Source organism: Alteromonas sp. DYW1, assembly GCF_059752595.1.
This window is the reverse complement of record NZ_CM186038.1, coordinates 1,297,844-1,528,529: the sequence shown is the minus strand read 5'-3', so window position 1 is coordinate 1,528,529 and position 230,686 is coordinate 1,297,844. Positions and strand designations below refer to the sequence as shown.

Annotated in this window: 186 protein-coding genes and 2 tRNA genes (2 of these 188 cut by a window edge); 75 read left to right on the top strand and 113 right to left on the bottom strand. The window is 46.0% G+C overall.

Annotated features, from left to right (window positions below; all coding sequences use genetic code 11):
- Positions 1-1,564: the 3' portion of an aconitate hydratase AcnA gene (gene acnA, locus AC121Z_RS06785; RefSeq protein WP_498127616.1), read on the top strand. 1,160 nt of this gene lie to the left of the window's left edge; only the last 1,564 of its 2,724 coding nucleotides appear in the window; its start codon lies beyond the left edge, outside the window; the stop codon is at positions 1,562-1,564.
- 186 nt (positions 1,565-1,750) lie between these two features.
- Positions 1,751-2,215: a pyridoxamine 5'-phosphate oxidase family protein gene (locus tag AC121Z_RS06780; RefSeq protein ID WP_498127615.1), complete on the top strand. Its 465-nt coding sequence runs from the start codon at positions 1,751-1,753 to the stop codon at positions 2,213-2,215.
- Positions 2,216-2,265: 50 nt separating this feature from the next.
- Here AC121Z_RS06780 and AC121Z_RS06775 read toward each other — a convergent pair whose 3' ends face one another.
- A complete protein-coding gene (locus tag AC121Z_RS06775) occupies positions 2,266-4,341 on the bottom strand; it encodes a M13 family metallopeptidase (RefSeq protein WP_498127614.1) in 2,076 nt (691 codons plus the stop codon).
- A gap of 318 nt (positions 4,342-4,659) precedes the next feature.
- Between AC121Z_RS06775 and AC121Z_RS06770 the strand changes: the two genes are divergently transcribed.
- Positions 4,660-6,156 carry a bifunctional GNAT family N-acetyltransferase/carbon-nitrogen hydrolase family protein gene (locus AC121Z_RS06770; RefSeq protein WP_498128168.1) on the top strand — a complete coding sequence of 499 codons (1,497 nt, stop codon included), beginning with the start codon at positions 4,660-4,662 and terminating at the stop codon, positions 6,154-6,156.
- 85 nt (positions 6,157-6,241) lie between these two features.
- Positions 6,242-7,000 carry a hypothetical protein gene (locus AC121Z_RS06765; protein ID WP_498127612.1) on the top strand — a complete coding sequence of 253 codons (759 nt, stop codon included), beginning with the start codon at positions 6,242-6,244 and terminating at the stop codon, positions 6,998-7,000.
- 98 nt (positions 7,001-7,098) lie between these two features.
- Here AC121Z_RS06765 and rpsO read toward each other — a convergent pair whose 3' ends face one another.
- The 16 genes from rpsO to AC121Z_RS06685 form a co-directional block, all read right to left on the bottom strand.
- Positions 7,099-7,365 carry a 30S ribosomal protein S15 gene (gene rpsO / locus AC121Z_RS06760; protein WP_498127610.1) on the bottom strand — a complete coding sequence of 89 codons (267 nt, stop codon included), beginning with the start codon at positions 7,363-7,365 and terminating at the stop codon, positions 7,099-7,101.
- A gap of 115 nt (positions 7,366-7,480) precedes the next feature.
- Entirely contained in the window at positions 7,481-8,482 is a 1,002-nt protein-coding gene (truB, locus tag AC121Z_RS06755) for a tRNA pseudouridine(55) synthase TruB (protein ID WP_498127609.1), read from the bottom strand.
- The gene (rbfA, locus tag AC121Z_RS06750; protein ID WP_498127607.1) at positions 8,482-8,883 is read right to left on the bottom strand and encodes a 30S ribosome-binding factor RbfA; all 402 of its coding nucleotides are present in this window, start codon (positions 8,881-8,883) and stop codon (positions 8,482-8,484) included. The genes truB and rbfA overlap by 1 nt, the downstream gene beginning before the upstream one ends.
- A 79-nt stretch (positions 8,884-8,962) precedes the next feature.
- Positions 8,963-11,569 carry a translation initiation factor IF-2 gene (gene infB, locus AC121Z_RS06745; protein ID WP_498127606.1) on the bottom strand — a complete coding sequence of 869 codons (2,607 nt, stop codon included), beginning with the start codon at positions 11,567-11,569 and terminating at the stop codon, positions 8,963-8,965.
- Positions 11,570-11,593: 24 nt separating this feature from the next.
- Positions 11,594-13,087 (bottom strand): transcription termination factor NusA, encoded by a 1,494-nt coding sequence (gene nusA, locus AC121Z_RS06740; protein ID WP_498127605.1) that lies wholly within the window; start codon positions 13,085-13,087, stop codon positions 11,594-11,596.
- A gap of 36 nt (positions 13,088-13,123) precedes the next feature.
- Positions 13,124-13,582: a ribosome maturation factor RimP gene (gene rimP, locus AC121Z_RS06735; protein ID WP_498127603.1), complete on the bottom strand. Its 459-nt coding sequence runs from the start codon at positions 13,580-13,582 to the stop codon at positions 13,124-13,126.
- A 284-nt stretch (positions 13,583-13,866) separates the two neighbouring features.
- Positions 13,867-14,391 (bottom strand): hypothetical protein, encoded by a 525-nt coding sequence (locus tag AC121Z_RS06730; protein ID WP_498127602.1) that lies wholly within the window; start codon positions 14,389-14,391, stop codon positions 13,867-13,869.
- 133 nt (positions 14,392-14,524) lie between these two features.
- On the bottom strand, positions 14,525-16,582 hold the full coding sequence (locus AC121Z_RS06725) for a glycoside hydrolase family 97 protein (protein ID WP_498127601.1): 2,058 nt from the start codon (positions 16,580-16,582) through the stop codon (positions 14,525-14,527).
- Between the two features lie 91 nt (positions 16,583-16,673).
- Positions 16,674-17,759 (bottom strand): methyl-accepting chemotaxis protein, encoded by a 1,086-nt coding sequence (locus tag AC121Z_RS06720; RefSeq protein ID WP_498127600.1) that lies wholly within the window; start codon positions 17,757-17,759, stop codon positions 16,674-16,676.
- A 320-nt stretch (positions 17,760-18,079) separates the two neighbouring features.
- Entirely contained in the window at positions 18,080-20,869 is a 2,790-nt protein-coding gene (locus AC121Z_RS06715) for a hybrid sensor histidine kinase/response regulator (protein WP_498127598.1), read from the bottom strand.
- Between the two features lie 7 nt (positions 20,870-20,876).
- Positions 20,877-21,089 (bottom strand): hypothetical protein, encoded by a 213-nt coding sequence (locus AC121Z_RS06710; RefSeq protein WP_498127597.1) that lies wholly within the window; start codon positions 21,087-21,089, stop codon positions 20,877-20,879.
- A complete protein-coding gene (locus tag AC121Z_RS06705; RefSeq protein ID WP_498127595.1) occupies positions 21,086-21,943 on the bottom strand; it encodes an SAM-dependent methyltransferase in 858 nt (285 codons plus the stop codon). The genes AC121Z_RS06710 and AC121Z_RS06705 overlap by 4 nt, the downstream gene beginning before the upstream one ends.
- Before the next feature lie 207 nt (positions 21,944-22,150).
- Positions 22,151-22,227, bottom strand: a tRNA-Met gene (locus AC121Z_RS06700).
- A 147-nt stretch (positions 22,228-22,374) separates the two neighbouring features.
- Entirely contained in the window at positions 22,375-22,677 is a 303-nt protein-coding gene (locus AC121Z_RS06695; protein ID WP_498127593.1) for a 4a-hydroxytetrahydrobiopterin dehydratase, read from the bottom strand.
- 124 nt (positions 22,678-22,801) lie between these two features.
- Positions 22,802-25,489, bottom strand: a complete 2,688-nt coding sequence (locus AC121Z_RS06690) for a TonB-dependent receptor domain-containing protein (protein ID WP_498127591.1) — start codon at positions 25,487-25,489, stop codon at positions 22,802-22,804.
- A 203-nt stretch (positions 25,490-25,692) separates the two neighbouring features.
- A complete protein-coding gene (locus AC121Z_RS06685; protein WP_498127590.1) occupies positions 25,693-26,151 on the bottom strand; it encodes a MaoC family dehydratase in 459 nt (152 codons plus the stop codon).
- Positions 26,152-26,289: 138 nt separating this feature from the next.
- On the opposite strand from AC121Z_RS06685, the gene AC121Z_RS06680 reads away from it, so the two are divergent.
- A complete protein-coding gene (locus tag AC121Z_RS06680) occupies positions 26,290-27,192 on the top strand; it encodes a LysR family transcriptional regulator (protein ID WP_498127589.1) in 903 nt (300 codons plus the stop codon).
- A gap of 123 nt (positions 27,193-27,315) precedes the next feature.
- On the opposite strand, the gene AC121Z_RS06675 is transcribed toward AC121Z_RS06680, so the two are convergent.
- Positions 27,316-27,495 carry a DUF3012 domain-containing protein gene (locus AC121Z_RS06675; protein ID WP_498127588.1) on the bottom strand — a complete coding sequence of 60 codons (180 nt, stop codon included), beginning with the start codon at positions 27,493-27,495 and terminating at the stop codon, positions 27,316-27,318.
- 45 nt (positions 27,496-27,540) lie between these two features.
- A complete protein-coding gene (locus tag AC121Z_RS06670) occupies positions 27,541-27,978 on the bottom strand; it encodes an SRPBCC family protein (RefSeq protein ID WP_498127586.1) in 438 nt (145 codons plus the stop codon).
- A 135-nt stretch (positions 27,979-28,113) separates the two neighbouring features.
- On the opposite strand from AC121Z_RS06670, the gene AC121Z_RS06665 reads away from it, so the two are divergent.
- Positions 28,114-28,509 carry a DUF3718 domain-containing protein gene (locus AC121Z_RS06665; protein ID WP_498127584.1) on the top strand — a complete coding sequence of 132 codons (396 nt, stop codon included), beginning with the start codon at positions 28,114-28,116 and terminating at the stop codon, positions 28,507-28,509.
- Positions 28,510-28,616: 107 nt separating this feature from the next.
- Here the strand turns inward: AC121Z_RS06665 and AC121Z_RS06660 are convergent, their stop codons facing one another.
- The 4 genes from AC121Z_RS06660 to AC121Z_RS06645 are packed head-to-tail and all read right to left on the bottom strand — an operon-like array spanning position 28,617 to position 34,693.
- On the bottom strand, positions 28,617-29,561 hold the full coding sequence (locus AC121Z_RS06660) for an alpha/beta fold hydrolase (protein ID WP_498127582.1): 945 nt from the start codon (positions 29,559-29,561) through the stop codon (positions 28,617-28,619).
- Positions 29,562-29,569: 8 nt separating this feature from the next.
- Complete coding sequence (locus tag AC121Z_RS06655) at positions 29,570-31,369, bottom strand: acyl-CoA dehydrogenase C-terminal domain-containing protein (protein WP_498127581.1); 1,800 nt, start codon at positions 31,367-31,369, stop codon at positions 29,570-29,572.
- 11 nt (positions 31,370-31,380) lie between these two features.
- Complete coding sequence (locus tag AC121Z_RS06650) at positions 31,381-32,562, bottom strand: acetyl-CoA C-acyltransferase (protein WP_498127580.1); 1,182 nt, start codon at positions 32,560-32,562, stop codon at positions 31,381-31,383.
- A 28-nt stretch (positions 32,563-32,590) separates the two neighbouring features.
- Positions 32,591-34,693 carry a 3-hydroxyacyl-CoA dehydrogenase NAD-binding domain-containing protein gene (locus tag AC121Z_RS06645; RefSeq protein ID WP_498127579.1) on the bottom strand — a complete coding sequence of 701 codons (2,103 nt, stop codon included), beginning with the start codon at positions 34,691-34,693 and terminating at the stop codon, positions 32,591-32,593.
- 228 nt (positions 34,694-34,921) lie between these two features.
- On the opposite strand from AC121Z_RS06645, the gene AC121Z_RS06640 reads away from it, so the two are divergent.
- The 3 genes from AC121Z_RS06640 (at position 34,922) to AC121Z_RS06630 (ending at position 37,189) form a co-directional block, all read left to right on the top strand.
- On the top strand, positions 34,922-35,830 hold the full coding sequence (locus AC121Z_RS06640) for a haloalkane dehalogenase (protein ID WP_498128167.1): 909 nt from the start codon (positions 34,922-34,924) through the stop codon (positions 35,828-35,830).
- Between the two features lie 23 nt (positions 35,831-35,853).
- Positions 35,854-36,621, top strand: coding sequence for an SDR family NAD(P)-dependent oxidoreductase (locus tag AC121Z_RS06635; RefSeq protein WP_498127577.1), 768 nt, complete (start codon positions 35,854-35,856; stop codon positions 36,619-36,621).
- 172 nt (positions 36,622-36,793) lie between these two features.
- Positions 36,794-37,189, top strand: coding sequence for a DUF3718 domain-containing protein (locus AC121Z_RS06630; RefSeq protein ID WP_498127571.1), 396 nt, complete (start codon positions 36,794-36,796; stop codon positions 37,187-37,189).
- Positions 37,190-37,288: 99 nt separating this feature from the next.
- Here the strand turns inward: AC121Z_RS06630 and AC121Z_RS06625 are convergent, their stop codons facing one another.
- Positions 37,289-40,420 (bottom strand): ligand-binding sensor domain-containing diguanylate cyclase, encoded by a 3,132-nt coding sequence (locus tag AC121Z_RS06625; RefSeq protein WP_498127576.1) that lies wholly within the window; start codon positions 40,418-40,420, stop codon positions 37,289-37,291.
- Positions 40,421-40,669: 249 nt separating this feature from the next.
- On the opposite strand from AC121Z_RS06625, the gene AC121Z_RS06620 reads away from it, so the two are divergent.
- Both AC121Z_RS06620 and AC121Z_RS06615 read left to right on the top strand, forming a co-directional pair.
- Entirely contained in the window at positions 40,670-41,065 is a 396-nt protein-coding gene (locus AC121Z_RS06620) for a DUF3718 domain-containing protein (protein ID WP_498127571.1), read from the top strand.
- A gap of 283 nt (positions 41,066-41,348) precedes the next feature.
- Positions 41,349-41,540, top strand: a complete 192-nt coding sequence (locus tag AC121Z_RS06615) for a DUF3185 family protein (RefSeq protein WP_498127574.1) — start codon at positions 41,349-41,351, stop codon at positions 41,538-41,540.
- 2 nt (positions 41,541-41,542) lie between these two features.
- Here AC121Z_RS06615 and AC121Z_RS06610 read toward each other — a convergent pair whose 3' ends face one another.
- Positions 41,543-41,983, bottom strand: a complete 441-nt coding sequence (locus AC121Z_RS06610) for a DUF2177 family protein (RefSeq protein ID WP_498127573.1) — start codon at positions 41,981-41,983, stop codon at positions 41,543-41,545.
- 258 nt (positions 41,984-42,241) lie between these two features.
- Here AC121Z_RS06610 and AC121Z_RS06605 point away from each other — a divergent pair, with 258 nt between their 5' ends.
- Positions 42,242-42,637, top strand: a complete 396-nt coding sequence (locus tag AC121Z_RS06605; protein WP_498127571.1) for a DUF3718 domain-containing protein — start codon at positions 42,242-42,244, stop codon at positions 42,635-42,637.
- Between the two features lie 239 nt (positions 42,638-42,876).
- Here AC121Z_RS06605 and AC121Z_RS06600 read toward each other — a convergent pair whose 3' ends face one another.
- From AC121Z_RS06600 to AC121Z_RS06585, 4 genes are read right to left on the bottom strand one after another with little or no spacing between them, the layout of a single operon-like run.
- Positions 42,877-43,851, bottom strand: a complete 975-nt coding sequence (locus tag AC121Z_RS06600; protein ID WP_498127570.1) for an NADPH:quinone oxidoreductase family protein — start codon at positions 43,849-43,851, stop codon at positions 42,877-42,879.
- A gap of 11 nt (positions 43,852-43,862) precedes the next feature.
- Positions 43,863-44,891 (bottom strand): phosphotransferase family protein, encoded by a 1,029-nt coding sequence (locus tag AC121Z_RS06595; protein WP_498127568.1) that lies wholly within the window; start codon positions 44,889-44,891, stop codon positions 43,863-43,865.
- Positions 44,892-44,897: 6 nt separating this feature from the next.
- Positions 44,898-46,121, bottom strand: coding sequence for an acyl-CoA dehydrogenase family protein (locus AC121Z_RS06590; protein ID WP_498127566.1), 1,224 nt, complete (start codon positions 46,119-46,121; stop codon positions 44,898-44,900).
- 20 nt (positions 46,122-46,141) lie between these two features.
- The gene (locus tag AC121Z_RS06585) at positions 46,142-46,843 is read right to left on the bottom strand and encodes a histidine phosphatase family protein (protein ID WP_498127564.1); all 702 of its coding nucleotides are present in this window, start codon (positions 46,841-46,843) and stop codon (positions 46,142-46,144) included.
- 243 nt (positions 46,844-47,086) lie between these two features.
- Here AC121Z_RS06585 and hemN point away from each other — a divergent pair, with 243 nt between their 5' ends.
- Together hemN and AC121Z_RS06575 are read left to right on the top strand one after the other, a co-directional pair.
- Positions 47,087-48,457, top strand: a complete 1,371-nt coding sequence (gene hemN / locus AC121Z_RS06580) for an oxygen-independent coproporphyrinogen III oxidase (RefSeq protein WP_498127562.1) — start codon at positions 47,087-47,089, stop codon at positions 48,455-48,457.
- Positions 48,458-48,476: 19 nt separating this feature from the next.
- Positions 48,477-49,415, top strand: a complete 939-nt coding sequence (locus AC121Z_RS06575; RefSeq protein WP_498127561.1) for an alpha/beta hydrolase — start codon at positions 48,477-48,479, stop codon at positions 49,413-49,415.
- A gap of 1 nt (position 49,416) precedes the next feature.
- On the opposite strand, the gene AC121Z_RS06570 is transcribed toward AC121Z_RS06575, so the two are convergent.
- From AC121Z_RS06570 to moaB, 8 genes are read right to left on the bottom strand one after another with little or no spacing between them, the layout of a single operon-like run.
- Positions 49,417-49,791, bottom strand: a complete 375-nt coding sequence (locus tag AC121Z_RS06570) for an MmcQ/YjbR family DNA-binding protein (RefSeq protein WP_498127559.1) — start codon at positions 49,789-49,791, stop codon at positions 49,417-49,419.
- Between the two features lie 9 nt (positions 49,792-49,800).
- The gene (locus AC121Z_RS06565; RefSeq protein ID WP_498127558.1) at positions 49,801-50,868 is read right to left on the bottom strand and encodes an ATP-binding cassette domain-containing protein; all 1,068 of its coding nucleotides are present in this window, start codon (positions 50,866-50,868) and stop codon (positions 49,801-49,803) included.
- Positions 50,859-51,536: a molybdate ABC transporter permease subunit gene (gene modB, locus AC121Z_RS06560; protein WP_498127557.1), complete on the bottom strand. Its 678-nt coding sequence runs from the start codon at positions 51,534-51,536 to the stop codon at positions 50,859-50,861. Before modB ends, AC121Z_RS06565 begins: the two co-directional genes overlap by 10 nt.
- On the bottom strand, positions 51,523-52,278 hold the full coding sequence (modA, locus tag AC121Z_RS06555) for a molybdate ABC transporter substrate-binding protein (protein WP_498127555.1): 756 nt from the start codon (positions 52,276-52,278) through the stop codon (positions 51,523-51,525). Before modA ends, modB begins: the two co-directional genes overlap by 14 nt.
- Complete coding sequence (locus AC121Z_RS06550; RefSeq protein ID WP_498127554.1) at positions 52,272-52,721, bottom strand: molybdenum cofactor biosynthesis protein MoaE; 450 nt, start codon at positions 52,719-52,721, stop codon at positions 52,272-52,274. The genes modA and AC121Z_RS06550 overlap by 7 nt, the downstream gene beginning before the upstream one ends.
- A gap of 2 nt (positions 52,722-52,723) precedes the next feature.
- A complete protein-coding gene (locus AC121Z_RS06545) occupies positions 52,724-52,978 on the bottom strand; it encodes a MoaD/ThiS family protein (RefSeq protein ID WP_498127552.1) in 255 nt (84 codons plus the stop codon).
- Positions 52,971-53,447, bottom strand: coding sequence for a cyclic pyranopterin monophosphate synthase MoaC (gene moaC / locus AC121Z_RS06540; RefSeq protein WP_498127550.1), 477 nt, complete (start codon positions 53,445-53,447; stop codon positions 52,971-52,973). The genes AC121Z_RS06545 and moaC overlap by 8 nt, the downstream gene beginning before the upstream one ends.
- A gap of 1 nt (position 53,448) precedes the next feature.
- Complete coding sequence (moaB, locus tag AC121Z_RS06535; RefSeq protein ID WP_498127548.1) at positions 53,449-53,961, bottom strand: molybdenum cofactor biosynthesis protein B; 513 nt, start codon at positions 53,959-53,961, stop codon at positions 53,449-53,451.
- Between the two features lie 150 nt (positions 53,962-54,111).
- Between moaB and AC121Z_RS06530 the strand changes: the two genes are divergently transcribed.
- Positions 54,112-55,236, top strand: coding sequence for a M14 family metallopeptidase (locus AC121Z_RS06530; RefSeq protein ID WP_498127546.1), 1,125 nt, complete (start codon positions 54,112-54,114; stop codon positions 55,234-55,236).
- On the opposite strand, the gene AC121Z_RS06525 is transcribed toward AC121Z_RS06530, so the two are convergent.
- Positions 55,225-57,543 (bottom strand): zinc-dependent metalloprotease, encoded by a 2,319-nt coding sequence (locus AC121Z_RS06525; RefSeq protein ID WP_498128166.1) that lies wholly within the window; start codon positions 57,541-57,543, stop codon positions 55,225-55,227. The genes AC121Z_RS06530 and AC121Z_RS06525 overlap by 12 nt on opposite strands.
- A 237-nt stretch (positions 57,544-57,780) precedes the next feature.
- Between AC121Z_RS06525 and AC121Z_RS06520 the strand changes: the two genes are divergently transcribed.
- The 8 genes from AC121Z_RS06520 (at position 57,781) to dut (ending at position 72,135) form a co-directional block, all read left to right on the top strand.
- Positions 57,781-59,244 carry a glutamate-cysteine ligase family protein gene (locus AC121Z_RS06520; protein ID WP_498127544.1) on the top strand — a complete coding sequence of 488 codons (1,464 nt, stop codon included), beginning with the start codon at positions 57,781-57,783 and terminating at the stop codon, positions 59,242-59,244.
- Positions 59,241-60,311 carry a M14 family metallopeptidase gene (locus AC121Z_RS06515; protein WP_498127542.1) on the top strand — a complete coding sequence of 357 codons (1,071 nt, stop codon included), beginning with the start codon at positions 59,241-59,243 and terminating at the stop codon, positions 60,309-60,311. Before AC121Z_RS06520 ends, AC121Z_RS06515 begins: the two co-directional genes overlap by 4 nt.
- 353 nt (positions 60,312-60,664) lie before the next feature.
- On the top strand, positions 60,665-61,369 hold the full coding sequence (locus tag AC121Z_RS06510; RefSeq protein WP_498127540.1) for an LEM-3-like GIY-YIG domain-containing protein: 705 nt from the start codon (positions 60,665-60,667) through the stop codon (positions 61,367-61,369).
- 63 nt (positions 61,370-61,432) lie between these two features.
- Entirely contained in the window at positions 61,433-61,696 is a 264-nt protein-coding gene (locus AC121Z_RS06505; protein WP_498127538.1) for a hypothetical protein, read from the top strand.
- A gap of 225 nt (positions 61,697-61,921) precedes the next feature.
- Positions 61,922-65,440: an exodeoxyribonuclease V subunit gamma gene (gene recC, locus AC121Z_RS06500; protein ID WP_498127537.1), complete on the top strand. Its 3,519-nt coding sequence runs from the start codon at positions 61,922-61,924 to the stop codon at positions 65,438-65,440.
- Positions 65,440-69,138 (top strand): exodeoxyribonuclease V subunit beta, encoded by a 3,699-nt coding sequence (gene recB / locus AC121Z_RS06495; RefSeq protein WP_498127535.1) that lies wholly within the window; start codon positions 65,440-65,442, stop codon positions 69,136-69,138. Before recC ends, recB begins: the two co-directional genes overlap by 1 nt.
- Positions 69,131-71,071: an exodeoxyribonuclease V subunit alpha gene (recD, locus tag AC121Z_RS06490; RefSeq protein WP_498127534.1), complete on the top strand. Its 1,941-nt coding sequence runs from the start codon at positions 69,131-69,133 to the stop codon at positions 71,069-71,071. Before recB ends, recD begins: the two co-directional genes overlap by 8 nt.
- Before the next feature lie 608 nt (positions 71,072-71,679).
- Entirely contained in the window at positions 71,680-72,135 is a 456-nt protein-coding gene (gene dut / locus AC121Z_RS06485; protein ID WP_498127533.1) for a dUTP diphosphatase, read from the top strand.
- Positions 72,136-72,140: 5 nt separating this feature from the next.
- On the opposite strand, the gene AC121Z_RS06480 is transcribed toward dut, so the two are convergent.
- The 9 genes from AC121Z_RS06480 to AC121Z_RS06440 form a co-directional block, all read right to left on the bottom strand.
- Entirely contained in the window at positions 72,141-72,536 is a 396-nt protein-coding gene (locus AC121Z_RS06480; RefSeq protein WP_498127531.1) for a hypothetical protein, read from the bottom strand.
- Positions 72,537-72,830: 294 nt separating this feature from the next.
- Complete coding sequence (locus AC121Z_RS06475; RefSeq protein WP_498127529.1) at positions 72,831-73,994, bottom strand: porin; 1,164 nt, start codon at positions 73,992-73,994, stop codon at positions 72,831-72,833.
- 15 nt (positions 73,995-74,009) lie between these two features.
- Positions 74,010-74,429, bottom strand: a complete 420-nt coding sequence (locus AC121Z_RS06470; RefSeq protein ID WP_498127527.1) for a type 2 periplasmic-binding domain-containing protein — start codon at positions 74,427-74,429, stop codon at positions 74,010-74,012.
- A 61-nt stretch (positions 74,430-74,490) separates the two neighbouring features.
- Positions 74,491-75,654, bottom strand: a complete 1,164-nt coding sequence (locus tag AC121Z_RS06465) for a porin (protein WP_498127525.1) — start codon at positions 75,652-75,654, stop codon at positions 74,491-74,493.
- A gap of 14 nt (positions 75,655-75,668) precedes the next feature.
- Positions 75,669-76,094 (bottom strand): phosphate ABC transporter substrate-binding protein, encoded by a 426-nt coding sequence (locus tag AC121Z_RS06460; protein WP_498127523.1) that lies wholly within the window; start codon positions 76,092-76,094, stop codon positions 75,669-75,671.
- A gap of 251 nt (positions 76,095-76,345) precedes the next feature.
- On the bottom strand, positions 76,346-78,022 hold the full coding sequence (locus AC121Z_RS06455; RefSeq protein WP_498127521.1) for an AMP-binding protein: 1,677 nt from the start codon (positions 78,020-78,022) through the stop codon (positions 76,346-76,348).
- A gap of 162 nt (positions 78,023-78,184) precedes the next feature.
- Positions 78,185-79,528: a ribonuclease J gene (locus AC121Z_RS06450; protein ID WP_498127520.1), complete on the bottom strand. Its 1,344-nt coding sequence runs from the start codon at positions 79,526-79,528 to the stop codon at positions 78,185-78,187.
- 92 nt (positions 79,529-79,620) lie between these two features.
- Positions 79,621-82,008, bottom strand: a complete 2,388-nt coding sequence (locus AC121Z_RS06445) for a TonB-dependent receptor (protein WP_498127519.1) — start codon at positions 82,006-82,008, stop codon at positions 79,621-79,623.
- Positions 82,009-82,181: 173 nt separating this feature from the next.
- Entirely contained in the window at positions 82,182-82,559 is a 378-nt protein-coding gene (locus AC121Z_RS06440; protein ID WP_498127518.1) for a DUF2750 domain-containing protein, read from the bottom strand.
- 209 nt (positions 82,560-82,768) lie between these two features.
- Between AC121Z_RS06440 and AC121Z_RS06435 the strand changes: the two genes are divergently transcribed.
- From AC121Z_RS06435 to AC121Z_RS06425, 3 genes are all read left to right on the top strand, one after another.
- Positions 82,769-84,265 carry a bifunctional metallophosphatase/5'-nucleotidase gene (locus AC121Z_RS06435; RefSeq protein WP_498127516.1) on the top strand — a complete coding sequence of 499 codons (1,497 nt, stop codon included), beginning with the start codon at positions 82,769-82,771 and terminating at the stop codon, positions 84,263-84,265.
- A 23-nt stretch (positions 84,266-84,288) separates the two neighbouring features.
- Positions 84,289-85,866, top strand: coding sequence for a GGDEF domain-containing protein (locus AC121Z_RS06430; RefSeq protein WP_498127515.1), 1,578 nt, complete (start codon positions 84,289-84,291; stop codon positions 85,864-85,866).
- Between the two features lie 64 nt (positions 85,867-85,930).
- A complete protein-coding gene (locus AC121Z_RS06425) occupies positions 85,931-86,296 on the top strand; it encodes a hypothetical protein (protein WP_498127513.1) in 366 nt (121 codons plus the stop codon).
- Positions 86,297-86,414: 118 nt separating this feature from the next.
- Here AC121Z_RS06425 and AC121Z_RS06420 read toward each other — a convergent pair whose 3' ends face one another.
- Complete coding sequence (locus AC121Z_RS06420) at positions 86,415-88,310, bottom strand: M1 family metallopeptidase (RefSeq protein WP_498127512.1); 1,896 nt, start codon at positions 88,308-88,310, stop codon at positions 86,415-86,417.
- Between the two features lie 338 nt (positions 88,311-88,648).
- Between AC121Z_RS06420 and iadA the strand changes: the two genes are divergently transcribed.
- Genes iadA through AC121Z_RS06405 form a run of 3 tightly spaced genes read left to right on the top strand, consistent with a single transcriptional unit; the run spans position 88,649 to position 91,692 of the window.
- On the top strand, positions 88,649-89,749 hold the full coding sequence (gene iadA, locus AC121Z_RS06415; RefSeq protein WP_498128165.1) for a beta-aspartyl-peptidase: 1,101 nt from the start codon (positions 88,649-88,651) through the stop codon (positions 89,747-89,749).
- A 27-nt stretch (positions 89,750-89,776) separates the two neighbouring features.
- The gene (locus AC121Z_RS06410) at positions 89,777-90,457 is read left to right on the top strand and encodes an ABC transporter ATP-binding protein (RefSeq protein ID WP_498127510.1); all 681 of its coding nucleotides are present in this window, start codon (positions 89,777-89,779) and stop codon (positions 90,455-90,457) included.
- Positions 90,451-91,692, top strand: a complete 1,242-nt coding sequence (locus tag AC121Z_RS06405; protein ID WP_498127509.1) for an ABC transporter permease — start codon at positions 90,451-90,453, stop codon at positions 91,690-91,692. Before AC121Z_RS06410 ends, AC121Z_RS06405 begins: the two co-directional genes overlap by 7 nt.
- Here the strand turns inward: AC121Z_RS06405 and AC121Z_RS06400 are convergent.
- The 11 genes from AC121Z_RS06400 to AC121Z_RS06350 form a co-directional block, all read right to left on the bottom strand.
- A complete protein-coding gene (locus AC121Z_RS06400; protein ID WP_498127507.1) occupies positions 91,689-92,438 on the bottom strand; it encodes an RES family NAD+ phosphorylase in 750 nt (249 codons plus the stop codon). The genes AC121Z_RS06405 and AC121Z_RS06400 overlap by 4 nt on opposite strands.
- Entirely contained in the window at positions 92,435-92,806 is a 372-nt protein-coding gene (locus AC121Z_RS06395; protein ID WP_498127505.1) for an antitoxin Xre-like helix-turn-helix domain-containing protein, read from the bottom strand. The genes AC121Z_RS06400 and AC121Z_RS06395 overlap by 4 nt, the downstream gene beginning before the upstream one ends.
- Before the next feature lie 77 nt (positions 92,807-92,883).
- Complete coding sequence (locus AC121Z_RS06390; protein WP_498127503.1) at positions 92,884-94,743, bottom strand: hypothetical protein; 1,860 nt, start codon at positions 94,741-94,743, stop codon at positions 92,884-92,886.
- Positions 94,740-97,031: a hypothetical protein gene (locus AC121Z_RS06385; protein ID WP_498127501.1), complete on the bottom strand. Its 2,292-nt coding sequence runs from the start codon at positions 97,029-97,031 to the stop codon at positions 94,740-94,742. The genes AC121Z_RS06390 and AC121Z_RS06385 overlap by 4 nt, the downstream gene beginning before the upstream one ends.
- Positions 97,024-98,244, bottom strand: coding sequence for a BatA domain-containing protein (locus tag AC121Z_RS06380; protein ID WP_498127499.1), 1,221 nt, complete (start codon positions 98,242-98,244; stop codon positions 97,024-97,026). Before AC121Z_RS06380 ends, AC121Z_RS06385 begins: the two co-directional genes overlap by 8 nt.
- Positions 98,244-99,146, bottom strand: coding sequence for a DUF58 domain-containing protein (locus tag AC121Z_RS06375; RefSeq protein ID WP_498127497.1), 903 nt, complete (start codon positions 99,144-99,146; stop codon positions 98,244-98,246). Before AC121Z_RS06375 ends, AC121Z_RS06380 begins: the two co-directional genes overlap by 1 nt.
- A gap of 4 nt (positions 99,147-99,150) precedes the next feature.
- Positions 99,151-100,164 (bottom strand): AAA family ATPase, encoded by a 1,014-nt coding sequence (locus AC121Z_RS06370; protein WP_498127496.1) that lies wholly within the window; start codon positions 100,162-100,164, stop codon positions 99,151-99,153.
- Between the two features lie 12 nt (positions 100,165-100,176).
- The gene (locus AC121Z_RS06365) at positions 100,177-100,875 is read right to left on the bottom strand and encodes a DUF4159 domain-containing protein (protein WP_498127494.1); all 699 of its coding nucleotides are present in this window, start codon (positions 100,873-100,875) and stop codon (positions 100,177-100,179) included.
- Positions 100,876-100,985: 110 nt separating this feature from the next.
- On the bottom strand, positions 100,986-102,329 hold the full coding sequence (locus AC121Z_RS06360; RefSeq protein WP_498127492.1) for a TldD/PmbA family protein: 1,344 nt from the start codon (positions 102,327-102,329) through the stop codon (positions 100,986-100,988).
- 23 nt (positions 102,330-102,352) lie between these two features.
- Positions 102,353-103,984: a TldD/PmbA family protein gene (locus AC121Z_RS06355; protein WP_498127491.1), complete on the bottom strand. Its 1,632-nt coding sequence runs from the start codon at positions 103,982-103,984 to the stop codon at positions 102,353-102,355.
- A 248-nt stretch (positions 103,985-104,232) separates the two neighbouring features.
- Entirely contained in the window at positions 104,233-105,114 is an 882-nt protein-coding gene (locus AC121Z_RS06350) for an ROK family protein (RefSeq protein WP_498127489.1), read from the bottom strand.
- A 183-nt stretch (positions 105,115-105,297) separates the two neighbouring features.
- Between AC121Z_RS06350 and AC121Z_RS06345 the strand changes: the two genes are divergently transcribed.
- Positions 105,298-107,229: an amylosucrase gene (locus tag AC121Z_RS06345; protein ID WP_498127488.1), complete on the top strand. Its 1,932-nt coding sequence runs from the start codon at positions 105,298-105,300 to the stop codon at positions 107,227-107,229.
- 13 nt (positions 107,230-107,242) lie between these two features.
- Here the strand turns inward: AC121Z_RS06345 and AC121Z_RS06340 are convergent, their stop codons facing one another.
- Positions 107,243-108,265 (bottom strand): LacI family DNA-binding transcriptional regulator, encoded by a 1,023-nt coding sequence (locus AC121Z_RS06340; RefSeq protein ID WP_498127487.1) that lies wholly within the window; start codon positions 108,263-108,265, stop codon positions 107,243-107,245.
- Between the two features lie 479 nt (positions 108,266-108,744).
- On the opposite strand from AC121Z_RS06340, the gene AC121Z_RS06335 reads away from it, so the two are divergent.
- A complete protein-coding gene (locus tag AC121Z_RS06335) occupies positions 108,745-110,118 on the top strand; it encodes an MFS transporter (protein WP_498127485.1) in 1,374 nt (457 codons plus the stop codon).
- A gap of 16 nt (positions 110,119-110,134) precedes the next feature.
- The gene (locus AC121Z_RS06330) at positions 110,135-111,823 is read left to right on the top strand and encodes a glycoside hydrolase family 13 protein (protein ID WP_498127484.1); all 1,689 of its coding nucleotides are present in this window, start codon (positions 110,135-110,137) and stop codon (positions 111,821-111,823) included.
- On the opposite strand, the gene AC121Z_RS06325 is transcribed toward AC121Z_RS06330, so the two are convergent.
- Positions 111,820-113,310 (bottom strand): tryptophan halogenase family protein, encoded by a 1,491-nt coding sequence (locus AC121Z_RS06325; RefSeq protein ID WP_498127483.1) that lies wholly within the window; start codon positions 113,308-113,310, stop codon positions 111,820-111,822. The two genes, AC121Z_RS06330 and AC121Z_RS06325, sit on opposite strands and share 4 nt — an antisense overlap.
- A gap of 119 nt (positions 113,311-113,429) precedes the next feature.
- Entirely contained in the window at positions 113,430-116,372 is a 2,943-nt protein-coding gene (locus AC121Z_RS06320) for a TonB-dependent receptor (protein ID WP_498127481.1), read from the bottom strand.
- A gap of 320 nt (positions 116,373-116,692) precedes the next feature.
- Here AC121Z_RS06320 and AC121Z_RS06315 point away from each other — a divergent pair, with 320 nt between their 5' ends.
- Entirely contained in the window at positions 116,693-117,112 is a 420-nt protein-coding gene (locus AC121Z_RS06315) for a hypothetical protein (protein ID WP_498127479.1), read from the top strand.
- Positions 117,113-118,315, top strand: a complete 1,203-nt coding sequence (locus AC121Z_RS06310) for a tetratricopeptide repeat protein (RefSeq protein WP_498127477.1) — start codon at positions 117,113-117,115, stop codon at positions 118,313-118,315.
- Here AC121Z_RS06310 and AC121Z_RS06305 read toward each other — a convergent pair.
- The 4 genes from AC121Z_RS06305 to AC121Z_RS06290 all read right to left on the bottom strand — a co-directional run bounded on the left by AC121Z_RS06305 (position 118,301) and on the right by AC121Z_RS06290 (position 121,788).
- Entirely contained in the window at positions 118,301-119,551 is a 1,251-nt protein-coding gene (locus AC121Z_RS06305; protein ID WP_498127475.1) for a multifunctional CCA addition/repair protein, read from the bottom strand. The two genes, AC121Z_RS06310 and AC121Z_RS06305, sit on opposite strands and share 15 nt — an antisense overlap.
- A gap of 27 nt (positions 119,552-119,578) precedes the next feature.
- Entirely contained in the window at positions 119,579-120,079 is a 501-nt protein-coding gene (locus AC121Z_RS06300; protein WP_498127473.1) for a hypothetical protein, read from the bottom strand.
- A gap of 3 nt (positions 120,080-120,082) precedes the next feature.
- Complete coding sequence (locus AC121Z_RS06295; protein ID WP_498127472.1) at positions 120,083-120,280, bottom strand: hypothetical protein; 198 nt, start codon at positions 120,278-120,280, stop codon at positions 120,083-120,085.
- A 323-nt stretch (positions 120,281-120,603) separates the two neighbouring features.
- The gene (locus tag AC121Z_RS06290) at positions 120,604-121,788 is read right to left on the bottom strand and encodes a trypsin-like serine protease (RefSeq protein WP_498127471.1); all 1,185 of its coding nucleotides are present in this window, start codon (positions 121,786-121,788) and stop codon (positions 120,604-120,606) included.
- Between the two features lie 264 nt (positions 121,789-122,052).
- Here AC121Z_RS06290 and AC121Z_RS06285 point away from each other — a divergent pair, with 264 nt between their 5' ends.
- On the top strand, positions 122,053-122,961 hold the full coding sequence (locus AC121Z_RS06285) for a GAF domain-containing protein (RefSeq protein WP_498127469.1): 909 nt from the start codon (positions 122,053-122,055) through the stop codon (positions 122,959-122,961).
- Between the two features lie 118 nt (positions 122,962-123,079).
- Here AC121Z_RS06285 and AC121Z_RS06280 read toward each other — a convergent pair whose 3' ends face one another.
- Positions 123,080-123,916: an HDOD domain-containing protein gene (locus AC121Z_RS06280; protein WP_498127468.1), complete on the bottom strand. Its 837-nt coding sequence runs from the start codon at positions 123,914-123,916 to the stop codon at positions 123,080-123,082.
- A 354-nt stretch (positions 123,917-124,270) separates the two neighbouring features.
- Here AC121Z_RS06280 and AC121Z_RS06275 point away from each other — a divergent pair, with 354 nt between their 5' ends.
- The 4 genes from AC121Z_RS06275 to AC121Z_RS06260 are packed head-to-tail and all read left to right on the top strand — an operon-like array spanning position 124,271 to position 128,850.
- On the top strand, positions 124,271-125,569 hold the full coding sequence (locus tag AC121Z_RS06275; protein WP_498127466.1) for an efflux RND transporter periplasmic adaptor subunit: 1,299 nt from the start codon (positions 124,271-124,273) through the stop codon (positions 125,567-125,569).
- A gap of 22 nt (positions 125,570-125,591) precedes the next feature.
- Positions 125,592-126,293 (top strand): ABC transporter ATP-binding protein, encoded by a 702-nt coding sequence (locus AC121Z_RS06270; protein ID WP_498127464.1) that lies wholly within the window; start codon positions 125,592-125,594, stop codon positions 126,291-126,293.
- Between the two features lie 10 nt (positions 126,294-126,303).
- Complete coding sequence (locus AC121Z_RS06265; RefSeq protein ID WP_498127462.1) at positions 126,304-127,614, top strand: ABC transporter permease; 1,311 nt, start codon at positions 126,304-126,306, stop codon at positions 127,612-127,614.
- Positions 127,615-127,626: 12 nt separating this feature from the next.
- The gene (locus AC121Z_RS06260) at positions 127,627-128,850 is read left to right on the top strand and encodes an ABC transporter permease (RefSeq protein WP_498127460.1); all 1,224 of its coding nucleotides are present in this window, start codon (positions 127,627-127,629) and stop codon (positions 128,848-128,850) included.
- 122 nt (positions 128,851-128,972) lie between these two features.
- Here AC121Z_RS06260 and AC121Z_RS06255 read toward each other — a convergent pair whose 3' ends face one another.
- The 3 genes from AC121Z_RS06255 to AC121Z_RS06245 are packed head-to-tail and all read right to left on the bottom strand — an operon-like array spanning position 128,973 to position 131,813.
- Complete coding sequence (locus AC121Z_RS06255; protein ID WP_498127458.1) at positions 128,973-130,361, bottom strand: NAD(P)(+) transhydrogenase (Re/Si-specific) subunit beta; 1,389 nt, start codon at positions 130,359-130,361, stop codon at positions 128,973-128,975.
- Between the two features lie 3 nt (positions 130,362-130,364).
- The gene (locus AC121Z_RS06250) at positions 130,365-130,652 is read right to left on the bottom strand and encodes an NAD(P) transhydrogenase subunit alpha part 2 (protein ID WP_498127456.1); all 288 of its coding nucleotides are present in this window, start codon (positions 130,650-130,652) and stop codon (positions 130,365-130,367) included.
- Between the two features lie 6 nt (positions 130,653-130,658).
- On the bottom strand, positions 130,659-131,813 hold the full coding sequence (locus AC121Z_RS06245; protein WP_498127455.1) for an NAD(P) transhydrogenase subunit alpha: 1,155 nt from the start codon (positions 131,811-131,813) through the stop codon (positions 130,659-130,661).
- A gap of 326 nt (positions 131,814-132,139) precedes the next feature.
- Between AC121Z_RS06245 and AC121Z_RS06240 the strand changes: the two genes are divergently transcribed.
- The 5 genes from AC121Z_RS06240 to moeA are packed head-to-tail and all read left to right on the top strand — an operon-like array spanning position 132,140 to position 137,600.
- A complete protein-coding gene (locus AC121Z_RS06240) occupies positions 132,140-133,678 on the top strand; it encodes a S10 family peptidase (RefSeq protein ID WP_498127453.1) in 1,539 nt (512 codons plus the stop codon).
- Between the two features lie 25 nt (positions 133,679-133,703).
- Positions 133,704-134,588 carry a glycoside hydrolase family 17 protein gene (locus AC121Z_RS06235; RefSeq protein WP_498127451.1) on the top strand — a complete coding sequence of 295 codons (885 nt, stop codon included), beginning with the start codon at positions 133,704-133,706 and terminating at the stop codon, positions 134,586-134,588.
- Entirely contained in the window at positions 134,582-135,541 is a 960-nt protein-coding gene (locus tag AC121Z_RS06230) for a glycoside hydrolase family 17 protein (protein ID WP_498127449.1), read from the top strand. The genes AC121Z_RS06235 and AC121Z_RS06230 overlap by 7 nt, the downstream gene beginning before the upstream one ends.
- Before the next feature lie 57 nt (positions 135,542-135,598).
- Positions 135,599-136,342, top strand: coding sequence for an SDR family NAD(P)-dependent oxidoreductase (locus AC121Z_RS06225; RefSeq protein ID WP_498127447.1), 744 nt, complete (start codon positions 135,599-135,601; stop codon positions 136,340-136,342).
- A 25-nt stretch (positions 136,343-136,367) separates the two neighbouring features.
- On the top strand, positions 136,368-137,600 hold the full coding sequence (gene moeA / locus AC121Z_RS06220; protein ID WP_498127445.1) for a molybdopterin molybdotransferase MoeA: 1,233 nt from the start codon (positions 136,368-136,370) through the stop codon (positions 137,598-137,600).
- Positions 137,601-137,636: 36 nt separating this feature from the next.
- Here moeA and moaA read toward each other — a convergent pair whose 3' ends face one another.
- Positions 137,637-138,608 carry a GTP 3',8-cyclase MoaA gene (gene moaA / locus AC121Z_RS06215; RefSeq protein WP_498128164.1) on the bottom strand — a complete coding sequence of 324 codons (972 nt, stop codon included), beginning with the start codon at positions 138,606-138,608 and terminating at the stop codon, positions 137,637-137,639.
- Between the two features lie 216 nt (positions 138,609-138,824).
- Here moaA and AC121Z_RS06210 point away from each other — a divergent pair, with 216 nt between their 5' ends.
- On the top strand, positions 138,825-139,595 hold the full coding sequence (locus AC121Z_RS06210; RefSeq protein ID WP_498127443.1) for a hypothetical protein: 771 nt from the start codon (positions 138,825-138,827) through the stop codon (positions 139,593-139,595).
- On the opposite strand, the gene AC121Z_RS06205 is transcribed toward AC121Z_RS06210, so the two are convergent.
- The 5 genes from AC121Z_RS06205 to AC121Z_RS06185 all read right to left on the bottom strand — a co-directional run bounded on the left by AC121Z_RS06205 (position 139,588) and on the right by AC121Z_RS06185 (position 145,964).
- On the bottom strand, positions 139,588-140,862 hold the full coding sequence (locus tag AC121Z_RS06205; RefSeq protein WP_498127441.1) for a sensor histidine kinase: 1,275 nt from the start codon (positions 140,860-140,862) through the stop codon (positions 139,588-139,590). The two genes, AC121Z_RS06210 and AC121Z_RS06205, sit on opposite strands and share 8 nt — an antisense overlap.
- Before the next feature lie 2 nt (positions 140,863-140,864).
- Entirely contained in the window at positions 140,865-141,557 is a 693-nt protein-coding gene (locus tag AC121Z_RS06200; protein ID WP_498127439.1) for a response regulator transcription factor, read from the bottom strand.
- A 33-nt stretch (positions 141,558-141,590) separates the two neighbouring features.
- Positions 141,591-142,718 (bottom strand): type 1 glutamine amidotransferase domain-containing protein, encoded by a 1,128-nt coding sequence (locus AC121Z_RS06195; RefSeq protein ID WP_498127437.1) that lies wholly within the window; start codon positions 142,716-142,718, stop codon positions 141,591-141,593.
- A gap of 79 nt (positions 142,719-142,797) precedes the next feature.
- On the bottom strand, positions 142,798-145,278 hold the full coding sequence (locus AC121Z_RS06190) for an ABC transporter permease (protein ID WP_498127435.1): 2,481 nt from the start codon (positions 145,276-145,278) through the stop codon (positions 142,798-142,800).
- The gene (locus tag AC121Z_RS06185) at positions 145,272-145,964 is read right to left on the bottom strand and encodes an ABC transporter ATP-binding protein (protein ID WP_498127433.1); all 693 of its coding nucleotides are present in this window, start codon (positions 145,962-145,964) and stop codon (positions 145,272-145,274) included. The genes AC121Z_RS06190 and AC121Z_RS06185 overlap by 7 nt, the downstream gene beginning before the upstream one ends.
- A gap of 165 nt (positions 145,965-146,129) precedes the next feature.
- On the opposite strand from AC121Z_RS06185, the gene AC121Z_RS06180 reads away from it, so the two are divergent.
- A complete protein-coding gene (locus AC121Z_RS06180; RefSeq protein WP_498127431.1) occupies positions 146,130-146,597 on the top strand; it encodes a helix-turn-helix domain-containing protein in 468 nt (155 codons plus the stop codon).
- 75 nt (positions 146,598-146,672) lie between these two features.
- On the opposite strand, the gene AC121Z_RS06175 is transcribed toward AC121Z_RS06180, so the two are convergent.
- The 3 genes from AC121Z_RS06175 to AC121Z_RS06165 all read right to left on the bottom strand — a co-directional run bounded on the left by AC121Z_RS06175 (position 146,673) and on the right by AC121Z_RS06165 (position 149,709).
- Positions 146,673-147,161: a LabA-like NYN domain-containing protein gene (locus AC121Z_RS06175; RefSeq protein ID WP_498127430.1), complete on the bottom strand. Its 489-nt coding sequence runs from the start codon at positions 147,159-147,161 to the stop codon at positions 146,673-146,675.
- A complete protein-coding gene (locus AC121Z_RS06170) occupies positions 147,158-148,483 on the bottom strand; it encodes a DEAD/DEAH box helicase (protein ID WP_498127428.1) in 1,326 nt (441 codons plus the stop codon). The genes AC121Z_RS06175 and AC121Z_RS06170 overlap by 4 nt, the downstream gene beginning before the upstream one ends.
- 161 nt (positions 148,484-148,644) lie before the next feature.
- Positions 148,645-149,709 (bottom strand): DUF4124 domain-containing protein, encoded by a 1,065-nt coding sequence (locus AC121Z_RS06165; protein WP_498127427.1) that lies wholly within the window; start codon positions 149,707-149,709, stop codon positions 148,645-148,647.
- A gap of 293 nt (positions 149,710-150,002) precedes the next feature.
- Here AC121Z_RS06165 and AC121Z_RS06160 point away from each other — a divergent pair, with 293 nt between their 5' ends.
- From AC121Z_RS06160 to AC121Z_RS06140, 5 genes are all read left to right on the top strand, one after another.
- Entirely contained in the window at positions 150,003-150,701 is a 699-nt protein-coding gene (locus AC121Z_RS06160; RefSeq protein WP_498127425.1) for a hypothetical protein, read from the top strand.
- Between the two features lie 152 nt (positions 150,702-150,853).
- A complete protein-coding gene (locus AC121Z_RS06155; protein ID WP_498127423.1) occupies positions 150,854-152,707 on the top strand; it encodes a DUF885 domain-containing protein in 1,854 nt (617 codons plus the stop codon).
- Positions 152,704-153,933, top strand: coding sequence for a M24 family metallopeptidase (locus AC121Z_RS06150; RefSeq protein WP_498127422.1), 1,230 nt, complete (start codon positions 152,704-152,706; stop codon positions 153,931-153,933). Before AC121Z_RS06155 ends, AC121Z_RS06150 begins: the two co-directional genes overlap by 4 nt.
- A 78-nt stretch (positions 153,934-154,011) precedes the next feature.
- Complete coding sequence (gene yfbR, locus AC121Z_RS06145; RefSeq protein WP_498127421.1) at positions 154,012-154,632, top strand: 5'-deoxynucleotidase; 621 nt, start codon at positions 154,012-154,014, stop codon at positions 154,630-154,632.
- 207 nt (positions 154,633-154,839) lie between these two features.
- Entirely contained in the window at positions 154,840-157,203 is a 2,364-nt protein-coding gene (locus tag AC121Z_RS06140) for a bifunctional diguanylate cyclase/phosphodiesterase (RefSeq protein ID WP_498127420.1), read from the top strand.
- 54 nt (positions 157,204-157,257) lie between these two features.
- Here the strand turns inward: AC121Z_RS06140 and AC121Z_RS06135 are convergent, their stop codons facing one another.
- Positions 157,258-158,094, bottom strand: a complete 837-nt coding sequence (locus AC121Z_RS06135) for a hypothetical protein (protein ID WP_498127418.1) — start codon at positions 158,092-158,094, stop codon at positions 157,258-157,260.
- Positions 158,095-158,200: 106 nt separating this feature from the next.
- A complete protein-coding gene (locus AC121Z_RS06130; protein ID WP_498127416.1) occupies positions 158,201-159,529 on the bottom strand; it encodes a metal-dependent hydrolase family protein in 1,329 nt (442 codons plus the stop codon).
- 329 nt (positions 159,530-159,858) lie between these two features.
- On the opposite strand from AC121Z_RS06130, the gene AC121Z_RS06125 reads away from it, so the two are divergent.
- The gene (locus AC121Z_RS06125) at positions 159,859-161,895 is read left to right on the top strand and encodes an SDR family oxidoreductase (protein WP_498127415.1); all 2,037 of its coding nucleotides are present in this window, start codon (positions 159,859-159,861) and stop codon (positions 161,893-161,895) included.
- Between the two features lie 84 nt (positions 161,896-161,979).
- Positions 161,980-163,383: a WS/DGAT/MGAT family O-acyltransferase gene (locus AC121Z_RS06120; protein WP_498127414.1), complete on the top strand. Its 1,404-nt coding sequence runs from the start codon at positions 161,980-161,982 to the stop codon at positions 163,381-163,383.
- Between the two features lie 20 nt (positions 163,384-163,403).
- Here AC121Z_RS06120 and AC121Z_RS06115 read toward each other — a convergent pair whose 3' ends face one another.
- The 4 genes from AC121Z_RS06115 to AC121Z_RS06100 form a co-directional block, all read right to left on the bottom strand.
- Positions 163,404-164,834 (bottom strand): MFS transporter, encoded by a 1,431-nt coding sequence (locus AC121Z_RS06115; RefSeq protein ID WP_498127413.1) that lies wholly within the window; start codon positions 164,832-164,834, stop codon positions 163,404-163,406.
- 226 nt (positions 164,835-165,060) lie between these two features.
- Positions 165,061-165,222: a hypothetical protein gene (locus tag AC121Z_RS06110; RefSeq protein WP_498127412.1), complete on the bottom strand. Its 162-nt coding sequence runs from the start codon at positions 165,220-165,222 to the stop codon at positions 165,061-165,063.
- A gap of 117 nt (positions 165,223-165,339) precedes the next feature.
- The gene (locus AC121Z_RS06105; protein ID WP_498127411.1) at positions 165,340-165,654 is read right to left on the bottom strand and encodes a P-II family nitrogen regulator; all 315 of its coding nucleotides are present in this window, start codon (positions 165,652-165,654) and stop codon (positions 165,340-165,342) included.
- A 23-nt stretch (positions 165,655-165,677) separates the two neighbouring features.
- Positions 165,678-166,703, bottom strand: a complete 1,026-nt coding sequence (locus AC121Z_RS06100; protein WP_498127409.1) for a sodium-dependent bicarbonate transport family permease — start codon at positions 166,701-166,703, stop codon at positions 165,678-165,680.
- Between the two features lie 149 nt (positions 166,704-166,852).
- On the opposite strand from AC121Z_RS06100, the gene AC121Z_RS06095 reads away from it, so the two are divergent.
- Positions 166,853-167,740 carry a LysR family transcriptional regulator gene (locus AC121Z_RS06095; protein WP_498127407.1) on the top strand — a complete coding sequence of 296 codons (888 nt, stop codon included), beginning with the start codon at positions 166,853-166,855 and terminating at the stop codon, positions 167,738-167,740.
- A 197-nt stretch (positions 167,741-167,937) separates the two neighbouring features.
- Here the strand turns inward: AC121Z_RS06095 and AC121Z_RS06090 are convergent, their stop codons facing one another.
- Both AC121Z_RS06090 and AC121Z_RS06085 read right to left on the bottom strand, forming a co-directional pair.
- Positions 167,938-169,839: a S9 family peptidase gene (locus AC121Z_RS06090; protein ID WP_498127406.1), complete on the bottom strand. Its 1,902-nt coding sequence runs from the start codon at positions 169,837-169,839 to the stop codon at positions 167,938-167,940.
- Positions 169,840-170,079: 240 nt separating this feature from the next.
- Positions 170,080-170,156, bottom strand: a tRNA-Pro gene (locus tag AC121Z_RS06085).
- Positions 170,157-170,390: 234 nt separating this feature from the next.
- Here AC121Z_RS06085 and AC121Z_RS06080 point away from each other — a divergent pair.
- Together AC121Z_RS06080 and trhA are read left to right on the top strand one after the other, a co-directional pair.
- Positions 170,391-171,980, top strand: a complete 1,590-nt coding sequence (locus AC121Z_RS06080; RefSeq protein ID WP_498127405.1) for a methyl-accepting chemotaxis protein — start codon at positions 170,391-170,393, stop codon at positions 171,978-171,980.
- A gap of 120 nt (positions 171,981-172,100) precedes the next feature.
- Positions 172,101-172,727, top strand: coding sequence for a PAQR family membrane homeostasis protein TrhA (trhA, locus tag AC121Z_RS06075; protein ID WP_498127403.1), 627 nt, complete (start codon positions 172,101-172,103; stop codon positions 172,725-172,727).
- 28 nt (positions 172,728-172,755) lie between these two features.
- Here the strand turns inward: trhA and dcd are convergent, their stop codons facing one another.
- Positions 172,756-173,346 carry a dCTP deaminase gene (gene dcd / locus AC121Z_RS06070; protein ID WP_100656885.1) on the bottom strand — a complete coding sequence of 197 codons (591 nt, stop codon included), beginning with the start codon at positions 173,344-173,346 and terminating at the stop codon, positions 172,756-172,758.
- An 89-nt stretch (positions 173,347-173,435) separates the two neighbouring features.
- The gene (apbC, locus tag AC121Z_RS06065; protein ID WP_498128163.1) at positions 173,436-174,542 is read right to left on the bottom strand and encodes an iron-sulfur cluster carrier protein ApbC; all 1,107 of its coding nucleotides are present in this window, start codon (positions 174,540-174,542) and stop codon (positions 173,436-173,438) included.
- 138 nt (positions 174,543-174,680) lie between these two features.
- Here apbC and metG point away from each other — a divergent pair, with 138 nt between their 5' ends.
- Positions 174,681-176,726, top strand: coding sequence for a methionine--tRNA ligase (gene metG / locus AC121Z_RS06060; protein WP_498127401.1), 2,046 nt, complete (start codon positions 174,681-174,683; stop codon positions 176,724-176,726).
- 86 nt (positions 176,727-176,812) lie between these two features.
- Here metG and AC121Z_RS06055 read toward each other — a convergent pair whose 3' ends face one another.
- Positions 176,813-177,838: a methyl-accepting chemotaxis protein gene (locus tag AC121Z_RS06055; RefSeq protein ID WP_498127399.1), complete on the bottom strand. Its 1,026-nt coding sequence runs from the start codon at positions 177,836-177,838 to the stop codon at positions 176,813-176,815.
- Between the two features lie 100 nt (positions 177,839-177,938).
- Positions 177,939-178,721, bottom strand: coding sequence for a methyltransferase domain-containing protein (locus tag AC121Z_RS06050; protein WP_498127398.1), 783 nt, complete (start codon positions 178,719-178,721; stop codon positions 177,939-177,941).
- Positions 178,722-178,770: 49 nt separating this feature from the next.
- Between AC121Z_RS06050 and gloB the strand changes: the two genes are divergently transcribed.
- The 3 genes from gloB (at position 178,771) to AC121Z_RS06035 (ending at position 182,296) form a co-directional block, all read left to right on the top strand.
- Positions 178,771-179,559, top strand: coding sequence for a hydroxyacylglutathione hydrolase (gene gloB, locus AC121Z_RS06045; RefSeq protein WP_498127397.1), 789 nt, complete (start codon positions 178,771-178,773; stop codon positions 179,557-179,559).
- 90 nt (positions 179,560-179,649) lie between these two features.
- Positions 179,650-181,254 (top strand): lytic transglycosylase, encoded by a 1,605-nt coding sequence (locus AC121Z_RS06040; RefSeq protein WP_498127395.1) that lies wholly within the window; start codon positions 179,650-179,652, stop codon positions 181,252-181,254.
- Positions 181,255-181,264: 10 nt separating this feature from the next.
- A complete protein-coding gene (locus tag AC121Z_RS06035) occupies positions 181,265-182,296 on the top strand; it encodes an ion transporter (protein WP_498127393.1) in 1,032 nt (343 codons plus the stop codon).
- On the opposite strand, the gene cysS is transcribed toward AC121Z_RS06035, so the two are convergent.
- Entirely contained in the window at positions 182,291-183,667 is a 1,377-nt protein-coding gene (gene cysS, locus AC121Z_RS06030) for a cysteine--tRNA ligase (RefSeq protein ID WP_498127391.1), read from the bottom strand. The genes AC121Z_RS06035 and cysS overlap by 6 nt on opposite strands.
- A gap of 138 nt (positions 183,668-183,805) precedes the next feature.
- On the opposite strand from cysS, the gene AC121Z_RS06025 reads away from it, so the two are divergent.
- The 5 genes from AC121Z_RS06025 (at position 183,806) to AC121Z_RS06005 (ending at position 189,695) form a co-directional block, all read left to right on the top strand.
- Complete coding sequence (locus AC121Z_RS06025) at positions 183,806-184,303, top strand: peptidylprolyl isomerase (protein WP_498127389.1); 498 nt, start codon at positions 183,806-183,808, stop codon at positions 184,301-184,303.
- A gap of 63 nt (positions 184,304-184,366) precedes the next feature.
- Complete coding sequence (locus AC121Z_RS06020) at positions 184,367-185,089, top strand: UDP-2,3-diacylglucosamine diphosphatase (protein WP_498127387.1); 723 nt, start codon at positions 184,367-184,369, stop codon at positions 185,087-185,089.
- A gap of 193 nt (positions 185,090-185,282) precedes the next feature.
- A complete protein-coding gene (locus tag AC121Z_RS06015; RefSeq protein WP_498127386.1) occupies positions 185,283-186,866 on the top strand; it encodes an alkaline phosphatase in 1,584 nt (527 codons plus the stop codon).
- Positions 186,867-186,877: 11 nt separating this feature from the next.
- Positions 186,878-188,860 (top strand): alkaline phosphatase, encoded by a 1,983-nt coding sequence (locus AC121Z_RS06010; protein ID WP_498127384.1) that lies wholly within the window; start codon positions 186,878-186,880, stop codon positions 188,858-188,860.
- Between the two features lie 70 nt (positions 188,861-188,930).
- Positions 188,931-189,695 carry a hypothetical protein gene (locus tag AC121Z_RS06005; RefSeq protein ID WP_498127382.1) on the top strand — a complete coding sequence of 255 codons (765 nt, stop codon included), beginning with the start codon at positions 188,931-188,933 and terminating at the stop codon, positions 189,693-189,695.
- 13 nt (positions 189,696-189,708) lie between these two features.
- On the opposite strand, the gene miaE is transcribed toward AC121Z_RS06005, so the two are convergent.
- From miaE to AC121Z_RS05970, 7 genes are all read right to left on the bottom strand, one after another.
- Positions 189,709-190,491 carry a tRNA isopentenyl-2-thiomethyl-A-37 hydroxylase MiaE gene (gene miaE / locus AC121Z_RS06000; RefSeq protein ID WP_498127381.1) on the bottom strand — a complete coding sequence of 261 codons (783 nt, stop codon included), beginning with the start codon at positions 190,489-190,491 and terminating at the stop codon, positions 189,709-189,711.
- An 86-nt stretch (positions 190,492-190,577) separates the two neighbouring features.
- The gene (locus AC121Z_RS05995; protein ID WP_498127379.1) at positions 190,578-192,371 is read right to left on the bottom strand and encodes a diguanylate cyclase domain-containing protein; all 1,794 of its coding nucleotides are present in this window, start codon (positions 192,369-192,371) and stop codon (positions 190,578-190,580) included.
- Between the two features lie 107 nt (positions 192,372-192,478).
- Entirely contained in the window at positions 192,479-193,306 is an 828-nt protein-coding gene (locus tag AC121Z_RS05990) for a phytanoyl-CoA dioxygenase family protein (protein WP_498127377.1), read from the bottom strand.
- A 50-nt stretch (positions 193,307-193,356) separates the two neighbouring features.
- Positions 193,357-194,034, bottom strand: a complete 678-nt coding sequence (locus AC121Z_RS05985; protein WP_498127375.1) for a hypothetical protein — start codon at positions 194,032-194,034, stop codon at positions 193,357-193,359.
- A 127-nt stretch (positions 194,035-194,161) separates the two neighbouring features.
- The gene (locus tag AC121Z_RS05980; protein ID WP_498127373.1) at positions 194,162-195,727 is read right to left on the bottom strand and encodes a sugar porter family MFS transporter; all 1,566 of its coding nucleotides are present in this window, start codon (positions 195,725-195,727) and stop codon (positions 194,162-194,164) included.
- A gap of 26 nt (positions 195,728-195,753) precedes the next feature.
- A complete protein-coding gene (locus AC121Z_RS05975; protein ID WP_498127372.1) occupies positions 195,754-197,634 on the bottom strand; it encodes a glycoside hydrolase family 3 protein in 1,881 nt (626 codons plus the stop codon).
- A 2-nt stretch (positions 197,635-197,636) separates the two neighbouring features.
- Positions 197,637-199,865: a glycoside hydrolase family 3 N-terminal domain-containing protein gene (locus AC121Z_RS05970; RefSeq protein WP_498127371.1), complete on the bottom strand. Its 2,229-nt coding sequence runs from the start codon at positions 199,863-199,865 to the stop codon at positions 197,637-197,639.
- Between the two features lie 276 nt (positions 199,866-200,141).
- Between AC121Z_RS05970 and AC121Z_RS05965 the strand changes: the two genes are divergently transcribed.
- Positions 200,142-201,596: an MFS transporter gene (locus AC121Z_RS05965; protein ID WP_498127370.1), complete on the top strand. Its 1,455-nt coding sequence runs from the start codon at positions 200,142-200,144 to the stop codon at positions 201,594-201,596.
- On the opposite strand, the gene AC121Z_RS05960 is transcribed toward AC121Z_RS05965, so the two are convergent.
- The gene (locus AC121Z_RS05960) at positions 201,593-201,985 is read right to left on the bottom strand and encodes a hypothetical protein (protein WP_498127369.1); all 393 of its coding nucleotides are present in this window, start codon (positions 201,983-201,985) and stop codon (positions 201,593-201,595) included. The genes AC121Z_RS05965 and AC121Z_RS05960 overlap by 4 nt on opposite strands.
- Positions 201,986-202,105: 120 nt before the next feature.
- Between AC121Z_RS05960 and AC121Z_RS05955 the strand changes: the two genes are divergently transcribed.
- The 7 genes from AC121Z_RS05955 to AC121Z_RS05925 all read left to right on the top strand — a co-directional run bounded on the left by AC121Z_RS05955 (position 202,106) and on the right by AC121Z_RS05925 (position 212,353).
- Complete coding sequence (locus tag AC121Z_RS05955) at positions 202,106-203,098, top strand: alpha/beta fold hydrolase (RefSeq protein ID WP_498127368.1); 993 nt, start codon at positions 202,106-202,108, stop codon at positions 203,096-203,098.
- 317 nt (positions 203,099-203,415) lie between these two features.
- Positions 203,416-204,789, top strand: coding sequence for a malectin domain-containing carbohydrate-binding protein (locus AC121Z_RS05950; protein WP_498127367.1), 1,374 nt, complete (start codon positions 203,416-203,418; stop codon positions 204,787-204,789).
- Between the two features lie 48 nt (positions 204,790-204,837).
- Positions 204,838-208,305 carry a 1,3-beta-D-glucan phosphorylase, GH149 family gene (locus AC121Z_RS05945; protein WP_498127366.1) on the top strand — a complete coding sequence of 1,156 codons (3,468 nt, stop codon included), beginning with the start codon at positions 204,838-204,840 and terminating at the stop codon, positions 208,303-208,305.
- A 104-nt stretch (positions 208,306-208,409) separates the two neighbouring features.
- Positions 208,410-209,588, top strand: coding sequence for a sensor histidine kinase (locus AC121Z_RS05940; RefSeq protein WP_498127365.1), 1,179 nt, complete (start codon positions 208,410-208,412; stop codon positions 209,586-209,588).
- Positions 209,588-210,379 (top strand): LytR/AlgR family response regulator transcription factor, encoded by a 792-nt coding sequence (locus tag AC121Z_RS05935; RefSeq protein ID WP_498128161.1) that lies wholly within the window; start codon positions 209,588-209,590, stop codon positions 210,377-210,379. Before AC121Z_RS05940 ends, AC121Z_RS05935 begins: the two co-directional genes overlap by 1 nt.
- A 109-nt stretch (positions 210,380-210,488) precedes the next feature.
- On the top strand, positions 210,489-211,532 hold the full coding sequence (locus tag AC121Z_RS05930) for a glycosyl hydrolase family 17 protein (protein ID WP_498127364.1): 1,044 nt from the start codon (positions 210,489-210,491) through the stop codon (positions 211,530-211,532).
- A gap of 221 nt (positions 211,533-211,753) precedes the next feature.
- Positions 211,754-212,353, top strand: a complete 600-nt coding sequence (locus tag AC121Z_RS05925; protein ID WP_498127363.1) for a Yip1 family protein — start codon at positions 211,754-211,756, stop codon at positions 212,351-212,353.
- Positions 212,354-212,459: 106 nt separating this feature from the next.
- Here the strand turns inward: AC121Z_RS05925 and purF are convergent, their stop codons facing one another.
- The 11 genes from purF to AC121Z_RS05870 all read right to left on the bottom strand — a co-directional run bounded on the left by purF (position 212,460) and on the right by AC121Z_RS05870 (position 226,057).
- Positions 212,460-213,971: an amidophosphoribosyltransferase gene (gene purF, locus AC121Z_RS05920; protein ID WP_498127362.1), complete on the bottom strand. Its 1,512-nt coding sequence runs from the start codon at positions 213,969-213,971 to the stop codon at positions 212,460-212,462.
- Positions 213,972-213,987: 16 nt separating this feature from the next.
- Positions 213,988-214,473, bottom strand: a complete 486-nt coding sequence (locus tag AC121Z_RS05915) for a CvpA family protein (protein ID WP_498127361.1) — start codon at positions 214,471-214,473, stop codon at positions 213,988-213,990.
- A 129-nt stretch (positions 214,474-214,602) separates the two neighbouring features.
- Positions 214,603-215,205, bottom strand: a complete 603-nt coding sequence (locus tag AC121Z_RS05910) for an SPOR domain-containing protein (RefSeq protein ID WP_498127360.1) — start codon at positions 215,203-215,205, stop codon at positions 214,603-214,605.
- 30 nt (positions 215,206-215,235) lie between these two features.
- Positions 215,236-216,528 carry a bifunctional tetrahydrofolate synthase/dihydrofolate synthase gene (gene folC, locus AC121Z_RS05905; protein WP_498127359.1) on the bottom strand — a complete coding sequence of 431 codons (1,293 nt, stop codon included), beginning with the start codon at positions 216,526-216,528 and terminating at the stop codon, positions 215,236-215,238.
- A gap of 3 nt (positions 216,529-216,531) precedes the next feature.
- Positions 216,532-217,374 carry an acetyl-CoA carboxylase, carboxyltransferase subunit beta gene (gene accD / locus AC121Z_RS05900; protein ID WP_498127358.1) on the bottom strand — a complete coding sequence of 281 codons (843 nt, stop codon included), beginning with the start codon at positions 217,372-217,374 and terminating at the stop codon, positions 216,532-216,534.
- Between the two features lie 160 nt (positions 217,375-217,534).
- A complete protein-coding gene (truA, locus tag AC121Z_RS05895; protein WP_498127357.1) occupies positions 217,535-218,326 on the bottom strand; it encodes a tRNA pseudouridine(38-40) synthase TruA in 792 nt (263 codons plus the stop codon).
- A gap of 71 nt (positions 218,327-218,397) precedes the next feature.
- Positions 218,398-221,832 carry a FimV/HubP family polar landmark protein gene (locus AC121Z_RS05890; RefSeq protein WP_498127356.1) on the bottom strand — a complete coding sequence of 1,145 codons (3,435 nt, stop codon included), beginning with the start codon at positions 221,830-221,832 and terminating at the stop codon, positions 218,398-218,400.
- A gap of 336 nt (positions 221,833-222,168) precedes the next feature.
- The gene (locus AC121Z_RS05885) at positions 222,169-223,185 is read right to left on the bottom strand and encodes an aspartate-semialdehyde dehydrogenase (RefSeq protein WP_498127355.1); all 1,017 of its coding nucleotides are present in this window, start codon (positions 223,183-223,185) and stop codon (positions 222,169-222,171) included.
- A gap of 26 nt (positions 223,186-223,211) precedes the next feature.
- Positions 223,212-224,369, bottom strand: a complete 1,158-nt coding sequence (locus tag AC121Z_RS05880) for a 4-phosphoerythronate dehydrogenase (RefSeq protein WP_498127354.1) — start codon at positions 224,367-224,369, stop codon at positions 223,212-223,214.
- A 24-nt stretch (positions 224,370-224,393) separates the two neighbouring features.
- Complete coding sequence (locus AC121Z_RS05875) at positions 224,394-225,308, bottom strand: alpha/beta fold hydrolase (protein ID WP_498127353.1); 915 nt, start codon at positions 225,306-225,308, stop codon at positions 224,394-224,396.
- Complete coding sequence (locus AC121Z_RS05870; RefSeq protein WP_498127352.1) at positions 225,308-226,057, bottom strand: class II aldolase/adducin family protein; 750 nt, start codon at positions 226,055-226,057, stop codon at positions 225,308-225,310. The genes AC121Z_RS05875 and AC121Z_RS05870 overlap by 1 nt, the downstream gene beginning before the upstream one ends.
- An 83-nt stretch (positions 226,058-226,140) precedes the next feature.
- Between AC121Z_RS05870 and AC121Z_RS05865 the strand changes: the two genes are divergently transcribed.
- The gene (locus tag AC121Z_RS05865; protein ID WP_498127351.1) at positions 226,141-226,836 is read left to right on the top strand and encodes a Crp/Fnr family transcriptional regulator; all 696 of its coding nucleotides are present in this window, start codon (positions 226,141-226,143) and stop codon (positions 226,834-226,836) included.
- Between the two features lies 1 nt (position 226,837).
- Here the strand turns inward: AC121Z_RS05865 and fabB are convergent, their stop codons facing one another.
- Complete coding sequence (gene fabB / locus AC121Z_RS05860) at positions 226,838-228,049, bottom strand: beta-ketoacyl-ACP synthase I (RefSeq protein ID WP_498127350.1); 1,212 nt, start codon at positions 228,047-228,049, stop codon at positions 226,838-226,840.
- Positions 228,050-228,203: 154 nt separating this feature from the next.
- Between fabB and mnmC the strand changes: the two genes are divergently transcribed.
- Positions 228,204-230,258: a bifunctional tRNA (5-methylaminomethyl-2-thiouridine)(34)-methyltransferase MnmC2/FAD-dependent 5-carboxymethylaminomethyl-2-thiouridine(34) oxidoreductase MnmC1 gene (gene mnmC / locus AC121Z_RS05855; protein ID WP_498127349.1), complete on the top strand. Its 2,055-nt coding sequence runs from the start codon at positions 228,204-228,206 to the stop codon at positions 230,256-230,258.
- Between the two features lie 7 nt (positions 230,259-230,265).
- Here mnmC and AC121Z_RS05850 read toward each other — a convergent pair whose 3' ends face one another.
- Positions 230,266-230,686, bottom strand: the 3' portion of a protein-coding gene (locus AC121Z_RS05850; RefSeq protein WP_498127348.1) for a FlgO family outer membrane protein. It continues 350 nt past the right edge of the window; only the last 421 of its 771 coding nucleotides appear in the window; the start codon falls outside the window, past its right edge — the gene reads right to left on this strand; its stop codon occupies positions 230,266-230,268.

The window sequence follows — 230,686 nt, the reverse complement described above, 5'->3', positions numbered from 1 at the left end:
GGCAAAATCTGCATTTGTTGAGCATATGCAGTTGCAAGGCATTGAACTGGATGACAGTACCCTAGCCCGATTCGCTGATGAAGGCGGCGCGACCGCCGTTGGCAAGGAACAGACGCCTGGCGTAGAGACCTTTGAACTCAATGGCGAAACTCACCGTTTGAAGCATGGTGACGTGGTCATTGCAGCGATCACGTCTTGTACCAATACCTCAAATCCTGACGTCATGATTGCTGCAGGTCTGGTGGCTAAAAAAGCTCGCGAATTAGGCTTACAACCAAAGCCTTGGGTCAAAACCTCTTTGGCACCGGGTTCGCAAGTGGTTCCTGCGTACCTTGAAGCTGCGGGAGTGCTCGATGACCTGGAAGCGCTGGGATTTAACGTTGTCGGTTTTGGTTGTACCACCTGTATTGGTAATTCAGGGCCGTTACCAGAGCCCATCAGTGCAGCAGTTCAGCGCGGTAAACTCACTGTCAGTTCAGTGCTTTCCGGTAATCGCAACTTTGAAGGCCGGATCCATCAGGATGTGCGGGCAAATTATCTAGCTAGCCCACCACTGGTTGTCGCATATGCCCTCGCTGGCACCATGACTCTGGATTTAACAAAAGAGCCGATTGGTAGTGATAAAGATGGGCACCCAGTAATGCTCAAAGACATTTGGCCAACACGCGCTGAAATCAACGAAATAGTGGCAAAATCTCTTAATGCCGAGATGTACAAGAGCCGCTATGCTGACGTCTTTGAAGGCACAGAGCAATGGCGTGCACTACCAAGTCCGAGCGGCAAAACCTACACGTGGCCAGATTCCACCTACGTTAAGAATCCACCGTTTTTTGATGGAATATCAGCGCAAACGCCAACATGTAATGAAATCAAGAATGCTCGCTGTATCGTTAAAGTGGGCGATTCTATTACAACTGACCATATCTCACCTGCTGGTGCAATCCAAAGTGATAGTCCCGCCGGTAAATATCTGCAAGCCCAAGGTGTCGAACCCAAGGATTTCAATAGCTTAGGCTCACGGCGTGGCAACCATGAAGTAATGATGCGCGGTACCTTTGCGAATACTCGTTTGCGCAATCAACTAGCGCCAGAGACCGAAGGCGGTTACACCCGATACCTACCTTCGAATGAGGTCATGAGTATTTATGACGCTGCTATGCAATATGCCGATGATAAAACTCAATTAGTGGTTCTTGCAGGCAAAGAATACGGCACAGGTTCGAGTCGCGACTGGGCAGCCAAAGGCACTAAGTTGCTCGGTATCGAAGTGGTTATTGCAGAGAGTTATGAACGCATCCATCGTTCTAACTTGGTAGGCTTTGGGGTTTTACCTTTGCAATTCGCTGACGGTGATTCAGCGGCATCTTTAGAACTTACTGGGGAAGAAACCTTTGCAGTTTCGTCACTGGCGGATAAACCGCAGCGAGTGACCGTGACAGCGACGCGAACCGATGGCAGCTCCTTGGAATTTGAGGCTACCGTACGAATTGATACGGCAAGTGAGTGGCAGTATTACCAACACGGCGGTATTTTACACTATGTTCTGCGCAATTTAGCCGCCTAGTACTTAGCAAAACGACTGTGAGGATCTTACAAGCGCCCGTGAAAGAATTACGGGCGTTTTTCTTTACCGGTTGAAAATATACGGAACAGACTTACCAATTACTCATAAATTCATAATGTTACGAGACTTATCAGCTTGGCGTAATCCCTGCTTTTAGTTATTAAACTACTAATTAAGGAGATAACTATGTCTAATGATATTCGTGAAAAATTTTGGTTGGCCCTTGCGCAAAGTCCCAATGTAATGATCAGCTTAAATAAAAATGCCGACCATGCGATTCCCTTTAGAGCACAACTTGATGAGGAGGCTGAAGGCTGCTTTTGGTTTTTTACTACTCAAGACAATCGCGTCGCGGAAGGAGGCAAAACCAGTGCCCAATATAGCAGCAAAGATCATCAATTATTTGCGTCCATCAGGGGCCGACTTAGCGAAGAAAAGAACACTGAATTGATTGATAAGTATTGGTCAAATCAGGTTGAAGCATGGTTTAAAGAGGGTCGAGATGATCCCAATTTACGCCTTATGCGCTTTGATTTAGACGACGCGGAAGTGTGGACGGTGGACCCGTCCCTCGCCGCAATGATTAAATTTTCCACTGGTGCTACTGTAGAGCCTGAAGAAACAGGCGAACACGAAAAATTAGCGTTTTAATGGTTTAAAAAAACGGCGCACAACGCGCCGTTTTACCATTGAGTTTAAAATTACCAAATCTTAACGCGTTCTTCTGGCGCTAAGTAAAGCGCATCCTCCGGTGTTACATCAAACGCGGCGTACCACTCAGGTACGTTGCGTACTGCACCGTTGGCGCGAAACTTAGACGGTGAATGTGGATCAGTTTCGATCCGCACTCGTAATGCTTCGTCACGATATTGATTGGCCCAGACTTGACCATAGCCAAGAAATACCCGTTGAATGCCAGTAAAGCCATCCATTACTGGAGCTTCTTTACCATCTAAGGACATCTGATATGCCTTAAGACCAATACTGATACCACCAAGATCCCCAATGTTTTCACCAAGGGTAAACTCACCGTTCACAAAAAGTTCCGGTAAAGCTTCAAACTGATTATATTGCGCAATCAGATCACCGGTACGTGCATTAAACTCGTTACGATCTTCTTCTGTCCACCAATTGCGCATGACGCCATCACCATCAAAGGTACTACCCGCATCATCAAATCCGTGGCCAATTTCATGCCCGATAACCGCACCGATACCGCCGTAATTAACCGCATCTTCTGCTTGCAGGTCGAAAAATGGTGGTTGCAAAATTGCTGCAGGGAACACGATTTCATTGGCTGGCGGATTGTAGTAGGCATTGACCGTTTGTGGAGTCATTCCCCACTCGGTCTTGTCCACTGGTTTGCCTTGGCGCGCTAGCATTTCAGCATACTGCCAATCCGCTGCTGCTTGCATGTTACCAACCAAGTTCTTGGCATCGATATTTAAATCAGAATAGTCTTTCCATTGATCAGGATAGCCAATTTTAACCGTGAATTTTGAGAGCTTATCTAACGCTTGTGCCCGTGTTTCATCGGTCATCCAATCAAGTTCTTGAATACTTACTTCATACGCTTTGATCAGATTATCAACCAGCTCCTTCATGCGCTCTTTAGCTTCAGGTGGAAAGTGACGCTTCACATAGACCTTACCGATCACTTCACCCAATGTGCTATCTAGTACGCCAGTTGCCCGACGCCACATTGGACGTGGCTCTTCAACACCGCGCAACGCCTTGGAATAAAACTCAAAGTTGGCCTTATCAAACTCCTCGGTCAGGATGCTTGAAGCACCTTTAAGTACACTCCAACGCAAATATGTTTGCCAATCTTCGATGGCAATCGATTGGATCAGACCGTCAACTTGCTTGAGGTAGTCCTCTTGCATAATGATGAGTTTTTGCGGCGGGTTGAACTCACTCCCGGCAATGTAACGATCCCAATCAAAGGCTGGCATTAAGGCTTTGATTTCATCCATGCTCAAGCCTTGGTAATTTCCTGCCCAATTGCGCGTTTGTTCTTTTTTCATGTGTAACGCAGCAATACGTGATTCAATGTCATACACCGTTGCTGCTTTCTCTGCTGCTGCGTCTTCCCCAGCTAGGGTGAAAATCGTCGCTAAGTGTGCTTTATAGGCTGCTCGAATCGCTTCTGAAGCATCGCCTTCTTTAAAGTAGTACTCTCGATCAGGCATACCCAATCCATCCTGCCATATATACAGGCCGTACTCTTCTGGAGACTTAAAATCAGCGTACTGGAAGAAGCCGACTGGCACTTGCCACTGATAACGATTGGAGTAGCCAAAAAATTCTGCCAAGTCACTATGCGACTGGATACCTGCAATCCGTTCAAAAGCCGCTTTAAGCGGCGTTAAACCCAGAGCATTGCGCGTATCCATATCCATGTAAGACGTATACATGTCGCCAACTTTCTGTTCGTCAGAACCATGCGGAAAACTGCCATTAGCAGACTCGCGAATAATTTCGATCACGTCTTCTTGAGCATCATCGGCTAACTTTGAAAATGCACCATAGGTTGAGCGGTCGGCGGGAATTTCATTATTCTTTAAGAACGTACCGTTAACATAATTGAAGAAGTCGTCACCTGGATCGACGCTGAGGTCCATATTTTCAAGAAAAACACCTGAACGCAATTGTTGCTCCTGCTGCTCTGCACTGGTTGCAGCTGTTGCGGTTTCTTGCGGCACTGACGTGTTGGGGTTACACGCTGACAATGCGAGTGATGTCGCGATCGCCAACAAACTGATCTTGCCTTTCATATCTTTCCTATAGAGTAGTTGTTATTATGCAAAAGACGTATTGATGTTTGCTGTGCTCAGTGGCAAAGCAAAGATCAACACGCCAACGTTATTTTGTCACTTTTTTGCGATTGACGCAGGTAAATTCACAGTTTGTAACATGTTTGTTTGGCCAAACTCGATTATAACCGTCGACGCTGGCGTTAAGAATTACATTCAGCATCATGGTGAATCGCCGTGCAATCGAAGTAAGCGCACTTTGAGGATTAATTTGTGACCGACAATACCCCTTCCATCAATGAAGAATCTGAACACCTATTAGAATTACGCCACTTGAAAATGGACGACTTTGCTGACATCAAAGAGTTGATGGATGTGGTTTATGCTCAAGTTGGCGGGGCGTGGACGTTAAAAGAGTATAAGGCACAGATCTCCACCTTTCCCGAAGGTCAAATTTGTATCGAGGATAAAGGCAAAGTTGTGGCTGCTGCGTTTGCGGTTATTGTGGATTATGAGCAATTCGGTGACAAGCACACCTACGATGAAATAACCGGTGATGCGTACTTAACCACCCACGATCCTAATGGCGATGTATTGTATGGGGTGGATATTTTTGTATCACCTGAGTATCGCGGTATGCGACTGGGGCAGCGCTTATATGAAGCGCGCAAGGAACTGTGCCGAAATCTTAACCTGAAGTCGATCATTGCAGGAGGCCGGATCCCAAATTACTCAAAACATGCGCACTCAATGACGCCGTATGAGTATATTGAGCAAGTGAAATCAAAAGATATTTACGATCCAACTCTTACCTTTCAGATCTCCAACGGCTTTGAGGTTAAACAAGTACTCAAAGCCTACCTCCCAGAGGATAAAGCGTCATTAGGTTATGCCACCTTATTACAGTGGCATAACATCTATTACGATGCAGAAAAACCGAGCCTGATTGGCGGCAATAAATCAACGGCGCGTGTCGGCTGTGTGCAATGGCAGATGCGCTATTTCGAAAATGTTGAAGAACTCCTCCAGCAAGTGGAATATTTTGTCGACGCACTGAGTGACTACAAATGTGACGTTGCATTGTTCCCCGAATTCTTTAATGCCCCGTTGATGGGATTAAGCCCATCCGATAGCTCGATTGATGCGATTTGGCACTTAGCGACTTATACCGAAGAGATTTTGACCGCAATGTCTCACCTAGCGGTGAGTTACAACATCAACATTATCGCCGGTTCAATGCCAGTGATCGAAGATGATGAATTATATAACGTCAGCTATCTTTGCCACCGCGATGGGCAAATCGAAAACCAACATAAACTGCACCCCACGCCGCATGAAAAAGAAGACTGGATCATGAAAGGTGGCAATCAGCTTACTGCCTTTGATACTGATTTTGGCAAGATCGGTGTGCTGATTTGTTACGATGTCGAGTTTCCTGAACTCGCGCGCTTACTCGCTGATCAGGAAATGCAGGTACTGTTTGTGCCGTTCTGGACCGACACCAAAAATGGCTACTTACGTGTGCGTCGTTGTGCACAAGCCAGAGCGATTGAAAACGAGTGCTACGTCGCGATCGCTGGCAGTGTTGGTAACTTGCCCAAGGTCGATAACGTTGATATTCAATACGGGCAAACTGCAGTGTTCTCGCCATCTGACTTTGCATTTCCGCATGATGCTATCGTCTCAGAGACTACCCCCAATACCGAAATGACCCTTATCGTAGATTTGGATTTTGATAAGTTAACCAAACTCCAAAATGAGGGTTCAGTGCGTAACTTCCTTGATCGTAGGCGCGATTTATATCGCGTTGAATGGATTGGCAATAGTGACGACTAAACTAGCCTGAGGCATTGTAAACACGGGCGGCATCGGGCTATCATGCCGCTATAACTAATAACATTTTTCAGAGTGCTGTTAACGAATGAGCAATAGAAATGATGATGATTTACCACGCATCATGTTAGACGAAGAAGACCGTCGTGGATATCAACAAAAAGCGAACCCCTCCGCAGCCGGCGTAAGTCCAGCTCCGTCACCGAGCAGTACCGCTTCTGCTGGTACCTCAAGTGGCAATGGTCTGGCGGTTTTCGCATTGCTCTTAGCGCTTGGCGCAGGCGGTGCTGCTGGCTATTTATACATGCAGCTACAACAACAGCTGAGTGCGGCAAACGCAGCTGAAGCACGGATTGCTGACCTAGAAAACCGTTTGTCGGCAACGGGTGAAGATTTAGGTGAATCCACCGTCGCGTTGCAAGTTAAGGTATCTGAATTATCTAACCGTGCCGAAGAACTTTGGGACCAGATGGATAAACTTTGGGCCTCTGCTTGGCGGCGGAATCAAAAAGAAATCGGTGACCTCAACACCAAAGTCGACGAACAAGTAACCGCTCTCCGCTCAACAGCAAATGCGGCGAATCAAAGTGCGACTGCCAATAAGCAGAGTATTAATGGCATGCAAACGCAAGTTGAAAACGTCGCTAGCGAACTACTCGCAATTAATGTTCAGCTCGAGCGTCTAGCGGCAGCTAATGGGCAAGGTGAGCGCGATCTCAAGTCCACCACAGAAAAGCTTAGGCTGCTGGAGCAACGTAACGCAGCGCTAGTTACGCGGATTGGACAATTAGAGACTGAAATTCGTGACTTAGCCACACGCGTCGCGAGCGGTGCCACTAACCCTTAAGTAAATATGGAACGCCGGCTTATCACCGGCTCCAGCAAGATTACTTTCACTTACAAAAAAAGCGCCTCGCGGCGCTTTTTTATAGATTCGACATCAGATTAACGACGTAGACCTAAGCGTTTGATCAAATCAGTATAACGCTCTGCATTTTTACCTTTAAGGTAATCTAGCATCTTACGACGTTGGCTAACCATACGAAGCAAACCACGACGTGAGTGGTGATCTTTTTTGTTGCTTGCAAAGTGGCCTTGAAGCTTATTGATGTTGTGCGTAAGTAAAGCAACCTGCACCTCTGGTGAACCAGTGTCGCCTTCTTTGGTTGCGTAGTCAGCAATGATTGCTGCAGTTTCTTGTTTAGTGAGCATAGGATTCTCCTAATGAGTTTATCGAACGAGCCGACCGATCACTAATTCAGCCGAGCTCAAAAGAGCGCGTATTATAGCGATGTACAACTACAACGCAAGTATTTGCTGGAGTATTTTATCCGGCTACGACCTGATCGCTGGATTGAAATACCACTAAGCGTTTAGGGGTAACAAACGTATGTTCTGCAAATAAGCGTGGAGACTGGTCACGCGCACATTCAATGTGCTCTCCAACACCAATAAAGCGAGCCGGTTGGCCAGCTTCATTGCGCTGATACACCCGAATATAACTACCTAACGCACAATCCAATTGACAACAAATGCTCTGCCCACGCAGAAAACGTTCACCCTCAGCGTTATCTACTTCCATAATCGCAAGGTCGCTGGCAGCCGCATCCATTGGCAGCAATAAACTATCCAACCCAGAGAAGTCACCGTCATTCGCTTGCTCTGCGAGTGTGGCCAACTCGGCGAGGGTGTACATGGGCTCATCGGCATAGTGCGAAACAGCCACCCGGTGCAACTTAGAAACGAAGGCACCACAGCCGAGGGCCTGCCCCATGTCATCGACTAAAGTTCGAATGTAAGTGCCCTTTGAGCAATGCACTCGCATGGACGCATTTGTCCCATCAAAACCCGTCAGTTCCAGCGCATAAATCATGATATCACGCGCCTCACGCTCAACGCTTAGCCCTTTACGGGCATACCAATACAACGGCTTGCCTTCGTGTTTCAGGGCTGAATACATGGATGGTACTTGCTTCGAAGGCCCAGTGAATCTTGCAATAACGCTATGTAAATCTTGTTCTGAAAACTCAATGGGATGCTCGGCAACAATCTCGCCATCCGCATCTGACGTTGCAGTGCGTACACCGAAAGTAGCCGTAACCTCATAGGTTTTATCCGCATCCAAAAGAAATTGCGAAAACTTGGTTGCCTCGCCCAGACAAATTGGCAACATACCAGACGCTAAAGGATCCAACGCGCCGGTATGACCTGCTTTAGCCGCCTTATACAAACGTTTGACCTTTTGTAGCGCATCATTTGAGGATATTTCCAACCCTTTGTTGAGCATTAACATCCCATTGACCGCTCGCCCTTTATTTCTGCGCCCCACTAATTGTCCTCATCAGAGGATTTCTTACTGGCACGACGCTCATCGTCAGCAATGGTTTGCGAAACTAGGTTAGCAATACGTATTCCCTCGGTTAGGGAAGTATCACGAACAAAATGAACCGCTGGAACTGAGCGCATTCTGACTCGTTTGGCTAATAACGAGCGCACCATTCCTTTGGCGTCTTGCAACAGCTTTAAATTGGCTTCAACAACCGCTTGGTCATTTTCATAAAAGGTTACAAACACCTTGGCATGCGCTAGATCGCGCGATACCTCAACACCGGACACGGTCACCATAATCAACTCGGGAATGCGGTGCTTTACTTCGTTTTGTAGAATACTAGCAACTTCTTTGTGGATCTGCTGTGAAACGCGATCAGTACGTGAAAATTCGCGAGCCATACATTACTCCTATCTGGTTGGTATTAAGCGCAAAACGGAGGCTTACGCCTCCGTTATCTTGCGAAACCAACAGCAAAAATTAAATTTCGCGTTTAACTTCAACCACTTCGAATACTTCGATCTGGTCGCCGACTTTGACGTCATTGTAATTCTTAACGCCGATACCACATTCCATCCCGTTACGGACTTCCTGCACATCGTCTTTAAAGCGGCGCAATGATTCAAGTTCACCCTCGTAGATAACCACGTTATCACGCAAAACACGAATAGGGTTGCTACGTTTAACCGTTCCTTCAGTTACCATACAGCCAGCAATCGCACCCAACTTCGGTGACTTAAACACATCACGAACTTCGGCTAGACCCATGATTTCTTGTCTGAATTCTGGTGCCAACATACCACTCATGGCTTGTTTAACTTCATCGATCAAGTTGTAAATTACGCTGTAATAGCGCAAATCAATTTCTTCTGCTTCGATTACGCGCCTCGCAGTGGCATCCGCACGTACGTTAAAGCCGAGAATAATGGCGCTTGATGCAGCCGCTAAGCTCGCATCGGTCTCGGTGATCCCACCAACACCACTGCCCACAATGTTAACTTTAACTTCGTCAGTAGACAGCTTAATCAACGATTCTGAAATGGCTTCAACTGAGCCTTGAACGTCAGCTTTCAAGACAATATTGAGTTCGCTAACATCACCCGCTTCCATGTTTGCAAACATGTTTTCAAGTTTCGCTTTCTGTTGTTTAGCCAATTTCAATTCGCGTTGTTTAGCGTGACGTTTAGCAGCAACTTCACGGGCTTTGCGTTCGTCTTTGACCACCAACGCGTCTTCACCTGCGATAGGCACACCGGATAACCCGAGCACTTCCACTGGCGTTGACGGCCCAGCAGTTTTCACTTCGTTTCCGTTCTCATCGCGCATGGCGCGCACGCGGCCATATTCTTCACCACACAATAAAATATCGCCCGCTTTCAGTTCGCCCTGTTGGACTAACACCGAAGCTACCGGTCCACGCCCTTTATCCAAACGCGATTCAATCACGATACCACGACCAGGGCCTTTCGCTACTGCTTGCAGATCAAGTAACTCAGCTTGCAAGCTGATTGCATCTAACAGTTCGTCAATCCCCATCCCCGTTTTCGCCGAAACATTGACAAACTGGTGCTCGCCGCCCCACTCTTCTGAAATAACTTCAAGTTGAGAAAGCTCAGTTTTAACACGGTCTGGATCAGCGCTTTCTTTGTCCATTTTATTGACCGCAACGATTAACGGTACGCCCGCTGCACGACTATGCTGCACAGCTTCTTTAGTTTGTGGCATTACACCATCGTCTGCCGCAACAACTAACACTACGATATCGGTCGCGGTTGCACCACGTGCTCGCATGGCTGTAAACGCGGCGTGACCAGGAGTGTCCAAGAAGGCGATACGCCCTTTGTCCGTTTCTACGCTGTAGGCACCGATATGCTGGGTAATACCACCCGCTTCACCATCGGCGACTTTAGCGCGACGAATGTAATCCAACAACGACGTCTTACCATGGTCAACGTGCCCCATGATAGTTACGACTGGTGCTCGTGTGGTTTTCTCACCTTCTTCATTATCAGCCAACAACTCATCTTCAAGCGCGTTGTCGTTAACTAACTCATACTTGTGCCCCATCTCTTCAATCACCAGCACAGCCGTATCTTGATCAAGGACTTGGTTGATAGTCGCCATTTCACCCATTTTCATCATGGTTTTAATGACTTCAGTGGCTTTTACTGCCATGCGGCTAGCCAACTCACCAACGGTAATGGTTTCACCTAATTTAACGACACGCTCTACCGGTGATGCCGGCTTTTGGAAGCTATGCTTAAGGTCTTCACCAGCATTTTTCCGCTTTTTACGGCGACGTGAAGAACGCTCGACTTGCATATCTTCTTCGTCTTCCGCTTCTTGTGCATAACGATTTGAATGTAAATGCACTTCTTCAGCTTCTTCACGCTTACGACGCTCTTCTTCTTCTTTCCAGCGACGTTCGTTTTCTTCTGCCAGCTTACGCGCTTCCTCAGCGGCTCGTTTGGCATCTTCCTCAAGCTTACGTTGCGCTTCTTCTTCTTGTTGTTTCTTAATGCGTTCGGCTTCTTTCTGCGCAGCTTCTTGCTCGGCCTTTTCTTCAGGGCTTAGAGTAGATTCTGCAGCTTTGCGTTCTTCAGCTTCTTTTTTCGCTTTTTCAGCACGTGCAGCACGTTCAGCTTCCTGCGCTTTGCGCGCTTCGTCCGCTTTACGCTTTGCTTCTTCAGCTGCTTGACGCGCTTTGTCAGCAGCTTCCTGCTCAGCCTTACGACGTGCTTCGGCTTCCTCAGCTTTACGCTTGGCTTCTTCTTCCGCTAAACGCTGCTCTTCAACCTCTGTACGCTTAACGTAAGTACGCTTTTTACGCACTTCGACTTTAACCGCTTTGGATTTACCAACGCTAAGTGTACTGGTCGTTTTACGCTGCAACGTCATACGCTTTGGCGCTTCTGAGCCTGAGCCACCGTGTTGCTTACTGAGATAATCTAACAGTTGACGCTTTTCATCTTCTGTGACGCTATCTGCGGCCGTCTTAGTGATGCCCGCATCTTTAAACTGAGTTAACAGTCGGTCAACCGTTGTGCCAATATCATTGGCGAGTTTTTCAATGGATACTTCTGCCATTACGCGTTATTCCTCTTGTTGACCTTACTCTTCGTTAAACCAAACGATATTACGTGCAGCCATAATCAGCTCGCCCGCTTTCGCTTCGTCTAACTCTTCAATATCACTGATGTCATCAGTGCCTTGCTCTGCCAACGCTTCCAGGTCGGTAATTCCGCGGCTGGCGAGTACGAACGCCACATGACGTTCCATGCCTTCCAAATCCAACAACTCTTGAGTTGGCTCATTCGCTTCTAAGGATTCTTCGTTTTTCAATGCTTGAGTTGTTAGCGCCGCACGAGCACGGTTACGCAACTCTTCAACGGTATCTTCGTCGAGGCCTTCAATGGCTAACAACTCACCCACGGGTACGTAGGCAACTTCTTCTAACGTTGTGAAGCCTTCGTCTACCAATACGGTGGCGAAATCTTCATCAATATCAAGCCCTTCAGTGAACACACCCAACACTTTCGCATTTTCTTCAGCATGTTTGTTATTGAGATCTTCAACGGTCATCACGTTAAGCTCCCAGCCGGTCAGCTGACTCGCTAGACGCACGTTTTGACCACTGCGACCAATGGCCTGAGCAAGGTTGTCCGCCTCAACCGCAACATCCATAGTACCGCTGTCTTCGTCGACAACGATTGATGCCACTTCGGCAGGTGCCATAGCGTTGATCACGAATTGAGCCGGATTTTCATCCCATAGAACAATGTCAACTCGCTCACCACCCAATTCGCCCGACACGGCCTGTACCCGCGAACCACGCATACCGACACACGCACCAACCGGATCAAGACGTTTATCGTTGGTCTTAACCGCAATCTTGGCGCGTGAACCCGGGTCACGTGCTGCAGATTTAATTTCGAGTGTTTCTTCTGCTATTTCAGGCACTTCTAAGCGGAACAATTCAACCAACATGTCCGGATGTGTACGGCTGATGAATAACTGCGCACCGCGTGCTTCTGGACGGATCACGTACAGCAAGCCACGGACACGATCACCAGGCCGGAAGGTTTCACGCGGTAACATATCATCGCGGAAAATTACGCCTTCAGCGTTATTGCCCAAATCAATGATAACGTTATCACGATTCACTTTCTTGACTGTACCAGTCACCAAGTCACCAACGCGATCTTCATATTCCGCGATCATTTGCGCCCGCTCCGCCTCGCGAACCTTTTGCACAATGACTTGCTTAGCGGTTTGCGTTGTAATACGGTCAAACGCGATTGATTCGATTTGTTCTTCGACAAAATCACCGACTTGAATGTCAGGCTCGTCGATTTGTGCCGCAGACAAGGTCATCTCAGCGTAGGGATTTTCCTGTGGCTGGTCATCAGGGATTACCAACCAACGACGAAATGTATCAAAATCACCTGTTGTGCGATCAATCTCTACGCGCACTTCAATTTCGCCTTCGTTTTTCTTTTTAGTGGCACTCGCTAGGGCGTATTCCAACGCTTCAAATATTTTTTCACGCGGAACTTGTTTTTCATTTGATACGGCTTCCGCCACCAATAGTATTTCTTTACTCATTTCTGCCTCATTGACAATTACAGCGTAATTGAGCTGTTAATCAAACGTTGGAACCAGGTTCCCTTTTTCAATATTTGCAAACGCCAGATCAAATCTCTGCCCGTCCACTTCAACACTTACAACGCCATTTTCAACGGCTAGCAAGGTTCCTTTAAAATTACGTCGGTTATTCATAGGCATAGCCAAACGGATACTGACCGTTTCACCCACAACCGCTTGATAATGCTGTTCTTTGAATAGCGGTCTATCCATGCCCGGAGAGGACACTTCTAGGTTATATTCCGTACTTATCGGATCTTCAACATCTAACACTGCACTGACCTGATGACTAACATCGGCACAATCATCTACGCTAATGCCATTTTCATGGTCAATGAAAACGCGCAGAATGGAATGCTTTCCAGCCCGCACAAATTCAACGCCCACCAATTCATAGCCCAAGGCTTCAACTGGTGATGTCAACATTTCTGTTAGTCGTTTTTCTAATTGCGACAAACAAACCTCCAAATACGAAAAAAGGGCCTATAGCCCATCAGAAAAGCACGTCAACTCAGTGCCGATACGGAAAATACCAATAAAAAACCCCGGACAATGCGGGGCTCATATACTGGATGGGCGTTCTTCAACCCCATTTAATGAATCGGCAAGTTGCGCTTGAACAACACGTGCCTCGCGTGACACGTTACTATCCGTTCGAGGGAGCCCGCGTCAACAATGAGGCGCATTATATAGTGCTCACGCGTTGGCTGCAACCACCGCGTGCGACTATTCGTGATTACCTATTCCGACGCAAGTTCTGGATTTTTACGCTCCAGATATTCTTCTAAGCGATTGGAGATATTATGCAAATGCGCCAATAACTCAGGTGAGTCCTTTGCCAGTTCCTCAATATGTTGATAAAACGCTTGTTGTTTTTGCTTGGTTAAAAATGCAATGTCACTTTCATGTGCAGGCAGAGAATTAGACGCCCCCAACATAAACATTTGCGTTTGGTACCCCCATTCATCACGATAGAAACGCGGTAAGCATTCCTTTTTTGCTATCTGTGTACCCACTGGCTTCACCACCCTGCAATCAATGGTAAATTCCTTAATGGTATTTATCTCATTAAAGGCTTCATACATGGCGAATTTTGCCCGCTCATATTCACGCCAGTAATAAGCGGATGAACGCAAACCTTGCACCGATATGACTTCCATATCTTGTGGTGCGATGGTTTCAGTTGTTGGTTGTGCAAGCAGTGAGGGCGTAAACAACGCTGTAGCCAGCACAGACAAAGCAATCAGTCGAAAGTTTCTGTTCATTATCCGTGGTCCTAGTGTATTTTAATGAAAACAGCTATGTGACACGCACCTGCCTAAGATTACTTCCTGTTAGACAGTTGAGCGTCACAAATAACTTAAGTTATTTAACCTGAACCGATCATGAACATTGCGCCTACAAGCGTCGTAAACGCACAGCAAAACCACCTGCAGCCGCGATTTTTATTGTTAATGTGTCGGTCGCTGTTACTTCCTGTTTACTTATGTCTAGCGCATATGGATTCGTTTGCCAATCGGTACTATCTGCGTCGCGATATATTTGTGCCTCGAATTTCGCACCCGTGGGTAAAAAGTTCAACGGGATAGTAACTTCGCGTGCCACTTCATCGGTAATTCCGCCTAAATACCAGTCATTGCCGCTGTAATGACGGTGCTTTCGCTCCTGCCTTGCAAATACTACGTATTCGCCGATCTCGCCTTGTAAAGCAATAGACTGCTCCCAATCCGTAGGCACATCTTTAATAAATTGGAATGCAGCTGGGTGCTTAAGGTAATTTTCAGGAATGTCGGCAGCCATTTGGATGGGGCTGTATATCACCACATACTGAGCTAATTGTCGGGCTAGCGTGCTGTGCGCTCGCATCACGTCATGCATGCCATATTCGGGATTGTCTGCGTGCGCGCGCGGGTAATCAAAATCAAAGATGCCTGGGGTGAAATCCATAGGCCCAGACAGCATGCGGGTAAATACTAGCTTGGGGATATGATCCGCTGGATTAGGTGCCGACCAGCCCGAATTATATTCTTGACCACGTGCACTTTCCCTTGATATCCAGTTCGGATACGTGCGCCGTAAACCAGTATCTTTGACCGCCTCATGCGTGTTAATGGCGATCTTATATTTGGCAGCAGTTTTCACATTCTTGATAAAATGATTAACGACATCCTGACTGTCGGTAAACTCGTAGCGCATAATCCCCTTATCATCGCGACGCTTCAGATTTTGCCCATGCGCGACATAGCCTGTCTTTATTTGCTCGACGCCATGCTTTTGATACAAAGCAAAACCGTCTTCCATCTGCGCCTCATAGTTGCTGATCCCACCAGAAGTTTCATGGTGACCAATTAACTTTACGCCAACCGCTTTACCATGCATTGCAACTTTTTCAAGATCAAAGTCGGGATAGCTTTGGGTGAATGAAAACAGCTCGGAATTAGCAATCCAGTCACCATCCCAACTTTCATTCCAGCCTTCAACGAGGACACCATCAAATCCATGTTCAGCGGCAAAATTCATATACTCGATGGTACGTTCAGTAGTAGCGCCATGCCGTTCACCTGATCCCCACGTGAGTTTATTGATATGCATGCCCCACCAGATACCAATGTACTTACCCGGCGTGATCCAACTGACATCGCCTAGTTTATTCGCTTCATTTAAATTCAGCGCCAAAAAGGAATTAACCAGATCAACGGCTTCATCACCAATAGTGATCGTGCGCCATGGCGTATTAAATGCCCCGCTTTTACGGACTAGGGTTCCATCTGCGCGCGGCGCAAGATCAGCGACCAATCGACCGCCTTGTTTTAATGCCAAGCTCATGCCTGCATAGTCAATCAGTGCTGCTTCATGAATAGCCACATGGATACCATCAGCATACTTCATGGTCATTGGTGTATGCGCCATAGATACTCCTTGCAGTGGAGTTTCTCGATAGAGGTATTCATAGCGTTCTCGACCTTGGCCAGGGATCCAATAAGCGGTCGCCAGATGAGAATCAATCATGAAGAATTCGGTCAGTTCGCGGGTAATGGCGACATCTCCCAAGTCAGGCACCTCATAGCGGAAACCAACCCCGTCATTGAATACACGAACACGTACGTTGAAGGTAACGTTTGGCTTATTCAAATGACTAAAAGCAACCAGCAATTCATTATAGTTATTTATGATTTCACGCTGCTCACCCCAGGGCTGCTGCCAAGTTTCATTGACACTGCTACGCGCCAACTCCTTAACCGAGAAATCTCGATACATAGGAAACGCCTCAACAAAGGTAAAACCAAGCTTACTATTCTTAACTAAAAGCTTACCTTTGTATTCAACCCGATATTGGGCAAGTTGAGACTCATCGGTGAAGGTGAATTGAATGTTCCCATCAGGGGATTTGACTGCAAATTCAGTGGCTTGAACGCCGCCGATTAACAATAAAAAACAGCAGATTAAAAAGCGCATGTGATAGCTCCACAAGGTCAAATAATGACCATTATGGAGCAATTAACAGAGAATTAACACAAAAAACTTAAACGTTTTAGCTGGTCAGATCTTAGATCTCAGCAAGCGCATCCAACACCGCCATAACCTTGTCTGAGGCTTGTTCCATACGAGCTAGATTTTGCAAGCATTGAACGGTATCGCCATTACTAAAGGATACCAAAGCCTTAACCCCATTTTGATGTACTTGTGCATGTGGTTTTTCCAATTGCTTATAGGCTGATTCGTTACCGAATAAGGTCTTTCCAGCACCATTGTACCATTTACCCAAGCGGCAACTGAGGTGATCAGCAAAATCATCGGGGGACTTTGTACTTAACCCATATAGAACTGCGTACACATCAGATTTCCATACGATGTGATCCAGTTTAACCGTTTGTATAAACGTTCTGAGAGAAGAATCACTGATAGTGTCTTTCATTGATGCACAGCATTCGATAATTTGCGTGTAATGTTGGTTTAACGTAGATACCCCTGATGATAACTCGGTGTTATTTTCGCGGATTTGATCGACCGAGCTAACGGCAGACTTTGTCGATGCAATAATATTAGATACGAGATCGGAAACCTCACTGGCTGATTTGTTGGTCTCGGTTGCCAGTGTACGTACTTCATCAGCGACAACGCTAAATCCTCGACCAGCATCCCCTGCTCGGGCTGCCTCAATTGCAGCATTAAGGGCAAGTAAATTGGTTTGATCGGAAATACTGGTAATCGTAGAGACAAACTTATTAATACTATCCGCTTTTTCCGACAAGCCAGTAATACTGCTGTTCATACCTTCCATTTTTCCGCCCATCGCATTCATCGCACTGACAATGTCATCCAGGGAAGACGTTGCGGTGTCAAACAATTGATTCACGGTTTGAATAGCGCCTGTCTCTTGGTCAATACGTTGAAAGGATTCAAGCACAGTAGAGCGTATACCCTCTACTTGTTGTAGCGATGAGAGCACGGCTCTCGCCAGTTGGTTCTCAAAAGAACCCGTATCGCTGCTAGTTAATTTTGTCAGCTCCGTCTGCAAAGCTTGGTTTTCTTGTTCTAACTGAGCTCTCTCAGCAGTTAACTGCTCTAACTCGCGCTGCAAGGTCCGATTCTTTTGCTGTGCTTCATCAAGGCGACTGGCTTTTACAAACATAGGCTTTCTCGTTTTATTATTTTATCACTAGAGTAACTAGGCTAATCCACAAAGCAAGTGTCCGCGAGCTATTTTTCACTCGAAGGACAACCTAGTGTTAGGTTATCGGCTTTTAAGTCGCGAACTTGATCGGGTAATTGAACCGATCGATAGGCTACAAACAAAAATACATGTTATCAGCGTTGCATTAAAAAAATTTTGGCTTACAGCTGGATCATTAGTGCGCATTTGCTGTTTAAATTAGATTTTTAACACGACAGATTACTCGAAATAATATATACGCGGCAGAACCATCGCAATCCATTTTGATGGATCGAACTTTATTTATGAATAAGCTGTTTGATAACGTCAATTAAGGCGTTAGGTTCGATTGGCTTAACGATATGAGCGTTCATACCTGCAAGTCTGCTGCGTGTGATGTCCTCATCAATAGCGTGTGCGGTCATAGCAATAACAGGAATATTTAGCTGTAGCTCTTGGCGAATTTTTTGTGTTGCACTAAGCCCATCCATGACTGGCATTTGGATGTCCATTAAAATAACATCAATAGAACTGTCTTGTTGTGCAATTTCTACAGCCCGCTGACCATTCTCAGCAACACTGATGCGCGCGTTGGTATCCTTTAAATAACCGATTGCCACTTTACGATTCAACGCATTGTCTTCTGCCAGTAGAATATGAACGTCACTAAAATCGGGGACGTTTTCCGACTCTGATAGTGAAGTTTTAGGCGCAATAACTGCGCTATCCGACAAGTTAATAATCGCATCAAATATTGCGCTAGCACTGAGTGGTTTGAGCAAATAACAATTAACCCCGAGCTGTTTAACTAATCCCTTCAAGGTTGTTAAGTCTTGCTCTGCCAACATAATAATGTGTGGAGAATGCTCTCGAAACTCTTCACGCACAATAGACGCAACTTCAACGCCATCAACGTGCGGCATTTTCCAATTCAACAAAATAACGTCATAGGCTTGTTTTTGTTGCGCCGCAATCCGCATCAGGGTGATGCCAGCCATCCCATCGTTGGCGATAGTGACGGTGACTTCCATTCGCCTAAATGTTTGCTCACACAATTCACAGGAGGCTGGATCATTGTCGATAACCAATACGCGAAGCTTTTCATCAGTTGCGTTGAGACTACGCAGCTTAGGCTCATCAACCTTTTGAGTTTTTATCGTGAAGTAAAAGATTGAACCTTGACTCGGCACGCTTTCTACATCAATGTGACCGCCCATCAGCTCGACCAATTGTTTGGAAATTGACAGGCCTAATCCGGTGCCGCCGAAGCGACGCGTAATAGACTCATCGGCTTGCGTGAACGCACTGAATAAATTCTCTTTTTGTGCGCTAGACATACCAGTACCGGTATCTTTTACTTCAAATCGCAAGACCAGTGCTTTTTCATCAAATTGGCGGTTGACCACTACTGAAATGCTACCCTCGTCGGTGAATTTGATGGCATTACTCAGCAAGTTATTTAGCACCTGCTGCAGTCGAAGCGCATCCCCCCTGATCCGAACCGGTACGTCTGGGCTGATAAACCGGGACAATTCTACGCCCTTTTCTTGCGCCCTTAACTCAATCATTCGCAAGGAGCTTTCAATGACATCATCTAAACTAAATGGCTTGGACTCCAGTGTCATTTTGCCGGCCTCAATTTTAGAAAAATCGAGAATGTCGTTGACGAGTCCTAATAAGGTTTGTGAAGAATCTTCGATTTGTTTCAGATTCGTCGCTTGTTGTTGGTCTTCACTGCTGCGTAAGGAAAGTTTAGTTAACCCAATAATGGCATTGATCGGTGTGCGGATCTCGTGGCTCATACGTGCAACAAAGGAGGATTTTGCGTCTGTAGCCCTTTGTAATTCAGCGGATGTATTACGCAGCGCTTTTTTCTGACGTTGCAAACGAACCGTAAAAACAACCAGTATAGACATAGTGACGAAGGCTGATGTCAGTAACAATACCTGCAGCTGCATTTGTTGAGTGCTAATTTGTTGTTCAAATTGTAACTGCTCTATCTGACGATTTTTGGTTTCAAGGTCGAGTTTTGCCTGATTTATCGTCAGGAGCTGACGCTCAATAGACAATTGCGCCTCTTCTTCAATCTGCAACTGCTTTCTAACAGTCGCCAAACTTTGCTGATACTTACCATCCTGTTCGTATACATTAGCAAGCTTTTCAAGCGCTGTGGCCTGCTTATCTTTCGCTTGGACTTGTTCAGCTACAAACGCGGCTCGATTCAGCAATTGGGTTGCCAGCTCGCGCTCTCCGCCAGCTAAACGAATGTCACTCTCTACGAACAACATGTCTGGTAACGCGTAAGTAAAGTTAATTGCCGCGATGAAAGCTTTGGCTTTATCAATATACTCCATTGCTTCGACCAACTGCCCTTCGGCTAGGGCTAGACGTGCAAAGCCATAATAATTAGTCAATAAAAAGGGCGATTCTGATAGCTGGTGAGACTCCAGCTCTTGTTCAAAATGATAGCGTGCTTGCGCATAATCTCCGCGACTGAGAAAAACTAAGCCTAAATTATGGTGCGCTGATGCTGCTGCTTGTGTGTTGTTGTGCTTCAACGCCTCCTCAAGCAAAATCCAGCTGTACTCTGCTTGCTTATCAAATTGCTCTAGGGTTTCATAGATATTGATTGGGCCATCAATACTTAAAGTAATCTTGGGGCTATTATTAGCCGTATGTATATCAATACTACGCAAATAGGCTGCAAGCGCTGTTTGGTATTGCCCCAACAGGACGTAAATTGTCCCTTCACGCCTATATGCCTCGCCAAGTTGCTCCTGATTGTCGCTAACTTGTGCTAATCGTTTAGCCTCTTGCAGGTTCTCAAGTGCCCCAACCAACTCGTTATTCATGATCTGGTTATAAGCCAGTAAATTATGATAATAACTTTGTAGGCTAAGCGATGCTTGAATCACCTCATCAATAGCAGCAGTATCGAGTAATGCTTTAGTTCGCGCCCTGTCTACCAGCATATTGCGCTCAATCTCTACCAGAAGATCACGTCCAGATAGATCGTCTCCCGCATACAGCAAAGAGCTAACAAACGTTAGTAACAAAAAGCATGTAAGAACGAGAGCGCGGCGGGTCATAAAGATACTATTTCGAATGTGATATCCAAATGACAGACTTTAATCCCGCCATATCCAAACGCTCTTTGAGAGCGGCTTCATCATCGCCAAAAAGCAGGTCTAAGTCTTTTGCCTCAACACCAAAGGATTCAGCAGTCTCCCGCGGTGCTGCCTTATAACGTGCTTGTAACGTTGGGTTCTGGTCGAGTTCAGTAACAAATTCAACTAAACGGTCAGTCATACTACTTCCTTTTGTTCTGGTTTATTAATCGGATTAGCTGAGATACAAAGATTAGCGCGAATCTTGGCTTCATCAACGCCTAACTTGTGTAATATATCATGGTCAAAATCGGGCAGAGAGTTACCCGGTATGACTAATGTAGATACCGCTGACAGTATCGCATGAGGCAATTCTGACAATGCAATTTCTTCAATGCGCGAAACAAATATTGGCGAGGTCTTCGCTTCATAGATTATGACGCGCTGCTCAGGGGAATAAAACCGTTTCAATTTCTCGACCAAGAGCTTAAGGCCTTCGGTTTTCTGGGCTAACCTTGACGTGAAAGTATGGTCGCCTGCCCCCCAAATCTGCCAAATAATTTGCGTCATATGCGGGTCAATTGAGTACTGGCGAAATAAAAACTGCGTTGCTTCGTAGCTTTGACAACCATACTCAGCAGGATCAATACCCAAGTCAGCAACCAAACAGTCCTCAGCACTGATCCCAGGTTCCATATGCGCTGCCAATCCTCGTTCGCGCAAATACCGGATCACACGATGAGATGGGTTAACAAAAACGCCTGGATGACCATAAAATGCAGCGCACACCTTCTTCCCATGGTTCACTGCACAAACTAATACATCCGCCATTTCTTGATAGGTTTGCACGCGAGATTTCCCGACTGCATAAAAATCAGTCAGCAAGTAAACATTTGGGTTCAAACGCCGCACGTAGTCAATACCCGGTTTATTCGGAATAGCCACGTAAACTTCATCGGCAGCACGGATGTGATTTTGGGTGATTGCTGTCATTTGCCCAGAAACGCTGATCCCGGTGCCAACAACGACTAACGATCCATGTTTTTTTACGTCCATAATGCGTACTTCGGTTATCAATGCAATAAAGTATACGCTAATTTGGATAAAACGTAGACAGCTAATTGATTAGCACTATTTTGACAAAAGTGATGTGAAATCAGGAAAACAATCGTGGCCGCGCGTTTTGGGCACCGCGTGCCCAAAAGTGAAAAATCCGGCAAATTTCAGACACAAAAAAGCCCTGATAAATCAGGGCTTCATGTTTGGTTGCGGGAGCAGGATTTGAACCTACGACCTTCGGGTTATGAGCCCGACGAGCTACCAGACTGCTCCATCCCGCGCTTGTTCTGGTTTGATGCGGTGAGTTACCGTCTCAAGTGGGGCGTATTATACATAGCGTTTGATAACACGCAAGCGCTGTTTTGAAAAAACCGTTCGTTCGCTTAATTATTCGCCACCCCCCTCATCATTGGATAAGGTCAACTCAATTATTTAAAGGCTTCCATTTTCTCTGCGAGTTTAAAGTCCAGATCACTAAGCCCGTCAACGTCGTGCGTAGTAAGTGCAACGTCAACCTTGTTATAAACATTGAACCATTCAGGATGATGCTTAAGTTTCTCGGCCCATATCGCAATTTGTGACATCCAGCCGAACGCGCGAATAAAACTTTTAAATTTAAATGTTTTGATGATTTTGTCACCATCAAGTGTCCACTGCTCATCACTATCTAATGCCGCATTTAATTCGTTAAGTGCTTGTTGGATTTGGTCGCTCGAAAGTCTTTCTGCCATGCCATCTCTCCTGCTCAATTGTATTTTGGACTTATTGTTGTTTCGTATTAAATCAGAATTTAGATCGCGAGATAAAAAAACGCCCGGATTTACCGGGCGTTGGGTGTCAACTTAAGCTAACAAATTAGAACTCAATAGCGATGCGCGCATAGATTTGACGCCCACGCGGATCATGCACTTTTGAGTCAAAACCACTGTTCGTAAACACTTGAGGTGGTTCTTCATCAAATAAGTTGATGCCCCCAAGAGTTAGCAAATAGTCTGTTTCGGTTTCAAAAATTTCGCCGAGGTTTACATTGTACTGAGCGTCAACGGTAACCATGCTATCGATCTCTTTGAATCCGCTTGCACACGAGCCGCCATTCGGCGAACCATCGGCACAGTTTTGGTCGTCATCATAAGAACTGATATAACGCACGAATAGGTTAGCACTGTGAATATCATGCGACCAATTCAAGCCGAGATTCGCTCTTAGCTCCGGCGACGAAGTACCTATGTTGGTAAAGTTACGACGGCCGGCGCCATCAACCACGCCCGCTTGTGGATCCGTCAACTCATAATCAAGTACGTAGGTTGCATTAATACTCGGCGTAAATGTGCCCATGTCAGTTTCGATTTTGTAGCTGGTTACAATATCAATACCTGATGTATCTTGTGAACTCGCATTCACATAAGTGTTCAATACTTGCAATAATGGACCGTTTAACGGATCGCCCGCACGAATAATCACATCCGTGTTTTGTGGCCCGGCATTCAACAAGGCTTGCGCATTTTGCTGAATAATCAAATCTTCGAAACTGAAGTTCCAATAATCCAACTCGATAGAAAGATCATCAACCGGTTCAAACGAGAATCCAACGTTATACGCTGTAGATTCCTCTGGCTTTAGGTTCTCATTACCCGATGTGCGCACCGCCGCAAAGGCAGCAGCACCGCCAAACAGAGGATCGTTCAGCTGTTGTAATGAGGTTGCCCCACCATTGCGCAAGAATACCGTTGGTGCTCGGAATGATGTTGACCATGAACCACGGAGTGAAAAGTCCTCTGTCGCACGCCAAGAAAACGCCACTTTAGGATCAATCGTATCACCGATCGCGCCGCCGTAATCTTCATAGCGTAAGGCTAACTGAATATCGAGATCTTCAGAAACCGGCAACGCCATCTCAGCAAATGCTGCCCAAACATCTAACTTACCTTCGAAATCCGGGTTACCAATAACGAATGTAAAGCTGTCTTGATTAGACAATTCGTCATAATCCTGACTGAGTTTTTCTTCACGATACTGGAGGCCAAATGCGATACCTGCAGTGCCACCCTCCATATCAAACGCATCCAATGATGCAAAGCCTTCAATCACTTGAATGTCCGATTTAGAATCGATCACTTGTTTCGCGGTAAAGGAGTCAATCACGTATTGCGAATTGGGTAATACTGAGTAAGAGGTCGCAAATGGGTTGAAATATTCACAAGCACCTTGTCCTGGTGTACCCGTCAATGGGTTACAATCAGCACCACCAAGACCATTCAACGCTAAATTAAACTCGGTATTTAATACATCTTCCACTTGGAACAAGAAGTCGTTGGTCGCATTGGTATAACTTAATTCCCAGAAACCATTATCCAACTCACCCGTTAATGTAGTATTGAAGCGGAAAGTATCTGACTCGGTATTCGCTGGATCACCCTCAAAACCATTCCCTTCGGCACGACCAAAGAAGGCCACTGGAGCTCCAAATGGATTACTTGGATGAGTCGCAGGAACAACGGGTAAGGTTAGAATTGGGAAGCTCGGTGCGCCACCACGTTCGGCGCGATTGCGCGCGATACTAATCTCATTAGACCAACTAATATCATCCGTCAATTGATAGTTCGAGCTCACATAGGCTGTTACACGAGTCTCATCGGGTACATAGCTATAATAAGGGCCAAAATCGAAGCCACAGAAACCTACATTTAACCCAGGTACAGTGCCTGGGGGCGCCAACAACTGTGGATAGCCGCCATTTTCCTCACATCCGGTAGGGTCGATAAATGGAAAACCACCCAAGAAAAATGCACCAGGGTTACCCAGTGCACTGGTATCGTCTTGCGGACGTGATAAACGACGGTCTGAGATAAACAGCGGTGAACGGTTGGTATAGCTAATCGCAGCCATTATGTTGCCATCGTCACCCGATGTACCCCACAAACCCTGCAAGATATATTCTTTATTATCGCCGTGAGCGCCATCTTGGTAATCAAAGGTAACCTTTGCCCCTTCATAATTCTTTTTGGTGATAAAGTTAACAACCCCAGCAACCGCATCAGAGCCGTATAATGCTGAAGCTCCGTCCTTTATCACTTCCATGCGGTTGATCGCAATCATTGGAACCAATGAACTGGTATCCACGAAGTTAAGACCATCATTAGTTGGCTGGGCATTGACTACTTGGCGTTTGTTATTCAATAACACTAGGGTGGAAGCAACTCCCAAACCACGTAGGTTAATATTAGAGGTACCCGCAGTTGCATTTTGGGTAAAGGCATCTGGGTTATTTTGCGCGCCCGTATTAATTGTTAGGGTTTGCGTGATGTCGGCAATATTTTTTGCTCCAATCGAGTCAATCGATACGCTATCGACAACCGCGAGAGGCGACGGTGACTCGAAGTTCTCGCTGCGTCGAACGAAACTACCAGTTACCATAATTAATTCAAAGTCACGTTGCTCTGCTTGTTGTGCGTCTTCTTCTTGGGCAACGGCGAGTCCCGGTGCAAGCGCAAATTGTGCGGCAACGCAGGCGGCCAAGGCCGTTTTGCGAGTGGATAACTTCATTGTGTGTCCCCTATTATCAATGCCACCGAATTGAGTTGCATTGACCTTAAAGTAGTGGTCTCTAGGTTATTGTTATTGCGTACCTAATTTTGGTACACAACCAAAATAGTAGGCGTAACCCAGCACAATGTAAATTATATGTTGTTTATATGTTAACATTCGTAACGCAGATGGTCTGACCAGATTCACCATCTGCATCAACATTAAACAACAGAGCGGATGACCGCCAGCATCAGGAATTGACCAATTAGCGCAGGCTTTTCTCGCCCTTCAATTTCAACCACACAATCAAATGTGAATAAACGCCCCGTCGGTTTTTGCTCGATAGCAGCGACCTTAAACCCATAGCGGACTTTGTCATTAACCCTCACTGGTTCTAAAAATCGCAGGCTATTTATGCCGTAATTCAATACAGAAGCAATTTCGGGGTGAGCGTCAACAGCCTCATCAAATGCCCTAGGCATCAATGACGCAGATAAGAATCCATGTGCTATCGGTGTTTTAAAAGGGCTCTGGCTTGCGCAACGTTCTTCATCAATGTGGATCCATTGATGGTCGCCGGTTGCATCAGCAAAGGTATTAATCATTTGTTGCGTTATCAACATCCAATTGGTTGCCGGTAACGCATCTTCAACACTTAAATCTAACAAAGTTTTACGCATAGTGATCCCATGTAATTGCGATGATTGGCTATTTTTATACTATTAACTGCCTGAATATTTCAAATCAGATTCTATAATGTTTATTGATGATTAAACATGTTAAATTCTGATTAAAGATAACCGGATACATCGTACTTTATGAACTTAAATCGAATCGACCTCAATTTATTTGCTGTATTTGATGCGATATACACGGCAGGGAGCCTAACCAAAGCTGCAGATGTTCTTTGTATAACACAGCCGGCAGTGAGTAATTCTTTGGCCCGCCTGCGTGAAATGCTAAATGACCCTCTTTTTGTGCGCACTGGTCATAGCATGACGCCAACTCCGGTAGCGCAAAACATTATTGTTCCCGCACGTCAGGCCCTCGGTTTACTGCGTAAAAGCGTGCAACAGAGTCACACCTTTGATCCTGCGGTTTCAGAAAAAGCATTTAACTTTGCCAGCCGAGACTTATTAGAAGTAAGTATCATGCCAAGACTGATGGTTAGGCTGCAAAATGTAGCGCCTAACGTTACCTTGACTAACTATGAGATTGCGCGTAGTCAAGTTGTTTCATCAATGGCTAATGGCAGTTTGGATTTTTTTGCTGATGCTTCCACCTTTACCGATCCGCACCTATGTAAGCAACGTATCGCCTCTGACCGCTTTGTTGCTATTGCCCGCAAAAATCATCCAGCCCTTAAAAATGGGCTCGATTTAGAAACCTTTCTGCGTTTAGGGCATATCAATGTGTCTCATCGTAAAAGCGGTGCTGGGCCAATTGATATCGAACTTGATAAGATTGGTAAAAAGCGCAAAGTGATTATGCGTGGCCAACACTTTCTCACAGTGCCAAGTGCAATTGTAAAAACGGATCTAATTGCTTGCTTGCCTTACCATTTGGCTAAGCACTATGATCTTGCCATCTATGAATTGCCGTTAAACGTGCCTCCAGTAGAATATTTCTTATACTGGCATGTGAGTGCTGACCATGATCATGCACATATGTGGATGCGAGAACAAATTGCCGAGGTTGCGAAGGCATACGAGCCGCATTAGGGAAAACGAAAAGGCCTAGATCTGTGACAACACAAATTTAGGCCTGTTCAGTGATAACTACCACGAGTTCCAGAGATGACTCTCTGGTATTAATAGTCTGTAGCGTTGACGGAAGAATCAATTTTACTCTTCGTCATCGTCTCTGAAAATACAGTGTGATGCGTAATCTTTAGCTTCATTCGCAGTCCAATCACCTTTGGGTTTTTCAGCTAAGTCTTCGCACCATTGTTTGCTACCTACTTCTGGCGCACACCCAGCCACAAATACCAGCGCGCTGAGGGTAATTAAGAATCTTTTCCACATAGTCCTGCTCCTTTAGTCTTAATGATCACAACTTTATAGTGCTAATTACATTTGTTCAATGCTTTTTAAAATACTTGCAAATCCGCTGGTTCCCTGAGTTTGCGCCATGCGATCAAACCAAAGTGGACCTAACAGTGGAAATCGAATATAGCCCTGCGATACCCAAGTAACTTCAGTACCATCGACATGTTCAGTGAGACTAATCTCGCCTTTAATGTGTTCAAAACGTAATGGAGACGAGCGTTCTATCTGATACCCTAATCGATGCGGCGGTTCAAATAACACTATTCGTTCATGCAGGGTCATGCCACCTAACTTGACTTTACGCAATGCACCGACGCCGTTTTTCTCAGCCTGACCATGCTCAACTAGCACTGACTCATTGACAGGTTTGAACTGTGCGTAATTCGCATGATCAGCTAAAATCGCAAACACGGCTTCGATTGGTTTCTTAACCACTCGAGTCACTTTGATATCAAACACTGCGCTGTATCTCCTATTTAAAAGTTATTAAAAAAAATACCCATGTATCACATTGACTGTTTTTTAATCGGCCTGCATGGGCTTTAATTACTCTCGTTGAAAACATTTACTTTAATTTAAATCGAGGAATTAACCATGTTGAAAGTAGTTAAAACTTCTATCGCTATCGCTGCTGCATCACTTATGTTCACTGGTACTGCTCAAGCAGACGTTAACGAAGCCCTAGCTAATATTTGTAACATCGTACAAGCCGATGACAAAGGTCAACTGCGCAAAAAAATGAAAGCGGTTCAGTCTGACTACAACTTACGTTTGTCTGACTACTACTCAGGTATCTCGTGTGGCGGTAACAGCCTAATCCGCTTAGCAATCCTAAACAATGCGGTTGAAGCTGGCGAGTTGTTAGTTAAGAAAATGCCTAAGAGCGCGCTAAGCGAGCCTGAGCAAGACGGAAAAACATTATCTGCTTGGATCACTGAACAAGGTCTTGCAGACAATCCAGTCGCGGCCATATTGGCTGAGCGTATCTAAGCGCAAACCACAGATTCGGTGACTACGGTCACCCCCATGTTTCAACATGGTCGGCAGAGCAATCTGCTTCCTCGGAAGGCTCCCTCGGGAGCCTTTCTTTATTCTGGTCACAGAGCTGAAATAAATGCATGTATCGCGCATTGAATTGCGTCAGGCTCTTCATGGTGTATCCAGTGGCTCGCATTCGGAAAACGTATTTCCGCATAATCTTCAATGTAATCCCTTAATCCAGACAGTACACCTATATCAAACGCAGCGTCCTTTTCGCCCCATAATACCAATGTTGGTACCCTTATCTGTATATCAGGGATACGTATCTCAACAAGTGAACGCACCGTCTGATGTTTGCGCACTGGGTCACCAGACTCTCCCTCACGGGGAAACAGTTGTGGCATGGCCCGATAATAATTGAGCATACGAGTCACAGCTCCAGGTCGCTGCCAAGCTGTGATATATGCAGCACGTTCTTTTTCATCAAGTGGACACTGAATTTGATCGATACTGTGTTGCAATAATTGTTTAAAGCCATCTCGGGAAAGACTTAGGTCGGCGTCTGGTTCGAGAAACGTATGAATATAGTCGCTCATCAAACGTTGCTGACGATTATGGATCATTTCACGCGTAAAGGTGCTGGGATGCGCCGCATTGATAATAACTAAACGTTTAATGAGCTCAGGGAATCGCGCGGTCAAGGGCCATGCTATTGCCCCGCCCCAATCATGCGCAACCAGATATACAGGATGAGCACCGCTCACCCTACGTATAAACTCGGCGACCAATTTGACCAAATTAGGCACATTATAGTCTTCTGCGTTAGTTGGTCCCTCACTGAGGTTATACCCCGGTAAATCAAGCGCAACTGCATTAAAAGATTGACCAAAAAACGCTAATTGGCGTCGCCAAACCCCACTGTGTTCAGGGAAACCGTGCAAAAAAACAATGGTCTGAGCATTGGCTTCATCTAATCGCTGTGTCGGCGCCTGCTGCAAAAAATGCAGGCGCAACCCTAACACATCAATATACCGCGACTCAGCTTCAACGCTCCCAGTCATCGTTTTATCTATCCTTGAAAAAACGCGTCTTCCGTCATTGTCATCAAGTTGTCAGAACCCGAATGAATCGCCGATACCAACGAGCGAGTGCGTGTTAATAAGCGGTCAAAATAGAATTGCGCGGTTTGTAATTTAGCGGTGTAAAAATCAGTCTCAGTTGTACCAGCATCCAGTTTTTCCTGCGCGGTAACCGCCATGCGCAACCAAAAATAAGCCACAGTGACATAACCCGAGTACATCAAATAATCCACCGCAGCCGCTCCTAACTCGTCAGGGTTATTACCGGCGGATTTCATGATGTCATTGGTGAGTTGACCCCATTCATCAATGTGACTCTCAACCGCATTCGCCCACGCATTAAATTGCGCTTTACCGCGCAAGCTCTCGCAATAGCTGCGCATCTCTTGGATAAACACCTGCAGTAACTTACCTTGGCTACCCACAATTTTACGAGCCAACAAATCGATGGCTTGGATACCAGTCGTCCCCTCATACATGGTACAAATACGGGTATCACGAGCTAACTGCTCCATGCCCCATTCTTTGATGTACCCATGACCGCCGTAAACTTGCATCCCGTAACTGGTGCACTCTTGTGCAGTCTCAGTCAAAAAGGCTTTAACGATTGGCGTTAATAAAGCCAGCTTGGCATCTGCAACCTGGCGCTTTTCAGCATCTTGTTCATACAGGGTAACGTCGACTAACTGCATGCAGTAAATGGCCAATGCGCGATTGCCTTCGCGTAGGGCCTTTTGCGTCAACAGCATTCGTCTGACATCGGGATGTACGATGATCGGATCAGCCGGTGCATCGGGATTCTTTTTGCCCGTTAGTGAACGAAATTGCAGGCGATCTTTCGCATACGCCAATGCACCTTGAAATGACGCTTCGATAGCCGATAGCCCCTCCATCCCCGTGCCAATGCGTGCCATGTTCATAAAAGTGAACATACAATTTAACCCGCGATTAGGTTCGCCAATCAGATGGCCAGTGGCACCATCAAAATTGATCACACAAGTAGCACTACCTTTGATCCCCATCTTGTGTTCGATAGAACCACATTTAACTTGATTGCGGTCTGTCTTTTCACCGTTTTCATCAACATTAAATTTTGGCACGATGAACAACGAAATACCTTTGGTTCCGGCTGGAGCGTCGGGTAAACGGGCCAGAACGATATGCACAATGTTGTCTGACATATCATGCTCACCCGCAGAAATAAAAATCTTGGTTCCCGTGATTGCGTAAGTGCCGTCTGCGTTAGGCTCAGCTTTACACTTGAGCATACCAAGGTCAGAGCCACAATGGGATTCAGTTAAACACATGGTGCCGGTCCAGGTGCCATCAATCAGTTTAGGCAAGAACTGATTTTGCTGCGCTTCTGTGCCATGAGCTTTAAGCGTTTCCATACAGCCTTGACTCAAGCCAGGGTACATGGCCCACGCATGGTTTGCACCGGAAAACCATTCTGCCATAGAGGTTGCCAACGAATAAGGTAACGCCTGACCGCCAAAGGCTTCTGGATGCGCCATCGATGGCCAGCCACCCTCTACATATTGCTGATACGCTTCCTTAAAGCCAGTTGGGGTAGTGACCTCTCCGTCATTCCAAGTACACCCTTCGTCGTCACCCACAGCGTTTAATGGAGCAAGCACGTTCTCTGAAAATTTGGCCGCCTCATTAAAGATTGCGGTAACCAAGTCTTCGCTAACATCTGCAAATCCAAGTTGAGCATAGTGTTGATCGAAACCCAGTAGTTCATACAAGGTAAATAAAGTATCGCGTTGAGGAGCTTTGTAATTTTGCATTGTTTGTCGCCTTATAAAACTTCAAATAAGCCGGCTGCGCCCATGCCGCCGCCAATACACATCGTGCATACAACATATTTCGCACCGCGGCGTTTGCCTTCAATCAAGGCATGTCCAACCATGCGCGCACCGCTCATACCGTAGGGATGACCAACCGAAATCGCACCACCGTTGACATTTAGGAGTTCATTCGGGATCCCAAGCTTGTCGCGGCAATACAATACTTGAACTGCGAAAGCCTCATTAAGCTCCCATAAGCCAATATCATCCATACCCAAACCATGCTTTTGTAGCAATTTGGGAATGGCATAAATCGGTCCAATCCCCATTTCATCCGGCTCACAACCTGCCACAGCGATCCCGCGATAGACACCAAGGGGTTCTAGACCACGGCGCTCTGCTTCACTATCACTCATTAATACGCTAGCGCTTGCACCATCTGACAACTGACTTGCATTACCCGCTGTGATACAGCCACCTTCAATTACCGGGTTTAACCCCTGTAATCCGGCTAGCGTAGTCTCGGGACGATTACCTTCATCTTTTGCCAAGGTTGCTGTGTGAGAACTCACTTCACCTGTAGCTTTATCCATCACCGCTTGTTGGGCAGTTATTGGCACTATCTCTTGATCAAACTTGCCAGCTGCTTGCGCTTCTGCCGTGCGCATTTGCGATTGATAACCATATTCATCTTGCGCATCTCTGCTAATATTGTATCGCTTCGCGACGACTTCAGCGGTTTGCAGCATCGGCATATAAATGTCTTTGTGTTTGGCGATCAATGCAGGATCAGTCATGCGGTAGGTATTCATGTGCTTGTTTTGCACTAGCGAAATAGAATCCAAACCGCCAGCAACCATAATGTCAGTTTCGCCGTTCATAATACTGTTCGCTGCCGTTGCAATAGCGTACATACCCGAACTGCACTGACGATCCAAGGTCATACCTGACACGGTTACCGGTAAGCCGCCAGCCAATCCGGCTAAGCGCCCAATATTCATTGAACCGGATCCTTGAGTTAAGGCCGACCCCATGATTACATCATCAATTTCTTGACCTTCGAGCTTGGCCCTAGCCACCGCAGCCGCAATAGCATGCCCCCCCAACGAAGGCGCTTCTAAATTATTCAATACACCTTTGTAAGCACGTCCAATCGGCGAACGTGCGGTCGATACGATTACTGCATTGCGCATAATGTGTCCTCTAAATTCATTGATCTGATTAGTTGAAGGTTTTACCTTGCGCGGCTAATTGCTCAAGCAATGGTGCCGGTTGAAACCAGGCTTTACCGTAATCACCAAGCTTGTCCTGATATTTCTTCATTGCATTCAGTACGGTGTCTAAACCAATTTCATCGGCATATTTCATCGGACCACCGCGATACACCGGGAATCCATAGCCATACACGTAGATTACGTCGATATCACTGGCCTTCGCTGCAATACCTTCTGATAAAATTAGCGCACCTTCATTAATCAATGGGTAAATACAACGCTCAATAATCTCTTGTTCGCTAATTTCACGCTGCTCAATACCCAGTCTTGCTGCTTCTTGCTTAGCTAATTCAATGACCTTTTCATCGGGGATTGGTTGACGACTGCCTTCGTCATATAGATACACGCCTTTACCTACCTTTAAACCAACCCGCCCGTCTTCAACTAACCTATCAGCGACTACACAGTAACTTGGATCGTGCTCAATAAATGCCTTACGGGATTGACGAACAAAGTAACCTATATCGAGTCCCGCCATGTCGCCCATGGTGAAGGGGCCCATTGGCAAACCAAATTTGTAAATCACTTTGTCGACTTGTTCTGGACGCGCTCCTTCAAGCATCAAACGATTGGCCTCTCTACCGTAGGTTTCAATCATACGATTGCCAACAAACCCAAAACACACGCCAACGAGCACTGCGACTTTTTTGATGGTTTTAGCCAGCTGCATACAGGTTTTAATGACATCAGGCGCGGTATGCTCAGTCTTCACTATTTCCAGTAGCTTCATTACATTGGCTGGCGAGAAGAAATGAAGTCCAATCACGTCTTGCGGGCGTGACGTTGCATCAGCAATTAAATTAACATCTAACGTTGATGTATTGGTTGCCAGGATCGCACCAGGCTTACACACCGCATCGAGAGATTTAAATACGGCTTGTTTCACGTCTAGCTTTTCAAACACGGCTTCGATCACTAAGTCCACATCACCGAGGTCAGCGTAATCGGTAGTACCGGTCAGCAATGCCATGCGAGCTTCAACGTCAGCCTGGCTTAACTTGCCTTTTTTCGCACTCCGTTCATAGTTGCCGCGAATAATTTGTAAGCCTTTGTCTAAAGCCTCTTGCTTCATTTCCAGCATCAGCACTGGTATTCCGGCATTCGCAAAGTTCATCGCAATCCCTCCGCCCATGGTGCCTGCACCAATGACTGCAACGCGTTGAACCGGACGTGTGGGTGTTTGTTTATCAAAATCTTTTACGTGACCAGCAGCACGCTCTGCGAAAAAGAAGTGTTGTTGAGCGCGCGCTTGAGGAGTCTTCATACACTCCATGAATAATTCGCCCTCACGCGCCAAGCCGGCTTCGAAAGGAAGCTCTGTCGCCGCTTGCACTGCTTTAATGCAATTAAAGGGTGCGAAGAATCCACGGGCCGCCTTTTCAGTACCCGCGGTAAACTGAGTGAATAGTTCATCGCTGTAGGTTGCAGGATCAACAGTTAGATCGCATGTGCGAGGGATTGATGCCGCCATGTCTAACTGTTGCAGAAACTCAGCTGTCGCTGTCTGCAGTTCGTCTGGGCGCTCGGTTAATACAGCAAATAAGCTAGGCAGGTTTGCCGCAGCTTCAGGCTTCCCAGAAACAATCATATTGAGTGCTTGTTGCACAGGAATTAAGCGCGGTAACCGTTGCGTGCCCCCTGCTCCGGGCAGGATCCCAAGATGGACTTCAGGCAGGCCGACTTTATTGTCCTTGAAGGTGATACGGTAATGACAAGCTAGCGCTAATTCTAGCCCCCCGCCAAACGCGGGGCCTGGCAAGACCGCTACCACAGGTTTTGGAGATTGCTCAATTTTGGCTAAAACCTTGGTTGAAAGATTCGGTTCAAAGTCACCCGTTGCAAACTCACTGATATCTGCACCACCACTAAAGAAACCGATGTCAGACGTAATCACTATCGCATTGATGTCTCCATTCGCCAGCGCTTTATCTATTCCTTCAATAAGGCCAACCCGCACGGCTTTACCTAAAGCATTAACGGGAGGATTGTGCATGATCAAAGTTGCGACAGATCCATTTTCACTATACGAAACGGCAGGTTTTTCACTCATAACTAAATCACACCAAAGTAAAAATTTATCCGCATGGTATGACCTGTCACCTAATCAGTGAAGTTTATTGGTTTTATAATTCTGAATAAATTAAATCAATACTATTTACAATCCGTTTACACTAGTGGCCTACCGAAGAATCCTATTCGTTACTGTGAATTACACTGATTGATCCCGCCCACCCATTTCATGTAAAAGCGTGTCATTGGACGATAAAGGAAAACGATGATGCAGGCACTAAGAACTCCAGACGAACGATTTTTAGACCTACCTGGTTATGATTTTGCACCCAATTATCTTACCGTCGATGATTTCGAAGGTGGCCAATTGCGGATGCATTACATTGACGAAGGCCCAAAAACCGGCGAAGTCATTTGGATGCAGCATGGCGAACCCAGTTGGGCGTATCTTTATCGAAAAATGATCCGACCGCTTGCTGCTGCTGGCTATCGCGTCATCGTGCCTGACTTAATTGGCTTTGGGCGTTCAGACAAGCCGACCCAACGTTCAGACTATAGCTATCAACGTCATATGGACTGGGTACAACAACTACTCGACATATTGGAACTCAACGCTATTACGTTAGTCTGCCAGGACTGGGGAGGGTTACTTGGATTACGCTTGGTCGGTGAACAGCCAAACCGATTTAAACGAGTGGTTGCCTCGAATACCATGTTACCCACCGGTGACCATGCACCACCAGAAGCATTCTTTAAATGGAAAGCCTTTTCCCAAGAAGTACCAGAATTCCCTGCTGCAGGTATCATTAAGGGTGCAACCGTTCAACCCCTAGCAGAGGGGGTTTACGAAGCCTATAACGCGCCTTACCCGGATGAAAGCTACAAAGCTGGCGCAAGACAATTTCCGGCATTAGTTCCGGTTACTCCAAATGATCCTGCGAGTGCAGCCAATCGAGCAGCGTGGGAGGGGTTAAAGCAATTTAATCGCCCGTTTTTAACTTGCTTCAGTGATTCTGATCCGGTGACCGCCGGGGGTGACAAAATTATGCATAAGTTAATACCGGGCTGCACTGGCCAGCCTCACACAACAATTGCCCAGGCCGGTCATTTCGTCCAGGAAGATCAGGGTGAAAAATTCGCCGAAATCATCTTATCGTTTATGCAAGTAACCGCTTAACTTATTTGAATGAGAGTACCCTTATGGATCCATTACTTAATTTTTCTGCAAAAACAATCTTGATCACCGGCGCTGCCAGTGGTTTCGGGCGACTATTAGCGCAAGCATTTGCTGCTCGCGGTGCCAATTTAGTTCTCGGAGACATTGATGAGGCAGGGCTACAAGATACTGTCGCCTCGTTAAATATTGATGACGGTCGAGTCATTGCTATGATTAATGATGTTGCCAAAGAAAGCGATTGTGCCGCATTAGTCGAAGCCGCCATCACCCGCTTTGGTGCGTTACATTACGCCATCAATAATGCAGGAATTGCGCATCCGCCAGCAGCCATACATGAATTAACCGAAGCGGTATTCGATAAGCAAATGGACGTTAATGTAAAAGGCGTTATGTTTGGCATGAAATATCAAATTCCAGCCATGCTTAAAGCGGGTTCCGGGCATATTCTGAATTTAAGTTCAATGGCTGGTATTGGTGGTGCACCTAAAGGTGGTGCCTATGTAGCAGCAAAACATGCGGTAGCAGGGTTAACGCGCACCGCTGCTATCGAATATGGCCGTAAAAATATTCAAGTTAATGCTGTTTGCCCATTTTTTAGTCCAACCAATATTCTTAATGTTGATGGTTTTAATACTGAACAAGATCGAGCGCGGATGGCCATGGGATCACCCATGAAACGCCTAGGTGAGCCCCAGGAAATGGTCAATGTAATGGTACTGATGCTATCCCCAGGTAATACCTACATGAATGGGCAAACCATAGCGATAGACGGCGGTGTATCGGCATGGTAGCTACCCCTGCGGCGAACTAAAGAAACGCAATATTTAGATTGAACTCAACCGATACGTAGGTGTATTAAAAAATATACCTATGTATCACACCGACTGTTTTTTAACCGGCTTGCATGGGCTTTAATTACTCTCGTTGAAAACATTTACTTTAATTTAAATCGAGGAATTAACCATGTTGAAAGTAGTTAAAACTTCTATCGCTATCGCTGCTGCATCACTTATGTTCACTGGTACCGCTCAAGCAGACGTTAACGAAGCCCTAGCTAATATTTGTAACATCGTACAAGCCGATGACAAAGGTCAACTGCGCAAAAAAATGAAAGCGGTTCAGTCTGACTACAACTTACGTTTGTCTGACTACTACTCAGGTATCACGTGTGGCGGAAACAGCCTTATCCGCACCGCTATTCTTAACAATGCGGTTGAAGCTGGTGAGTTGTTAGTTAAGAAAATGCCTAAGAGCGCGCTGAGCGAGCCTGAGCAAGACGGTAAAACGTTGACTGCATGGGTCACTGAGCAAGGCTTAGCTGGCAACCCAGTCGCTGCAGTACTTGCTGAGCGTATCTAAGCACAAACCACAGGTCCGGTGACTGCGGTCACCCCCCATGTTTCAACATGGTCGGCAGAGTAATCTGCTTCCTCGGAAGGCTCCCTCGGGAGCCTTTCTTTATTCCACACTCGTTATTGATCGCGAGATAACATTCCCATACTCAAACACAAATGCAGGATCTTGCTCAATTTTAGCTATCGCTTCATCAACGGGAACAGGTTTGAGTTCGGTTATCCCAATCCAAGTATCACGGCTGTTATTTTTCGCTGCATATAACGCAACATCAGCAATACCGACAGTTGCGTCCCAACTTAAAGCCTGGATCTTTGCATGACTTAAAGGGTATGCGGTAAAGCCTATCGAGCACGTGATGCGTTTAGTCTCTCCGTCTTTGATGCTGTAGTGCTCCCCTCCAATGGCTCTCAAAACCCGTTCGGCTAACACTTCACCTTCCTGACGCGGCGTATTGTGTACAACGACTAAAAACTCTTCTCCGCCCCAGCGAATAAGATAGTCAATTTCACGGAACACCAGCTTGAGTCGTCGACTGGTCTCAAGCAACACCTGATCGCCAATTTGATGTCCGTAGGTGTCGTTAATCGATTTGAAATGATCGATATCAATTAGAAAAAAGAGTATGTCGTTGCCAAAATCCGGGACTATCCCACTTTTCTGACAATCGGCATAATAGCGATTCAATTTTGCCATGTCGCGCTCAATGTTTTGCGCTAAAAAACGGCGATTATGCAATCCGGTCAAGGCATCCGTCATACTGGCCTCGCGCAAAGCTTCAGCTTGCCGATTTAAGGTTTTATTAGCAGCACTCAATTCAGCTGTGCGAGCAGCAACCCTAGCCTCTAAAACGTTTTGTTGTTGGCGTAATTGACTCACGCGTAATTTATGTAAGCAATACAAAGCCAGCCCGAACAACACGACGAACACTGTTTGCGCAAACCAAGTTTGATACCATGCGGGCGGTATTAGGATGCGACGTGTAAAAGAGCCCGACTGCCAATTCTTACCATCATAGGAATATTCAATCTGCAGCGTGTAGTTGCCAGGTTTTGGCTGAGTAAAGGTTGCCGTGCGATGGTCAGAATCGGTATATGACCAGCTATCATCCTGCTCCTTCAAGCGATAACGATAGAGCACATTATTTGAAGCTATATAATCGAGAACGGTAAATTCAAACGAGATTCGTTTACTTAACGCCGGGAAATCGAGCTGAGTTGCCGTTAATGAGGGCGACAAAATACGGTCATCCGATGTGGTAACACTTACATCGGTAAGCAATAACTCGGTGTTATTTGGCTGTGAGTTTAACTGGGCTGGTTCGAGCAAGGTTAATCCGTTCGAACCACCAAAAACCATCACATTATTGGTCAGTTGCGTTGCCGCTCCGCGCCGAAACGGGCGATTTACTGCAATTGACTCACTCACTACTGTAGTCATATCTAACGTCAATATATCAACTGATACAATACTTTTAGAGGTACTGACAAACACTTTTCCATTCGCCTCGCCAGCAATCGCTTCAACTCTACCTCCGGGTTGTGCAGGGCTAATACTTAACTGCTGCCAACCCGCTTGTTCACGATACACAAACAGACCTGCATTACTGGTTGCCGCCCAGATTTGATCCAATGAGTCACGGTAAAGCATCGCGATAAACTGCTCTTGCAAAAGCCCCGTGGCCTTTGGTGCTGGCGTGACTAGTGGAGCTTGTAGTGCTGGGTTTGCGATTACATATAACCCGCGCCAAGTACCAATCCAGAGGTGCTGTGGTGTTGCCAATAAAGAAGCAACCCGACGGTCATGTTGAGCGTCGGCAAGTACGTTTACTGCTGTTTGATTTAGTTTATCGTAGGCCCACAAGCCGTCAGTACCGCCTACCCAGTCAACAGTGCCAGTCTGAGCATAGGCGCTAGAATATTTATCCACCGGTCGACCTGGCAGTTGTAACGGTTGGTTTTGACCCGTATTGGGATCTAACATTACAGACGAAAAGTTACTCGAGGCAAACAGTTGCCCATCGTTACTCATAAACAAAGTTTCAATCGGGTCTGCATCGCCTGACCATAATACCTGGCTTTGCCCGGTGATGGGATTAAGCCTTTCGAGCCCTTGACTGCCGGTCCCCACAACTAACTCACCGGCGACCGCGCGTACTGCATGAACGCTGCGCTGATTAAGGCCTTTATCGGTGTTCAATCCCCCTAATATGCGCTTAACTGCTTGATTGGCGATATCGTAGAATTGTAAATCGGTATTAACTCCCATCCATACCATACCGCGCGAATCGGTCATGAGAGTCCATACATTATCATTTGCCAAACCCGACGGATGTAGACGGTTAGCACGTGAATTTTTAACCTCAAGTAACTCTATATTTAGTTCAAAAAGTCCTCTGCCGAATGTGCCTATCAATAGGGTTCTATTGTTTACCGCCGTCAATGAGTAGATCCAAGGTTCAGGCGCGTTACTGTCTAATGCAATCTCAACGAAATGATCCCCGTCTTGAGCCGCAAACAATCCTTGGTTTGCAGTCCCTACATATAATCTGCCATTCGGAGAGGTGGTCAATGCACTGACACGGGTATTATCAGAGAAGCCTGCCACTGGTGTTAGTTGCGCATTAGCCTGATCAAACCTCATCTGCAGTAAGCCACGCCCTGTTCCCACCCATAACACCTTATCGTGTATTAGTAAGGCATGGATCCGAGCATTATAAGGTAAAGGAACAGATACTACGCTTCCAGACACCGGGCTATACTTAAATAGGGAACGATCGGACGCAAAAAAAACGGTATTTACTGGCGCAGAAGATACACTGATTTCCTGCACGGAGATGACGCTTACTTCTCTATTCGCTACCGCAATTAATTGGCGAGTATCTGTATTAAGCGTATACAACCCTCGACTGGTTCCGACCCAAATAGTACCCGCTTGGTCAGTGAACAGTGTTTGTACATCCGGACTAATACCCTCTGTGGTCGCGTCTGCGAATGTTGCCCGGACCAAGATATGTGAATCCCAACGCCACAAACCATTACCAGAGACAAACCAAACAAAGCCCTGCGGGTCTTCAGTAATTGCAATGATATCGCCGTCCACACCGACCAAATTCTTGATTGGAGAGTAGTAAACTGGGTGGGCAAACAGTTGCTGAGTGGCCAATGCTAGTGGCGAGAATAAGCAAGCGATAGCGCAACCCAAAAGGATCAAAAAGTGCTGCGGGAGCCTCATCATTTTCCCATGATTTGTTATTGTTCTGAGTGGGGGAACAGGATTACTTAGTGATACCCAAGAATATGTGCATACATGTTGATATGCAATGCCTAAACACTAGCATGGGTACTTTGAACATTACACACATTGGCCAATTGGGTATTAAAAAAAATACCCATGTATCACACCGACTGTTTTTTAACCGGCTTGCATGGGCTTTAATTACTCTCGTTGAAAACATTTACTTTAATTTAAATCGAGGAATTAACCATGTTGAAAGTAGTTAAAACTTCTATCGCTATCGCTGCTGCATCACTTATGTTCACTGGTACTGCTCAAGCAGACGTTAACGAAGCCCTAGCTAATATTTGTAACATCGTACAAGCCGATGACAAAGGTCAACTGCGCAAAAAAATGAAAGCGGTTCAGTCTGACTACAACTTACGTTTGTCTGACTACTACTCAGGTATCACGTGTGGCGGAAACAGCCTTATCCGCACCGCTATTCTTAACAATGCGGTTGAAGCTGGTGAGTTGTTAGTTAAGAAAATGCCTAAGAGCGCGCTGAGCGAGCCTGAGCAAGACGGTAAAACGTTGACTGCATGGGTCACTGAGCAAGGCTTAGCTGGCAACCCAGTCGCTGCAGTACTTGCTGAGCGTATCTAAGCCCTAACCACAGATCCGGTGACTGCGGTCACCCCCATGTTTCAACATGGTCGGCAGAGTAATCTGCTTCCTCAAAAGGCTCCCTCGGGAGCCTTTTGCTTTTTGCGCCCTAACCATACGACTTTATGTCGGGTAAGCACGTCTACGATGGTTTGGTCATTACTTGATGATGCCCCTGACCTCATTATGCGTATCTTTAGTTTTGTTTAGATCTTAAAAAGGTTTTATGTTTACCTATCAACACTTAACATTATCTTTGAAGTAAGATTTAAGGGATACGACCATGGATAAAAAGCTAATCGGATTAATCTTTATAATTATTGGTATCGGCCTTACCGTCTGGGGGTATAACGTGTATGACTCTGTAAGCTCAGAAATCAGTCGAACATTTAGTGGCGACACCCCAATTGAAGCGTGGCTCGGCATGGGCGGTGGCGCAATATGCATCATGATTGGGTTAACTCGGCTCAAGTAGCTTCAATGCTCGCTTTGCGGTGAGGCGAAGATATATAAGCCCCACCACCCGGCAATTGCGCTGGACATCGTTAAGAATACCCCCCATCCCCAGTCCAAAAGTGCAATGAAAAGGGAAAAGTTCGCTAGAATGCTGTAATTCGTTAGATTGTATGCGCCATAGCTAGCAGCACCCAGCACGGCACCGTTCAAAGCGGCAAAGATCATCGGTTTGCTTCGATTGGGCAACACAGCAAGAATAAAAACAGCCATCCCATATAAGGCATAAAAAACAGCCCAAGGCCAAGTGATAACCTCAGCACGCATTAAGCCAGTCATTTCTGTTTGGTACCACTCTTGTGCGAACCACCCTAACCAAAATACGTCCAAGATGGCAAAACTCAACAATATTGCGCCTAATGAAATGCCCATTTTCGTTGTACTTAACGGTTTATTTTGTTCCATTAGGAACTCCTTTGGTTTAAATCTTTGTTTCAAATAAAGCATTTACCCAGCTTATTGGAAGAACTATAAACAACTGTTTTATAGAGCATTAATTTCGTTTCCACACAAAACACCACGACCGAACATACGTTCAACGAATGAGCTATCGTATTAAAAAAAATACCTATGTATCACACCGACTGTTTTTTAACCGGCTTGCATGGGCTTTAATTACTCTCGTTGAAAACATTTACTTTAATTTAAATCGAGGAATTAACCATGTTGAAAGTAGTTAAAACTTCTATCGCTATCGCTGCTGCATCACTTATGTTCACTGGTACCGCTCAAGCAGACGTTAACGAAGCCCTAGCTAATATTTGTAACATCGTACAAGCCGATGACAAAGGTCAACTGCGCAAAAAAATGAAAGCGGTTCAGTCTGACTACAACTTACGTTTGTCTGACTACTACTCAGGCATCACGTGTGGCGGAAACAGCCTTATCCGCACCGCTATTCTTAACAATGCGGTTGAAGCTGGTGAGTTGTTAGTTAAGAAAATGCCTAAGAGCGCGCTGAGCGAGCCTGAGCAAGACGGTAAAACGTTGACTGCATGGGTCACTGAGCAAGGCTTAGCTGGCAACCCAGTCGCTGCAGTACTTGCTGAGCGTATCTAAGCTCTAACCACAGATCCGGTGACTGCGGTCACCCCCATGTTTCAACATGGAAAGCGAACGTTGTTCGCGGTAGAAAGCTCCTTAATAGGAGCTTTTTATTTTGCCCTGAATTAATGATAGAGCGCCTGACTCAGTGCATCAAACGTCAAATAAAAGCAGATTTCATGTACTTCGACATGTGAGGTACATAAACAACGTTAAGATTTCACTGCTTTAAGCGTTCGCTTTTTTACCCGTGCTTAAGGTTTTAAAACCATCTTACCGCGCACCGCTCGGCCCATAACTTTTTCCAACGCCACTTTTGCGTCAGGTAACGGTAGACACTCATCCACGATAACCTTAACTTTCCCTTGTACATACCAGGTCAATAATTCACGCATGTTTTGCGCAAAATCGTGTGGTTGATGCTGCGTAAATGAACCCCAAAAAACGCCCACGACTGAATACCCCTTCACGAGTGCCAAATTCACTGGGAATTCCGGAATTTCACCACCGGCAAAACCAATGACTAGCAAACGTCCATTCCATGCCATTGTTCGACTGCATGCGTGGAAGGTGTCCCCACCAACGCATTCATAGACCACATCAGCTCCTTTGCCATCTGTGGCTTGCTTTATTGCGTCTTTAAGATCTTGCTCAGTGTAATTAATCAACACATCTGCACCATTGGCTTTTGCCGTAGCTAATTTCTCAGCGGTCGAACAAACGGCAATGACTTTTGCGCCCATTAACTTACCAATTTGCACAGCAGCCAAGCCGGTGCCTCCGGCAGCCCCGGTGACGACCAATGTTTCACCTGGTTGTAGTTGCGCGCGTTGCTTGAGGGCGTGATGCGCAGTCGCATGCGCGGTTACCAGTGCCGCGGCCTCTTCACTTGGAATTGCATCGGGTAACGGCATAATGTGGGTTTGTGGAACCAGCACCTTTTCGGCATAACCACCAAGCATGCATAACGCGATTACGCGCTGCCCTAATTCAACCCCTTGCACACCCTCACCTATTGCCGAAATAGTGCCCGCCACCTCATTCCCAGGCACGAATGGGCGCTCAGGCTTCATTTGATACAACCCTTGCACCAATAGTCCATCAGGGAAATTGACGCCTGCCGCTTCTACATCAACGACAACATGCCCCTTTTTAGCCGAAACATCATCTATGTCTTGATAAACTAAGTTCTCGACTGGCCCAAATTCATTACAAACTATCGCTTTCATGTTAATTATCCTTATTTGATCAGTGATACTGCATGAGCAGCCAACGGACGCATCATGGCTTCTAGCGAAGCTGCTTGTTTATTCGATGCGTTCCCCAATTTTGCGCGCTTAACCACCCCTTGCACGATCGCCGCCAGACGAAAAAAACTAAACGCTAAATAAAACGACCAATTGTCAATTGAATCAATGCCCCGGCGCTGGCAATAGCTTTCGATATAAGCTTGCTCTTCAGGGATGCCTAATGCCGCTCGATCCAAGCCCCCCAACCCCGGGGCATGCCCGAGATCGGATGGCAAACGCAACTGCATGCACTGATAGGCTAAATCTGCAAACGGATGGCCTAGGGTGGATAGTTCCCAATCCAGCACCGCAATAACTTCAGGAGAGTGCGGGGCAAAAATCATATTATCCATGCGAAAGTCACCATGCACCAACGACACCTGACCATCATCGTCTGGCAGGCTTAGTCCTAACCAATCGATTAATGCCTCAATATCTTCGATATGTTCGGTTTCCGCAGCCCGGTATTGCTTGGTCCAGCGCTCATATTGACGAGCAAAATAGTTACCCGGCTTGCCATAGTCAGACAAGCCAACGGCATCGACATCGACACTATGTAAATCGGCCAACGTTTGATTCATCGCGTCATACATCGCTGCTCGTTCGTTATTTGACTTTATCTCCGGTAACGCACTACGCCAAAAGATCCGCCCTGATTTATATTCCATCAAGTAGAACATCGCGCCCAGCACGTCGGGGTCGGTGCATAGATGGATGGCATCGGGAACTGGCACCGCTGTGTCACGCAACGCTGATAAAACCCTAAATTCACGATCGACAGCATGAGCAGACTTGAGTAATTTGCCCGGGGGTTGTCGCCGCAACACATATTTTTGCTGATTTTCGGTTTCAAGCAAAAAGGTTGGATTAGATTGCCCTCCACTGAACTTTTCAGCGCGCGTCACAGCACCAATAGGCACGTCATTTGCGGTTAAGTATGCATTTAGCTGCGACAATGAAAGTAACGGATCATTTTGCATGATTAACTAACCTGCCTTGGCACTAGTTTCAGCGATTAAATTCCGCCCCAGTTGCATCATATGCACTTGATCTGGCCCATCAGCAAGTCGCACCGTACGCGCATATGCATAAGCAGCAGCGAGGGTAGTATCCTGGCTGGTACCCATAGCTCCGTGCATTTGGATTGCGTTATCGATCACATTACAAGCCATCTTAGGGGCCACAATCTTGATTGCAGCAATAATGTTTTTAGCGACTTTATTGCCGTATTTATCCATACAATCAGCCGCCTTTAAGGTCAATAAGCGTGCCTGCTCAATATCACAATGCATTTGTGCGATGGTTTCACGCACCGATTGTTGTTTACTCAATGGCTGACCAAAAGCGACGCGTTGCTCTACGCGCAAACAAGACTCATCCAGTGCACGCTGAGCCACACCAATCAAACGCATACAATGGTGAATACGTCCTGGTCCAAGACGCCCCTGCGCTATTTCAAACCCCTTTCCTTCGCCTACCAACAAATTGGCAGCAGGCACCCGTACGTTGTCAAATACAACTTCTGCATGACCTACTGGTTCATCATAGAAGCCCATGGCTGACATTGGACGGACAATGGATACACCCGGCGTGTTCATCGGTACCAGAATTTGACTTTGTTGTTGATGGCGCGCTGCACTGGGATCTGTTTTCCCCATCACAATCATGATCTGGCAATTTTCGTTCATAGCACCGCTGGTATACCACTTGCGGCCATTGATAACGTATTCATCACCGTCACGCTTTATCATAGTTTCAATATTAGTAGCGTCAGACGATGCGACCGCTGGTTCGGTCATGGCAAACGCAGAACGAATTTTGCCTTCCAATAAAGGCACCAACCACTCAGCCTTGTGGGCTTCAGAACCATATTTCGCCAATACTTCCATATTGCCAGTATCCGGTGCGCTACAATTAAAAATCTCAGCACTCCAAGGTACCCGACCCATGATCTCGCATAAGGGGGCATATTCAAGATTAGTGAGGCCTGCACCGTAAGGCTTGTATTCTTCAGGCAAAAAAAGATTCCACAATCCAGCGGCTTTTGCCTTTTCCTTGAGCGACTCCATGAGGTCTGGCGTGCGCCAACGGTTATCATTGTTTTCAACAGCATGAATATACTCTTGCTCGATGGGATATACATAGGTTTGCATAAACTCATTTAATTGTGTGATACGAGCATGAGTTGCGTCGGTGTAATCAAAATTCATAGTGGCTCCGATTGTTTCGATTAACTATAGCTAATCGCCGATTTTTTGCTGGGTGTTTCTAGATGCGGGATAGCGTTGAATTGGTGCACATGGGCACCACTTTTATTGGCGAAAATCTTCGACACGCTGGTGTTTCTTATCTGTAAATTTAGATTCACCATGGTGGCTGCATTGACGCCCAAAACCTGACTGATCATCATGGCAATGGCGCCGCCTGAGGTTGCCATTAAAATCCGTTTGTGTGGACTTGCAATGGCTTTTTCCAATACGTCCATAACCCGCGCTTGAAATCCTTGCCAAGATTCTGGCAACCCCTGATTGTCCAATTCGCCTTGTGACCACGCCAACATAGACTTGCGTAATAGCCGATAAAACTCTTCAGGCTTAGCGCCTTGAGCAGGTTTATCTGCGGGGTTCAACTGCAAATAGCCGTCAGCTACTGCTTGGAAATCAAACTCATTTAATCCTGGATGTACATCAATATCAGCAAGATGTGCATAGATGTTTTCACTGGCGACTTGATTAAGCCCTTGTAGAAATCCTTCTGCCGTTTCACGATGGCGCAGCATATCCCCGCGCCAGATAGCGTCGACAGCAAACTGATTCTCGGCGAAATGCTCGCCCAACCAAATAGATTGCTGGATCCCTAAATCACTTAACTTGTCGTAGTCAGCCTTACCAAATGAGGCTTGGCCATGGCGCACTAGAATGATTTCTGCCATGCGTTTATTCATTAATAATTTATTGTCTTTCGATGGTAGGGGAAAACCGCCCTATAATTGTAATTGATTCTATTGATGAATTTTTATTACACAGACGAATAGTAGAGCGTATAGACTCAACGCGAGTCGACTGCAAGATAATATAGGTGCTGAGGAAGAGCGCTAAATCCACTTTTTATTGCATGAGATCAATGTTCGCCCGTTATTGCAGCTATACACTAGCGGCTCAATCTCGAGAGGACTTTGTCTGTGCCAAACTTATTTGATGCCACTCTGTTAAACAAATATAACACTAGCGGTCCCCGCTATACCTCGTACCCAACGGCTTTAGAATTCAGCCCAGAACTCCCGGACAATCCGTTACGTCATGCAATGTTGACCAGCGCAGGTAGTGATTTATCGCTGTACATCCATATCCCGTTTTGTCATCAACTCTGCTACTACTGCGGTTGCAATAAGATCGTGACGCGGCATCAACACAAGGCGGATCGCTACCTTGACTATTTGGCTAAAGAAATAGCGCTTAATCACCATTGGTTCAGTCAGCAACGGATTAAGCAATGCCATCTCGGTGGCGGCACGCCTAGTTTCCTTACTACAGCACAAATGACGCGGCTGATGACATTATTACAACAGCACTATCGCTTCGCCGACGATTGCGAAATCAGCATCGAAATTGATCCTCGTTCGGTAGCGCCCGACTACTTAGGCAGGTTAAAAGAACTGGGCTTCAATCGCATAAGTATTGGTGTGCAGGACATTGATCCGGATGTGCAAACTGCGATCAATCGCCCGCAATCTACAGAGCATATCTCTCGATTAGTTAACACCGCGAAAGATTTGGGATTTGCTTCAGTGAATCTGGATTTGATCTATGGTCTCCCGCGGCAAACCAACGACTCATTTCGACGTACGATTGCAGCTGCTATTGGCATGGACCCAGAACGTATTTCACTGTTTAGTTATGCCCACCTTCCCTCTCGCTTCGCAGCGCAACGGAAAATAAAATCAGACTGGCTACCCTCGCCCGCCGAAAAGTTTGAACTTATGAAATTAGCCATCGAAATGCTTACCTCGCAGGGCTATACCATGATTGGAATGGATCATTTCGCAAAACCGAATGATGAACTGGCACTGGCTCAGCAACAAGGTACCCTGCACAGAAATTTTCAGGGTTATACCACACAAGGCGAACTGGACATGCTCGGGCTTGGGGTGTCGTCAATCAGTTTCATGGGAGACTGGTATCTACAAAACGCCAAGACCCTGAATGATTACTATGCAGCATTGGATGCACAATGCTTGCCCATTGAAAAAGGTGTGGGGATCAAAACCGACGATGCCATTCGCCGCGCGGTAATCATGTCACTCATGTGTAATTTACGCGTCGACTTCGCCACCATGGAACAAACTTATGAAATCGTATTCTCTGAGTATTTCGCGAAAGAGCTTGCGCTTTTAGGCCCTTTTGCAGAAGATAAATTGGTTAACATTAGTGCAGACTCAATTATAGTTGCTGAGCATGCACGATTGCTGATTAGAACCATTTGTATGGTATTTGATGCTTATCTAGGATTAGCCAAAAATTATCAACGGTTCTCACGGGTGATTTAATAATCTAACGAGGCGGGCCATGCAATGTTTGCGGCACTGCGTTATTGCTGTCATTTTATGCCTAACGCTAATCAATAAAGTCATCGCACAGTCAGACAATGTCAGTGCGGGTCACCTCGATACCTATGCAGATTTTCACTCTGAATATGTGCCTTCCCGCCGTGTGCAAGTATGGCTACCTGATGATTATTCGGCAGAGCAAAAATATGCCGTGCTATACATGCATGATGGACAAATGCTATTTGATGCAACGGTAACTTGGAATCAACAAGAATGGCGGGTTGATGAAGTGGCTGCAGATTTACAGTTGAAAAAACAGACCCACCCCTTCATTGTTGTTGGAATAGATAACGGTGGTGAACAGCGGCGCTATATAGAATATTTGCCGCAAGCTCCCTATCAGCGCCTCGCGTTAGCAGATAAACAGCACTTGTTTGTGCCCTACCTCGCTGAAACTCCCAGTAATATCGAAAACATTATTCAGTCTGATAATTACCTCAAGTTCCTCGTAAGCGAACTAAAGCCCTTTATTGATAAGACCTACTCGGTGCACACCGATCGAGCTAACACCTTCATTATGGGCTCAAGTATGGGCGGCTTAATTTCACTGTATGCGCTTGGCGAGTATCCTGAGGTGTTTGGTGGTGCAGCTTGTATCTCAACTCATTGGATTGGCGGCTCTGCAGAACAAACCAATGCCATCACTGAAGAATTGATACGTTACGTCGCTGAAGACCTACCCGCGCCAGGTGTACACAAACTGTATTTTGATTATGGTGACCAAACACTGGATGCGTATTACCCACCACTGCAACGGCGCGTTGATGAGATTATGCAACAGCGAGGATTTACTCCTGTGGACTGGCAAACACGCTTTTTTCCTGGAGCCAATCACAGTGAGCAAGCTTGGCAAGCGCGCTTAGACAAACCGTTATTATTTTTACTAAGCCAGCGCTAGCTCATTCACCCGTTAAAAGTTGAGCTTGGGCTTTCTTAGATAGCGTCGCGACAACCAATGCATAAGAATTGTCAATCAGGCGCTGGACTTCACTGCTAGCTATCTCCAGCTCAGGATAAACCGAAATCCAATGGCGCTTGTTCATATGATATCCCGGCGTAATCGCTGCATAAATATCACACAGTGCTGCGGCTTCCACCGGATCGCATTTTAAATTCAGCATTAAACGCTCACTATGCAAACCCAGCAGCGCAAACATCTTGTTGGCAACTTTGAATACCTGTACATCTGGACCGAAAGGGTATTCAAGCACAACCTGAGGTTTGCCAAGTAAGTATTCTCGCCATTGCGTTGCATTACCCGCTGCGCTGATCATTAGCCCCCCCTAGAAGTAAGCCTGCACACTATCGCCAACCTGTAACGCCAAGGTATGCACGGCTGTGTTCGACTGAATACAGGGCAACACATACCTCTGCCCCGCGAAATTTAGCGCTAGCAGCACCAAGTAATCATCACTCGTTATGGTTTCCATTGCAGAAATCGTTACCTTAATGCAATTTAGCAGACTGACTGCGGGTAACTGCTCACGCGTAAGCACGAGCTTTTCAGCTGCAATAATAATTCGGGTTAATCCTCTGCTCGTCAAATGCTCAGCGCTGCCCAAACGGATCTCGTCGCGACTGAATGGATGCAGATTTACGCTATCATAGGGTGCTTTGATCGCTGGCACATGTACGGTACAAAATAACAAATCAGGATGTTGTAGCAATAATGCCGGAGCGATTTGAGCGGCTAGTGCGTGGCTTAATTCCCAGACTGGCACTTGCAGACTAATGCGGCCAGCATCGACTTGCCATACCTGGTCGCTCACCAAGGTTAATTCACGGATATCATGCGACACCATAACGACTGATATACCAAATTCAGGCAATCGAGCTAACACCTGTAGAACTTGCCGCCGCAAGCGCTTATCCAAGCCGGTTAACGCTTCATCCAGCAAGAGCACATCGGGTTGATTCAATAATGCACGAACGATTGCCACGCGCTGAGTCTCGCCGCCTGATAGGGAAGCAACCGAGTGTTTTAGTAAATGTCGAATCTCAAACCAATCCAATAACTCTGCATAATTTAGCTGCTCTTTAACTGCGTTTGATCCAGCGGGCGCTGCATATTGCTGAGCAAAGCAAAGGTTCTCCGCAACGTTTAAATGTGGGAATAGCTGCATAGACTGAAATACAACACCTACTCGCTTCCCGTATTCACGCAAGGTTTTGGTAACATCGCGCTGATAAGCATGCAAGTTAGACTCTAACCCTGCGAGGCAACGTAAAAAACTGGATTTGCCTGCGCCCGACGCCCCGTATATACCAATAAAGCACGCCTCATCAGGGAACTCGGTTGCGACAGCAATGATTGAAGCATTAGCCGGTTGCCAATGAAAATTTATATCCATGAGCGCAGCTGTCCCCGTTGTAAGCGATATAACCCGGCTAAAAAGAGCAGCGAGAACAACAGCAAAATTAGCGCTAATTGATGAGCTTGGGCATAATTCATCGCTTCAACGTGTTCAAACAAGGCAATAGAGACCACGCGGGTTTCACCGGAGATATTGCCACCAATCATCAATACCACACCAAACTCTCCCACGGTGTGCGCAAAACTAAGTCCAGCAGCAAGAATAAATGCTGGTTTAGTCAACGGCAGGATCACTTTACGCCAACACTGCAGTGACGAGAGCTGCATAGATTTTGCTACATCAAGATATTGTGGATTGAGATGTTCAAAGGCATTCACTAAAGGCTGCACAGCAAAGGGTAACGAATAAAACACAGAGCCGATAAGTATGCCGGTGAAACTAAAAGCTAGCGTACTTCCGCTGACGGAGACCCACCATTCGCCCAGAGAATATTGGGGTGAAAATGCGACCAACAGGTAAAAACCCAATACCGTGGGGGGGAGCACTAAGGGTAAGGCAATTATCGCATGCACAATCGGCTTGACGGGATGCCGCCAGTGAGCCAACCACCACGCGAGTGGCGTCGCGATAATAAGCAATATCACGGTTGTCAGCGTGGCCAAATAAAGTGTCAACGTTATCGCTTGCCAATCAAGGTTGTCCATCACCGCTCCCGTCACGCAAGCCAAGCAACGAATGAGTTGTGCTAGAACGAACAAACGCTGCAAACTCTGCCGCAAGCAGTGGTCGCTGCGTACGCTTTAAGATCACCAATTGCTGCTCTATCGGCGCATAATAATCCGCAGGAAGCGGCAGGCTTTGGCTTTTGTCATTGATCAAATGACGCGCAACCAAGCCTCTTGATGCATTGCCAGAAGCGATAAACTGCATGGCTTGCATGACATTATTTGCAGTGATAAGAGTGACAGATTGATTCAGTTCTTGTACCCCTACACGTTGCAAAACTTGCTGCGCCGCAACCCCGTAAGGTGCGAACTTTGGATTCGCGATAACCAATGGCTCTCCGTTGGTCAGCCAGTTCCGCAAGGTAACAGGGGTCATGTCCGAGGGTAAGTCATTGGTTGACCAAATGGCGAGCTGGCCAACAAAATAGGTTTGCCGACTGCCCGCCAGAGTCATTCCTTGCTGCTCTAACCGCAACGGTCTGATGCTATCAGCCGACAGGAACACGTCGAAAGGAGCGCCATGCACTATTTGGGCATAAAGGGCACCACTGGCACCCACTGCGAGGGCAATAGCCTGGCCCCTCTGCCGATGAAAGGTGCTAGCAAGCTGTTCTGCGTGCGACGCGAAATTTGCCGCAACTGCCACCCGTAATGGCTCTGCGGTACTGACAAAGCAGCACAAAAACGTGCAGAGTAAACTACAGCGCCATGCAGTTACCATCGCTTTGCCGCTTCTTTATCGCTGCATTTCATTGCAACCCATTGCCATTCACCCTGTGCGTTTTGTTCCCTTTTCCACAACGGTACATCAGTTTTTAATCGATCCATGACAAACTGCGCACAATCAAACGCAGCTTTACGGTGTGAACTGGCGACGCCGACAAATACGATTTGCTCGTGTGCTTTAATCACACCGATACGATGGACAAGCATTAGCCGGTCGACCGCAAACCTTTGGGTCGCAGCGACTGCTAACGATTCAAAGGAGGTCTCTGTCATTCCAGGATAATGCTCAAGGGCAATAGCTTGTATTTGCTCTTCACCACTATAATCACGAGCAATACCCGTAAAGGTTACAAGCGCCCCGCAACCTGCAGTTTGGCGCAGTTCCGTATATAACTTAGTGATATCAAAATCGGCGTGTTGCACACGAACGCAATGCATCCCTACCCCCCGGTTACTGGGGGAAGAAACGCAACTTCATCACCGTCTTGTACCGGATGTTCAAGTGCTACCAACTGATGATTAACTGCACAGAGTGTACTTTGCGAGGAGACCAATTCAGCCAAACGCGGGTATTCTTTGCACACGCTAACAAGTACATCCCGTACCACACAATTTTGCATACACTCAACTGCGGTAGAACTGATGCCTAATTGTTCACGATAAAAGGCAAAAAATTTGACTGTAACCTTAATCACTCGCACTCCAATGTCCGGTTTTGCCACCAAGTTTCTCTAATACTCGAATGCCCTCGATACGCATATCTGGTTGCAATGCTTTACACATATCAAACAAGGTTAATGCAGCCACGCTGACGGCTGTTAATGCCTCCATTTCAACGCCTGTTTGACCTGTCAGCCGGCACACACTTTCAATACGGATCCGGTTACTGTCAGTGTCGATAAAAAAGTCGACGCCTACCTTACTCAAGGCTAATGGATGGCATAGCGGAATTAAATCACTGGTGCGCTTGGCTGCCTGAATACCAGCAATACGTGCAACCGCAAGCACATCTCCCTTGGCTAGAGATTGAGTGGTGACTGCGGCTAATGTCTCAGCATGCATATAGATAAACCCCTCTGCGCGCGCCTCGCGCACCGTGTCGGCCTTATCTGACACATCAACCATGTTGGCATTACCTTGGCGATCCAAATGTGAAAATGTCATCTCAATGTCTCCCATCGTCTTGTTCAATACGGAGATGAGTAACAAAGTTGCATGGGCGATGGGTGCTGTCTAATTGAGCTTGAATGATTTGACTCCACCCTGTCTTACAGGCCCCCGTAGAGCCTGGTAAACAAAAAATTACGGTGCTATTGGCAAAGCCAGCCAACGCCCGCGACTGAATAGTTGAAGTGCCAATCTCATGCAATGAAACGGCACGAAAAAGTTCACCAAATCCTTCGACTTCTTTATCAAATAAGACTTTGACCGCTTCTGGTGTCGAATCTCGAGCACCAAAACCCGTGCCGCCGTTAATCAGCACTGCCTGAATGTTTGGCTCAGCAATCCAACGCGATACTGTGGCACGGATGGCATAGATATCGTCTTTTACAATCTGCTTTTCAACACACCTATGCCCCGCTTCTTGTGCAGCTGCTGTTAAGTAGCGCCCCGACGAGTCAGTGTCCTCATCACGCGTGTCTGAGACCGTCAGGACGGCAAAATTGACTGGTGTCATTAGCATGTAAATCCTTTGTTCTTTCTCATGAATTTGTACCTTATTGCGCAAGTAGACTCAACTAACCATTGAAAAAACGTTCCCCCTCATGACGTACGATTGAAAGCCAAGTAATATTGAGATTATCCACTATTGTTAGGACCTGTCAGTTTGCTAAATTCATTCAATAAAGACTATTTAGTTGTTGCACAAAATGCCTCTGGTAGAAATATGCAGGTGCCGGTATACCGCTTTCGTGGCCAACAAACAGGTCCTAAGGTATACATTCAGAGTTCAATCCATGGTGCAGAGGTACAAGGCAACGTCGTCATCTATCACCTGATCCAATGGCTACAACACCATCCGATCCGCGGTGAAATCATCCTAGTGCCGAACTGCAATCCAGTCGGAACCAATATAAAGGCGGGTGAATATACCCTAGGACGTTTTGATCCTGTTAACGGCACCAATTGGAATCGCGGGTATCACTATGACGAAGAGAGCGTGCTGAGATTTGCTGCAACGGTTACCAAAGAAGAATCAGTTGCCTCGATAAAACAACGCTTCCGGGGTTTCCTCACCGAACAACTCAACCACAAACTTAATAATGCTTGGGGCTTGGGATTGGCCAATCAGCTTAATTTGAAGTTGCAACAATTGGCTATTGGCGCTGATATTGTGCTGGATTTGCACAATGGGCCAGTCTCAACGCGACATGTTTATATTCCTGAATACGCGTCCAACGCCGCACACGAATTTAATATTCCGCATGTGATTTTTATGCCTAACCGGTTCGCTGGAGCACTCGATGAAGCAACCTTCTGCCCCTGGTGGACATTGGCTGAAACGTTAAGTCAACAACACCAACGCGAGGTTAACTTTGCAGTTGAAGCCTTCACCGTTGAAATGGGTTCACAAGAAGTGGTCAATTTTGCTGAAGGTGAAGAAGACGCGGAAAGTATTTTAAGCTATCTCAATAGCAAACAAGTGTTAGTCGATAGTCCCATTAGCCCAAAATCAATGACGCGTTACGCGACGCACTTGCAGAATTATAAAACCCTGTATACACAACAAGGCGGCATGGTTGAATATTGCATAACACCGGGTGCGCAAGTAAAGCAAGGTGAGTGTTTAGCTAAAGTCTTGAACGTCGATGAACTCGATAATGAACGCGCAGTGGAGCTGATAACAGCCCCCTGCGATTTGATTGTAATTTTGCATTTTCCGTCAGCATCCGTGCTCAGTGGTACTCAACTGTATAAATGCTTCACCCAATATGTCCAATTAGATCGGTGAACCCGGTGGCATCCGCATTGGCACGAACTTCCCGTGCCACTCACCGGTCTGCCAAAACTGCTGCAAACTTGCCAGTAATCCTTGTGCCAGCGCATCGTCATCGTTGCGTTGTAACCAACGGGTAAACTCGCGCAGCTTTGCTTCCAATACAAAGCGATTTTCTGGGTCTAACGCTGTGTCTTGCATCGTTGTGATCAGGGCATTGATGACCAGTATCCGCACTCGTGCATTCAGCCCTTCAGCTTGCGACTGGGTCACATTATCCGTCGCTCGGATGCGGCGCTTCCATGTTGCTTCGACAATGGCATCAACAACATCCGTTACTGCAGGCAATTGATCATCTGCAGCATGCTGCCATGTGAGTCGATTCAAGCGTTCCGGTGTCAACACGAGCGCCAATGTATTCGCCGCACTCGCTTCTGCCGCAGCCAGCGGGTCAAACATTCGCCCAGTTCGCCCCTGAAAAGATTCACGTGAGTCCTGGCTTCCATAGACTTTAGGAATTAACAGTTTTCGAACGTGCTGAGGGATCGCCAGAAATTCCGGCGTCAAAGTGTCCAAAAGTACGTTCAAAGCTTGATATTGGCGCCCAGCTGCAACCGGACTTTGACCGTGAGCCGTCGCCGCACTTTTCACTTCGTATTCATACTCAATGCCGCCTATCAACTTGACCACTGCATCCACTTGGTAGCGATGGGCAAAATACAACGGTGCAAGATATTCCTCTAAAGCGGACAATGGCGTATTGACTGGGATGGTATCGATACCGAATTTGCTCAAGGCAAAGTCTCTTACCTCGATAATACGCAATAATTCAGCAATCGCATCGGCACCATTATCCCACAAATGGCCATCGGCGCTTGGATGCCGAGCAACGCGAGCATCGGGATCGGATTTATAGCGCATACCGCTAGCTTTTGCACTAGCGATGGTTGCTGCAAGTCCTGCGACTTCTGCCTCGGTAGTTGCATAATCCTGATAGCCATAGGCAATCGTATGCAGATCCCATTTCCCCATGCCGACCGCGTAGGCATTTTGCAACGTGATTTTACCGTCCACCAGCTCTGCTTGTGGATGCGGATAGTCCATGACTGAATCTCGCCCTGTTTCACTCGCGGCAAAATTATGGGCGATACCCAGGGTATGACCTACTTCGTGTGCTGATAGCTGGCGAATACGCGCTAGCGCCATATCGAGTTGTGCCTGTGTATCAGTATTTCCATCGGCAAACGGACTGGTGAGTCCTAATGCAATCAGATAATCCTGACGCACCCTTAACGATCCCAGTGTCACATGCCCTTTGATGATCTCCCCTGTACGGGGGTCAATAACAGATGAACCATACGACCAGCCGCGCGTGGCCCGATGCACCCACTGAATGACGTTATAGCGCACATCCATTGGATCAGCATCGGCTGGTAATACTTTTACCTGAAAAGCATCTTTATAACCAATTGCTGCAAAGGCTTGGTCCCACCACTGAGCGCCCTCCCGTAATGCTGACATTACGGGTTCTGGGATCCCCGGATCAAGGTAATAAATAATCGGCTCTTTAGCCGCACTCTCTGGCGCGCTTGGATCCACTTTTTCCAAGCGATGACGGGGAATGTATTGCTGCTCCATGGAAGCGGTTAATGGCGCTGAATAATCCATAAAACTATGCTCCCAAAAGCCACTAAATGGATGAAACTCGCGCGGTGTGTAGTCGGCATCAGGTAACTCGATAAAACTATGATGTGAGTGCACAGAAATTATTTCAGCATCGGGCGAAACCTGGCGCACAAACTCACCTGGTTGCTTGCCTGAAAAGGTGATTAATGCTTCTAGCTCAGTATTTTTCGGAAACGCTTTGCTGCGTGGTAAATACACACCGCTGCGTTTAGCATCAGGTTTGAATTGACCCTGTTTTGTGCTATCCAAACGATTAGCTATACCGTGAATATCGCTCAGCAAGAAATCGGTATAGTCGACCAACACGTGAGCATCCGACTCAGCCACAATAGTTAGCCCAGCAATAACCGAATCGGCAAACGCTTCGTCGATGCTCGCCTGCTCGGCGAGATTACTGGACGTCGCACGAAACGCAGTATTGAGTTGTTTGAGTAACACTTGTTCACCGTAGCGTTCAAATTCAACCAGGCGTGTATCGCCCAATTGCCCGCGGTCCAGACCGATATCATTGGAGCCAACGCCCTGCGGCAAACTGCTTTGAAACAACATTTGCTGATCAAATTGCGCAATTTGGAGATACAGTTTCCCCTCGCCAGGATCATAGTAGAAAGGCACAAAACCATCTTGAAATTGCATTCCTGTAGTAAATTCAGCAATGGTTTTTGCTGACAATACAGGGCTTATCAGTAGTAAACTCAGGATATATAACCACTTTCTCACACACAACTCCGCTACGCTCAGTTTGGGACAGTACGCTAGTATGACAAGCAACCGCACATTAATACAATGCCATCAGCCGAATTGATCCATGTCAAAGAGAAACCATACAAAATCTATAGGCTACACCATAAATAAAGGTGCAAAAGTTTTCCTATGGGTCAGTCAATTCATCATCAAGCGTTTGCGCAAGAACATTATCAAGCCTTCCATCGGCGCTTGGAGAGTGAGCTCGCCTTGCTCAAACCCTTGTTAGCGGAGCCCCAATTTGATAAAGCTGCGCCGTCACTTGGCGCTGAACTTGAAATGTATCTAGTTGACAATAACTGGTTACCTAAGCCCTGTAATCAGTGGTTGCTCGATCAGCGTAAAAGTGATTTGGTGCAGCCTGAACTCAATCAATATAATCTTGAATTTAACCTAGCCCCCGTCAGTACCTCAGAGCGCTCGCTAACTGCATTGCATGAACAGCTTGAAAATGAGCTCGTTGCCCTGCGCTCAATTGCCTATTCAGCAGACACGCAAATCGTCCCAATCGGCGTTTTACCGACTCTTGATGAGCGCCACTTAAGCCGCGAATATTTGACTAATCGTCCACGCTACCATGCTTTAGCTGAACAGCTAAATCAATTGAAAGGGTCTGCCTTTGATGTCGATATAAATGGCGTCGATAGCTTAAAGATGCGGACCAATGAGGTGACATTGGAAGGCGCTAATACTTCCTTCCAAGTGCACTTGCGCGTGCAATCCAGCCGCTTTACCGCAATGTTTAATGCCGCACAACTTGTCACTCCGTTAGCACTTGCATTAGCAGCCAACTCTCCCATATTAATGGGCAAGCGCTTATGGCATGAGACGCGTATTGCATTGTTTAAACAATCGATTGACAGTCGCAACCATGATTCGACCCGTTGGCGACAACCCGCGAGGGTAAACTTCGGGCATGGATGGTTGCGTCAATCGGTAGTTGAGATATTCGCCGAAAACATTGCTCTGTATCCAGCATTATTGCCGCAACTTCCTGCTGACTCGCCGCCTGATGCATTTAATGCTATTCAAATGCATCAAGGTACGATCTGGTCTTGGAATCGCCCCGTACTCGACGTGGGCAAAGATCCTCATCTACGCATTGAATTTCGCACTCTCCCAGCGGGTCCAAGTAATCTGGACATGGTCGCGAATTTGGCATTGCTCGTAGGGTTAACGGTTGGCCTAAGCCATAATATCGACAATTACATCAATAAATTACCCTTTGAATACGCTGAATTTAACTTTTATCGCGCTGCACAGCAGGGATTAAAAGCCAACATTCTTTGGCCGCAACAGCATCAACACCAGCTAACTGAACGAAAAATCAGTGATGTGGTGGCGGATATGCTACCCACTGCAAGTGCCGGGCTGCAAGAACTGGGGGTCGCGTCTGACGATATTAATTTATACCTCGGTATCATTGAACGACGTTTAGCCGCGCAGCAAACCGGTGCAATTTGGCAACTCTCGGCCTTTGATACATTAGCGAATGGCATGGACCAAGACGCGGCATTGAAGGAATTGATAAAACACTACACGCTAAACAACATTGCTAATCTACCTGTGGCTGATTGGGATCCAGTAAAGTGAAAACGACGAAGGCGATTGCTGTACAAGCAGTTAATACAGTAAGCAGCACAAGTGTTGCGCAGCTGCTCACTGAACTCAAAGGGCCTTGCGCTTTTTATTTCCAAGGGCGTGACTCAGAGCGTCGCTGTCGCGTTATCACTACACTACTGCACGCCAATGAACCCAGTGGCTTCAACGTACTATACCAGTTTATTAAGGAAGGCTTTCAACCTCTGGCAGACACTTACATTGTTGTTGCCAGTGTTGCCGCCGCTCAACTAGAGCCGCTTTTCAGTCATCGCATATTACCGGAGGAGCGTGACCTTAACCGCTGCTTTAGCCCACCCTATCAGGATTTTAATGGCCAGCTTGCCAAGTCAATTATTGATTTTATTGTCAGCCGCCATCCTGAGTTTGTGATTGACTTGCACAACACGTCTGGTAACGGACCGATTTTTAGTGTCGCCACCCGTTATCAACAGGAACATCTGGCCTTAGGATCATTTTTCTCGCGCTGGTTAGTGCATACCGATATTGCTTTGGGAGCACTCATGGAGGTTCCCTTTGCATGCCCAGTCATCACTGTCGAGGCCGGCGGTGCACATGAGCCACAAGCCGATTTCAATGCCTATACAGGGTTAACCAAATTATTGCTTAATCCGGAGCCGTTTGTACAACAACAAGCGATGGATGTGCTTCACCAACCGATTCGTTTTCGGCTCAATGAGAACAGCACTCTGACCTATTCTGACCGGCCTGTATTCGGCGTTAACGTTACCTTAGAGCAGAGTATAGAAAACGCGAATTTCGGAGTTATTGATGAAAACACTTGCCTAGGCTGGACTGATATAGAAGGTCTCGCCCATTTTCAATTACACGGTTGTGACACTTCAATTGAACACTTTTTTAGTGCCGAGAACGGTGAACTGAGGCCGCGCCAACCAATGAAATTATTTATGGCGACCACCCAAGCTGAGATTGCCAAGAGTGATTGTATTTTTTACTTTGTGGATACCCATCGACATGCCCATTACGCCAAAGTCTCGCCGTTAAAGCAAGACCATAACACGCTTAGTGAAAGCTATTAATTTTGGACTACAACGCGGCAATGCATTACGGCTAAACTAACCATTGGGCGCTAGCCTTGGGGAGCGCTAAATGGACTGTAAACCACTCCACCTCTCGCCACTACGTTGAATAACCTCAATGAACTGTTCTTCATCACTAAATAAGTGTAAGGACGTTTTAGCTCGCGTTGTAACCATCCTTTAAATCGATCACATTTTCATTAAGCTATTTTTGATATTTGTATAAGTTTCTTATGTTATTTACGATTATTAGATGTACTCTATATTTATACAATCAAACATAGCGATACAGTAATACGTAAATTCCAAATTTATGTATGCCTTTTAAACAATTCAAATCAGGGAGGATTTAGATGTTTAGTCAAGCCGTCATTGAAAAGTTAGAGTTTTACGTTTACTACTTACAAGACCCCAGAACAGGAGATGTGTTTTACGTCGGCAAGGGAATAGGTAATAGAGTGTTCAATCACCTCGATTGCGCTATTGAGACTGACGGAGTTAGCGACAAATTAAACATTATTAGAGAGATACAGAATGAAGGTTTTGATGTCAAACATTTCATATTACGTCACGGACTTGACGAACATACGGCTTTCGAAGTAGAAGCGTCACTTATAGATTTCTTAGGTAAATCTGCATTATCAAATCTTCAGGTAGGTCATTATTCGAGAGACTTTGGTCTAAAGACTTCAGAAGAAATTACAGCGATGTATGAAGCTGAAGAATTAGCAACTAAAGAACCTGTATTACTTATTAATATAAATCGCCGATATAACCGAGAGTTGACTGCTCATGAACTCTATGAGGCAACTAGGAAGTCTTGGGTTGTTGGAAAGCGAAAGAACAATGCAAAATATGCCATCGCGACTTATCGGGGTCTTACACGAGAAGTTTACAAGATTGATGACTGGTTTGAGGTAGAGTCCTCGGGTTCCAAGCGCTTTGGATTTAATGGAAGACTTGCTGCAACAGAAATAAGGGATGCGCTGAGATACAAATCAATCGTTAGGTACTTCAGTAAAGGCGCAGCAAACCCTATCAAATACATCAACTGTTAAAATCAGGCTTTTGCGTGTCAAAGTGATTTTTTTCTAGGCAGTTTAGTCATTAGGATTGATGTTATGAAAGTAAAAGAATATCTAGATATGTTTTCAAATTCTGGCGATATTAAAGTGCATGTTAAATTTAAAAAATTTAACGGTTCTATCGCAGTTTTGTCTATGGAGCCGAGAGAGATATTGAATCTAGTATCGGACAACGAGTTTATTTCTAAGGTTACTTTTGATGAGCATTCATTTACGGTTATCTCATATGAAATAAGGCCTACAACGAAAACACTAGTTATTACTGCGGAGCCTGACTGCAGAGACGAAAATCTTGATTAAGTCATATTATTTTGTTCCTCGACAACAGTATGCTTAATGAAGAAGTCTGAGAGCTCAAGTTACTAAATTTTATTAAACCAAAATCAAATTAGGTAAGGTGAGCGGCAATTTTTGTCTCATGAGCATCATAAACTCATTGCTGTCACTCACCAGATAATATTTTGAAAAGGAAGCCACATGTCTCAAGAGCTTACACCAGGTCTCGTTGTTGCCCATAGCCATAGGTTGGAAGATTTGACTGAGGTTGCGGTGTCACTCATGAAAATTTACCCGCTTGCTCCGTTAGAAGATGAGACGGTACTGGTGCAAAGCAATGGTATCGCACAGTGGCTAAAGATTTCATTAGCAAAGTCTGTAGGGATCGCCTCGATGATAAATGTGACCCTGCCTGCCCGTTTTGTCTGGAAAGCTTATCGAACGGTGTTAGGTGACGAGATCCCCAAGACTTCGCTGTTCGACAAAGATCGGTTGATTTGGCGCATTATGCGGGTTCTACCAACGTTGCTTGTCGATCAACCTGATCATTTCAATGCTCAGCGAAATTATTTAGGTGAACCTATAGATCAGCGTAGGTTGTTTCAACTCTCCGAACGTATTGCCGATTTATTTGACCAGTACCAAAACTACCGCGCGGATTGGTTGGATTCATGGACTAATGGTCGCTATCTATTAGATCACGAACAGCAACCCGTCAGTCAAGATAATCTCTGGCAGCCTTTACTATGGAAAGCATTAGTCGATGACATTGGTTCAGAGTTGCTTTGGACAAACAGAGCAGAACTTCACCGGCAATTTGTCAGGTCAGCAAAATCTCTAAGCAAAGGTCCTCGAGACTTACCTTCGAGAATTATTATTTTTGGTGTTTCTTCTCTACCACAGCAAACACTTGAGGTGCTTGATGCGCTTAAAGGTGTCACACAGATCGTTTTGTGTGTAAACAACCCTTGTAAGTATTACTGGGCTAACATCGTCGATGGAAAGGAAGCTTTAAAAGAAGCGCTAAAAGATGCTAAGCATAGGCAATCAGACAAGAACGTCGAGATTGAGAATGTAAGCGAAAACGAGTTTCACCTTGATGCTCATCCGTTGTTAGCGTCTTGGGGCAAACAAGGGCGTGATTACATTCATTTGCTCGATTTGTATGACGAAACACAAGAAAAAGAAGCTTCTTTTTCAGGTTTAAAGTTTGAGTTGTTCGACGAAACTAAGCCTCGAAATATATTGCAGCAGCTGCAAAGCGATATTCTAAACTTGCGTACTATATCAGAAACTAAAGCACTCTGGCCTCCCTTAAAGACGCCAGACAGTTCTATAAACTTTCATATTTGCCATAGCATACAACGTGAAGTTGAAGTTCTTCATGACCAGCTATTAGCAGCTTTTGCGGAAGACGGAGGTTTGCGCCCTAGGGACATTATCGTAATGGTGCCAGATGTGGATGCCTACGCGCCCCACGTTGAGGCTGTCTTTGGGCGGTTGCATCAGAATGATAAGCGTAAAATACCTTACACGTTAGCTGATCAGGGACAGCGACATCAACAACCCTTGTTAATCGCTGTTGAAACGCTACTTTCTTTGCAACAGTCTCGGGTCACACAGACCGATGTACTCGCCTTGCTCGGTGTTCCAGCGATTCAGAAGCGTTTAAACTTGAGCCAACAAGAATTAGAAGAATTATGTCGCTGGATAGATGAGTCAGGCGCGCGTTGGGGACTGAACGGTAGGCATCGTAGTCAATTTGGTATGCCAATAGATGAGCACACCAATAGCTGGTGGTTTGCGTTAGAGCGCATGATCATCGGATATGCAGCCGGAGAGCCTGTATCACTTACTCAGCCGAGATGGGCAGACGTTGAGCCTTATCACGAAATTGCGGGTCTATCTGCAGGAGCGGTCGGTAAACTTGGAGCTCTAGTTGAAGCGCTGGATGATTGGTGGTCTGAAACCAGTGGTCAGTATTCATTAACACAATGGACAGAGAAGGCAGGGCTATTACTCGACAAGTTTTTTCAATCGTCAGACGATAATGACTTAATGCTACTCGGTAAGCTTCGGTCTGAGCTTGCCAATTTATTAGAGATCACTAACGAAGCCGATTACGAAGACAAGCTGGAAATTAATATCTTTAGGGAGAGTTGGCTTTCACGTATCGACCAACCAAGCTTGAATCAACGTTTTTTAATGGGATCTGTGAATGTTGCGACTCTAATGCCTATGCGGGCAATACCGTTCAAGCACATCTATATTTTAGGCATGGATGATTCTGCTTACCCGCGCCGACAACCCAGTACGGATTTCGATTTGATGCAGAATCGCTATCGACCGGGTGACCGCTCACGAAGAGACGACGATAGGTACTTATTTTTAGAAGCTTTACTTTCTGCAAGAGAAAAACTTTATATTAGTTGGGTAGGCAGAAGTGCCCAAGATAACAGTGAATGGCCTCCTTCGGTTTTAGTGTCGCAACTAAGAGACCATTTAACTTATGGTTGGTGTCCAGAGGGTGTAGAAAAGGATTCATTTCTTAAACAATTCACAACCGAGCATAGACTTCAGCCTTTTAGTCCTGATTATTTTAACCAAGGGGCACATTTATTTAGTTACGCGAAAGAATGGCATGAGTTCTCTGCAGTGCAGATGACTGAAGAAGAGGAAAAGCCGACTTTTTGGAAACTGGATGATGAGCAACCACTCATTTTACGAGTTAAAGATCTGGTCAGCTTTATGCGCGAAACTTCAGAACCCTTTTTTACTAAGCGCTTAAGAACCTATTTTAGAGACGAAGATGTCGAGACTCATGATAGTGAGACCTTTGAATTCGGTGGACTTGAAAGTTGGACCTATCGCACAGCATTAATCAATGACTTACTTGATAATCTAAAAGATAAATTAGTGCATTCGAACGGCAAACTAGAAGAATTGAACGACCTACAAGCATTTTTTAAGCCCAAGCTTTCTGCGTTATACAGAGAAGGAAAACTGGGCGTGCAGCCATTCTCAATAAGCCTTGAGACCAAGCTTATCGAAAATGTTGAGCAAACAGTTCAGGCTGTGATGGCAGAGTTCTCAGAGTTTAAAGAGCCCGTTAATGACCTTAATATCCAACAAAAACTTGGGGATATCTCCTTAGAAGACTGTATTTCCGGTCTATACCGTACAAAAGATGAACGCATAATCCAGCTACGTATTAGTGCAAGCCGTGAGGAGAATAAGCACTTGTTCGAACCATATATTCGTCACTTGATGGCTGCAGTAGCTGCACACGAAGAGGGTTTGGGACCAGTGACTACGGTCGCGATTTTTCGTGAAGCTAAGGCAGGAAGTCGACCTAAGCGAATTGAATTGTGCCCAGTCTCTAAAGAAATCGCCACGTCGAGATTAAAAGACATAGTTAAAATATATCAGCAAACCTTGTCAGATCCTGTTACGACGGTAGGAGAGTTTGCCATAGTTTGGCTCGACACTTACTACAAGAAAATCTCCTTAAAGAAGGCTCCTCTTTCTGAGACTGAAGCAAAAAATGAGGCTGACCTTGCGGTTTTAAAGATGCTAACTGATCCTGAAAAGTCTGATGATTTACAAGGCAAGTTTCCGTATGCCCACCGCGTACTTCATGATTTTGAATCTTTGCTGGAGACGAAAAGTTTTGAAGACATGAAGTTGAGACTTTATGCGCCGTTGTTCCGCATCATGAATGACCAGACAGCAGAGTGTGAGTTACCTTCAGCAAAAGGAGAAGAGTGATGAGCAATAACCTTAAAGATCCTCGTGACTTCCCTTTGCATGGCAGTCGCTTAATAGAAGCGAGTGCGGGAACCGGTAAAACCTACACGATTGCAGCCTTGTATGTACGCTTAATTCTCCAACACGGCAAAGAGGATTTGCGTTTCGAGACAAAGCTCTCGCCAAGAAATATTCTGGTGATGACCTTTACCAATGCGGCAACGGCAGAGTTATCAGACCGTATTCGGGGGCGTCTTACAGAAACGGCGGAATTTTTTCGACAGGAAAGTGACAGTCATAAGGACCTATTTCTTGCAAACTTAAAAAGCGACTGTATTGCTCAAGGTTTATGTTTGAGGTCACTTGCTAGAGAACTCGAACTTGCTGCAGAGTCAATGGACGAATCTGCCGTATACACGATTAACGGTTGGTCGCAGAAGATGCTTACCGAGCATGCGTTTGCAAGCGGTAGTTTGTTCCAACAAACGGTGCAAACTGAAGATGATGAGCTTAAGTTAGCAGCTTCAGAAGATTACTTTCGTAAGTATGTGTATGCACTAGAGCCAGCATCGGCGCAGAATTTGATTGCTACTTTTAAGTCACCACAGTACTTGAGTGGGAAGGTGCGAGGACTTTCTTCTGACGGGCAAATGAGACCCGAGGAATTAGCAAATCTCGACGATGTAAAGAGCTTTGCAGAGCAGGATGCTAGGAATGCCGCTCTTACTATTAAGAATAAATACAAGCTTGTTGCTGAACAGATTAATGCATGCTTGCAAGCATTACCGGATAGTGGCAATAAAGGACGCAAGGCAGCTGGAAATGCGCTAGAAGCATGGACTACAGGTCCCGATTTGGATATCCAAGAAGCGCAGAATGTTAAAAAGTACATTACAGTTGAAGACCTTCAAAAGAAGCTCAAAGAAAATTTGCCAGATGGCATTGAGGTTTTAACGCAATTGCTTGATGACCTCGAACTCGTGGCGGGCTTTGTCAACCAAATTGATGCTGCACTATTCAAGCATGCTAGTGACTACATTGCGAAACGTTTCAAAGACCTTAAGTCGCAAGCGGCAGTGTTGGGCTTTGACGATATGCTGACAGGTCTTCGCGATGCACTTCGCGGTCCTAATGGTATGTTACTTGCTCAAACCATCCGTGAACAATTCCCCATCGCCTTGGTTGATGAGTTCCAAGATACTGATCCTGTGCAATATGAAATTTTTGACCTTATTTACAACATTGAAAACACATCGAAGAGTAATGGTATTTTTCTCATCGGTGACCCCAAACAAGCAATCTACAGTTTTCGAAATGCGGATATTTTCACTTATCTAAAAGCGCGTAAGGCGACCGAGGGAAGACATTACAACCTAGATACCAACTATCGGTCGAGTCAGAAAATGGTTGACGCCATTAATGAGCTCTTCGCAAAGGGAGATTTTGCTGAACGCGGAGCCTTTTTATACAAATCGGAAATACCTTTCAAACCAGTCAGCGCAAATGGGCAATCACGCATCTTTAGAGGGTTGGATGGTCAGGACGCTGCTGCCCTAGAATGGGCAGTAGATACCAACGCTGGCGGTAATAAGGCAGATTATCAAGGGCCTGCAGCCGACTATCATGCAAATCTTATAGCAAAGCTTTTAACCAGTAAGGTAGCAGGATTTTACGATAATGGAGAAAGAGCGGCAGTTAAAAGTAAGGATATTGCCGTCTTGGTTGCCAATGCGAAGGAAGCTAATCTTATTAGAAAACAGCTTTCTAAGCGTAACATTCGCAGTGTTTATCTCTCAGAAAACGATGCAGTCTATGCCCAACCGGTGGCTCAGGATCTGCTCAGCATATTACGGGCTTGTGCGCATCCAAGAGATCCTAATCGAATTCGAACAGCATTATCTGTACCCTTACTTGCGTTACATTTAGCCGACCTAGTGAAATATCAAGAAGATGAAACTAAGTGGGAAGAGGCTGTTGATGCATTTATCGGGTACCACGAAATATGGGAGCACCGAGGTGTGCTTGCCGCACTACATTGCTTACTGCATGACTTTAAAGTACCTAGTCGGTTGTTGGCTGAACCAAGTGAAGGTGAAAGAACGCTATCAGACGCTTTGCATATCTGTGAGCTTTTACAAAATGAGAGCTTACTGCATGAGGGCATGGCGGGCCTTGAGGATTATTTTGCGCAACAAGTGAATGATTTTAAAAACACCAGCAGTGCCTATGGCGTGAGTACAAAACGCACAGGAGTAGATGCGCTAAAACTGCGTTTAGAAAGCGACCAAGATTTGGTGAAGGTCATTACTTATCATAAATCGAAAGGTCTGCAGTATCCGTTGGTGTTTATGCCTTTCGCTGCCTATACAGCGGAGCGGCGTTATCGCATTGATAACAAATTCCCAATTTCATATCACGACTCCGATAAAATTGGCGAGAGAGTGAAAAAGGTTGCGTGGGATAAATCGAACAAACGCAGCATACAACTTATCGAAGAAGAGCAACTCGCTGAGAGTGTGAGGAAAATGTATGTCGCGCTAACTCGTGCCGAGTTTGCAACTTTCGTCACTTTGCGAATTACTGGCGAAGTAAAGTCTAACCCTCTCTTTTATCTGCTGCTTGGTGACAATGTTAAAAGTGCTAAAGATTGCCCTCTTTTAGAAACTGCGCAGTCTCGTTGGGTGGCAACGAATAATAATCATACCTCAGTTATCCCCTTACCATTTGAGTCTCGGGTTAGTGTTCCACGTGCTGATAAGAGACACACAAATTTGACCGCAAGATCGATGCCCGACTATCACAAATTCGAGCGTTGGTGGGTTGCAAGTTATAGTGCCCTTCAATATGGCAATGAAGTTTTAGCTCCACAGACTCCACCGGAGATGAATACCCTAGAAGAGCGTGAGGAGGACGACTCCCTTGGTGTGCCGGACCAGACTTTAGAAAAACGGATACACCATTTGCCCAAAGGGGCTGGACCAGGAACCTTTTTGCATTCTCTATTAGAGGATGCAGCAGATATGGGCTTTAAAAATGTTGCGCAGAATCATGATGTGTTAACAGAGCTTGTGAAGAAACGATGCCTAAGCTCATTTTGGCAAAAGTATAGTGATGATTTAGCCAAGTGGCTGCAAGCTTATTTACAAACGGCGTTTCATTACAGCGCTGAAATGCGAGTGGTAAGTGATAGCTTTACCCTGCAAGATCTTAAAACTTACAAGGCAGAGCCAGAGTTTTGGTTTGCCGTGAACGATGTGAGAGTAGAGCAAGTAGACACTTTAATGATGAAGTACATTATGCCTGGGCAAGAACGCCCTAAGCTAGAGAGCAACACGCTCAACGGTATGCTTAAAGGCTTTATAGACTTGGTTTACGAGCATGATGGCCGATACTTTGTGGCCGACTATAAATCGAATTGGTTGGGTGAAACGGACCAAGATTATAGCTACGGGAATATGCGTAAGAAAATCTTAAGTAGTCGGTATGACCTGCAGTATGTGATTTATACTTTGGCTTTGCATAAGCTTTTGCAGGCTCGTCTGGGCTCTTTTTATGATTACGATAAACATATTGGCGGCGCCGTTTATTTATTTTTACGAGGCAATGGAGCTGATACCGCAGGGGCTTTCTGTGACAGACCCCCTAGCTCCTTAATAGATCAGTTAGAGAAGTTGTTTGCCGGCCCCAACGAGCAAAACAAGGAAGTGTCATATGGGTAATCATGAAATACTCGACATACTTGAAGTATGGCAGGCAAACGAATGGATCCGCGCACTTGATCGCCAGTTGGCGTTGCAGCTAATGCGAGCGGACGTTCCGGCATCTGTTGCATTCATTGCTGCTATTGTGTCACATCAAGTCGGGCGAGGTCATACGTGCTTGGCTATGGAGAGTCTTGTCGACAATCCTCAGCGCCTTCTCGATATTCCACCATCTGGCTGGCAGCCGCCCTTGGGTGAAATAACTGCCCCTCAAATTGAAGATGTATTGCGGCTAGTATTTGAAGTCGATAGCCTTTGTTTAATAATGGGAGAGTGGAAGCAAGCTGTATCGGATTGTGATGCGATTCGCGTTTTAAATAAAGCTGATGACAATCTACAACCATTAGTATGGGACGCAGAACATAAACTCTTATTTCTTCGACGCTACTGGCAACATGAGGCGCAAATAAGTGATTGGTTAATCTCAAGGATGTTATACGAAAACAAGCTACAAGCTTCTTTGGTGGCTCCTATCGTTGACAAATTTATACCGAGTGGTAAGTCAACTAATTGGCAAAAGATAGCGTGTGCGAATGCGGCAAAACAAAATTTTAGTGTGATTACAGGCGGTCCAGGAACTGGCAAAACGTATACGGTAGTGCGGGTATTGGCAACTTTAGAACAGTTGCAAAGTGACCTTCGCGTTGCGCTTGCTGCTCCAACGGGAAAAGCTGCCGCACGCATGCAAGAGTCTATTGATCAAGCACTGCAAGAAGGCGGGAATAGCGGTATGTTTAATGGTGTGAAGCGTGTGCTAACAAGAAAAGCTTCAACCTTACACCGACTTTTAGGAACGCAGCGAAACAGTCGCTATTTTCGACATAGGAAAGACAATCTCTTACCCTTTGATGTGGTAGTTATCGATGAGGCATCGATGATCGACACGGAAATGTTCAATGCTTTATTGCAAGCAATAGGTCCCGCCACAAAGTTGATTTTATTAGGCGATAAGGACCAACTCGCGCCCGTTGAGGCTGGCTCAGTATTAGCCTCGATTTGTCGCGGTGCGGAAAACCGTCGATTTTCGCGACTCCATCACCAATGGTTAGTACAGGCGAGCAATGAAAACCTTGGAGTTGAATATTCGACACAAAGCGACGAGCTAAACTGGCTTGATCATGTAGTTATGTTAGATGGCTCACAGCGCTTTACAGGGTCGGTTGCAGACCTAGCTGCTGCAGTCAATTCACAGGACATTGAGTTGGCAGAACAAACGCTTCAAAACCCTGATGAGAACCTTTCGGTACTGACGTCAATAAATGGTGTGACTTCAATTGATAGCTTGATGTCTTATGTCATCCCTCAATTTAAGCCCTACACTACAAGTTACTCAAAAGCCGCCATGCTTGATGCAGACAATATAGATAACTGGGCGCTATCGGTTTTATCTGCACATACAAAGTTTCTAATCCTCACCGGACTTAGAAATGGGCCATGGGGGCAGCGAGCCATCAATACCATCATCACCCAGAAATTAGGTGGGAAGTCCGATAAGTGGTATCACGGAAGGCCTGTGATGGTAACTAGCAACGACTACAGTTTGAATCTGAACAATGGTGATATTGGGGTGGCATTGAACCACCCTGACGATGGGCGCCTCAAGGTTGCATTTCCCGGCAAGGAGAAGGGGGCCGTGAAATGGGTAATTCCCAGTCGTTTAACAGAGGTTGAAACGGTATATGCCATGACCGTGCATAAATCTCAGGGCTCGGAATTTGCGCATACGGTTCTTGTGCTACCGGATCGAAGCTCGCCCGTATTGACCAAAGAACTTCTTTACACCGGGATTACACGAGCGAAACCAAAGCTAACGCTTGTGATCCCAAATGAGCAAGTATGGCAGGAAGCTGTTGATACTCGAATTGAAAGAGTTGGCGGACTATTTTTATAAGAATAATTGGGACCAAATGCTTTTGATAAAGGCGATTTGTGCCATTTACGGATCGTCATGGATTCTCTTTTGAACTGCTGTTTTTGTTTAGATTATCTGAACTTGGGGCTGATCACACTGACGTGACGCAGTCATAACCGCCTGCAGTAATGCGGCTAGGTGTTCGAGTTTGTTTGAAGGATATAGACGGAGCAAGATAGTCGTGTAGTTATCAGATCTGAGCACATGGTAAAACATCGCACAGTGAAAACCTAGAGAGAAAAATCCCGTACGAACTTCAGGACACGTAAAATTCGTACGGGCAAGGTTATTGCGTTATTACCTACTCAGGTCGCTCAGCGTTGCCTGGCACTTAACGGCCTTCCATGTAGATAAAAACTCAGTTAACGATTGAGAAATAGCATTATCGATGCCAATGTTTTTTATTCTTTTATTTCAATGACATGAAGTTTTCACTCCAATATCATGGGTGATTAGATCGGCGTTTTTGGTGCACAACTGCATTACAATAGTGCACCACCTTTTGATTAAAAAACGCGTGGATGCCTAATGCATTGTGAACAAAAATCAGTAAACTTAGCTGCCTAATTAATCCAATTATATTTGCTATGCATCCAATAGAACTTAAAATTTTAGATCCGCGTATTGGTGATTCAATTCCCCTCCCCTCATATGCTACCGACGGCTCTGCTGGCGTTGATTTGCGAGCATGTCTCGACGAAAACGTGGTATTACAACCAGGTGAAACGTTTTTAGTACCCACGGGGATTGCTATTCATATCGCAGATAACAGTCTTGCTGCTACTATCCTTCCGCGCTCCGGACTAGGTCACAAACACGGGATTGTTTTGGGTAATTTAGTTGGATTGATTGATTCTGACTATCAAGGCCAGTTGTTCATCTCTTGCTGGAACCGAGGTAATGAAACCTTCACTATCGCAAGTGGCGATAGGATAGCACAACTCGTCTTTGTACCTGTGGTACAAGCCGCATTTACCATTGTTGATGAGTTTGGTTCTAGTCAACGAGGCGAAGGCGGCTTTGGCTCGACTGGCGTAGCCTGATATATTTATTGGGAGTACTGGTCGGCACGCCGCTCGTACTCCGCACATGCTGGCGTGGTAATATCTTCGTTTAATTGATCACAGCTTAACTGTGCCATTGAATTTAAACAGTCCGTTGCGGGCTGATAAAGCTCATGTTGACCGCTGATGTCAGAGTAATTCATCAGGCTATCGCACACACCAGCGATCATACCTTCCAACATTTGCTTCATTTGCGGGGTTATGTCAGGCGAACCGGCCATCTCTTGCATGGCGCAGGATTTGAACTTCTCACATGCCGCTTTCGAGGCTTGCTGAAGTGGGTCTGTTGCGTTAGCTGGAACCGATTGAATGCACAGCGCAGATGCTACTGTACAAATAAGAACAACCTTTTTATAAAGAGAATCGCTTGAGTTGAACACTAATTAACAGCCTTCCATGGGGTATTTGTGTTTAAAAATTAGCCATTATTTACATAAATATCAAGCTAAAAAAAGATACACTCTGCAAGAGAAGTATCCATATATGCTATCTGAGGTGAAAGCTAGTCATATAAATATGGACTTAGTCGACAGCAGATTAAATATAAGAAAGTAAGTTTTTAGCTAATTAACTGGCTTATCTTTCAAAACCGTAAAACATTGGTAAAGAGACTTGATTGATGCCGGTAAAAAAACCGGACAGTGTGTCCGGTTTATCTTCAGTGGGTCGCTCTATCAGAATACGTAATTAACACCAATTCTCACAAGTGTTGCATCCGCGGAATCATCTACATCGTCGGAGTACTTGCTAATGTCTGCTTTGAACGCGATATTGGTGTCAAAGTCGTAACGCAACGTTGCTGTAAGCACGTTGAATTCATCCAACTGCGCCATTTGCGAGCCCATAGCAACGCCCATCAATTGAGCGATAACTTCTGGTGGTAATGGCGCAGCACCAATCGCTGCAATCTTATCGGCATACTTCACGTCACCACTAGACTCGAAGCTTTCATACGTTAACGCGGGTGTCCATTTGCCAAACCGCTTACCGGCAGTGACGTAAAACGCGTCATCATCATTAGCAAAGCTATCGTCAACTTTGATATTGGTATACTCAGCACCCACAAACCAATCAAAGTTATCGTACATCACGCTGAAACCAACAAATTCGCCAGTATCGTCTTCGATCTTCAAGTTACCCGCTAACTCAGTAAAACCGAGGCTTTCTAACGCAGCAAACCCTTGTCCGACTGACAGACCTACGGCATCCGTTGATTGGGTCAAATCAATTGTCGTGCTGGTGCGGCCATAAACGCCGCGCAGAGTCCACTCACCATCACCAAATTGTAATGAAACTAAGCCGGTATTATCGCCGATATTGTCCGTTCCGAAAGTTTCACCTCTGTATTGGCCAAATGCCAAATCCAAAAGATAATCCCAATCACCGGCTAACCCAGTCACTGAAACTTTTACCCCGTCCATATTATTAAATGGCACGTCATAAACCACTGATGGGACTGACAACCAGTGGTAGGAGTAACCCACATCTAAAGAAGAGGAGTAAGTAAACAGGGGTAAGCGGAAGCGCCCTGCAGTTACCGTGACGTTGTCAGTCGCCGCATAGGATAAATACGCCCACTCAAAATCCGGATCGTAGTCATTCTCGCCCCGAGCCAGGATCTGCGCAGTTGCGGTCATCTTTTCATTGATGTCACCACTGACTTGGATCGCAAACAAACTGTCCTGACTAAAAGTGATATCCTCGTCATAGCCATACAGAGTATCGTCGCTACTTGTCATGCCACCGACGAAGTTGGCAAATCCATTGATCCTAACTTCTGCATGCGCTGCAGTGCTGATAGCCATGGCAATGGCTGTTATTGCAAATAACTTTTTCATATTGGTCTCCCTAACCTAGTTCAAGTTAACTGCTTTAACCGCGTCAGTTAGCGATGCCGAGTCAATATAACCAATCGCACTTGGATTTTTTGAAACTAACTCGATCACTTCAGCATCACTGCCCACTTCTTTGGGCGGTACGCCTTTACCGGTGAACACCAACTTTGACCAATACGCTGAAACTTGTGACGAGCTGCGCCCCAAAACATTAGTGTCAAAATCAGCACGCACAGCACTATCGGCGATTTGATTGACCGGAATTGATTCACTGCCATCAGAAAATTTCTTTTCTTTACCTAGGAAAATGCGTTGCACGCTTTTTTCGTCTAATGCGGCATTATTATCCGGGTGCACGATTACCGTGGTTTGCGCGAAGGCACTGAAACTCACCCCTACGGTCAACAACGAAGATAAAATAAATTTGCTTACTTTCATTGAGATTCTCCCAATTGAATTTTGAATACAGCGGAGCGTGATTGCGCTCCGCTGACACCGCTTAAAATACGTAATTAACACCAATTCTCACAAGTGTTGCATCCGCAGAATCATCCACATCGTCTGAATATTTGCTGATGTCTGCTTTGAACGCGATATTGGTGTCAAAGTCGTAACGCAACGTTGCTGTAAGCACGTTGAATTCATCCAACTGCGCCATTTGCGAGCCCATAGCAACGCCCATCAATTGAGCGATAACTTCTGGTGGTAATGGCGCAGCACCAATCGCTGCAATCTTATCGGCATACTTCACGTCACCACTAGACTCGAAGCTTTCATACGTTAACGCGGGTGTCCATTTGCCAAAACGCTTACCGGCAGTGACGTAAAACGCGTCATCATCATTAGCAAAGCTATCGTCAACTTTGATATTGGTATACTCAGCACCCACAAACCAATCAAAGTTATCGTACATCACGCTGAAACCAACAAATTCGCCAGTATCGTCTTCGATCTTCAAGTTACCCGCTAACTCAGTAAAACCGAGGCTTTCTAACGCAGCAAACCCTTGTCCGACTGACAGACCTACGGCATCCGTTGATTGGGTCAAATCAATTGTCGTGCTGGTGCGGCCATAAACGCCGCGCAGAGTCCACTCACCATCACCAAATTGTAATGAAACTAAGCCGGTATTATCGCCGATATTGTCCGTTCCGAAAGTTTCACCTCTGTATTGGCCAAATGCCAAATCCAAAAGATAATCCCAATCACCGGCTAACCCAGTCACTGAAACTTTTACCCCGTCCATATTATTAAATGGCACGTCATAAACCACTGATGGGACTGACAACCAGTGGTAGGAGTAACCCACATCTAAAGAAGAGGAGTAAGTAAACAGGGGTAAGCGGAAGCGCCCTGCAGTTACCGTGACGTTGTCAGTCGCCGCATAGGATAAATACGCCCACTCAAAATCCGGATCGTAGTCATTCTCGCCCCGAGCCAGGACCTGCGCTGTTGCAGTCATCTTTTCGTTAATGTCACCACTGACTTGGATCGCAAACAAACTGTCCTGATTAAAGCTAATATCTTCGTCGTAACCGTACAGTGTGTCATCGCTGCTCGTGATCCCACCAACCAGATTGGCGAATCCATTGATCCTAACTTCTGCATGAGCTGCAGTGCTAATAGCCATGGCAATGGCTGTCATTGCAAAATACTTTTTCATCGGAACCCCCAATCTTAATTAACTGAAATGGCTTTTACATCGCCGGTTACAGAAGCACTATCGACATAGCCAATAGCACTCGGATCAGATGCGACTGCGGCGATTACCGCTGCATCATCGGCGACTTCGGTGGGTGGAACCCCTTTACCGGTGAACACCAGCTTTGACCAATAGGCAGATACCTGCGCTGAACTTCGACCGATGATTGACGTATCGAAATCCGCTCGCACGCCAGATTCTGCTACCTGATTAATGGGAGTCGCTTCAGAGCCTCCGGGAAACTTCTTTTCCTTGCCCAGGAAAATACGCTGTACCGTTTTGGCATCAATGGCATCGGCGTTGCTGGGATGCACCACCATAACCACCTCAGCTGATGCGATATGACTCGCAAGAGACAGTAAGACGGCTATGCCTCCTGTTATAACGTGCTTTTTCAACATGGCATTCCTCATTTTTTTGAGTGTTTTCATTACTTTAGCGGCGCGAACTTTAGTGACACAATGATTAATAAACAACCAATTTTAGGTATCGTTTTTTATACGTCGGTGCTGCAAAACATAACCAACAGCTAACTCGCCATTTGTAAACCTACGCACACAAAAAAGGAGGCCAATGCCTCCTTTCAATCTGCTGCGATACCGGTAACTTGCATTATCCGGCATGGAACAAAACCCTGTTCTTAATCAACAGTTTAGTCGTTCCACACAACCTTGCCAGAATATTTTTTCTGGATCACATCTTGATATCGCTCTTCGAGTACATGACGCTTCACTTTGAGCGTTGGCGTGAGCAAATCATTTTCAATTGACCACTCTTCTTGCATGATCACTACACGATCCAAGCGTTGATGGCTCTCCAATTCACCATTGATCTTTTCTAAAGTTGCAAGCAAGGCCGACTCTACATCATCCTTGGGTTGATTGGCTGCTTCAGCCGATAACACCAATAATGCGATAGGTTGTGGCAAGTTCGTACCGGTAACACAGACTTGTTCAACGATAGGGTTCTCCATGATTTTTGCTTCAATCGGCGCTGGTGTAACGTATTTGCCTTTTGCAGTTTTGAAAATATCTTTCAAACGGCCGGTAATACGCACGTAACCTTCGTTATCGATAGTGCCTTTATCTCCTGTCCTTAACCAGCCATCCTCAGTAAAGGCCTCAGCAGTTTTTTCCGGTTCTAAGTAATACTCTTTCATATTACAAGGTGACTGAACCTGAATTTCGCCCTCATCCGAGATCCGAATATTGACACCGTCATAGGCATGACCGATACAGCCGACCTTGTCCGAGCGATACGGCACGCTACTGGTGCCATACGCGCAGTTTTCGGTCATCCCCCATCCCTCACTGATCTTCACCCCAATGCGCTCAAACCAGCGAATAACCGCCGGCGCTAAAGGCGCTGAACCACTCGCCCAAAGACGTGCTTGGTCGATCCCTAACCCTTGCCGGATCTTGCGTGCAATCACACCTTTGACGATCGGAATGCTCAACAGTAGATTCAGTTTTTTCTGTGGCATTTTGGCTAAAATACCCATTTGGAATTTTGTCCACAAACGTGGCACTGAAATAAACAAAGTTGGCTGGCAGGCAACCACGTCTCGCTGGAAGGTATCTAATGACTCAACGAAACTCACCTGCATGGACGAGTAAAGGCTCGCTAATTCTACTAAAACCCGCTCAGTGATATGCGCTAGTGGCAAATAACTGAGTACACGGTCGTCTTTTGAGACAGTCAGCGCAGAAAGTGAATTTTGCGCTGCCCAACAAATCGTATTAAAGGTATGCACAACGCCTTTCGGTTTGCCGGTGCTGCCAGACGTGTAAATAATGGTGGCCATAGCATCCATTTCAACGTTAGGCTGGCCCTCCAATGGCTCAATATCAATGAATTCTCGCCACTGCATATCTGTTTTAATACCCGGATATGGAAACGCGACAGATTTAACATTCGCCGGAATGGCCTGCAGTTGATTTTCAGTATCGTCCAACTTACCAACGAAAATCAATTGAGTCTCGGAATGGTTTAATACGTATTCGATGGTACTTTGCCCTGCGGTAGCAAAGATTGGCACAGACACATGACCCGCCATCATGATTGCAAGATCTGCAACAAACCATTCCATGCAGTTTTTCGACAAAATACAAATGCGGCTACCCGGTTCAAGATCCATTGAAACGAGGCGATTCGCTACTTTCCGAACCAACGTGCCGACCTCTGACCAAGTGTAGTCTTTGACGACGCCATCAACGGGTTGTTTTAGATAAACCGAATCGGGACACTCTTGCTCCCATTTGTACAGCATGCTCAGGGGTGAAGCTGGATTTTGTGTCATAGTTGTCAATACTTCCGTTTGTAGGGGCATATTCATCTTATGTTAGACCAATTAACATTGCATTTACATAGGCTAATTAAGACTGCTTCGTTTGCCAAATTCAATATTAATAAGTCGACTAATAACTCATGTTTATTCGAGCAATTAAATCAGTAGTAACGTAAAAAGCTGTTTCAGCCAAGGAAAACGTAACTATGCTTCAATAGGGATGCGCCCGACCTTAAACTGGCTGCGCTTCAGCATCGGCTGTGGAGCTAACTGAAACAGATCACCGTTTTTGCCAGCAAATGTTTTCATAACGCCTGCCATTTTTGCAATCCGCGCGTTAGCCTCTATATGTTCGGCCTCACCATGCACCGGGATTGCTAGCTGAGGCTTAACCCAGTGATACATCGCCGTTAACTCATCTTTATAGGGGTGCCCTGAAGCATGGATTGGATGCTCACTAGTTTCAGATAAAACAACGTTAATTTTGCGCTGCTCGAACTGAATGACGAGGCGTTCAACCTCTCTTTCGTTCCCCGGAATTATCATGGCGCTAAAAAGTACGGTATCCCCCGCATCTAAGGTGAGATCGGGGTGCGTATCCAAAGCCAGTCGCGCCAGCGCCGCGCGTGGCTCTCCCTGACTCCCCGTTGCAATAGCCAGTACTTCTTCACGAGGTAAGTAGCCAATATGTTTGGGATCTATGAGTTCCACATCATCGGGCCAATAACCGGTAACACGGGCAATACTTACCATATTTTGTAAGCTTCGCCCGAACACAGCAACGTAACGTTTGGTCTGTTGCGCGACTTTTGCTAGCGCCAGGAGGCGCGCAACATTACTGGCAAAGCACGTGACCACTACTCGACCCGTTTGCTGTTTTATGCTCTCAAGCAGGCCTTGGTAGCACTGATACTCTGATACGGAATGCCCGGCTTTTAAAGCATTAGTCGAGTCACATACCATAGCTAATAAGTTGCGAGCAGCAAGTTTTTGAAAAATTGTCGCATCAAATTTTTTACCTAATCCCGGGCGATGATCGATTTTCCAATCTGCAGTATGAAAAACCTCCCCAACTGGCGTAGCGATAATTAAGGCACTAGGCTCGGGTAATGAATGTGTGATGGGTAACCATTCAAGCGTAAAATCCCCAACATTTAGGGGCTTTTCAAATTCAACTTCGACAATGGGCACCTGCCCGTCCAAGCCTGCTGATGCTAACTTACGGCGCAACACTTCAGCGGTAAATGGGGTCGTGTAAATCGGCGCTTGTAAACGTCGCCACACATGTGCAATACCGCCAATGTGATCTTCATGGGCATGAGTAATGACAATCCCGACCAAATTTTCTTTTTGTTGAGCAATAAATCTTGGATCGGCCGCCACAACACGAAAACGTTGTGCAGAATCGGGGCTTAAGGGTTCATCGAAAGTAATCCCGCAGTCCACCATCAACCATTGCCCGTTATGCCCATACAAATTCAGGTTCATACCGATTTCTCCGGTTCCCCCCAATGGCACAAACCAAAGTTGATCTTGATCTGCTATCATCGATAACAACTCACTCTATTTGCTTACTCCAATCATTACAGAATAACCTCAGCACGACTAATAAAAAAGGGTGCCGAAGCACCCTTGATCACTTAAAAGTAATACCTGAATGTCGCACCGATGGTGCGCGGTTGATTCGTTCGATACGCTAGTCGTGCGCGTCCACCACGTTCGCGGTCAAAGGATAAGTTAGCGTTTTCATCTAAAACATTATTAATGTATAGCAACGCCTCCCATTGATCGAACTCAAATCCCATATTCAGATTTAGCGTCTGATAACTATCCAGCTCTAAGTCAAGATTTGTTTGTTCAGAACCCGTCGCCCCGCCAAATGGCAGATTAGATACAAATTGTCCAGCTCCTGCGACTTGGTCACTCGGTTGCGTAATGCGATCACCTGTGTACTGCAACGACGCTGACATATAAGTATTCACCGAGTTAAACAACGGAGTTGGGAAATTGTATGTCGTCGCTAGCGCAAATTGCAATTCAGGAACAGACGCCAATCTGTTACCTTTCGCCACTCCGCCAATGACATTTCCATTACTATCTAAAACGGTCGAATCGAATTCAGCTTCAATCACAGAACCAGCGAAGCTGATAAACAGGTAATCAGTCGCCTGACGGGTAAATTCGAACTCTAGACCCTGTGTATGGGCTTCTTCAACGTTAAAGGAAATCCGTGACGAACACGAGCCGGCATCCAAAGTTACCTGTAAATCATCGATATCATTGTAGAATGCCGCTACATTGGCAGTCCAACCACGCGCTGCAGCCTTCATTCCAACTTCATAGTTAATCAAGGTTTCATCATCATAATCTTGGAACCCACCGAATACCGCTCGGTCACTGTCGTTACACAAGGTTTCGTTCAGTGGATCATTAACCCCACCTAAGCGAAACCCTTGCGAAACTTGCGCATTCACATTGACCGTTTCGTTCATACGGTAATTGGCAATCAGGCGCGAAGTAAATCCATCGGATTGGGTAGAATCCACTTGATCGTCACCATTTGAAAAGAGTCCACCAGTAGTAAATCGCCGGCTTTCCTCATAATCGTAGAAGCGCGTACCTGCGGTTACGCTTAGATCATCGTTGACATCAAACGTTAATTCACCAAACACCGCCAGCTGCTCAAGATCATAAGGTAAGTCAGCGTTATAGGGAGAATCTGCGCCAAATCCATTCGCCACCGCAGCCGATACCCCATCGCCTAACACTGAATCGGTGAATGCATCATAACCTGGCGTTGGTAAACGCTGTGAATACGTGCGCTGGGTATCCGAAAAGAACACGCCTGCTAACCACTGCAGTGCATCATCGCCATTCGATGCCGCACGGAATTCAAAGGTATCCTGTTCAACTTGCGTGCGGTCACGTAAATTCGACGGTAACAAAACGGCGGCGTCCGGATAACCCAGATCAACACTGACTGAACCTGTGAGTGCGCTGGCATCACGGCTAACTAAAATATCTCGATCGGTGTAACTATACACGGCGGTAAGATCCACTGTATTTAATTGCCACTCTGCCGTTACATCAGCGATCGTAATATCGTCTTCAAATCCTTCGTTCAGTAATAGGTACTGTTCTCGTTCTCCCAACTGAATAGCAGGTCGAGTTGTTGTGTATGGGTTAGCAAACAAGTTGAAGACTTCTTGTCGATTGAAGCCTCCCATGTCGATGGATTGAAAGATCAGGCGTGGGGTTATGCTTAGGTTTTCTGTAGCTTGCCACTTTAAAGCCACTCGGCCTCCGGTGCGCTCACCATCGTTAACATCCTTAAAGCGGGTGTTATTCTCACTCAGTGCATCGATAAAACCGGCATAATCAGTGCGGTAAGCGACTGCACGTAAGGCCAAGGTATCATCGGTCAAGGGCACATTCACCATCCCTTTGATATGGTTACCATTGCTACCATCAGTGACGGTGTTCAAATTTGCTTCTACTGACGCTTCGGTCAACCCTAATTCAGGTTGGTTGGTAATGTAGCGCAATGTGCCACCAATTGAACCGCTGCCGAAAAGGGTTCCTTGTGGCCCACGCAACGCTTCAACGCGGTTTAAGTCATATAAATCCAAATCCGGTGTAAACAACGAAAGTGATATTACACTTTCATCCAGATAGACCCCAACCTGCTCTTTTACCCCAGGTTGGTCGCGCACGATTTGTCCCGCTGAAACCCCTCGCATAGCGACCTGACTTTGACCTGGCCCTAAGTTTTGGATGGATACACCGGCAACGCTACGCGTTAATTCTTCAAGGTTGGTTGCGCCTGCACGCTCAATATCTTTTTGGGTTTGTGCGTTAATTGAAAAGGGAACTTCTTGCAAGCTGGTCGACCGTTTGGTAGCGGTAACCATTATCACTTCAACATCATCCTCACTGGGTTTTTCCTGTGCCAATACAGGTGTCGCAATGAGGCCAGAAATTGCTAATGCCAGCAATGACGGCTTGAACAAACTAGGATTATTTTTCATCGGTGTGTTCCTTCATAACTATTATTGTTATCGTATGTGTTAGCAAATCCCCATCGGCATTAGTCAGCCGCGTGTCACTATGAGGATCGCTCTCATTGGTTTAGCAACAATCCTTACAACATACAAGTAAACCAACAAATACTTACAAATTACTATGCATAACGGCTCTAGCCTTATCGCTTTAATAGCGTTTCCAACTCCTCTGGCAGAAAAACCAAACCATCTTCACCGGGAACAGGAAACACAGCGACCGCTAAGTCATCCTCTTGCATCCCCCGCGTCCAACGAGCAAACCAATCATTTAAGCTTATGGCAACCGCAGCACACTCACTCCACTCTTCATTCCGCCAAAGTTCTGCAGCTTCTTGCGTTGGCCACACAGGGATACAGTCCTCATCGTCAGTAGTCAGCATTACCGCTCCATCATCATCGGATAAGATCCAGATTTGCTGGTACTGATTAACGAGCTGATCGAAATACTGCGTGCGTCTCTCGGCTGGCGCAGCCAACATATCATTTAAGTCTGGCGAGTTTAATTTATCGTTCATCATTTAGTTTATAGAAGACACGTTTGGTAAAGGTAGCTTATATAAACATTCAACAGCTGAACACACAACTAGATTCAGAATGGATACTGCGATTCGAGGTTGCCGATTTAATCTTCTAGTAACGCAGAGATAACATATTGAAAACGCTTAGGTATGGTAATTCATGGCATACACGCTTATGATGATGATATAGCAGTGATAGAGCGCAAACTATGAATCAGCGGCTGTGTTGTTTTCTCTTCATTATTGGACTAGTTTCATTCCCTTGTGCTGCAATTCAGCAACTCCGAATCGTCTACGCTGCAGACTTGCCAATTATAGGTGCGCAAGCACATGGGGATTACGCAGAATTGGCAACGCTGTTGCGCGAACAACGCGCCCAACAAGAAGTTTTATTCGTTTTTGGTGGGGCAAGTTTAGCGCCAAGTCCGCTGGCTTCCTTTGATTCTGGCTCGCACATTATTGATATTCTGAATCTACTCGCACCTGATGTTATGAGTGTGACTAAACGAGAGTTCAGTTATTTTGAGGATGAACTGATCCTCAGAAGTTATGAAGCCTCTTTCCCAATGCTATTATCTAACGCCGTGGATGTATATACCCAGCAGCCCCTTGATGGACTCTATACGCAGATGCTAATTGCCAAGAGTGGGGTAAATGTGGGCTTTATCTCTATTTTGTCGCCACAAATCGGTGAAGAATATTTACTGCAGCGCGCCCGCATTATGCCGCCGCGCGAGAGTGTTGAACGTCATGCAAAAGAGTTGCGGGCTCAGGGTGCCGACTTCATTATATTGTTGCATTCAGACAAATTTGATTTTATCCCACAGCTTCTTGATCAAGCGACCATTCATCTTGCGATTCAAAGCGACCCGAATAACCCGACAAATAGTTCTCTCCAGACTGAACAGCATCCCCAGCAACTCAAGATTGATCAAGTGGGTCACGCAGCGGTGATTAATGTCGTATTTGAGGCTCATTCGTTTAAATCCGAAAAGCCACAGATTACGCTTGACTACTCACTTCGTGACCTTGCAGCAATTGAACCCGATGCTAGTGTTAACGCAGCGATCAATCACTATCAACAACGTCTTGAATCACAACTCGACGTGCCACTTGCAACCATTACTCAACGCTTTAGTACGCAACGAGAAGTCGTGCGTCAAGAGGAAAGCGGATTTGGCAATCTGATTGCTGACGCTATGCGGTTGGAAGCGCAAAGTGATATTGCCATGATTAACAGCGGCGTCATTCGGGGTGAACGCAAGTATCAACCCAATACAATTTTCAGCCAACGCGATTTGTTATTGGAACTTCCTTTTAGAGCCCGCTTGGTGGTGCTAAATATATCTGGTGAACAACTAAAGCTTGCGCTCGAAAACGGAGTCAGTTTGTATCAAGATGCAAAAGGACGCTTTTTGCAAGTATCCGGTATGGCTTATCGTTTTTCTCCATCAAAACCCGTCGGTCAAAGAATTACTGAAATTACCGTTAATGGTGAACCACTGAAAAACACCAAAAGTTATCGCTTGGCAACAACCGATTATTTGTATCGCGGTGGCGATGGCTTTACGGTATTTAAAACGCTAGAACGCAGTTTTAATAATGCTCCAACCAGTCCTCTAATTGCTGATATCGTTGCGCGCAATTTAAAGCGCAACAAACACCTCTCGGTAGAGACTGAACAACGGATCACCCGAGTTGAATAAGGCAGAAACAGAGAATTTATGATATGAGAAGTCTGCATTCCATCCGTACTATCACAAATATCCTACTAGGGCTATTTGTCGCACTTTTTCTCGTTATTATCATTTTTAGCTATCGCCAACTTTCTGAAACCGAAGAATCATATTCTCATATCGCCAATAACGTCGTCCCTACACTGGCTGACAATGGGATTTTACACAGCCAATTAACCGCTTTAGCCTTTTTGGTATCTAGCTTTTCACAATCTAACAGTGCGCCAGAAATGCGTGTCAATGAGCGTCAAGTGAATGAGAAAATTGAAGAGATATATCGCTTGATGGATGCTGATAGTGCTGCAGTGAACGACCTTAAAACTGTACAAGCGGAATTTGACCTTCTAAAAGACGCCATGACGCAGTCATTGTCTCTACAACAAGCCGAATTTCGGCAGCAAGGATTAATTAGCCAGCAAATGGCGCATGGCCCTGATGCTAAAAGTTACAGCATTGACATCAGCCAATCATTGTTTGCTCTTCACACCGCAATTGGTCAACTTTTTCAGGCTGAACGGCTGATGGACTTGCGCAATCAGGAAAGTCGTATTAACGGTCTTTTTACCCAATTGAATAGCAATAGCAACCAACGCAAAACGATCGATCAGTACCTAGCCGTCTTGCAGGAATTAACCTTTGGAGACGAGGGCTATGCCAGTATAAAAGCGAAAATCATGCGTGAGCGCGCTCGCATCGAAGGGCAAAGTAATTTTATCCGCCGATTTGTGCTTGATATTGCCAAAGATGCTGAATTTCGCGCCTATCAATTCGCCGAACAACAGGCGCAGCTAACTTCAACGTTTGCTAAAACAACCTCCCAGAAATTTAGCATACTATTGGCTGTTTACACGCTCACTTTCCTGATCGGCCTGTTACTGATTTTGTTTATCAAAACTCGCGTCGTATCGCGCTTGGTTACGCTTAATCAATCAATCAAAGAGCAGGCCAAACGCGCAGTAAAAATTTCTCGTACTGAAGATAAGGACGAGATTGGCGAGTTAACCAATACTATTGCCAATCAATTCGACACAATTGAACATCAAAAGAATGAACTGACTCAAATGAGTTTCGTTGATAGCTTAACTAAAGTAGCCAATAGGCGCGCTTTCACTGAACACATGAAACAAATTTTACCGTTGGCAATTCGCAATAAAATTCCCCTGTCAGTGCTGCTAATTGATGTGGACTTCTTCAAACAATACAATGATGAATACGGTCATATTAAAGGCGATGAAACGCTGCTTGCAGTAGCCCAAACACTGGAAAATATGGGCCGCAGAGGAACTGACTTTGTCGCTCGCTATGGTGGTGAGGAATTCGTTTGTGTTCTCCTTGGGCCCACGCATGAGGAAGCCTACAATTTTGCAGTGCAAATCTGTGAGCATGTCAGGGCACTGGCTATCCCTCACAGCGCCAGTCTGAACGACCCTCGATTAACCGTTAGTATTGGTATTTGTACCGAGCTTAATCCAGACGACTCGTCAACTGAACGCCTGGTCCAGTGTGCGGATACGGCATTATATCAAGCGAAAACACAAGGTCGTAATCGCGTTGTGGAGTATCGCGCCTAAAAAAACTTGCTTTTATTGAATTATCAGCGATACTGTATATATAAACAGTATCGGAGGGTAAGTAATGTCTTACGGACTTTCTTGTGTCGATCAAGCAGTAGCAAAATATGGTTTAAGTGCTCAGCGCTGTGAGAATCAATTTCAACAGGTTATTTGTTGTTTTGGTGGTGAAGTTCCTTGCATTCAAGGTAAAAGCCTGCCCTTTTGTATTAAGCGCTTTTTATTTCAGGCCCCACTTTATTCACAGTGGTTTTTACACATTTTAACGTTACCTAAGACAGATAGACCCTTAGCATGTTTTATCTGCGATCTTAAAGGCAACATTGTAGAACGGGTTTATTACCAGAATTCACGTAAATATTATGCCGCATGTGACCGCTTGTTGAATTCAATAGTGGCATTAGTGGAAGAGCAGAAAATTGCCGCATGAGTTAAATGTCGCCAACGGTTGCTCAAGGGAGTGGATTCACTCCGTCTAAACCAGCAAATATGAACAAAAAAGGCTAACCTACTTAAAGTAAATTAGCCTTTTCAACTTTCTCACCCACTCAGTTCACAAACGCTTCATTCGCTTTTATTGTCAGTGGATGATAACCCGGCTTCGCTTCAGCAAAGGCTTTTTGCGCAAAAGCCTTGCCGTCTGCAGTTTTTGCTAGCTCTCGATATAAAGGCTTGACGAGTTTGTTCCGTCCAATCGAAACTAAATAATTGTATAACCTATCATAGGCAGGCATGTACTCATTGCGTACCGCGATCATTAACCAACTATGGGCAATTTCATTATTCATGCTTGCGGTCAATTCAAATGCAGCATCAAGCTCAGCTAACTGCTCATCATTTAATGTCTCTGGCATATTGTTAAGAAAGTATAGCCACTCATGCACCGTCCATGCAGCAGTATCTATACTACTTGCTTTGCTTTCGCCGTTAAGCCAAGCCAACCTTACAGTATCAATTTTGCTAAACGCATCAGATTCCGGCTCCGGCGCAGCGTCAGGAATTCCTGGCGCAAATATCCACTCTTCGATGCGCTTGCGATCAAGTTTGTTTGGGTAGTCTGCCAATAAGGTCTGGTCTAAATAACGCAAGAATTCATCTGTGGTGATGCTTTGGAATGCGAACGCATTAAAATACTCCAATAAAAACCGATCGAAGTTATCACGACCAACCTTGTATTCTAACTCGCGTAGAAACAAAGCGCCTTTTTCATAGGGAATGTTAGAGAATACATCGTCTGGATTACGCCCACGTAAATCAATAGCCATAATCTGATCGTTTGCTGGCAGACTTGCTATATCGGCTTGTAAATCCTGGTAGCCCAACACCGCCTCCATTTTGTAGCGATCAGTGCCATAAATCATCTCCATGATGCGATACGTTAAATACGTTGTAAATCCTTCGTTTAACCACAAATCTCGCCATGTTGCATTGGTAACAGTATTGCCAGACCAACTGTGAGCAAGCTCATGAGCAATCAAAGCAACTAAGCTCTTATCACCGGCGATGACTGTTGGAGTAATAAACGATAAACGCGGATTTTCCATCCCACCAAAGGGGAATGAAGGCGGCAGAATAAGCAAATCATAGCGGTCCCAGCTGTAGGGCCCATACTTTTCTTCAGTCGCTAGCAACATACTTTCAGTGTCAGCAAACTCCTCTGCGGCAGCGTCAAGAATCGTTGGCTCTGCATACACCCCTGTGCGCTCCCCCATTGCCTTAAATTGTAAATCACCAATAGCTAGAGCAATTAAATACGATGGTATAGGCTGTGGCATTTTAAATTCATATTCACCATCACGCGGGGTATTCGGATCATTGGCTGCGCTCATGACCGCTACCAACTCTGCAGGTGTTCTGATAGTGGCGTTATACGTCACCCGGACTTGAGGTGAATCTTGCAACGGAATAAAGCTTCGCGCATGCACTGCTTGCGCTTGCGTAAACAAAAACGGATGTTGCTTACCTGCTGTTTGTTGTGGTGTCAGCCATTGCACTCCCGAGGCATGCGGCGATGTCGCATAACTAATTGTGATCTGGTTTGCCTCTGCGGGAACTTGAATATGCAAGGCGGCACCTAGTTCTGGATCAGCAGGCATTAACTCAAATGCTAGCGATTGCCCGTTGGCAGCCACGTCAGAGACCATTAAATCACGTGTATCAAGAATTAATGTTGACGCTGTTGAGTCAGTTTTATCTAACTGTAATGTCACCGTACCGCTCAATGTCTTCGCAGTGAAATCGGCGGTAAGATCTAAATCTAAGTGTGTTACCCGTATAACATCAGGATTGGCATAGGAATGATAATCTACGCCAGCCTGAATATGCGATGCTTGACTTTCATCAGCCACTGGGAGCGTGTTGCCAGATTGGGATGCAGTGGGTGCAGGAGAGCACGCAACCACACTCAACCACAATATCGACAATAGGAGTACGTTTTTGAACATATAGACCCTTCGGGTTAGTTGAGAATGTAAAATCTACAATATTGTACACAACTAACGCACTGATGCGTATTTATCTTAGTTTACCGCATCACTATGCAGAAAGCGTAATAACGAACTCCTAGATACTCTATAATTATTCAAAATAAAATTTAAAAATCATGGACTTATTAGTTTCTTTTGCGTTAGAAATGGTGTTTTTTACTTGCGATCTCCAGACGAATCTCTAGGATCTACCTTTAAGTCAATCAACTGGTAACTTATTTGTGAGCACCCTTACCACGCCATCAATCACGCTGATCCAAAATGCCCAGGTCTATTCTCCTTCGTCATTAGGATTAATGAACGTTGTGTTAGCTGGCGGTAAAATCATTTACTTGGGTGCGGACACACCACATATTGATGACAAGCTGGAACCAGAAGTGATTGATGCTGATGGTAAAGCGCTAATTCCAGGGTTTATTGATAGTCATACCCATATTACCGGTGGTGGCGGTGAAGCTGGCTTTGCCACTCGTGTCCCTCCAGTGCCATTAACTCAGTTTACGCGAGCTGGTGTTACGACAGCTGTTGGATTGCTTGGCACCGATGATGTAACTCGTAATACCGAATCAATGCTCGCTCAGGTTTATGCACTACGCGAAGAGGGCTTATCTACGTATTGCTACACCGGCGGCTACCATCTCCCACCCACAACGCTGACTGGCAGCATTAAATCCGATATTGTGTTTATTGAACCCATTATCGGTGTTGGTGAACTCGCCATCAGTGACCATCGTTCCAGTCAGCCAACCCTCAATGAATTATTAAAAGTCGCAGCGGAAGCCCATGTCGCACGGCTGATGACGGGTAAAGCTGGAATTGTACACTTACATTTAGGCGATGGTGAGCGCGGCTTGAGTCTAGTTCGAGACGCCCTTTCACAAGCTGAAATACCCGCACGAACCTATAACCCAACACACATCAATCGGCGTAAAGCGCTATTTGAAGAAGCATGCGAACTGGCTAAGCTTGGATGCTGGATTGATGTCACGGCATTTGAGACCGGCGATGTTGGCTATGAACCCGCTGAGGCATTAATTCGGTATATGCAGCAAGCATTGCCTCAAGATAAATTAACGATTAGTTCTGACGGAGGTGGATGTTTACCTACCTTTGATTGTCATGGACACATGACTAAAATGGACTTTGCCAGTTCGCAAGCGATGACGGAAGTCTTTTACAGCTTGCTTGATGAAGGTTATGCATTAGCAACCGTGTTACCATTTTTTACGAGTAACGTGGCAGACGTCATGCAATTTACGCAGAAAGGTAGAATTGCAATAGGTAAAGATGCTGATTTGATCCTGCTCGATCATGATAATCGTATTAGTAGTGTCTTTTTACAGGGGCGCCAACATATAAAGAACGGCCAAGTTATTATTAAAGGCACCTTTGAATAACCCCGAGTCGGTGATGTAGTAATAGTCATGAATGGTATTGAGATCAAGGATTTACAGTTTAGCTACCCGAATACCGATACCATAGTAATCGATATCCCCGTATGGTCGGTTAAACAGGGCGAGCAGTTATTCATCGTAGGTCCCTCAGGTTCCGGTAAGAGTACTCTACTGAACCTGTTATGCGGTACATTGACGCCGACTCGTGGCGTCATTGAACTCTTACAGCAGCCCTTTTCTGCGTTATCCTCGCGTCAGCGTGACCGGTTCCGAGCCAAACACATTGGTGTGGTCTTCCAACAATTCAATCTTATTCCCTATTTAACGGTACAGCAGAACATTCAAGTAGCCGCGTACTTTGGTAATAATCCAATACAAGAAAATCACGCAACGCTTGAGGCCTATTTCAGTTTATTGCAGCTCCCTGAGTCATTACTCGATAAGCCTGCTGCCACGCTCAGTGTAGGTCAACAACAGCGGGTTGCCATAGCTCGTGCTTTGATCAACAAACCAGAGCTATTAATTGTTGACGAGCCAACCTCGGCGCTTGACCATCAAGCCCGAGATGGTTTTATGCAATTGTTGTTTGAGTGTACCGAAAGAAGCAATAGTACTTTGCTATTTGTTAGTCATGACGAAACACTTGCGGCGCATTTTAACCGCACAGTTCACATCCAATCGCTGCTGCAAGCAGGAGCAAATACATGTTAATCCGCATCGCTATTGCCAGCCTAAAAAGCCGTCGCGGAGCGGTCATCATGACCTTGTTGTCGATTATCGTAAGCGTTTCACTGCTTTTGAGTGTCGAACTTATCCGCCAGCAAGCCAAAGCCAGTTTTGGGCGCACAGTGTCGGGGGTTGATTTGATTGTTGGAGCGCGCACTGGGCCCACCAATTTATTGCTTTACTCCGTATTTCGTATGGGCAATCCGGCCAACAATATTGCCTGGCAAAGCTATCAAAATATAAAGCAGTCACCAACTGTGGCATGGAGCATCCCGATGTCTTTGGGAGATTCTCATCGTGGCTACCGCGTCTTAGGAACGACTACAGATTACTTTGCTCACTTTAAGTATGGCAACAAACAACCGTTGTCGTTTCAAACAGGGGATACGTTTGATTCCCCCTTTACTATTGTTTTGGGTGCTGATGTTGCAAGTTCACTGGGCTATCAGGTTGGCGATGAGATCGTCCTATCACACGGTGTTGGACACACTAGTTTTCATCATCACGACCATTCCCCCTTTACGGTTAGCGGCATTCTTACACCGACCGGTACTCCAGTTGATCAAACCTTGCATGTCAGTTTAGCCGGAATTGAAGTGATGCACATGCCTGAAAAAGCCGTTTATGCGTTAAAGGAACAATGGTCACAAGGTATAGATGTCAATATTGAGATATCTTCGCTGTCAGCCATCATGTTAGGACTCAACTCTAAAATCCAGGCCTTGCAATTGCAACGTCAGATCAATCAATATCAACCTGAGCCGCTGATGGCAATCCTACCCGGTGTAGCCTTAACAGAGTTGTGGCAATTGGTTGGTAATGTTGAAAATGTATTATTATTAATATCTGCGTTTATTCTGGTTTCATCGCTATTGGGAATGGCAACTATGTTGTTAACCTCCATCCGCGAGCGCCAGCGAGAATTTGCGGTGTTACGCGCGGTCGGTGCAGGCCCACTCACGATTTTCACTTTGATCCAAGTAGAAGCCATTTTAATCACCTTGATAGCCTGTGGTATCGCCACAAGCTTTGTGTGGATTACTATTGTGCTCGGCAGCGATTGGTTGAGTCATGAATTTGGCCTGTTTATCGAAAATACGGTATTCAGTGGTCACACCATGCTCATCATCGGTGTGGCAGTCACCTTAACTATATTGATTGCCTGTATCCCGGCACTCAATGCCTACCGTGAAACATTACATCGGGGCTTAAGCAACTAAGCGGGTATCGGTAAGTGCCCATTCAGACAAAAGTCAACACGTTGAAATCGGGTTACCTCAGACTGATCAATTGCTTTAAAAGCTGCTGTTGTGGCACCGACCTCACTTATCCAACGCCACATTGACAAAGGTTTATTTTGCTTGAACGCTAAGGGAGTGAATAACCCAATACAAGTGGCTGGCGTTGGCGAACGAGCGGATGGATACTCAAAAGCAATGATATCATTTGCGCGCATATCACTACCCAATTGTTGCGCCGCAAGATAATTCGCCTTATCACAAATGCTGTCACGAAACGGCGCAAATACATCGGTCTGAAACTGTAATCCACGCTCAGCATGGTACTCCACGCTAAACAGTGTATGCTCGCTGCGCAACATAGGTTTTGGCGGTGGTGCCTGCATCGACTGCCAGAAAACGAATCGGTAATACGCACACTCTGCCAGTACTGCCGCAATGCTTAGGCCGCCGTAAAACAGGCTAGCCTCATGTTGCCGACCAAAACGTGAGCCCCAAGGCAATGGTGGATACCGAAATGGAGTGCGTAATAAGTAGTGATAGTGGTTGTACTCCTCCGCTTCAGAGGGCTTGACCTGTTCGAGCAAGTCTTCAAGCAACGCTTGTTCTTCTAACGTGTCAACTAGACTAAGCGTGGCTGCATACTCCTGGCCTTCAACTAAGCGATACAAAAGTCCTGAAATAGGCGTGATTTGGTCTTTGGCTTGCGATGCTCGCCAAATATTCACGCTTTACCTCGCAAAGCGTCTACATACCCTAAAACCACCATCAAGCCTTGGATTGATTTTACTTGTTCGCGCGGAACACCGGCGGTAACAGTGTTGTAACTTGACATAAAATGCTTGATCCAGTCTTTATCGCCTCCCGTCAATGCATAAATCGCGCGCGCAACGCGGACCAGCAATAAGGCCAATTCACCATGTTTACTCGCTGGATCAATGCTTAATTGGGTTTTCATCCGACTAATAGCTGTTCTGTGCACACCTAGCACGGCGCCTAAATCGGCCTGCTTGAGACCCAATTGTTCAGCGGCATTAAAAAATGCCTTGGCAAGCACCATATCGGGTTCAGCTCGGGTTTGCGGAATTGCTGACATATGACCTCCTAGATGACAATCAAGATAGCACGAATGTCAGATTTTAACAATTTTGCTAACTTTGTGAATATATCACACTAGAATCGCTTCCGCTCCAGCCACAAAGCACTGACTAACAATAACCACACTGCCCACAGCCACTCTTTTCGAATAGGTTGATACTTCACGTCGGTAGGTAACGTTACCTCAGCAGTTTGCTCAACTACCTGAGCAGTTGCGCTTAGCGCATCATGTTGTCGCCAAGCTAGCCAAGCCGTATCCGGATATACATAGAATGGTAAAGTCAGCCCGCCCTCTTCTGTATTCATTTTTTTCAAGGCTAATTTCTGCCAACCGCCTGTTCCGCCCCAACCCAGCGTACATTGTAATTGGGGATCTAATTGGTCTGGTATTACATCCGGCAGAACCACAGCGGTCTCCTGTGCCAAAACACTGAGCTGCAATTCTGTTTCGGCATTGTGAATACAAGCGCTAAATGGTGCATTAACTGTGTGTACGGGTTCTTCGGTGCCAATAGTAAGCTGTTGCGCTTGTTCTGGACGCGCCAGTAAATTCAATAAGTTGGCCCAATAATCACTGTAGCGCTCTGCCTCTCCAGTCGTTTGCATTACGTAAGTGTTAGGCAATAAACTCAATCCGACCTGACCATTCATCCAAGCTCTCAAAACCACCAATGGTTCTCCAGTGGTCGCACGCACTGCGGTCAATACATTCTGTGTGGGTAATGTGAGCGACACATACGCCATGGGTTCTGACGCACGCAGACTTTGCCACACCGGCAAGACTCCAGAATAATCTTCGCGCATGGACTGCAGTGTTTCAGATCCAAACGCAGGAACATCCTGCCAGTCAGCCGATTGCAGCGCTTCTGAACTTAACCATATATGCAGACCCAGCCCGCCTCTGACTGCTGCGCTCAATATATCTCTTTGGGTTTGCTCTAAATGGGTAAATGCACGCCAATCAAGCAACGCAACATCATAATGTGCGAGATCTTCCGGCAACTGAATGCGTTCACCGGCATTGCTCGGAAGGCGCTGATTGAACTGTTGGATACGCGTTGCCTTTTTACTGATCTGGCTTACAACCTTAACCTGAGCTCCGCGATCGACAAGGTAATTTTGCAAATGACGAGTGGCAAAACTGGGAGCTGATTGCAAAATTAAAACCTGCAAGGGTTCAGCAGGTAACACCGCAACTGCGATCTGCTCGGAAGCAAGACTTGTTTGCCCCAGCCTATCCGCATAGACCCGCACTTCATATAACCAATTCCCTTGGCTCTGCGGTTGCCATTGCATGGTTACCATTGCATTCGGCTGTACTAATTGTTCCTGCATGACAGCACCTGTCGGATCTAGCAATTCAACGCGATATAAGGATTGCTGCTCAGCACCTGCGGCTACTGCAAAAGAGAGTGTAACGCTTGCCCCCAAACGTACCGAGGATTGCCAGTGCGCGTTGTAGAGACCCGTCATTTGCTGACTGGGAATTTGGGAGAAGCGCTTGTTTTGCCAATCGGTGCTTTGTTGCACCAGCCGCCATTGAGCCGCTGTTAGACCGTCCCCCACCAGTATGACATGCGAGGCTTGCTCAATACCGCGCAGCCAATGAGTCGCTGCAGGGGAATTAGTTACTTGCTCAGCGCCAGAAATAGCTGCTTGTAATGCATCAGCGTCAACCCGGTCTGCATGAGTTGTCTGCAGCACTAATGTCTGTTGCATAACTGCTCGCCATTGAATATCACACAACAACAACAGTAATAAAAGCCAAGCCAAACCATTGCCGCATACAACGGCTCGCTGGCGAGCCGCACGAGCTTGCAAACGCTGCCACATCCAGCGGGTGCTAAGTGCAAAACCTAGCACGGCAATAAGCAACAAAACGACGTTCAGAGTCTCCCCATAAGGGAGTTGAATAAGTAAATTACCCAAACTCATTGGCTGACTTCCAAAGCCTGATACCGCTGTACTAGCGGATGTGTAGACTTATCCTGTTGAGAACTGGAACGCGGAGGTGCATTTAACGGTTCTAACCACTGATATAAAGCATGCTCCAGTTGCATCGCACAGTCGCTACATGAGCGGCTTTGCCACTCACCTGCGACTAGCATACGTTGGATGTTTGTCAGAGCCCGCAATACTATCCCTGCCTCCAATTGGTCTTGTTCACTCAGTTCCAGTGACTGTTGTAAATCACCACCAACATCGTGTAATAATTGCTTGTCATCAGGGCTCATCGTGTCTATCGCAAACACCGTCACTTGGTTCAGACGGAACAGTAATTCGCGAACTCTAGACTCACCATTATTGGTCAGTTCAAGCTCCTGCTTCTGACTCAAAGATGGAATGTCGCTAAGGTCTCCTTGATAGCGCCGCTCTTCAGATACCGGAGGCGGTTCAAACCCGAGGCGTTGCACATAAACCCGGTCCGCTTGCTTAGCGCGATTAAGAAAGTCCAAAGCCTTTTCCTCAAACGGCAATGCTCTTTCTGGTTCCGACAATAATAGGAAAAGTTCCGCTTGCCACATGTTAGCGATGGATTGCTTCATTAAGACTTTTGGACTGAACTCACCTTTACGTAAAGAAATAAATCCCACATCAACTTCACCATGGTCGTGACCAAATTGCTCAATAACCTCAGTAAACCCCGAACGGTCCGCGTTTGATGGCGTTCCTGTCACACTGGATTCATGCGTGTGTGAGTGTTGGTCAGATGCTTGTTCTGCGTGATCCTCATCGGCGTGTTCATGTTCGTGATGCTCTTGAGTAGGACCTTGTTCCATGGTTTGCATCACGCCACTCTCAAATTCATCCCCTAAATATTGTCCATAGCGGTGTTTTAAATCACTTTGAGCCATTCCTAAGGCTCGCGATAGCTTATCAAATTCGGACTTTGCCAATTGCTCTCGCTGCTCAATCAGCGCATTGGTCTCAATGATAATTTGCCGTTGGCTTTTGAAATATTCGGGCATAAAGTCAATGACAATACCTTCGCTGGTTATCCCTGCTACGTTTTCATCAAGCCATCGAATGATGCGTGTTTCTGAACGCGCCTCCTGCGCCTGTGGTTGCTTATTATCCCGCGCTATCACGGTAAAATAAAACTCGTCTCCAGGTTCCATTCCGAGATCAATCAAAGACCACTGCTTCATGTAGTTATAAGTAATTCCCGCAGCCTCAGTGGCAACCGGCGTTACAGTATCAAACTCAAAAATTTCGTCACGAAACTTAACGGCTTCACCACTACCTTTGGCAATTGACGCTTCAATGTATACCTTGCTTAATCCAAAATCATCAGATACCAACACATCTGCACTCACCACGGGTAAACTGTCCTGCACAAACTGAGTCACAGAATGTTGTGGCGCTTGAATTTGAACTCGCGGTCGTCGATCGCGTAGCACTTCTAAACTAAACACATCGGATATCGCCTGCTCCTCGTGATTAAAATGATATACCGTTGAGCGCGTTACGTTATGCTGCACAGATAATTCCTGTGCGCTTGCCGCTTGCATTGCCAACCGTTCGCTCCCGATTTGTACAAAATAGTCAAACGCAGTAATGGGTTGTGACCCTACCACCTGCCAAGTAACTGATGAGCCTTCAACAATCGATAAATTTCCTGCGCCAGAGGCGGTCGCAGCTAGACCTGTATAGGCTGGCGGCTGCACTTTTAGGGCAAATGTATACGTGAGAGGCGAAGAGGAAGGTTGAGCTTTATTGACGATTTCAGCGACCGGTAGTGCTTTTACATTAAGCAGTGGTATTTTGTTTATGGCAATGGTGCTCAGTATTATAAGTGCAGCCGTCACCACTGTCGTGCGTAACCTAACGGTGTCCATTGCGGTTTGCGCAAAAACTTCCCAATGATCACTAACAACATTTGTAATACGCTGCTTTTGCAAGCGCTTAAGTAAATCAAGGTTTGCATCCGCACAAGCCAACAAATGCGCGCTTTGCTGCATGCTTGGGAGGGACTGATTAGCGTGCAACAGCAAATTATGCAGAGAATATTGCGCCAGTGGCCGACGTAACCACAGCCAAACAACCCATACCAGCAAGGCTATCAGGAAACTGAACGGTGTAATCGTCACGTGCATTAGCCTGCTGATAACAATTGATAATAACCATGCCAGCAGCAGGCAATTAATGCCTATAACGGCATATTTAAGTAGCGCCTTTTGTTTAACTCGTTGATGCAGAGCCAAGACACGGGTATCAAGCACGAGGCACCTCATCGGACACGTTATGGCGGGTTGGATACTCGCTTAATATTCGCTCCAACAAAAACAGTACAACAATGCTTAAGACAAGCCATGGCGGTATAGTTGAGTGCTCTCGTCGTAGCGACGTAGCCAACGATTGCGGCTCTTGCGTAGTCAACGACACGCCACTACGCTGAATTTGTTGGTTGGTCAGCGCTATGCGGCGCCATAAATCCTGCTCAATATCAAGAGCAAATAATTGCTGTGCTAATTGCAATGCAAAATCGCGATGTTGCCAGGCTAAATCCCGTGCAAAAATTACCTGCCGAGTAGCCGCCCCCACCGCCCACTTAGCCAATGCTTGCTGCATTTCGTTCGCAGTAGCACTGGTAGATAAAACAATAATAGTATCGACTTGCTCAGGAATTTTTAGCGTACTTGATGCCGGCAATTCCGTAATTGTTATGTCAGTGGCCAGTACATCTTGTATGGCTTGCAGTGCCGTCTTGCTCTTTGCGTAGGCTGGATGTTGGTTCCCCACTAATGCAATATGCTTGGCCAACGAAGAAATCTTCAAGCTTGAGTTTGCAACATTGCTGTTGTCCGCCACGATGTACCAGTCAATGGGTTGAGAGAAAGCGACTTTGTCTCCCCTATAGTGGTTGGCAGTGTTGCTGGCATAAACCGCAATCCTGGTATCCTTGGCTATGCCCTGCTCGCGCGTTAGCTGCTCGAGTAAAAGCGCTAATCGCGCCCATACACTAAGCACCTGAGTTACTCCATCAAAATGACTACTCAACGGCGCGGCATCGTCAGTGAATTGTTTCTGGCTCAACGCTTGTGGCGTTGCACTAAGCAACCAGAAGCTTGCTTCTTGCTGCTGCACAAAATCACTAAACATCTGTTTTTTCTCAGTCTCCGAGACTGCACTTAACCATCCAGGCGTAATAACATTGATGCTCTTGGGCGGGGGCTTAGGTTCAGTGCAAGCGACGTTGGCCAATAATAACGTTAGCGCCAACAACAGTAACAGGCGCACCAAAAGCAACAGGCGTTGCGTAAGTTTTAGCTTGTGTTCAATGGGAATGGTCAATTTAGGCAATAAACGGGTAAATGCAAACGGCTGCCGACGTAACTCACTGCGGCTGATCAAGTGAATTATGAGCGGAATGAACAATGCCAATGCCGTCCATAACGCTAAAGGCTCATTCACTTGTAAATTAAGCCATGACATTACTCGCGTTCCTGCCACGTCATCAAAGCAATCATTCGACGCAAGGCTTCCCCCACGGGGGTCGCAATATTTACACTATGCAGTACGCAATGCATGGACTGCAGCTGGAGCATAAGCGCAGCAAAGTAGGCTTGACGGTTGTGCAAGTACTCTTGCTTAATCGCTTCTGCGTTAACTTTTATTCGTTCTGCGGTTTCCCGGTCTTCAAACTCAAACCGTCCGTGGTAGGAAAAATTCGCCTCTTGTTCGGTATACAGTTGAACTGGGTGAATGGCCGTTTGTCGACTCGACAACTGACGAATAACCTCGGTTACCTCATCTTGCTGTTGGAAAAAGTCACTCAATAAAAAAATAATGGCGTTCTTGCGCGCCATGGCCAATTGCGATTGTAATTGAGTAATATCGGGAAATGCGTGACCACTTTGTAGATTCTGCAAACTTACCAAACAACGATTAAAGTGCCGCACGCCCGGCATTGCTGGAACGTATTCTGGGTTTCTACCCGATAATCCAACGATTCCAACCGAGTCGCCCTGATAGCATGCGATATGGCCTAACGTAGCAGCAAACACTCGCGCAAAATCCAACTTACTCAATCCGGTGACAGCACAGGTTTCTTGCATAGAAGCGCTACAATCGACTAACAACCAAATATTAATATCGCTCTCTCTTTCTGCCTCGCGAACAAAATGACGTTGACTACGGGCATACAGTTTCCAGTCAATTTTATTGATCTCATCACCCGGTTCATAAGCGCGATATTGGGCGAATTCAGCGCCAATGCCGCGTTGACGACTGGCATGCTCGCCCATTCGGGCACCTTGCGCGACCGTGCGCGCCAGCAGCCTTAAATCGCGAACTTCAGCCAATAATTGCGAGGTTAAGATTACGGATTGGGACATAAAATTACGGTAACGGCCCCGCCGGCACTGCTATCGCAGAAAGCAGCTGATCAATCACATCATCAACAACAATCCTTTGCGCTTCGGCTTGAAAGTTCAACAACAAACGATGACGCATGACTGCTGGAGCTACCGCTCGGACATCATCCACAGTGACTGCGAAGCGACGGTCCAACAGTGCATGAGCCTTGGCGCACAACACTAAGGCTTGGCCGCAGCGTGGTCCTGCCCCCCACTGCACGAATTGTTGCACTTGTAAGTTGCTACTGACCTGTGGACGAGTTTGTTGTACCAGTTGCACAACCCACTCAGTCATTGCATCACTGATTTCAACCTGTCGCACTAATCCTTGTAATGCCAGCACCTCATCCGCTGTCAGTTGTGCTTGAAGAGATGGCTTAGCGACTCCCGTAGTGCGCTGTAAAATTGCGACTTCATCGCTAAACGTTGGGTAATCCACTTTGACAAACATCAGGAAGCGATCCAATTGTGCTTCAGGCAATGGATAGGTACCGGCCTGCTCAACTGGGTTCTGGGTCGCCAGAACAAAAAACGGCTGTGGTAGTTGACGAACGTCACCGGCATAGCTAATTTGCCGTTCTTGCATAGCTTCGAGCAAGGCAGCTTGGGTTTTCGCCGGCGTGCGGTTGATTTCATCAGCCAAGAGGATTTGAGTAAATACTGGTCCTTGCTGAAATTTAAAGAACTTATCGCCGCTGTCGTGATCAGTTTCCAGTATCTCAGTGCCCAAAATGTCACTGGGCATTAAATCAGGAGTAAATTGAATACGTTTAAAGCTCATTGCCAATGCATCCGCCAGACTGCTTACCATGAGAGTTTTGGCTAAGCCTGGAACCCCTTCGAGTAAACAATGTCCGCCCGCAAGCAAACTAATCAACAATTGCTGTACAACTGAATGCTGACCAACAATGACCTTGCCTATTTCAGCGCTGACCGCATCTAATTTGCTTAACGCCGCTTGTACCTCTGCTTCTGAGGTTATCTCTGTTGTTTGCATAGTTTTATTCCATCAGGCCGTCATCGCATACATCACAATATTGACAGCGAACTTGGTGTTGTCGACACGCAACCAGCGCTTATTACGAAAGTCGTAATCCCATTCACAACCAAAATCTTTATTGCTATAGAGAACGCCAATACGACCGTTAATTTCTATTGCTTTTAAATACTCATGGACCAGATCATCCCCCCACCCGTTCAACTCCATAGAAGTCCGTGGTGGCCCATCAAATTCAAAAAATGACGAATACAGAGGGTGATCATTAGGGATCTTTTGCAGCGCATCAGGCCCAAATATCTCTGCCATCTGCCGCTCAAACGAACGCGCAAACATACCATCGATGTCATGATTGCAATCATCGACAAAAACAAAGCCACCATTGCGCACATAGGTCTCAAAGTTTTGTCTTTCTTGCAGCGAAAATTGAACTAGCCGATGCCCAGCCATATAACAGAAAGGAGCTGTCAGCATAACCGGATCACTTAACGGTACAATCCTCTCGGTTAAATCGACACGCAAACTTGTGTACTCGATTAAGGAATTAAGCACATTAGCAGGCATTCGCTCATCCACATCCCAATTGCCCGATTCATAGCTCAATCGGGTGAAGTAAAAGTCATAAGGTTGAGCATACACTCTGCTTGGTAACGCTGCAGCAAGCGCAAGATATGCACTGGATTTTAGAAAGCGACGACGATTTACATACATGATTGAGTTACTGCTTAGGAACTACAATGGTGAAATTGACTGCCTCAAAAGGCCCATTCAACAGATGGCGCCATCAATGCTTTAAGATTCATAGATGGCGCCGATGCTAGTTAAACAGCGTCAGATAAACTGCTAAAGGTAAAATCTCTGACTTTCATGGTTGGGATCATATTCCCGTCGATCCGCTGAGGTTCGCCCAAAGCTTCGATGTTATTAAGCATCACGATTGGGCTTTCATTAAAGCGGAAGTTCTTGATTGGGAACTTGATTTTGCCATCTTCGATATAGAAAGTGCCATCACGAGTTAACCCGGTGTACAGCAACGTTTGTGGATCGAGCTGACGGATATACCATAAACGCGTAACTAAAATGCCGCGCCGAGTGCTGGCAATCATATCTTCTAGCGATTGATCACCACCTTCCATAATAATGTTGCCACCATTCGGAATATACGGAACGCCAGTTTTCTTTGCCCAATAGGGGGTATTTGGCATGTTCATCACCACCCCATTTTTGATCCAATCCACGCGCTTACGCGGGAAACCATCTCCCCCGAATGGCGCAGCTGGTGCCACCGGATGCTGCGGGTCACTGTATATAGTGACACGCTCATCAAACATTTTCTCGCCCAAGCGATTTTTTGGCGCCTTCTCTGCGTCTTCACCTTCTTTGGGTTTGTAACTTAAGAAACTGCGTCCTTCGTCTGCCGCACGCTGCCCAAAATTAAACGCCATATTATTCAGCAAACCTACGCTGGCCGCCGGTTCAAGTATAACCGTATATTTACCCGGCTCCATGGCTTTAGCGTCAACGCTCCCCTTCGCTTTTTGGATAGCAATACTTGATGCCTTGGCAGTATCAAGCATTTTGTAATCGCTGTAGTTGCGCGTTACCCAGCCAGAACCTTTGCCATCTTCGGTACGAATCGTGACCGAAAAGTCTACGTTAGTGCTGGTGTTATAGGCAAACAAGCCTTTGTTGTTCATGATCGCAGTAAAAGTGACCGCTTCTTCCAAAAAGCCTGACGAAACTAATTTGTTCTTCTTCGATGGGGCAATACTGTTCTCCGCGGCTTGAGCCCGATCTTCGGGTGTCACACTTGCGGTAGACTCAAAGTAAGTATTTGATTTAACGTACTCTTGCTTACCAAATACCGGCATATGTTCTTCATTTTCTGGCGCTAATTTGGCCAATTCCTCAGAACGTCTTACCACCTTCTCTAAAGAGGCATTATCGAATTCATTAATCGTCGCAACGCCCGTGCGCTTGCCAAATGTAGATTGCACCGCCAACGTAAGATCACTCTCTTCACCAGCGGTCGATACGGTGTTTCTAGCATAGCGAATATTGCCACCTACACGACCTTCTAAATTACACTCACACTCATCTGCTTTAGACAACGCTACCACTTTCTTGAGTAGGTCTTGCGCGTCTTTTTCAGTCATTATTGTCATATTCTTTTCCTTCTTTATTCGACTTAGACGTTGCGCGCCGTATTGATCACGTTCACGTTGTTAAAGCGCGTGGTTGGACAGCCATGGGAAACTGCACTCACCTGTGAGGGCTGACCTTTACCATCAAAGAAAGAGCCTCCTAAACGGTAGTCAGATTGTCCTGCCATCTGCACACAATTGTTCCAAAACTCTTGGGTATTGGATTGATAGGCAACGTCTTCAATCTGTTCAGTGATTTTACCGTTCTTGATTTCATAGAACAGTTGTCCACCAAATTGGAAGTTATAGCGTTGCTGGTCGATAGAAAATGAGCCACGGCCTGCAATGTAGATACCGTCTTCGACATCCTTAATAACATCATCAGCAGACAAATCTTCCTTATTTGGACGCAAGGAAACATTCGGCATACGCTGGAATTGCACATCGCGCCAGCTCTGTGAGTAACAGCAGCCATGCGATTCATTTTGGTCGATCATATGGACTTGGTCACGAATTGCTTGATAGTTGACCAAGATGCCATCTTTAACTAAGTCCCATTCCTTCGTTTTTACCCCTTCATCATCATAACCAACGTTACCGAGTGATGTCGGTTGAGTTTTATCTGCAAACAAATTAACGATGTCAGAACCATACTGAAACTTGCCGCTACGCCATTTATCCAGTGTCGCAAAGCTAGTGCCAGCAAAGTTTGCTTCATAACCTAAAACACGGTCGAGTTCTAATGGGTGCCCCACCGATTCGTGGATCGTCAGCATCAAATGTGCAGGGTCAAGAACTAAGTCATATTTACCTGGCTCTACCGATTTAGCTTTTAGCTTTGCTTGTAACTGTTGACCAGCAGCCGCTGCATCTTCAATCATATCGTAACTATTTTTGTAGCCAACATTGGCGCCAGATACCCGTATTTTGTCCTCTTCTTTACCATCCAAATATTCAAACCCCATGCCGACAGGGTTACCTAAACTGGTGCGCTGTTTAAAACCACGTTCACCGATCGCGGTGGCAAAGAATGGTGCCCACAAGCGATGTACATCTTGGTCAATATAGGAGCCATCAGTTGAAGCAAAGTACTTTTGCTCGTTAACCAGAAAGAGTACTGAAGTGATGAAGTTTGCTCCATTTTGCATGGCTGCATCGTTCACAGAGAGTAACAGGTCCACTTTTTCCTTAACTGGAATTTCCATTGCGTTTTTCTTGATTGGCGTTTGCCAACTAACATCACCGACCCCTTTGACAGGTGCCAATTTAACCGGCTCAGTTTGGAATTTAGAATTCGCTTTAGCGACTGCTACCGCTTTCTCTGCAGTGCGCGCGATACTATCAGGTGTCATATTTGAGGTTGAAGCAAAGCCCCAGGTGCCATTAGCAATGACCCGGATGCCAATACCCGCTGACTCGGTATTAACGATATTATCAACGCGATTTTCATTGGTCGTAACAAACTGGTTCAGGTAACGACCAATGCGTGCATCGGCATAGGTTGCCCCTTTGGCTTTTGCTGCGTTCAACGCTATGTTTGCCAACTTCTTCTTGTAGGCTACATCCATTGGCTTATCCAACAATTGATCGGCGCTGACCGCGATCCCGGACACTGGTAGCATAAGCGCTCCCATTCCGGCAGCACCGCCGAGCTTAATAAAATCGCGTCGTTCCATTTCTCTTCCTCTGTCTGACTGGTTTTAATTGTTATCTGTTCTGTGGTAACACAAGCGCATATTGAATGCGACCTTGTCCCGCTGAACCGCTATAAACTCACGGCGAATACCTTAAAATAAGCGACCATGAGTGCGGTTTACAGGTTAAACAGTGTTTTAGTATAGGAGAACAATAAAAAACCGCTCAATGCCAAAGCGGTTTTTTATTGCAAGGAATTCGTAACAAAGCGTTACATGCAGATAAGGCGTTACAAGGTAAGCGCGTAAGCGCCAAGGATTCCGGCTTTATCGCCAAGTTCCGGCGGCTGAATGATGTCAGTAAATTCGACGCCTGCCGGCAACACCAAGTAATCGGCTAACGAACGAGCCGTCTTGCGCGCAATTTCAGCGTACAGCTCCGCGCGGCCCATAACGCCCCCACCGATAACAATTTTAAATGGACTATAGGCTAGCATGAGGTTGTGACACAGCAGTGCCAGCACATCAGTTTCAGCATCCCACGCAGGGTGGTCGACAGGTAGATCTTGCGCCGGCTTTTGCCAAATTTGCCGCATACTTGTGCCTGACGCTAGCCCTTCAACACAGCTGCCATGAAACGAACATTGACCGGTCAGCTCAGCGGGTGCAGGCACCAACCAATGACCCACTTCTGGATGCACTAGCCCCTTTAGGGTTTGCCCATTAATCACCACACCCACCCCCACTCCAGTACCTACGGTGACGTAAACCGCAACCGCTTTCTGTCGGGCTGCCCCCCATAATGACTCCGCTAATGCCGCAGCATTCACATCGGTATCCAAGACAACTTGTACCTTCAGATCACGTTCTAGCCATTGCTTGATAGGCGTATTACTCCATGTAGGTTTGGGCGTGCGTGTAATACAACCAAAACTCGGTGAATTAGGTTGCAAATCAAGTGGGCCAAAACAAGCTAACCCGAGTTGATGAAATTCGTACCCTTTATCACGTAACTGTTGAAAGAAATCCACAACCGCAGTAAGTGTATCGTCCGGCGTTGTTGTTTCCACCCGCTGCTGCGCAACAATATTGCGTTGAGCATCTACTAGGGCACAATTGAACTTCGTCCCTCCGGCTTCTATCGCTGCAACATATGAAGCATGCTGACTCATATTACCCTCACTTAAAATCCGCAAAACCTGATTGCTAGTTGACAATTAACGCAACTTATTCTAAAACGTTTAAGTTAATATAGCGATAATGGCATACAGTGTAAATAGAATGTGACTATCGCAATGCAACTTTCTCCCGTTAATTAGCCGATACTGGGCTTCCAGTGAAGTAGGTGGAGCATTATGGATCTACAACTAGAAAGTCAAAGAACACTTCAGCGGGTGCTCTCCGATCTCGATCTGGAGCAACTACCAAAAGTACAGCAAAAAACTTTCGTTGCACGTCTGCATTTAGAGTTTCCACAACTATTCACCCTGCTTCATCAGATCTACGGGCATCGCTACGATTTTTATTTTCATATTCAGGCATTACTTAAAATTATGCTTGCTGGGTACACGGAACGCCCACGTCGACTTAAAACGCATGATCAAAAACGACTTAATTCTCCACTATGGTATCGCAGTGAAAACATGGTGGGTATGGCACTTTATGTCGATTTATTTGCTGGCGACTTACGTGGTGTCATCCGTCAAATTCCATATTTCCAGACACTTGGGATCACCTATTTACACCTTATGCCGTTATACAAATCTCCGGAAGGTGACAGTGACGGTGGCTATGCAGTTTCCGACTATCGCACTGTAAACCCCCGCTTGGGCAGTGTAAAAGATCTCGAAGTGTTATCCAAAGCATTAGCAGACGTTGGCATTAGTCTAGTCCTTGACTTTGTCTTTAATCACACTTCCGATGAGCATCGCTGGGCCCTCGCAGCCAAAGCCGGTGAACGAGAGTATCAAGAGTTTTACTATATGTTCGATGATCGCACTATTCCTGATCAATACGAGCAACATTTAAGAGAAATTTTCCCCCAAGTGCGACGTGGTAATTTCACTTGGAATGAAGAGTCGGGTAAATGGGTATGGACCACATTTAACAACTTCCAGTGGGATTTAAATTACTCAAATCCCGCGGTGTTTAATGCGATTGTCGGAGAAATGCTATTTCTCGCTAACCTCGGTTGTGAGGCTTTGCGACTTGATGCACTCGCCTTCATATGGAAGGAAATGGGTACAAATTGTGAAAACCAAGCCAACGCCCATCGTCTCATTCAGGCATTTAATAGCTGTTTACGCGTTGTTGCACCTGCGGTTGTGTTTAAATCCGAAGCCATCGTACACCCTGATGAGGTCAATAAGTATATAGCGCCAGAGGAATGCCAACTGTCATATAACCCTTTATTAATGGCGCTTATTTGGAATAGCCTGGCAACTAGAAAAACTCACTTACTGACCGAATCTATGCGCCGTAGTTTTACTATTAATCCGGCATGTACCTGGGTCAATTATGTGCGTTGTCATGATGATATTGGTTGGACCTTTGATGACAAAGTTGCGTGGCAACTGGGTATTAATGCAAATGACCACCGCCATTTTCTCAATCAATTTTATACCGGCCGATTTGAAGGCAGCTTTGCCAACGGCGTCGCTTTTGCCGAAAACCCGTCGAATGGCGACTGCCGTGTATGCGGCTCACTAGCTTCGCTGGCGGGATTAGAACAAGCAATCGAACAAAATGATGCATTGCAAATCGAGCATGCCATCGCACGCATCTTATTGGTACATACTATTATCTTTGGCATTGGTGGGATCCCATTATTGTATTCTGGCGATGAGCTCGGTTTACTGAATGATTACACTTATCAACAAGACGTCTCAAAGCAACATGATGCGCGCTGGGTCCAGCGGATTGCGGTGACTGAATCTGCCGTAGCTCGCGCGCATGCTGAAGGTCGACCAGAGCAGCGTATATTTATGGGCTTGCAAAAACTTATCGCGTTGCGCCAGTCGTTGCCAATATTAGGTGTCGCTGAAACCCAAATTTTGGTGACTAATAACCCGCATGTGTTTGCTTTTTTACGCCACAACGAAAACAACCAGAAATTACTCGCATTACATAATTTCAGTGAGCATACTCAACGAGTTGATAAAAAGGTATTGGAGACCATTGGCCATCGCAATCTACAAGATTTGCTGCAGGAAGTAGAATTCGAATACTTTGACCAAGATGTGGTTTTAGCACCGTATCAGGTTAGTTGGTTGCGCGCTCAGTACTAGACTAAACACCAATTCAACGCGACCGAATTGAGTCGCGTTCCACTACCCGTGTAGCAAAAACCATTTGCTTGCTTTCACCAGAAAGCAACATCGTTGCGGCCAGTTTGCCCTTTTCAATACTTTGCTGACACACCGTGGAAAGGGGTGGCGTTGAGCGTTCAGCTTCGGGGATCCCGTCAAAGCCCGTGATTGAAACATCCTCGGGTACACGTAAACCTAGTCCTTTGGCAACTCGAATCGCAGACAATGCGATTACATCACTCATACACAGCAGTACATTGGGGCGAGGGCTTCTAGTTAGTGCTTCACGCGCAGCAATTTCAGCATTAGCTGGATTATTAATAGGAATATTCCAAATTGCATCAGCTGGAATATGCTGTCCGGCCTCTTTCGCTGCCTTAAAAAAACCCGCTAAGCGATCTCTGGATATTTCCTTATACTCTTGTTCAACATCTTCTTGAGTTAAACGACATACACGATTTGAATCGATAAGCTTCAAACCAAGGATTGCCACCTCATCCTTTGATCCAATGGCGAGACGTGCAATTTGGTAAGCCCCTTGTTGATTATCGATATTAACTGATGCGCTTGTACCACCATCGAAATCAACCACAACTATCGGTTTGCCAGTGCGCAAAATACGTTCGTAGGTCGCCTCATTAATCGTACCGTAAAGAATAAAGCCATCGGGTAAAGACTCTGCGCCCCGTTGCTCCGAATTATCCACATCGCTGGATAACAACAGCATATGCTTATTATTTTCTGCCAGCACATCGGCGATACCCTGCAACAACTGACTCGCCACTGGGTCCGATAGACTGTAACTTAGTGAATCAGACAACATGACACCGATAACATCGGACGCGCCACGGCGTAATGTTCGCGCGGCAAGGTTTGGCCCATGATATCCCAACTTAGCCGACTCTTTTAAAATTCGTTCACGCAACTTCGCCGACAATTGATCCGGCCGATTAAAGGCATTAGATATTGTCGCCGTAGATACGCCAAGCGCATGAGCAACCTGCTTGAGATTCATTTTCGCTTTAATGGCTAAGCCCTCTATTTTGACACGTGATTCAGTGCATTTTACACGCCCTACACCAAATCAACTTAAATCTTTAAGACACGTTTAGAAAAGCAATATAGCGATGATCAGCGCAATAAACAATAATTGCATTGAAAAATGCAAACTTATCTGTTTTGGCATGCAGTGCAAAGCTGCCAAAGCATTTTTATTGCATGTTACGCACAAACGATATTGATCCATATCCCACAAAAAAATAAACATTAAAGCTATATTTTACAATGCTTTACAATAAACTAAGAAAAACTTTTCAACGTCAATCGGCACAAAATTAAGCGTTAATCATCAGTGCTTTTGACGCCTCTTAGCCCTTATTAAAAAAACCAAATAATTACTGGATCATTTTATCTTAAACCTTTAAGATTAATCTTAACAACATATTTACAACCGGTCATTTTGTGATTGACCCATTGCAATAGCGTGGTATTCAAATGTCAGGCAGCGTCACCGATAAACCCTCTATGTCGTTTTGGCAAATCTGGAATATGAGCTTTGGCTTTTTCGGGATCCAATATGGCTTTGGTCTGCAGCAAGCTAATTTAAGCCCTATATTCAGGTACCACGGTGCCGATGAAGCCAGCCTCCCGATCCTGTGGTTAGCGGGCCCCGTCACAGGTTTACTGATCCAACCGTTAATTGGTGCAATGAGTGATGGTACTTGGACACGTTTTGGACGGCGCAAACCCTACTTTTTGATTGGTGCATTAGTTGCCAGCGTCGCAGTTATGTTTATGCCTTATGTGCCTTATTTGTGGATGGCAGTCGGCCTATTCTGGATTCTAGATGCGGGGATGAATACCGCAATGGAACCCTATCGAGCATTGGTCGGTGATAAGTTGAACACGCAGCAGCGAACCGTTGGCTACGCAATGCAAACCTTCATGCTCGCTGCGGGCCAAATGTTGGCTGGGCTAATGCCACTGATCATGCTGGCATTTGGCGTGTCAGCGGCTACCGACGGTAATACAATACCTGACATTGTAAAGTATTCATTCGTTATTGGCGTGGTAGCAATACTGATTTCAGTCACTTGGACCAACTTAACAACCAAAGAAGATCCACCAGAGGACTTGGTCGCATTCAGGCAAGCCCGCGCGGGCAAAAATCTATTATTAAGTGCGATTACTGATATCGGAAAAGCTGTCAAAAATATGCCCGATGAAATTCGTCGATTATGGTGGGTAAAATTCTTTTCATGGTATGGCATGCCGTTAATGTGGCAGTATCTAGCCTTGTCGATCGCGCGACATAGCTTTAATGCTCCAACACCTGACTCGCCCGGGTTTGCAGAAGGTACTGCGAATGTTGGCCTGGCATTTACGGTGATGAACATAACCACAGTCATTCTGTCATTTTTAGTACCCTCGATTACCCGCAGGATAGGTAAGAAAAACACCTATGCTCTGTTTCTACTTATTGGCGGTTGTGGCTTTGTGTCTATGCTATTTTCCGACTCACTGAATTGGGTTCTATTTACTATGGCGTTAGTCGGTATCGGTTGGGCTGGCATTATTACCATGCCATTTATTATTGCTGCGGATGTGGTAGATCGCGCGCAAATGGGTATCTATATGGGCCTGCTTAATGCGTTCATTTGTTTACCACAAATTATTAGCATGACCACCATCGGTTTTTACTATGACTCTCTACTGCAATCAGATCCGCGAAACGCACTCGTTTTATGCGGTGTTTGCCTTATTCTTGCTGCACTTTGTGCAACGCGATTACGCGATAATCTGCATCAGGTAGATACCGGTGAGGTATTAGAATCTGAAACCAACGCTCGAACCATGACCGAACGCTAACTGACAGGTACTCAATGTGACTAATCGAAGTAATTTGCAGCGTGTATGGTGGAAAGAAGCGATCGTCTATCAGATCTATCCACGCAGCTTTCAGGATAGTAATGGTGATGGGATCGGCGACTTACGGGGGATCATAAATCGGTTAGACTACATCGCCAGTTTAGGTATTGACGTAGTCTGGCTCAACCCGATTTATCATTCACCGAATGATGATAATGGTTATGATATCGCCGATTACCAGCGCATTATGGCTGAGTTTGGCGACATGGAAGACTTTAACGAACTACTCCAAGGGATGCATGATCGCAATATCAGGCTAGTGATGGATCTGGTTGTCAATCACTCAAGTGACGAGCATCCTTGGTTTGAAGCCTCACGTAGCAGTCGAGATAATCCTTACCGCGACTATTACCACTGGTGGCCAGCAGAACAAGGCACGCCACCAGCACGCTGGAGCTATTTTGATAAACAAGGCTCGGCTTGGAAATACGATGCGCATACCGATGCCTACTATTTGCATTATTTTTCCGAAAAACAACCCGATCTCAACTGGGAAAATCCCAAACTACGTCAAGAAATCTACGACATGATGCACTTTTGGTTTAAAAAAGGCATTGATGGGTTTCGTATGGACGTGATCACATTCATATCCAAACACCCCGGGTATCCAGAGTTTCCGCCCGAGTATCAAGGGCAGAATATGATCGACATCTATGCTCAAGGACCAAACCTGCATCGCTATCTGCAAGAAATGAACGAACAGGTCCTACGCCATTATGACATTATGACTGTCGCTGAAGGACCTGGCACCAAGCCAGATAATGTACTGGCATTGGTTGATGAGCGCCGCAATGAACTTAACATGAACTACCATTTCGACCATCAAGCGATTGGGGTTGGAGCACGCTATATTTTAAATGATGATTTCCAGAATCTGGTTAAATTTAAACAAGTCCTGACTGAGTGGGATGAGGTTTTTGCAGAACATGGCTGGAATACTATCTATCTAGGCAACCACGATTTCCCCCGCATGGTCTCGCGCTGGGCCAGTGATGAGCCTCGCTGGCGTGCCATTGCGTCGAAAATGTTAACCGCGTTTTTATTATCGATGCGAGGAACCCCCTACTATTATATGGGCGACGAAATTGGTATGACTAATATCAAGTTCGACGATATCGAGAGTTACCAAGACTTAATGACGATCAATTGGTATTACCTCACACAAGCTGAAGGCGGTGACACTCAAGCATTGCTGGAATCGCATAAGATAACCGCGCGCGATAATGCCAGAACCCCGATGCAATGGGACACAACTGATAATGCTGGCTTTACTTCTGGCTCCCCGTGGCTTGCGGTGAACCCTAATTACCTTGAAGTCAACGTGGCGGCACAAGAGCAACAGCCCAATTCCGAACTACACTTTTTCCGCCGTATGGCTGCACTGAGAAGATCAGAACTCGCGTTAATCTATGGAGATTACCATCTGCTGTTGCCTGAGGATCCGGCCATTTATGCATACACTCGAACGTTGGAAAATGACAGGTTATTAGTGCTGCTGAACTTCTCTGAAGTTACGCAAACCTGTTCAATTACGAGCATAACAGAGACGTCAGAGGTTTTAATTAATAACTACCCTACTGTAGAACTAAATGAGGGAAGCCTAGAATTAGCCCCCTACCAAGCACTCATTCTTAGGATTGATTAATCTGTTGTAAAGCGTTGCAGGAACTCATCATGGGCCAGCATTTTTTGCAGTGGCCCTTGTTTCGCTGAGCGAATCTTCCCCAAAATGCCAAATAACTCCTGCTCAGCCAACGCGTCGACCGTTGGATGGTAATCCTGCGGCATAATACCCTGGCCCAGCATGACTTGAACCCACGACGCATCGCGGAAAATATCGTTCTGCTCGTTAAAGATGGCAGCAGACGCTTTAAACGCTTCTATCTTACTGTGCAGTCTAGTTGGGATATTGAGTTCACGCATGTAACGCCAGAAGTCTGAATCCTGCCTTTCATTTACGTAATAATGCAAAATGATAAAGTCACGAATGGTTTCGAATTCCTGTTGCGACTCTTCGTTATACAAGTCTATCATGGCCGATGAAATGCTCTGATTAGGGAACATTTTCATCAGTCGCACAATACCTGACTGGATCAAGTGAATACTGGTGCTTTCTAATGGCTCCAAAAAGCCGCTACTTAAGCCGATAGCAATTACGTTTTTATTCCATTGTTTGCGTGTGCGACCGGTGGTAAATGTAATCTTACGCGGTTCATCGAGGGCTTTACTGTCAAGATTTTGCATTAGCGTTTGTTCAGCCTGCGCGTCTGTCGTGAATTTTGAGCTATATACGATACCGTTGCCGTTGCGATGGGTCAGTGGGATCCGCCATTGCCATCCACAAGCATGCGCAATGCTGCGCGTATAAGGCAGCGTCGATGCAAACCGCTCACTTGGCACTGCTAGTGCGCTATCAGCGGGTAGAAGTTCACTGTAATCGTCGTACTCTACACCCAGCGCCTGCTTGATCAGAAGACCACGAAAACCCGTACAGTCTATGAACAAATCACCGTCTATGCGCGTTTGACCTTGTAAGTGCAACGCCTTGATAAAGCCCGTTTGCGGATCTTGTTCGACACGATCGATGATCCCTTCCGTGCGCTTAACCCCATTTTCCTCTGCCATTTTACGCAAAAACAGACCATATAAGCCGGAATCGAAATGATATGCATAAGGTACGTCATACACCGGATTCTGAGTATTGACTTTATTAAATACGCCCTGCTGCGCGCTCAAATAATTAAGGTCGAAGTCCCACAATGAATCATTCAATCCGAGTTGCTTTGCTTTTAGCCAATAGTGATGGAAGCTGCAAAAACCAATGGTCGCGCCCGGTGCCCCGAAAGTATGGAAGTAACTCTCGCCGGGCACACGCCAGTTCTCAAATTTAATTGCGAGTTTAATTGTCCCGTTGGTGGCTCTAAGAAAATCCTTTTCATCAATGCCTAAGGTTTGGTTAAATATTTGAAGCGGTGGAATCGTCGCCTCTCCTACCCCAACAATTCCGATCGACTCCGATTCAATCAGTTGGATTTCGATATTCTTTGGTAATACTTTACGCAGCAATGCTGCTGTCATCCAACCCGCGGTACCACCACCAGCAATGACTACTTTTCGAACTGAATTGTGCATTAATAAAACCGTTCTGACATTATCACTTGATACTTTAAAGCGCGTGTAAGCAAAAGTAAAAAAGACCTCAAAAGCTAAACCCAAGGGCTTAGCTTAAGAGGTCTTCCACGGGACTCGAGTTAATAGAATGAGTAGTTAAAGTTTAACAAGTAAGCCGGGCCGAATGAACGACGCTGACGGACAATACCAGGGAAGCTATTATCGCTTGTTTCTTCATCTACATCTGTTAGGTTCGTGCCCTGTAATGAAATACGCAGGCCTTGCAGCCATTCAATATCAGTGTTATCTGCAAAGTCGTAACTGATTTGTGCATCAACTAGCGTAACGCCTTCGCGAGTTGCTTCAGCAATCTTGTTCGAACCACCTCTCTCATAAGTGAGGAAGTCTGAGCGATCAGTCGCCGCTACACGAATTTCAAAACCATTCATCTCGTAGTATGCGGTAAATGAGAAGGTTTCGTCAGACTGACCTGGGATCCGTGAGCCATTGTCTAGTTCTGCATCGATAAAGGTCGCTGATGCGGCAAAGCCAAATCCATCTAACGCATCGGAAACTACACGTAAAGGCACGTTTGCCGTTAATTCAAAGCCTTCTACACTGCCTTCGTTGCCATCTTGGAACGAAGACTCAGTGCCGAAGTCTGGCGGCGTTGCTAAATCACCTGCGTCAAAGAACGTGCCACCGCCCGGGCCATAAAAACCCGCAACATCAATGACACGATCATGGAAGCCAGGAATAAAGTAGTTAGCACCTTCGTTATTGGGATCGTTGGTGAAATCGATCAACGTTTGCGCGTCCAATGTCCAGTTCACAAGATCTTTGTAGAAGAACGCGGCAGATAAATATCCTTCTTCAGCGAAATAATACTCATATGAAAGATCAAAGTTATTGGCCTCCAGCGGACGTAGTTCAGGATTCCCACCCGCTTTAGACCATGGTGATCCGAATTGCTGCACCGCTTCTACGGAGTTTGGGATCGTAATGAACTGGATATTTTGGTCGAACTTTACGAATGCAGAGGCTTGCATTTGGTCGATTCGCGCACGACTGATAGATTTATTGGCGGCGAAACGTACGAACTGACTGTCGCCAACTTCCCAACTCACGTTCAAGCTCGGTAGCGTATGGCTGTATGAAGCACCAGCACTGCGCTCACAATCGGTATCAATAACCCCATCGTTGTTATCGTCACACACCGCGAAATTTGGTCCAACGATACCAATGTAACCGGTCGACTGTTGGTCTGTATCAACGTATTGTAAACCTATATTACCCGTTAGCGGCTTACCCATTAGTTCAGTACTAAAGTCTGCTTTTACATATAGCGTAAGCACTTCTTCGTCTACGGTGTAGGTGTCTCCCAGACGGTCAGGCTCTAAGAAACCCGCATCATTGAGCACATAGGTACCATCGTTATAGGGTGCAAATCCATCATACGCAACAACCTGGCCAAACCCTGCCCAAGATAAATCGGCCAAGCCAAAAATGTAATTGTTAGGTATTGCAGCAGAATTGGGTTGGGTATCGTTAAAATAAGACGCGGCGGTAGCAAAGAAACCTTTATTCACCTTATCTTTGTAACGGTCACTATAGTTAACCCCAAAGGTAACGTGAGTGAAGAAATCGCCTTCTAAAAAGGTATCTGCTTCTAAGCGAATAGTGGTTAATTCCTCTTCAAAGTCCGCGAAGTTGTTAAAACCATCCTGCGCATTTAGATACGTATACGGGTCACCATTTGGACGTAACAAATCGGTTGTAAACTGATCGGCCAAGTTGGCCAAGCCACCACCCCACACCTGTGGTCCAGTTAATTGCAGTAAGGCTGGATCTGAAAAAGCATTTAAACCACTGGAACCCGTAAAGAAGATCCCGTCTGGGCTCATTACAAATTGTCGTGTGCCGAGCTGATCAGCTGAAAGCGTGCCTGAACGTGCCAAGCCTGCATAAGATTCTGCCCGTTGATCACGCTTGCTTGATTCACTTCGAGCGGCATCAAGTGTAACCGTCCAATCATCATTCAGTGCATATTCTAAATTGACCCCAAAGACTTGCAGGTCACCTTCTTTTTGCAGTGGATCAGTACGCAACACAGGATTTGCTTCAATTTGCGTGCCCGTTACATTTGCGCCAGTGCCTTGCAAACTGCTTTGGTCGACCACGAAAGGTTCAATAAATCCGCGCAGGACTCCCGAGTCAGAATAATCGATATTGAGATAATCAAAGACGATGTCGACTTTCTCAGTGGGACGCCACTGCAATATTGCAGAAACAGTGTCACGTTTTAGTTCTGTACTGATGGCTTGAGTATCTAAACCAGTAGGCAATATCTGCCCTGCGTCATTTTCTGAATAGCCCCATACCCCGTATTTTTGTTGATTATTGGGTGATTCAGTGGTGGCTAACGAAACCGCTAGCCCAACTGTGTCGTCAGCAAACTTCTCGATAAAAGAAAGGGCAAATCGATGACCTTTGTTATCAAACTCGGGGTTATCAGAATCATTACCGGTTTGTTCATATAATCCGTTGAGAGTTAAGGTTTCTTGAGCTTGCAAAGGACGCACGGTTTGTAAGTCCACTGTACCACCAATGCCCTGTACTAATAGCGTGGCATCCATACTCTTATAGATAGTGGCACCAGTCATGATTTCAGAAGGATACAGGTCGTATTCCACGCCACGGTTATCACCAATACCAATTAACTCTCGCCCATTAAGTGAGGTACCAGTAAAGTCTTCTTTAAATCCACGCACCGAAATACCAGAGGTACGCCCCCCGACTCGTTCGCCGGCGAGGCCAGGCAAACGCGCTAATGATTCAGCAATGGATGAATCCGGCAATTGACCAATATCTTCTGCAGAGATCGCTTCGACAATCGAACTGCTGTCCATCTTGACGGCTTGCGAGCGGATCAAGGAACCGCGGATACCTTTGACTGAAATAACTTCCACATCTTCAGCTGATGGTTCTTGCTGCGCTTGCTGGGATAACGCCTGCCCTGAAAACAATGCAGTAGAAACTGCGACGGACAACAACGCTGGTTTGAATAAGCTTGGTTTTCTCATTGTGTGTGCCTTTGCTCGATTAAAACGTGTTTGTGGGTGTAACAATATTGTTAATACTAGTTAACAATTTTTAACCAATCAAGCTTTTTCTTAATTGTTTAAGATCTTTTTAAACCCTTTATTTTTAGCAATAGTGAGAGTTATTAAAAATTTTGACTTAAATGTTTTAGCTTTAGACTGTATTGCGTAAATCTGATCAACTAATCGCACAGCAACATTCGGACCTGAATAATAAAAAAACACGGTGGTCAAAATTTAATCTATATTTTAGTAGGCAGCATGCGTTAGCACAGTTTTCAAAATTGAAATGGAGGTGACTGATGAGCAACACCCAGCACTGGGATGCGGCAACCATTGCACAACGCTATGAGCAGGTAAAATTAGATATCATTAATATGAATCTTAAAAACCGGCGTTTCTTAGTCGGGCTGATTATTACCTTAATGATCGGCGTTGCCATATCTGCATTTTACCTTTTCCCTAAAGACAAAATTGAACCTTGGTTCTTTGTCGTATTGTTTGGGTTGATGCTAATCGGCGTGATTTTTATATTTTTAGTGGTAAACACATCTGAAAAGTGTGTTTCAAAGCTGACCATTTGTTCAATCGTGATCGATGACAAACAAGTTTTTCTAGAAAGTATATCTGAGGTCTCCTGTGGTGGAGACGCAATTAAAACTTTTCTTCAATTCTGCGACAAAACCACAAATATAGTCAAAGCAGCCAAAGGAGCTGAATAAATGCATAAGGATATAGAAGCAGCAGTCGCTCATTTAGAGGAAAGTCGACGTAGAGCAAAACTCACATTCACCGCTGCGCTACTCATCGTTTTAGCAATTGCAACAGCCTTTTACTACGCAGCTCTCGAGTATTCTACCAATCGCGAAGAGCTTAACGCACTGCGCTTAGAAATGCAGGAACTGAGACAGCAAACAGAGCAATTACAGTCTGAAAGTGAGTCTTTCAAGCTACGTACACAAGCTTCGTTTAATGACATGAGTCAATTTAAACAATCGTTTGAAGCCTTAGCGCTGACCAGCAGTTCGCTAGACAAAGCGTTATATGTCGCTGAGAAATACCTACAAAAAGCGCCCTTAAATAGTGAAGAATTACGTGTAATGCAAACTTCACTTGAGGACCACTCGGATTCCGGTTCATCACATTTGCTACAAGGTATTCATTTTCTCGAAAACAAAGATTTTGCAGCTGCCACACGCGAGTTCGAGAAAGCCCGTCAAACGCAAGCGACCCAAGCTCTCGCAACTTGGGGCTTAGGCCGAGTCATGCTTGATAGCAAGCAATTTGATCAGGCACTAGAGATTTTCAATCAATTAGTGACGAGTTCTGATGACAGTATACGCTATGGTGTGCTGGTCGATAGAGGGCTTACTTGGGTTAGGCTAACCAATGTTGAAAAAAACCTTTATAAAGCCCTAGCCGATTATAAGTCTGCAATTGCAATTGGTGAACGTTACCCAACGGTTTATCGGCGTCGAGGACTAGTGCTATTGCATATGGGCGAAATAGAACATGCCCGTCGCGACTTTGAAAAAGCCGTAAATTTATCAATCAACGATGCTGAATTGGCTTCGGCATTAGAAAACATTGGTCTTATCTATTTACAAGAAAAACAATGGAAAAAAGCTATCGAAAACTCCCGTTTTGTCGCCCAAATTTATCCGCAAAGCACGTGGAATTGGTCTATTCAAGCAATTGCTGCGGCTCAAGACAATCGCCAAGAAATGCGAAAGTGTGCGGTTTTAAAATGGATAAATAGTGGGGGGACACCTAAATCATCCATGCTTCATTATGTAGTGCCTGCACAATGGCAGCTGCTTAGTGAATTTTACGCCTCACATCAATCAATGCTTGCCGAAGGTGCCAATGAGTCTTGCAATATACTTGCAGACCAGGCGTCATCAAACGCCCTAAAAAGCCTTTAAATGTTCAAGTTCTGCATGGCGCACAGATTCACCTATTTGGGCGCCAGATAAACCTGCAGCTATGGCTGATTTAGCCGCAGCAGATGGGTCAAAAGCAGCCATATGCTGAGCCAAGCGGCGCGCAAAGTCAGCTTGTGTATAGGCCTTATTCTTCAACGTTGGCCCGCGCCCCTGCGCATCACACTGACATGCCATCAAGAACTGTTCAAACCGTAATGGTTGTTTCACAGCATCCATTCCTTGGATAAGAAAGTTATACAACGTTTGCGGTTTTAATTGTGTAATCCGATGACAATGGGTGTGCCATTGGCTAGTCAGACACGCCAGATCTCGGTATTTATTCGGGACTCGCCAACGCTGACAAAACCCTTTAATCACCTCTACGCCTGCGGCTTCATGGCCGCTTAAATTTCCATTTCGCGCGAAGCAAACAGACTTACCAAAATCATGCATAACGACAGCAAAGCGGGTTGCTACGTCACACTCAAGCTCGGCTGCGCGCTTCAATGCTAACATTGTGTGTGTTAGCACATCACCTTCAGGATGATACTCCGCCGGTTGTTCAACGCCCTGCATGGCTTCAATCTCAGAAAAAATCCCCAAGCCCATTAAGGCATTGAAATACAATTGTGGGTGTGGTTCAGATAGAGCCTTTTCAGTTTCTGCCCAAACACGCTCTGCAACTAGAAAATCCAGTTCACCACTTGCTTGCATTGTTGCAATAAGGTTTTGCGTTGAAGCATGAATGCGCCAACCTTCACCAAACCTCGCGTAAAATCTGGCAAGCCGTAATACTCGTACCGGGTCTTCTGAAAAGGCCTGTGTCGTGTGCCGTAACAGCTTTTCCTGCAGGTCTCTCTTGCCTCCATAGGGGTCGATTAATACGCCGTCGCCGGTCATTGCCATTGCATTAATGGTAAGGTCGCGGCGCGCGAGGTCCTGCTCTAAAGTAACGCTGGCATTCGCATCAACAATAAATCCTTTGTACCCTCTACCTTGTTTCCGTTCAGTGCGCGCTAAGGCAAATTCCTGTTTGCTTTGCGGATGCAAAAACACGGGAAAATCAGCGCCCACGGAGATAAATCCGAGCGCTTCCATTTGTTCTGGAGTTTTACCCACCACAACATAGTCGTGATCTTTCGGAGTGAGCCCGAGTAATTTATCTCTGACAGCTCCACCGACCAAGTAAACGTGGTCATTGAGTTCTTGAGGGAATAAAGATTTAGTCGCTGACATTAGGTAAACAGCCGCGATCTCGACGGCTTAATCGCTCCTTCCGTCAGCAGCGATCATCCCCAGCGTAAATACGACAATGAGTACGGTAACGCCAATATTAATCGTCGGTACTGAGGTGCGATAGAACCAACCCAACATGTCAGTTTCTAGCAGGATCCGATCAACATAACGAAACAACTGAATAAAGGCCAAGCTAACGAAGCTATAGGCGAGAATTTTGGACGCTACGTCAAACTTCAATTGACACTTTCGTGCCAGCAATACCACTATCGCTACAAATGCAATATCTGTGATCGCAAAACCAAGGTACCAAGCATTACGCACAAACTCCTGATTTTCAGGGTTTAATGCAAGATCAAGTAAATACTGCTCATACACATAGTGAGCTGGAGTCAGTAATAAAATACCAACGCACAGGTAAACGAATGTATCTGCGCGCCGGAAATTAAGAATGTAGGCTAAACATGCCATTACTTGCAGGTAAAGCCCAAACTGTTGGATAAAGTCTCTTACAACGAATATGTCCACACGTTACATAGGTGGTTCGTTTCCACCGCCATTTCCCATGCCATCTGATTCTTCACTGCACCGCTCTGGAAATAGCTTACAAACGTCCACAAACTCCTTTGATTCCTTGACGACAATTGGCTGTGGTTGGGTAACAACAGCGTGAGAAACACCTGCGACAACGGCTAACGCAGCAACGACCATAAGTTTATTGGCTTTCATAAATTCTCCTTTTAGCTCATCACCATTGATGTGCGCTTAAAGAATACAGAACTTATGTGGCCAACTTCGCCTGTCCGAAAGTACAGGTTTTAACTACCCTCGACTATAGCGTATTAGCATTGAAATTCAATGTTTAAAGCACAAGAGCACCGCATGGCATGTAGCCAATATGCGCCTTACAGAACCATAAACAGTAGCCATTATTAACGCCGAGTGGACAGGTTAAGCCAGTAAAAATTTGCCTTTGCTTCGAAAACAAAAAAGCCGATGGCAATCAACCATCGGCTTTACTGAGTACTACTATTCCGAAGAAAACGAATCGTTTATTGAACTTTCGCTTTGCCCTTCATATGTGCAGAAACTACATTCTCAACAAAAAACTGAGCTCGCTCACCTACACGCTCTGCTACGTCAGTGGCTGGCGCATTACCCTTTCCTTGAGTTGCTGCGACTTCAGGAATAGTAGTCGAAGACACAACCCCAGCAACAACCGCATCAACCCAATCTGCGTGATAAGAAACGCGGGTATCACCTGACATCTCACCATACGAACTATCTAGACCACAGGTAAAATCGGTACCTTTAGCAATGTTGTCACAACCATGGGTAAATCCAAACGAGTGCACCCCGGCGATTTTACCGTTAATGAAGCCTGGACCGCCCGAATCACCCGGCGCTACACCAGTTTCAAACTCACCGTAACCTTTGAAATCAGGGTAACTACCATCTTTATGCGAAGAGCATTTACCATCGCGCGCCTGCCCCGGATTGTTTTCATTCTCACGACTACAGCGGAAATCGGAAGAGAACCACCATTCCATCGCGTTATGTTTGCTACCACCGCTATCAAAATCGTGTAGAAGCTGATCGTCAATACCGGTTCCCAAGAAAGGTTCTAGTACTTGCTCATACTGATTTAAACCCGTTCTAGCATAGAAAAAGTCTGCATCTCCGGTTGCCCCTTTGTTGCCCTTGCCTGAACGTCCATGGCCATAATGACGTGTTTCAGAGCCAAATTCGTCGGGTGTACGATAAAGCTCATAAGTTTCAATTTCATCAGGAAGTGGCTGGGCAAGTTCAACCACCGCGATATCACCATGAGCGAATGCGCCAAGGAATGGATTCAAAATATCGTAGAAAGGATGCACGGCAAATGAACTTGCATCAATAATCATTGGCTGCTCAAGTCCAGCGGTCAATACAAAGCGCAGGCGCGTTAGGGTTGACCCCGCATTTCTAACACAGTGAGCCGCCGTCAAAATGTGGGTTTTACTAATCGCACTTGCGGTACAAATAAAGCCACCACCATCGCTAAATTGGATAAATATAGAACCTACGCCATTACGTAAATTCTCTCCCGCATTCGCATATAACGGATCGTCAGGTGCTCCTACCGTGATTAGATTCGGCGCATTTTCAATATCATCAAGAATTTCGGTTGCAGATACGCCAAGGCTTACTGCACTCGCTACTGTCGTCATTAGTAAAGACTTCACTAACTTTTTCATATTTTACTTCCTTAATCTGTATTTCATGCTTGGTGAAATACTCGTGTTTATTTTGTTGTCGTTGGTTGTCATTTAAACAACCAGAAAAATACTATATGGCTTCACCGTAAATCGCAAAAAGGATTTAGCGAGACTATAGTAAGAGGATGAGTCAAATGAATTCGTCATAGAATGAGCCTTAAGACCATCTTTGTCGTACTAATCGGCTGACAGCGGTTAATGGACACAGAAAACAATCGGATTAGCAACTTGCGGACTTTTACAATGCTAAAAGAAAAAGAAAGGTTAAAAACATTGCAAGCGTTAAGCGTACTCGATACGCCACCAGAAGAACGGTTTGACCGGATCACTCAGTTTGCAAGTAATCTTTTGGATATGCCAACAGTGCTAGTTAGCTTGATTGATGAAAACCGACAATGGTTTAAGTCCAAGGTTGGATTAGAGGTTGATGAAACCCCTCGCGATATTTCCTTTTGCACACATGCGATACAACAAGACCAAGCACTTATTGTCCCAGATGCGTTAAATGATCCACGGTTCGTAAACAATCCTTTAGTCATGGGTGAACCTCATATTCGTTTTTACGCTGGACAGCCACTCACACATCCCAATGGGAGTAAGTTAGGTACGCTGTGTTTAATTGATCAACGTGCACGAAATCTAACCCTCGATGAACAGGATGTATTACGCGAATTATCAACGCTCGTAGAACAAGAATTGATTATCTCAGCATCTCCATCAATCGATGCAGAGACAGGAATATCTAATAAAGAAGCCTTTCTCGAGTTGGGCAATATCACTATGCAATATGCCGTACAGCATCAAATTCCTGTCTCGTTAGTTTTCTTTCACGTCGCTGGGCATATTGACGAATTCAATGAGAAAAAGGTGTATCAAAGTCTCATGCACACGGTAGGCTCGACCTTCCGTCAATCGATGCGCGGTTCAGATGTTGTTGGTCGGTATGAAAAATATAGCTTTGTAGCACTCTGTTCTAACGCCGATGAAAGTAGTATTGACCAGATTATTAAGCGGTTGAAATTGCACCTAGAGAATGAATTAACCGAATTAGGGCTGGAACACCGGTTTGAGCTGCTTTTGGGCTCTACCACAGCAGCACCTTCAGAAGACCTCAACAGTTTAATATTATCTGCCTTTTCCTCAGTATCGTAACCTCCAAATTGGCGAGTAAACGCCTTAAATTTAAAGCGTTAACACAGTCCGCAGCATTTCATTTTTTGCATTAATGGAATAAACAAGAGCGCAAATGTAAGAACGCACTGATAGTTGCTTATGTGAATAGTGCTTTTTTCTCTTCAACTAACTGGAGAAAGTCTTCACTCTCAATCTCATCAGCAGAGGCTATTATCTGCTTGTTAAAACTGATTGTGAGTATCGCTTCTTTTCGGCTCTGTAAATACCCGGCGGCGACAGCTCCAATCCTCACAAAATCTAAATAGCTTACTGCTGTGTTTTGTACCTTGAGATTGCGCCAGTGTTCTGCAACCTGCACCACACCCTCGTCGAAATCCCATTCTCGCGTAATCGCACCGCCAATACGCCCAGATAATTTTTGTATGGCTTGATTCAAAAAGGCTGGGCTTATGGCTCCTGTACCTAAGCGCTCTGCCTCCGTCAAAATAGGTAGGACTCCAATATTGTGCAGCAATAATGCAAGCGTCATCACATCGGTGTCTAACGCAATCTTACTCTTTTGCCGTTTAAATAATTCAAACACGGCTAGCGCATGCGCAACCACATTGACCGTGCGCTCCCAAACCTGATCTAAGTACTGCTTAATCAATGGGTTAGTGCTCAGAAAGAGCTGTTCCATTGCAAGTGCCATGGCGTTATTTTTGATCTGCACTAAACCAATACGATTGACAGCTTGCGTTACCGTTTCGGCCTTGACGTTACGGGCGTACAATACACTATTGGCTAATTTGATGATGCGAGCACTGAGTGACGGATCCAACGCGATAACGTCAGCCATTTTATGCAAATTAACATCTGGATCTTGCGCCGTCTCACGCACCCGCATGGCGATCGCTGGCAGAGTTGGCAGCACCAAAGTGTCGTTGTTAATTTTATCAACTAGCGTTTGCAATAAGGCGTTTTCAGATTCCACAGAGATATCATCAATCTTTTACTTCTTGTGCTTCAATCATAGCATCATTGAAATTATGTATACCAAGAAAATCAGTAGACTCAATCGATAAGGTTAAATGATCAGCTCTCGATTTAATGGCGTTTTTACACGACGTTGTAACCTAAACTTAAGCGACAAGTTCAATTAACCATCATGGATGGATCCGCGACAAATAAGCGGCCCGAAGCTTCGCCAGATTTATACTTGCCCCCTCACCGCAGCACAGCATGACTGAAAAAAATCAAACAGCCGCTCACTGAATTTAAGTCGTTTTTAAACTTTTCTTCGATTCTCTTCGACTTAGCCTGTGATTGTTAATTTCAGGTCAGTCAAATGAAAATTGAAGATACTAGTGCGCAAGATGAAGTGCTTGCGCCGAAACGCAAAAAAAGTACGTGGACGATTACACTAGCCTCTGGTTTAGCTGTGATTGGCTTTTTATATTACTTGTCTCCTGCCGTGAGTGCATGGAGCCAGTCTGGCGCATCGGTGCCACTTGATCGCTTGCGCATTGCCACTGTGACCCGCGGTGACCTCCAGCGTGATTTATCAGTCCAAGGCCGCGTTGTGGCTGCGGTTAGTCCAACGCTATACAGTCCAGCCTCTGGCACCATCACCTTGCATGTCGAAGCGGGTGACAACGTGACACTCGGTCAGACATTGGCAACCATTGAAAGCCCCGAATTGACCAATCAACTCAGTCAGGAGCGTGCGGTACTTGAAGAAAATGAAACCGCGCTCTCACGCGAGCGGATCAGTGCCAAAAAAGCCATGTTAGAAAATCAAAAATCCGTTGATATTGCCAAAGTAGCATTAATCGCCGCGGATCGGGAAAAGCGCCGCGCTGATAAAGCGTTTGCTACGCAATCGATCAGCTCCATCGACCACGAAAAAGCGAATGACGACCTCCAGAATGCGCAATTGGTGCATCAACATGCGGTGCAGGATGCAGAATTGGACGCTGAGAGCCTGGCGTTTGAAATTCGTAGTAGAGAACTAATTGTCGATCGACAACGACTATTGGTATCCGACTTGGAGCGTCAAGTGAGTGAACTTAAGGTTTTATCTCCGGTGAATGGCATTGTTGGCAATCTTGCTGTCGAACAAAAAAACCAGGTCGCTGACAATCAAGTGTTACTCAGCGTGGTCGACCTCACCGAATTTGAATTGGAAGTTGATATTCCAGAAAGCTACGCCGATGACCTGGCCATTGGTATGCCTGCCATGGTCTCTATCAATGGTACGTCGCACCCTGCGCAGCTAGTGACTATTTCACCTGAAATTGAAAACAATCAAGTCACTGGACGGGTGCGATTTACCGCCACCGATTTAACCGGCAACAGCATCGATAAACCCACAGGTCTAAGGCAGAATCAGCGCCTCACCACCCGCATCCTCATGGAAAATAAACCCGACGTATTACTCGTAAAGCGCGGCCAATTTTTAGAATCAGGAGCAGGAAAAATCGCCTATAAGATCGAAGACAACATGGCCAAAAAAGTGGCCATCCGTACCGGCGCGCGCAGCCTATCTGATGTGGAAATAGCCACTGGGTTAGAGGCTGGTGACCAAATCATCATTTCTTCTACTGATCAATTTGACGGCGCAGATACTGTGCTGATCACCCAATAACAGCAAGCGACAAGGAACACTTATGTTAACCATGCACAATTTAACCAAAACATTTATAACTGATAGCGTGCAAACTCATGCATTGCGGGATTTTAATCTCACTGTTGACGAAGGAGACTTTGTTGCCGTAACCGGGCCTTCCGGTTCTGGAAAAACCACGTTTCTTAATATTGCTGGATTATTGGAAACTTTCAATGGCGGCAGTTATACCTTGGATGGTCAGGATGTTACGCACCTATCTGACAAGCAGCGTAGCCAAGTACGCAACGAAAAGATTGGCTTCATATTCCAGAATTTTAATCTGATCCCAGAACTTAACTTATTCGATAATGTTGATGTCCCCTTACGTTATCGTCGTTTCTCTAGTGCCGAGCGCAAAAAGCGCATTGAAAATAGCCTGGAAATGGTGGGACTGGCAAAACGCATGAAGCATTTACCGTCTCAATTATCGGGAGGGCAACAGCAACGGGTTGCCATTGCTCGCGCTTTGGCCGGAGAGCCCCGTTTTTTACTCGCAGATGAACCGACCGGAAACCTCGATACCAAAATGGCGCAATCGGTTATGCAATTGCTGAACGACATCAATCAGTCTGGCACCACGATCGTCATGGTGACTCACGATCCACACCTCGCGCAGCAAGCGAAACGCAATATCTTCGTGCGTGATGGTCGAGTTAGCGAAGGCATGGCTGAAGAAGCTATGGCTACCAAAATTGCCGTTTAGGAGTGTGACCATGTTTACTTACTACCTCCGTCTTGGCTTTGCCAGTATGCGCCGTAATCCAATATTGAGCTCACTGATGGTCATTGCGATTGCTCTGGGCATTGGCGCTAGCGTATCTGTGGTCACGGTTAATTATCTCATGTCATCGAATCCAATCCCACACAAAAGTGAGCAACTGTACTACGTGCAACTGGATAGCTGGAGTCCACATCAACCGGCGCGTGAGCCAAATGAGCCACCCGACCAAGTCACCTTTCGAGATGCCATCAATTTAATGCAGGCGAAAGCTGCTTTCCGTCAAACCGCAACCGCAAGTTCGGGGGCTGTCATTGAGCCTGACGATCCCGATGTCCGCCCATTTATGGGCTCATTGCGCTTGAGCTACGCTGACTTCTTTGCGATGTTTGATACCCCGTTTTTATATGGCAATGGCTGGTCAGCCAATGACGATGACAATGGCAGCTACGTTGTGGTGCTCAGTAAGGCCTTAAATGAGCGGGTTTTCGGCGGAGAAAACTCAGTCGGACGCACGATTCGGATCGCTGACAACAATTTTCAAGTAGTCGGAGTGCTCAACGATTGGCAACCCGTTCCGCGCTTTTACGATGTCACTGTTGGAGCATTTAATGATATTGAAGACGTGTTTATGCCGTTTTATTTCAAGCAGGCGTTAGAGCTGGGGACGGGCGGTAACACAAATTGTTGGAAGTCACCGGAAGGTGAAGGATTTCAAGCATTTCTAAATTCAGAATGTGTCAACTACCAGTTTTGGGCAGAGCTACCGACCCAACAAGATAAAGATGCCTACATGACGTTTCTCAATAATTATGTTGCCGAACAAAAACTCTTGGGGCGGTTTGAACGACCACTCAATAATCGCTTATCTAATGTAATGGAATGGTTGGAAAATGAAGAAGTCGTCGCCGATGATGCGCAAATCATGCTGTGGCTGGCGTTTATGTTTTTGTTTGTTTGCTTGGTTAATACCGTCGGCTTGCTGCTGGCGAAGTTTAGCCGTAAGTCGTCGGAAATAGGCTTACGTCGAGCCATTGGCGCCTCACAGCAGGATATTTTTGTACAACACATTATTGAGACCGCATGCATTGGTTTACTTGGCGGTTTTCTTGGCTTGCTGTTTGCCTACGTCGGATTAGAAGGGATCAAATTATTATACGGTGATTTTATGCGTAATTTGGTCAAGCTTGATTTCACCATGGTTGGCTTTGCTTTTCTACTTGCCCTATTGAGCAGCATCCTTGCCGGCATTTATCCCACTTGGCGTGCTTGCCAAGTACAACCCGCTGCACAACTAAAATCTTAACGAGGCCCGTTTATGAATATTTCACATTTAGAATTAGGGCCCATGTGGCGAGCAATGATGCGCAACAAAGTGGGTGCCATATTGATAGCGTTGCAAATCGCAGTGACCATGACCATTGTTATTAATAGTGTTTCAATCGTGCTTGAGCGCGATAAGATGATGCAGCGTGCAAGTGGACTGGATGAGGCCAACACGTTCTATATTACCAACACTGGTTACGGTAGCGATTATGACGCAAAAGCAACAGCCATTGAGGATTTGCTAGCGTTGCGGGCTTTGCCTGGTGTAGTCAATGCAATCCAATTAAATGCAATACCTATCAGTGGTGGCGGCTGGTCTATGTCATTAGCGACTGAGCCTGGTGCTGATATTGAGGGCACGGGTACTGCCGTGTACATGGTCGATGAACATGGGTTAGTAACCATGGATTTGGAACTGGTCGCTGGACGAAATTTTACCGCCAATGAGGTTCGTTGGCGAGGGCCTTCCCAGCCGGACTGGCCTGAGTCAGTTATCATTACCCAAGCATTAGCCGAAAGCCTGTTTGACTCGATTGACGCGGCAATAGGGCAAATCGTATACATTGGCGATGATGAGCCTATGACAGTCATTGGTGTTATTGACCAGTTACAAGCCCCTTGGGTCGGTTGGAACAACTTGGAAAACGCGATGCTGTCACCGGAAAACCTCGGGTTTCAGTCGGTTAGATACCTTATTCGTACTGAAGACGGCTTGCGCGATAAGCTTATGCCGGAAGTAGAGGAGTTACTGGCTAATCGCGCTTCAGGTCGAATTATTCGCAACATGGATACCCTAACGGAAACACGTGAACGGAGCTATCGGCAGCACAATGCCATGATCAAGATCTTGCTCACCGTAATCGTGTGTTTAACCTTGATCACCGCCTTGGGTATTGTGGGTCTGGCCAGCTTTAGTGTGCAAAAACGGATCAAACAAATTGGCACTAAGCGCGCATTAGGTGCAAGCAAAGGTGCCATTAAGCGCTACTTTATGCTGGAAAATGGACTAATCAGTCTGTGTGGCGTCGCCCTCGGGACTGTGCTAACCATCGCTCTCAACTTACTCTTGGTGGATTGGTTTAATCTAACCCCACTGGATTGGTTCTATATTCCTATTGGGATCGTCAGCCTGCTAATTGTTGGCCAATTAGCGGTATTTGGGCCTGCGACGCGAGCAGCGAGTATTGCACCCGCGACGGCAACTCGAACGCTGTAACCTTAAGGTGTTCGCCCGCCAGAAACTCGGCGTAACTCCAAAAAAAGCACGCTAGCAAATTAGCGTGCTTTTGGTTTTAGCATTGACTGTTTATCTATGTTCAAGCGCAGGTGGGCAGTTATTTAATCATCACTGAATGCCTTGACCATAGTGTTGATAGACTCTTTCGCATCACCCAAGATCATACGCGTATTCTCTTTAAAGAATAATGGATTATCGACGCCTGCGAAGCCAGCATTGGCTGAACGTTTGAGCACAAATACGGTTTTTGCACGATACACTTCAATAACTGGCATACCGTAAATTGGGCTACCTTGCATTTCCTTGGCGGCAGGATTCACTACGTCATTTGCGCCTATCACAATCACTACGTCGTAGTTTTGCATACGTGGATTGACATCATCCATTTCCATTAATTGGTCATAGGGTACATCCGCTTCGGCCAGTAGTACGTTCATGTGCCCTGGCATTCGACCCGCAACGGGGTGAATGGCGTATTCTACATTCGCGCCGTTATCTTCCAGCAAGATTTGTAATTCACGCACCGCATGTTGGGCCTGAGCCACCGCCATACCGTAGCCTGGAACGACTAACACCGACTGGGCTGCTTCTAGCACATAATAGGCATCCTGGGCTGATAAGGGGCGGATTTCTCCCTCAATTTGTGCGCTACTCTCAATTGGCGTGGCAAATCCCGACAACAGCACATTCATCAATGAGCGATTCATCGCTTTACACATAATGTTGGTCAAAATAAGTCCTGATGCACCAACCAGTAATCCCGTCACAATCAAAATTGTATTGTTAACAGCAAGCCCAGCGGATGCCGCAGCGATCCCTGAATAACTATTGAGCAAGGCGATCACAACTGGCATATCCGCGCCACCAATCGAGATCGTAGCCCAAAAACCGAAACTCAATGCCACAGCGATAATAAGCCATAACCACATTGGGTTACTTGGCTCAACAACAAACAAATATCCCAGGACCAGCAAACCAAGAATATGCAGAATGCTAAGTTCACGCAAACCAGTAAATACCACCGCCTTAGTGGTAATCTTTTCCCCTAGTTTAGCCCAAGCAATCAAGGATCCAGAGAAGGTGATCGCGCCAATAATTAAGGTAAACAGCAAAGATACCAGTAAAAACAATGCACCCGAGTGATCGCTATTGCCACTATATTCATGGACGACTGCCCAGGCTAAAAGTAATGAGGCAGCACCGCCAAATCCGTTGAATAGTGAAACCATTTGCGGCATTGCTGTCATCTGAACTGTACGCGCAGCCCATGTCCCTATGGCAGCGCCGAGCAACATTCCACCGATAATATAATGGTAACTAATGATGTTCTGGTCGAGTAGAGTCACAACTACGGCTAACAGCATACCCAACGCTGACACAGCATTGCCTTTACGCGCTGAGGCTGGGTGACTGAGGAACTTTAAACCAATAATGAACAGGATGGCAGCAAGAATATAAGCCGCATTTACGAGCAAGATAGAAGTACTCATCGCTTATTCTCCAGACTGCTTTTTCTTAAACATACCAAGCATGCGGTCGGTGACTAAATAACCGCCAACCACATTGATCGTCGCCAGTGTTACCGCCGCTGTGCCTAATATAGTGGTTAACCATTGCTGCTCTGCACCAGCGGAAACCATAGCACCGACTAACGTGATCCCTGATATCGCATTCGCGCCAGACATTAGCGGTGTGTGCAAGGTAGCCGGTACTTTACGGATCAACTCGAATCCCAAAAATGCAGCGAGCACGACAATAAAGAGAAGGTAGATCATCGTCATAGTGAGTTACTCCGTGTAGGCCTTAGTTAACATCTGATTGGTGATGGCACCCTCGTGAGTAATGGCACAACCACGAATAATTTCATCTTCAAAATTGACGTCCAAACGCTTGGTTTCAGCATTGAAAAATTCGTCAATGAGATTAAACAAATTATTTGCATACATATCAGTCGCGGCTTTGGCGACTTGCTGCGCCCAATCGCCATTTCCAATAATTTGCACACCATTTTGAACAACCGTTTCTCCAGCCACGGATCCTTCAACATTCCCGCCTGATTGCGCCGCCATGTCGACGATGACACTGCCAGGGCGCATTTGCTTAACCACATCGGCAGTGATCAAGCGCGGGGGGCGTCGGCCAAATAATTGCGCGGTGGTAATGACAATATCAGCATCGATAATTGCCGCTTTTTGGCCGTCGGCTTGGCGTTGCTTTTGCGCATCAGTTAATTCATTGGCGTAGCCGTCTTTAGTCTGACCGGATCCACCTATATCGATTTTAAGAAACTTTGCGCCAAGCGACTCAACCTGCTCAGCGACCACGTCGCGCGTATCATATGCTAATACGCTAGCGCCCAACCGGCGTGCCGTTGCAATGGCCTGCAGACCGGCAACGCCGGCACCAATAATAAACACCTTCGCGGGTTTAATCGTTCCCGAAGGGGTCATCATCATGGGTAAAATAGAAGCATATTGGTTTGCTGCTTGCAGCATCATGACATAACCTGCCAAGCTCGCTTGTGAACTTAGCGCATCCATTTTTTGCGCCCGCGATGAACGCGGGATCATTTCAACTGATAGAGCAGTTAACCCCCGCGTCGCCATTGCTTTGACCAGCGCCTCTTGGAAAAATGGATCAAGGTGACCGATGACTATGCAGCTCTGTGGTAACAGCGCGATTGCGTTGGTTGTGGGCGAATTAACAGCGAGTAATATATCAGCAGTACTCAACGCTGCGCCCGGTTCACTGAACACATTTGCACCCGCAGCAAGATAGTCTTCGTCAGAATAGCCGGCCTGCTTCCCCGCACCGGTTTGTAAACTCACTTGCATACCGAGTCGGATGAGTGCTTTCACACTCACCGGTGTGATAGCACAGCGCTTATCAACTTTGTCGAACCACTCACACTCAATCGATTCATTTAATACGATAAGATTCATGTGCCTCCGCAGACATTTCACTCAGTTTTAGTCTGCCTTTAGCACAACACAGTGGTCGTACCACTGCACATTCTTTCAACAAATAGTGAAAATACAAACTCCCTATGCAATAGTTAAGTCAATGATACTATTGAATTTATTATATTCTTCATTGCTCTTTTGTGATCAGGAACAAGAGAATTACTGGGCATTTTGCAGTCGCAAGCCATGCACTACGTATCCGAAATGAGATAACTTGGTAACTTCATGCGGTTCAACGGGAATCGCCGCCGCGGTGACATGTGCTAATCTTAGCCAATTCTAGATTCGCTCAGAGCAATAAAATTATGCCACGTGTCAATTTCTCTCTTGCTGCACTGATAAGCTTAATTGGATTAAGTTTTTATACCTTACAATTAGCCGCAGTCGAGCTGCATAACGAAGAGTCTGGGCAGTCGGAAAAGAAAGATATCCCAGCCGCTCAGCGCTTTCAAACCGAGCATAAGGGGAAATTTAACGGCCGTTCGTTGAGCTACATAGCGTCTGCCGGCGAAACTTATGTGCGCGACAAGAACGAACAAGCCATCGCCAGTATTTTTTCCTTCGACTATATCGTGCCAAGCAAATCCTCTCGACCGGTAACCTTTATTTGGAACGGCGGGCCTGGCTCCTCTTCGACTTGGTTGCATATGGGCGGCTATGGGCCTAAGCGCATTGTGGTTCCAAGCGACGCAGATCATCCCGGCGCGGCTCCGTATACCATTCAAGACGCACCTGAAACCATTCTGGATGTTACTGATATGGTATTTGTTGACCCTGTGGGCACGGGGTTTTCGCGCGCCATCGGTGAGGCTAAAGGCGAAGATTTTTGGGGACTCACGCAAGATGCTAATGTTATAGGAGCCTTTATTGCGCAATGGTTAAGCGAGAATAATCGCTGGAACTCGCCAATCTTTTTACTCGGAGAAAGTTTCGGCACGACGCGCGCAGCAGCTGTTGCTAAGGTGTTGCTTGATCAACATGTGCTCAACGTTAATGGGATAATCTTTGTATCGCAAGCCTTGGACTATCAAGGTTCTACACCTTATGTCGACGACAATATCATTTCCTACATTACCTACATCCCTACACTAGCTGCGACTGCGTGGTATCACGGCAAAGTCGAAAAACAAGGTAGTTTTGAAGATTTTATTCAACAAAGCCGTGAGTTTGCTGTACAGCGTTTGTTGCCGGCGCTGTTTCAAGGCAATCGACTGGATGCTGCCCAACGTACCGCTTTGATCAAGGAAATGCATCATTTCAGCGGTCTAAGTGAGCGCTACCTTGAGCAAGTTGACCTGCGGGTCAATGCTCACCGCTACGCCAAGGAATTGCTGCGCGAAAACGGCCTTGCAGTTGGACTTTTAGATAGTCGCTATCGAAAAGATGAGCGTGATGACGTGGCGGCTGGCCCACAAGGTGATGCCAGTGACGCTATATCGCCAGCCTATAAAGCGGCACTAATGCACTACATGCGCAATGATTTGAAGATTGACTGGCAACGCAAGTACCTGAATCCAAGCGATCCGGATTTATCGGCTAAGTGGCGCTGGAGCCCACTGCCTGATGGTGAGTCATGGGAACCCCACTATGTGAATACGGCACATGATCTCGCCGCAGTATTGCGCAGTAACCCTCAGCTCCGGGTTTTGGTTGCCTCTGGATATTATGATTTAGTTACGCCATTTTTTGATGCCGAGTACACACTCAATCGACACGGCATAGCGGCGGATAAAATTGATTATCGCTACTATCACGGCGGCCATATGATGTATGTACACGAACCCGCACGCCAAGCCTTACTTAAGGACTCAAGAGATTTTATTCAACAACAGTTAGCGCAATAGCTGACGTTTTTTGAGGATCGATTAAATGTCTCGACTTAAAAACCTTTACACCCGCCGCTATGCGCAACCAGTAGAATTATCCGCGGCTGATAAACGCAGTGCTATCGATAAAATTATGCAACAGGGACTGCATGGCATTTGCTTTAGTCCCTATATCGAGGGGCAAGGACCGGGTTCAGCCTTAAGCAAAGAACAGATCACAGCGCGCTTGACAGTACTACAACCGCACGCCCAGTGGATCCGGACTTTTTCGTGTACCGAAGGGAATGAGCAAATCCCTGCCATTGCTAAATCTATGGGCTTTAAGACCCTTGTCGGCGTCTGGCTTGATGACGATCTTGAGGCTAATGAACGAGAACTAACCAATGCTATTGAATTGATGCGACAAGGGCATGTTGACCTGCTCGCGGTTGGTAATGAAGTCATGCTACGCGAGGAAATGTCAGAAAGTGAACTGGTTGCGTATATCGAAAAGGCTAAACAAGCCGCGCATGGGATCCCGGTGGGATACGTAGATGCTTATTATTTGTTTGAAGAGAATCCAAAAGTCGCTGATGCGTGTGATGTGATCTTTGCCAACTGTTACCCGTTTTGGGAGGGTTATTCCATTGAACATGCTCTCGTTTACATGAAAGACATGTATTACCGCGCGAAAGCCGTTGCAGGCGATAAGCCGGTGATCATTAGTGAAACTGGCTGGCCGAATAAAGGGAGTTTAGAAGGCGATGCACTGCCCTCAGAAGACAACGCTATGCGTTATTTCATTGATGCCGTGCGCTGGACACAACAGTGTGAAATACCGCTATTTTATTTTTCTTCCTTCGATGAGGCTTGGAAAGTCGATGCAGAAGGTGATGTAGGCGCTTATTGGGGCCTTTGGGATAAAGATGGAGTACCGAAATTTTGGTAAATACAACGACTGCGGCCCAACGCGGAAAACTTGAATCGATAGGCATTGCCTACCACAATGCCATTTGTTATTCGGGCTATCGTGCCGGACAGAACCCCAGTTTAGGGATCTACCCGAGCTACTCACACGTTTTGCAAGATCTTCAAATCCTGCAAGAGCACTGGACCTATTTACGCCTTTATGATGCTGGGCCGCACGCGCATACCGTGCTGGAAGTCATTCGGCGAGAAAAATTACCATTCAAAGTCCTACTTGGTATGGATTTGGCGGCTGAACAAGTCAATCCCAATTGTCCATGGCAACCTACCTACCCTGATCATGAATTACAGCGTAACCGCCAACATAATGATGAGGAATTGCAACGCGTATTGCGCCTAGCGAAGGAATACACTGATATAGCGCTAGGGATCTCAATTGGTAATGAAGCCAGTGTGGATTGGACCGACCATAAAGTTAATACTGCGCGCTTGATCCATTTTGCCCAACAGTTAAAAGCACAAGTGGAGTTACCCATCACGTTTTGCGAGAACTATGTCCCCTGGGCCCGCGGTGAACTCGACAACCTCGCAGAGTGCTTGGATATGATAGCGTTGCATAGCTACCCGCTGTGGGAGTCACAATCGATTGAGCATGCGCTGCATTTTACTGAACAGAATTACTTTGATGTTGCCGACCGTTTCCCGCATAAGCCCGTCATTATTACTGAAGCAGGTTGGACAACAAACGCCAATGGACATGCGTTTCCAGCGCATTTTGCCAATGAAGCATGGCAAGCTGAGTATTGCCAAGCATTGCTTAATTGGAGTCGCGAAAATGGCGTACTTACGTTTCTCTTTGAGGCTTTCGATGAAGACTGGAAGGGCTCAGATGATCCCTCTGAACCAGAAAAACACTGGGGTATTTATCGGATCAACCGACAAGCAAAACCGGTGGTTGACACGCTACACAAATAGTCTGGCAAACGGTAAGCTAAGCGACCTATAGAACGGAATTTAGTCAGGACTGTTGCAATGACAAAGTGTATTACGGTGGTCACCGGTGGTAGCGCAGGTATTGGCCTAGCGATTGTTGAGCAACAAGTCGCGGTGGGTGCAACGGTGATTAATCTCGATATTCAGGATTTTGCCGAGCCCAAAGAAAACGCCACTTGGCTGCCCTGCGATGTATCACAAGTGGCGGCTGTTGACGCTGCAATTACTAACTGTATTGCTCAGCATGGACAAATCGACCGCTTGGTGTGCAACGCTGGGATCCACCTGTCCGCCAATCTCGAAGAAACTTCGGAAGAGTCTCTTGATCGCATTTTTGCGATTAATGTTAAGGGTACATATGCAGCCCTGAAAGCAACCTTGCCGATCATGCGTCAGCAGCAGAAAGGGTCCATCGTACTGATGGGATCTGATCAAGCATTTGTCGGTAAACGCAATTCATTTGCCTATGGATTGACCAAATCTGCTCTGGCCTCGATGGCGAAGACCACTGCACTGGATTACGCTGCGTATGGTATTCGAGTGAATGCCGTTTGCCCTGGCACGATTGAAACACCGTTATTTCATCAAGCAATAGATAACTACCTAGTTCAATCGGGGCGCAACGAAGCTGACGTATTGCAGGAGGAGGCACAATTGCAACCATTAGGAGTGATTGGTCAACCCGAAGATGTAGCTGAGCTCACTGGCTTCTTGCTCAGTGACAAGGCCAAGTTTATTACTGGCAGCTGCCATGCAGTTGATGGCGGTTATACCGCGCAATAAGTTATCGCCAAGACTGAGAATAAGTATGCAAAACTGTGACGTAACGCCCAGCCTCATTCCCTTTGAAACGGCAAAACAGGCATTACTCGACCTAGTCCAAGGGCCAACAAAAAGTGAAATAATCGCATTATGTGACGCTGTGGGGCGAATTACTGCAAGTCCTATTGATTCATCGATCAATGTGCCTTTCTTTGATAACTCCTCGATGGATGGCTTTGCGCTCTGCGACCTAACCCAGAGTCTGACTGAGTTCAGAATGGTCGGAACCGTCATGGCTGGCAGCTGCAGCGCACACAAACTAGAGTCTGGCGAATGCATGCGGATCATGACTGGAGCTCCTGTACCAGAAGGTACTACCGCTGTTGAAATGAAAGAAAATGCGACCGTTGCAGGAAGTCGTGTGCGATTGCACAGCTCTGTTGCAGAAGGAAAAAATATCCGTAAAGCGGGTGAAGATATTCGCCGTGGCGATCGCGTTATGCCTAAAGGCCAAAGACTGACAACTGTCGACATTGGCATGTTAGCTTCTTTGGGCATTAGTCATGTTGAGGTATACAAAAAACCCACCGTCGCGGTTATATCCACCGGCGACGAAGTATTGCAACCGGGTGAAGCGCTCCGCAAGGGGCATCTCTATGACAGCAACCGATATACACTTATTGCTATGTTGCAACGTCTGCCGGTTAATATTCTTGACTTAGGCCATGTGAAAGATGACGTTCAGGAGCTTGACTCAGCTTTTCGCCAGGCTGACACGCAAGCGGATGTGGTTATCTCGTCAGGCGGCGTTTCAGTGGGCGAAGCCGATCTAACCAAGCAAGTGCTACAAGCAATCGGCAAAATCCATTTTACCCAAATAGCCATGAAGCCCGGCAAACCCTTCGCTTTTGGGCAATTACCAAACAGTGACTTCTTTGGCTTACCCGGAAACCCCGTCTCCGCCGCGGTTACCTTTTACAAGCTTGTGGTGCCTGCCCTCCAACACTTATGTGGTCAATTGCCGATGCAACCGCAGGTACTGCCGGCTAAACTCACAAAACCGATCCGAAAGAGAGCTGGGCGTTTAGATTTCCAGCGTGGACGGATGCAAGTGGATGATCTGGGAGAGCTATCGGTTACTCCGCTCCCGAATCAAAGTTCAGGCGTGTTATCCTCGTTGGCACAGGCCAACTGTTTTATTCATGTACCACAAGACAGTGTTGGCTATGATGCTGGCGCAAGAGTCTCAATTGAACTCTTTAGCGAAATAATTAAATAAAATTCCGGCAATAACATTGGCCAATATTCGTAAGACCTAACCGCCAATTTGCGCAAAATTGACGGTCGCTCCGGTTTGATGTTCCGTTAACTGATGAGCAGTGACCTTGTGTTGCATCGCTGCCACAATAATCGCTTTTGTTTGCTCAACATCGGAAGATCTCAGGGCCGCGCGCAAATCTATCCCCGAATCTGCAAACAGACACATTTGTAATTGACCGGTTGCCGACACCCGCAAGCGGTTGCAACTCTGACAAAAATCTTTGCTGTAAGGCATGATCAAACCGATACGACCAGCATAATCTGGATGAAAAAATTCCTGTGCGGGTCCCGCTAACTTACGGGCAATGCTACGTTGCCAACCGTTAGCAAGCAGATAGTCTTTAACCCCTTCACCTGACTGATGATTTGCCTTAAAGAATGAGCGATTATCACCCGTTTCCATGAGTTCGATAAACCGGTAAGTCACCTCACGGGATTTTAGCCAAGCCAAGGTACTTTCGAGTTGGGAATTACACAACTGTTTCAACAAAACAGCATTTAGTTTTACTTGCTTCAGCCCCGCCTCAAGCGCTTGTTCCACGCCTTGCATCACTTGGTCGAAGTTTGAATATCCGGTCATCGCAATAAAACTTTGAGGATCTAAACTGTCAACGCTGATGTTAACCGATTGCAGTCCAGCAGCCACATACTCATGAATATTGCGGGCCAAGCGATACCCATTGGTTGTCATTGCCACATGTTCGACTCCCTGAGTCTCCCGGCATATCTGAATAACTTCAACTAAGTCGCGACGTAATGTCGGCTCACCTCCGGTAATACGCACTTTCTGCATACCGAGTTGTGCAAAGGCGGCGACTAGTGTGGTGATTTCATCTAAAGTCAAAAACTCTACTTTAGTCTCACAGCCATAGCCGTCTGGCAGGCAGTACTGACACTTAAAGTTACACACATCGGTAATTGATAAGCGTAAATACTGAAACTGTCTGCCCAAACGGTCTGCCAACATGTTAATTTTGCTCGTCATAGCGCATAAACTTTGATCCCCTAACGGTATCAGCATCTAGCCAATATTTATACTCAATGACAACAGGTAGTTGCCATTAATCAAACAGACCGATAATTTAAAAGACTTCTTGCAAAGTAAAATGACCTCGCTTTCACGCTCACTTCACATCGATTCATTCAAACTCCCATTATCGTTATTCTTAAATGGAATTCTCAAATGTATCACCCTCACCTTTCTCTTACGTTGAGCTTCAGTCTAATAACACTGGCGAATAATCCAATCCCTGCGCTGCAGAGTGAAGTGGTAGACCCTTCAGGTAACGAGATGGCACAGGCGCACTTGCTGCTAAAGCTAGATGACGCCATTACCCAATTTGAGTCAATCTCACTCAACAAGTGGGCCTATCAAGTGGAACGTGTTGAGAACGAAGAAGGAACCATTACCCAAAGTATCGAGCGATATGATCCAGTCAATGGACCGGGCAACGCATGGTCGCTGGTGCAATTAAACGAGCAAATACCTTCGCAGAAACAACGTGAAGCATTTGCCAAGCGCAAAAATGGGCGCATAGATAGCGCTGAAGAAATCAATGTTTCACTTCGTTTACGTGAACTTATTCAACTCGACACTATCCAGCGCGTTGCGGAAGATCCGACCTATATCTATGCCACGTTTGATGTCTACTTCAGTCAACTAGGTGAAGAAGATTCCAAACAACTGCAAGGCACTCTCAAGTATGCGAAAGTCGACGATTATATCGAACACATAACCATCGTGAATACCGCTCCCCTTGCTCCTGTTTTTACTGCGAAGATTACCGGTCTGCAGTTAAACCTTAGCTTCACCAAAATGCAACAAGCGGTTTTACCGCAGCAAATTGAGCTTAGCATGCAAGGAACTTTTGCTATCTTTACCGAGATTAATGAGGTCTCCCGCGATACCTTTTCGCAGTTTCAATACCGCGGTAAACCATTGCCGATCAAGTAAAAGTGATAGTCACTGTTGTGCCTGACGCGCTGGCTACTGCCAACGTCCATCCTTGAAATTCACACAGTCGCTTCACAATGGATAAACCAAAGCCAAATCCAGTACTTTGCTGACTTTTCGCGCCGACATCCATCACGCAGTTTGTCAACTCCGGTTCAATCCCGGGACCGGAGTCTTTTATGTATAGGGTACCATCTCTGTAAAACAAGCTGACCGTACCCTCCTGGGTGAAGCGAAACGCGTTACTGAGGAGATTATCTAGCACCACTTTAAGCACATTTTCATCACCATTAACCATGACCGAACAGCTGTCGGCGATGTCTACTTCTATCGGCTTATCAGCCAGCAGCAATCGGTTGTCTAACACTGCGCGTTCGATAACTGGCATCAGTGCAGTGGATTTTGCTTGATGACTGCCATGCTCCTCTCGTGCAAGCATGAGTAAAGTCTGCACGGTTTGTTCCATTTGCTCAGTGGCTTGCAAGATCCGTTGCAATGCAGGTTGGTCGTCATCGTGCTGCTGCTGTAACAGCTCAACGGCATTTTTGATCACGGCCAACGGCGTACGTAACTCATGACTAACATCTCGAGTGAAACTTTTTTCGCGAGAAATGGCATTGGCGATCCGCTGTAGACTGTGCTCGAGTGCTTGTGCCAATAGACCCACTTCGTTGGGTGGATAATGAGCGGCAAAATTGGACGGCAACTTATCCGGTGCAACACTGTTCACCAAATATGCTAGCTGATCCAGCGGTCGAGTCGTGCGGCGACCAATTAACCATGCGACTAAACATGCGACCGCGGTGACCAGCAATCCGCTAACAACTAAGAATTGGATCACACCGCCGCGCATGGGGCGCACTAATAGTTGCTGGCTAACCTCAGCGACTAAAAAAACGTCTGAATGCTGTGGGAAACGATAGAGATGATAGTGCCTCCCCTGCTTTCCGTAAAACTCAGTACGCTGTGGCTCTTCTATCGCAATTGAGCGGAAATCATCTGGTAAGTCAGCCGAGCTGAATATCAGTTGCATCGATGGGTTGCGAGTCTCAGGCCACTGTCCATCGCGAGCATATTGTGTACTCAGATATTTAGCCTCCTGCACAACACTCTTTTCAATGAAACGATCCTCAAGGTTGTACATCAACATCAAGGATATAACCCCATAAACCGCAGAGATAATTAGTGTAAACACACAAAATCGCCAAACAATCCGACGACTCAAACTATGAAATTTCTGTGCTCCCTGTGGGACTGATTGCGCCATCCTTAATCCTTAATGTCTAACGTGAAGCCCGCACCAAATACGGTTTTTAAAATAGGGAATGCGAACGGTTTATCGAGCACGGAACGTAATTGATAGACATGCGAACGCAGGGCATCAGATTCCGTCGGTTCATCGCCCCAAAGCTTTTGGCTAAGTTCTGAGCGCGTCACTACTTGCGGATAGGCCTCTGCCAGTATGGTCATGATCTTGTAGCCCATCGCACTAACCGCTACCGGCTCTTCGTCGCGCATTATCTGTCTGCGTTTACGGTCAATAGTCAACGGACCAATGCTGATTACATCACTGGTTTGTAAGCGGTGACGACCAGATAGAGCTAGACAGCGGACTTCCAACTCCTGCAACGAAAAAGGTTTGGTCAGGTAATCATCCGCCCCGGTTTGAAAACCCGCGACCTTATCATCGATACTGTCGCGGGCAGTCAGCATTAGGATAGGAATATGTCGCGGCAATTTTTCACGCAACTCACGACAAACATCTAAACCATCCATGCTGGGCAAGTTTAAGTCCAGAATGAGAACGTCATAGTAGTTCGTCAAGGCTAACTCTAGCCCTTGTTTACCTTGAGTCGCAAAATCGAAGACATGACCCTTTTGCTCCATATAATCAGCAATATTACGCGCAATATTCAGTTCATCTTCAACTAAAAGAATGTGCAAATGAGTTGGTTGGGTCATGTCACTCTCCCCGCATTGCAGAACCACGCTGGGTTATTGCAACATGCTGTTAAGCATTTCTTGAGCCGCAGTAAAATCAGGGTGATTGTGTAAAATTCCCTGCAACGTTTGAGTACTTGCCACAGTATCACCCAAGCGCTGCTGCGTCTTGGCAATTTGAATATCCAAATTGGGATTGTTAATCGCACTTTGCCCAATCTGCATCAGTGTTAACGCCTGTTGTAGCTCTTGCTCATTGTCGGCTAGATTCAAAAAATAGTACCCATACATTCCCACCAGTTCAATGTGCAATTGATCAGCCTGCTGGGTTATTTGTTGGGCTGCTGTTATATCACCTGCCAATAAATCTGCGACCAAGGCTAGCGTGTCATCATCGCGAAATGATTGCATAGGCGCAGGTGTTAAACCCATTTGCTCTACCATAGCTGTAGCGGCAGCTATCGTCGACGTCGGATTTTGTGCAGTAATTAAACGCTCATCGACTGCCACAAACTCAAGCATTATTTCTGCAGCAGCGAAGTTCCCGCCCCGCGCTTTTAACTTGTCTTCCAGAAGAAAATCAAATTCCGGCAGCCACTTTTTACCGAAAAGTTGTTCTTCCTCGTTGGTAAAACCATTGACTGTTTTACCGGCAACGAGGTAGTCACCATTGGAGAGTTTCACATCCACTAACGCCGCTGGCCCATGACACACCGCTGCAACCACTCCCTGTTGTTGATAAATGTCAGCAATCAAACCCTGTAACGCCAAATCTTTAGGCAAATCGAACATAGCCCCTTTTCCACCCACTACGAATACGCCAGCATAGTCGCTTGCATCAACATGTTTAGTTGCCAGTGTATTATTCAGCTTCTGCATGATCATCGAGTCTGCGAGCACCGGAGCGTTAAAGTCAGCCGTTGGATCATACTTATCCGCTTCAACCGCCCCGCCGTTTGGACTGGCGACATCGACCTCGACACCATTCGCTTTAAAAACTAAGTAGGCCTTAGCAAACTCATCAAACTCATATCCGGGTGCTGTTTGCCCGTTATCTTGCCCATTACTGCTAACCACCATTAGCACACGTTTATCTGTTGGTTTTGCCCATGCTGAGGTTAAATTAATGCAGGCCAGCAAGAGTGCAAAAAATGTGATGTACCACTGATTTCTTTTGTTCATTGTTTTATCTCCACGTTAGCTAAGTGCACTTTGACATGTAGCGCGTGAAACGAATGTGAAACGTCTTACTTCGCTATGTCTACTCCGCCATGAGATCTCGAACGTTACTGCGAAGACTTCTGCGACTGGCTAGCAAACCTATACTGAGCACCGCGATTAAAATCACTAACAAGGTACAGATAAGCCAGGTAATGTCCGGACGATAAGGTAAAGAGAATTGCGATTGATAAATCAGCACTCCGGCCAACCAAGTTCCTAAGATGGCACCTCCAGCAGCAATTAACGCGGTAAACAACCACTCAATGCTGTTCATGTACCAACAGGTTTTCTGGCTTAAGCCGAAGCTTAGGATAATGCTGTTTTTATGCCGCTCTTGTTTTTCAAGTGCTTGCACTGAGGCAATAATCACAATACTCGCTAGGGCACAAATCAAAAAAGCAAAACCGCTAATCACATGAGTGACCAACGCCAAAGTTCGATCAAATCGCTGCGTCATCTCCTGCATCGAAACCATTCGTAGCGTGGGATGACGTTGCCAAACCTGACTTAAGTCAGCAAAATCAGTGTCGGAGAGCTCCAGACTCGCCATTGCAAAGTGCTGTGCCGCAAGATGATTTACCGCGGTGGCTGGCATTTGGACCCAAAATGTAATCGAACCTGCTCCCGGCTGGTAAGCATGACTCGCTGCGATGCGAAACGTAATCGGCTGGCTGGCAATATGAAAGGTAAGTGCATCGCCAATCCTTAACCCGAGATCGGTCATTACTTCTTCTTCAACCGAAACCTGTTGCCAATCGTTGGTACCTGAACCCCACCAAATGCCATCAAGGACGCGATTATTGCTCGGTACAGAGTCAGTCCAATGTAACCGGATCTCGCGCTGCAGGGTGGCTAAACTTCCACTTGGCTTATTGGTATAGTCGGCAATTGGCACAGCGTTGATAGCCGATAACTTGGCATACATAAAGGGTTTGTATTGGCGCAACTCTGCATCACGCTCGTTCGCCCACTCCCGAATATCATCAAGCTGTTGAGCGCTAGCTTGAGTCACTAACAAGTTGCCATCATGCGCACGCTGATAACTATGCATCGTCGAGCCTAAATCACGCAGTAGCATAAGAGTGAAAAGCAGCAAGAAGGCACATAAACCCACGCCCATCACCTGTGTGGTTTTGCTTAATAAACGCTGCTTCATCATAAATAATGTAAATGGGACTAGCCCTGAATAGCGCTGCGTCAACCATTCACCCAGTGTCAGTCCACCCCAGCTGATCAACAATATCAGGAATACACAGGACAGCATGGCCCCCAATACCATAAAGGTTAACTGTGCGTTGTCTGAATAGGCGAACCCAATGCCCAAAAGCACGAAGCCCGCACATATCAATGCGAATATGCCACGCCCGTTAGAACGTTGATGCGTGACCAACTGACGCACAGTGGCTTGCTGTAAAGCCAGCCAAACAGGAAGTTGAAAAGTTATGAACAGCACTGCACCAGCGAATAACGGCTTAAGTAAGCCTATAGGATTAAATTGCCAACTAAGCTCCATTAACGTCGATGAAAGCCATTGTACGACTAACCAATGACTCACAGTTGACGCAAGCATCACCCAGGGCATCAGCAAGACCATACTGATCAGCCACTTACTGAACGCTAACGTTAACGCCTGCTGTCTGGAAGCCCCAATACTTAGGCAAACTGCGGCAAAAAACTGCTCTTGACGAGTTTTTACTTGGGTAATTTGCTGGATCGCAATACTCGCCATAAAAAACAAAATGATTGATGCCAGACCGATGAAGTTCTCGGTGCGTTGCCAAAATAGCGCGAGGGGATGAGCGCCCTGCTTGTGATGTACTTGCGCCGCTGGTAATTCGGTCTTTTGCCAGTCGAGTATTGCGGTTAGTTTAGTACCACTCGCGGTCGCCATATAACGGTAGGAAATAGTGCTGGGGTTAAAATTCAAACTTGCTAGCGCATCTCGGTGGATCAAGGCGCGCATGTCAAGATTATACCCTTCCATCAAACGATCAGGTTCGTGCTGCAGCAACTGGGTAATCTTAAACGGCTGTTGTGCGATAACTACTGTATCACCTACATTCAGCGCCAGCCCCGCTAAAAGGCGTTCATCGGGCCAGATCTCATCAATCGCAGGCCCGGACTCAACCACTTTTCCAACAGCACCGGCAAAGTCAGCCACTTTTAGCTGCCCTTGCAATGGATAGTCATCTCCAACCGCTTTAAGCGTTGCGCGCTGCCACTGACCAGAATGGGTCAACGTGGTTCGTACTGACTGCGTAAAAATACTGCCATCTGCTAGGTGCTCAAATTGCTCGATTTGCTGCGCAGTCATTGCTGTTGATTGACTGATCACAACATCAGCTCCCAACAAGTTTTGCAGGTTGTTAGCTAAATACTGTTGAATTGAATCACTCGACAAACTCAAAGTAACAATGAATGTCAGTAAAATTCCCTTAACCCACGCCAAAGTTCGATTGTAAGTAGCACTTTTTTCAAGCTGGTTTAGCCGCCAAGCAAGCTGAAGTTTAGTCCCTAACATATGTCCTCCTTAGCCTGCTGCAGTGCCAATTCACACTGCCCTTGCTTGAAAGTCAACAAGTGATCTGCTCGTGCCGCTAGCGTTTCACTATGAGTAACCAGAATTAAACCCGCCCCGTTGTCCTGACAACACGCAAATAAGCAGGTAATTACGTCTTGCGCGCTACGTGTATCCAGGTTACCGGTGGGTTCATCGGCAAAAATAAATTTCGGCTCAAAAACCAACGCTCTTGCAATCGCAACGCGTTGCTGTTCGCCGCCACTGAGCTGATTAGGTTTATGTAACAAACGGTGACTTAAGCCAACTTTTTGCAACCATTCCCTCGCCTTTTTCTCAGCATTCGAGATGCCACGCAATTTTAGCGGCAAAGCGACATTATTTAGCGCATTGAGCTCCGGCAGTAAATGAAACTGTTGAAAGATAAAACCTATGTCTTTACGTAATTCATGGATGGGAAAACGATGCCCATTTTGCACATAATCAACTCTGCCAGAACTCGGTTGTTCAAGCCCAGAAGCCAGCATTAATAAGCTCGACTTACCTGAGCCCGATGGGCCTACAATCGCGTAGGACTGTGCTTGCGCGAGGGATAAACTCAGCTGCTGGAACAACACTACCTCATGTTGTCCCGTTTTGAATGCCTGACTTACATTGGTTAGTTCAATCTGACTTGTTGTTATTGGCATGTGATGACCTCTTTAATTGCACACCAATAACCTAATGTTAGGAACGTGAAATCAATGTGAAAGAGCGTCTCGCTAACAATTCAGCGCCGATGTCGGGTAAATGTCGTGTTGCTTTCCTACCCGACAACTTTATGCTTACTACAAACTCCTGAATGTGTCTTGGCAATGCGTACACCACAATTGAAACAACTCCGAATTAGTCGCCATATTTCGCAAGAACAGCTCGCCACAATGGCGGGGTTAAATGTTCGCACCATCCAACGAATAGAAAGTGGTCATAATGCCAGTGTTGAATCAGTGAAGTGTATCGCCGCAGCCTTAGACATAGAGCTTGAACTATTAACTCAGGAGACATTTATGCTAGATAAAAATGCAGAGAACTGGAAGTCGTTACCATTGCTATTAAAGATTTGGTTTATGTTTAACTTTCTACAAGCCAGACCGACGCGAGAAGCTGCGGTAAGAATCGAAATTATTGCTCATTCATTCGGGTTTGTGTTCTGTTGTTTGGGCTTGATCAGTGAACCGGCTCTGGCTGGCGGAATAATTTTATTGGCTTCGGCCTACTTATTTAATTTGCTCAAGTGGCAGGGTGATAAATACGGTATTTGGTATTTACCCGATTCAGATTAGTGCTAGACCCATTGTTTAAAACCGCACTGCTGTCCTGAGGATATTCTGAACTTAGGCTAAAATTTTGGCATTAGCCTAAAGCAGGTATTCAGGTGCAATAGGCGTATATTTATCACAACTTTGAATTAACGCATGCGCGGTTAGTGCCTCTACACTGACCACCCGCGTTGTTATGCTGGCACCCTGTTTTATCCGCCACAGTAACTGTGCAAAATCGCCATCACCGCTAAGTAAAACAACATGCTCAACGCTAGGTGCACAATCCATAACATCGATAGTGATACCGACATCCCAATCCCCTTTTGCTGAGCCATCGGCGCGCTGGATGTACGGCTTTAACTTGACCTCAAATCCAATATTACGCAATGCGCTTTGGAAACGGTGCTGCCCATCGTTTTGACTATCAATTGCATAGGCATTGGCCACATATATTTCATAACTCTCAGCCAACTCTGTATAAAACTTGCGGTAGTTGAATTGCCGTTGAAACGTGTGGCGACAGGTGTAGTAGATATTCTGCACATCAACAAATATTGCCGCCCTTGGTTTACTAGCATGGCTCATGATGATGAGCGAGTAACTTGTGAATTAGGTTTTCTAACGCGACGCCGACGACGTGTTGGGTTAGGCTTTGTATCGTTACTGCCCATCGGTTCCTTGCTCTTATGGGAAGCACCTTGCGAGAGTGTCGGCTTTTTGGGCTTTTTCGGCTTTTTCGGTTTACTCGGTAATTTTATTAGCGGTAATTCTTCATTGGGTTCAAAACCACTGACTACGTCGCGCTGAATAGTTAGTTTAATTAACCGTTCAATGCTGGCGAGTTGTTTCGCTTCGTCAACACTAACCAAAGATACGGCTAAGCCGTCTTTACCCGCGCGACCCGTGCGACCGATACGATGAACATAATCCTCAGCGACATGCGGCAAATCAAAGTTAACCACAAAAGGTAACTGCGAAATATCAATACCCCGAGCGGCAATGTCAGTTGCCACTAAAACTTGTAATTTGTCGTCTTTAAAATCAGCCAAGGCTCGCGTGCGCACGTTCTGACTTTTGTTGCCATGAATCGCCGCCGCTTTAATCCCTTGCTTATTTAGAAATGTAGTCAAACGGTTAGCGCCATGCTTGGTACGACAAAATACCAATGTTTGATACCATCCCTGCTGCTTAATCAAATGCACTAAGAGTTTTGATTTTTGTGCTTTATTTACCGGGTGTAAGCGCTGTTCAATGCGCTCAACAGTAGAGTTTGGTGGTGTCACAGAGACTTCGACCGGCTCGTTGACCAGGTTACGTGCTAATTCGCGGATCTCATCAGAAAAAGTGGCTGAAAAGAGTAAGTTTTGGCGCTGTTTTGGCAGTAATGCCAATATTTTCTTGATATCGTGGATAAATCCCATGTCTAGCATGCGGTCAGCTTCATCGAGCACCAAAACTTCCAATTGCTCAAACTTTACGGCATTTTGTTGATAAAGGTCGAGCAAACGGCCAGGCGTAGCAACGAGTACATCAGTACCGCGGCGTAACTGCATCATTTGCGGATTTATTTTCACTCCACCAAAGACCAAGTTGCAGCGCAGAGGCAGATCCGCGCCATAATTTTTTACGCTATCAGCGACCTGAGCCGCGAGTTCCCTCGTTGGTGTCAACACCAATGCCCTGATGCGATTACTGCTGACCTTGCGGCCGCTGTCCATTAACCGTTGTAGTAACGGTAAGGTAAAGGCTGCAGTTTTACCGGTCCCAGTTTGGGCTGCTGCCATCACGTCGCGGCCCTCTAACACCGGGGCTATGGCTTTTTGTTGTATAGGAGATGGGGAGTCGTAACCTTGCTTTGCAAGCGCTGTCAATAAGGGGGAAATTAATCCGAGTGATTCAAATGTCATGCTGTCTCATAATAAAATTGCTGCAAGAGCCGAAATGTTTACTCAGCTCATATCCAGTCCGCTCAGACTACTTAGCCTGAGCGGTCGTGGAGGATACAGTAATCCTGCATGCTTTACTAATACTTGTTGATTTTTTGTGCAGCTTTGCGGGTATTCACAGTTCACAGCAACCATTGGGTAAAATCTCGCGACAGCGCAGCCATCTCCATACCTAATAGTCTCGTTAGCTCCTCTTCAGTTACCGTATTGCAACCATTGCTGGCTTCAATCAGTAACAACGCCGCTAAAGCTGTCGCATGTTTTTCAAGTAAATAGGACGTAAATGCCCAACTCAGCGCGTAAAACGCCTCAGTATTGCTTTCTTGCCAGCGATCTCTTGACGCATTCACCAGTTCACTTAGTGACAACGAGGGCTCCAATAAGGCCGCATGATTTTGCCAAACACTCGCTCCTCCCGCTGACTCTGCGACCTCAGCCATACCTTCATTTAGCCAGGTGGCCATATTCCCAAACCAAGCACGATTTATCGCATGCATGGCTTCGTGTGTCGCGCTATTCAAACCTGCCTCACCCTTGCCTAGATATACCGCAGATTCATTTTTGGCACTGCTATAGAATGCAGGAGCGGCTCCAATCGTCGGTGCAACTTGCTGACGATACGCGTCAAAGTTGGCCTTATTGCTAAATAACCTGATTTTAATTAAGACAGGAGTGATTAAACTTTGGTCCGTAACTTGAGCGAAATAGGCAATAGCTGCATCGATTCTCGCGCGCAACAGTGTGCGAAAGCCATGTTCGGGAATATCACCAATGAGATCAATCGTGATGTTTTCTGGTTTAATTTCAGCCACTAGTTGCGCCTTCCTGAAGGATGGAGGCTTGCGGTTACTCAGGGTGATAACCCCTTGTTCATCTTCCCATTGGTAAATAGTGTTTGATGTGGCCATTTGAGTTTTACAGTTGGACGATGGGACAAGAGCACCGATATGACTGGGGCCGCGATCATGCAACACCTCTATAGCGCGCTTTTCAACAACCGCAGCATTAGGCATTTCAATGACTGGTTGTATGTGGCTTTGACTTGTCTTGGACTTTGGATTAATTGATTCCGGCTCAACAAACCACTGAGAGTAGAATACTGAGTCTCTGAGTAGATAGACCACCAGCAAGGCGTTCAGAATAAAGACCAGTAACGTCCACAGGAGTCTATTTCTGAGTTTTGTCATGCTTATACCAGTGATGAAAGTTTTGCTGCATTAAAAATCCTGCTTTCAAATAAATTGCCCCAATCTAAATTTCCTCGCGAGCGAGGAAAGATAAAATATTCCCGCAAACCCAGCTGCTATAAGCGACGTAAAATATGTGGTATGCCTAAATTGATAAATTACGGTATTCAAGTTTATTTGCATACGTTTAGGGATGATTATTGATCTTGGCAGATGAGCGACTAAACCTTCGGCACATATTGTGCGACAAACTTTATGAAATATTCTCACTTACAGCCATTTGTTTAGACAACATGATAAAAAATTACATTACAAAATTGCTCAAAGGGTTTGCTTATTTTGGCAAAGATCTTGTTTTATTAGTATTGGGTATTTATCTGGCTTTGTGGACTGAGAACAAAGTTGAACAATGGAACGATCATCAGAAACAACTTAGCTACCTTCAGCAGCTTAATCAAGATTTACTTGTTGACCAAAGTCAAATACAAGAGCTAATTCCAGCATTAGAAGAAAAAGTGATTGCCTTGCAGAATGCAATTCAATTTTTTCAAGCATTTGATGGCAACGTCGATTCGAAGGAGGCTCAACAGCAAGCGTTACACGCAGCCAACATTGTAAACAATTATTATTTTTTTAGTCCGCAAGACTTCACTTTCACTTCAATGCGGGAAAGCGGTGACTTTAAACTAATATCGGATACTCAGGTTAAGCGTAATTTACTCAAAATCAACAGACGTTACGCTCTTCAACACACCCTCCAACAGAACTTTATGCAAGGGTTAGACGATGAATTTATCCCCATGTGGGTGAGGCACGCAGATATGATTGAAAATCAGTTGGTTGAACCTAGTATTTTGAAACAACCCATATTTAAAAATATGTTGGGATTTGCTTGGAACGAGACCTCTGTGCGATTAAAGAATCTCCAAAAGGCGCAACAAGAAGTGGCCGAAACGATTACCCTATTAAATCACGCGTACTCAAAAGACTAACATTGTTAATTTTGGTTAAACTACTAAAACATTGCGCAGGTTTAAGCCCTCTGCATGCGCGAAGGGCTGTGACGAGGTAGAATCTAAATCCATTGACAACCAATAGGTATGTATGACAAGAATTCAGCATCTAGCCTTCAAGTTCTGTCATTATGTTCAAACCTGTCATAGCGTTAACTTTCACCTTTTTGACTGCCCTGCCGGCTATCGCCGACTCATCGATGAGTGACTCACAAAGTGCAAGATTAAGCGCATGGTTTGCGCAAAAATACCACGAGTACTTGCAGTTTTCTCCCATTATGCGCACGCGCCTTGGAAGCAAGGATGGCTACGCCGAAATCGATGATATGAGTGAGAGCGCAGAACTCAAACGCGTTAATTGGTTTACGTCGTCTGCCGCAGACCTACAAAAACAGTTTGACTATCTGAGTTTATCACTGGAAGAGCAAACCTCATTTGACGTATTTATGCAGCAGGCCGAGCATGCACAGCTTGCCTATCAATATCGTTATAATCGGTATTTTTTTCATCAAATGGAAGGGATCCACGTTAGACTCCCCAACTTTTTAATCAATAGCCATAAAGTAGCATCGATTGATGATATGCAGGCCTATGTTAGTCGTATTGGCGAACTATCGAGAGCGATTAACCAGCTTCTGGTTCGGGCCCAGCAGAATGCTGAAAAGAATGTGCGCCCTCCCAAGTTCTCCTATGTGGAGGTAATACAGCACTGTAAAAACCTGATCACTGGGCAGCCGTTTGACACTAGCGATACCGATGCACCGTTATTCGCTGATGCTAAACAAGAAATTCAGCATCTACTGGATGCAGGCAAGATAACAACAGAGCAAGCGAGCAAACTCCTGCAAAATGTTAGCCATGAGTTGAAGGCGAGTTTTAAACCCGCGTATCAAAATGTAATTGACTGGATGCAGTCGGATATTGTGAATGTTGCAGATATTGCCAAAGGTGTGAGCGCTTTACCTGATGGACACAACTACTACGCTGCCACATTAAAAATCCAAAACACAACGTCCATGACGGCTGATGAAATTCATGCGCTGGGACTTGAACAAGTAGCCCGGATCCGACGGGATATGCAAAACATCATGGATGAAGTTGGCTTCAAGGGGACCTTACAGGACTTTTTTAAACGGGTGCGGGATAACAAAGCAGACCGTCGTTTCTTTTATCCTGATACAGACGCAGGCCGGGCGGCCTATTTGCAAGACTCTCGAGATTATCTGACCAAGCTAAACCAATCTCTGCCCGATTATTTTGGCATATTACCCAAAGCCGACCTTGTGGTCAGACGCGTTGAGCCTTTTCGTGAACAACCTGGCATGGCACAACACTATTATGCTGGCACGCCGGATGGTTCGCGCCCTGGGACCTATTATGCGCACCTGTCTGACATGACGGCCATGCCGATCATCGAAATGGAAGCCATTGCTTACCACGAAGGTAACCCCGGTCATCATATGCAAATTTCGATCGCTCAAGAGTTAGCAAACGTACCGGCATTTCGCACGCAAGCCTCCTTTACCGGATTTGTTGAGGGATGGGCGGTGTATAGCGAATTGCTGGCTAAGGAAATGGGCGCGTTTCAAGACCCGTATTCAGATTTTGGTCGACTAGTCCTTGAGATCTGGCGGGCGATACGTTTGGTTGCTGACACAGGGATCAATGCGAAAGGTTGGACTGAACAACAAGCATTTGAATTCTTTCAACAGAACTCACCGCGCTCAGCAATCTCCATGCGCACAGAAGTACAGCGTTATTTTGTTTGGCCAGGGCAAGCGACCGCCTATATGATTGGCCGCTTAAAAATTTTAGCATTACGCGATAAAGCCCAACAACAATTGGGAGACAACTTTGATATCAGAACCTTCCACGATCAAGTGCTTGGCGGCGGCTCTTTACCCCTGTCAATCTTAGAAAAACGAATAGATAACTGGATAACCCAGCAACTTGAATCGGCCGCAAAAAGAGAGACTAACGTATGACGAAACATTCAATGCCTGTCGGTGTGGGAGGCAAATCACCCGAGCAAGCACTCGCTGAACTAAACGACATGACGACTGCGTTAAAGCCTATTCAAATTGCCGAATTCCAAGAGCGGATAAGCCAAGCGCAGACCTTCATGCGCGCACACGGTATCGACGCTATTTATGTCAATGCAGGGACCAATCTCGCCTATTTTACTGGTTTACAATGGTATCCGAGCGAGCGTCTCGTCGGCATGGTTTTGCCAGCAACTGGAAATATTCACTATATAGCTCCAAATTTTGAACTTGGCTCAATAAATGACGCAATGCTTATCGAAGCGCCGATCGCCCTTTGGCACGAGCATGAAAATCCATTTGCGCAATTACACCAATTGCTTGGCGAGATGGGAATTAGCGCAGAAGCAACGATAGGAATGGATGAAAACGCTCCGTTTTTTATCTATGACGGCCTCAAAACTGTCCATAGCAGTTACCACATTATCGATGCCAAGGTTGTCACGGCGCACTGCCGCATGCACAAGTCAGACACCGAATTAGCCATAATCCAAACCGCAATGAACATGACACTTAAAGTGCATCAAGCCGCAGCCAGCATTCTGCATGAAGGGATCACTACGACCGAAGTAGCAGCGTTCATCAATTCTGCACATAAAAAATGCGGCGCATCCGGGAGTTCGTTCTGCATCGTATTATTTGGCATTGCCTCATCTTTTCCGCATGGCGTAAAAGAACCGCAAACACTGAAATACGGTGATGTAGTACTCATCGATACTGGCTGCCGCTTGCAGGGGTACCACTCCGATATTACCCGGACCTATGTGTTTGGTGAGGCATCGGCTTACCAGCGCACGGTTTGGCAGCATGAGAAATCAGCACAACTGGCAGCGTTTAATGCGGCTCAATTGGGGGCGACTTGTGGCGATGTTGATCACGCAGCTCGAAGCTATCTCGAATCGGTGGGCCTTGGACCCGGCTATAAGGTGCCGGGTTGCCCTCATCGCACCGGGCATGGACTCGGCATGGATATTCATGAATGGCCCTATCTGGTTAAAGATAATCCGCAAGTTCTAGGGCACGGCATGTGTTTTAGTAATGAGCCGATGATTGTGGTGCCGGATCAATTTGGCATCCGATTAGAGGACCATTTCTACATTACCCAAGATGGACCGCGGTGGTTTACCGAGCCAGCTTACAGTATCGATGATCCCTTTGGCCTTGCTTAACTAAACAATAAGACAAATTCGATCACCCAATTAATACTCTCCATGATAAATTATCCAGTAATCTAGACGGAGCATTTGATGAAAAGTAATTTTTTAGCGTGGATCTATCGGCAACGCTTTATCAAAAGGTGGAACCGGAATGACAACCTAGTCCAAACCGACATCGATTTACATTCGCATTGTTTGAATGTGTCGGTAATTGCTCACCTATTGGCAGAAATCGATAACCGACTTTTTGACGCAGAGCATAATTGCGAAAGGGTCGCTTTATTGGGTCTTTATCACGAATGTGCGGAAGGTGTGAGTGGCGATTTGGCCTCTCCTGTTAAGTATGCCACACCTGAAATCACTAAAGAAATCAAAGCATTTGAGGATGAGATCGAGCGTATGTGTGCAAATTCATTACCCGCGCCTCTGAAAGACGTATTTTCTGGTTTTATTATCCAAAATGACGTCCCCGACGCTGACAAAGCCATCATCAAAGCTGCTGACGATCTTGCTGCATGGTACAAATGTCGAGAAGAAGTTGAGAAGGCCAAGAACAGCGATTTTGTCGATGCTTTAAAGAATTTATCGGCGAAAATAGACAGCCACGCAACAACAATGCCTTGTGTACAGTGGTTTATCGAAAACTTCAATGAAGGATGGACAAAAACAATAGATGCACTGATGGCAGAGGCCAATCATGAGTCAACGTGACTCTTGTAACCGATTCTAAAGATGCAACATCATACCGCTCACTAAGGGGTAGTTTCGAATAAGCATGTCCTGCTGGTGAATCCGTTGCGCAGCATTCTCAGACATAGATCAATGTTTCTGGTATTAATAACTATTCTTCTACAGCCTTTGGTGTTTAAGGTGAGATTGGTACTATTATTAAGTTAATCAGCCGTTCTAGGGTGCAACTTGTCAACTGAATACGATTCAATAGAGATCATAGCAGACTATGCAAACAAGCTGATTTCAATGAACGAACAATCAGAGATTGTTTGGTATCTCGCGCAGCACGTGATCCGTAAGCTTGGGTTTGAAGATGTTGTCATATATTTAACCGACGACAGCGGGAACCTATGTCAAGTGGCAGCGGGTGATAATAAAACAGACTTTTCCCGCACCAACATTGTTAACCCTTTGGTTCTAGCTTTTGGTGAAGGCGTTGTTGGAACGGCAGCCAAATCTCAACAAATTCAGTTAATTGAAGATACTCGAAAAATTGATTCATATATTGTTGATGATGATATTCGGCTTTCTGAATTGGCAGTACCAATGGTTGCCGGTGGTGAGCTTATCGGTATTATTGATTCGGAACACCATGAAGCGCATTTTTTTACTGACTATCACGTAAAACTGCTTACCATATTGGCAGGTCTCACCGCCAACAAGCTTGTTCAGGCTAAAAACCATACCGCCTTGCAAGCAACAATAGAAAAGCTGGAATACAACAGTAAAATTCAAAATATATTGTTCGAAATCGCTGAACTAATATTCCACGTTAATAATTTAACCGAGTTTTTCAAAGAGCTGCACCAAATTCTTGGCCAGCTGCTTTTCACTAAGAACTTTATTGTCGCTTTGAGGTATGAACAACAGCCTTTTTATCTTATTCCGTTTGCATGCGATGAAATGGATGATATACCAGACAACATAAAGGTAGATATCGATAACGACAGTCCTACCCTTACCAGTGTGTTATTCACACTAAACAAACCACTCCTGCTCAACGAGAGTGAGTTCGACAGATTCCTGCAGAATAACAACATAAGAGTCAGAGGGACAATCCCAACATCTTGGCTCGGAGTCCCGTTTGGCGAGGGCGATCTGCAAGGTGCGGTTTTAGTCCAATGTTATGACAAAAGCTATACATTCGAACATCAAGATCAACAATTACTGCAATATGTTGGCCGGCATATTTATAACGCTGTTGAACGAATGGAAGCAAAAAAACAATTAGAATATCTAGCACTACACGACCCTCTCACGGGCTTGGCAAACCGCGCATTTTTTAATTCTCAATTGAGCAAAGCGATCAGTAAATATACACGCAACCCAATTCTCCAGTTTTATGTTTTATATATCGACTTAGATGGATTCAAGTTTGTAAATGATAAGTTTGGGCATCACTTTGGCGACAAGTTATTGGCGAGAATTGCAGCGCGCATGCAAGAAAGCATAAGAGAGGCCGACACTATTTGTCGCCTCGGCGGTGATGAGTTTGCCCTGCTCATAAACGATATTGAAGTCGTCAATGAAATCAGCATTCAGCAGTTGTCTCAACGTCTGCTAACTATCATCAATGAAACAATCACCATTGATGGTATGAAAGCCTCTGTATCAGCAAGTATTGGAGTTGTTAACAGCAGAACCAACCAAGGCGATCTGGACCACTTGCTGGCTTGCGCTGATGAAGCAATGTATATCGCTAAATCGCTCGGTAAGAATCAGGTTTATTTTCATGAGAGTGCGTCTATCGAGCACTTTATGCATTCCTATGCGTTTCCGAAACATTTTAATAACTCGATAAAGAATAAAGAATTTGTTTTGTTCGGGCAGGCGATTGTAAATACGAGCAATCTTGAAGTGGTAGCAATAGAAGTACTTGTCCGTTGGCAACACCCAGATTTAGGGTTGTTATTACCCAATAAATTTATCGAACACATAACTCACAGTGGCTTGGTGGAACAATTGGATTTATATGTCCTAGAAGAACTAATAAGCTATTTAAAAAAGAATGTGGCTCACCTTCCATCAAGGTTTGTTTTTAACATTAACATATCACCCAAAGGGTTTGTTTCATCGTTATTGTTACAAAAACTAACCGAACTCAAAACACAAAATCCGCAGCTAGTTCAGCACATTTGCCTTGAATTGACTGAACATTCATTAGCAAATAACATTGAAGAAACTCAGAAAAGTATCATTAAAATCAAACGTTTAGGTATAAGCGTCGCGCTGGATGATTTCGGCACCGGCTATTCCAGTTTAAATTACCTGCATCAGTTTCATTTTGATACATTGAAAATTGATCGCTCTTTTTTGTGTAATTACAAGAATGGAAGCCCGAGTAAAACTATATTCGAAGCGATCATCAATCTTGCAAAATCTCTCAACATAAGTGTGGTCGCAGAAGGTGTAGAATCTCAGGATCAGCTGCTCATGTTGCAAGAGTTAGGTTGTGATAAAGCTCAAGGTTACTATTTTAATAGGCCCTCCCCCATCAGCGATATCCCTCAAACTCTATTCAAGCTCAGCAGCAAAACTGACAGGACATAAGGAGAACTAACGCGCAATTTAAACGATATCGGGGCAAGGGATGTTTGCTTTTACTTATTGATTTAACACGTTGTATTGAGATGTGTCTATTAGGAAACCAGCTTCTGAATAGGCTTTGACTATCCTTCCTTGTTGTCGCAGTAACGTCAATCCTTCTGACAGAGCTGCAAAGGCAGCCTTACCTTTTGGATGCTTCTTGCTGATCACAAAATGGCGACTGTCATTTAGTAAAAGTGCAGTATTAGGTACATGCTTCAAACGAATCGATTCTAACTCATAGTAAGGATCACCGTTGGAATTAAACGGCATCATTATGAAATCAATCATCATGTTAGAGACCAAGTTCGCCTGACTCACCCACTCATCTTCACGGATCAGCTCTTTGAGTGGCAGGTCTGATAGTGTTTTCCAGTCTGTTTGCCAACGGGGGGTGGATACTGCAGTAAAACGTCTAAGGTCATCGATATGCCTTATCGCGAAAATTGAAGGGTGTTCGGGACTCGCGAAAATACCTGCATAGTATTCTCCTTTACGAATGACTGGCGCAGAGATATAGACTAACTCAATTATCGCCTCCGCGTCAGATAACCAATAGGTATCGAAGCTGAGAAGCAGCCGCCCTTGCTCTAACAAACGCGTATTACGAAAGTTAACTCGACCAGGCAGGTATTGAAAAGGCTCATTAAAACCACCCGCAACTAACGCTTGCTGAGCGATAACCATATCAACGACATCACGCCGAATAAACTCACTACGAAAATTATCTATCGCGAGGACATTACGATCAGCAACAAAATTAATATAATTTTCATAGACGTCGTCGCGAATGTAGATTTGTGTTGCGGCCTCACTTTTAGGCCAAACATGAAAAAATAGAAGGACTATAATCATCCACATGGCCCTAAAATGAATCATGTCGTCCTCTCACATCAGTGACCTACAAATACCGACCAATCGCCATTTCAGAGCAAAAGCGCGGCTTCTCTCGCATAGCAACTCACTCAGTACCAAGATTTTTGAACACTTCCCCGCCCTTCATTACAAAACTCACGTTTTCTAGGACACGAATATCGGTTAAAGGATCACCGTTAACTGCAACGATGTCTCCCCATTTACCTGCTTCAATGCTTCCCAATTCATCGGCTTTACCTAAGTTATCAGCGCCATTGATCGTGCCCGCTTTAATGGCTTCCATTGGGCTCATTCCACCGTGCTCAACTAATAATCTAAATTCCACGCCATTCATTCCATGCGGTCCAACCCCGGCGTCTGTTGAAAGTACAATTTTAACACCTGCGCTATGCGCTTCTCTAACATACTGATTGAAATATTTTACGGCTTGTCCTGCTTTTTCTCGTTGTGCAGGAGTGAGAAAGCTTTGCGGATTGTCAAGTAATGGCATGATAGGCAAAAAAGCAGACATGGTTGGTGATAGGTAAGCGCCAGTTTCCTTGAACAATTGAATACTCTCTGCATTCAAAAAAGTACCATGTTCTATCGTATCAGCGCCGGCCCGCAACACGGCATTAATTCCCTCTGGTCCATGTGCATGAGCCGCTACTCTGCGCCCCAAAAGGTGTGCTGTTTCAACAATGGCTTTTAACTCGTCTGCAAAAAACTGTTGCTCCAATCCAGCATTACTCTCAGACATCACACCAGCAGTAGCCGTCAACTTTACATGGTCAGCTTTTCGTCTAATCTGTTCACGTACCGCTTTTCGACACTGTGCAACGCCATCGCATACGCCAGAGGTTCGCATAGCGTCAGCTATCGATTCTTTGAAGCTATGTGTGATATCGCCATGTCCACCGTTAATCGCTATAGGATGCCCCGCCACAAAAGTGCGTGGCCCCACAATAAATCCCTGATTAATCCCATCTCTGATCGCATAAATCGCATCATTAGTAAAAGCGCCCATGTCACGAACCGAGGTAAAACCGGCCATTAAGGTGTCTTTTGCGTATTTAGCACCTCGGATTGCCATATCTGCGTCAGACATATTGACCCAATTAACTCGCTCATTGGGTTGAAAATAAAGCGTTAGATGGACATGACCATCAATGAAACCAGGCAGAACAAATTTATCCTTTAGGTCGTGCAGCTCTACTTTATCTCCTTGCTCCAAGGGTAACGCCTTAGCATCAACAAACCCATTTTGAACAGCAAATACCTTGCCGTCTTTAAGAATAACACTTTGCGAACTTGTCACGTTTTCGCCAGGCACAGCCAGAAGCCTACCTGCATGCAATATGTCCCAATCAGCAGCCATCACTTTCGTGACTGAGCATATGAAAAATAAACCGAGAATAGTATTGGTTGTGCGCATATGAAGCCGTTCCTTGTTGCTAGTAAATAACCAAGTACTCGCTCAGTTACATTGTTAAAGACGATAAGTCGTTTGAGTATAGTACGAAATAATCTACGCCACACGATAGTGGGCCATTGCATTACCTTTGCGCTACTAATTGAAGAAAGTTTAGAGCAGCGGTGGTTTTCGAGACAACATACTGAGAATGTTAAAAGTTTGTTCTCAATCAATCTTTAAAAAATGGCATTCAGGAATAATCTAACTACACTGAAATTTACAACTATAACAACTGACAAGACATAACCCCCTGTTTAGCCAAAAGAAGTCTTAAAATCAGCGAGGACAATATGAATTATTTTGTTACCGGTATGACCGGGTTTATCGGACAGCAGTTTTTGGATGTCCTGAGTCAACGAGAAGGCAAAATTTATGCTCTGGTTAGAGCTGGTTCAGTAGAAAAACTTGAGCGCCTGCGCTACGAAAAAGGCATTGACGCGGAAAAACTCATCCCTGTTGTGGGGGATTTGGGTAAGCCCAATTGTGGTGTAGATGCCGATGCACTTGAACGCATTGATCACTTTTACCACTTGGGTGCTATCTATGATCTAACCGCTGATCAAGCGCAACAAAAAACCGCTAATGTAGAAGGTACGCGCGAAGCGCTGCACCTTGCAAAGCAACTTAACGTAACCTGCTTCCACCACATCAGTTCAATTGTCGCTGCTGGCTTCTATCCTGGCGTTTTCTCCGAAGAGATGTTTGATGAAGCCGTTGATGTAGATAAAAACCCTTATTTTGAAACTAAACATATTTCTGAAGGCTTAGTTAGAAATCAGTCTGAAGTCCCCTGGCGAATATATCGCCCAGCAGTTGTTGTGGGCAACTCGGAGACGGGGTGGATCAACAAGATTGATGGGCCCTACTACTTTTTTGAATTGATCAACACCATTTCAGAAGTATTGCCACGCTGGGTGCCGCTGCCGGTTTATCGCGGCAATGAGTTTAACATTGTCCCTGTTGACTTTATTGCCAAAGCACTCGATCACATAAGCCATAAGCCTGATCTAGATGGAACGTGCTTTCATCTAACAAACCCCAAGTCATCGCCGTTTGGTTCAGTTATTAACACCTTCTTGCGTGCGGCTAAAGGGCCCACAATGAAGATGGATCTTCCTGCCGATCGGTTACTCGACTTCTTGCCAATTGGCGCTCGGATGTTTCTAGAGAACAAAGTGATTGTCAATCGCGTAAAGACGCAGCTATTGGAAAATTTGGGGATACCCAAAGAAGTACTGTTAACTGAACATTTAAACACCCAGTATGATTGTTCTAATACACTAAAAGCACTTGCGGGTAGCGGTATTAGCGTACCACCGTTAAAGACATATGCCGCGCGGCTTTGGAATTATTGGGAGCAACATCTCAACCCTGCATTCCTCAAACCACAATATCTCAGCGATGTGGTTAAAGGGAAAACCGTAATGATAACTGGTGGCTCAGAGGGCATTGGCTTTGAAGCGGCCAAGATGTGTGCAGAAGCAGGCGCTAAAGTGCTATTGGTTGCAAGAACCCAAGCAAAGCTAGATCATGCCGTGGCGGAAATTGTCGATGCTGGTGGTGAAGCTGTGGGCTACGCCTGTGACCTGGCTGATATGAATGCGTGTGATGCATTGATTGATCAAGTACTCAAAGAGCACGGCTTCGTTGACGTGCTGGTTAACAATGCGGGACGTTCTATACGGCGTTCGTTAAACCTCACCTATGAACGCTTCCACGATTTTGAGCGGGTAATGCAGCTGAACTACTTCTCTGCCGTCAAAATAACCATGCGTTTGTTGCCATCAATGGTAGAGCGCAAACAAGGGCATGTAGTCAATATTTCGACCATCGCCGCTATGGGTAAAGGTAGCCCTCGATTCTCCTCATATACAGCGTCTAAAACAGCGCTGGACTCTTGGGCGAATTCAGCAGCGTTGGAATACGCAGGAGATAACATTGCGTTTACCAATATTCACATGCCGCTGGTCAGAACCAAAATGATCGCAGCGACAAAATCTTATTCAGATATTAATGTGTTGAGTACTAAAGAAGCCGTGCGCTTAATTAATGATGCTATTGTTTACCGCCCAGCAGAAGTCAACACCATGACTGGCACAATTGTGCGCCAATTAGGCATTCTGTCGCCGAAACTGAATAAGCTTATCTTCTCGACCTTATATCAGATCACTGATGACTCTGAGGCTGCGAAGGCCTCTGCACATCCGACTGCAGAGCAAGATAAGAATGTCGTAGCAACTAAGGCTATGGATGCCTTGCAACAGTTGCATCTGGACAAAGAGACGCTGGAATCAATCAACAATATCTTGCGTGGTTACCACACGTAGAAATAACCGCACTGGCCACTGGTTCTAGCGACCAGTGGTTTATGCATAGCAGACAATTGATGGTAAATGCTTTTGAGGTAAATCATGGCGACCAAACTTAATGCTCTGGATCTGGCGTTTTTGTCGTTGGAAAAACAGACAACACCTGTCAATGTAGCAAGCCTAACGATCTTACAAATACCGGAGAACTATCAAGGTAACTATGCCAGAGATCTCATCACTGAGTTAGAACAACAGCCGCCCGGCGAGCCCTTTAATCAAAAGCTTAGCTCAGAGCATGTGACATCCATGCCAAGTTGGATTGAGGACGAACAGTTCGACATCCATTATCACGTAAGACACTCCGCCTTGCCCAAGCCTGGTACCCAAGAGGATTTGCTCGAACTCATATCCCGCATGCACAGTCGCCTGTTGGACAAACAGCGTCCGCTTTGGGAGTTCTACCTGATAGAGGGGCTTGAGGGAAATCGTATTGCTATGTATATGAAAATGCACCATGCATGTATTGATGGCATGGGTGGCGTTGAGTTAATGGAGAACTGCTTCAGTCTAGCAGAGCAAGACCAGGTGATTGCGCCATGGAGCGGTTTAAAAAAGTCAAAGAAACCGGCTATACAAGCGGAAAAATCGAGTCTCACCGGAACGGCAATCAATTTTGGTAAAGGCGTTAGCAAAGCAGGCAGTTTAGTGCAGGATCTGTCCAAACTATTTGCCAATCAAGGCTTAAAAATTGTTGGTCTCAAGTCAGACAAGGCACCAGTCCCCTTCACTGCACCTAAATCTCTGTTTAATGTCCCTATCACAGGTACCCGGCGCTTTGCGGTGAACGCTATGGACCTCAACGAAATCAAAGCGGTAGGTAAACAAGCAGGTGCAACCGTTAATGATATGATCCTAGCCATGTGCTCCGGCGCATTGAGACAATACATGAAGGACAGGCAACAATTGCCCGACAAGCCGCTTATCGCCACGGTCCCCGTATCCGTAAGGCAATTGCACAGAACGGGCAATCAAATTACGTATGTCATGGCCAACTTAGCCACCAATGAGGGGGATTCTCTCAAACGTTTGGCGAAAATAGGTGAATCAACTAAGAGTGCTAAGGAAGAAGTTCAAGAGGTAGCGATTGAAGCAGCCACTGGGTTTGCCGTTATCGCACAGGGCTTTACTGCGGCACTCAATCAACTCAACATAACGGGATTTGTGCCGCCCCCCGCTAATGTGACAATTTCGAATGTTCCTGGCCCCAAACAACCGTTGTATTTCGGGCGAGCCAAGCTCACAGCCATGTATCCGTTATCAGTACTGATTGATGGGCAATCGTTAAATATCACGGTGGTCAGCTATTGCGATACGATCAGTTTCGGCTTTATGGCCTGCCGTGATGTTTTGCCGGATGTGGATGTATTGGCAGAATATGTCGATGAGGCCTTCGAGAGTATTAAACGTCGCCTAGCGCTCAACGAATTAATTGGCAAACCACTGTAACCAGCGCGTGGCGTCTGTCGCTAAATCTCACCACGCCGCTGCTCTAATGTCAGTTTAATTTGATGGGCCTTTTCTTCGGTTAGGTCGTACTTCCACATCACCAGTATCGCCAGTAAGGCTGTTGCGGCAGGTATGACAATATCCGCAATCCGAAGTTTGGTCATGGTTTCTACTGTTTGTACTGCAGCGCCAGCATCAAAGCCGACAAGTTTCAACACCACCCCCGCAAGAAACAGTGCCAAGGCCTGCCCAAGCTTAACCATTAACCAATAGATAGCACCAAATGTTCCCTCTTTGCGCGGCATACCGTTATTTAACTCATCCAAGTCACATACGTCAGCTGTCATACTCATCATAAGCGTAAATAGACCGCCAATACCAAATGACATTAACGGAATAGGCATAAATATTAACCATGGATTCTCGGGATTAAAGCCATACCATTTGAGGCCATATCCGACCACAGAAATTAGCGTAGAAATAATAAAGGCTTTGCGTTTACCCCAGGTGTTAGCCATCCAGCTAACGATTGGAATAACAAAAAAAGCCGTCATTACAGCGCTCAAAGTAGCAAACCAAGCTGGCCATGTGCCAGCCGCGCCATAGTCACCATTAAACATATGGAAAACAATAATAAAATAGCTAAACGATGCCACTAGCTGGAAACCATTAAAGACCAGGAAAGTAGCGCCGCACACTCTTACAAAAGAACTATTCTTGAACGTTTGCAGGATGTTTTTGAAGATTTCTTTAATATTACTCCAAAGGTTCTTCAATGAGATCTCGGCGCGGTCTTCGATTTTATCGCTATCGATACCTTTACAAAATAATCCTGGCAATATACCTAAGACAATGCAGCCTCCCGCAACCAACAGAGACAATGTTTGCACGCCTTCAGCTTGCGTTGGGAAGATGGAGGGATCGGCTATCAGCACCCAAAACCACGGCACAATCATCCAAGCAATCTGGCCCATAAACTGCGAAAACGCCATTAGACGGGTGCGCTCATTATAGTCAGCAGTGATTTCATAGCCCAAACCAACAAATGGCGTAGCGTAGATAGTATTCCCAATCGTGAAGGCCAGAGAAAAACCCAAGAAATACCAAAAGGTAAAATCGTCATTCCAGTCTGGGTTCATTTGCCAAAGCACAGCAAACAGTGTCCCGCTGAGTATTGCACCAATGACAATGTATGGCCGACGACGCCCCCAACGCGATTTGGTGTTATCGGTAATAAACCCCATGATCGGATCGGTAATCGCATCTAAAAAACGTGGGATCGCGCCAAGTATGCCAGCAGTGAGCGGATCAACGCCAAACCCCGTGATCAGAAAAAATGAAAACACACTTAGTGCCGACGGCAAAAAGTTGAGAACAAAAGTACCTGCACCATAGGCGGTCTTTTGCCCCAAGGGGACGCGATCTTTTTCGGCGGTAATATAATGAGACATTTATTTCACATGCAATCCATTGGATTAACGCAATGTAAACGAAGTTGTTGCACAACTGTTAATCTAAAATCATTAAATTAGATGATGTGGCTTTGAATTGCGGTGAGGTGGACTTAGCACGCGAACATTTATAACCGGTAATGGCTAAAGTCCTATAAAAAAACAAAGCTACGCTGCAAATTGCCCCAGCTAAAGACTGCTATTGAATTACTTGCCCATCGTTTTTTTACAAACTGAATACCTGAATTAACCCTACTTCACCACCCGATGACTTAGTGTTCCCTCCGATAACAAAAACCGTCGAAGCAATCCGTGCTGATGCATTATGTCGACTGGGTAGATAACCAATATCAACTTCATGCCATTGTTGCGTTTTCATATCAAACATAAAAGTTTGGTCGAGATCATCATAATTGCCAAACGTGTAGAGCTTGTCGTCGACTACGGCAATCGAGTTAGCGCTAAATCCGCTTCTCAGGGTTTATTGCTTCTCAACGAGTTTCGCCTAGAATTTGGTGACTCTAAATATTTCAACCTCACTCAGAGCAACAATGCCTGGCTGCTCATCAAAGCATTCATGCATCAACCGTTGAGATATTTTATCCGCCACGTTCGGATCAAGAATAATCGTTTCGATCTTTACAATCCTGAATTCATCAACCAATGACAAATGTTGCGACTGATGCAAATGAAATGAACCGTTTCCGCCCCCCTCAAAAATGGAGAATCCTTTTGCCCCTTCCTGCTCGAGTACTTCCAATACATGCTCTTCAAACACTTTTTCTGTCGTAATTGAGATTTGTACAGCTTTATATTTCATTATGTTTTCCATGATTCTGTGTTTTAGAATACCCAAACAGCCATTTGTGTAAATAGTGGGATACCGATCGCAATACAAATAGGCGTGCCAATGCTAGTCGACGAGCCAATAAACGCAGATGGATTTGCTTTAGGCAACCCAGCTCGCAGAGTTGGAGGCCCTGAAATGTCTGAGCTCGACGCTGCAAGAACAGCCATTAAGACAACACCGCCAGGACTGAAACCGGTTAATTCATGGGCAATAATACCAAAGCAAAATGCGATTCCACCGTGGACTAGAGGTGCGACAACGGCATAAACCGCATACCAATGGGCTACTCGACGCAATTCAGATAGTCGCTGCCACGCTTCAATCCCCATGATAATCATTAGAATAGACAAGAATCCACGAAATAGTGGTTCATAAAAACTGTCGTAGACAGACTCTGGTTTGGTGAGTAATCCAAGCAGCAGACCCAAGATCAATGCCGACAACGCCGCCCCTTGTAGGCTATCTTTGATAACTTCGCCTACAGAGACTTGTTTTTTGTGGCTTGTTTGCGCATCAATTTTCGATTGTTCTGATTTTTTCTCACCAGCCATTCTGCCTAACACAATGGCAGCGACTAAAGCCGGTATGTCCATGAAAGGATAAAGTGCCGAAACCCAAGCTTCGTAGCGCATCCCAACATCATCTAAATGTAACATTGCAGCAGCAAACGTCGATGCGGATACTGCACCAAATAAGCCGGCAGTAGCAATTGCATCTACTGGCTTTATACCCGGTAACTTAGCGAGCGTAAATCTCCCCAAAAAGACGATAATGATACCGATACCGACACACATTAGTGCTGGCAGTATTATTTCGGCAAAATTTGCATCTCTTATTTCAATACCTCCACGCAAGCCTATTTTCATCAACAAAACAAAAACAATGAATTTATAAACCTGCTCCGGAATAGTTAAGCGACTGCCTACAGCAGCCATGAACATACCGCCTAACAAAAATCCAAGGGTCGGCGTTTGCAGGCCTTTTATTATGAGTTGCAAAAAATTCAGTAGTAAATCCATTGGTTCAAACGTCTCTGCTGTAAACAATCAATTTGGCAAGAACGAAGCGTGCTTGCCTAGTCAGTGGCGCGAATTATGCCTTGCAAGAGAAATATAAATAAAATACATATATCCTATGTAAAACATACATTATTTAGAACAATAGGGTTATGAGTAGACTCAATTACCACCATCTCTATTATTTTTGGCGCGTGGCGAATGGGCAAAGTTTGACCAAAGTTGCTAAAGAACTTCACATTTCGCAATCTGCGCTATCCACTCAAATACAAGCGTTAGAAGGTCGTTATGGGGTCCAGTTATTTGAACGTTCTGGCAGAGTACTTAGGGTAACTGATGTTGGACAGCAGGTACTAAGGTTTGCAAATGATATATTCAGTAGCGGAGAGCAGCTCGAGCGGTTGCTACACAAAGGCATCGAGGTTAACACCAGTGTTATCAATATTGGGGTGTTGTCGCATCTGTCGCGAAACTTTGTCGATCGCTTTATAGCTCCTCTATTGCAAGAGTCAAATCTTGAAATAAATATATCATTAAGCGGGATGACCGAGCTATTGGTCGGTTTAGCTAACCATGAATTTGATTTTATCTTAACTAATCGAGTTATTCATGAAACCGCGCCTCACCAACAATGGCAACATACCAAAATTGATCAACAACACGTTGCTATCGTTGGACCTCCACACGCGCAACCAAACGCAAAATTCCCTGCAGCGTATGAAAAAGCAAAGTGGGTACTACCTGCAAAGACCACTGAAATCCGATCGGCCTTTGATGCGTTATGTGCTGAACAACAATATACTGCTGACGTAGTCGCAACGTCTGACGATATGGCTATGCTAAGACTGCTTGCAAGGGACAGCGGTGCGCTGTCAGTCCTGCCTCCGCTAGTCGTACGTGATGAGATAGGACAGGGAGTTTTAACCGTTTTTGAAGTATTGGAGAATATAAACGAAAACTTTTTCGCAATCACACTGTTGGGGCGTCGCCAATCCGATAGAGTTACCGAGTTACTAAATAAAACCACGACTATTAGTTGATTCGATGCCCCCTTGCAGAAGCATTTGACCGGCTAGCTTCGGTAATGATTAAACACGATTCAACTCACAACCTGCATCCACAAGACTCTGCTCACTTCACAAGCCCTTACAAAGAAACAATGAGCTTTTGACTATTCGATAGGATCTAGCTTTTTGGCGTCATCAGGCTGCACTTTTTGCAGCCTGATGACGTCACGCTAGAGTGTTTCTTCCAACCATTTAAAGAATTCTCGCTGCCACACAATGCCGTTCTGTGGTGTAAGAACCCAGTGATTTTCTTCTGGGAAGTACAGGAACCGACTCTTTAACCCGCGCAATCTAGCGGCTTGGAAAGCTTGTATCCCCTGCCCTAGAGGTACACGGTAGTCCTTACCATTATGGATAACCAACATTGGACTATCCCATTTATCAATATAATTAATAGGATTAAACTCAGCATAAGCTTTTCTCGCGGCAGCATTATTAGTTTCCCAATACGCACCACCGAAATCATGATTTACGAAAAATAATTCTTCCGTTGTACCGTACATGCTACGCGTATCGAAAACGCCACAATGAGAGATAAATGTCTTAAATCTACCATTGTCATTGCCGGCCAAATAGAACGCAGAATAACCACCAAAACTGGCTCCAACAGCTCCTATACGATCCTTGTCTACATAAGACTCTTTGGCAATATCATCGATGGCATCGAGATAGTCTTGCATTGCTTGCCCACCCCAATCTTTACTTATGTCCTCATTCCATTTAACCCCATGACCGGGCATGCCGCGGCGATTGGGAGCAACCACAATGTATCCTTGTGAAGCCATTACTTGGAAGTTCCATCGAAACGAATAAAACTGCGACAGCGCGCCTTGCGGACCACCCTGGAGGTACAACAAAGTTGGATATTTTTGTGACGCATCGAAATTAGGTGGATAGATAACCCAAACAAACATCTCTTTACCGTCTTGTGTTGTAACCATTCGCTCTTTTACTGTAGGTAAATCAAGCTCTGCATAAAACGCCTTATTCACCGCTGTCAAAGCAACTAAGTTTTGTTTTTTTATATCAAAGCGATATATCTCTGTAGCGCTATTCATACTGCTGCGGGTGACGACAATGTGGTCGTCTAAAGCTGCCACGATGCCATTCACATCAAACATTCCGCTAGTTAGTTGTTTTACTTGCGGTTTTGATTGAGTGCTAACCGCCACTTCAAATAATTGAACCGTTCCGCCCGTCGGTGCCACAAAATAGATCCGCTTTGCATCATGACTCCATTTGAAACTATTAACCGTGCCATCCCAATGAGCAGTAAGATTTATCTCAGTGCCGTTGAGCTTAACAATGATGTCGTTTTTATCAGCTTCATATCCGGGAACATCCATGCGTAACCATGCTAATTGGCCTGTTGATGAAAACGCGGGATATTTGTCATAACCGAGATTATTTTCGGTAATATTGAGCGTTTCCTTGCTCGCCAGGTTATAGCGATAAATGTCGGTATTAGTACTCGTTACATATTCAGACCCTGATAGCTTTTTACTGACATAGTAAATATTTTCTCCCTTAGGGCCCCAAATGTAATCTGCTGCGCCACCAAAAGGTGCCGTGGGTGTAGCGAAAGCTTCTCCCGCCATAATGTCGACTTTCTCTTCGCTGGCTAAGTCTTGGTAAAATACATGGTTAAAGCTTCCATCATTCCATGTATCCCAGTGGCGATAGTTCAAATCATCAAAAACATAAGCATTGGCTTTACTTAACTCCGAATACTTATCGACGGCCAATACGGTTTCCACTTCCACAGATTGATGGAATAACCGCTTGCTACCATCGGGAGAAATTTTATCGTTCTGCAGGATACCTTGATATGCATCTAACAGTAGTGGCGCCCCTCCCTTAATTGGCACCTGATAAACTTTGCTACTAAAGTCATTATTCGCAACATTGGGCGTGGTAACCCGGTAAATGACATGAGTTCCTGCGTTGTTTAAGCCCAGTGGGCTGACTCGCTGAACTTGCCAAAGCTTTTCAGGCGTCATCACCTGTTGAGCTGAAACACTGATGCTTAGTGATAAAGCCAAGCCAACCATAACAAGAAGACGATTAAACACCTATACTCTCCAAAAAATTAAACCGATCCTAGCCTACATAAATCAATTTAAAGTTACTAGACGACTTTCTACCTCAAGCAAATGAAGACTTATTCACTAGACCGATAAGGTGGGCTCTTGACAACAATAGTCACCTACAACACGAAGGAAGGTATTACTAAAAGTGCAAGACGAACGTCGCCTCTTTGCTTATGGGATGGTGTTAATAAATAGATTTTCTAAGGATATCAGGAATAGAATTGGTCGGTGTGAGAGGATTTGAACCTCCGACCCCTGACACCCCATGACAGTGCGCTACCAGGCTGCGCTACACACCGACCGAAGCGCGCATTCTACTGATTTTCCGTTTTAAAGCAAAGGGTAATTAGCCGCAATCCAACGCTATTCACACGATATCAGACTAATTGTTGAATTCTTGTACAACTTTCAACCCAGGTGCCGATAGATAAATTGTAAATATTCCGGATCATCAACTACTTTTAGAACAGATACCCTACAGTGAAGTTGTTTTAAGTTGTTTTTAAATAGGTAAATCAAGGAGTCTATTCAGCATGCGGAACAATCAACCAGTCACGCAACGGGAATATAAAATACCTTCCGATTACCGTCTTATTTCCTCGACTGATTTACGCGGCCATATTAAATACTGCAATAACCAGTTTATTGAGGTCAGTGGTTTTGAGCGTGAGGAACTGATTAACCAAAATCATAACTTAGTCCGCCACCCGGATATGCCAGAGGGTGTTTTCCGAGAAATGTGGGCTACCCTGCAAGCTGGCAAGATTTGGATGGGATTGGTCAAAAACCGACGTAAAAATGGTGATCATTACTGGGTTTCAGCATTTGTCACCCCAGTCTTTGAAAGCGGTGAGGTTGTTGGTTATGAATCGGTTCGTGTACCTGCCCTGCCGGCTGAAATCGAGCGAGCCGAGGCTCGATATGAACGTTTACGTGCCGGTAAATCAAGCACTAGCCTTGGTGAACTAGCTTGGCATTATGCGAAGAAAACATTGCCAACCTGGGGGATTGGGTTACCTATCGTTATTGTTTTAGGCCTTTTAAGCGGCTGGTCAGCCGCGTTGATTGGCTTGATTGGGTTCTGTTGCTCTGCAGTTTGGCAAAGTATAGTCACCACAAAAGACTGGGAAGATTTAATGAATTTGAGCCCAGACTCGTATAGTAATCCGGTAGTCGCACAAACCTATTTTGACGATTACGGTGCTCGCGCCAGAGCTAAATTAGTGCTTGGTTGTGAGCTGGCACGCACTCGAACAGCCTTGACTCGTACGTCAGATGCCGTTGGTGGTCTCGATGGCGTTGCCAATAGTACTCACGAGCTGGCTGAAACAACCAGTGCTATTGTGTTGAAGCAAAACGAAGCCACTCAACAAATTGCCTCGGCAATTACTGAAATGTCCCAGGCAATTCAAGAAGTCGCTGAACGTGTTGAGTTAAATGCGAATAGCGCCAAAGCAGCTGCGAAAAACGTGCAGGATGGAAATCATAAAGCTGAAGAATCCATGAGCGCTATTCTTGAACTGCGGGATGCGGTGTCAATAATTTCACAAACAGTAAAAGAGTTAGCTCAATCTACTTCTGATATTGGCGAGGCTGCGAGTATTATTAGTAGTATTGCTGACCAAACCAACCTGCTTGCATTAAACGCGGCAATTGAGGCTGCTCGGGCTGGAGAACAAGGCCGCGGCTTTGCTGTGGTCGCAGATGAGGTACGATCGCTGGCATCCAAGACCCGCGAATCAACCGATCGCATCCATAACATCATTAAAGAGTTGTCAGAGCGTTCTGAGCGGGCAGTTAAAGTGTCGGATGATGGTATGCATGCAGCAGAACGTGGCACGGCTATTGTCGAGGAGACGCGCGCCACCCTCAACGAAATCAATCAAGCTGTGGTCGGGATCAGTGATATGACCATTGAAATGTCATCCGCAGTTGAAGAGCAAAGCACAGTGGCTGAACATATTAATCAGCAAATAGTTCAAATTGCCGAAGGAGCAGTGGAAACAGAGCACTCAACCAAGCGCTCACTGGAAGCCACACGTAAATTACGTCGCACAATCAGTGACGTCAATTCGGTAATTGCACGCTTCTCAAATAAGAAAAAAATTGGTTATGACAGCTAGCAATACATGAAGATTTTATGAAGTTTAGCGCTTTCGGTGTACAGATGTACGCTGAAAAGCTACACTTGTTATTCATTGTCGAATATTTTTCTTCTTATGCTACCAAAGAAATCAATCGCCATGGATCATGGCCACTATTCGCCCGTTGAGGAGCTACTCAATGCCAGTACACATGCGCTTGGGTTTTGCCTTGCCATCATAGGACTGATTGCTCTTAGCGCAAAAAGCGATAGTCCCGTTGAATATGCAACTGCGCTTGTGTACGCAACAAGCCTTGCTGCAATGTTTATATCTTCAACGATTTATCACTCCGTTAAAGACCTCCACTGGCGCAAGGTCCTACGGAAAATTGATCATACCGCAATTTATTTATTAATTGCTGGCACTTATACACCGTTTATGGTGCTTGCGGTTGGCGGATGGATAGGTACTGCGGCACTAATTACTGTTTGGAGTATTGCCGTCGCAGGCATTGTTTTTAAAACGACTGTTGGTCATAAATATCCAAAAATTAGTGTGACGACCTATGCAGCATTAGGGTGGTTTGCTATTTTGTTGATCTACCCTATCTATCAGTCACTTTCTGCCGGTGGTTTTACCCTTTTGGTTGCTGGCGGGCTCTGTTACAGCGCAGGGATCCCATTTTATATGTTAAAAAGCCGCCACTACACGCATGCTATTTGGCATTTGTTCGTAGTTGCTGGTGCAGCCTGCCATTTCTTTGCTATCTATTACCACGTAGTTTGATGCAAAGAGCTACTTTTCAGTCTGATAATTAACTCTTATCATCCGCGCTGATCCGGCTAGCGACTGCGCTGTCCTGGCCTTTGTATTTTGCGTCTAATCGAGCATTGTAGGGTTTTTCTGCTGGATTGGATAACACTTCAAATGACAAGGCGCCGATTTTCATACCCGGCTTTAAGGCCAAAGGTAATTTACCGCTATTGAAAAACTCTAATACAATATTACCCGACCAACCTGGGTCAATCCGGTGCGCAGTAACATGCACCATTAAACCCAATCGCGCCAGCGACGAACGCCCATCAAGCCAGCCAACGATATCGTCGGGTAAGGTGACTGATTCTAAGGTTACCGCTAACGCGAGTTCGCCTGGATGTAAGAAAAAGGCTTTACCTTCAGCGACTTGTATTTCGTCACTCATCACTGAATTCAAGGCTTCCTGCATTTCTTCTTTTTTGCCACTGAGATCAATGTAAGGCGCCGCATGATCTTCAAACACGCGGAATTTATTACCCAAACGAATATCCACAGTAACACCGCTGATCTGGTCATAATCAGGTGTTGGGGTAATGGCAATTTTGCCTTCCTGCAAATGCTTGTATATATCGCGGTCACACAAACGCATGTTATACGTCTCCATTTAATTCGTCGCCTGAGCAGCGACCTCGCGTATTATGCTTGGCAGTATTCACGCAAGCAATACCTTGTGTTCGATTAAGATTTTTGCACTACCGATATTGGCTCACCACGCACCACCTTTGCCGACTCAGGATGCACCTCAAGATCAAATGCCAGTTGTTGTGACAACGTTCTTGCGGCTTGCAAATACGCCTGAGCCAATGGACCTGAAGGATCCGTTTGTAATAAGTTCTCGCCACTATCGGCGTGTTCACGGATCCGAATATCCAAAGGTAACGCGCCAATCAATGGAATATTGTGCCGATCAGCCAAACGTTGTCCGCCTTCTGTAGCAAATATGTATTCACGCTCTCCACACTTGCGGCATTGGTAATAGCTCATATTCTCAATCAACCCTAATACCGGAATATTCACTTTCTCAAACATCGCAATACCTTTTGTCGCATCCGCTAAGGCTATATCTTGTGGTGTGGTAACCACAACGGCAGCTGTTAACGGCACTTGCTGCGACATAGTAAGTTGAATATCTCCCGTACCTGGCGGCATATCAACCAATAAGTAATCCAACACTGGCCATTGTGTTTCATACAGTAATTGATGTAATGCGCGGCTGGCCATGGGCCCCCGCCATACTGTCGCGTTTTCCGCCGGCACCAGATACCCAATTGAATTCGCAACAATTCCGTGAGCGGTAACCGGTTGCATATGCTTGTTGTCTTCGCTACGGGGGTGTTCTTGCGGATTGCCCAACATAATTGGAACAGATGGACCATAAATATCCGCATCAAGAACCCCAACTTTCGCGCCTTCTTGCTGTAGCGCATATGCAAGATTAACAGTGGTCGCCGACTTTCCGACGCCGCCTTTGCCCGATGCAATGGCAATGATGTTTTTAACATTGAGCACGGGGGGCTTAGCGCTTTGCATGACGGGAATTTGTGTGGTTACTTGGATAGCGGGCATGGTTAGCTCAGTGAAACGCTGTGCCCATTCGGCTTGTAACCAATCCAGCAGAATATCTGTTTGTGAAGTCGCGGCAAAGGGCAAGCCAACGGTTATAACGTCGTCTTCCACACTGACCCAAGCACTCGGCTTACTATGATCAACTACAAAAAATTCTGCCAATAACGAAACTAAATGTTTCTTTAGTGCATCTTCGCTGGATGTTGATCGAGAAAAAATCCCCACTGTTGTCTCCTTAGATCGCCGATAAAATGCGCGAATCTATCGCATTCATAGCGCTTAATTTACGGATGCAAACAAACCGTGTTTACGGTAGTATTTGCAGCTATTTTTTTTAACCCAATTGCTCGGAAATACATGTCAACCATCGATCCGTCTTTATCGTCAGGCAAGCAACGCCGAATTCTGGTAACCAGTGCGTTACCCTATGCTAACGGTTCTATCCATCTAGGTCACCTGCTAGAACACATCCAAACGGATATCTGGGCTCGCTTTCAGCGCATGCGTGGCCATCAATGTTACAGTGTGTGCGCAGATGACGCGCATGGCACACCGGTTATGCTTAAAGCGCAAGAGCTGGGTATTACCCCCGAGCAAATGGTCGCCCAGACCCGTGCCGAACATCATCAAGATTTACTCGATTTTTACGTCGAATATGACAATTACTACGTCACTCACTCAGATGAGAACAAAACTCTGTGTGAAGAAGTCTACAACCGTCTGAACAGTAATGGTTATATCAGTACCCGAACCATCAGTCAGCTTTTCGACCCAGAAAAAAACATGTTCTTGCCCGATCGGTTTGTCAAAGGTACTTGCCCTAATTGCGGCGCTGAAGATCAATATGGCGATAGCTGCGACGTATGCTCGGCGACCTACAGTCCAACTGAAATTAAAAATCCGCGTTCGGCAGTTTCCGGTGCCACTCCGATCTTGAAAGACTCAGAGCATTATTTCTTTGACCTGCCACAATTTGAAACCATGTTAAAGGAATGGTTACGCAGTGGCGCTGTGCAAACCGAAATGGCGAATAAGCTAAATGAATGGTTTGAACAAGGACTACAACAGTGGGATATCAGTCGCGATGCGCCTTATTTCGGTTTCGAGATCCCAAATGCACCCAATAAATACTTTTATGTTTGGGTAGATGCTCCTGTCGGTTACATGGCCAGCTTCAAAAACCTGTGCGATCGCGAAGGCATTGATTTTGATGCCTATTGGCTAAATGGCAAAGATACCGAGCTTTATCACTTTATTGGTAAAGACATCACGTATTTCCACTGCCTTTTTTGGCCTGCGATGCTTGAGGGCGCGGGGTTCCGGAAGCCAACGGGTGTTAATGTTCACGGTTTCGTTACCGTCAATGGCGCTAAAATGTCAAAATCGCGCGGGACATTTATTAAAGGCCGCACCTACCTTGACCATCTTAATCCAGAGTACTTACGCTACTACTTTGCATCAAAGCTAAGTGATGCCGTTACCGATATTGATTTAAACTTTGAAGACTTTGCGCAAAAAGTTAACGCAGATTTAGTCGGTAAAGTGGTTAATATTGCTAGCCGGTGCGCGAGCTTTATTACCAAGCGCTTTAACGGCAAGCTTTCAGCTAACTGTGCCGATGCGGATTTATTAGCTGCATTTACCAATGCCGCTGAGTCAATTGCGAAAGGCTTTGAGACACGCCAATATCATAAAGCAATCCGAGAAATAATGGCTCTTGCGGACCGTGCCAACCAATATATCGATGCGCAGGCACCGTGGGTCACAATTAAGGATGAGGATAAGCAAAGCCTCACACACGATGTTTGTTCATTAGGTATCAACTGTTTCCGTATTTTAGTGACTTACCTCAAACCGGTATTACCGAAATTAGCTGAACAGGCAGAAGCCTTTTTAAATGATACGCTAACTTGGGAAAGTGCTTCTCAGCCTCTCTATGAGCATGCTATCAATAAATTCAAGCCGATGATGCAACGCATTGAAATGGATAAAGTTAACGCTATGATCGAAGACTCAAAAGAGACCATTACACCAGAAGCGGCAACGCCTGCAGCACGCGTATCAGATCCGATCGCTGAAACGATCAATTTTGATGATTTTGCCAAAATTGATTTGCGCATCGCTAAAATTTTAACAGCAGAGCACGTTGAAGGAGCTGACAAGCTATTGCGGTTGGAGCTGGATATTGGTGATGAAACTCGGCAAGTTTTTGCTGGAATAAAATCTGCCTACCAACCGGAAGATTTGACTGGCAAGTATACGGTAATGGTGGCTAACTTGGCCCCGCGTAAAATGCGCTTTGGCCTATCTGAAGGTATGGTTTTAGCGGCAGGCCCAGGCGGCAAGGACTTATACATCCTAGAGCCACATAGTGGGGCAAAACCGGGCATGCGGGTTAAGTAAGCTTCCCCAAAAAAACCAAACGCCCGTTCAATTTGACGGGCGTTTTTCTATCATTCAAATCTTATCCGCAACACGGCGACACACAGTTACAGTGAATGGATCAACTTGTTGCTCGCTTCTTCAAATGCCTGTAACGCACCCGCATCGACCTTCCCTGACGCCTGGCTTTTTGATAGTAGCGCAGAAGCAGCGTCAGCAAACCGGCGATAGCTGGTATCTAAACCACGTAAGTCGGCTTCTGAAACTCCGTCCAGGTTGGCTAACTGACTTTCACTGTAGCCAGGTAACTGAGCCGTCTGTCCACTAGCTAAGGCTTCATAAACACTGCTTTTTAACGCTAATACTTCAAGTTGCGCTGCAGTAAACAAACTTTCTCCTGCAGTTTCCCTGATGGTATTGCGCATACGCTTTGCCAGTGACAAAATATCCGATACACGTGAACGCACATCTCCCGTTTTACCTACCAGTTCGCGGGACTTTTCTGAAACTTCATTAATATTGGTTTCAATATTCCGCGTGCCTTCTTCGATCTTGGCTACCAAGTTATTAATTTCCTGAGTAGATTCAGAAGAACGCATTGCTAGATTACGCACTTCCTCTGCAACCACCGCAAAGCCTCGCCCAGTTTCGCCGGCGCGCGCCGCCTCAATAGCAGCGTTCAGTGCCAGTAGGTTGGTTTGCTCGGCGATTGAATTAATCACCACAACGAAATTACTAATGCTACTCGCTAAACCAGAAAGCTCGCCCGCATGTTTAACTCCGCGTGATGATATCTCATCAATCTGGCTTAAACCCGAAACGGTGTCATCCAACACTTCGGATGATCCCTCAAAAGTCGCATCAGAGCCGGCTAATTCATCACGTTGGGCCAACAACGCATGTGCAGCTTCCAACGCTTTTTCGCGCACGTTAGCTATGCTGCCGCCTGACTGCGCAACCGCACGCAAGAATTGGTGACTGGCCTCCACTTCGCTTTTCATCCGAGCTGCATCATGCGATTCAGCATCTAACTGGGCTCGTAGTTCAGCTACTTGGCTTTCAAGTGCTGAATTTTGGTCACTGAGTTTTTTTATTTGTTGCAAATCTTCCGGCTTGGACTTTCTTGAAAACATCGCCTGTGGTCTCACTCAAGGTTGATAAACGATTAATTGTCACAAAGTTGTTATCGACATTATTGCCGAAATCTCCACTTTCGCCAGTTTATTCATTGAATTAATTTCTGGTTTGTATGCTCGCTGATGCACCAATAGCTGAAAATTTAGGTTTCAGCCGCCATGAGGGTTTAACCAAAGAAAGCGGGATTTCGCGTTTGCGCGCGATGATCACATAAGCAGCTCCACTCCAGGGTAGATATTTAGCGCACCAGCGGTTTAGCCTGGTTGCTTGATGATTGGTATCTTTGAATAATAAGCAGAAGTGAGCAATTTTGGTACTCTCAATCACCTCGAAGCCCAATAATTGTAACCAATCCATCACTCGCCCTTGACGGAAATAGCGCGCTTGACGCAACGAGTGGTAGCGCTTGAAAGGCAAAAAACTAAGTAGCCAATCAAGGCTAAAAGGATTTAAGCCAATTAACATGAGATGACCATTTGGCGTTATTACCCGATCAATTTCGCGAAGTACTTGGTGGGGATCAGCTGAGTAGTCTAATTCAAGTGCAGCCACTACAGCATCAATACTGTTTTCAGCTAACGGCATCTCGGTAGCGTTAGCAACTATGGAAGACTTTGCTTCGCGGGTGTGGGTCAGTGTCACTGTGTGCTTTATGGTGCATTCCGATAACTCAACATCAGCTGTAAGGCGGCCTATCTTAAGCAAGTGGTAGCCAAAACAAAGGCGCGAATGTGCAGCCAATTTCAGCGCGATGGATTGCTGCAATAGCTCACCATTTGGCAGCGCTTGCCAGCTTTTTGGATAATGACTGTGATTGTGCTTTAACGCTGCCTTCATGCGGTATTTTTCTTTCCAATCCCACGTTGATATGCCTATCACATCTCCCTATAGTACATGACTATAAGTGACTAGTGATGAGTGAAAATCAATGAGCGATGCCCTGCCCAGTAATGTATCGATAACACCAATTCCAGCCTTTGTCGACAACTACATTTGGTGTTTCTATGATGACAAACGATGCGTGGTGGTAGACCCCGGTGACGCTGAACCGGTTATTTCGTTCTGTCAGCAACATCAATTGGACCTTGTTGCGGTTTTGATCACACACCATCATGCCGACCACACTGGCGGGCTAACTCAACTCTGTCAACGTTGGTCTCACTTGCGCGTGATTGGGCCTGACAACCCGAGGATCAGGTTAATCAACGAGCCAGTAAAAGAATCGGACAACGTAGTGATACCTGAGCTTGCACTGAGCTTTGAAATCATTGAAATCCCCGGCCATACGCTCGACCATATTGGCTTTATTGGCCATGGTGGTGTGCTCTGCGGTGATACGTTATTTAGCGCCGGGTGCGGGCGTCTGTTTGAAGGCTCACCCGCCCAGATGCAACAGTCTTTGGCAAAACTATCTGCCCTACCCAACGCAACATTAGTGTGGTGTACCCATGAATACACGCTTGCGAATATGGCTTTTGCGCGCGCGGTCGAGCCCGACAATCGGGCCTTGAATGAACGCTTCGCGTGGGCTCAAGCCAAGCGTGCTGCTGAGCAACCTACCTTACCGAGTCAAATGGGTATCGAAAAAGCAATCAATCCATTTCTACGCAGCCACAGTGATGCCATTCGCCAGTCCGTAGAGCGTCAGGGAAATCAGGCCATTGAGACTGAACTTGACGTTTTCACTGCGGTCAGAGCGTGGAAAGATAATTTTTGATCCTCTGCCAAGTCCCATAGTCAGGTTGGTATTACACCGGACAAACAGGTAAACTGACGCATGGATTATTGTTGCTAGCCAAGGTTTTAAATGACGAATAGAGCTGCTGTTACCGCGTGCGGTATTGCCTTTTGGGTAATCTTATCAGGTTGTGTTAGCACCACACAGCCTACCCTTTCGACGCAACCCGCTAAGGTTAGTGAACAGGCCGAAGAGCCGGTTGATAATGAAGGTGTCATTGCAACTATGCATCCGGTCGAGCCCATCGAGCTCGATTTAACCACGCCGGAAGAAAGTGCTCCGGAACTCACCAACCTTTGGGATATCGCAGCGTTAGATTTTAGTTTCCCTATTCCTAATGACTCGCGAGTAAACGCCCAAAAACGCTGGTACCTTAAACACCCCAATTATATGGCACGTGTATCCAAGCGTGCAGAGCCTTTCCTGCTGCACATTATAGAGCGCCTTAAAGCCCGCGATATGCCAATGGAAATGGTACTGCTCCCCATTGTCGAGAGTGCATTTGATCCCTTCGCTTATTCACATGGCAGTGCAGCTGGCATGTGGCAGTTTATCGAAGGCACGGGAAAGCGCTTTGGTCTGAAACAAACGTGGTGGTACGACGGTCGCCGTGATGTCATTGCATCAACCGAAGCAGCGATAGATTACCTGCAATACCTGCATCAGTTTTTTGACGGCGATTGGTTGCATGCGTTGGCTGCCTACAATAGTGGCGAGGGGCGAGTAAAGCGCGCTATTCGCAAGAATGCCAGACAAGGTAAACCCACAGACTTTTGGTCCCTCGAACTACCGCGCGAAACGCGGGCCTATGTCCCGAAATTGTTGGCATTAGCGGATATTCTAAAAAACCGTGAACGGTACGAATTTGCATGGCCTGTAATAAAAGATGAGCCGGTCATTGAAATCGTGGATGTGCATCAACAGATTGACCTAGCGATTGCAGCTAAGTTTGCGGGGTTGTCGGTTGAAGCATTATCAGCACTGAATCCCGGCTTTAATCGCTGGGCAACAGATCCAGAGGGTCCGCACCAGTTAGTGTTGCCCAAAAAATCCGTTGAACCCTTTCTTACCGCACTGGCAGAAGCTGACGAAAGTGAGCGCCTGAATTGGGCTCGCCACGAAATAAAGCGCGGCGACAGTTTATTAAAGATTGCGAAGCAATATCACACGACCGCAGACGTAATAAAGCAAGTAAATCAACTGAAAGGTAATGTTATCCGCGCTGGAGACCACCTCCTCGTGCCCGTTGCATTGCGCGATTTACAAGACTATTCGCTTTCATCAGAGCAGCGGTTATTGGCCTTACAAAATAGAGATCGCAGAGGCCATCAGATTACCCATACGATTGTCTCTGGCGATACCTTTTGGGACTTATCACGCAAATATGGGGTAACGACTAAAGCATTGGCTCAATGGAATGGTATGGCGCCGGGCGATATGCTGCGCCCTGGGCAAAAGCTTGTAGTTTGGATAGAGGGTGAAGCAACCCCCGAAGCGATGACTCGAACCGTAACCTACACCGTGCGCAATGGGGATTCTTTATCACGTATCGCCAACAAATTTAAAGTCCGTGTCTCGCAGTTAAAACAGTGGAATAGTCTGCACCAACAAAAATACCTGCAACCAGGGCAAAAGTTAACTGTCATTGTCGACGTAGCCAATATTGCTAGCTAGAGACGCTTAAATGCTAAAGATCAATCGGGAGAATTTGCGCGCTAGTCATGAGGGTCCATGGTTATTGCTGGATCTTGCGATGCTGGGCGTTTTGTTGCTGAATATGCTGTGGCTGATCTTTGACGCACTGTATGCCACCGATGTGGTATATCGTTTTTTAGGCGAGTACACACCCGCATTTGTGGTAGCTTACAACCCGCTGCATGAAAACTTCCTGTTTGTTGATCTGGTGTTTATCGGCATCTTTTTAACCGAGTTTGTGGTGCGCTGGATTGCTTCAGTTGTGCGTAAAACTTACATGCGCTGGTATTTTTTCCCATTTATTCATTGGTATGATTTAGTGGGCTGCATCCCGCTAGCAGCAACCCGGATTTTCCGCTTCTTGCGGATCATTTCCATCCTCCATCGCCTGCACAAATTTAATATCATCGACTTAAACCAAACGGCGCTATTTCGCTTTATCGCTTTCTATTACGACGTAATAGTCGAAGAGCTGAGTGATCGGATCGTGGTAAAAGTGATCAGTGATGCACAAAAAGATATCAGTGCCGGCTCTCCCCTTATCGATGACATAGTGCAAACCGTCCTGTTGCCACGCAAACAAATCATTACGCATTGGGGGGCTTCAACGCTCAATCATGTGGGGCACAGTATTTTACATCCTGTGCACGGTAAAGTGATCCGCGAGCACGTGCTGGGTAGTGTTGGCAAGGCGATCCGTAACAACGATCATATTTCAGCCATGAAAATCGTGCCCGTTGTTGGCTCAACCATTGAAAAAACGTTGGAGGCTGCGGTTACCGATATTGTGACTCAGTCAATTATCAATCTACTCTCCGACCTGACCCCAGAACAAATTGAAGAGTTTGTCACCAATGGTTTTGAACAAGAAACGATTGAAGAGAAAGCGTTGGATAGTGAAGTGTTGTTGGTCGTGAACGAAGTACTGGATTTAGTCAAAGCACACGTTGGCAACAAGCGGTGGCATAGTGAGCTGGCTGCGCGTAAAGCACAGCCAGTGGTAGAAGACACGAACTTATAATCGACGCCATGTGGTGCCCTGCGGACCGTCCTCTAACTCAATATTGAGTGCCTTTAATGCATCTCTGGCGGCATCCGCTCTGGCCCAGTCTTTGGCAGCACGCGCATCGTTACGCTGCTTAATCAACGCTTCGATTTCTGCTACATCATCCCCCTGCTCACCTTGCAGGTAGACATTTGGGTCCAGCTGTAAAATCCCTAAGATGGCGCCTAAACCAACGAGAACGTAAGCCAATTTTGCAGCTTCCGTTGGATCTGATTTAGCCTTATTAAGATCGCGAGCAATCTCAAATAACACCGCAATGGCCTCTGGCATATTGAGATCATCATCCATAGCAGCGTTAAATTTATCCAGGTAGCCGGCGTAATCTAACTCACCTGTACTCGGAATATCGACGCCGCGCAATGCCGTGTACAAACGCTCCAAGCCGGCTCGAGCTTGTAGAATATTGTCTTCGCTATAGCTTAATTGACTGCGGTAATGCGCCGACATCAAAAAGAACCGCAAAGTCTCCGGATCGTGCTGCTGAAGTACATCGCGTAAGGTAAAAAAGTTGCCTAATGACTTAGACATTTTCTCATCATTGACTTGCACCATGCCAGCGTGCATCCATACGTTCACGTATGGCGTATCAAAAGCGCAGCATGACTGGGCAATTTCATTTTCATGATGGGGGAAAATCAGATCTGAGCCACCACCGTGAATATCAAAATGCTCGCCCAGATGCTTATGATTCATTGCAGAACATTCGATGTGCCATCCTGGGCGCCCCTTACCCCACGGTGAATCCCAACTCGGCTCACCTGGCTTGGTAGCTTTCCATAGCGCAAAATCCATCGGGTCACGCTTTTGTTCATCAACATCAACCCGCGCACCGGCGTTTAGCTGGGTTAAATCTTGCTTACTTAGCTCGCCATAAGCACCGTATGTAGAAACTTCGAATAATACGTCACCACTTGCGGTCACATAAGCATGACCTTTCTCAATTAAGCGTTCAATTACCGCAATTATCTCACTCATATGCGTGGTGACACGCGGCTCAATATCAGGCTCCAATAAGTTAATCGCAGCAAAATCTTCGTGCATCATTGCAATGGTGCGCGCGGTCAGCTCATCCGGACTTTCGCCGTTGGCGTTAGCGCGTTGGATGATCTTGTCATCAACGTCAGTGATGTTACGGACGTAGGTGACATCATATCCGCGCGAGCGCAGGTAGCGCACCAGGATGTCAAAACTCAAATAGGTTCTGGCGTGGCCCATATGACAGAGGTCGTAAACGGTTATTCCACACACATACAATCCCACTTTATTCTCTTCTCGCGGAACAAACGGTTGCTTTTGACGCGTGCGTGTATTGAATAACTGCAACATAATGCGCTGACCTTTTGGTTAAATAAAAACGGCGCGAAGTGTAGCAAATTCAACGTGTCTGTACACTAGCGCGGTTAATCTTTTGTGCAGAGATAGATTGCTGTACACTTCACCCAATTGTTTAATAAGAGTAAAACCATGGTTATTTTACATACAAATTACGGCGATATTGCACTCAAACTGTTTGCCGAAGAAGCACCTAAGACAGTCGCTAATTTTATGCGCTACGTGGAAGGTGGATTCTACACCGGGACATTATTCCATCGCGTTATCAAAAATTTCATGATCCAGGGCGGTGGATTTGATAGCGAAATGCAAGAAAAAGAGACAGGTGCGCCGATAGAGAACGAAGCCAATAATGGCAAAAGGAATCTGCGCGGGACAATTGCAATGGCTCGTACCAATGATCCACATAGTGCGACCGCACAATTCTTTATCAACCTTGTTGATAATGACTTTCTTGATTTTCGGAATGAGACCGTCAACGGCTGGGGGTATTGTGTCTTTGGTGAAGTTGTCGCAGGAATGGACATTGTAGATACGATTGCAGAGGCCAAAACTCGTGTTGATGGCTACCATGCTGATGTTCCCATTAGCCCTTATGTCATTGAATCCATTTCGGTTCGCAAAGACTAAATGAAATAGCCGGAACTGCGCGACGTTGTTCTGGCTATTGTTCAACTGTGTTTTACCGAGTTTATGCCGCAGACTTACTTTATCTCTGATTTACATCTTGGCGAAGATTTCCCGGAAATCACGGCTTGCTTTGAAGTCTTTATGCGTGAGAAAGCGCCGCACGCTGAAGCATTGTATGTGCTAGGCGACCTGTTTGAAGTTTGGATCGGCGACGATAATCAAACGCCATTTAATCAACACATTGCAGCCATCTTCAAAACTTTATCCACTTCTACGCCGATTTACTTTATTCACGGTAATCGTGATTTTGCGATTGGGCAACGCTTCGCTCAACAAGCAGGATTTACTATTCTGGATGAGCAAACTGTTATCGACTTATACGGCGAGCCTACCCTGCTGTTGCACGGCGACGAATTATGTACTGACGATGTTGAGTATCAAAAATTCCGAAGCCGCGCGCGCACACGGTGGTGGCAGACGCTCATGGGCGCGTTGCCACTGGCAATACGTCGTCATTTAGCGTCACGAGGCCGAAAAAAAAGCAAAGCGAATAAACAACGATTGGCGGCTGATATTATGGACGTCGCGCCAGACGCTGTGGTCGAGACGTTCAATAAACACAATGTGCGCACCATGATCCATGGTCATACCCATCGCCCTGCGGTTCATCAGCTAGAGATTAACGGCGAACCCGCACAACGCATTGTGCTGGGCGATTGGTACGAACAAGGCAGTGTTTTGGTCGCTTCACCCTCTGGAATGAACCTGCACAACTTGGCTTTTTGAGTGTAATCAAGCGCCAGCCAGCGCCATAGCTAAGTTGTCATAAACCCTTAATTTTTAAGTCACAAATAGTCAATAAATCCTTCAAATTTCAGTCAATTTTCTGTCATAAAACCAGCCTAGTCTCGTAGCGGTCGCTGCTTGGTCTTGCCGTACAGCAGCTGGATCTCCACACAAAAACTAAAGGAAACATCGAATGAAACTGATGCGGAAAAGTGTTGTTAGTGCATTGGCATTAGCAATTTCTACGAGCATTCACGCGGGCGTTATCCCTGAGCACCAAAGTGAAAATGAATGGTTCACAGGTGCACAATCAGTGATTGCCACAAAACTTGACGTGAACAATCGCTTGCGAGCCAAAAATGTTATTTTATTTGTCGGTGATGGCATGGGTATTTCAACCCTCACGTCAGCCCGTATCTTGGAAGGTCAACAAAACGGCAATCCTGGTGAAGAAGGTTATTTAAGCTTTGAGGCTTTCCCGCACACGGCTCTGGTTAAAACCTATAACGTCGATGCACAAACACCAGATTCCGCGGGCACCATGACTGCCATGATGTCAGGATTAAAAACCGATGTTGGGGTTATTGGTGTAGACGAAGACATCGAGCGCGGTAATTGCTCAACCGTGTTTGGCAATGAAGTGGTAACGGCACTGGAACTGGCCGAAATCAAAGGCCTTTCTACCGGTATCATTTCGACAGCGCGCATCACACACGCTACACCGGCGGCAACCTACGCAAAATCAGCGGACCGTAACTGGGAAGATGTTTCTGATATGCCTGAAGCTGCAGTATCAGCAGGTTGTAAAGATATTGCCGATCAATTGGTTAACTTCGAGAGTTATTTAGAAGCGCGCTACACTGGCGTAGATGTTGATGGTATTGAAGTCGCCATGGGCGGTGGCCGTCGCCATTTCTTACCCCGCGATGAAGCATTCAACAGTCCTGATGCCGTGAGTTCGGTAGAAGGCGATCGTACTGACGGTAGAGATCTTACCGCAGAGTGGCAAGCGCAGTACAATAACGGCGTATATGTGTACGACCAAGCTGGCTTCGATGCTATTGATACCAGTACGACTGAACGGATGTTTGGCCTGTTCAATGAATCGCATATGCAATACGAAGCGGACCGCAGTAACGATATTGCCGGTGAGCCATCGATCAGTGAAATGACAGGCAAAGCCATTGAGATCCTTGACAACAATGCGAAAGGATTCTTTTTAATGGTTGAGTCTGGCCGTATTGACCATGCTCACCATGCAGGCAGTGCTTATGGCGCATTAACTGATACGATTGAATTTGCCAAAGCCGTGCAAACAGCATACGAGAACACCGACCCGAATGAGACGCTCATCTTAGTTACAGCAGATCATGGCCACGTATTCACCATTGCCGGCTACCCTAAACGCGGGAATCCTATCTTAGGCAAGGTTGTTGGTGTCGGTTCAGAGGAACCAGCAACCGCAGCAGATGGTATGCCCTACACCACACTTGGCTATACCAATGGATTAGGTTTTCGTGATCTCGGTAATGAAACGGATGCTGATGCTACCTACGCCTTCGCACCCGACACGGGTCGCAAAGACTTAACGACGATTGATACCGAAGCGAGTGGGTTCCACCAAGAAGCCCTAATCCCCGCTTCATCTGAAACGCATTCTGGTGAAGATATTTCATTGCATGCGTCAGGTCCAGGCGCTCAATTAGTGCAGGGTGTGGTTGAGCAAAACATGGTATTCCACCTCATTAATCAATCTTTAGGTCTCATTGAAGAATAAGCGAGTTAAGAATGAAATTACTAAAATTAAGTATTATTGCGCTTGCTGTTGCAAGCCTGAATGGCTGCTTCCTTGAGGGCGACGATGGAGCACAAGGCCCAGCTGGCGCTCCTGGGCAGAATGGAGCCCCCGGACAGGATGGAGCCCCCGGACAAGATGGTGCCAATGGCAACAACGGCCTGAATAGTCTAACCGTGCAAACACAATTAGCCGTGGGCGACACCAATTGCCCCAATAGCGGTGTTCAGTTTGATTCTGGACTGGACCTCAACAGCGATGGTTTGTTAAGTACAGATGAAATCACAGATACCAGTTATGTCTGCGTGCCTGGGGTAACAGAAGTGAATTCAGGCGAACTTTTATCAAGCTTGAACAATGCATGGTTCATGGCCGGAGAGGCGGAAATTGCTGAAGCTAAACAGGTATGGCAAACCGCTACAGGTCAGTCCAATGTTAATATGTCGCAAACTGAAAACGGTAACTTGGTTTCGGAATATCAGTTTGAATCCGCTGAACAAATGGAAAACGCGCTAGCTGAGATCCGCGGGAATGCCAAAAACGTGATCCTGTTTGTTGGTGATGGAATGGGTGTTTCGACAGTGACTGCAGCGCGTATTCTTGAAGGCCAATTAAAGGGGCTAGACGGCGAAGAAAACCAACTGAGTTTTGATACCTTCCCGTTTGCGGGTTTAATCAAAACCTATAATGTGGATGCACAAACACCTGATTCAGCTGGCACTATGACAGCAATGATGAGTGGTGTTAAAACCGATGTCGGAACGATTGGCGTCGACGCTGACATCAGTCGTGGCGACTGCTCAACAGTAGCAGGCAATGAATTAGTGAGTGCACTAGAAATTGCCGAGATTGCTGGTATGTCAACTGGAATAATATCCACCGCTCGCATTACTCATGCAACACCTGCTGCGACCTATGCAAAATCAGCGGATCGCAATTGGGAAGATATTTCAGATATGCCAACTGAAGCGGTCAACGCGGGCTGTACTGACATCGCTGACCAATTAGTTAATTTTGAAGCGAATCTTGAAGGACGTTATGCCGGTTTGGATATTGATGGAATTGAAGTTGCGATGGGTGGCGGACGACGTCATTTTTTACCCCGCGACCCAGCATTTAATAGTCCGGATGCAGTAAGTGCTACTGAAGGTGATCGTACCGACGGCCGAGACTTGACGGCAGAGTGGCAAGCTTCGTATGGCAATGGTGTTTACGTTTATGATCAAGCTGGTTTTGATGCGATTGACACAGAAACCACCGAACGCATCTTTGGCTTGTTTAACGAATCGCATATGCAATACGACGCCGACCGAGACAATGATATTGCCGGTGAGCCTTCGATTGCCGACATGACGGCAAAAGCAATAGGTGTGTTAGACAACAATCCGCAAGGCTTTTTCTTGATGGTAGAGTCGGGTCGGATTGACCATTCACATCATGCGGGCAGCGCATACGGGGCGCTAACCGATACTATCGCATTTGCTGATGCGATTGCCGTTGCTGATCAGTTAACGAGTGACGAAGATACTTTAATCATTGTAACCGCTGATCATGGCCACGTATTTACTATCGCTGGTTATCCTAAGCGCGGCAATCCAATACTCGGCAAAGTCGTCGCTGTTGGTTCGGATGAGCCGGCCCTTGCCGCCGATGGTATGCCATATACCACGCTTGGCTACACCAACGGTCTAGGCTTCCGCGATTTTGGTGACGAAACCGATGCTGATGCAACATATGCACTCGCGCCCGATACTGGCCGCAAAGACCTAACCAATGTAGATACTCAAGCAAGCGGATTTCACCAAGAAGCGCTGATCCCGCTGAGCTCTGAAACCCATTCAGGCGAGGATATTGGGATCTATGCCAAAGGACCAGGCGCTGTTCTGGTTAATGGGACCAATGAACAAAGTTTAGTCTTCCATGTAATGGCATTTGCTAGCGACATGGTCACTAAAGCTGATGCTGTCATTGAGTAATTGCACAATTAAATGATTTGACCATAGGGCCTCTCGCATGAGCGGCCCTATTGCCTATGAGAAACCCCTTATGATCAAGAATATAATAGCCCGTACGCTTATTTTAACTTTTATGACTCTCCTATCGGTTAACGCTCTAGGACAATCATCCTGCGCTATTGATACACAAAATCTACGTGCTGAATACACCATTACTGCAACTCATCAAAATGGTCATGAACAACTTACCAAGCTTGTTCTGTGGCGTCAGGATCACCAAGTTGCCCATCAGTATCCACAAACCCAAGTTACGGAAATGTGGCAACAGGTAAGGAAACATAAAATTAAACCGTATCGGATGTTTGATGAACATCAACGCACTATTGAATACCAACCGGGTGAATCAGTGCATGGCAAAACCGAAAAAGACTGGTCGCATCGCTATCAACTCATCGCTGATCATGTCATCGAACAAATGCCAGTAGAAGAAGAATTGGAGGACACATGCCACACATCACAAATACGCGTTGCACAGTTTGGTGATGTCACCATGCGTCTCGCTTGGTTACCCGAACTCAAACTCATTCAATCGTTGACCTGGAAATCTTCGCAGGGTCAAGAAACGTGGCAGTTGATAGCGCTAGCAAGTGAACCAAAAGAAATCGCTGATTTCTTTGCCCAACGCCATACTTATTATGCCACTGATTTTGCCGATATTGGCGATGACCACACAGACCCATTTCTTACCCAAATGACGAATTTAGGTTTTATCGAGCACGGTGCTAATGGTTTCTACCAAGCGTCAAAACAAGGCATTTCCGCAACCAGTGCAGCCAGTCATGGTCATCAGCATTAATTCGAGAGCTGCGCTAGGCCACCGTGCTTAGCGTATTCAGCTCCTCTATAGGACCACTATGAAAGCGAAACTCAGTGTCGGGCTGGCGCACCAAGTTCGCTTCAACCTCTGCAAAGAACTGTACTCTTGCGCTAATGTCACTGCCATGTACTCGCTCTGCCAGGGTTAAATAATCGTTGAAATGGCGTGCTTCAGAGCGTAACAATGAAACATAGAACTTATGTAGCTCATCATCCAAGTGAGGTGCTAGCTTGGCGAAGCGCTCACAGGAGCGCGCTTCGATAAACGCACCACAAATGAGGGTATCGATCAATTTAGCTGGCTCGTGAGTGCGCACGTGCGTCATTAGTCCGCGCGCGTACCTAGCCGCTGTTAGAGTTTGATAGTCGATATTGTGCGCTTGCATGATTTCCAGAACCTGTTGGAAATGGTGCAACTCTTCTTTAATCAACAACACCATCTTATCGATTAATTCATCGCCATGAGTAAAATGTGATTTACTGATGAGTTTTTTCGACAAATTGATGTGGGCACTAAAATCGCCATTGCCTTGTTTCCGATAAACATAATCTTCAAACGGCTTTAGCCAGGCCAATAGCGCTGCACTGCTTGCCTGATCGACTGCGTATCGACGTAACAACAGCATGGCTGTTTGTGCAGCTTTTAACTCACAATTAGCATGATCAATTAATAAAATTGGGAGATTTTCGCTTTGACACGCAGTTGCTAGCCAAGTATCCGGGGTTTCGCACAATAAAAATTGCTGGATAGGTGCTAATAAATTTTCACTATACACAATACACTGCTTCACTCAATATAACGCGAGCATGTTATCACACCAGAATGACCAACACAGTAACACGTTAGGTAATTAATCGAGGGCTAACGTGCAGCCTTGTTAGCTTTTACTTGGATCGACATGATCATTTCGTCAATCACAGCAGCGACGTCCGAAAGCTTTTCTTCTGCGATAAAAATACTCATGCTAGAACGGACATTAATCAGTTCTGCGCTCGGCTCACCAATTTGAATGTTATCTAATTCAGATTGCAGACGCTCGAAAAACGACTTTGCGCTATTTTCTTCGATATTTGGTAAGCACAGAATAAACTGCTCAGGTCCATAGCGGCCAATAATATCAGTGTCCCGAGTAATATTTTTCAACGTTTGTGCGAGGCGACGTAAAACGCTATTACCTTTTGACAAACCGGTAGCCATGGTAAGCTCACGGAAATTACTTAAATCTAACAGTGCAAGCGCGTTGGCTTTACCTTTCTCCGGCGCTGTCAATTGTTCGATACGCACCCGCGCTGCATCACCATTGAGTAAATCGGTGGTAGGATCAAACCTTAATGTTTCCAAATGCCGCTTACGCAGGTACACGATCACGATCAGTATCGCCAGCAAAGCGACCAATCCACCAATAACGATGATGCGCTGCTTCAAATTCTTGGCATCTTCGACTTCAGACTCAAGGGAGTAAATTTTAGAGTATAGGTTTGCTACACCATGAATACTGGCGGACGATTGACTGCTTTTGGTGGTATCTCCAGCACGCTGAGCGTATTCACGAAAAGCGTCTTCGGTGCTCGCCCAATCTTTTTGTAGCAGGGCAATTTCAACTTGCAGTTGAAGATAATCTAAATTTTGTCGCAAAAAGCGCTGTACCGACGCAGGCTTTTGTTCAAACGCCTGCAGGTATTCCGCAACACAATCAAGATCCTGTTCCGCAACACAAGGTACAACGGCATACCAGTCCGCCATTGCTTTAAACACCGGGTTTGATAATGCACTAACGCGCTCTTTCAACTGCGGCAATTCTCTCTTCATGCTGGCAATATCATTAACCCGATAGTAATAACCAACCAGTGCATGGTAATAAAAGTAATTCGTTAGCGGCGTATCAACCGTCTGGTTAATTTCGTTGAATTCAACTATCGCTGCATATGCACGGTCATATTGACCGCTGGCTAACAAGGATGAAATAGCACTAATCAAAATCGTCAGCTGATTACTACCTGTGTAAACTTTCAATCCCATTTCATGGGCTTTTAGGTATTGCTCAGCGGCTAAAACATGTTGCTGTAATCCGCCGTAAATCAAACCAATAGAGTTATGGATATGCGCTAACGCCTGATAATTTTCACTCGCAGAATACAGCTCAAGAACATTAAACATCATGCCCAATCGCTCACCGACCGGCAGTTCATTGCGACAATTTGTAATGATACCTAATGTGGCACTCAGAAAAATATCGCTAAAGGTATCCCGTGCGAGCATTTGCGCTTGTTCATAATAATCACAGCGCTCAGGTTGTTCTTTAACATCATAGGTAAACCCGATTTGATATATCGCTGAGGCATAAAAATAGCTCGATTGATCGATATCGTCCCACTCGACTAAATCAAATAGTAATGCTTGCGCTTCAGACGTTTTACCTTCGCAAATCAGGAAATGGGACTTTTCTGCTGACAGCGCTACTCGCTGTTGCAGTGTTAGAACAGCACTTTGTAGGTAACGTTCTAACTGCTCGTAATCGTTTGGATTTGGACAATCATAGGTAACAGTTTTAACGTTATCGATAAAAGCGTTCACTTCCGCTGCGGATTGCGCCGCAGCTTGTTTGGTTGCCAATAAACCAATCGTTGATAAAAATACGAGAGCTTTAACTATCATTTCTACTCAATGCTGTTTTTTGGTTAGCATAAACGGTAAACGGGTAATCTACTACCCGTGCAATACAAATCAGTGTATGCATGGTTAGTTTTTCTGCAATCTTCAATTTACAGTTCGACTGCGGGCGCTCGTAACCAGTTGAGTGGATCGTAGACAGTGTCGGCACTTGTCACATGTAATGTAAACGCATGGCGCGAGTGATTAGAACGATTAGCCGCGCTAAAATGCGGTAGCGTGCCGCTCATTAACACCACGCTACCTGCGTCAACTTCGAGCGGCAATGCGTAGTCGAGATTGGGCCAAGGCTCATTGTGCAACAACTTTAACTCTGTGTGGTCATCCGGATAACGCACAAACTGCTCTTTTAAGGCCAATCCATCGCCACGCTTATCCACTTGCAAACACCCATTCTCGATAGTTGCAGGTTGGATAGCCAGCCAAAATGTAACTACTGATATTGGTTCGGTTTTAAAATACGTTGCATCTTGATGCCAGCGGATTTGCCCACCAATCCGTGGCTGCTTAAAAATGTACATGGATTGCCGAATTTCTGGGCGCGTCAATCCTACATCTAGCATCATGTCGCGGATTTTTGCCTGTGTGCTAAATGCCTTGAAGGTTGGCGATAAAGCGTGCAGCGCATGCCCAATTTTATTGATACTGAGTGCTTTATCCTGACGCAGCGACCCGTGCTCATCAAACGCTTCGGCTTCAAAAAAACAACGAACTTTGTCATCGGAGTATAGAAAATACGTATCTTGATCAGTATCACTGGAGAAGGTGGAAAAGATCGAGCGCGATTCGGATTCATCAAAATCAGCGACAATCCGTTCTGCTTCAGCCTGTAGTGTGCGAACTTCGTCCTGAGTGAAGCAGTTTGGCAACACTACAAATCCACGCTGATGAAAGGCTTCTCGCTGTTGGCTTGTTAACATCACATTATCCCTGAAACCCCTAGCTTGTTTTCACATTCTAGCCTTAGCGGTCAACTTGACTCAATTAATTTAATTCGGCAATCACTTGGCGGTTTGGATAAACGCTTAAAGAATCTTTCGAATACGCCGTTCTCACGCATGGTTTTAATGGAATGACTTAAGGCTTCAACTTTGTCTTTGTGCTTTCGATTGATCAGATGATAACTAATAAACGGATAGGCAGTTTCGTCGCGAAAATAAATCTCTGCGACGGGGGTGTCACACAATACGTGTAACAAGGTTACTTCACTACCAACCAAAGCATCAACCCCACCGTTTAATAGTGCTGTGCGTAAGAAAGTGGCATCTTGATTAAATAAACACTGTAGATTGAATTGTTCACAAAAAGAGGGCGCTGCCTGAAAGCCGCTAACAATCCCCAAAATGTTCTGCGAGTTGCGCTGACATTTCTCAGCCGTTAAGCAGAAGAACTTTAGCTCGTGTTGGTATATCGGTTCTGGCACTTGCAATAAATTTTGGTATTGCTTCGCGACTTCAGGTAAACGCGCCGACTCTGCATCTATCTCGCCCCAATTCGCCAAGCGTAAACCGCGCTTTGAAGGATAATAGGCTAACACAGGTCGGATCCCTAAAGGCTGATACATTTGGTTAAATATGGCTTGCAGTTCCCCCTTATCGACTACGTCTTGATAGGAATCATTGACAGCAATGACGTAATCAGTGGCCATGCTTGACCAACTAATGAAACACAGTAAACACGCTATTACCCAGCTTTGCATCCACACTTTACTCAAGCCAAAACCAACTATCTCAGCATAACAGGTAGCGTTATCAGGATCACTAAGCGGTAGTCAATTATGCCGCTTTCAGGGTTTGCGCCACTTGTTCAAGAGATTTCCCCTTGGTCTCTGGGACAAAGCGCAACACACAAATCAAACCAATAAACGCAAACACGCCGTAGAGCATAAAGGTCATAGCAGCACCAAGCGTGGCCAGCTCCCAAGGAAACACCAGTTGTACCAAAAAGCTGACAAAACTATTCACGACACCAACTAACGAAATCGCAATTCCGCGCAGGTGATTGGGGAATATTTCTGAAAACATCACCCACATCACTGGTCCTAATGACATGGCAAAAGAAGCCACAAAGCCAATAATGCCAGCGAGAATGAGCATTGCATTCATGTTACTTGCACTTTGTAAAATGGCGCCTTGATGTTTATTGAATACAGCTTCGCCGACCGTGCTACGCAGCGCATTCTTAAAGGTCACATCGGATCCAAAGACTTGCCCTGAAAGAACCGCCAATTGGCTCAGTTCCGCTTCATTGGTACTCACCACCAATTCACTCACGGTAGCTTCATCAAGTGAATAAGTTGCCGATTTAAAGCCATAAGCACAAATCGACATACTGATTATGACGCCTGACAGACCGACAATAAGTAGTGGCTTGCGGCCAATACGATCAATTAATACCATGGCCAGAATGGTAAATATTACATTCACCACCCCAATAAAAATCGCCTGCATAAACGCCGCATTGGTGCCTACCCCACTCTGTTCAAAAATGGTCGGTGCATAGAAAAACACCACATTAATTCCCGTCACCTGCTGCGAGATCCCCACAATTAAACCAATCAGTATTGGCCACCGCATAGTTTTACCAAAAAGTTCGGCAAGGCGTACCTTTAACGCAGGCTTTTCAGTTGTACCAACGTGGGTAATTTCAGCAAAATGCTGTTTTGCCTGTTGTTCTGCAAATAATTTAGTTAACACGGTTAGGGCTTCGTCTTTATGCCCATTCAGCGCTAACCACCGGGGGCTGCGTGGAATGGTAAACAACAAGACAAACCAAACCAAAGCAGGAATGATTTCTATTCCCAGCATCCAGCGCCACACATTGTCTCCAATACCCAATGCTTGCACCCAATCAGCAGGACTTTGGCTCATCTGTAGCAAGTAATAATTTGTAAAGTAAGAAACCGAAAAGCCGATCACAATGTTGAATTGATTGACCGAAACCATCTTACCACGATGCTCTGGTGCGCTAATTTCGGCAATATAGATGGGGGCTATCATCAGCGAACAAAACGCCATACCACCAATAAATCGCGCTGCGATTAGCATCCAGTAGTCCACTGCAAAGGCTGATGCCACAGCCGATAACAAATACAGAAAAGCGATTATTTGCAAGGTTTTTCTGCGTCCAATAGCATCACATACCGCTCCCGCTAAGAAAGTCGCCACAATTCCGCCCAAAGTAGGCGAACTAACGACGAAGCCTTGTTGCCACGCAGTCAATGAAAACTCCGTTGCAACGAAGCCAACAGCACCAGATATCACTGACGCATCAAAACCGAAAATAAAACCACCCAGTGATACGATGATGGTGTAATACAAAGCCAAGCGGTTATTTAGCATAGTGTTCCTTACTGACGGTTTTATTATTAGTGTGATGTTTTAAAGGCGACCAGTCGCGGCGCATTCTCGGATTTAGCGTCGATCTTTTTGCTCAAGCAGCGATGCCCTATCGGCCAACGCTCACGGTACGGCATGCTAGGATTAATTAACGGTAATTCGACAACCGAGTACTCCGTCGGCCAGGCAAACGGCAAACGCCCGCTAAACTCTCTTTTGGCATATAACAAATCAGCAATACTCTGCCCCTCACTGCCGGGCAACCATGCAGCCACAAATGCCTGCGATAACGCAAACTCCTGATCAATAATCAATGGTCTACCACTCAGTAACACGGTAACAACGGGAATACCTTGTGTGGCAATCACTTGTATCAACTCAAAGTCTTCCGGATGCAGGTCACTCAACGCCAAACTGCGTCCATAGGGCGGCTGTAAGGAAAGATTTCCCTCTACACGACTGCCAGACTCTAACAACACCTGATCATTAGGCCGAATATCGCCTACTCCCTCAGCATAAGGCCGTTCGCCAATAACCACAACGGCAACGTCAAAGTCTAGTTGCTCTGAATGTTTGACTTCTTGGGCTGGCACGATTTGGCTTACAGTTGCATATTGCTGCAAACCACGCGCAATAGAGGTAGCACCTTGCACCCCGTTGTCAGCGTCAACGCCTTGCCAATCGATCGTAAACCCACCACACTGCATCCCCGTGTTAGTTGCGCCGCGGCCAGTTATCAATAACCGTTGCTGAGGTTGTAGCGGCAAGCAATCGTTGTCATTTTTTAACAGTACACAGCTTTTCACTGCGGCTTCTTTCGCTGCCGCGCGATGTCCAGGACTACCAAACCGCTTTCGATAAGGAATGCTGCGTTCAGAAGGCCTTAATGCAGTAAAAAGTCCACGTGCCAGTTTTGCAGTAAGAATACGGCTGACTGCCTCATCAATGCGATTTATTGAGACACTGCCAAGCTCAATATGCTTGGCGAGTATTTCTTGAAAACTGCGCCAATTCTGGGGCACCATAAACATATCAATCCCTGCATTCACACTTTGGCCAACCGCTTTATATAAATCATCATCGACGTAATTAACGCCTTGCATGTCAGATAATACGAATCCGCTAAAGCCTAACTGCTGTTTAAGTTTTTGCTCAATCAAGGCACGATTGCTGTGACATTTGTCACCATTCCAACTACTAAATGCGACCATGATACAGAGCACACCAGCGTCGATAGCAGCACGAAAAGGCGCGATATGCCGCTCCATTTCATCAGCGGTTGCTAACATATCACCTTGTTCTATACCGTGCGCCGTGCCGCCATCGCCAACAAAGTGTTTGGCACATGCAAGCAAAGGATAGTCACTGCGATACTCGTTGATGGCACCTATATAAGTGCGCGCAAAGTCACTGGTAACTTCAGGCACAGCTGAAACACTTTCGTACATCCGCCCCCAGTGGTAATGGTGTGCCATTGCCAAATTAGGCCCAAAGATCCAGTTCGCTCCTATTGCTCGCACCTCATCGGCAGTTACCGCCGCTAGGCTTTTAATGGTAGTTGCAGAATTTGCCGCACCAATTCCGATATTGTGGGGAAAAATTGTGGCACCTTGTACGTTCGCATTGCCGTGAATCGCATCAAGACCATAAAGTAAGGGGATCTTCACAGTATCATCTACTGCCAGCGCAGCATCCCAAAAACCATCGATCATCGCGATCCAATGATCGACAGTATTAGGCTCAGGACAAGAGCCTGCAGAACTCATCACGCCACCTAGCTTGTATTTACTGACATCTTCTGCAGTGCACGTCGATTGGTCAGCCAACGTCATTTGCCCGATCTTTTGGGCTAATGACAACTGCTTTACCAGTGCTTCAGCTTGCTGACGATAGTTCAGTAAAGTCGCCATAGTTATTGCTCAATCAGTACTAACTTAGCAGTCATATCACAATCACTGTCGGTTCCAACACCAAACCAGAAGACACCTGGCTCAACGCGGTATTGACTGCGTTGGTCATAAAAACCGAGGCGCGCTGTATCGACTTCAAAGCACACCTCTTTCGACTCTTGGGCAGGTAAATCAATGCGCTGAAAATCCAGTAACTCTTTGACGGGACGCGTGACGCTCGCAACGGGATCACGGACATAGAGTTGTGCGACTTCGGTACTTGTCACGTTACTGGCATTATGAATAGTCACATGAACCTTAAAGCATTCTCCTACATTCACCGTTTCCTGACTAAGGCGCAGCGCTGAGTACTCAAAAGTGGCATAGCTGAGACCATAACCAAACGCAAATAGCGGGGTGAAATGAATATCCATATGTGAAGCAGCCATACCTAACGAGGTCTGTTCTGCTCGCATTGGAAAATCATTCATGTGCGCATAATTAGCGTGGGTCACCGGCCTACCCGTGTTTTTGTGGGCGTAATAAATAGGAATTTGTCCGCCATGCCGAGGAAACGATACTGGCAACTTTCCGACCGGGGAGCGATTCCCAACTAATAAGTCAGCTATCGCGTCACCCGCGCGATGCCCAGGGTGCCAAGCATAGAGAATTGCATCCACTTTATCGACAATCTCAGTCAAAACCAATGGACGCCCCGCCATAATAACTAGGATCAGCGGTTTACCCGACCCTTTAAGCGTTTCTGCTACGGTGTGCACTAACATCGTTTGCGCACCTGGCAAGGTAATGTCCGCACGACAGTGAGCTTCGCCGGATAAAATGGCTTCTTCACCTAAGCATAAAATAACCGCATCGCTATTACCGGCAGCGGCTACCGCTAGTACGATATGTTCCTGTGAATGATCGCGTGAGTGTTGAAAAACCGGTTCATAGTGAACTTTAGTGCTCGCTGGCAGTACCGCGTGCAAGCCGGATAATAGTGTTGTTGAATGTTCAGCTTGACCGTCAAAAATCCAGGTACCTAACTGTTCATAATCATCATCCGCTAGAAAGCCTAACACTGAGATTTGCTTGAGTTTTTGTGTGTCTAACGGCAAAACCTGTGCTTTATTTTTCAGCAACACGCAGCTTTGGAGCGCGGCTTCGTAGGCCAGTGTCAGTGATGATTGAGTTAACTTGTCAACTGCTGCTGGCGCTTCTCGTGTAAACAAGCCAAGCGCAAACTTTACTTGCAGTATACGCAATACGGCTTCATCGATTAGGGGCAAACTGATCCGCCCCTGCTCAAGCAAAGAGTGTGCGTTTTCAATAAACGTTTGGCTGACCATTTCCATATCAACCCCGGCATTCAGCGCTAGATCAGCCGCATGCGCGCGGTCCGCTGCAATGCCATGCACGATCAGTTGATCAACCGAGGCCCAATCACTCACCACAAAGCCATTGAATCCCCATTCTTCTTTCAAAATGTCAGTAAGCAACCATTTGTTCGCAGAAACAGGCACACCGTTTAAGTCGCTGAATGAGGTCATAAAAGTCATAGCGCCAACGTCGTTGGCTGCTTTGAACGGCGGCAGGTAAACATGTCTTAATTCATGCTCACTCAGGTTGGTGGTGTTGTAGTCTTTACCACTTTCAGAAGCACCATACCCGGCAAAATGTTTGGCGCAAGCTGCAATTGCTGTACTTTGAGTCGGATCGTCCGTTTGATACCCTCGCACCATCGCATTGCCTAACCGCGACGTGAGTAAAGGATCCTCACCAAAAGATTCGGCAATGCGTCCCCAACGTGGATCTCGCGCAACATCAATCATTGGGGAGAAAGTCCAATTAATACCAACTGATGCAGCCTCAACTGCACTGACTCGAGCCACATCCTGCACTAATTGCTCATTCCAGGAACAGGCCAGCCCTAAGGGTATGGGAAATATAGTAGCAAACCCATGGATAACATCGCGCCCAATCAGAAGTGGAATGCCCAGTCGACTTTCCTGCGTCGCAAGACGCTGCAATTCTGCTACGGTATCACGGTCGACCTCATTGATAATCGAGCCAACATGTCCACTTCGCACTTGTTCAGCCAATGCAGGGCTAATCTGAGCATTTTCACCATTTAATTGATTCATCTGCCCAAGCTTTTCCACCAAGGTCATTTGCGCCAATAATTGCCTAGCAGCGTCAGCATGTTCATTAAGCGATAGCTCTTGGGTAAAGCTTTGGGCTGATTTAATCACAGTCGTTTTGCTCAATTCGCGAAAAAATTTTTTTATTATGGATTTTCCGACTGTATGGAAATCCTCGCTGGATGCAATTCGAATGCGGTCAAATGGATTTGTCTAAGGGCGACTCGGATGGTAATTGTTAATTTTCATTAACATTACTCACTCGACCATTTTACCGCATGATCAAACCCCGCCTATCGAATAAGGCTTGCCATTGCGTCATGCAATCTCAACCATACGCTTAACAACCTGTTAACAGACCGAGTTATTCCGCCTTAAGGAATTTTAATGAAGCCAACTGCAATACACGCCGAGACACAGGAAAAAGACAAAATCCCCTTTCTATTAAAGTGCGTGTATGGTTTTGGCGCTATCGTTAATAACCTACTTGCCGCAGCCATCGGTGGGATGGTGATTGTCCTTAACCTTGGGTTAAGTATGAACCCCGCGTTGGTTGGCTTATTAGGCGCTTTACCGCGCTTAACCGACGCCATTACCGATCCATTAATGGGCTACATCTCAGACCGGACTCGCAGCCGCTGGGGTCGTCGTCGACCGTACATATTTTGCGGCGCCATTCTCACCGGGATTGTGTTTGTTATCTTGTGGCAACTGCCCGAGGGACAAAGTGAGAACTTTTATTTCTGGTATTTTCTGATTGGTTCACTGATTTTTTATTTAGCCTACACCATGTTCGCAACCCCATGGGTAGCATTAGGCTACGAGCTGACCCCCGACTATCATGAACGCACACGCTTGATGGCCACACAAAACTTTATGGGCCAACTCGCCTATTTAGTTTCGCCGTGGTTTTTGTGGTTTATGCAGCACGAGGCCCTGTTTGATAACATGATCGAAGGCGCTGGCTATCTCGCCATGATCATCGGTGCATTCACCATAGGTGTCGGTATTTTACCTGCGATATTTCTAAAAGAGCCACAAGCCAGTCTGTTCGAAAAGCAGTCAAAGGCACTCAACCAAGTGGAACCTCCTATGAGTGGCGTGAAAGACTTCTTGCGCGGGTTTGCGATTACCATTTCATTTCAGCCATTCTTAGCCCTTTGCATTGCGACCTTTTTGATCTTCAATGGCTTTATTATGGTCGCGTCATTCCAGTCCTACGTAATCATTTACTATGTGTTTGCAGGCAACCAATCTCTTGGTGCTGAATATGCCGGTTGGGCAGGCACTGTACTCGGGTTGTCAGCATTTATGGTAATCTTGGTTACGGCTAAATTATCCAGCTTATATGGCAAACGCAAAGCTTTCTTCATTACGATAGGTATCGCAACATTTGGCTATTGTCTGAAGTGGTTCTGCTATGATCCCAACAATCCAGCATTATTGCTTTTACCCGTTCCCTTCTATGCTTTTGGTCTGGGTAGTTTGTTCACACTTGTGGGCTCCATGGTTGCTGACGTTTGTGATGCCGATGAACTTAATACCGGACAGCGTAGAGAAGGCATGTACGGCTCTATTTTTTGGTGGGTCGTTAAATTGGGGCAGGCTGTAGCGTTAGCGGCGGGAGGCGTTTTATTAAATGTCACAGGTTTTGATGTAGACTTGGGTTCTGCTCAAGCAGCAGAAGCACTGATGCTCATGCGACTATTTGATGCTTTTGTACCTGCGTTTTGTTCATTTGTGGCAATTCTAGTGATCGCTAAATATCCGATCACCGAAGCAAGCGCTGCTACAACCCGACAACAATTGGAGACCCGGCGCGGTAGCATTGAGGCAGCTTAAACAGTAAAGCCGTGTTCAGCTAACCACTGTTGCGCTTGCGCATGGGTTGTAAAGAAACGGCGCTCAAATTTATTTATCGCTTGGTTGCGTATTTTCAACGGCGCAGCTTTTACCGACTCTTCAGTCAAGACAATAGCATCTTTACGAAACCCCAGTTCGATGCTTTCGTTGATGAGCGACTCAATAACAGGTAAACAATCGGGCGTAAATAATTCCCATTGATTGATGTCGGTAATGATGCCAAATGTACTGCCAGCAAACTTTTGTATCGCAACTTTAACGTCGCGCTGATAATTCTTAGCAGTTTCTAAATTCCATGCACCGCTAATAGCGATGTCTAAAAAGCGGGAATAAGGCTGGATAGTATAATTACCATGGGCTTCGAACACGAACGCGCCCCTCGTTTAGCGTCATAACAACCACTAACAACTCACAATCAGAATAATTGATACACTCAATAACTATATATGAAATACTCCATTTCGGTACAGATTTAACCGGGATATCTTGTGGTGAAATACTTTCAATACGCTGCTTTCGGCTTAGTGGTATTGACCATTTCTCTCGTGGTATACATTTTTGCTAATAAAGTCAACGACATGCCTTTTTCTGAGCTGCAAAGTAGATGGGCACTAGCTCCCTCTCAATTTGTTGCGGCACAGGACATGCAAATCCATTTTCGTGACCAAGGCGACAGATCGGCTAAGGAAACTATTCTGTTAATCCACGGTACCGGTGCCTCACTACATACCTGGGAAGGATGGATAAATCACCTGACACCCAAATACCGCGTTATTACCCTGGATATTCCTGGCTTTGGCTTAACTGGTCCAGAGCCCAATAATAACTACACCATTGAGAACTATGTTGAAACCATCGTTAAAGTAATGGATAACATGTCGATTCAACGCGCCGTAATTGGCGGTAACTCGCTCGGAGGATACATTGCTTGGGCCACCGCCTTGTTGCACCCGGAGAGGGTATCTAGACTAATCCTCGTGGACCCATCGGGTTATCCAAGTGAGGCCCAGTCAGTACCTATTGCATTTAAAATTTCGCAATATCCAATGGCTAAGGTGTTACTCAACAACTTCCTGCCAAAATGGTTGGTACGTAGCAGTGTTCGCAATGTTTATGGCAATCCCGATTTGGTAACAGAAACATTAGTCCAACGTTACTACGAACTGAGCCTGCGCGAAGGAAATCGAGCAGCATTAGCTGCTCGATTCGCGCAAACTCAGCCAGGTCCTTTGGCCGCGCGTCTGACTGAAATAAGTCAGCCAACCCTTATTCTCTGGGGCGCAAAAGACAAGCTGATCCCTGTTACGGTAAGCGCTGTTTTTGCTAGCCAGATAGCACACAATGAGTTAGTGATTTTCGATTCTCTTGGACATGTGCCTCACGAGGAAGACCCTAATATGACCATACAGCCAGTGTTACAATTTTTGTCTAACACGAATGACGAGAACGCCAAAAAAGAAAGCCGCAATCGCAAGCAATAAACGGCTTTAGGTTGGGACTTAGTCGCAGCCGCCCTGCGTGAACCAAGCAGAGCTGCTACTAACAATCTCACACTAACTGTCTGTTACCGAGTAACAACTCAAATGCGGTAAAATGGTCTCTTAAGGAGGTCAAGTGGGTCGGTTTTTGAGCGACTTATTTACCCATAAATTTAGGTGAAATTTACCAGGGCATTTAATCGCAGTGCCAGTCCGCCTTAGCTTATTTGGGTTGTGTTTACCCCGCAATGAACTACTTTCCGTGCATAACTGCGACCAAACGTTGGACGCGAAAAGAACTACACGTAGGGAAAGAGATAATGTTGCCAGATGTTCGCCTCCTCTGCTTAATGCTGCTAGCAAGTACTGTATTACTTGGTTGTTCAGACCCTACTCCCACCAAAACTCAATCGCAAAACAAGCCAATCAATACCTCGCCGTTTACTGCAGGCGTTGTAACTGCGATTAACTTTGGTGGGCCGGCTTATCGTGGCAAGGATGGCGTGTTTTATGCGGCTGATGAATTGACCTTGGCAGCTGATAAAGGCGAGTCAGAGGCCATAAAAGGTACTCAAGACCCTACCTTATACCAAAGTTATCGCGTGAGTCGTGACGAAGATATGCAGATCAACTTACCGGTTGATAATGGCCGCTATGCAATTACCTTTAAATTTGCAGAACCAGATGACACAGCTGTAGGACAACGTATTTTTGACGTGCTAGCTGAAGATCAAACCGTTATTGAGCAACTCGACGTGCGTCTGGCGCGCGATAATCAACCCTTATCTGCGTTGGTGCGCAGTGTGTATGGTGTAGAGGTAAACGACCAAACACTCAATATAAGATTAAAAGCATTGACTGGCGCGCCATTGATTCATGGGATCATCGTGCGTAAGCAAGCAGTGGTGGATGAGCGCGCATGGGCATTAGTATGGAACGATGAATTTTCTCACGATGGCGCTCCTGATCCAAGCAAGTGGTCATTTGACGTGTGGCCTGCCAGAAAAGTAAATGATGAAGACCAAGCGTATACTGATCGTGCCAAAAATGCGCGAGTAAAGGATGGCCATTTGATTATCGAGGCCCACAAGGAATCATACGCCAACGCTGAGTACACCTCGGCGCGCTTGCATAATCAAGGTATGGGCGATTTTCTCTATGGTAAAGTTGATGTAAGAGCGCGCGTACCCAATGGTCAGGGAACTTGGGCTGCTGCGTGGATGTTACCGTCAAACCCATTTAAATATGCGACTCAATGCGAGTCTGGTGAAGACTGGCAAGGCAGTGCAAGTTGTGATGCATGGCCCAACTCCGGCGAAATCGATATCCTGGAGCATGTCGGCTATGACATGCAAACCGTGCATGGCACAGTACATAACAAAGCTTATTATTGGATGAACTGGCAACAACGCAAAGCCAGTATTGAAGGGCAATCCGTAGACACCGAATTTCATGTGTACTCATTGGAGTGGTCACCCGAATACATCATTATTAGTTTTGATAGCGTGCCTTATTTCTATTATGAAAATGATGGTACTGGGTGGGAGTCATGGCCTTTTGATCATCCCTATCACGTCATTTTGAACTTAGCCATTGGTGGCGCCTGGGGCCGAGCTGGAGGGCCTATCGATGATTCGATTTTTCCGGTTCGCATGGAAGTTGACTACGTTAGAATTTATCAACTTGCCCAGTAACCATGAATTTCTTTTACCTGTTTAGCAATCTAGAGTGTTTCTAATCCTATGCAAAACACAATACAACATAACACCAAATGTACTGGTGAATTGACACAACTAGACGGTCAGTCTTTCTACAAAATTAATCATGTAGATGCCATGCCACCGTTTTTTATCAGTGTGGTTTCAGATAGCAATCATTGGCTGTTTGCGGCGTCTACTGGCGGTCTAACCATGGGGCGCGTATCGCCAGAATACGCGGTTTTTCCGTACGTAACCGTCGATAAGATCTATGAAAGTGCTCCCCATACGGGCCCCAAAACGATCGTAAAAGTCACCAACAATGATGCTCAGCCTCAATTTTGGGAACCATTTAATACTGAGCACAATGATCGTTACACGATCACTCGCAATCTGTATAAAAGCGAGTTAGGCAATGTTCTGCGTTTTGAAGAAATTAACCATGAGCTAGGACTGCAATTTCATTACACCTGGAAATTTTCGGATGAGTTTGGGTTTAGTCGTTGTTGCTCTCTCGTTAATGTATCAGATAAACAGCAACATATTGAATTCATTGATGGTTTACAAAATATTTTACCTGCAGGAACGCCACGATACACGCAAACTCAATCGAGCAACCTCGTTGATGCGTACAAATGGACAGAACGAGTACCCAATACATCGTTAGCACTGTATACCCTATATTCAGCAATAACTGACCGCGCCGAGCCCGCTGAGTCATTGCGTGCGACAACTGTTTTTAGCACTGGACTTAAGACTGCGTCAGTCTATTTATCCAATCAATGTTTGCGTGCTTTTAAACAAGGTGCCTCGCTACAGCCAGAAGAATATAGTCGAGGTGTTCGCGGTGACTATTTGATTCACGATTCCTGTGCACTCGCTGCTGGCCAAGCCATTAACTGGCGTATGACGATCAATGTAGAGCAAACACAAGCGCAAGTCAGTGAGCTGCTTAAACAACTAGAAGCGGGAAGCCAGCTAGAGCAAACTCTGGATGCTTCTTATTCACAAGGTAATGATGCTCTAGCGCGGATAATGGCTGCAGCCGACGGTTTTCAACTAACCGGTGAGCCAGTGGTTGCCCTGCACCACTATGCAAATACTTTATTTAACGTATTGCGCGGCGGTATATTTGCCGATCAATACACCATCACTAGTGCTGATCTAGTTAAAACCATAAAACATTTTAACCACCCATGCTTCGAGCGAGTGCAGGGTTCACTCCAGGATTTGCCCGCAGAGTTTACGCTCGATACACTAAAAGATTGGGTAGAACAAATAGATGATGCGCAGCTCTCGCGATTGGTAAATGAATATTTACCCATCACGTTTGGGCGCCGCCATGGCGACCCAAGCCGCCCATGGAATCAATTTGCCATCGAATTAACTGATGAACATGGTGATCCGTTACTCAGCTATCAAGGCAACTGGCGCGATATTTTTCAAAATTGGGAAGCCTTAAGCTTAAGCTATCCAGAATTCACGGAATCAGTCATCGCTAAGTTCGTCAATGCATCTACAGTTGATGGTTACAACCCCTATCGCATAACCAAACAGGGGATTGATTGGGAGGTTGAAGAACCCGATGACCCCTGGAGTTACATTGGCTACTGGGGCGACCACCAGATTATCTACTTACAAAAACTGCTAGAGACGTCGCATAAGTTTCATCCGAGTACGCTGCTGTCATTGTTACAAAAGCGTCACTTCAGTTATGCCAATGTACCTTATCGGATCAAAGATTTTGACGATTTAGTGTCTAATCCAAAAGCCACAGTGGTTTACGATGATGAGCTGGCCCATACGATAGAGCAGCGCGTGGCTGAACTAGGCGCCGATGGTAAGTTGGTTTTAACCGACCAAGGCGAAGTGTACCAAGTCAATCTCATGGAAAAGTTGTTGGTACCACTATTGACGAAACTCAGTAACTTGGTTGTTGACGGCGGTATTTGGCTAAATACTCAGCGCCCCGAATGGAATGACGCGAATAACGCCCTCGTTGGTCAGGGCTTATCTATGGTTACCTTGTATTACATGAATCGCTACGTTGCGTTCTTGCAAGACACTCTAGAAGCCAGCCTCACCAGCTCTGATGGCAACTTCCAATTGACAACCGAAGTCGCAGAGTGGTTATCACAAACCTCGGCCATATTGCATGAAGCAACTGAATTACTTGGGCAAAAGACCGTTTCACCCGAGTACCAATTTACCATCCTCGGTAAGCTCGGGCGGGCAGCTGAAAGTTATCGCCAAGCGATGTACACGCACACCGGAGAGTTTAAACAATCTACGGTCGACGCACACAGCATTCTGGCTATGCTTAACCAAGCGAAGCGTTTGATCCAGCATAGTATTGCTGCCAACGAAAAGCCTTCTGGCCTCTATCATGCCTATAATATTTTGACCATCAATCAACACTCGTTAAATGTAGACTACCTTTATGACATGCTTGAAGGTCAAGTCGCTGCGCTTAGTTCGGGTGCGTTGTCAGCTGACCAAGCAAAACGTACGCTGGACAGCCTGTTTGCATCTGAGATGTATCGGGATGATCAAAAAACCTTCATGTTGTACCCCGATCGTGCCCAACAATCGTTCCTACAAAAGAATGTTATTCCGTCTGAGCGCGTGCAATCCAATAAATTGCTTGTGGCAATGTTAGAAAACTCTGACAGACGGTTAATAGAACAAGACCAAACCAAGCAATACCGCTTCAATAGTGCGTTGGCTAATGCTAACACCATAAAAGACAGATGGCAGGCAGTGCTAGCTGATTATCCTGAACTTGCCGACCAGTCAGCACTCGAACATATTCTTGCAACCTACGAAACTGTGTTTAAACACAGCGAATTCACCGGGCGTTCAGGCGGCATGTTTGGTTTCGAAGGACTCGGCTGTATTTATTGGCATATGGTTTCCAAACTGCTCTTAGCCGTTCAGGAAGCTGCCGTTGCCAGTTATCAGCAAGCGCCTGACGCTGCCGTTACGCGCGCATTGATTGAGTATTATTACCGCGTTAGAGAAGGGATCGGTTTCAATAAAACCCCAGCGGAATATGGAGCATTTCCCGCAGATCCTTATTCACACACGCCCAAGCATGCGGGAGCTCAACAGCCGGGTATGACAGGGCAAGTGAAAGAAGAGGTAATCACTCGACTGGTCGAATTGGGTGGTTTTGTAGAAAATGGCTGTATTCAGTTTTCACCGTTCATGTTGCGCCCGCAGGAATTCATTGAGCAAGCTCAGGAATTTCGCTATCTAGATGTAGATAATGCGTGGCAAACGATCAATTTACCGCCTCACTCACTCGCCTACACGTGGTGTCAGGTGCCGATTGTGTATGAACTTTCTGACGCTGAACTACCCAGTTTAGAAATTACCTGCCAGGACGCATCGGTAATATCACTGTCAGAGCCGTGCCTTGATAGTAAGTTGAGTGAGGCTATTTTTAAACGCAATGGCCACGTTCGCAATATTCTGTTGCGATTGCCAAGATCGCAGTTGCTCAACGTGTAATGTTCAGGTAAGCGACTGAAAAATCAGTCGCTTACCGCTTTATTCTAGGTCTCCTGGAGAGACTCGCTCAGTACTCTTTTCTGTGCAATACTAGTCATTCATCCATGAATAGTTACAGAGATATGACGCTAGTAAGTTCGTTAGCTCAAGAACCCGAAGTCTTTTACGATCCCCCCGATACCTCTTTTCTGTATTGGCAACTGGGTTTTTGGGGTTTTCTCGGCATTGTTTCATTTTTCACGCTAACGCTTTGGTATAACCAATTATCTTGGAATTACGTGGCGCCAATCTTAACCCAATCCGCCTTAGGTATGCTGTTTTCGATATTAATTGAGAAAGGCATCTTACGCGTTTGGCATCGCTCTACTCTCACTAAGTCCATTATTAGCTTTTCACTGGTGGTGTTGGTTTCATTGCTGTGGACAGTTTTACGTATGGCAATGTTTCAATATATGACAGGTGAAGAACATATTTGGGATGATTTTGGTGGTTGGTTCTTTAGCAGTATTTTTGTGTATATCAGTTGGGCAGCATTGTTTTATGGAGTGAAATACTACGAACTGCTACAACATGAGCACCGTATAATGCTGCGCGCTGAAGCTGAAGCCAAAGCGCAACAGATTAAACGCATGCAGGCACAAACCGCTGCCAAAGACGCACAAATGAAAATGTTGCGGTATCAGCTAAATCCGCACTTCCTGTGTAATACCTTAAATGCCATTAATGCATTAATTGAAGTCGATGATAGCGAAAAAGCTCAAATCATGACGGTTAATCTAAGTCAGTTTTTGCGCCATTCGTTGGACAACATACCCAACGCTAAAATCACCTTAGACAGTGAGATCGCAGCACTCAATTTGTACCTAAAAATAGAAAAAATTCGCTTTGAAGATCGTCTGAACTTACAGTTTGATATCGCGGAAGAGGCCAAAACAGGTTTGGTCCCTAGCCTTTTATTGCAGCCGATTATTGAAAATTCAATGAAACACGCCATCGCTAAATGTGAAAATGGCGGCACTATTTGCGTCATTGCGAAAGTCGAAGATAATCAATTATCGATTACCATGAGCGACACTGGCCCTGGCGTAAAGATAGGTAAAAGTAAGCTTGAGAGTGTCACTGGACGCGGCGTTGGATTGAAAAATACAGATGAGCGCCTGAAGTTGCTGTATCAATCTAACTATTCATTTACTATCACCAGCGCGGCCAATGGTGGTTTACAGACCGATATCAAGATACCCTATGAGCCGGTAACTACAAACGCAACAAGAGACGGGAAGTGATGACGGTATTGCGCACTATAATTGTTGACGATGAACCCCTTGCACTCGGGTTACTAAAGTCCAAATTGCAAAAAAATCCGCACATTGAAATCGTAGCGCAATGTAAAAATGGGCGCGAAGCTCTGGATGCTGCCTTGTCTGAATCTGCTGATATTATGTTCTTGGATATTCAAATGCCAGGCATCGACGGGCTGGATGTGGTCAAGCAGATCCAAGGCGACGCTATGCCATTGATTGTGTTTACCACTGCGTTTGAACAATATGCAATCAATGCCTTTGATCTGCATGCCGTTGATTACATCTTAAAGCCCATCGACCAAGACCGCATTGATCGTGCGATTGATCGGGCGCGTGACCGCTTGAGTTCTGATGAATCAAGAGATTTTAAATCAGGCATTATAAACGCCATGAATACCATGAGCGTCCATGAAAGCCAAAACGAAGAACTGGCGAGTCAACCGCGCAAAATCATTATTAAAGATCGCGAGGAAATAACTCTACTCGAGCAGCCAGATATTGCTTGGTTGGAAGCTGCTGGAGATTATGTGTGTGTGCATGCGAACGGAGAAACTCATATCAAGAGAAGTACGTTAAAAGAACTGCTTGGCGAACTTGATGCTTCAATATTTAAACGGGTTCATCGCTCAACGATCGTCAATTTGAATTTCATCGAAAAAGTCATCCCCCACACCAAAGGTGAGTTCTTTTTAATCTTAGGTGAACACCACAAAATTAAGGTCAGTCGCAACTACCGTGACGTGATTAAATCTTATCTTCAAGCGGGCGCTTAATACGCCCACTCTATCCAACTAAGCAGTCCGGTTCAGCGCAAAACTCTGGTATCCCTTGCTAAGTCAGCTTAGCTTTGAGTTTAATAAATTACATGCAAAAGGTACTGTTATGACACTGCGCTGGATTATACGATCGCTGAGCATTCTCACGTTGTGTTGTTTTGCCACGTTTCACTCTGCCGCAAAAGTAGAACAAGCACTAATACAACCTAAGTCCGCTTTACTCGACGGCGAATATTTTGGTTTAGCTTATTCAGGTTATCGGTTAGGACAACACCCTGACCGCGGCACGGGCGCTAACAACCCATCTGCTGATGAAGTGTTGGAAGATTTGCGCATCCTCGTGGACTACGGGGTAAAGCTTATTCGTTTGTATGATGCTGGTGAAAATAGCCGTATGACACTTGAGTTAATTCACGAGCACTCACTCCCTATCACCGTTCTGCAAGGGATCTGGCTTGATGCAGAGATCAGTAACCACGAAGGCTGCCCATGGCTCGATGAACCGATCCCTGCCCCCAAACTGGCGCAAAATAAACTGCGTAATTTGCAGGAAATTGAGCGCGGTATCGAGCTGGCTAGGACTTTTAAAGATATTGTAATTGCGGTCAATGTGGGTAACGAGGCCTTAGTCGAATGGAATGATCATATGGTCTCAGTGGAAAACGTAATCACCTACGTGCAACAAGTAAAAAGCGCAATTGATCAACCAGTCACAGTGGCGGATAACTACGAATGGTGGATTAAATCTGGAGCCGAGCTGGCCAAACATGTGGACTTTCTGGGTATCCATACCTATCCGGTTTGGGAAAACAAACCTATTGCAGAAGGATTATCGTACACCCAAGAAAATATCTTGGACGTTCGCAACGCACATCCAGATATTCCGATTGCCATTCTAGAAGCGGGTTGGGCGACCACCGCGAGTGAGTTTCCTGAGCAAGCCAATAATCCTAACCAGATCCGCTATCTTGAGGAGATGTTAGCCTGGTCACAAGCCACTAATATTACCGTGTTGTTCTTCGAGGCTTTTGATGAACCATGGAAAGGTAATCCAGCCAATCCTGCGGGGGCAGAAAAACACTGGGGGCTGTTTTATGTTGATCGCTCTGCCAAGCCCGCAGCACAAATACTGCGCAAGAGCCTGCCATAAATACTGCAACCGTCAGACGTTTTAATAATCACCGGCCTGAATAGCATCAGGCCGTAACATTGCGCAAATAAATCCAACCAATGCTTGACGATTTTTTAAGCATCAAGCAAACTAATTGTTAACACCTTGTTAATATTTGTTATCAGTATTTACATCGTGGTTCAACCAATCAAATAATTATAAATGCATAAGATGCTATATTGTCCTAAGGAGACATGCTGATGATTTTGAATCACCTATGGGGGATCTACGCGCACCCTAAAGAAGAATGGCAAACGATAGATGAGCGCCACGAAAGTTATTTTTATGCGCTGAGTCATATCAGTATCATTGCTCTCATCCCAGCAATTGTGGGTTATTACTCAGCAGCGCATATCGGTTGGAGTATTGGTGTTGGCGATGTGATCAAGCTCACCCAACAAAGTGCCATGCTAATGAGTGTAGCCATGTATTTCGGCCTTATTGCAGGGGTTGTTGCGCTTGCGATACTTGCCCATGAATTAGCGAAAGCGTTTGACGCCCATCCCACCTACACGCAATCACTTGAACTTGCAGCCTACACTGCAACCCCGCTCTTTATGGTAGGTTTTGCGGCACTCTATCCGGTATTGTGGTTTGTTATGGCGGTCGGACTTGTGGGTTTGTCTTATTCAGTCTATCTGCTGTACTCTGGGGTGCCGATTATGATGCACATTCCAGAGGAAAAAGGATTTATCTATTCAAGCTCTGTGGTTACTTGTGGTCTGGTATTGCTCGTCATCTTAATGGCAACAACCGTTATTTTATGGAGTACAGGCGTTGGCCCAGTGTATGTGCACTAGGTGAACGTTTTGTCGGCCTGTTGAAGGTCAAAAGCCAGCGTTAACGCTGGCTTTTTTTATTTCGTCTCCAGTGCAGATCCACGGCTCTTTTGGAGGTTATTAGCACTTACATATTGTGCACGTCGAGATTACTTAGTTCAGCCTGCATTGTTGGGGCTTTCTTAGTGTTCTCTCCGCGCGCGGCATCAATACTTTCCAAATACTTCTGATCAACATCACCGGTAATATAATTGCCATCAAACACTGAAGTTTCAAAGCGGGTAATGCTGTCATTTTCTTCACGCACAGCATCAACCAAGTCACCGAGATCCTGAAAGATTAATCCATCCGCTTGGATCAAGTCACTAATCTGATCAATCTCACGCCCATAAGCAACTAACTCATTAGCAGAGGGCATATCGATACCGTACACGTTTGGAAAGCGGATTTCTGGCGCAGCTGAAGCAAAGTAAACTTTCTTAGCACCCGACTCTCTCGCCATTTCAATGATCTGGCTAGACGTCGTGCCTCGCACAATGGAATCGTCCACTAATAAGACGTTTTTGTCTTTAAACTCAGAGGAAATGGCATTCAATTTACGACGCACAGATTTTTTCCGCATGGTCTGCCCAGGCATAATAAAAGTGCGCCCAATATAGCGATTCTTCACAAAACCCTGACGATACGGTAAGTCCAATGTGTTCGCGATTTGTAGCGCAACATCCATTGATGTTTCAGGAATTGGAATTACCACATCGATATCCAAATCCGCCCACTCGCGTTTAATTTTCTCACCCAATTTTTTACCCATATTGACCCGTGATGCATACACTGAGATACCGTCTATAAATGAGTCTGGACGAGCAAAATAAACAAATTCAAAAATGCAGGGGGAAGAAATTGGATCTTCAGCGCACTGCTGAGTGTAAAGCTGACCTTGTTCGGTTATGTAAACCGCTTCGCCTGGCGCTACATCACGCACAAACTTAAAGCCGACAGCATCTAACGCGACACTCTCTGATGCAACCATATATTCGTCACCTAGTTCACTCACCCGCTTGCCCAGTGCGAGAGGACGGATCCCGTTGGGATCTCGAAAGGCGACAATTCCGTGCCCAATGATTGCTGCTACAACAGCATAAGCACCTCTGATCTTACGATGCACCTTGCTGACAACTTTGAATATATCGGCGCTGTTTAGTGTGAGTTCAGAGCAATTCTGTAACTCGTGAGCCAGAATGTTGAGCAATAATTCTGAGTCTGATGTGGTATTGATATGACGTCGCGCTATGCGAGAGACCTCTTGCTGCAATTCAGCGGCATTAGTCAAGTTGCCATTGTGCGCAAAAGCAATACCAAACGGCGAATTCACATAAAAAGGCTGGGCTTCAGCCGAGCTGGATGTGCCAGCAGTAGGGTAACGACAGTGGCCGATGCCCATATTACCGGTTAAACGCTTCATATGACGCGTATGGAAGACATCGCGCACTAACCCGTTGGCTTTGCGTAAATTAAACATATTGTTGTCGATAGTCATAATCCCTGCAGCATCTTGACCACGATGCTGTAAGACTGTCAGGCCGTCATACAAAGACTGTGCAACACCTGTTTTACCAACAATTCCAACAATACCACACATGTGAATTACCTATCTCTTAAGTAGTTAAGAAGCTTGAACTGTCCTTCATATATTGAAAGAACCATTCAATTATGATTGCAAATTCAGGCACCAATAACGATGCCTGCCACCATTCACTGCTTGCTGCTGGGGTGAAGGTGTCCATGAAAAACAACAATGCGCTGATAATCAAAACGCCACGCAAAGCACCGAAAACGGCGCCAAGTGCCCGATCTGTGCCACTTAAACCCGTCGCTTTAACTAATTGCGTGAACACATAATTAACCAAAGCGCCTACGAGCAAAGTAGCGACAAAGAGAATGGCGATAGCGACACCGTTGCGTAATAACTCGTCGGCTATGCGAGTAAGATAAACAGCGATATCGGGATAAAACTGACTCGCAATAAACAGGGCGGAGAACCAAACAGCCAATGAAATGGCTTCTTTCACAAATCCGCGGATCAAACTAATGATGGTCGACAGAGCGATAATGCCAATGATGGCGAAATCAAACCAATTCATTCAAATTATACTTCGATAAGTAGCCGACAGCCGCAGCGCGAATGGAATGGCGCGCATTTTAGCAGATGCGAAGTTGAATACCAATTAAACTAACAATGAATTTGAGGCTAATTGAGCGTTTGTGTAAAGTTAAAAAGACTGACTAAACTCGGTGATTTTCCCTGATAAACCAGTCAACTCCTTGAGATGAGGTAAAGCTTCTTCTAATTTCTTATACTGTAAATCAGGGCCTACGAACACCTTTGTCAAACGCCCGGCACTGGTCTCCACAGGGCGACTAAAGGTGCGGTATCCAGCATTTTCTAATTTATCCAACAACTCACGGACATTTTTCTGATGGCGGAAACTGCCGAGTTGAATCACCCAACCCGCATCTTCATTAACATCAACATCAGGTGTCTCAACAACGGTTTGCTGCGCAAGGGAAGATTCTGGTGCTGTATCCTCGCCAACTGAAATGTCCGATTCAACGGGCTTTGCCTGAGCCTCAGAGGCCTCATCAACCGGTAGCTCAGTTACTATCTCAACGGGCCTTGCTGCTGTGTTGGCAACTTCTTCAGTGGGAAAGTTTTGTGGTTTAACTAAGGCGTTGCGCTCGGGCGCTTCAGGAATTGAAACGAACGTTGGGGTCTCTTGACTTTTCTTCCCATCCAAAATATCAGGTAAAAAAATCACCGCGAGTGCGACGACGATAATAGTGCCGACTAGGCGGTTTTGTAATGCGCTGGACAAACCCCAAACTCCTTTATTTTTGCCGACACATTATAGGGCATCGAGCCTGTTTAGTGTCAATAACTGATCAACGGTTACAAACGATCCGAATACTAACACAGTATCTTGTGCTTGCACCTTAGCATTGATTGTCGCGATTGCGTCTGCAACACTGTCGAAGCAACCAATGACGTCTTTAGGATCCAGACAACTCGCCAATGTTGCAGCACTCGCTGCGCGCTCACCGGGTAGCGTGACTGGCAGCCACTGTGGGGATAAAGCGTGCAACTGCTGCAGTGTTTCAACCATCGCTTTATCCTTCATCATGCCAACAATAATAAACAGTTGCCCTTTTAAATGAGGCTTTAATTCATAAGCAATAGCTTTGGCTGCGTGGGGGTTGTGACCCACATCCGCAATCCACAATGGTGCGTGTTGGATCACCTGCATACGCCCTGGCAATGTTGCCGTGGCGACCAAGTCTTGCAGCACTAATGGCTGCGCCATTAAGGACTGCAATAATCCAAGTGCCTGCAGTCCAGCCAATGCTGTCGATATATTGTCGCGCAATAAGCGTGGCTCAGGTAACGCGCTAATCACAGCACCCTCCCCTTGCCATTCCCACTGCCCATCCGCCTTTACCGTGCAATCAAAATCAAGGCCTTTGCGCGCTATTTGACGAGATAACCTATGCGCCTGAGACAACATTGTCTGAGGCGTATCACGTTCACCCAGGACAATGGGTATATCAGGACGGAATATCCCTGCTTTTTCAAACGCAACTGAATCACGGGTGGTACCTAAGAACTCTTGGTGGTCTAGATCAATGCTGGTAACAATTGCAAGATCAGCATCTACAATATTGGTCGCATCTAGCCGACCACCTAAGCCCACTTCTAAAATCAAATAGTCAGGCGCTTTTTGATAAGCCATAAGCAGCGCCGCTAAAGTGCCGAACTCAAAATAAGTCAATGAATCATTACCGCGCATGCGCTCAATTTGCAGGAAGGCATCACAAAACGCTTGCGCCTCTGGGAGTGAGGTATTGATCCGCACACGCTCACGATAATCGCTAATGTGTGGTGAGCTGTAAACCACCACGCTATGACCCAATCCGCTTAGCGCCAGTTCAATAAATCGACACGTAGAACCCTTACCGTTGGTGCCCGCTACGGTAATAACTGTCGTATGGTTGAATTGAATGCCGAGTCGCTGATAAACGCGAGAAACACGATCCAAGCCCATATCGATTTCATTGGGATGGATCGCAAGTAGGTAATTTAGCCATTGGTCGAGAGACCACGCTGTTTTGGCAGTCACCCGATCATTAGCAGTTGTGTTCATGAATTAATGTCGATGCAATTTCCGTAAAATGGCATGCAGTGTATCGCGCATTTCTCTGCGGTCAACAATCATATCAATTGCGCCTTTTTCCAATAAAAACTCACTGCGTTGGAACCCTGGTGGTAAAGTCTCGCGCACAGTTTGCTCAATCACCCGAGGACCAGCGAAACCAATTAACGCTTTTGGTTCTGCAATATTGATATCACCAAGCATTGCCAGACTGGCGGAAACGCCGCCCATAGTAGGGTCGGTTAACACCGAAATAAAAGGTAATCCCCTTTCACTCATTTTTGCCAGGGCAGCACTGGTCTTTGCCATTTGCATGAGCGAAAATAAAGCCTCTTGCATACGAGCTCCACCACTTGCTGAAAAGCAAATGAGTGGCATGTTGTGTTCTAAACACTCATTGACCGCTGCAACAAAGCGCGCCCCCACCACTGACGCCATTGAACCGCCCATAAAGCTGAATTCAAAACATGCGACTACGACCGGCATCCCCTTTAGTTTGCCTCGCATTACCACTAAAGCGTCTTTCTCATTGGTGGCTTTTTGTGCCGCAGCAATGCGTTCTTTGTAGCGCTTTGAGTCCTTAAACTTCAGAACATCCTGTGGCTCTAAATTTGCGGCAAGTTCCGTCCGTTCCGTCGCATCCAGCAGACTATCTATACGCTTACGCGCTTTAATCCGCATGTGGTGGTCGCATTTCGGGCAAACTTCTAACTGCTTTTCCAATTCTGACTTATACAGTACGGCGCTACACTCGCCGCACTTCGTCCAAACGCCCTCAGGCACATTGCCTTTCGTTGACGTTTGCGTTCTGGGAAGGATCTTTTGTATCCAACTCATAATTTGTTAATTCCTGTCGTACCCACAACAATAAAGCGGTATTAGAGCATATTTGATGGCGGGGTTAAAAATAAAACTGGTCTAAGAAGTTGGATCTTGTCGCTCTAGTGGCAATCTGTGCTCATTAACCTTCAATTGCGCAAGGGCTAATCTTTAGTCGTTAAATTGAGTCAGCTAAAAATAGTGGACCCAGTGGTCTTACTGGTAAGCCAAATTCATCCGGATAACTTACTCGTACTAGATACAAACCGTTTGGCTTTGCAGTAGCCCCCGCTTTAGTCCGATCCTTGCTGTCTAACAACTCTTTGATCCATTCGGTTGGTTGTTCACCACACCCCACTTCCAACAACGAACCGGTAATGTTGCGCACCATATGGTGTAAAAAGGCATTACCCTCCACATCAACAATGACGTATTGCCCTTTTCGCTGCACTGAAATTGCGGTTAAATTTCTAAATGGTGATGTTGATTGACAATGTGCTGCGCGAAATGCACTAAAATCATTCTCGCCAATTAAACATTGCGCCGCATGATGCATTTTATCTGCATCCAAAGGACGGTACTCATGGGTAACTCCTTGAGTGTGGATCCCCGGGCGCAACTTTGCATTGTAAAGAATATAACGATAGCGACGGGCGGTAGCTGAATAACGCGCATGAAATTGTGTATCGACTTCACGTGACCACGTCACCGCAACAGTATCCGGCAAATGGGTATTCACACCCATTGTCCATGCTCGCTCTGGCCGCATTACTGGAGAATCAAAATGCACGATTTGCCCTGTTGCATGCACACCTGCATCCGTGCGACCAGCACAATGAATTGTGATTGATGTGTTCGCAATTTTGGCTAACGCGTCTTCAATACTCTGCTGCACAGAAGCCACATGACTTTGACGCTGCCAACCCGAAAAACTGGCACCGTCGTATTCTATACCGAGAACAACTCGCAATGTGTAGTTTGCCTATGTGTGATCATTCGTGGGCGCAAGTGTAGCCTAACTGAAATATCCGTAACAACCCGTTAAGCAAGATTATCGAGCAGCACTTTGGCTTCTTCTTTTTGTTCCTCTGAACCTTGCTCAATGACTTGGAGTAACAACTCTTTTGCTGCTTCGTTGTCATCCATTTCTATATATGCGATGGCTAAATCAAGATTTGCCGCTTGCGCGCCTCCATCATCAACATCAACCATTACATCATCATTACTGGTGCCCGTATATCCCTCAAGATCCACATCTAAATTTAGTTCTGCATCATCCACATTGCTGCCGTCATCGCTTTCACTCTCTGCCAGCAATGTATCCACATCAACAAAATCCTCTGACTCTGCAGGTTCTTCAGGCTCAGTGAAAAGCGCGTCTAAATCGAGGTCTGGGTTATCTAACTTAAGCTCAGGTTTACCCTCGACTTCTGAATCAATACTTTCCAGCAATTCATCGAAATCAGCACCCTCAATCTCCTCAAGGACCAGACTATCTTGATCTTTTTCTTCATTCAGCCAGTCACCTAAGCCTGGCATGTCGTCTAAATCATCATCACCGTCAGCTAATTCAAACGCAGGTTCTGGGTCTGCACCAGAGTCTTCCAACGTGTCATCATCGAGTGAGAACTCATCAAACTCTTCGGTTAATAGTGCATCATCAAAGTCTTCATCTACTGTTGAAGGACCATCGTTCAAACTTGGAATATCGTCTAGTTCAAAACTCTCAGTACTGGACTCATCAACGATCTCAAGCTCGTTATCATCCGCAACCCTATCGCTATCAAAGACATCGAGTAACTCTTCGGTCGCAGCCTCGGTTTCAGCTTCGCTGATGCCCTCTTCGTCCGAAGCCAAGTAAGCTTCTTCAGTATCGAGAGTAAATTCAGACTCAGGGGTAGCCTCGTCCTCGGCTTCAAATTCTGCCAAGAGCTCATCAGACAGCCCATCATTCAGCGTCCCGTCCTCTGCTGTTGGATCAGACTCAGTGCCTGTTTCTAGTTCTTCAGCTTCATCCGCTGTCTCAGCCTCAAGCTCCGCTAACAATTCGTCAGTGAGAGGATCATCTATTTCTTCCTCTACAGCTGAATCTTCTGTTGCACTGGTTTCCAGTTCTTCAGCATCGTCCGCTGTCTCAGCCTCAAGCTCAGCTAACAATTCGTCAGTGAGAGGATCATCTATTTCTTCCTCTACAGCTGAATCTTCTGTTGCACTGGTTTCCAGTTCTTCAGCATCGTCCGCTGTCTCAGCCTCAAGCTCAGCTAACAATTCGTCAGTGAGAGGATCATCTATTTCTTCCTCCACAGTTGAATCATCGGTCGCACTGGTATCCAGTTCTTCAGCATCGTCCGCTGTCTCAGCCTCAAGCTCAGCTAACAATTCGTCAGTCAAGGGGTCTTCTATTTCTTCCTCTAGAGCTGAACCTTCTGTTGCACTGGTGTCCAATTCTTCAATATCGTTTGTCGTTTCCTCTTCAAGCTCGGCCAGTAATTCATCGGTTAGGGGATCGTCTATCTCGTCCTCTACTGCTGAATCGGCTACTGTACTCGAATCGAGTTCTTCGGCGTCATTCTCTGCGGTAAGTTCCGCGAGTAGCTCATCAGACAACGGGTCATCTAATTCAGTAATATCATCAACGTCAATATCGTCTAAATCAGCCGCAAACTCATCAAGGGTTTGAATATCGTGTTGGGCTTGAACCGGATCTGCAGGTTCTGGTTCATCGACAGCTAAATCATCTTCATCGTCTTCATCAACAAAGCCCTGCATCATTTCGATTTGTTCTAGCTCGCCTAATATTTCATCGGTGACTCTATCTAGTGCTTCATTTTGGGCTGCAACCTCGTCACCAAGCTGCTCCAACATTTGGCTAGACACACCCGTTGCTACATCGACATCAATATTCGCGGGAACATCTGATTTCTTTTCCGGCTCCTCAAGTAACTCATCGATGCTAATCTCGGGTTTGTCTTCTTCAGCCTCAACCGGAGAAAAACTCTGCTCTGCATCTTCATCGAGTAGCGCATCGATATCATCACTTTCAGCTAACTCTTCATCCAACTGCTCATCCAAAGCCGCTTCCAGATCATCAGCGGCCAATTCAGCTGCAATATCAGTATCTATCTCGCCAATTTCATCTTCTTCAAATAACTCGTCAAACGAATCGCCATCAACATCACCCGCTTCATCCAGCTCTGACGCAAGTGCATCATCAATGTCGTCGTCAAGGGCGTCTGACAAATCAATATCTTCGTCATCAGACAAGTCAATCCCTTCTAAGGCATCATCAGTGGCGTCTAGCTCTTGTAAGAGCTCGTCATCATCCTCGAACAATGAATCATCATCGTCATCTAAATCGGGGACTAGCATTTCGTCACTTAGATCGGCATAACTTTCCAATTCACTCTCGACCGCATCATCCAATGACTCTTCTAATTCTTCCGATAGAACATCATCAAGTAATTCGTCGTCATTAAACAAGTCATCATCAGCATCAGGTGCGGCTAGGTCATCCATCAATGCATCACTCAAGTCGTCCATTGGCGCTTGAGTTGCAGCAGATTGTGCGATAGGTGCAGCTTGACTTTCCGTCAATACCGGAGGAGCGTCAGCGTTTTTTTTACGTTTTACCAGCCAAAATACAAGACCGCCAAGCAATAACAACGTCAGTAATGATGAGCCACCGATAATGGCCGCAGGACTACTTAACAGATTAGTCAGGGAAGATTCTTGCTCCGCTTTCTCGCGCGCTTCGCGCTGGCTAATGAGATCAAGTGTTTGCTGCAGCAATTCAACTTGCTGATCGATTTGAGGTTGAACTTGTTCATTTACTTGACTACGTAGCTCATTGATATCTTCATTGACCGCATCTAGCCGCTCAAAAACTTTACGATTCTCGTCAATTAAGGCCTGCACGTTATCGATAGAGGCGGCAAATTGTTGCCGCAATAAGTCGAATTGTTCGATTTGCTGTTGATCAATCCGCGACAGTTTCTGTTCGATTTGATTTGTTTTTTCATCAAGATCAGCCTTTTTGACTAGTTCGCCCGGCGGTTTGATGTTAGTAGGTTCATTCGACGTTTGCGTGGATGGGACTGCTGCTTGATTGAAGGCTTCTGTGCGTTTACGTGCATCCTCAGGATCAATACGCGCAATGTAGCGTTCAGATGGCAAATTGAGTACCGCACCATCAACTAAAAAATTAATATTGCCCTGCTCAAACGCATCAGGATTGAGTTCATAAATAGCTATCATCACCTGATAAACCGAGAGATCGCGGTTTTGTCGGTAGCGTGAGGCAATACGCCACAAAGTATCAGAAGCATCGATAGGGCCATATATCGCACCAGAAAATTGGCTCTGGCTATCCCTTGGGCCCTTGATTTGCAGATTCGAGGATTGCGCAGAAGCTTCGCTAACCACAGTAAAAACGATGGCGAGTGCTACACTCATCATTATTTTGCGGCTTAAATTCATTGCGTTCCTTATTCTTTTTATAGCGTTAATATCAGCGAGCAAAAGCTTCTATGATCATCGTCTAGTTTAATGTGTTTCGGGGCAAAAAAGCCACTTTTACTACCATTAAAGTTACTTCAAATTCCGAAGTAACCGTTTTGTTTGCAAATTCTGCTCCAATCTGCGTCGCACAAACAGAGAAAGTCCTAATTTTCGCCTTGCTAAGCATAGTGTAGGCAATAAAAAAGGTGCTACGGATTCCCCGTACCACCTTTTTATCGACAATTTGAGCATATTATTGAGGATGTCTACACCAGACTGATGCCTCTGAACTGGATCTGCGTCAGAAAATACTCATCACATATAATCGCGAATGAGTACTTCGGCAATTTGCACGCTGTTAGTTGCAGCGCCCTTACGCACATTATCCGAAACAACCCATAAATTAATCCCATTGGGGTGTGAGATATCGTTGCGAATACGCCCAACATGCACACTGTCGTTACCACTAGCACTGCTCACTTGAGTCGGAAAGTCTTCCCTGTCTGTGTATACCGTGATACCTGGAGCAGCCGCCAAAATTTGTTTAATATCTTCTGCATCGACCGGCTGACGGGCCTCAATGTGAATGGCTTCACCATGTCCATAAAACACGGGAACGCGAACCGCAGTAGGATTCACTCGAATCGATTCATCCCCCATAATTTTATGCGTTTCCCACACCATCTTCATTTCTTCTTTGGTGTAGTCATTATCCATAAACACATCAATCTGCGGGATTGCATTAAAGGCAATCTGGCGACTAAAACCTTCAGTATTCACTTCTCTGCCATTCATTAATGCCGCCGTCTGTTGTGCCAGACCGTCCATAGCTGATTTGCCAGCTCCCGACACTGACTGGTAAGTGCACACATTAATACGATCGATACCCACAGCATCATGGATCGGCTTCAGCGCAACCAACATTTGAATAGTTGAACAATTCGGGTTCGCAATTATGTTGCGATTGCGAAAGTCAGCCAACGCATGCGAGTTCACTTCCGGGACCACTAAAGGAATATCGGGCTCGTAACGGAAGTGGGACGTATTATCGATAACCACACAACCAGCGTCAGCCGCAATTGGTGCAAACTTCGCTGAGACACTGCCCCCCGCAGAAAAGAAACCTAATTGCACTTGGCTCCAATCAAATGTATCGGCATTTAGCACTTCAATTTCTTTACCCTTAAAATTGATCGTTCCACCCGCAGAGCGTTCACTCGCGAGTGGATAAAGTGTTCCGATTGGAAAGCCGCGCTCTTCCAAAACTTCAATCATCGTTTTACCGACCAATCCTGTTGCACCTAAAACGGCGACATCAAAGGCTTGTGACATATGTGTGCTTTCTCCTACGGAAATGTCTATATTAACTGTACTGTGAAACCCAGTGCACTGAGCGTCGACACAACAGGGTGACTTTGCTGTTGTTTAGCAATCTGCAGCCTTTGGGCACTGAATTCTCTACGCTGCCGATAATTTTTACGTAACGCTTGAAACACCCCATCCTGCAGCTCGGATTGTGCCATCGCTGCGCGAAAATTCCTATCATCCTCGCGACTATCATATAGCGAAAAAATCAATCGATGAATCATTTCTTCATTCAAGCTCTCGGCGCACAATTCAATTGGGGGGATGTCCGGTAGTAATTCTGTTAATTCCAGCCCTATAGGCTCTGCTAATTGCTGACATAGCCATTGGTATACCATGAATGTACCCCGACTTTTACCCTCCAATGAATGCCCTGCAATATGTGGGGTGGCAATTTCTGTATGGGCAATTAGCGCGCGATTAATTAATGGTTCGTTCTCCCATGCGTCTAAAATAAGTGCAGGACTTGCGTGATCATTCTGCAATTGCAAAAACGCTGTTTCATCTAACACACCGCCGCGACACGCATTGATCACTAACTGTGATGGTCGCAATGCAGACAAGAATGCGCCATCGATTAAGTGTGCGGTTGGATGTTGACCACCTTTGACGAGCGGCACGTGCAAACATATCACATCACACTGCTGGATAACGTCGAGTGCTACAAATTCTCGTGGATCCGGAGTGAGCTGTAAAGGCGGATCACATAATTCAACGGGTACGCCAAGGGCGGCCAATTTAGCCGCTAACGCTGACCCAACATGGCCTGCACCGACGATCCCTACTCTCAATGTTCTTAGCCATGTGAGATCGTTGCCGCTATCTTCAGCATAAGCGAATAAGCAACTCACCACATATTCAGCAACTGCAACAGCGTTGCATCCAGCCGCGGCATACCAAGGAATATTGGCTGCAGCTAAATACTCGGTGTCCAGATGATTGAAACCCGCGGTTGCAGTAGCCACCCACTTTAATTGCTGAGCATATTTGAGCAGCCCGGCATCGACTTTGGTTGTTGAGCGTACGAGTAATGCATCGACGTCTGTGAGCATTGCTGGCTCTAGGTTATCCGCAGCAAACGCCTCGGCATCGCCTAATAGCGAAAAGCACTCAGCAGCCAATGGCATGTTATCATCATAGAGAATTTTCATGCCTTGAGTTTACCGAATGGCTAGCTAAATCTCACTGATAAATTGCGCAATGAATTGATTTACCTTTTTGGCATCCTCAAGCTGCGGATAATGCCCCACGGACAATGCTGCGGTGGTCACGTTTGGTAGCAACGCTTGAAAGCGTTCTAGCATGTGCTCCCCCGAAATGGGATCATGCACGCCATTGATAAAAGCTAATCGCTTGGGAGCACATTCAGCTTGACGCTGCATTGCAGCGACCCAACGATCGCGATGGTTAGCTCGTTCATCAATATATTTCAGCAGGTTTGGAATAACTCGTTTGCCGCGATTGCGCAATAGCAAAGTCCACAAGATATCAATCGTTTCGCTCGTCGGCGGCGTGTGGGGTGCGAATATCTTCGCAAAACTCCGTTTGAGCGAACGCTTTGACATAAATACCGCAACTGCTGGGCCAACCGGACTGTTAAGTAGTTTTTGCATCAGTAACGGGCGGTGACTTTCGGCGAATAACCCGCCGTTCAGCCAAATAACTTGCTCAATAACGAAATTCAGTGCGGATGATTGAGTAGAGCTTTCGCTAGCTAACACTTGTCGCGCAAGCAACTCCTGAGCCACTGAATTACCATAATCATGAGCAATGATAATGGCATTGCTAATCCCTAACTGTCCGCATAGCCCGTCTACAACATTCGCTTGCTCAAGCAAAGAATAGTGATAAGGATGGGGTTTGGCTGAGGAGCCAAACCCCAGTAAGTCCATGGCTAGCAAAGAATGCGACTCTGCAAACGCCTGCCATTGGTTATGCCAGTCCCATGCCGCACTAGGGAAACCATGAATAAACACCAGCGTTGGAGCTAGCGAGTGCGTATTTTGCTGATACCAATAGCTGATTTGATGGCCGCCTATTTGGGCCTTATTTGCATTAGCATCAGTTTCAACCAGCGATGGCGATAGCATTATTCTTTATAACCTGGTGATTCTCTATCCAGTCGGCGCAAGATCCCGGGCCATGCAAGTGCACCGCCCATGGAGCGGGTCACCTGATTTGCCTGCGCTTTAATCCCAGCTAAAATTTGTGCAGGGATGGGAATTAGCTTTTGCCCTGTTGATTGCGCTTGAATTTGTATTTCGCAACTACGCTGCAAGATAAACATCCCTAAAAAGGCATCTGCTACGGTTTCTGCACAGGTTAACAAACCATGATTGCGTAAGATCATAAAGTTAGTGTTGCCTAAGTCGGCGACTAAACGCTGCTTTTCATCAGGGTTCAAAGCAACTCCCTCATAATCATGATAAGAGAGGGAAGCCAAAGCGAATAATGACTGCTGACTGTAGGGTTGTAGTCCATCTTGTAACACCGATACGGCAATACCGGCGGAGGTGTGCAAGTGCATTACACACTTGGCGTCATCACGTGCCTCGTGCACCGCGCTGTGAATGGTAAATCCGGCAGGGTTAATGTCAAACTCACTCTGCATCACCTTATTGCCGTGTAAGTCGACTTTAACCAAACTGGACGCGGTGACCTCTTCAAACATCATGCCATAGGGATTAATTAAAAAATGATGCTCAGGGCCTGGTACACGTGCTGAAATGTGAGTAAAAACCAGATCATCCCAGCCATAAAGCGCGACTGTGCGATAACACGCGGCTAAATCAACACGCAATTGCCATTCTTCCGCAGAGACTTGTTGTTGTACATGCATAATAATCACCTTGGGTTTGTTTGCTGAATAGTATAGGCTGACATTCACCCTATAACTGTCGCGAATGCGACAATGTTGCAATTATGTTATCAGTAGCCCACAAAACCACTCTGCGCTCAACGGTTTGGTTTAATGCCATGAGCGAACCTGTGCAGAATGCCTTTATCGCGTGCATTAAAGTGCAATCGTTAAGTCCCGGTAAAGCGCTCTATGCCAAAGGTGACGTCGGAAACGGCTTTCATTGTGTATTGGAAGGGCGAATTAAAGTTAGCAATATCCATAGCAGTGGTAAACAAATGGTGCTGGCTTATCTGGACGTGGGTAGTTGGTTTGGAGAAATTTCAATGTTCGACGGTTTAGGCCGAACCCATGATGCCCATGCCGATAAACAAACCTTGCTGGCGTTTATTAGTCGCGCCGATTTTCATCAATTACTGCAACGCTATCCGGAGACCTATCACTACTTTACACAACTGCTTTGTCAACGTTTACGCAATACGTTTAGCTTTATCGATGCAACTGCGAGCTTGGATCTTAAACAACAGCTAGCAAAACGCTTAGTTTTACTGAGTAGTAATTTTGGCCAACGCTTAGCAGGACATAACGCTTATGATATCAGCGCATCACAAGAAACCCTGGCCATGATGATCAACTCATCACGCCAAACGGTTAATCGGTTACTTAAAGAAATGGAGCAGCAGGGCTTAATCCGCATTCGGTATGGCGGGATCGCCCTGCTCGATCTAACGCAATTAAAAGCGCTGTGTGAATGGGACTAACTTAACGATACCGCGACATTACTAACGTGGCATTAGTGCCACCAAAACCAAAACTATTCGACATAATGGTATTCAACTCTGTATGACGCGTTTGCGTAACGATGTCGAGGCCTTGAGCTTCAGGATCAAGCGAATCGATGTTAATTGACGGCGCAATAAAGCCATGTTTCATCATCAGCAGGCTATATATCGCCTCGTTAACACCAGCGGCTCCCAAGGCGTGCCCAGTAAGCGACTTAGTCGCGCTAATGGGCGGTGACTGATCACCAAATACCTGTTTGATCGCCTTTAATTCTTGCACATCACCGACCGGCGTTGATGTTCCATGGGTGTTAAGGTAATCGATGGGTCCAGCGACATTTTGCATGGCCATTTGCATACAACGCACGGCACCTTCACCAGACGGTGCAACCATATCGTAGCCATCCGACGTAGCACCATAGCCAGTAATTTCAGCATAAATCGTCGCACCTCTTGCCAGCGCATGCTCTAATTCTTCAACGACCACCATACCGCCGCCGCCGGAGCTGACAAAACCGTCACGTTCAGCACAATAGGTACGGGACGCTACAGCTGGGTTTTCGTTATACTTTGACGATAATGCCCCCATGGCGTCAAACTGACTAGACAACGTCCAATCCAACTCTTCACCGCCACCTGCGAATACCACGTCCTGTTTGTTCAACTGGATCATTTCCACGGCATTCCCAATACAGTGTGCGCTGGTTGCACAAGCCGATGAGATCGAGTAATTGATGCCCTTGATTTTAAAGGGGGTAGCTAAACACGCCGAAACAGTTGACCCCATGCAACGGGTAACCATATACGGGCCGACGCGCTTTATTCCTTTTTCGCGCAGAATATCAGCAGAAGCAACTTGATTGATCGAAGACGCCCCACCTGAACCAGCGATAATACCGGTGCGCGGATTAGAAATTTGCGCCTCCGTCAAGCCAGAATCTGCTACAGCCTGTTGCATAGCAATATAGGCATAAGCGGCTGCATCGCCCATAAAACGCATGACCTTGCGGTCAATATGCTCTTTAAAATCAATCTCTATGTTACCCCAAACCTGGCTACGCATTCCCATTTCAGCAAACTGTTCTGAAAAAGTTATGCCTGATTTACCCTGCTTGAGAGACTCGGCCACGGCGGTTTGGTCGGTACCGATGCTCGACACAATGCCGATACCAGTAATTACTGCTCTTCTCATATTTCACCTAGTTACTTTAAGTCGGCATATAGTAATGGTTTCGACATGCGAAAGTGGTCTGCTCTTTATCTAAGTTTTGAACCACCAGCATTTTTTACCAATAATAGGTATTATGCGATCCATTAGCTTAAACCTTACTAATTGAGTCATTCCGTTGCAACGCACTTTTGCTGATATTGAGTTTAATAGCGATGGCACTCCCATCGCCAAAAACTACGATGATGTGTATTTTTCCAATGCCAATGGAGAAGCGGAAACACGCTATGTGTTTCTCGCTAATAATCAATTATCAGAACGCTGGGCCCATACCTCGTCGCGCCAATTTGTTATTGCCGAAACGGGCTTTGGCACTGGCCTCAACTTTCTTATAGCTACCCAAGCATTTGCAGACTGGAAGCGCGACCAGCCTAACAGCCCATTGTGTCAATTACATTTCATCTCAACGGAAAAGTTTCCCTTAGCAGAACAGGACTGGCGCGCCGCCTTGGCATCTTTCCAACATTTAGCCCTGACCGACAAACTGCTGAGCTCACTGATTTTTAACAGTACGGGCTGTCAACGCTTGCACTTTCGACTCGAACAGGCGGAGATTATTCTTGACCTATGGATCGGCGACGCGATTGAATCCTTCGAAAGCATGTCGGTTGCAGCACCAGAAAGTGCACCTATTCCGAATGTGAACGCCTGGTTTCTGGATGGTTTTGCACCCAGTAAGAATGCCGATATGTGGCAACCTCAGCTATTTTCGCAAATGGCAAGATTGAGTGCCAACGACGCCACGTTTGCCACATTTACTGCTGCAGGATTTGTAAAACGAGGCTTGCAAGCTGCTGGGTTTGTTGTCGAAAAACGTCCTGGATTTGGGCGTAAGCGAGATATGCTGGCGGGCCACTTTGCCGCCGAGCCCATTCCGAAAGCCCCCAGCCGCCAACATGACATAACACCACTTGCAGTACTCAAAAATTGCTCACAACCGCATGTGGTTATTGTTGGTGCCGGGATAGCGGGCGCATCCCTCGCATATGCATTGGCCCGGCGCAACGTTAAAGTAACCATGATTTGCCAGGGCGATAGCGTAGCCGATGCCGCGTCAGGCAACCCTCAGGCGGGTATTTATCCGCAATTACATGCCCAAGCCAGTATTCTTAGTCGGATCCAATTAGCGTGTTTTAGCTACGCACGCCACGTGTACGATACTATAGTGCAAGACGGTTTCCAGTTTGGTCATGATTGGTGTGGTGTAATGCAAGTTGGTTTTTCCGACGAAGTGCTCAAGCGACAAAATAATTTGCTTGATACCGCTATTTGGCCTGCAGCGTTAGTACAAGCGATAACGCCAGCAGAAGCGACGCGCATTGCGGGTGTTCACCTCCCCTACTCAGGGCTCTATTTACCCGCCGCCGGTTGGGCATCACCGCCTGAGTTGGTGCAGGCCATGCTAGGATTTGTACGTCAGCATTGTGACTTTACCCTATATACTTCAAGTACGTATCAAGACCATCATTACCTTGAGAATGAACAACAGGCACTGCGTATTGAGATTACCCATGCAGATAAGCCCATTACGCTCTGTGCCGATGCTTTGATTTTTGCCAGCGGACATCAATCAGACAGTTTAGAAGTGCTTAATCACCTACCGTTTGTGCTTACTCGCGGCCAAGTAGAAAAGCTCAATAGCCGTGGTGAATTGACGAACTTAAATACAGTTATTTGCCATAAGGGTTATTTAACTCCTGCTTACAAAGGCACGCATGCACTAGGGTCTACCTATGGCAAAAATGATACGGCGTTAGAGGTGCGCATGGCAGACATAGAACAAAACCTAGCGACTCATCGCAAATCTCTGCAACAATGTGATTGGGCCGGTGCATTCTCACACACAGGTGAAAGTCGAGCGGCTATTCGTTGTTCAACACCAGACCACCTGCCGATCGTCGGCGCCCTTTCGGATAACGCTGCGCAACAAATGCAGTACGCCAATTATTTACAGCGAGGCAATCGTACAGCAAGACAATCTCCGGCTACCTTGTCTGGATGTTATGTCTTGAGTGGTTTGGGATCACGGGGATTCACTACTGCGCCGTTGATGGCTGAGCGACTCGTCAGCGAATTGTTTGCTGAACCACTACCCATGAGTCAGGACTTATTGAATGCTATTGCGCCCAACCGGTTTTTACTGCGCGCAATCAAGCGCGGTCATTTCACGTAGAATGAGCTTACAACGCACTGATATACGGATTGATTTCAGCCACTACGAAATCTGGAATGAGAACATTGGCACTGGCAACAACACGCCTGTCGGCCAAGGCAACAATCCGCGCATTCACCGAGACTCCGTGACTGCGCTGGATGATGGTTCCAGTGAGTACATGATTCATCGCAAGTTTGTCGGCTAAACGCTCAGCATTGCGGCTGAAAATAAAGTCGCCTGTTGGCGTAACGCTAATCGCATTACCAACCTTAAAATCAACCACTCCAATGCCGAAATGCTGAATTTCACCGATAAAGTATTCCGTTAGCTGATTACCCAGTGGACTGGAGGTTTGTAAAGACGCATCCAATTCAACAAAAGAAACAACACCGACTAAATCTGCCGGGGTAAGGGCTACCGCTCGATCCATTAATTGCATCGCTAAT

Coding starts and splice junctions, on each gene's coding strand:
- AC121Z_RS06780 (WP_498127615.1), top strand. CDS start 1,751: ATGTCTAATGATATTCGTGAAAAATTTTGGTTGGCCCTTGCGCAAAGT.
- AC121Z_RS06775 (WP_498127614.1), bottom strand. CDS start 4,341: ATGAAAGGCAAGATCAGTTTGTTGGCGATCGCGACATCACTCGCATTG.
- AC121Z_RS06770 (WP_498128168.1), top strand. CDS start 4,660: ATGGACGACTTTGCTGACATCAAAGAGTTGATGGATGTGGTTTATGCT.
- AC121Z_RS06765 (WP_498127612.1), top strand. CDS start 6,242: ATGAGCAATAGAAATGATGATGATTTACCACGCATCATGTTAGACGAA.
- rpsO (WP_498127610.1), bottom strand. CDS start 7,365: ATGCTCACTAAACAAGAAACTGCAGCAATCATTGCTGACTACGCAACC.
- rbfA (WP_498127607.1), bottom strand. CDS start 8,883: ATGGCTCGCGAATTTTCACGTACTGATCGCGTTTCACAGCAGATCCAC.
- infB (WP_498127606.1), bottom strand. CDS start 11,569: ATGGCAGAAGTATCCATTGAAAAACTCGCCAATGATATTGGCACAACG.
- nusA (WP_498127605.1), bottom strand. CDS start 13,087: ATGAGTAAAGAAATACTATTGGTGGCGGAAGCCGTATCAAATGAAAAA.
- AC121Z_RS06730 (WP_498127602.1), bottom strand. CDS start 14,391: ATGAACAGAAACTTTCGACTGATTGCTTTGTCTGTGCTGGCTACAGCG.
- AC121Z_RS06725 (WP_498127601.1), bottom strand. CDS start 16,582: ATGCGCTTTTTAATCTGCTGTTTTTTATTGTTAATCGGCGGCGTTCAA.
- AC121Z_RS06720 (WP_498127600.1), bottom strand. CDS start 17,759: ATGTTTGTAAAAGCCAGTCGCCTTGATGAAGCACAGCAAAAGAATCGG.
- AC121Z_RS06715 (WP_498127598.1), bottom strand. CDS start 20,869: ATGACCCGCCGCGCTCTCGTTCTTACATGCTTTTTGTTACTAACGTTT.
- AC121Z_RS06710 (WP_498127597.1), bottom strand. CDS start 21,089: ATGACTGACCGTTTAGTTGAATTTGTTACTGAACTCGACCAGAACCCA.
- AC121Z_RS06705 (WP_498127595.1), bottom strand. CDS start 21,943: ATGGACGTAAAAAAACATGGATCGTTAGTCGTTGTTGGCACCGGGATC.
- AC121Z_RS06695 (WP_498127593.1), bottom strand. CDS start 22,677: ATGGCAGAAAGACTTTCGAGCGACCAAATCCAACAAGCACTTAACGAA.
- AC121Z_RS06690 (WP_498127591.1), bottom strand. CDS start 25,489: ATGAAGTTATCCACTCGCAAAACGGCCTTGGCCGCCTGCGTTGCCGCA.
- AC121Z_RS06685 (WP_498127590.1), bottom strand. CDS start 26,151: ATGCGTAAAACTTTGTTAGATTTAAGTGTTGAAGATGCGTTACCGGCA.
- AC121Z_RS06680 (WP_498127589.1), top strand. CDS start 26,290: ATGAACTTAAATCGAATCGACCTCAATTTATTTGCTGTATTTGATGCG.
- AC121Z_RS06675 (WP_498127588.1), bottom strand. CDS start 27,495: ATGTGGAAAAGATTCTTAATTACCCTCAGCGCGCTGGTATTTGTGGCT.
- AC121Z_RS06665 (WP_498127584.1), top strand. CDS start 28,114: ATGTTGAAAGTAGTTAAAACTTCTATCGCTATCGCTGCTGCATCACTT.
- AC121Z_RS06660 (WP_498127582.1), bottom strand. CDS start 29,561: ATGACTGGGAGCGTTGAAGCTGAGTCGCGGTATATTGATGTGTTAGGG.
- AC121Z_RS06655 (WP_498127581.1), bottom strand. CDS start 31,369: ATGCAAAATTACAAAGCTCCTCAACGCGATACTTTATTTACCTTGTAT.
- AC121Z_RS06650 (WP_498127580.1), bottom strand. CDS start 32,562: ATGCGCAATGCAGTAATCGTATCGACCGCACGTTCGCCGATTGGACGT.
- AC121Z_RS06645 (WP_498127579.1), bottom strand. CDS start 34,693: ATGAGTGAAAAACCTGCCGTTTCGTATAGTGAAAATGGATCTGTCGCA.
- AC121Z_RS06640 (WP_498128167.1), top strand. CDS start 34,922: ATGCAGGCACTAAGAACTCCAGACGAACGATTTTTAGACCTACCTGGT.
- AC121Z_RS06635 (WP_498127577.1), top strand. CDS start 35,854: ATGGATCCATTACTTAATTTTTCTGCAAAAACAATCTTGATCACCGGC.
- AC121Z_RS06630 (WP_498127571.1), top strand. CDS start 36,794: ATGTTGAAAGTAGTTAAAACTTCTATCGCTATCGCTGCTGCATCACTT.
- AC121Z_RS06625 (WP_498127576.1), bottom strand. CDS start 40,420: ATGATGAGGCTCCCGCAGCACTTTTTGATCCTTTTGGGTTGCGCTATC.
- AC121Z_RS06620 (WP_498127571.1), top strand. CDS start 40,670: ATGTTGAAAGTAGTTAAAACTTCTATCGCTATCGCTGCTGCATCACTT.
- AC121Z_RS06615 (WP_498127574.1), top strand. CDS start 41,349: ATGGATAAAAAGCTAATCGGATTAATCTTTATAATTATTGGTATCGGC.
- AC121Z_RS06610 (WP_498127573.1), bottom strand. CDS start 41,983: ATGGAACAAAATAAACCGTTAAGTACAACGAAAATGGGCATTTCATTA.
- AC121Z_RS06605 (WP_498127571.1), top strand. CDS start 42,242: ATGTTGAAAGTAGTTAAAACTTCTATCGCTATCGCTGCTGCATCACTT.
- AC121Z_RS06600 (WP_498127570.1), bottom strand. CDS start 43,851: ATGAAAGCGATAGTTTGTAATGAATTTGGGCCAGTCGAGAACTTAGTT.
- AC121Z_RS06595 (WP_498127568.1), bottom strand. CDS start 44,891: ATGCAAAATGATCCGTTACTTTCATTGTCGCAGCTAAATGCATACTTA.
- AC121Z_RS06590 (WP_498127566.1), bottom strand. CDS start 46,121: ATGAATTTTGATTACACCGACGCAACTCATGCTCGTATCACACAATTA.
- AC121Z_RS06585 (WP_498127564.1), bottom strand. CDS start 46,843: ATGGCAGAAATCATTCTAGTGCGCCATGGCCAAGCCTCATTTGGTAAG.
- AC121Z_RS06575 (WP_498127561.1), top strand. CDS start 48,477: ATGCAATGTTTGCGGCACTGCGTTATTGCTGTCATTTTATGCCTAACG.
- AC121Z_RS06570 (WP_498127559.1), bottom strand. CDS start 49,791: ATGATCAGCGCAGCGGGTAATGCAACGCAATGGCGAGAATACTTACTT.
- AC121Z_RS06565 (WP_498127558.1), bottom strand. CDS start 50,868: ATGGATATAAATTTTCATTGGCAACCGGCTAATGCTTCAATCATTGCT.
- modB (WP_498127557.1), bottom strand. CDS start 51,536: ATGGACAACCTTGATTGGCAAGCGATAACGTTGACACTTTATTTGGCC.
- modA (WP_498127555.1), bottom strand. CDS start 52,278: ATGGTAACTGCATGGCGCTGTAGTTTACTCTGCACGTTTTTGTGCTGC.
- AC121Z_RS06550 (WP_498127554.1), bottom strand. CDS start 52,721: ATGCATTGCGTTCGTGTGCAACACGCCGATTTTGATATCACTAAGTTA.
- moaC (WP_498127550.1), bottom strand. CDS start 53,447: ATGACATTTTCACATTTGGATCGCCAAGGTAATGCCAACATGGTTGAT.
- moaB (WP_498127548.1), bottom strand. CDS start 53,961: ATGACACCAGTCAATTTTGCCGTCCTGACGGTCTCAGACACGCGTGAT.
- AC121Z_RS06525 (WP_498128166.1), bottom strand. CDS start 57,543: ATGCAATTTCAAGATGGTTTTGTGCCTTTCTACTATGATCCTGGCGAG.
- AC121Z_RS06520 (WP_498127544.1), top strand. CDS start 57,781: ATGGGTCAGTCAATTCATCATCAAGCGTTTGCGCAAGAACATTATCAA.
- AC121Z_RS06510 (WP_498127540.1), top strand. CDS start 60,665: ATGTTTAGTCAAGCCGTCATTGAAAAGTTAGAGTTTTACGTTTACTAC.
- AC121Z_RS06505 (WP_498127538.1), top strand. CDS start 61,433: ATGAAAGTAAAAGAATATCTAGATATGTTTTCAAATTCTGGCGATATT.
- recB (WP_498127535.1), top strand. CDS start 65,440: ATGAGCAATAACCTTAAAGATCCTCGTGACTTCCCTTTGCATGGCAGT.
- recD (WP_498127534.1), top strand. CDS start 69,131: ATGGGTAATCATGAAATACTCGACATACTTGAAGTATGGCAGGCAAAC.
- dut (WP_498127533.1), top strand. CDS start 71,680: ATGCATCCAATAGAACTTAAAATTTTAGATCCGCGTATTGGTGATTCA.
- AC121Z_RS06475 (WP_498127529.1), bottom strand. CDS start 73,994: ATGAAAAAGTTATTTGCAATAACAGCCATTGCCATGGCTATCAGCACT.
- AC121Z_RS06470 (WP_498127527.1), bottom strand. CDS start 74,429: ATGAAAGTAAGCAAATTTATTTTATCTTCGTTGTTGACCGTAGGGGTG.
- AC121Z_RS06465 (WP_498127525.1), bottom strand. CDS start 75,654: ATGAAAAAGTATTTTGCAATGACAGCCATTGCCATGGCTATTAGCACT.
- AC121Z_RS06460 (WP_498127523.1), bottom strand. CDS start 76,094: ATGTTGAAAAAGCACGTTATAACAGGAGGCATAGCCGTCTTACTGTCT.
- AC121Z_RS06455 (WP_498127521.1), bottom strand. CDS start 78,022: ATGCCCCTACAAACGGAAGTATTGACAACTATGACACAAAATCCAGCT.
- AC121Z_RS06450 (WP_498127520.1), bottom strand. CDS start 79,528: ATGATAGCAGATCAAGATCAACTTTGGTTTGTGCCATTGGGGGGAACC.
- AC121Z_RS06445 (WP_498127519.1), bottom strand. CDS start 82,008: ATGAAAAATAATCCTAGTTTGTTCAAGCCGTCATTGCTGGCATTAGCA.
- AC121Z_RS06440 (WP_498127518.1), bottom strand. CDS start 82,559: ATGATGAACGATAAATTAAACTCGCCAGACTTAAATGATATGTTGGCT.
- AC121Z_RS06435 (WP_498127516.1), top strand. CDS start 82,769: ATGAATCAGCGGCTGTGTTGTTTTCTCTTCATTATTGGACTAGTTTCA.
- AC121Z_RS06430 (WP_498127515.1), top strand. CDS start 84,289: ATGAGAAGTCTGCATTCCATCCGTACTATCACAAATATCCTACTAGGG.
- AC121Z_RS06425 (WP_498127513.1), top strand. CDS start 85,931: ATGTCTTACGGACTTTCTTGTGTCGATCAAGCAGTAGCAAAATATGGT.
- AC121Z_RS06420 (WP_498127512.1), bottom strand. CDS start 88,310: ATGTTCAAAAACGTACTCCTATTGTCGATATTGTGGTTGAGTGTGGTT.
- iadA (WP_498128165.1), top strand. CDS start 88,649: ATGAACGTTGTGTTAGCTGGCGGTAAAATCATTTACTTGGGTGCGGAC.
- AC121Z_RS06410 (WP_498127510.1), top strand. CDS start 89,777: ATGAATGGTATTGAGATCAAGGATTTACAGTTTAGCTACCCGAATACC.
- AC121Z_RS06405 (WP_498127509.1), top strand. CDS start 90,451: ATGTTAATCCGCATCGCTATTGCCAGCCTAAAAAGCCGTCGCGGAGCG.
- AC121Z_RS06395 (WP_498127505.1), bottom strand. CDS start 92,806: ATGTCAGCAATTCCGCAAACCCGAGCTGAACCCGATATGGTGCTTGCC.
- AC121Z_RS06390 (WP_498127503.1), bottom strand. CDS start 94,743: ATGAGTTTGGGTAATTTACTTATTCAACTCCCTTATGGGGAGACTCTG.
- AC121Z_RS06380 (WP_498127499.1), bottom strand. CDS start 98,244: ATGTCATGGCTTAATTTACAAGTGAATGAGCCTTTAGCGTTATGGACG.
- AC121Z_RS06375 (WP_498127497.1), bottom strand. CDS start 99,146: ATGTCCCAATCCGTAATCTTAACCTCGCAATTATTGGCTGAAGTTCGC.
- AC121Z_RS06370 (WP_498127496.1), bottom strand. CDS start 100,164: ATGCAAACAACAGAGATAACCTCAGAAGCAGAGGTACAAGCGGCGTTA.
- AC121Z_RS06365 (WP_498127494.1), bottom strand. CDS start 100,875: ATGTATGTAAATCGTCGTCGCTTTCTAAAATCCAGTGCATATCTTGCG.
- AC121Z_RS06360 (WP_498127492.1), bottom strand. CDS start 102,329: ATGACAATAATGACTGAAAAAGACGCGCAAGACCTACTCAAGAAAGTG.
- AC121Z_RS06355 (WP_498127491.1), bottom strand. CDS start 103,984: ATGGAACGACGCGATTTTATTAAGCTCGGCGGTGCTGCCGGAATGGGA.
- AC121Z_RS06350 (WP_498127489.1), bottom strand. CDS start 105,114: ATGAGTCAGCATGCTTCATATGTTGCAGCGATAGAAGCCGGAGGGACG.
- AC121Z_RS06345 (WP_498127488.1), top strand. CDS start 105,298: ATGGATCTACAACTAGAAAGTCAAAGAACACTTCAGCGGGTGCTCTCC.
- AC121Z_RS06340 (WP_498127487.1), bottom strand. CDS start 108,265: ATGAATCTCAAGCAGGTTGCTCATGCGCTTGGCGTATCTACGGCGACA.
- AC121Z_RS06335 (WP_498127485.1), top strand. CDS start 108,745: ATGTCAGGCAGCGTCACCGATAAACCCTCTATGTCGTTTTGGCAAATC.
- AC121Z_RS06325 (WP_498127483.1), bottom strand. CDS start 113,310: ATGCACAATTCAGTTCGAAAAGTAGTCATTGCTGGTGGTGGTACCGCG.
- AC121Z_RS06320 (WP_498127481.1), bottom strand. CDS start 116,372: ATGAGAAAACCAAGCTTATTCAAACCAGCGTTGTTGTCCGTCGCAGTT.
- AC121Z_RS06315 (WP_498127479.1), top strand. CDS start 116,693: ATGAGCAACACCCAGCACTGGGATGCGGCAACCATTGCACAACGCTAT.
- AC121Z_RS06310 (WP_498127477.1), top strand. CDS start 117,113: ATGCATAAGGATATAGAAGCAGCAGTCGCTCATTTAGAGGAAAGTCGA.
- AC121Z_RS06305 (WP_498127475.1), bottom strand. CDS start 119,551: ATGTCAGCGACTAAATCTTTATTCCCTCAAGAACTCAATGACCACGTT.
- AC121Z_RS06295 (WP_498127472.1), bottom strand. CDS start 120,280: ATGAAAGCCAATAAACTTATGGTCGTTGCTGCGTTAGCCGTTGTCGCA.
- AC121Z_RS06290 (WP_498127471.1), bottom strand. CDS start 121,788: ATGAAAAAGTTAGTGAAGTCTTTACTAATGACGACAGTAGCGAGTGCA.
- AC121Z_RS06285 (WP_498127469.1), top strand. CDS start 122,053: ATGCTAAAAGAAAAAGAAAGGTTAAAAACATTGCAAGCGTTAAGCGTA.
- AC121Z_RS06275 (WP_498127466.1), top strand. CDS start 124,271: ATGAAAATTGAAGATACTAGTGCGCAAGATGAAGTGCTTGCGCCGAAA.
- AC121Z_RS06270 (WP_498127464.1), top strand. CDS start 125,592: ATGTTAACCATGCACAATTTAACCAAAACATTTATAACTGATAGCGTG.
- AC121Z_RS06265 (WP_498127462.1), top strand. CDS start 126,304: ATGTTTACTTACTACCTCCGTCTTGGCTTTGCCAGTATGCGCCGTAAT.
- AC121Z_RS06260 (WP_498127460.1), top strand. CDS start 127,627: ATGAATATTTCACATTTAGAATTAGGGCCCATGTGGCGAGCAATGATG.
- AC121Z_RS06255 (WP_498127458.1), bottom strand. CDS start 130,361: ATGAGTACTTCTATCTTGCTCGTAAATGCGGCTTATATTCTTGCTGCC.
- AC121Z_RS06250 (WP_498127456.1), bottom strand. CDS start 130,652: ATGACGATGATCTACCTTCTCTTTATTGTCGTGCTCGCTGCATTTTTG.
- AC121Z_RS06245 (WP_498127455.1), bottom strand. CDS start 131,813: ATGAATCTTATCGTATTAAATGAATCGATTGAGTGTGAGTGGTTCGAC.
- AC121Z_RS06240 (WP_498127453.1), top strand. CDS start 132,140: ATGCCACGTGTCAATTTCTCTCTTGCTGCACTGATAAGCTTAATTGGA.
- AC121Z_RS06235 (WP_498127451.1), top strand. CDS start 133,704: ATGTCTCGACTTAAAAACCTTTACACCCGCCGCTATGCGCAACCAGTA.
- AC121Z_RS06225 (WP_498127447.1), top strand. CDS start 135,599: ATGACAAAGTGTATTACGGTGGTCACCGGTGGTAGCGCAGGTATTGGC.
- moeA (WP_498127445.1), top strand. CDS start 136,368: ATGCAAAACTGTGACGTAACGCCCAGCCTCATTCCCTTTGAAACGGCA.
- moaA (WP_498128164.1), bottom strand. CDS start 138,608: ATGTTGGCAGACCGTTTGGGCAGACAGTTTCAGTATTTACGCTTATCA.
- AC121Z_RS06210 (WP_498127443.1), top strand. CDS start 138,825: ATGTATCACCCTCACCTTTCTCTTACGTTGAGCTTCAGTCTAATAACA.
- AC121Z_RS06205 (WP_498127441.1), bottom strand. CDS start 140,862: ATGGCGCAATCAGTCCCACAGGGAGCACAGAAATTTCATAGTTTGAGT.
- AC121Z_RS06200 (WP_498127439.1), bottom strand. CDS start 141,557: ATGACCCAACCAACTCATTTGCACATTCTTTTAGTTGAAGATGAACTG.
- AC121Z_RS06195 (WP_498127437.1), bottom strand. CDS start 142,718: ATGAACAAAAGAAATCAGTGGTACATCACATTTTTTGCACTCTTGCTG.
- AC121Z_RS06190 (WP_498127435.1), bottom strand. CDS start 145,278: ATGTTAGGGACTAAACTTCAGCTTGCTTGGCGGCTAAACCAGCTTGAA.
- AC121Z_RS06185 (WP_498127433.1), bottom strand. CDS start 145,964: ATGCCAATAACAACAAGTCAGATTGAACTAACCAATGTAAGTCAGGCA.
- AC121Z_RS06180 (WP_498127431.1), top strand. CDS start 146,130: ATGCGTACACCACAATTGAAACAACTCCGAATTAGTCGCCATATTTCG.
- AC121Z_RS06175 (WP_498127430.1), bottom strand. CDS start 147,161: ATGAGCCATGCTAGTAAACCAAGGGCGGCAATATTTGTTGATGTGCAG.
- AC121Z_RS06170 (WP_498127428.1), bottom strand. CDS start 148,483: ATGACATTTGAATCACTCGGATTAATTTCCCCCTTATTGACAGCGCTT.
- AC121Z_RS06165 (WP_498127427.1), bottom strand. CDS start 149,709: ATGACAAAACTCAGAAATAGACTCCTGTGGACGTTACTGGTCTTTATT.
- AC121Z_RS06160 (WP_498127425.1), top strand. CDS start 150,003: ATGATAAAAAATTACATTACAAAATTGCTCAAAGGGTTTGCTTATTTT.
- AC121Z_RS06155 (WP_498127423.1), top strand. CDS start 150,854: ATGTTCAAACCTGTCATAGCGTTAACTTTCACCTTTTTGACTGCCCTG.
- AC121Z_RS06150 (WP_498127422.1), top strand. CDS start 152,704: ATGACGAAACATTCAATGCCTGTCGGTGTGGGAGGCAAATCACCCGAG.
- yfbR (WP_498127421.1), top strand. CDS start 154,012: ATGAAAAGTAATTTTTTAGCGTGGATCTATCGGCAACGCTTTATCAAA.
- AC121Z_RS06135 (WP_498127418.1), bottom strand. CDS start 158,094: ATGATTATAGTCCTTCTATTTTTTCATGTTTGGCCTAAAAGTGAGGCC.
- AC121Z_RS06130 (WP_498127416.1), bottom strand. CDS start 159,529: ATGCGCACAACCAATACTATTCTCGGTTTATTTTTCATATGCTCAGTC.
- AC121Z_RS06125 (WP_498127415.1), top strand. CDS start 159,859: ATGAATTATTTTGTTACCGGTATGACCGGGTTTATCGGACAGCAGTTT.
- AC121Z_RS06120 (WP_498127414.1), top strand. CDS start 161,980: ATGGCGACCAAACTTAATGCTCTGGATCTGGCGTTTTTGTCGTTGGAA.
- AC121Z_RS06115 (WP_498127413.1), bottom strand. CDS start 164,834: ATGTCTCATTATATTACCGCCGAAAAAGATCGCGTCCCCTTGGGGCAA.
- AC121Z_RS06110 (WP_498127412.1), bottom strand. CDS start 165,222: ATGTTTGATATGAAAACGCAACAATGGCATGAAGTTGATATTGGTTAT.
- AC121Z_RS06105 (WP_498127411.1), bottom strand. CDS start 165,654: ATGAAATATAAAGCTGTACAAATCTCAATTACGACAGAAAAAGTGTTT.
- AC121Z_RS06100 (WP_498127409.1), bottom strand. CDS start 166,703: ATGGATTTACTACTGAATTTTTTGCAACTCATAATAAAAGGCCTGCAA.
- AC121Z_RS06095 (WP_498127407.1), top strand. CDS start 166,853: ATGAGTAGACTCAATTACCACCATCTCTATTATTTTTGGCGCGTGGCG.
- AC121Z_RS06080 (WP_498127405.1), top strand. CDS start 170,391: ATGCGGAACAATCAACCAGTCACGCAACGGGAATATAAAATACCTTCC.
- trhA (WP_498127403.1), top strand. CDS start 172,101: ATGGATCATGGCCACTATTCGCCCGTTGAGGAGCTACTCAATGCCAGT.
- dcd (WP_100656885.1), bottom strand. CDS start 173,346: ATGCGTTTGTGTGACCGCGATATATACAAGCATTTGCAGGAAGGCAAA.
- metG (WP_498127401.1), top strand. CDS start 174,681: ATGTCAACCATCGATCCGTCTTTATCGTCAGGCAAGCAACGCCGAATT.
- AC121Z_RS06055 (WP_498127399.1), bottom strand. CDS start 177,838: ATGTTTTCAAGAAAGTCCAAGCCGGAAGATTTGCAACAAATAAAAAAA.
- gloB (WP_498127397.1), top strand. CDS start 178,771: ATGAGCGATGCCCTGCCCAGTAATGTATCGATAACACCAATTCCAGCC.
- AC121Z_RS06040 (WP_498127395.1), top strand. CDS start 179,650: ATGACGAATAGAGCTGCTGTTACCGCGTGCGGTATTGCCTTTTGGGTA.
- AC121Z_RS06035 (WP_498127393.1), top strand. CDS start 181,265: ATGCTAAAGATCAATCGGGAGAATTTGCGCGCTAGTCATGAGGGTCCA.
- cysS (WP_498127391.1), bottom strand. CDS start 183,667: ATGTTGCAGTTATTCAATACACGCACGCGTCAAAAGCAACCGTTTGTT.
- AC121Z_RS06025 (WP_498127389.1), top strand. CDS start 183,806: ATGGTTATTTTACATACAAATTACGGCGATATTGCACTCAAACTGTTT.
- AC121Z_RS06020 (WP_498127387.1), top strand. CDS start 184,367: ATGCCGCAGACTTACTTTATCTCTGATTTACATCTTGGCGAAGATTTC.
- AC121Z_RS06015 (WP_498127386.1), top strand. CDS start 185,283: ATGAAACTGATGCGGAAAAGTGTTGTTAGTGCATTGGCATTAGCAATT.
- AC121Z_RS06010 (WP_498127384.1), top strand. CDS start 186,878: ATGAAATTACTAAAATTAAGTATTATTGCGCTTGCTGTTGCAAGCCTG.
- AC121Z_RS06005 (WP_498127382.1), top strand. CDS start 188,931: ATGATCAAGAATATAATAGCCCGTACGCTTATTTTAACTTTTATGACT.
- AC121Z_RS05995 (WP_498127379.1), bottom strand. CDS start 192,371: ATGATAGTTAAAGCTCTCGTATTTTTATCAACGATTGGTTTATTGGCA.
- AC121Z_RS05990 (WP_498127377.1), bottom strand. CDS start 193,306: ATGTTAACAAGCCAACAGCGAGAAGCCTTTCATCAGCGTGGATTTGTA.
- AC121Z_RS05985 (WP_498127375.1), bottom strand. CDS start 194,034: ATGGCCACTGATTACGTCATTGCTGTCAATGATTCCTATCAAGACGTA.
- AC121Z_RS05980 (WP_498127373.1), bottom strand. CDS start 195,727: ATGCTAAATAACCGCTTGGCTTTGTATTACACCATCATCGTATCACTG.
- AC121Z_RS05975 (WP_498127372.1), bottom strand. CDS start 197,634: ATGGCGACTTTACTGAACTATCGTCAGCAAGCTGAAGCACTGGTAAAG.
- AC121Z_RS05965 (WP_498127370.1), top strand. CDS start 200,142: ATGAAGCCAACTGCAATACACGCCGAGACACAGGAAAAAGACAAAATC.
- AC121Z_RS05950 (WP_498127367.1), top strand. CDS start 203,416: ATGTTGCCAGATGTTCGCCTCCTCTGCTTAATGCTGCTAGCAAGTACT.
- AC121Z_RS05945 (WP_498127366.1), top strand. CDS start 204,838: ATGCAAAACACAATACAACATAACACCAAATGTACTGGTGAATTGACA.
- AC121Z_RS05940 (WP_498127365.1), top strand. CDS start 208,410: ATGAATAGTTACAGAGATATGACGCTAGTAAGTTCGTTAGCTCAAGAA.
- AC121Z_RS05935 (WP_498128161.1), top strand. CDS start 209,588: ATGACGGTATTGCGCACTATAATTGTTGACGATGAACCCCTTGCACTC.
- AC121Z_RS05930 (WP_498127364.1), top strand. CDS start 210,489: ATGACACTGCGCTGGATTATACGATCGCTGAGCATTCTCACGTTGTGT.
- AC121Z_RS05925 (WP_498127363.1), top strand. CDS start 211,754: ATGATTTTGAATCACCTATGGGGGATCTACGCGCACCCTAAAGAAGAA.
- purF (WP_498127362.1), bottom strand. CDS start 213,971: ATGTGTGGTATTGTTGGAATTGTTGGTAAAACAGGTGTTGCACAGTCT.
- AC121Z_RS05915 (WP_498127361.1), bottom strand. CDS start 214,473: ATGAATTGGTTTGATTTCGCCATCATTGGCATTATCGCTCTGTCGACC.
- folC (WP_498127359.1), bottom strand. CDS start 216,528: ATGAACACAACTGCTAATGATCGGGTGACTGCCAAAACAGCGTGGTCT.
- accD (WP_498127358.1), bottom strand. CDS start 217,374: ATGAGTTGGATACAAAAGATCCTTCCCAGAACGCAAACGTCAACGAAA.
- AC121Z_RS05890 (WP_498127356.1), bottom strand. CDS start 221,832: ATGAATTTAAGCCGCAAAATAATGATGAGTGTAGCACTCGCCATCGTT.
- AC121Z_RS05885 (WP_498127355.1), bottom strand. CDS start 223,185: ATGTCACAAGCCTTTGATGTCGCCGTTTTAGGTGCAACAGGATTGGTC.
- AC121Z_RS05880 (WP_498127354.1), bottom strand. CDS start 224,369: ATGAAAATTCTCTATGATGATAACATGCCATTGGCTGCTGAGTGCTTT.
- AC121Z_RS05875 (WP_498127353.1), bottom strand. CDS start 225,308: ATGCTATCGCCATCGCTGGTTGAAACTGATGCTAATGCAAATAAGGCC.
- AC121Z_RS05870 (WP_498127352.1), bottom strand. CDS start 226,057: ATGCATGTACAACAACAAGTCTCTGCGGAAGAATGGCAATTGCGTGTT.
- AC121Z_RS05865 (WP_498127351.1), top strand. CDS start 226,141: ATGTTATCAGTAGCCCACAAAACCACTCTGCGCTCAACGGTTTGGTTT.
- fabB (WP_498127350.1), bottom strand. CDS start 228,049: ATGAGAAGAGCAGTAATTACTGGTATCGGCATTGTGTCGAGCATCGGT.